Source organism: Pseudomonas shirazensis, from assembly GCF_050496565.1.
In the GTDB taxonomy this organism is placed as follows: domain Bacteria; phylum Pseudomonadota; class Gammaproteobacteria; order Pseudomonadales; family Pseudomonadaceae; genus Aquipseudomonas; species Aquipseudomonas shirazensis_A.
In genome coordinates, this window is record NZ_JBNWAE010000005.1 from 1 (window position 1) to 226621 (window position 226621).

Annotated in this window: 205 protein-coding genes, 1 pseudogene and 2 riboswitches (1 of these 208 cut by a window edge); of the genes and pseudogenes, 118 read left to right on the plus strand and 88 right to left on the minus strand. The window is 62.3% G+C overall.

Annotated elements, in window-relative coordinates:
- Window positions 1–245: 245 nt before the first annotated feature.
- A complete protein-coding gene (locus ACQZ2L_RS08990) occupies window positions 246–1178 on the minus strand; it encodes a LysR family transcriptional regulator (RefSeq protein ID WP_430325732.1) in 933 nt (310 codons plus the stop codon).
- Between the two features lie 139 nt (window positions 1179–1317).
- On the opposite strand from ACQZ2L_RS08990, the gene argC reads away from it, so the two are divergent.
- Both argC and ACQZ2L_RS09000 read left to right on the plus strand, forming a co-directional pair.
- Window positions 1318–2259, plus strand: a complete 942-nt coding sequence (gene argC, locus ACQZ2L_RS08995) for an N-acetyl-gamma-glutamyl-phosphate reductase (RefSeq protein ID WP_430325733.1) — start codon at window positions 1318–1320, stop codon at window positions 2257–2259.
- 78 nt (window positions 2260–2337) lie between these two features.
- The gene (locus ACQZ2L_RS09000; RefSeq protein WP_430325734.1) at window positions 2338–3024 is read left to right on the plus strand and encodes a GNAT family N-acetyltransferase; all 687 of its coding nucleotides are present in this window, start codon (window positions 2338–2340) and stop codon (window positions 3022–3024) included.
- Between the two features lie 9 nt (window positions 3025–3033).
- Here ACQZ2L_RS09000 and ACQZ2L_RS09005 read toward each other — a convergent pair whose 3' ends face one another.
- Window positions 3034–3576, minus strand: coding sequence for an RrF2 family transcriptional regulator (locus ACQZ2L_RS09005; protein WP_430325735.1), 543 nt, complete (start codon window positions 3574–3576; stop codon window positions 3034–3036).
- A 197-nt stretch (window positions 3577–3773) separates the two neighbouring features.
- Here ACQZ2L_RS09005 and ACQZ2L_RS09010 point away from each other — a divergent pair, with 197 nt between their 5' ends.
- Both ACQZ2L_RS09010 and ACQZ2L_RS09015 read left to right on the plus strand, forming a co-directional pair.
- Window positions 3774–4976 (plus strand): NAD(P)/FAD-dependent oxidoreductase, encoded by a 1203-nt coding sequence (locus ACQZ2L_RS09010; RefSeq protein ID WP_430325736.1) that lies wholly within the window; start codon window positions 3774–3776, stop codon window positions 4974–4976.
- A gap of 233 nt (window positions 4977–5209) precedes the next feature.
- The gene (locus tag ACQZ2L_RS09015) at window positions 5210–6835 is read left to right on the plus strand and encodes a methyl-accepting chemotaxis protein (protein WP_430325737.1); all 1626 of its coding nucleotides are present in this window, start codon (window positions 5210–5212) and stop codon (window positions 6833–6835) included.
- A gap of 41 nt (window positions 6836–6876) precedes the next feature.
- On the opposite strand, the gene ACQZ2L_RS09020 is transcribed toward ACQZ2L_RS09015, so the two are convergent.
- Window positions 6877–8280 carry a purine-cytosine permease family protein gene (locus tag ACQZ2L_RS09020; RefSeq protein WP_430325738.1) on the minus strand — a complete coding sequence of 468 codons (1404 nt, stop codon included), beginning with the start codon at window positions 8278–8280 and terminating at the stop codon, window positions 6877–6879.
- 317 nt (window positions 8281–8597) lie between these two features.
- On the opposite strand from ACQZ2L_RS09020, the gene ACQZ2L_RS09025 reads away from it, so the two are divergent.
- The 10 genes from ACQZ2L_RS09025 to ACQZ2L_RS09070 all read left to right on the plus strand — a co-directional run bounded on the left by ACQZ2L_RS09025 (window position 8598) and on the right by ACQZ2L_RS09070 (window position 17090).
- Window positions 8598–9083, plus strand: coding sequence for a flavin reductase family protein (locus tag ACQZ2L_RS09025; RefSeq protein WP_430325739.1), 486 nt, complete (start codon window positions 8598–8600; stop codon window positions 9081–9083).
- Window positions 9084–9179: 96 nt separating this feature from the next.
- Window positions 9180–10223, plus strand: a complete 1044-nt coding sequence (locus tag ACQZ2L_RS09030; RefSeq protein WP_314873677.1) for an LLM class flavin-dependent oxidoreductase — start codon at window positions 9180–9182, stop codon at window positions 10221–10223.
- Window positions 10224–10573: 350 nt separating this feature from the next.
- Window positions 10574–11164 carry an amino acid synthesis family protein gene (locus tag ACQZ2L_RS09035; RefSeq protein ID WP_101318873.1) on the plus strand — a complete coding sequence of 197 codons (591 nt, stop codon included), beginning with the start codon at window positions 10574–10576 and terminating at the stop codon, window positions 11162–11164.
- A gap of 64 nt (window positions 11165–11228) precedes the next feature.
- Window positions 11229–12062, plus strand: coding sequence for an alpha/beta fold hydrolase (locus tag ACQZ2L_RS09040; protein ID WP_430325740.1), 834 nt, complete (start codon window positions 11229–11231; stop codon window positions 12060–12062).
- Window positions 12059–13540, plus strand: coding sequence for an aldehyde dehydrogenase (locus tag ACQZ2L_RS09045; RefSeq protein WP_430325741.1), 1482 nt, complete (start codon window positions 12059–12061; stop codon window positions 13538–13540). Before ACQZ2L_RS09040 ends, ACQZ2L_RS09045 begins: the two co-directional genes overlap by 4 nt.
- A gap of 14 nt (window positions 13541–13554) precedes the next feature.
- Window positions 13555–14040 (plus strand): flavin reductase family protein, encoded by a 486-nt coding sequence (locus ACQZ2L_RS09050; protein ID WP_430325742.1) that lies wholly within the window; start codon window positions 13555–13557, stop codon window positions 14038–14040.
- A gap of 102 nt (window positions 14041–14142) precedes the next feature.
- The gene (locus ACQZ2L_RS09055) at window positions 14143–14532 is read left to right on the plus strand and encodes a carboxymuconolactone decarboxylase family protein (RefSeq protein ID WP_430325743.1); all 390 of its coding nucleotides are present in this window, start codon (window positions 14143–14145) and stop codon (window positions 14530–14532) included.
- 88 nt (window positions 14533–14620) lie between these two features.
- Window positions 14621–15373: a GntR family transcriptional regulator gene (locus ACQZ2L_RS09060; RefSeq protein ID WP_430325744.1), complete on the plus strand. Its 753-nt coding sequence runs from the start codon at window positions 14621–14623 to the stop codon at window positions 15371–15373.
- Between the two features lie 2 nt (window positions 15374–15375).
- Window positions 15376–15939, plus strand: coding sequence for an NUDIX hydrolase (locus ACQZ2L_RS09065; RefSeq protein WP_430325745.1), 564 nt, complete (start codon window positions 15376–15378; stop codon window positions 15937–15939).
- A gap of 95 nt (window positions 15940–16034) precedes the next feature.
- The gene (locus ACQZ2L_RS09070) at window positions 16035–17090 is read left to right on the plus strand and encodes a tetratricopeptide repeat protein (protein ID WP_430325746.1); all 1056 of its coding nucleotides are present in this window, start codon (window positions 16035–16037) and stop codon (window positions 17088–17090) included.
- Between the two features lie 35 nt (window positions 17091–17125).
- Here ACQZ2L_RS09070 and ACQZ2L_RS09075 read toward each other — a convergent pair whose 3' ends face one another.
- Window positions 17126–19201, minus strand: a complete 2076-nt coding sequence (locus ACQZ2L_RS09075; protein WP_430325747.1) for an ATP-binding protein — start codon at window positions 19199–19201, stop codon at window positions 17126–17128.
- A gap of 250 nt (window positions 19202–19451) precedes the next feature.
- Between ACQZ2L_RS09075 and ACQZ2L_RS09080 the strand changes: the two genes are divergently transcribed.
- Window positions 19452–20246, plus strand: a complete 795-nt coding sequence (locus ACQZ2L_RS09080) for a CSS-motif domain-containing protein (protein WP_430325748.1) — start codon at window positions 19452–19454, stop codon at window positions 20244–20246.
- 24 nt (window positions 20247–20270) lie between these two features.
- On the opposite strand, the gene hppD is transcribed toward ACQZ2L_RS09080, so the two are convergent.
- On the minus strand, window positions 20271–21347 hold the full coding sequence (gene hppD / locus ACQZ2L_RS09085) for a 4-hydroxyphenylpyruvate dioxygenase (RefSeq protein WP_430325749.1): 1077 nt from the start codon (window positions 21345–21347) through the stop codon (window positions 20271–20273).
- Between the two features lie 300 nt (window positions 21348–21647).
- On the opposite strand from hppD, the gene ACQZ2L_RS09090 reads away from it, so the two are divergent.
- Complete coding sequence (locus tag ACQZ2L_RS09090) at window positions 21648–23225, plus strand: EAL domain-containing protein (protein ID WP_430325750.1); 1578 nt, start codon at window positions 21648–21650, stop codon at window positions 23223–23225.
- 33 nt (window positions 23226–23258) lie between these two features.
- A complete protein-coding gene (gene rarD / locus ACQZ2L_RS09095) occupies window positions 23259–24146 on the plus strand; it encodes an EamA family transporter RarD (protein ID WP_430325751.1) in 888 nt (295 codons plus the stop codon).
- Here rarD and ACQZ2L_RS09100 read toward each other — a convergent pair.
- Window positions 24109–25680 carry a TerC family protein gene (locus tag ACQZ2L_RS09100; RefSeq protein WP_430325752.1) on the minus strand — a complete coding sequence of 524 codons (1572 nt, stop codon included), beginning with the start codon at window positions 25678–25680 and terminating at the stop codon, window positions 24109–24111. The genes rarD and ACQZ2L_RS09100 overlap by 38 nt on opposite strands.
- Before the next feature lie 270 nt (window positions 25681–25950).
- Between ACQZ2L_RS09100 and ACQZ2L_RS09105 the strand changes: the two genes are divergently transcribed.
- A complete protein-coding gene (locus tag ACQZ2L_RS09105) occupies window positions 25951–26535 on the plus strand; it encodes a LysE family translocator (RefSeq protein ID WP_430325753.1) in 585 nt (194 codons plus the stop codon).
- On the opposite strand, the gene ACQZ2L_RS09110 is transcribed toward ACQZ2L_RS09105, so the two are convergent.
- Together ACQZ2L_RS09110 and ACQZ2L_RS09115 are read right to left on the minus strand one after the other, a co-directional pair.
- On the minus strand, window positions 26497–27309 hold the full coding sequence (locus ACQZ2L_RS09110) for an AraC family transcriptional regulator (RefSeq protein ID WP_430325754.1): 813 nt from the start codon (window positions 27307–27309) through the stop codon (window positions 26497–26499). The two genes, ACQZ2L_RS09105 and ACQZ2L_RS09110, sit on opposite strands and share 39 nt — an antisense overlap.
- A gap of 11 nt (window positions 27310–27320) precedes the next feature.
- Window positions 27321–27860 (minus strand): helix-turn-helix domain-containing protein, encoded by a 540-nt coding sequence (locus ACQZ2L_RS09115; RefSeq protein WP_430325755.1) that lies wholly within the window; start codon window positions 27858–27860, stop codon window positions 27321–27323.
- 154 nt (window positions 27861–28014) lie between these two features.
- On the opposite strand from ACQZ2L_RS09115, the gene ACQZ2L_RS09120 reads away from it, so the two are divergent.
- The gene (locus ACQZ2L_RS09120) at window positions 28015–28797 is read left to right on the plus strand and encodes an aldolase (protein WP_430325756.1); all 783 of its coding nucleotides are present in this window, start codon (window positions 28015–28017) and stop codon (window positions 28795–28797) included.
- A 32-nt stretch (window positions 28798–28829) separates the two neighbouring features.
- On the plus strand, window positions 28830–29714 hold the full coding sequence (locus ACQZ2L_RS09125; protein WP_430325757.1) for a dihydrodipicolinate synthase family protein: 885 nt from the start codon (window positions 28830–28832) through the stop codon (window positions 29712–29714).
- Between the two features lie 110 nt (window positions 29715–29824).
- Here the strand turns inward: ACQZ2L_RS09125 and ACQZ2L_RS09130 are convergent, their stop codons facing one another.
- The 3 genes from ACQZ2L_RS09130 to ACQZ2L_RS09140 form a co-directional block, all read right to left on the minus strand.
- Entirely contained in the window at window positions 29825–31243 is a 1419-nt protein-coding gene (locus ACQZ2L_RS09130) for a short-chain fatty acid transporter (RefSeq protein WP_101318841.1), read from the minus strand.
- A gap of 141 nt (window positions 31244–31384) precedes the next feature.
- Complete coding sequence (locus tag ACQZ2L_RS09135) at window positions 31385–32041, minus strand: CoA transferase subunit B (RefSeq protein ID WP_314873723.1); 657 nt, start codon at window positions 32039–32041, stop codon at window positions 31385–31387.
- Between the two features lie 34 nt (window positions 32042–32075).
- A complete protein-coding gene (locus tag ACQZ2L_RS09140) occupies window positions 32076–32774 on the minus strand; it encodes a CoA transferase subunit A (protein ID WP_101318837.1) in 699 nt (232 codons plus the stop codon).
- A 119-nt stretch (window positions 32775–32893) separates the two neighbouring features.
- Between ACQZ2L_RS09140 and ACQZ2L_RS09145 the strand changes: the two genes are divergently transcribed.
- A complete protein-coding gene (locus tag ACQZ2L_RS09145) occupies window positions 32894–33799 on the plus strand; it encodes a LysR family transcriptional regulator (protein WP_430325758.1) in 906 nt (301 codons plus the stop codon).
- Entirely contained in the window at window positions 33787–34608 is an 822-nt protein-coding gene (locus tag ACQZ2L_RS09150; protein ID WP_430325759.1) for an aldo/keto reductase, read from the plus strand. Before ACQZ2L_RS09145 ends, ACQZ2L_RS09150 begins: the two co-directional genes overlap by 13 nt.
- A 7-nt stretch (window positions 34609–34615) precedes the next feature.
- On the opposite strand, the gene ACQZ2L_RS09155 is transcribed toward ACQZ2L_RS09150, so the two are convergent.
- From ACQZ2L_RS09155 to lexA, 4 genes are read right to left on the minus strand one after another with little or no spacing between them, the layout of a single operon-like run.
- Complete coding sequence (locus tag ACQZ2L_RS09155; protein WP_430325760.1) at window positions 34616–37696, minus strand: error-prone DNA polymerase; 3081 nt, start codon at window positions 37694–37696, stop codon at window positions 34616–34618.
- On the minus strand, window positions 37693–39111 hold the full coding sequence (locus ACQZ2L_RS09160; RefSeq protein ID WP_430325761.1) for a Y-family DNA polymerase: 1419 nt from the start codon (window positions 39109–39111) through the stop codon (window positions 37693–37695). Before ACQZ2L_RS09160 ends, ACQZ2L_RS09155 begins: the two co-directional genes overlap by 4 nt.
- Window positions 39112–39117: 6 nt before the next feature.
- Window positions 39118–39738, minus strand: a complete 621-nt coding sequence (imuA, locus tag ACQZ2L_RS09165) for a translesion DNA synthesis-associated protein ImuA (protein ID WP_430325762.1) — start codon at window positions 39736–39738, stop codon at window positions 39118–39120.
- Window positions 39738–40355 (minus strand): transcriptional repressor LexA, encoded by a 618-nt coding sequence (gene lexA / locus ACQZ2L_RS09170; protein ID WP_430325763.1) that lies wholly within the window; start codon window positions 40353–40355, stop codon window positions 39738–39740. The genes imuA and lexA overlap by 1 nt, the downstream gene beginning before the upstream one ends.
- Window positions 40356–40446: 91 nt before the next feature.
- Between lexA and ACQZ2L_RS09175 the strand changes: the two genes are divergently transcribed.
- Entirely contained in the window at window positions 40447–41106 is a 660-nt protein-coding gene (locus ACQZ2L_RS09175; RefSeq protein ID WP_430325764.1) for an HAD family hydrolase, read from the plus strand.
- 9 nt (window positions 41107–41115) lie between these two features.
- On the opposite strand, the gene ACQZ2L_RS09180 is transcribed toward ACQZ2L_RS09175, so the two are convergent.
- Together ACQZ2L_RS09180 and ACQZ2L_RS09185 are read right to left on the minus strand one after the other, a co-directional pair.
- Window positions 41116–41868, minus strand: coding sequence for an anti-sigma factor family protein (locus tag ACQZ2L_RS09180; RefSeq protein WP_430325765.1), 753 nt, complete (start codon window positions 41866–41868; stop codon window positions 41116–41118).
- A complete protein-coding gene (locus tag ACQZ2L_RS09185) occupies window positions 41865–42386 on the minus strand; it encodes a sigma-70 family RNA polymerase sigma factor (protein ID WP_430325766.1) in 522 nt (173 codons plus the stop codon). The genes ACQZ2L_RS09180 and ACQZ2L_RS09185 overlap by 4 nt, the downstream gene beginning before the upstream one ends.
- A gap of 348 nt (window positions 42387–42734) precedes the next feature.
- Here ACQZ2L_RS09185 and ACQZ2L_RS09190 point away from each other — a divergent pair, with 348 nt between their 5' ends.
- The 4 genes from ACQZ2L_RS09190 to ACQZ2L_RS09205 all read left to right on the plus strand — a co-directional run bounded on the left by ACQZ2L_RS09190 (window position 42735) and on the right by ACQZ2L_RS09205 (window position 45306).
- Window positions 42735–43787, plus strand: a complete 1053-nt coding sequence (locus ACQZ2L_RS09190) for a catalase family peroxidase (protein WP_430325969.1) — start codon at window positions 42735–42737, stop codon at window positions 43785–43787.
- Entirely contained in the window at window positions 43784–44317 is a 534-nt protein-coding gene (locus tag ACQZ2L_RS09195; protein ID WP_430325767.1) for a cytochrome b, read from the plus strand. Before ACQZ2L_RS09190 ends, ACQZ2L_RS09195 begins: the two co-directional genes overlap by 4 nt.
- 138 nt (window positions 44318–44455) lie before the next feature.
- Complete coding sequence (locus ACQZ2L_RS09200; RefSeq protein WP_101318818.1) at window positions 44456–45001, plus strand: cupin domain-containing protein; 546 nt, start codon at window positions 44456–44458, stop codon at window positions 44999–45001.
- An 8-nt stretch (window positions 45002–45009) separates the two neighbouring features.
- Window positions 45010–45306, plus strand: coding sequence for a DUF7693 family protein (locus ACQZ2L_RS09205; RefSeq protein ID WP_430325768.1), 297 nt, complete (start codon window positions 45010–45012; stop codon window positions 45304–45306).
- Here ACQZ2L_RS09205 and ACQZ2L_RS09210 read toward each other — a convergent pair.
- Window positions 45303–45893 carry a 2-hydroxychromene-2-carboxylate isomerase gene (locus tag ACQZ2L_RS09210; RefSeq protein WP_430325769.1) on the minus strand — a complete coding sequence of 197 codons (591 nt, stop codon included), beginning with the start codon at window positions 45891–45893 and terminating at the stop codon, window positions 45303–45305. The two genes, ACQZ2L_RS09205 and ACQZ2L_RS09210, sit on opposite strands and share 4 nt — an antisense overlap.
- A 24-nt stretch (window positions 45894–45917) precedes the next feature.
- Window positions 45918–46649, minus strand: coding sequence for an SDR family oxidoreductase (locus tag ACQZ2L_RS09215; RefSeq protein ID WP_430325770.1), 732 nt, complete (start codon window positions 46647–46649; stop codon window positions 45918–45920).
- An 89-nt stretch (window positions 46650–46738) separates the two neighbouring features.
- On the opposite strand from ACQZ2L_RS09215, the gene ACQZ2L_RS09220 reads away from it, so the two are divergent.
- On the plus strand, window positions 46739–47293 hold the full coding sequence (locus tag ACQZ2L_RS09220) for a TetR/AcrR family transcriptional regulator (protein ID WP_430325771.1): 555 nt from the start codon (window positions 46739–46741) through the stop codon (window positions 47291–47293).
- A gap of 32 nt (window positions 47294–47325) precedes the next feature.
- Window positions 47326–47886, plus strand: coding sequence for a DUF4157 domain-containing protein (locus ACQZ2L_RS09225; protein WP_430325970.1), 561 nt, complete (start codon window positions 47326–47328; stop codon window positions 47884–47886).
- 44 nt (window positions 47887–47930) lie between these two features.
- Here the strand turns inward: ACQZ2L_RS09225 and ACQZ2L_RS09230 are convergent, their stop codons facing one another.
- The 9 genes from ACQZ2L_RS09230 to ACQZ2L_RS09270 all read right to left on the minus strand — a co-directional run bounded on the left by ACQZ2L_RS09230 (window position 47931) and on the right by ACQZ2L_RS09270 (window position 59275).
- Window positions 47931–50348 (minus strand): TonB-dependent siderophore receptor, encoded by a 2418-nt coding sequence (locus ACQZ2L_RS09230; RefSeq protein ID WP_430325772.1) that lies wholly within the window; start codon window positions 50346–50348, stop codon window positions 47931–47933.
- Between the two features lie 81 nt (window positions 50349–50429).
- Entirely contained in the window at window positions 50430–51350 is a 921-nt protein-coding gene (locus ACQZ2L_RS09235; RefSeq protein ID WP_430325773.1) for a FecR domain-containing protein, read from the minus strand.
- Window positions 51351–51373: 23 nt separating this feature from the next.
- A complete protein-coding gene (locus tag ACQZ2L_RS09240) occupies window positions 51374–51910 on the minus strand; it encodes a sigma-70 family RNA polymerase sigma factor (RefSeq protein WP_430325774.1) in 537 nt (178 codons plus the stop codon).
- Window positions 51911–52008: 98 nt separating this feature from the next.
- A complete protein-coding gene (locus tag ACQZ2L_RS09245) occupies window positions 52009–52911 on the minus strand; it encodes an alpha/beta fold hydrolase (RefSeq protein WP_430325775.1) in 903 nt (300 codons plus the stop codon).
- Window positions 52912–52932: 21 nt separating this feature from the next.
- Window positions 52933–53553 (minus strand): LysE family translocator, encoded by a 621-nt coding sequence (locus ACQZ2L_RS09250; RefSeq protein ID WP_430325776.1) that lies wholly within the window; start codon window positions 53551–53553, stop codon window positions 52933–52935.
- 121 nt (window positions 53554–53674) lie between these two features.
- The gene (locus ACQZ2L_RS09255; RefSeq protein WP_430325777.1) at window positions 53675–54604 is read right to left on the minus strand and encodes an aliphatic sulfonate ABC transporter substrate-binding protein; all 930 of its coding nucleotides are present in this window, start codon (window positions 54602–54604) and stop codon (window positions 53675–53677) included.
- 3 nt (window positions 54605–54607) lie between these two features.
- Window positions 54608–55651, minus strand: a complete 1044-nt coding sequence (mgrA, locus tag ACQZ2L_RS09260) for an L-glyceraldehyde 3-phosphate reductase (RefSeq protein ID WP_430325778.1) — start codon at window positions 55649–55651, stop codon at window positions 54608–54610.
- The gene (locus ACQZ2L_RS09265) at window positions 55648–56991 is read right to left on the minus strand and encodes an LLM class flavin-dependent oxidoreductase (protein WP_430325779.1); all 1344 of its coding nucleotides are present in this window, start codon (window positions 56989–56991) and stop codon (window positions 55648–55650) included. Before ACQZ2L_RS09265 ends, mgrA begins: the two co-directional genes overlap by 4 nt.
- Window positions 56992–57043: 52 nt before the next feature.
- Window positions 57044–59275, minus strand: a complete 2232-nt coding sequence (locus tag ACQZ2L_RS09270) for a TonB-dependent receptor (protein WP_430325780.1) — start codon at window positions 59273–59275, stop codon at window positions 57044–57046.
- Between the two features lie 241 nt (window positions 59276–59516).
- Here ACQZ2L_RS09270 and ACQZ2L_RS09275 point away from each other — a divergent pair, with 241 nt between their 5' ends.
- Entirely contained in the window at window positions 59517–60563 is a 1047-nt protein-coding gene (locus ACQZ2L_RS09275; protein ID WP_430325781.1) for a LacI family DNA-binding transcriptional regulator, read from the plus strand.
- Window positions 60564–60639: 76 nt separating this feature from the next.
- Entirely contained in the window at window positions 60640–62424 is a 1785-nt protein-coding gene (locus ACQZ2L_RS09280; RefSeq protein WP_430325782.1) for a GAF domain-containing sensor histidine kinase, read from the plus strand.
- Here the strand turns inward: ACQZ2L_RS09280 and ACQZ2L_RS09285 are convergent.
- Complete coding sequence (locus ACQZ2L_RS09285) at window positions 62381–64591, minus strand: ATP-binding protein (protein ID WP_430325783.1); 2211 nt, start codon at window positions 64589–64591, stop codon at window positions 62381–62383. The genes ACQZ2L_RS09280 and ACQZ2L_RS09285 overlap by 44 nt on opposite strands.
- 410 nt (window positions 64592–65001) lie before the next feature.
- On the opposite strand from ACQZ2L_RS09285, the gene ACQZ2L_RS09290 reads away from it, so the two are divergent.
- Window positions 65002–66414 (plus strand): purine-cytosine permease family protein, encoded by a 1413-nt coding sequence (locus ACQZ2L_RS09290; protein WP_430325784.1) that lies wholly within the window; start codon window positions 65002–65004, stop codon window positions 66412–66414.
- 46 nt (window positions 66415–66460) lie between these two features.
- Here the strand turns inward: ACQZ2L_RS09290 and ACQZ2L_RS09295 are convergent, their stop codons facing one another.
- Entirely contained in the window at window positions 66461–67339 is an 879-nt protein-coding gene (locus ACQZ2L_RS09295; protein ID WP_430325785.1) for a LysR family transcriptional regulator, read from the minus strand.
- A 299-nt stretch (window positions 67340–67638) separates the two neighbouring features.
- Here ACQZ2L_RS09295 and ACQZ2L_RS09300 point away from each other — a divergent pair, with 299 nt between their 5' ends.
- The 3 genes from ACQZ2L_RS09300 to ACQZ2L_RS09310 are packed head-to-tail and all read left to right on the plus strand — an operon-like array spanning window position 67639 to window position 70686.
- The gene (locus tag ACQZ2L_RS09300; protein ID WP_430325786.1) at window positions 67639–68889 is read left to right on the plus strand and encodes an MFS transporter; all 1251 of its coding nucleotides are present in this window, start codon (window positions 67639–67641) and stop codon (window positions 68887–68889) included.
- A 7-nt stretch (window positions 68890–68896) separates the two neighbouring features.
- Complete coding sequence (locus ACQZ2L_RS09305; RefSeq protein WP_430325787.1) at window positions 68897–70150, plus strand: arsenic transporter; 1254 nt, start codon at window positions 68897–68899, stop codon at window positions 70148–70150.
- Between the two features lie 44 nt (window positions 70151–70194).
- The gene (locus tag ACQZ2L_RS09310; protein WP_430325788.1) at window positions 70195–70686 is read left to right on the plus strand and encodes a DUF1543 domain-containing protein; all 492 of its coding nucleotides are present in this window, start codon (window positions 70195–70197) and stop codon (window positions 70684–70686) included.
- Between the two features lie 9 nt (window positions 70687–70695).
- On the opposite strand, the gene ACQZ2L_RS09315 is transcribed toward ACQZ2L_RS09310, so the two are convergent.
- Window positions 70696–71547: a response regulator transcription factor gene (locus ACQZ2L_RS09315; RefSeq protein WP_430325789.1), complete on the minus strand. Its 852-nt coding sequence runs from the start codon at window positions 71545–71547 to the stop codon at window positions 70696–70698.
- A 33-nt stretch (window positions 71548–71580) separates the two neighbouring features.
- On the minus strand, window positions 71581–73071 hold the full coding sequence (locus tag ACQZ2L_RS09320; RefSeq protein ID WP_430325790.1) for an aldehyde dehydrogenase: 1491 nt from the start codon (window positions 73069–73071) through the stop codon (window positions 71581–71583).
- A gap of 241 nt (window positions 73072–73312) precedes the next feature.
- On the opposite strand from ACQZ2L_RS09320, the gene ACQZ2L_RS09325 reads away from it, so the two are divergent.
- Together ACQZ2L_RS09325 and ACQZ2L_RS09330 are read left to right on the plus strand one after the other, a co-directional pair.
- The gene (locus tag ACQZ2L_RS09325) at window positions 73313–74695 is read left to right on the plus strand and encodes an aspartate aminotransferase family protein (protein WP_430325791.1); all 1383 of its coding nucleotides are present in this window, start codon (window positions 73313–73315) and stop codon (window positions 74693–74695) included.
- A gap of 138 nt (window positions 74696–74833) precedes the next feature.
- Window positions 74834–76201, plus strand: coding sequence for an APC family permease (locus tag ACQZ2L_RS09330; protein WP_430325792.1), 1368 nt, complete (start codon window positions 74834–74836; stop codon window positions 76199–76201).
- A 65-nt stretch (window positions 76202–76266) separates the two neighbouring features.
- Here the strand turns inward: ACQZ2L_RS09330 and ACQZ2L_RS09335 are convergent, their stop codons facing one another.
- From ACQZ2L_RS09335 to ACQZ2L_RS09345, 3 genes are all read right to left on the minus strand, one after another.
- Window positions 76267–77160 (minus strand): dihydrodipicolinate synthase family protein, encoded by an 894-nt coding sequence (locus tag ACQZ2L_RS09335; RefSeq protein WP_430325793.1) that lies wholly within the window; start codon window positions 77158–77160, stop codon window positions 76267–76269.
- 45 nt (window positions 77161–77205) lie between these two features.
- Window positions 77206–78441, minus strand: coding sequence for an aromatic ring-hydroxylating oxygenase subunit alpha (locus tag ACQZ2L_RS09340; protein WP_430325794.1), 1236 nt, complete (start codon window positions 78439–78441; stop codon window positions 77206–77208).
- 147 nt (window positions 78442–78588) lie between these two features.
- Window positions 78589–79554 (minus strand): LysR family transcriptional regulator, encoded by a 966-nt coding sequence (locus ACQZ2L_RS09345; RefSeq protein WP_430325971.1) that lies wholly within the window; start codon window positions 79552–79554, stop codon window positions 78589–78591.
- Window positions 79555–79885: 331 nt separating this feature from the next.
- Between ACQZ2L_RS09345 and ACQZ2L_RS09350 the strand changes: the two genes are divergently transcribed.
- The 11 genes from ACQZ2L_RS09350 (at window position 79886) to ACQZ2L_RS09400 (ending at window position 91941) form a co-directional block, all read left to right on the plus strand.
- Window positions 79886–81040 carry a quaternary amine ABC transporter ATP-binding protein gene (locus ACQZ2L_RS09350; RefSeq protein WP_430325795.1) on the plus strand — a complete coding sequence of 385 codons (1155 nt, stop codon included), beginning with the start codon at window positions 79886–79888 and terminating at the stop codon, window positions 81038–81040.
- Window positions 81041–81069: 29 nt separating this feature from the next.
- On the plus strand, window positions 81070–82023 hold the full coding sequence (gene proW, locus ACQZ2L_RS09355) for a glycine betaine/L-proline ABC transporter permease ProW (RefSeq protein ID WP_430325796.1): 954 nt from the start codon (window positions 81070–81072) through the stop codon (window positions 82021–82023).
- Between the two features lie 71 nt (window positions 82024–82094).
- Window positions 82095–83123, plus strand: coding sequence for a glycine betaine/L-proline ABC transporter substrate-binding protein ProX (gene proX / locus ACQZ2L_RS09360; RefSeq protein WP_430325797.1), 1029 nt, complete (start codon window positions 82095–82097; stop codon window positions 83121–83123).
- A gap of 57 nt (window positions 83124–83180) precedes the next feature.
- The gene (dddP, locus tag ACQZ2L_RS09365; protein WP_430325798.1) at window positions 83181–84527 is read left to right on the plus strand and encodes a dimethylsulfonioproprionate lyase DddP; all 1347 of its coding nucleotides are present in this window, start codon (window positions 83181–83183) and stop codon (window positions 84525–84527) included.
- A 168-nt stretch (window positions 84528–84695) separates the two neighbouring features.
- Complete coding sequence (locus ACQZ2L_RS09370) at window positions 84696–85697, plus strand: GlxA family transcriptional regulator (RefSeq protein WP_430325799.1); 1002 nt, start codon at window positions 84696–84698, stop codon at window positions 85695–85697.
- A 46-nt stretch (window positions 85698–85743) separates the two neighbouring features.
- Window positions 85744–87060: an NAD(P)/FAD-dependent oxidoreductase gene (locus ACQZ2L_RS09375; protein ID WP_430325800.1), complete on the plus strand. Its 1317-nt coding sequence runs from the start codon at window positions 85744–85746 to the stop codon at window positions 87058–87060.
- Window positions 87061–87112: 52 nt separating this feature from the next.
- On the plus strand, window positions 87113–88441 hold the full coding sequence (locus ACQZ2L_RS09380; protein ID WP_430325801.1) for an MFS transporter: 1329 nt from the start codon (window positions 87113–87115) through the stop codon (window positions 88439–88441).
- A 71-nt stretch (window positions 88442–88512) separates the two neighbouring features.
- The gene (locus tag ACQZ2L_RS09385) at window positions 88513–89415 is read left to right on the plus strand and encodes a dihydrodipicolinate synthase family protein (protein WP_430325802.1); all 903 of its coding nucleotides are present in this window, start codon (window positions 88513–88515) and stop codon (window positions 89413–89415) included.
- A 1-nt stretch (window position 89416) separates the two neighbouring features.
- A complete protein-coding gene (locus ACQZ2L_RS09390; RefSeq protein WP_430325803.1) occupies window positions 89417–90907 on the plus strand; it encodes an aldehyde dehydrogenase in 1491 nt (496 codons plus the stop codon).
- Between the two features lie 220 nt (window positions 90908–91127).
- A complete protein-coding gene (locus ACQZ2L_RS09395; RefSeq protein ID WP_430325804.1) occupies window positions 91128–91292 on the plus strand; it encodes a hypothetical protein in 165 nt (54 codons plus the stop codon).
- 4 nt (window positions 91293–91296) lie between these two features.
- Window positions 91297–91941, plus strand: a complete 645-nt coding sequence (locus tag ACQZ2L_RS09400) for a helix-turn-helix domain-containing protein (protein ID WP_430325805.1) — start codon at window positions 91297–91299, stop codon at window positions 91939–91941.
- An 18-nt stretch (window positions 91942–91959) separates the two neighbouring features.
- Here the strand turns inward: ACQZ2L_RS09400 and ACQZ2L_RS09405 are convergent, their stop codons facing one another.
- From ACQZ2L_RS09405 to ACQZ2L_RS09415, 3 genes are all read right to left on the minus strand, one after another.
- Window positions 91960–92457 carry a hypothetical protein gene (locus ACQZ2L_RS09405; RefSeq protein WP_430325806.1) on the minus strand — a complete coding sequence of 166 codons (498 nt, stop codon included), beginning with the start codon at window positions 92455–92457 and terminating at the stop codon, window positions 91960–91962.
- 581 nt (window positions 92458–93038) lie between these two features.
- Window positions 93039–93890: a hypothetical protein gene (locus ACQZ2L_RS09410; protein ID WP_430325807.1), complete on the minus strand. Its 852-nt coding sequence runs from the start codon at window positions 93888–93890 to the stop codon at window positions 93039–93041.
- 323 nt (window positions 93891–94213) lie between these two features.
- Window positions 94214–95443: a benzoate/H(+) symporter BenE family transporter gene (locus tag ACQZ2L_RS09415; protein ID WP_430325808.1), complete on the minus strand. Its 1230-nt coding sequence runs from the start codon at window positions 95441–95443 to the stop codon at window positions 94214–94216.
- Between the two features lie 92 nt (window positions 95444–95535).
- Here ACQZ2L_RS09415 and ACQZ2L_RS09420 point away from each other — a divergent pair, with 92 nt between their 5' ends.
- Both ACQZ2L_RS09420 and ACQZ2L_RS09425 read left to right on the plus strand, forming a co-directional pair.
- Window positions 95536–97038: a PLP-dependent aminotransferase family protein gene (locus tag ACQZ2L_RS09420; RefSeq protein ID WP_430325809.1), complete on the plus strand. Its 1503-nt coding sequence runs from the start codon at window positions 95536–95538 to the stop codon at window positions 97036–97038.
- Between the two features lie 171 nt (window positions 97039–97209).
- Complete coding sequence (locus tag ACQZ2L_RS09425; protein ID WP_430325810.1) at window positions 97210–98430, plus strand: MFS transporter; 1221 nt, start codon at window positions 97210–97212, stop codon at window positions 98428–98430.
- Between the two features lie 34 nt (window positions 98431–98464).
- Here ACQZ2L_RS09425 and ACQZ2L_RS09430 read toward each other — a convergent pair whose 3' ends face one another.
- Window positions 98465–98587: a hypothetical protein gene (locus tag ACQZ2L_RS09430; protein WP_430325811.1), complete on the minus strand. Its 123-nt coding sequence runs from the start codon at window positions 98585–98587 to the stop codon at window positions 98465–98467.
- Between ACQZ2L_RS09430 and mrdA the strand changes: the two genes are divergently transcribed.
- The 3 genes from mrdA (at window position 98586) to ACQZ2L_RS09445 (ending at window position 103032) form a co-directional block, all read left to right on the plus strand.
- Window positions 98586–100472, plus strand: a complete 1887-nt coding sequence (mrdA, locus tag ACQZ2L_RS09435; protein ID WP_430325812.1) for a penicillin-binding protein 2 — start codon at window positions 98586–98588, stop codon at window positions 100470–100472. The genes ACQZ2L_RS09430 and mrdA overlap by 2 nt on opposite strands.
- A gap of 225 nt (window positions 100473–100697) precedes the next feature.
- Entirely contained in the window at window positions 100698–101915 is a 1218-nt protein-coding gene (locus ACQZ2L_RS09440) for an acyl-CoA dehydrogenase family protein (RefSeq protein ID WP_430325813.1), read from the plus strand.
- A gap of 10 nt (window positions 101916–101925) precedes the next feature.
- The gene (locus ACQZ2L_RS09445; RefSeq protein WP_430325814.1) at window positions 101926–103032 is read left to right on the plus strand and encodes a sigma-54 interaction domain-containing protein; all 1107 of its coding nucleotides are present in this window, start codon (window positions 101926–101928) and stop codon (window positions 103030–103032) included.
- A 33-nt stretch (window positions 103033–103065) separates the two neighbouring features.
- Here the strand turns inward: ACQZ2L_RS09445 and ACQZ2L_RS09450 are convergent, their stop codons facing one another.
- Genes ACQZ2L_RS09450 through ACQZ2L_RS09475 form a run of 6 tightly spaced genes read right to left on the minus strand, consistent with a single transcriptional unit; the run spans window position 103066 to window position 108492 of the window.
- Complete coding sequence (locus ACQZ2L_RS09450; protein WP_430325815.1) at window positions 103066–105018, minus strand: response regulator; 1953 nt, start codon at window positions 105016–105018, stop codon at window positions 103066–103068.
- Window positions 105008–105874, minus strand: coding sequence for a sensor histidine kinase (locus ACQZ2L_RS09455; protein WP_430325816.1), 867 nt, complete (start codon window positions 105872–105874; stop codon window positions 105008–105010). The genes ACQZ2L_RS09450 and ACQZ2L_RS09455 overlap by 11 nt, the downstream gene beginning before the upstream one ends.
- Complete coding sequence (locus ACQZ2L_RS09460; RefSeq protein ID WP_430325817.1) at window positions 105867–106883, minus strand: ATP-binding protein; 1017 nt, start codon at window positions 106881–106883, stop codon at window positions 105867–105869. Before ACQZ2L_RS09460 ends, ACQZ2L_RS09455 begins: the two co-directional genes overlap by 8 nt.
- Window positions 106874–107278, minus strand: coding sequence for an anti-sigma regulatory factor (locus tag ACQZ2L_RS09465; RefSeq protein WP_101319912.1), 405 nt, complete (start codon window positions 107276–107278; stop codon window positions 106874–106876). Before ACQZ2L_RS09465 ends, ACQZ2L_RS09460 begins: the two co-directional genes overlap by 10 nt.
- Window positions 107275–107637 (minus strand): STAS domain-containing protein, encoded by a 363-nt coding sequence (locus ACQZ2L_RS09470; protein ID WP_101319914.1) that lies wholly within the window; start codon window positions 107635–107637, stop codon window positions 107275–107277. Before ACQZ2L_RS09470 ends, ACQZ2L_RS09465 begins: the two co-directional genes overlap by 4 nt.
- Window positions 107638–107640: 3 nt before the next feature.
- On the minus strand, window positions 107641–108492 hold the full coding sequence (locus tag ACQZ2L_RS09475) for an STAS domain-containing protein (RefSeq protein WP_430325818.1): 852 nt from the start codon (window positions 108490–108492) through the stop codon (window positions 107641–107643).
- Between the two features lie 261 nt (window positions 108493–108753).
- On the opposite strand from ACQZ2L_RS09475, the gene yghU reads away from it, so the two are divergent.
- The gene (gene yghU, locus ACQZ2L_RS09480) at window positions 108754–109593 is read left to right on the plus strand and encodes a glutathione-dependent disulfide-bond oxidoreductase (protein WP_430325819.1); all 840 of its coding nucleotides are present in this window, start codon (window positions 108754–108756) and stop codon (window positions 109591–109593) included.
- A 123-nt stretch (window positions 109594–109716) separates the two neighbouring features.
- On the opposite strand, the gene ACQZ2L_RS09485 is transcribed toward yghU, so the two are convergent.
- Complete coding sequence (locus tag ACQZ2L_RS09485) at window positions 109717–110709, minus strand: bile acid:sodium symporter family protein (RefSeq protein ID WP_430325820.1); 993 nt, start codon at window positions 110707–110709, stop codon at window positions 109717–109719.
- A gap of 123 nt (window positions 110710–110832) precedes the next feature.
- Between ACQZ2L_RS09485 and ampC the strand changes: the two genes are divergently transcribed.
- Window positions 110833–111975, plus strand: a complete 1143-nt coding sequence (gene ampC / locus ACQZ2L_RS09490; RefSeq protein ID WP_430325821.1) for a class C beta-lactamase — start codon at window positions 110833–110835, stop codon at window positions 111973–111975.
- A 296-nt stretch (window positions 111976–112271) separates the two neighbouring features.
- Window positions 112272–112601 (plus strand): hypothetical protein, encoded by a 330-nt coding sequence (locus tag ACQZ2L_RS09495; RefSeq protein ID WP_430325972.1) that lies wholly within the window; start codon window positions 112272–112274, stop codon window positions 112599–112601.
- A gap of 47 nt (window positions 112602–112648) precedes the next feature.
- Here ACQZ2L_RS09495 and ACQZ2L_RS09500 read toward each other — a convergent pair whose 3' ends face one another.
- The 4 genes from ACQZ2L_RS09500 to ACQZ2L_RS09515 all read right to left on the minus strand — a co-directional run bounded on the left by ACQZ2L_RS09500 (window position 112649) and on the right by ACQZ2L_RS09515 (window position 114698).
- Window positions 112649–112942 carry a hypothetical protein gene (locus tag ACQZ2L_RS09500; protein ID WP_430325822.1) on the minus strand — a complete coding sequence of 98 codons (294 nt, stop codon included), beginning with the start codon at window positions 112940–112942 and terminating at the stop codon, window positions 112649–112651.
- Between the two features lie 170 nt (window positions 112943–113112).
- The gene (locus tag ACQZ2L_RS09505; protein ID WP_101319928.1) at window positions 113113–113301 is read right to left on the minus strand and encodes a hypothetical protein; all 189 of its coding nucleotides are present in this window, start codon (window positions 113299–113301) and stop codon (window positions 113113–113115) included.
- A gap of 138 nt (window positions 113302–113439) precedes the next feature.
- A complete protein-coding gene (locus ACQZ2L_RS09510; RefSeq protein ID WP_430325823.1) occupies window positions 113440–113760 on the minus strand; it encodes a YbjQ family protein in 321 nt (106 codons plus the stop codon).
- A gap of 53 nt (window positions 113761–113813) precedes the next feature.
- On the minus strand, window positions 113814–114698 hold the full coding sequence (locus tag ACQZ2L_RS09515) for an EamA family transporter (RefSeq protein ID WP_101319933.1): 885 nt from the start codon (window positions 114696–114698) through the stop codon (window positions 113814–113816).
- 193 nt (window positions 114699–114891) lie between these two features.
- Here ACQZ2L_RS09515 and ACQZ2L_RS09520 point away from each other — a divergent pair, with 193 nt between their 5' ends.
- Window positions 114892–116199 (plus strand): substrate-binding domain-containing protein, encoded by a 1308-nt coding sequence (locus ACQZ2L_RS09520; RefSeq protein WP_430325824.1) that lies wholly within the window; start codon window positions 114892–114894, stop codon window positions 116197–116199.
- Window positions 116200–116363: 164 nt separating this feature from the next.
- Complete coding sequence (locus ACQZ2L_RS09525; protein ID WP_430325825.1) at window positions 116364–117455, plus strand: TerC family protein; 1092 nt, start codon at window positions 116364–116366, stop codon at window positions 117453–117455.
- Window positions 117456–117494: 39 nt separating this feature from the next.
- Here the strand turns inward: ACQZ2L_RS09525 and ACQZ2L_RS09530 are convergent, their stop codons facing one another.
- A complete protein-coding gene (locus ACQZ2L_RS09530; protein ID WP_430325826.1) occupies window positions 117495–118724 on the minus strand; it encodes an acyl-CoA dehydrogenase in 1230 nt (409 codons plus the stop codon).
- A 139-nt stretch (window positions 118725–118863) separates the two neighbouring features.
- Between ACQZ2L_RS09530 and ACQZ2L_RS09535 the strand changes: the two genes are divergently transcribed.
- Together ACQZ2L_RS09535 and ACQZ2L_RS09540 are read left to right on the plus strand one after the other, a co-directional pair.
- Window positions 118864–119790 carry a LysR family transcriptional regulator gene (locus ACQZ2L_RS09535; RefSeq protein ID WP_430325827.1) on the plus strand — a complete coding sequence of 309 codons (927 nt, stop codon included), beginning with the start codon at window positions 118864–118866 and terminating at the stop codon, window positions 119788–119790.
- Between the two features lie 132 nt (window positions 119791–119922).
- Window positions 119923–121077 (plus strand): cysteine desulfurase family protein, encoded by a 1155-nt coding sequence (locus ACQZ2L_RS09540; protein WP_430325828.1) that lies wholly within the window; start codon window positions 119923–119925, stop codon window positions 121075–121077.
- A gap of 15 nt (window positions 121078–121092) precedes the next feature.
- On the opposite strand, the gene ACQZ2L_RS09545 is transcribed toward ACQZ2L_RS09540, so the two are convergent.
- A complete protein-coding gene (locus tag ACQZ2L_RS09545) occupies window positions 121093–122292 on the minus strand; it encodes an MFS transporter (RefSeq protein WP_430325829.1) in 1200 nt (399 codons plus the stop codon).
- A 113-nt stretch (window positions 122293–122405) separates the two neighbouring features.
- On the opposite strand from ACQZ2L_RS09545, the gene ACQZ2L_RS09550 reads away from it, so the two are divergent.
- The gene (locus ACQZ2L_RS09550; RefSeq protein ID WP_430325830.1) at window positions 122406–123341 is read left to right on the plus strand and encodes a LysR family transcriptional regulator; all 936 of its coding nucleotides are present in this window, start codon (window positions 122406–122408) and stop codon (window positions 123339–123341) included.
- On the opposite strand, the gene nfsB is transcribed toward ACQZ2L_RS09550, so the two are convergent.
- Window positions 123328–123978 (minus strand): oxygen-insensitive NAD(P)H nitroreductase, encoded by a 651-nt coding sequence (nfsB, locus tag ACQZ2L_RS09555; protein WP_430325831.1) that lies wholly within the window; start codon window positions 123976–123978, stop codon window positions 123328–123330. The two genes, ACQZ2L_RS09550 and nfsB, sit on opposite strands and share 14 nt — an antisense overlap.
- A 191-nt stretch (window positions 123979–124169) precedes the next feature.
- On the opposite strand from nfsB, the gene ACQZ2L_RS09560 reads away from it, so the two are divergent.
- Together ACQZ2L_RS09560 and ACQZ2L_RS09565 are read left to right on the plus strand one after the other, a co-directional pair.
- The gene (locus ACQZ2L_RS09560; RefSeq protein ID WP_430325832.1) at window positions 124170–125000 is read left to right on the plus strand and encodes an AraC family ligand binding domain-containing protein; all 831 of its coding nucleotides are present in this window, start codon (window positions 124170–124172) and stop codon (window positions 124998–125000) included.
- A 50-nt stretch (window positions 125001–125050) separates the two neighbouring features.
- Window positions 125051–125635 (plus strand): LysE family translocator, encoded by a 585-nt coding sequence (locus ACQZ2L_RS09565; RefSeq protein WP_150569074.1) that lies wholly within the window; start codon window positions 125051–125053, stop codon window positions 125633–125635.
- An 8-nt stretch (window positions 125636–125643) separates the two neighbouring features.
- Here ACQZ2L_RS09565 and ACQZ2L_RS09570 read toward each other — a convergent pair whose 3' ends face one another.
- Window positions 125644–126846, minus strand: coding sequence for a sugar transporter (locus ACQZ2L_RS09570; protein WP_430325833.1), 1203 nt, complete (start codon window positions 126844–126846; stop codon window positions 125644–125646).
- Window positions 126847–127046: 200 nt separating this feature from the next.
- On the opposite strand from ACQZ2L_RS09570, the gene ACQZ2L_RS09575 reads away from it, so the two are divergent.
- On the plus strand, window positions 127047–128363 hold the full coding sequence (locus ACQZ2L_RS09575) for a hypothetical protein (protein ID WP_430325834.1): 1317 nt from the start codon (window positions 127047–127049) through the stop codon (window positions 128361–128363).
- A 15-nt stretch (window positions 128364–128378) separates the two neighbouring features.
- On the opposite strand, the gene ACQZ2L_RS09580 is transcribed toward ACQZ2L_RS09575, so the two are convergent.
- Complete coding sequence (locus tag ACQZ2L_RS09580; protein ID WP_430325835.1) at window positions 128379–129431, minus strand: NAD(P)-dependent alcohol dehydrogenase; 1053 nt, start codon at window positions 129429–129431, stop codon at window positions 128379–128381.
- A 179-nt stretch (window positions 129432–129610) separates the two neighbouring features.
- On the opposite strand from ACQZ2L_RS09580, the gene ACQZ2L_RS09585 reads away from it, so the two are divergent.
- Entirely contained in the window at window positions 129611–130546 is a 936-nt protein-coding gene (locus tag ACQZ2L_RS09585) for an AraC family transcriptional regulator N-terminal domain-containing protein (protein ID WP_430325836.1), read from the plus strand.
- 30 nt (window positions 130547–130576) lie between these two features.
- On the opposite strand, the gene ACQZ2L_RS09590 is transcribed toward ACQZ2L_RS09585, so the two are convergent.
- Window positions 130577–131173, minus strand: coding sequence for a TetR/AcrR family transcriptional regulator (locus tag ACQZ2L_RS09590; RefSeq protein WP_430325837.1), 597 nt, complete (start codon window positions 131171–131173; stop codon window positions 130577–130579).
- Window positions 131174–131263: 90 nt separating this feature from the next.
- Between ACQZ2L_RS09590 and ACQZ2L_RS09595 the strand changes: the two genes are divergently transcribed.
- From ACQZ2L_RS09595 to ACQZ2L_RS09610, 4 genes are all read left to right on the plus strand, one after another.
- Window positions 131264–131863, plus strand: coding sequence for an NAD(P)H-dependent oxidoreductase (locus ACQZ2L_RS09595; protein ID WP_430325838.1), 600 nt, complete (start codon window positions 131264–131266; stop codon window positions 131861–131863).
- A gap of 109 nt (window positions 131864–131972) precedes the next feature.
- Entirely contained in the window at window positions 131973–132479 is a 507-nt protein-coding gene (locus ACQZ2L_RS09600; protein ID WP_430325839.1) for a sigma-70 family RNA polymerase sigma factor, read from the plus strand.
- Window positions 132476–133450 (plus strand): FecR domain-containing protein, encoded by a 975-nt coding sequence (locus ACQZ2L_RS09605; protein ID WP_430325840.1) that lies wholly within the window; start codon window positions 132476–132478, stop codon window positions 133448–133450. The genes ACQZ2L_RS09600 and ACQZ2L_RS09605 overlap by 4 nt, the downstream gene beginning before the upstream one ends.
- Before the next feature lie 95 nt (window positions 133451–133545).
- Window positions 133546–135981 carry a TonB-dependent siderophore receptor gene (locus tag ACQZ2L_RS09610; RefSeq protein WP_430325841.1) on the plus strand — a complete coding sequence of 812 codons (2436 nt, stop codon included), beginning with the start codon at window positions 133546–133548 and terminating at the stop codon, window positions 135979–135981.
- A 5-nt stretch (window positions 135982–135986) separates the two neighbouring features.
- On the opposite strand, the gene thpR is transcribed toward ACQZ2L_RS09610, so the two are convergent.
- Window positions 135987–136532, minus strand: a complete 546-nt coding sequence (thpR, locus tag ACQZ2L_RS09615; RefSeq protein ID WP_430325842.1) for an RNA 2',3'-cyclic phosphodiesterase — start codon at window positions 136530–136532, stop codon at window positions 135987–135989.
- Between the two features lie 216 nt (window positions 136533–136748).
- Between thpR and lpxO the strand changes: the two genes are divergently transcribed.
- From lpxO to ACQZ2L_RS09630, 3 genes are all read left to right on the plus strand, one after another.
- Window positions 136749–137648, plus strand: a complete 900-nt coding sequence (lpxO, locus tag ACQZ2L_RS09620; protein ID WP_314874223.1) for a lipid A hydroxylase LpxO — start codon at window positions 136749–136751, stop codon at window positions 137646–137648.
- Window positions 137649–137785: 137 nt separating this feature from the next.
- Window positions 137786–138130, plus strand: a complete 345-nt coding sequence (locus ACQZ2L_RS09625; RefSeq protein WP_181089237.1) for a carboxymuconolactone decarboxylase family protein — start codon at window positions 137786–137788, stop codon at window positions 138128–138130.
- Between the two features lie 77 nt (window positions 138131–138207).
- The gene (locus ACQZ2L_RS09630; protein ID WP_430325843.1) at window positions 138208–138777 is read left to right on the plus strand and encodes an N-acetyltransferase family protein; all 570 of its coding nucleotides are present in this window, start codon (window positions 138208–138210) and stop codon (window positions 138775–138777) included.
- Between the two features lie 171 nt (window positions 138778–138948).
- Here ACQZ2L_RS09630 and ACQZ2L_RS09635 read toward each other — a convergent pair whose 3' ends face one another.
- The gene (locus ACQZ2L_RS09635; RefSeq protein ID WP_103437610.1) at window positions 138949–139695 is read right to left on the minus strand and encodes a hypothetical protein; all 747 of its coding nucleotides are present in this window, start codon (window positions 139693–139695) and stop codon (window positions 138949–138951) included.
- A 163-nt stretch (window positions 139696–139858) separates the two neighbouring features.
- Window positions 139859–140062, plus strand: a riboswitch (cobalamin riboswitch).
- 112 nt (window positions 140063–140174) lie between these two features.
- Here ACQZ2L_RS09635 and ACQZ2L_RS09640 point away from each other — a divergent pair.
- From ACQZ2L_RS09640 to ACQZ2L_RS09670, 7 genes are all read left to right on the plus strand, one after another.
- On the plus strand, window positions 140175–142298 hold the full coding sequence (locus tag ACQZ2L_RS09640) for a TonB-dependent receptor (RefSeq protein WP_430325844.1): 2124 nt from the start codon (window positions 140175–140177) through the stop codon (window positions 142296–142298).
- 140 nt (window positions 142299–142438) lie between these two features.
- Window positions 142439–143605 (plus strand): DUF1624 domain-containing protein, encoded by a 1167-nt coding sequence (locus tag ACQZ2L_RS09645; RefSeq protein WP_430325845.1) that lies wholly within the window; start codon window positions 142439–142441, stop codon window positions 143603–143605.
- Between the two features lie 28 nt (window positions 143606–143633).
- Window positions 143634–143835: riboswitch (cobalamin riboswitch) on the plus strand.
- A 127-nt stretch (window positions 143836–143962) separates the two neighbouring features.
- Window positions 143963–144976, plus strand: coding sequence for an ABC transporter substrate-binding protein (locus ACQZ2L_RS09650; protein ID WP_430325846.1), 1014 nt, complete (start codon window positions 143963–143965; stop codon window positions 144974–144976).
- A complete protein-coding gene (locus ACQZ2L_RS09655) occupies window positions 144973–145989 on the plus strand; it encodes a FecCD family ABC transporter permease (protein WP_430325847.1) in 1017 nt (338 codons plus the stop codon). Before ACQZ2L_RS09650 ends, ACQZ2L_RS09655 begins: the two co-directional genes overlap by 4 nt.
- Window positions 145986–146774 carry an ABC transporter ATP-binding protein gene (locus ACQZ2L_RS09660; protein ID WP_430325848.1) on the plus strand — a complete coding sequence of 263 codons (789 nt, stop codon included), beginning with the start codon at window positions 145986–145988 and terminating at the stop codon, window positions 146772–146774. Before ACQZ2L_RS09655 ends, ACQZ2L_RS09660 begins: the two co-directional genes overlap by 4 nt.
- A 17-nt stretch (window positions 146775–146791) precedes the next feature.
- On the plus strand, window positions 146792–147232 hold the full coding sequence (locus ACQZ2L_RS09665; protein ID WP_430325849.1) for a pseudoazurin: 441 nt from the start codon (window positions 146792–146794) through the stop codon (window positions 147230–147232).
- Window positions 147229–148575 (plus strand): OprD family porin, encoded by a 1347-nt coding sequence (locus ACQZ2L_RS09670; RefSeq protein WP_430325850.1) that lies wholly within the window; start codon window positions 147229–147231, stop codon window positions 148573–148575. Before ACQZ2L_RS09665 ends, ACQZ2L_RS09670 begins: the two co-directional genes overlap by 4 nt.
- Before the next feature lie 143 nt (window positions 148576–148718).
- Here ACQZ2L_RS09670 and ACQZ2L_RS09675 read toward each other — a convergent pair whose 3' ends face one another.
- Window positions 148719–149021, minus strand: coding sequence for a hypothetical protein (locus ACQZ2L_RS09675; protein ID WP_430325851.1), 303 nt, complete (start codon window positions 149019–149021; stop codon window positions 148719–148721).
- A 147-nt stretch (window positions 149022–149168) separates the two neighbouring features.
- Window positions 149169–149666, minus strand: a complete 498-nt coding sequence (locus ACQZ2L_RS09680) for a GNAT family N-acetyltransferase (RefSeq protein ID WP_430325852.1) — start codon at window positions 149664–149666, stop codon at window positions 149169–149171.
- A gap of 280 nt (window positions 149667–149946) precedes the next feature.
- On the opposite strand from ACQZ2L_RS09680, the gene ACQZ2L_RS09685 reads away from it, so the two are divergent.
- The 6 genes from ACQZ2L_RS09685 (at window position 149947) to ACQZ2L_RS09710 (ending at window position 156460) form a co-directional block, all read left to right on the plus strand.
- Window positions 149947–150414: a hypothetical protein gene (locus ACQZ2L_RS09685; RefSeq protein WP_430325853.1), complete on the plus strand. Its 468-nt coding sequence runs from the start codon at window positions 149947–149949 to the stop codon at window positions 150412–150414.
- 77 nt (window positions 150415–150491) lie between these two features.
- Complete coding sequence (locus tag ACQZ2L_RS09690) at window positions 150492–152087, plus strand: sensor domain-containing diguanylate cyclase (protein WP_430325854.1); 1596 nt, start codon at window positions 150492–150494, stop codon at window positions 152085–152087.
- A gap of 62 nt (window positions 152088–152149) precedes the next feature.
- Entirely contained in the window at window positions 152150–153181 is a 1032-nt protein-coding gene (locus ACQZ2L_RS09695) for a UV damage endonuclease UvsE (protein WP_430325973.1), read from the plus strand.
- Between the two features lie 84 nt (window positions 153182–153265).
- Window positions 153266–153694, plus strand: coding sequence for a hypothetical protein (locus tag ACQZ2L_RS09700; protein WP_430325855.1), 429 nt, complete (start codon window positions 153266–153268; stop codon window positions 153692–153694).
- A gap of 141 nt (window positions 153695–153835) precedes the next feature.
- Window positions 153836–154243: a DUF2946 family protein gene (locus tag ACQZ2L_RS09705; protein WP_430325856.1), complete on the plus strand. Its 408-nt coding sequence runs from the start codon at window positions 153836–153838 to the stop codon at window positions 154241–154243.
- Between the two features lie 66 nt (window positions 154244–154309).
- Window positions 154310–156460 (plus strand): TonB-dependent receptor, encoded by a 2151-nt coding sequence (locus tag ACQZ2L_RS09710; RefSeq protein ID WP_430325857.1) that lies wholly within the window; start codon window positions 154310–154312, stop codon window positions 156458–156460.
- Window positions 156461–156467: 7 nt separating this feature from the next.
- On the opposite strand, the gene ACQZ2L_RS09715 is transcribed toward ACQZ2L_RS09710, so the two are convergent.
- The 5 genes from ACQZ2L_RS09715 to ACQZ2L_RS09735 all read right to left on the minus strand — a co-directional run bounded on the left by ACQZ2L_RS09715 (window position 156468) and on the right by ACQZ2L_RS09735 (window position 160126).
- Window positions 156468–157196, minus strand: coding sequence for a class I SAM-dependent methyltransferase (locus ACQZ2L_RS09715; protein ID WP_430325858.1), 729 nt, complete (start codon window positions 157194–157196; stop codon window positions 156468–156470).
- Between the two features lie 84 nt (window positions 157197–157280).
- Window positions 157281–158018, minus strand: a complete 738-nt coding sequence (locus ACQZ2L_RS09720; RefSeq protein ID WP_430325859.1) for an amino acid ABC transporter ATP-binding protein — start codon at window positions 158016–158018, stop codon at window positions 157281–157283.
- The gene (locus tag ACQZ2L_RS09725) at window positions 158005–158655 is read right to left on the minus strand and encodes an amino acid ABC transporter permease (protein WP_181089281.1); all 651 of its coding nucleotides are present in this window, start codon (window positions 158653–158655) and stop codon (window positions 158005–158007) included. Before ACQZ2L_RS09725 ends, ACQZ2L_RS09720 begins: the two co-directional genes overlap by 14 nt.
- A complete protein-coding gene (locus ACQZ2L_RS09730; protein WP_430325860.1) occupies window positions 158652–159317 on the minus strand; it encodes an amino acid ABC transporter permease in 666 nt (221 codons plus the stop codon). Before ACQZ2L_RS09730 ends, ACQZ2L_RS09725 begins: the two co-directional genes overlap by 4 nt.
- A gap of 23 nt (window positions 159318–159340) precedes the next feature.
- Entirely contained in the window at window positions 159341–160126 is a 786-nt protein-coding gene (locus ACQZ2L_RS09735) for a transporter substrate-binding domain-containing protein (protein ID WP_430325861.1), read from the minus strand.
- A 286-nt stretch (window positions 160127–160412) separates the two neighbouring features.
- Between ACQZ2L_RS09735 and ACQZ2L_RS09740 the strand changes: the two genes are divergently transcribed.
- Together ACQZ2L_RS09740 and ACQZ2L_RS09745 are read left to right on the plus strand one after the other, a co-directional pair.
- Window positions 160413–161105: a FadR/GntR family transcriptional regulator gene (locus ACQZ2L_RS09740; protein ID WP_101323040.1), complete on the plus strand. Its 693-nt coding sequence runs from the start codon at window positions 160413–160415 to the stop codon at window positions 161103–161105.
- A gap of 164 nt (window positions 161106–161269) precedes the next feature.
- Complete coding sequence (locus ACQZ2L_RS09745; protein WP_430325862.1) at window positions 161270–162595, plus strand: MFS transporter; 1326 nt, start codon at window positions 161270–161272, stop codon at window positions 162593–162595.
- Between the two features lie 37 nt (window positions 162596–162632).
- Here the strand turns inward: ACQZ2L_RS09745 and ACQZ2L_RS09750 are convergent, their stop codons facing one another.
- On the minus strand, window positions 162633–162884 hold the full coding sequence (locus tag ACQZ2L_RS09750; RefSeq protein WP_430325863.1) for a hypothetical protein: 252 nt from the start codon (window positions 162882–162884) through the stop codon (window positions 162633–162635).
- An 85-nt stretch (window positions 162885–162969) separates the two neighbouring features.
- Window positions 162970–163674: an SDR family oxidoreductase gene (locus tag ACQZ2L_RS09755; protein ID WP_430325864.1), complete on the minus strand. Its 705-nt coding sequence runs from the start codon at window positions 163672–163674 to the stop codon at window positions 162970–162972.
- Window positions 163675–163867: 193 nt separating this feature from the next.
- Here ACQZ2L_RS09755 and ACQZ2L_RS09760 point away from each other — a divergent pair, with 193 nt between their 5' ends.
- Window positions 163868–166516, plus strand: coding sequence for an excinuclease ABC subunit A (locus ACQZ2L_RS09760; protein ID WP_430325865.1), 2649 nt, complete (start codon window positions 163868–163870; stop codon window positions 166514–166516).
- Here the strand turns inward: ACQZ2L_RS09760 and ACQZ2L_RS09765 are convergent.
- Complete coding sequence (locus tag ACQZ2L_RS09765) at window positions 166502–167218, minus strand: DUF72 domain-containing protein (protein WP_430325866.1); 717 nt, start codon at window positions 167216–167218, stop codon at window positions 166502–166504. The genes ACQZ2L_RS09760 and ACQZ2L_RS09765 overlap by 15 nt on opposite strands.
- Before the next feature lie 161 nt (window positions 167219–167379).
- On the opposite strand from ACQZ2L_RS09765, the gene ACQZ2L_RS09770 reads away from it, so the two are divergent.
- From ACQZ2L_RS09770 to ACQZ2L_RS09785, 4 genes are read left to right on the plus strand one after another with little or no spacing between them, the layout of a single operon-like run.
- On the plus strand, window positions 167380–167976 hold the full coding sequence (locus ACQZ2L_RS09770; protein WP_430325867.1) for a paraquat-inducible protein A: 597 nt from the start codon (window positions 167380–167382) through the stop codon (window positions 167974–167976).
- Window positions 167973–168614, plus strand: coding sequence for a paraquat-inducible protein A (locus tag ACQZ2L_RS09775; protein WP_430325868.1), 642 nt, complete (start codon window positions 167973–167975; stop codon window positions 168612–168614). The genes ACQZ2L_RS09770 and ACQZ2L_RS09775 overlap by 4 nt, the downstream gene beginning before the upstream one ends.
- Window positions 168595–170250, plus strand: coding sequence for an intermembrane transport protein PqiB (locus ACQZ2L_RS09780; protein ID WP_430325869.1), 1656 nt, complete (start codon window positions 168595–168597; stop codon window positions 170248–170250). Before ACQZ2L_RS09775 ends, ACQZ2L_RS09780 begins: the two co-directional genes overlap by 20 nt.
- A 15-nt stretch (window positions 170251–170265) precedes the next feature.
- Window positions 170266–170802 (plus strand): PqiC family protein, encoded by a 537-nt coding sequence (locus ACQZ2L_RS09785; RefSeq protein ID WP_430325870.1) that lies wholly within the window; start codon window positions 170266–170268, stop codon window positions 170800–170802.
- Window positions 170803–171069: 267 nt separating this feature from the next.
- Here ACQZ2L_RS09785 and ACQZ2L_RS09790 read toward each other — a convergent pair whose 3' ends face one another.
- Window positions 171070–172176 (minus strand): Gfo/Idh/MocA family protein, encoded by a 1107-nt coding sequence (locus ACQZ2L_RS09790; protein WP_430325871.1) that lies wholly within the window; start codon window positions 172174–172176, stop codon window positions 171070–171072.
- Between the two features lie 200 nt (window positions 172177–172376).
- Between ACQZ2L_RS09790 and ACQZ2L_RS09795 the strand changes: the two genes are divergently transcribed.
- The 5 genes from ACQZ2L_RS09795 (at window position 172377) to ACQZ2L_RS09815 (ending at window position 176798) form a co-directional block, all read left to right on the plus strand.
- Window positions 172377–172919: a DUF3455 domain-containing protein gene (locus tag ACQZ2L_RS09795; RefSeq protein WP_181089267.1), complete on the plus strand. Its 543-nt coding sequence runs from the start codon at window positions 172377–172379 to the stop codon at window positions 172917–172919.
- Between the two features lie 110 nt (window positions 172920–173029).
- Window positions 173030–173575: a sigma-70 family RNA polymerase sigma factor gene (locus tag ACQZ2L_RS09800; protein WP_242548634.1), complete on the plus strand. Its 546-nt coding sequence runs from the start codon at window positions 173030–173032 to the stop codon at window positions 173573–173575.
- The gene (locus ACQZ2L_RS09805) at window positions 173572–174294 is read left to right on the plus strand and encodes an anti-sigma factor (protein ID WP_430325872.1); all 723 of its coding nucleotides are present in this window, start codon (window positions 173572–173574) and stop codon (window positions 174292–174294) included. The genes ACQZ2L_RS09800 and ACQZ2L_RS09805 overlap by 4 nt, the downstream gene beginning before the upstream one ends.
- A gap of 191 nt (window positions 174295–174485) precedes the next feature.
- Complete coding sequence (locus ACQZ2L_RS09810) at window positions 174486–175301, plus strand: protein phosphatase 2C domain-containing protein (protein WP_430325873.1); 816 nt, start codon at window positions 174486–174488, stop codon at window positions 175299–175301.
- A gap of 138 nt (window positions 175302–175439) precedes the next feature.
- On the plus strand, window positions 175440–176798 hold the full coding sequence (locus ACQZ2L_RS09815; protein ID WP_430325874.1) for a hypothetical protein: 1359 nt from the start codon (window positions 175440–175442) through the stop codon (window positions 176796–176798).
- A 57-nt stretch (window positions 176799–176855) separates the two neighbouring features.
- On the opposite strand, the gene ACQZ2L_RS09820 is transcribed toward ACQZ2L_RS09815, so the two are convergent.
- The 3 genes from ACQZ2L_RS09820 to ACQZ2L_RS09830 all read right to left on the minus strand — a co-directional run bounded on the left by ACQZ2L_RS09820 (window position 176856) and on the right by ACQZ2L_RS09830 (window position 181630).
- Entirely contained in the window at window positions 176856–178025 is a 1170-nt protein-coding gene (locus ACQZ2L_RS09820) for a GGDEF domain-containing protein (protein WP_430325875.1), read from the minus strand.
- A 77-nt stretch (window positions 178026–178102) separates the two neighbouring features.
- Window positions 178103–180655 (minus strand): bifunctional diguanylate cyclase/phosphodiesterase, encoded by a 2553-nt coding sequence (locus ACQZ2L_RS09825; RefSeq protein ID WP_430325876.1) that lies wholly within the window; start codon window positions 180653–180655, stop codon window positions 178103–178105.
- 90 nt (window positions 180656–180745) lie between these two features.
- On the minus strand, window positions 180746–181630 hold the full coding sequence (locus tag ACQZ2L_RS09830) for a LysR substrate-binding domain-containing protein (protein WP_430325877.1): 885 nt from the start codon (window positions 181628–181630) through the stop codon (window positions 180746–180748).
- Between the two features lie 102 nt (window positions 181631–181732).
- Here ACQZ2L_RS09830 and ACQZ2L_RS09835 point away from each other — a divergent pair, with 102 nt between their 5' ends.
- The gene (locus ACQZ2L_RS09835; RefSeq protein ID WP_430325878.1) at window positions 181733–182689 is read left to right on the plus strand and encodes a DMT family transporter; all 957 of its coding nucleotides are present in this window, start codon (window positions 181733–181735) and stop codon (window positions 182687–182689) included.
- Here ACQZ2L_RS09835 and ACQZ2L_RS09840 read toward each other — a convergent pair.
- The 4 genes from ACQZ2L_RS09840 to ACQZ2L_RS09855 form a co-directional block, all read right to left on the minus strand.
- Window positions 182665–183384: an HvfC family RiPP maturation protein gene (locus ACQZ2L_RS09840; RefSeq protein ID WP_430325879.1), complete on the minus strand. Its 720-nt coding sequence runs from the start codon at window positions 183382–183384 to the stop codon at window positions 182665–182667. The two genes, ACQZ2L_RS09835 and ACQZ2L_RS09840, sit on opposite strands and share 25 nt — an antisense overlap.
- Window positions 183381–184211 (minus strand): HvfB family MNIO-type RiPP peptide maturase, encoded by an 831-nt coding sequence (locus ACQZ2L_RS09845; RefSeq protein WP_430325880.1) that lies wholly within the window; start codon window positions 184209–184211, stop codon window positions 183381–183383. Before ACQZ2L_RS09845 ends, ACQZ2L_RS09840 begins: the two co-directional genes overlap by 4 nt.
- Window positions 184212–184280: 69 nt before the next feature.
- On the minus strand, window positions 184281–184571 hold the full coding sequence (locus ACQZ2L_RS09850) for an HvfA family oxazolone/thioamide-modified RiPP metallophore (protein WP_430325881.1): 291 nt from the start codon (window positions 184569–184571) through the stop codon (window positions 184281–184283).
- A 216-nt stretch (window positions 184572–184787) separates the two neighbouring features.
- Window positions 184788–185351, minus strand: coding sequence for a DUF4174 domain-containing protein (locus tag ACQZ2L_RS09855; RefSeq protein ID WP_430325882.1), 564 nt, complete (start codon window positions 185349–185351; stop codon window positions 184788–184790).
- Between the two features lie 441 nt (window positions 185352–185792).
- Between ACQZ2L_RS09855 and ACQZ2L_RS09860 the strand changes: the two genes are divergently transcribed.
- Both ACQZ2L_RS09860 and ACQZ2L_RS09865 read left to right on the plus strand, forming a co-directional pair.
- Entirely contained in the window at window positions 185793–187541 is a 1749-nt protein-coding gene (locus ACQZ2L_RS09860; RefSeq protein ID WP_430325883.1) for a BCCT family transporter, read from the plus strand.
- Window positions 187542–187865: 324 nt separating this feature from the next.
- Entirely contained in the window at window positions 187866–190382 is a 2517-nt protein-coding gene (locus ACQZ2L_RS09865; protein WP_430325884.1) for a TonB-dependent siderophore receptor, read from the plus strand.
- Window positions 190383–190445: 63 nt separating this feature from the next.
- On the opposite strand, the gene ACQZ2L_RS09870 is transcribed toward ACQZ2L_RS09865, so the two are convergent.
- Together ACQZ2L_RS09870 and ACQZ2L_RS09875 are read right to left on the minus strand one after the other, a co-directional pair.
- A complete protein-coding gene (locus tag ACQZ2L_RS09870; RefSeq protein WP_430325885.1) occupies window positions 190446–192806 on the minus strand; it encodes a DNA polymerase II in 2361 nt (786 codons plus the stop codon).
- A gap of 52 nt (window positions 192807–192858) precedes the next feature.
- Window positions 192859–193779: a LysR substrate-binding domain-containing protein gene (locus ACQZ2L_RS09875; RefSeq protein WP_101318503.1), complete on the minus strand. Its 921-nt coding sequence runs from the start codon at window positions 193777–193779 to the stop codon at window positions 192859–192861.
- 159 nt (window positions 193780–193938) lie between these two features.
- Between ACQZ2L_RS09875 and ACQZ2L_RS09880 the strand changes: the two genes are divergently transcribed.
- The 8 genes from ACQZ2L_RS09880 (at window position 193939) to ACQZ2L_RS09915 (ending at window position 199534) form a co-directional block, all read left to right on the plus strand.
- A complete protein-coding gene (locus ACQZ2L_RS09880) occupies window positions 193939–194715 on the plus strand; it encodes a YqcI/YcgG family protein (protein ID WP_430325886.1) in 777 nt (258 codons plus the stop codon).
- Window positions 194716–194718: 3 nt separating this feature from the next.
- Window positions 194719–195351: a LysE family translocator gene (locus tag ACQZ2L_RS09885; RefSeq protein WP_430325887.1), complete on the plus strand. Its 633-nt coding sequence runs from the start codon at window positions 194719–194721 to the stop codon at window positions 195349–195351.
- 35 nt (window positions 195352–195386) lie between these two features.
- Window positions 195387–196460, plus strand: a complete 1074-nt coding sequence (locus ACQZ2L_RS09890) for a hypothetical protein (protein ID WP_430325888.1) — start codon at window positions 195387–195389, stop codon at window positions 196458–196460.
- A 192-nt stretch (window positions 196461–196652) separates the two neighbouring features.
- A complete protein-coding gene (locus tag ACQZ2L_RS09895) occupies window positions 196653–197297 on the plus strand; it encodes a sel1 repeat family protein (protein ID WP_430325974.1) in 645 nt (214 codons plus the stop codon).
- A 106-nt stretch (window positions 197298–197403) separates the two neighbouring features.
- The gene (locus ACQZ2L_RS09900) at window positions 197404–198105 is read left to right on the plus strand and encodes an AzlC family ABC transporter permease (RefSeq protein WP_430325889.1); all 702 of its coding nucleotides are present in this window, start codon (window positions 197404–197406) and stop codon (window positions 198103–198105) included.
- Complete coding sequence (locus ACQZ2L_RS09905; RefSeq protein ID WP_430325890.1) at window positions 198102–198416, plus strand: AzlD domain-containing protein; 315 nt, start codon at window positions 198102–198104, stop codon at window positions 198414–198416. Before ACQZ2L_RS09900 ends, ACQZ2L_RS09905 begins: the two co-directional genes overlap by 4 nt.
- The gene (locus ACQZ2L_RS09910; protein WP_430325891.1) at window positions 198413–199246 is read left to right on the plus strand and encodes an AraC family ligand binding domain-containing protein; all 834 of its coding nucleotides are present in this window, start codon (window positions 198413–198415) and stop codon (window positions 199244–199246) included. The genes ACQZ2L_RS09905 and ACQZ2L_RS09910 overlap by 4 nt, the downstream gene beginning before the upstream one ends.
- 60 nt (window positions 199247–199306) lie before the next feature.
- Window positions 199307–199534 carry a hypothetical protein gene (locus ACQZ2L_RS09915; protein ID WP_101318491.1) on the plus strand — a complete coding sequence of 76 codons (228 nt, stop codon included), beginning with the start codon at window positions 199307–199309 and terminating at the stop codon, window positions 199532–199534.
- A 69-nt stretch (window positions 199535–199603) separates the two neighbouring features.
- On the opposite strand, the gene ACQZ2L_RS09920 is transcribed toward ACQZ2L_RS09915, so the two are convergent.
- The 5 genes from ACQZ2L_RS09920 to ACQZ2L_RS09940 all read right to left on the minus strand — a co-directional run bounded on the left by ACQZ2L_RS09920 (window position 199604) and on the right by ACQZ2L_RS09940 (window position 205233).
- Window positions 199604–200086, minus strand: coding sequence for a copper chaperone PCu(A)C (locus ACQZ2L_RS09920; protein ID WP_430325975.1), 483 nt, complete (start codon window positions 200084–200086; stop codon window positions 199604–199606).
- A 6-nt stretch (window positions 200087–200092) separates the two neighbouring features.
- Entirely contained in the window at window positions 200093–200698 is a 606-nt protein-coding gene (locus tag ACQZ2L_RS09925; protein WP_430325892.1) for an SCO family protein, read from the minus strand.
- Window positions 200699–201103: 405 nt separating this feature from the next.
- Window positions 201104–201688 carry a Fe-S biogenesis protein NfuA gene (gene nfuA, locus ACQZ2L_RS09930; protein ID WP_101318487.1) on the minus strand — a complete coding sequence of 195 codons (585 nt, stop codon included), beginning with the start codon at window positions 201686–201688 and terminating at the stop codon, window positions 201104–201106.
- A gap of 58 nt (window positions 201689–201746) precedes the next feature.
- Window positions 201747–202781 (minus strand): acyltransferase family protein, encoded by a 1035-nt coding sequence (locus tag ACQZ2L_RS09935; RefSeq protein WP_430325893.1) that lies wholly within the window; start codon window positions 202779–202781, stop codon window positions 201747–201749.
- A 142-nt stretch (window positions 202782–202923) separates the two neighbouring features.
- The gene (locus ACQZ2L_RS09940) at window positions 202924–205233 is read right to left on the minus strand and encodes a fatty acid cis/trans isomerase (RefSeq protein ID WP_430325894.1); all 2310 of its coding nucleotides are present in this window, start codon (window positions 205231–205233) and stop codon (window positions 202924–202926) included.
- A gap of 164 nt (window positions 205234–205397) precedes the next feature.
- On the opposite strand from ACQZ2L_RS09940, the gene metH reads away from it, so the two are divergent.
- Window positions 205398–209105, plus strand: a complete 3708-nt coding sequence (gene metH, locus ACQZ2L_RS09945) for a methionine synthase (protein ID WP_430325895.1) — start codon at window positions 205398–205400, stop codon at window positions 209103–209105.
- 88 nt (window positions 209106–209193) lie between these two features.
- A complete protein-coding gene (locus tag ACQZ2L_RS09950) occupies window positions 209194–209412 on the plus strand; it encodes a DUF2970 domain-containing protein (protein WP_430325896.1) in 219 nt (72 codons plus the stop codon).
- Between the two features lie 272 nt (window positions 209413–209684).
- On the opposite strand, the gene ACQZ2L_RS09955 is transcribed toward ACQZ2L_RS09950, so the two are convergent.
- Entirely contained in the window at window positions 209685–210761 is a 1077-nt protein-coding gene (locus ACQZ2L_RS09955) for an ABC transporter substrate-binding protein (protein WP_430325897.1), read from the minus strand.
- A 211-nt stretch (window positions 210762–210972) separates the two neighbouring features.
- Here ACQZ2L_RS09955 and ACQZ2L_RS09960 point away from each other — a divergent pair, with 211 nt between their 5' ends.
- The 4 genes from ACQZ2L_RS09960 to nhaA all read left to right on the plus strand — a co-directional run bounded on the left by ACQZ2L_RS09960 (window position 210973) and on the right by nhaA (window position 216402).
- Window positions 210973–212625: a nitrite/sulfite reductase gene (locus tag ACQZ2L_RS09960; RefSeq protein ID WP_430325898.1), complete on the plus strand. Its 1653-nt coding sequence runs from the start codon at window positions 210973–210975 to the stop codon at window positions 212623–212625.
- Window positions 212609–213103 carry a DUF934 domain-containing protein gene (locus tag ACQZ2L_RS09965; RefSeq protein ID WP_101318473.1) on the plus strand — a complete coding sequence of 165 codons (495 nt, stop codon included), beginning with the start codon at window positions 212609–212611 and terminating at the stop codon, window positions 213101–213103. Before ACQZ2L_RS09960 ends, ACQZ2L_RS09965 begins: the two co-directional genes overlap by 17 nt.
- Before the next feature lie 149 nt (window positions 213104–213252).
- Complete coding sequence (locus ACQZ2L_RS09970; RefSeq protein ID WP_430325899.1) at window positions 213253–214827, plus strand: hypothetical protein; 1575 nt, start codon at window positions 213253–213255, stop codon at window positions 214825–214827.
- 384 nt (window positions 214828–215211) lie between these two features.
- Window positions 215212–216402: a Na+/H+ antiporter NhaA gene (gene nhaA / locus ACQZ2L_RS09975; RefSeq protein ID WP_430325900.1), complete on the plus strand. Its 1191-nt coding sequence runs from the start codon at window positions 215212–215214 to the stop codon at window positions 216400–216402.
- Between the two features lie 61 nt (window positions 216403–216463).
- Here nhaA and ACQZ2L_RS09980 read toward each other — a convergent pair whose 3' ends face one another.
- The 4 genes and pseudogenes from ACQZ2L_RS09980 to vasI form a co-directional block, all read right to left on the minus strand.
- Window positions 216464–217333 carry an EamA family transporter gene (locus tag ACQZ2L_RS09980; RefSeq protein ID WP_430325901.1) on the minus strand — a complete coding sequence of 290 codons (870 nt, stop codon included), beginning with the start codon at window positions 217331–217333 and terminating at the stop codon, window positions 216464–216466.
- A 63-nt stretch (window positions 217334–217396) separates the two neighbouring features.
- Window positions 217397–221036, minus strand: a pseudogene (gene tssM / locus ACQZ2L_RS09985) (type VI secretion system membrane subunit TssM).
- Window positions 221037–221043: 7 nt separating this feature from the next.
- Complete coding sequence (tssA, locus tag ACQZ2L_RS09990) at window positions 221044–222498, minus strand: type VI secretion system protein TssA (RefSeq protein ID WP_430325902.1); 1455 nt, start codon at window positions 222496–222498, stop codon at window positions 221044–221046.
- Window positions 222486–223151: a type VI secretion system-associated protein VasI gene (vasI, locus tag ACQZ2L_RS09995; protein WP_430325903.1), complete on the minus strand. Its 666-nt coding sequence runs from the start codon at window positions 223149–223151 to the stop codon at window positions 222486–222488. Before vasI ends, tssA begins: the two co-directional genes overlap by 13 nt.
- Before the next feature lie 318 nt (window positions 223152–223469).
- Between vasI and tssB the strand changes: the two genes are divergently transcribed.
- The 4 genes in view from tssB to tssF are tightly spaced (at most 14 nt apart) and all read left to right on the plus strand, a layout consistent with a single transcriptional unit that may run on beyond the window.
- Complete coding sequence (tssB, locus tag ACQZ2L_RS10000) at window positions 223470–223976, plus strand: type VI secretion system contractile sheath small subunit (RefSeq protein ID WP_430325904.1); 507 nt, start codon at window positions 223470–223472, stop codon at window positions 223974–223976.
- 14 nt (window positions 223977–223990) lie between these two features.
- Complete coding sequence (gene tssC, locus ACQZ2L_RS10005; RefSeq protein WP_430325905.1) at window positions 223991–225481, plus strand: type VI secretion system contractile sheath large subunit; 1491 nt, start codon at window positions 223991–223993, stop codon at window positions 225479–225481.
- A complete protein-coding gene (tssE, locus tag ACQZ2L_RS10010; protein WP_430325906.1) occupies window positions 225478–225888 on the plus strand; it encodes a type VI secretion system baseplate subunit TssE in 411 nt (136 codons plus the stop codon). Before tssC ends, tssE begins: the two co-directional genes overlap by 4 nt.
- Before the next feature lie 2 nt (window positions 225889–225890).
- Window positions 225891–226621 carry the start of a type VI secretion system baseplate subunit TssF gene (gene tssF / locus ACQZ2L_RS10015; RefSeq protein WP_430325907.1) on the plus strand. The gene runs 1036 nt beyond the window's last position, so the window shows 731 of its 1767 coding nt (coding positions 1–731); it begins with the start codon at window positions 225891–225893; its stop codon lies beyond the right edge, outside the window.

Genomic DNA, 226621 nt, shown 5'->3' on the forward strand with positions numbered 1-226621 from the left:
AGTCGGTGTAGGAGCGGCCTTGTGTCGCGAAAGGGCTGCGCAGCGGCCCCAGCGATCTCAAACCAGCCCTTTCCGACCGGTCCGGCGCCCCGGCAAGGCCGCTACATTCGACCGCGTAGGTCGTTGGAACGCGGTCACCGTAGGAGCGGCCTTGTGTCGCGAAAGGGCCGCAAAGCGGCCCCGACAATCCAACGACAAGTGCAATTCTAGAATCTCTTGAAAAGGATTGCCCTCACGGCAAGTCCTCACAGAGCGGGATCGGCGTGGCTGCGTATTTTTTGTGTGGTTTGAGATTGGTGGTGCCGCACCCCCTCCAGCGCCGCCAGTACATAGCCAGTAGCAAGCTCCATCTCACCAACCCTGCAAGCAATCCCCAACTGCCGCCACAACCCCGGCCGCAGCGGCCGCCGACTAACTCGTGGATCCAGCGCCGCCACTTCGCCCTCCTGCGGCAACAGCGTCGCACCATACCCGGCGCCTACCAGGCTCTTGATCGCATCATTGAAATTCAGCTCGATGCGCGGCTCAGGAAACAACCCCGCCGCCCCAAACCACTGCGCAATCACTCGCGACAACTGAGTACTGCTGTCGTTGAGAATCAACGCCCGCTGCGCCAGCCAGGCCGGGGTGACCCGCGCTGGCGGGCGCCAGTCGCTGGGCACATAGGCCATGATCGGATCGCGCCGCCACGGCGTAATCTGCACGCCTTTGCCAGCCACCTGCGGCAGTGCCACCAAAGCAATATCCAACCGGCCCTCGCGCAGCCCCGCCAACGACGCCTGCGAGGTCAACACCTGCACCTGCACATCTATCCCCGGATGCTCAACCCGCAGCATCTCCAGCGCCTGCGGCAACAGATGGGCGATGGCGCCAGTCGACGCGCCCAGACGCACCCGCCCAGTCAAGCCCTGCACCTGCCGACGCACTTCCTCCAGGGCCAGCTCGGCGTCTGCCAGCAGCTTTCGCGACCGCGCCAGCAGTGTCTCGCCGATCGCCGTCGGGCGCACCTGACCGCGGGTCCGGCTGAGCAGCGGCGCGCCTACCCGCGCCTCCAGTTCGGCAATGTGCAGGCTGATGGTCGGCGGCGCCAGGTTGAGCTGGCGGGCAGCTTCAGCGAACGAGCCAAGGTCGGCGATGACCACCAGGGTACGCAAACGGTCGAGGCTGATTTCACGCATGGGCTGGATGCAAATAGACTGACACTTAAGCGCTCCCTGATTCAGGATTTCTGAACGTGACCATCATGAAATGCAAATTTCCATTCGTCCAGTCGTGAGCGAGCATAGGCCACTTCCCTTCTTGCACGGACATCGCCCCATGCGCACTCCTCTGGTCTTTATCGACGGCGACCAAGGCACCACCGGCCTGCAGATCCACGCCCGCCTGCACGGACGCAACGACTTGCGCCTGCTGACCCTCGCCGAAGCCGAGCGCAAGGATCCGCAGCGCCGCGCCGAAGCGATCAACAGCGCCGATATTGCTCTGCTTTGCCTGCCGGATGCTGCCGCGGTCGAAGCGGTAGCGGCGATCACCAACCCGGCGGTGCGGGTCATCGACGCCAGTTCCGCCCACCGCACCACCCCAGGCTGGGTCTATGGCCTGCCAGAGTTGAATGCGCAGCAGCCTGAGCGCATCGCCCAGGCCAAGCGTGTGAGCAACCCTGGCTGCTACCCAACCGGGGCCATTGCCCTGCTGCGGCCGCTGATCGAGGCCGGGCTGCTGCCAACCGACTATCCACTGACGGTCCATGCCATATCTGGCTACTCCGGCGGCGGCCGCGCTGCGGTGGAGCGGCATGAACAGCCACGCGCAGAACGCTTGCCTGCGCTGCAGCTGTACGGCCTGGACCTGGCCCACAAGCATGTCCCGGAAATACAGCAGCACGCCGGCCTCAGCGCGCGGCCGGTGTTTCTTCCAGGTTATGGCGATTACCGCCAGGGCATCGTCCTGAGCATCCCGCTGCAACTGCGGCTGTTGCCTGACGGGGTCAATGCTGAACACCTGCAAGCCTGCCTGCAGGCGCATTATCAAGGTGCCCGGCACGTCCAACTGATGCCACTGCACCAGCATGGGCCTGCTGCAGCACTGGACCCAGAGGCACTCAACGACAGCAATGATCTACGCCTGGCGCTGTTCGCCAACCCGGAGCACGGCCAGGTTGTGCTCACGGCGGTGTTCGACAACCTTGGCAAAGGTGCCTCAGGGGCGGCGGTACAGAACCTTGACCTGATACTGGCAGCGTTCGCCGAGCACAGCTGAACCGACAAAACCGAGTAGACTGTCACCCCGCGTTGCCGTTGACGCGGGGTGTTTTAGCCAGCCGGAGCTTTGCCTGCAATGTTCATTCTCAGCCGCCTCGACAGCGTGCCGCCCGAATCCTTCCAGAACCAGATCCGCCAGCTGGTGATCGACCACGTCGGCGAGCTCAGCAGCGTCGCCATCAGCAGTGACAACCCGCTCTACCCACTCTATCAATACGGCGTCGGCCTGGAGGTGCATCATTACCTGCAAGCCATGGACGGCACCCGTGGGCTGGCCGTACAGCTGTTGCTTGCGCTGGATGCCGATGCGCCTGATCAACTGCTGGGCTTCGCGCTCGCCCTGCCGGCTCAGGACAATCCGCAGGCCTGCTCGCTGGCGTTCATGGTGGTGCTGCCCAGCCACCGTCGCCAGGGCATCGCTCGCGCTCTGTTGGCTGACCTGCAGGCTCGCTTCAACTGTGTCGAACTGAATGCCTTTGCAGGGCTGGTGCCCTGGTTTGAAGAAATGGGCATGCAGGTAGTGGCGGCCCGCGGCCCGCAAGTGCTGATGAGCAGCACCGGCCAGGCCAGCGGCGCGCTGATCGGCACCCTGGATATCGCCCCGATCTATGAAACCCTGGAAGTGCGCCAGATTCATGCCTACCTGCTCAAGCAGCAAGGCGAAGACGCCATGATCGAAGCCGAACAGCGCCGCGATGAACACCTGGACGAACTGGCGCTACAGGCCCAGACCTGCGTCAGGCAGCGCCAAGCGGTGCATTGATCGCCCCGCTCAAACCTCGGTCAACGGGATATCGCCGGCGCTGCCCTTGCCCTCGCGGCGCTCGCTCATCCAGTCGTTGAGCTGTTCGCCAAACTGCGCCGGCGCCTTGCGCCCGAAGCGCTGCCCCAGATCAAGGATGCTCTGCTGGGCCAGGGTGTCTTCCATGCGTTTCTGCGCGCTGATCATCACCGCGTGAATTGCGCAGGTGCCTTCGGTCGCCCAGGCCGGTGGCGAACCCTCGAACAGCACACAGCGCTCGCGGATTTCGCGGCAATCGAAAATCTTTTTCGCCCCGTCAATTGCAGTGGCGACGTCCAACACGCTGATCTCGGCCGCCGGCCGCGCCAGGCGAAACCCGCCGCGCACGCCTTCGGTGGCCGCCACCAGGCCGGCGCGAGCCAGCTTGGTAAAGACCTTGGCCAGGTATTCCTGAGGCACCCCCTGCAGCTCAGCCAGATCACGCACGCTGGCTTCGCGGCTCTCACCCTGCTCATCAAGCAACAGCAGCAGGCAATGGATGCCGTATTCAACCCCGGCGCTGTAAAGCGACATATCAATCTCCGACTGGATTAGTCGCAAATAGTACGCCTGTGGCCGCCTGCAGGCAAAGACCGGCTGCTCCGACGCTGATCGCAATCAACAAAACGCTTGTGATTTATAACTACGACCAATAGAGTCGTAGTTATTCGAGCGACAGCAGGATTTTGCTCGATGGTGTCTCGCCCCTCTCAATTACCCGGAGCAACCCCATGAAAACCGACATCCTGATCATCGGCGCAGGCTTCGCTGGCGTATGGAGCGCACTTAGCGCTGCACGCTTGCTCGACCAGGCGCAACGCGGCGAGTTGAGCATCAGCGTCCTCGCCCCTCAGCCGCAGATGCGCATCCGCCCACGCCTTTACGAGGCCCAGGCCCATACCCTGCAGGCGCCTCTGACCGAGCTGTTCGATGCGGTTGGGGTTAAGTTCATCGAGGGTCACGCCCGGGCTATCAACCCGGAAGCACGCCAGGTCAGCTTTGAAGACAGCGCCGGTACCAGCCAACAGATCGGCTATCAACGCCTGATCCTCGCCGCCGGCAGCCAGGTGGCGCGGCCGAACATTGCCGGCCTGGCCGAGTACACCTTCGATGTCGACCAGTTGGAATCGGCCGTGCACCTTGAGCAACATCTGCACGGGCTGGCCGCGCTGCCGGCATCCCCTGCACGCAACACCGTGGTGGTGTGCGGCGGCGGTTTCACCGGCATCGAAACGGCCACGGAAATGCCCGAGCGTTTGCGTGCAATTCTCGGCGCCGACACCCGCTTGCGCGTAGTGGTGGTCGACCGCGGCGCACAGATCGGCGCAGCGCTGGGTGCCGGGATCACCCCCTCGATCGTTGCGGCGTGCAAGCAGGCGGGCGTCGAATGGCTGCCCGGCACCTCGGTGATGGCCGTCGACAGCGGCGGCGTCACGTTGGACAATGGCGACTACATCGCCAGCAAGACAGTGATCTGGACCGTCGGGGTGCAGGCCAGCCCCCTGACCGCACATGTACCCGGCGAGCGCGACGGCCAGGGCCGGCTGCGGGTAGACGAGCATCTCAAGGTCAACGGCCAGGCACACATCTATGCCACCGGCGATGTCGCCTGGGCGGCCGTCGATGAGCTTGGCAACCATGCCCTGATGACCTGCCAGCACGCCATCCCGATGGGCCGCCACGCTGGCAACAACGCCGCAGCAGATCTGCTGGCGCTGACGCCCGTGGTTTACCGTCAGCCCAAATATGTCACCTGCCTTGACCTCGGCGCGTGGGGCGCGACCTTCAGCGAAGGTTGGGAGCGCGAGCTGAAACTGCAGGGTGAGGAAGGCAAGGCAGTCAAACGGCAGATCAACACGCAATGGATCTACCCGCCAGCGGCAGACAGGGCCACCGCGCTGGCCGCCGCCGACCCCGCGATCGCTATCGTCTGAGTGCAATAAAGCTGACAGTTCCGTCAGAAAATGACGGAACTGTCGTAAGTTGTAGTTACATTGAATGACTGGTCAATAATAATGGCACTGTGGCATCATCAAAAAAAACAATCAGTACGATCGAGGAACAACCTCACCCTTTCGCAGCGCATCGAGAGCCCGGCGCCTATCAGGTGACGCGGCTTCGCCGAACCAGCTCTTGACGCCTGCCAGCCATCGTCAAGGAGCTTCCCATGCAATTACGGAATTTGAAGATCGGCACCCGCGCCGCCAGTGTGTTTACGCTGCTGGGCGTGCTGGTGCTGGTCATGGGTCTGTTGTCACTGTACGAAACCCGCCAGATGGACAAGTCTACGGATGAGATCCGCGAGACCTGGATCCCGGCCATGGTTGCCTTGAGCGACGTCGGTACCAACCTGGGCCGCGCCCGCGCCATTACCCTGCGCACCGCACTGGAAACACAGGCAAGTGCCCGCCAAACCAGCATGGCCCTGGTCGACAGCATCAACCAGCAACTGGCCAGCGGTATCAAGGCCTACGAAGCAACCATCGTCGCTGCTGATGATCGCGCCCTGTTCAATACCTTCAGCGCCGCCGAACGCCAGTATCTGGATCAACAGAAGCAGGTACTCGGCTTGATTGTGGCTGGCAAGGCTGACGAGGCCAATGGGTTGCTGACCGGCGCCATGGCGCAGTCCGCCGATGTGATGATGAAAGCCTTGGGCGCTCTGCTCGATTACAACAGCAATGGCGCCGAAGAGGCTTCCCAGCGCAGCAGCGACGTGGCCGACGAGGCGTTTTCGGTGATCGTCGTGTCGCTGTTGATCATCCTCGGTGCACTGATAGCTATCGCGATCCTGCTCACCCGCAGCATCGTCGTGCCCTTGGCTGATGCCGTTGCAGTGGCAGAACGCGTCGCCACCAACGATCTGACCCAGGACATTCGCGTACAAGGCAAGGACGAGCCGGCCCTGCTGCTCGCTGCCCTGGCGCGGATGCAGAGCAGCCTGCGCGATACCCTGCGCAAGATCTCTGCCTCGTCCGACCAGTTGGCCTCGGCCTCCGAAGAACTGCACAGTGTGACCGAAGACACCAGCCGCGGCCTGCATCAGCAAAGTGCCGAAATCGATCAGGCGGCCACTGCGGTCAACCAGATGACTGCCGCCGTCGAAGAAGTCGCCAACAACGCAGTGACCACTGCCGATGCCTCAAAAGGCGCCGACCAGAGCACCCGTGACGGTCGCGATCAGGTCAATCAGGCACTCAGCTCGATCCAGCATCTGGTCGACGACGTCAGCGGCACTTCAACCGAAATCGAACAACTGGCTACCAGTGCCAACGAGATCAGCCGCGTGCTGGACGTGATCGGCGCCATCGCCGGGCAGACCAACCTGCTGGCCCTCAATGCGGCAATCGAAGCCGCCCGTGCTGGCGAAGCTGGCCGCGGTTTTGCAGTGGTCGCCGACGAGGTGCGCGCCCTCGCCCACCGCACGCAGGAGTCCACCGCTGAAATCGAACAGATGATTGCCGGTATCCAGAACGGCACCGAACGCGCCGTGACAGCCATGCACAGCAGCCGCAGCCGCGCCAACGGCACGTTGGAAGTGGCACAGTCAGCCGGCGATGCGTTGGAGGTGATTGCTGAAGCGATTGCCTCGATCAACCAGCGCAACCTGGTCATCGCCAGCGCCTCCGAAGAACAGGCGCAGGTGGCGCGAGAGGTGGACCGCAATCTGGTCAACATCCGCGATCTGTCGATGCAGACCTCGGCGGGCGCCAACCAGACCAGCGCGGCGGCACAGGATCTGTCACGCCTGGCAGTAGACCTGAACGGGATGGTGGCGCAGTTCAAGCTTTGACAACGCAAGGGGGCTGCTGGGCAGCCCCCTTGCTGAGTCTATCAGGGATTGACGCGTAGCGGCTTGCCAGCCCGCTGGGTCTGGCCGCGTGTGGCCAGGCAGTAATACAGCGGGCAGGTCACCAACAAGCCAAACAGCCACGACAAATCGGCACCCTCTACCAGATTCGAGTAAGGCCCGACATACAGCGCGGTATTGGCAAACGGCAGCTGCACCAGGATGCCGGAGGCGTAGGCAATGATCGCGTGGTGATTGAAGCGCCCGTAGATGCCGCCATCGGCACTGAAGATCGAGGCGATGTCGTACACGCCTTTTTTGATCAGGTAGAAGTCGATGAGGTTGATCGACGCCCACGGCACCAGCACCAGCAGCAGTGCCAGGATCAACCCGATGAACTGGCCGATGAAGTCAGCCGACGCGTTCAGCGCAACCAGCCCGCAACCGAGCAGAATCACTGCAGCTAGGATCACCCGTACCTTGATGCTTGGGGTCCACTGAGCCGCGAAGGTCTGGATCGCGGTCACGATCGACAGCACCGCGCCGTACAGGTTGAGGGCGTTGTGGCTGATGATGTTGAGCAGGAACAGCACCATCAGGATCGGCCCCAGCCAGCCAGTGGCTTGTTCCACCGCCGCCATGGCATCAGTGCCTTCCGGCACGCACAGCACCGCAATCGCGCCGAAACTGAAGCACAGAATGGTCCCCAGCGTGGCACCGAAATAGGTCGCCCAGAACGGCTTGGCGATACCGATTTCGCGCGGCAGGTAGCGCGAGTAGTCAGAGGTATACGGCGAGAAGCTGATCTGCCAGATGGTGCCCAGCGACACAGTGGCGATGAAGCCGGACAGGTTGAAGCTGCCACGGCTGAAGAAGTCGGTGGGCAGGTCCTGGACGAACATCATGATGAACCCGGCCAGCAGCGCCGAACCCATGACCCAGGTACCGATGCGGTTGAGGCTGTGAATGAAGCGATAGCCAATCACGCCGATCGCCGTGGCGCTGAGGGCGCCGATCACGATGGCCGTCGGCATCGGTACGCTGGGGGCAATGCCATGGATCGATTTGCCGGCCAGCACGATGTTGGAAATGAAGAAGCCAACGTAGATAAGCGCGGTGAAGAACACGATCAGCAGCGCGCCATAGCGGCCGAACTGGCCACGGCTCTGGACCATTTGCGGAATGCCCAGTTGCGGCCCCTGCGCTGAGGCCAGGGCAATCACCACACCACCGAGCAAGTGCCCGAGGGCGATGGCAATCAACCCCCACAGCAGATTCAAATGAAACACCTGAACCACCATGGCGCCGGTAACGATGGGCAGTGGCGCAATGTTGGTGCTGAACCAGAGGGTGAACAGGTCGCGCGCCTTCCCGTGGCGCTCTGCAGGTGGAACGTAATCGACCGTGTGATTCTCGACAAACTGGTGCTGCGACGACGATTGGGACATAGGAATTCAGCTCGAAAGGGTCGTTTTTATCGTTGTAGGAAACCGCTCATGGCGGCCTCTCAGCTGCGGACCATATTATGGTATTCCAAACTTTTGACAACACTGCGCCGTCCTAAAAATCAGTAACTGATCCGGTTCAGCAACCTTCCTGGTCGACCTAATTTGTCGGCAAGACCACGTATTCAAAGGCTTGGCGCCTTTCATCGTGTTTTTTCCACATGTGTAATTAGCGCTTGCAAAACGGGTATTACGGTATACCATCAGACACATCAACGATAAAAAGCGGACCACCGCTCCCCTGCGAAGAGGATCACTTCATGATCGACGCAACCGTCTACAAGAACGTCCTGGGCTCCTTCCCGTCCGGCGTTACCGTCATAACCACTCTGGACGACGACGGCCAGATCGTCGGCCTCACTGCCAGTGCCTTTTCCTCCCTGTCGATGGACCCGCCGCTGGTGCTGTTCTGCCCTAATTACAGTTCCGACTCCTACCCCGTCCTGATTGCCAAAAAGCGCTTTGCCATTCACCTGCTGTCCGGCGAGCAGCAGGCCGAGGCCTACGCCTTCGCGAAAAAGGGCAAGGACAAGGCCGTCGGCATCGAGTGGACCTTGAGCGAGCTGGGTAATCCCTTGCTGGCCAACGCCACCGCCATCATCGAGTGCGAACTGTGGCGCGAATATGAAGGTGGCGACCACGCCATCATGGTCGGCAAGGTGCAGAACCTGATCGTGCCTGAGCAAGCGCCACAGCCGATGATCTACTGCCGCGGCAAGATGGCCAGCCTGCCTGCCTTCGCCTGAGCACTGCCTATTCTGTCTACGGATGCCAGGCGCATCCGTTGTGATCACTGACGCCTGCCCTGCCAGGCGCGACATTCAAGCGTTGAGGAATGCCCCATGAAATTTTCGTTGTTCGTGCACATGGAACGTTGGGATGAACAGGTCAGCCACCGCCAGTTGTTCGAAGACCTCACCGAACTGACCCTGATGGCCGAGGACGGCGGTTTCAGCACCGTGTGGATCGGCGAACACCACGCCATGGAATACACCATTTCGCCCAGCCCGATGCCGCTGCTGGCTTACCTTGCCGCACGCACCGAGAAGATTCGCCTGGGCGCCGGCACCATCATCGCGCCGTTCTGGAACCCGATTCGGGTAGCCGGCGAATGCGCCCTGCTCGATGTGATCAGCAACGGGCGGATGGAAGTTGGCCTGGCCCGTGGCGCCTACCAGTTCGAGTTCGACCGCATGGCCAATGGCATGCCCGCTACCGAAGGCGGCAAGGCCCTGCGTGAAATGGTCCCGGCGGTCCGCGAATTGTGGAAAGGCGATTATGCTTTCGAAGGTGAGGTGTACAAATTCCCCACTTCGACCAGCGTACCCAAGCCAGTCCAAAGCGGCATGCCGCCGATGTGGATTGCCGCACGTGACCCAGACTCGCACAACTTTGCCGTGAAGAACGGCTGCAACGTCATGGTCACCCCGTTGATGAAGGGTGACGAAGAAGTGCTCGATCTGAAAAACAAGTTCCAGGCCGCGCTCGACAACAACCCGGACGTGCCACGCCCGCAACTGATGGTGCTGCGCCACACCCACGTGCACAGCGCTGCCGAGCCAGATGGCTGGAAGATCGGCGCCAAGGCGATTGCGCGTTTCTACCGCACCTTCGATGCCTGGTTCGGCAACAAGACCGTTCCGGTCAACGGCTTCCTCGAGCCGAGCCCGGAGTCGAAGTTTGCCGAAGTGCCCGCCTTCGAGTTGGACAACATCCGCAAGAACACCATGATCGGCACGCCTGAAGAAATCATCGCGCGGATCAAGTACTACCAGGAACTGGGGGTCGACGAGTTCAGCTTCTGGTGTGACAACAGCTTGCCGCATGCCGAAAAGAAGAAGTCGCTTGAGCTGTTCATCAAGGAAGTGGTGCCGGCTTTCAACTGAATTCCCATTACCTGAATTCATTGCGGGAACAGCCCGCTCCTGCCTGCGCGGGGGCGGGCATTTTTTTGCCCGCATGGCTGGAAATCGGCGCTCCCAGCCCCTGCGCGGCGGTCCGGTGTTCCGGTAAACCCCACAGAAATAGCGCCAAGTCTGCATTCAGCGCTGTACCTGGGGGAGCGGGCTTGCCCGCGAAGGGGCGCAAAGCGGCCCCGCACTGCCGCGAACAGGCCAGCCCTGACAAAGCACCTTTCGTCCCCCTCAGGCGATAAATTTACAGCGGCCTCTTGCACTACAAATATTATGGTATACCATCAGACAACAAGACCAGATACCTTTGACAGGAGCCACCCATGAGTTTCGAAATCCGCAAGATCGTCACCTACTCCGAAGAGACCCGCATCGAAGGCGGCAAGGCCACCGACAAGCCGGTGACCATGGTCGGCCTGGCTGTGGTGATCAAGAACCCATGGGCGGGTCGCGGTTTCGTTGATGATCTGAAGCCGGAAATCCGTGCCAATTGCTCCGACCTCGGTGCCTTGATGGTCGAGCGCCTGATTGCTGCCATCGGCGGCGCGGACAAGATCGAGGCCTACGGCAAAGCAGCGGTGGTCGGTGCTGATGGCGAGATCGAACACGCCTCGGCGGTGATCCACACCCTGCGCTTTGGCAATCATTACCGCGAAGCGGTACAAGCCAAGAGCTATCTGAGCTTCACCAACAAGCGTGGCGGCCCAGGCACCTCGATCCAGATCCCGATGATGCAGAAGGACGACGAAGGCCTGCGCTCGCACTACATCACCCTGGAAATGCAGATCGAAGACGCACCACGTGCCGACGAGATCGTGGTGGTACTGGGCGCCGCTGACGGCGGCCGCCTGCACCCGCGCATCGGCAACCGTTACATCGACCTCGAAGAACTGGCAGCCGAAAAAGCTCAATAACAATTAGATCAACGGGCCGGGGCGTGCGCACAGCGCCACGCCTCACGCTCAAGGAGCGCCCTCGATGATTCAGCCTGTTGCTGAACGCACACCCGCCGGCACCAGCTATCTGGTGACTGGCCAAGGCCAGCCTGTGGTCCTGATCCACGGCGTTGGCCTGAACAAGGAAATGTGGGGCGGCCAGATCGTCGGCCTCGCCACTGATTACAAAGTCATCGCCTACGACATGCTCGGCCACGGCCAGAGCCAGTTGCCTGCCGCCGACACCCCACTTGAAGGCTACGCCGCGCAACTGGCCGAGCTGCTCGACCATCTGCAGATCGCCCAGGCCACGGTTATCGGCTTTTCGATGGGCGGCCTGGTGGCACGGGCCTTTGCCCTGAATTATCCGCAGCGGTTGTCGGCCCTGGTGGTGCTCAACAGCGTGTTCAACCGCTCGCCCGAGCAGAGCGCCGGGGTCATCGCCCGCGCGGCACAAGCGGCCGAGCTGGGCCCGGACGCCAACGTCGACGCCGCCCTGGAGCGCTGGTTCAGCCGCGAGTACAAGGCCGCCAACCCGGCTCAGGTCGCCGCGATCAAGCAGGTCCTGGCCAGCAATGACCCGCAGGGCTACCACACCACCTATTCGCTGTTCGCCACTCAGGACATGTACCGCGAAAGCGACCTGGGCAGCATTCAGGCACCAACCCTGATCGCCACCGGCGAACTCGACTCCGGCTCCACTCCGGCCATGACCCGCCAGCTCGCCGCACGCATTCCCGGCGCACACTGCGTGGTCCTCGCCGAACAACGGCATATGATGGCAGTAGAAGCGCCGCGTGAAGTCAACAAGATGCTGCTGGACTTCCTCAGTCAAGCGCGCACCCTCACCGAATCCGCCAAGGGGATAGTTGCATGACCCTCGTTCGTTTCCAGATGTGCATCGATGGCCAATGGTGCTATGCCCAGAACGGCAAGACTTTCGACAGCCTCGACCCGGCCACCGCGCAGGTCTGGGCGCAACTGCCCGACGCCGACGAAGCTGATGTCGAGCTGGCCGTGCAGTCGGCTCAGCGCGCCTTCGACAGCAAGGCCTGGCGTGGCCTCACCGCCACTGCGCGGGGCAAATTACTGCGCCGGCTTGGCGACCTGATTGCTGAGAACAAAGAGCACCTGGCCCAGCTGGAAAGCCGCGACAACGGCAAGCTGATCCGCGAAACCCGCGGCCAGGTCGGTTATCTGCCAGAGTTTTTCCACTACACCGCAGGCCTGGCCGACAAGCTCGAAGGCGGCACCCTGCCGCTGGACAAGCCTGACCTGTTTGCCTACACCGTGCATGAGCCGATGGGCGTTGTTGCCGGGATCATCCCCTGGAACAGCCCGCTGTACCTGACAGCGATCAAGCTGGCTCCGGCGCTGGCCGCAGGTAACACTATCGTCCTCAAGCCGTCCGAGCACGCCTCGGCGACCATTCTCGAGCTGGCCCGCCTGGCCCTTGAGGCCGGTTTCCCACCTGGCGTGGTCAACGTCGTCACCGGTTACGGCCCAAGCACTGGTGCTGCCCTCACCCGCCATCCGCTGATCCGCAAGATCGCCTTCACCGGCGGCGCTGCGACTGCCCGCCATGTGGTGCGCAGCAGCGCCGAGAACTTCGCAAAACTGTCGCTGGAGCTGGGCGGCAAGTCGCCCAACATCATCTTTGCCGACGCCGACCTGGACAGCGCCATCAATGGTGCAGTGGCAGGCATTTATGCTGCCTCCGGGCAGAGCTGCGTTGCAGGCTCGCGGCTGCTGGTGCAGGACGAAATCTACGACGAGTTCGTTGCACGGCTGGTCGAGCGGGCCAAACGCATCCGCATCGGCAATCCGCAGGACGAGCAGAGTGAAATGGGCCCGATGGCCACCGCCCAGCAACTGGCAGTAGTCGAAGGCCTGGTCGCTGCAGCCTGCGCCGAAGGGGCCAAGCTGCGCATGGGCGGCAAACGTGCCGAGGTCGAAGGCGATGGCTGGTTCTACGAGCCAACCCTGTTCGAGTGCGACAGCAATTCGCTGAAGATCATGCAGGAAGAAGTATTCGGCCCGGTCGCAGCAGTGATCCGTTTCAAGACCGAAGAAGAGGCTCTGGCGATCGCCAACGACTCGCAATTCGGCCTGGCAGCAGGTATCTGGACCCGCGACCTGGGCCGCGCTCACCGGCTCGCCCGTGACGTGCGCTCGGGGATCATCTGGGTCAATACCTACCGCGCAGTCTCGGCAATGGCGCCGATCGGCGGCTTCAAGAACAGCGGCTACGGCCGTGAAAGCGGCATCGATTCGGTGCTGGCCTATACCGAGCTGAAGACCGTGTGGATCAACCTGTCCACCGCGCCCATGCCCGACCCCTTCGTGATGCGCTAAGGAGCACTGCCAAGATGATCGAACCTGGCATCTACAAAGACGTGATGGGCTCGTTTCCCTCGGGCGTCACGGTCGTAACCACGCTGGACGCCGACGGCGGCATCGTCGGCATCACGGCCAGTGCCTTCAGTGCGCTGTCGATCGAGCCGGCGCTGGTGTTGTTCTGCCCCAACTACGCCTCGGACACCTATCCGATCCTGCGTGACAGCAAGCAGTTTGCCATTCACCTGCTCTCGGCCGGGCAGACCGCCGAAGCCTATGCCTTTGCCGGCAAGGGCAAAGACAAGGCCAAGGGCATCGAGTGGCAGCTGAGCGAGCTGGGCAACCCGCTGTTGACCAAGGCCACCGCGATCATCGAGTGCGAGCTGTGGCGCGAATACGATGGCGGCGATCACGCGATCATCGTCGGCGCGGTGAAAAACCTGGTGCTGCCGGCCGAGCCGGTGACGCCGATGGTCTACCATCGAGGCAAGCTCGGCGCCCTGCCGCCACTGGGCTGAGCTGACCTGCCAACGCGCTGCATGGCGCAGCGCTGACTATTTTTGGGGGTCGCGGCGAACTTCACCCTCGTTCGCGCCCCCGTTTTATTGCGGAGCACTGCCATGAGCAACGACAAGTATCAAAAAGGCCTGGAGATCCGCACGCAGGTGCTGGGCGAAGCGTATGTCAACCGCTCGCTGCAGAATGCCGATGACTTCACCAAGCCGCTGCAGGACCTGGTCACCGAGTACTGCTGGGGGCATGTCTGGGGCCGTGATGGTTTGTCGCTCAAAGAGCGCAGCATGATAAACTTGGCAATGATTTCCGCGCTCAATCGGCCCCATGAGCTTAAGCTGCACATCCGCGGCGCCTTGCGTAATGGCCTGAGCCGTGAACAGATTCGCGAGATCCTGCTCCAGGTCGGCATTTATTGCGGCGTGCCAGCGGCGGTAGACAGCTTTCGGCTGGCCCGCGAGGCATTTGCCGAAGCCGACGCGGAGTCAACCCGTTAACAGCGGGCTGTTCGAACCACTGCAAGGAGCGCCCCGGTTCGTGGTGCTTCGCGAGGTTGGCGCAACAGCCTCATAAAGAGCGCACCTGATGAAACGCCAGCCACTCGACGACAGCTTCAAGGTCAACCGCAACCCCGTCACCCTGCGCGAGATCGTGCTCGACAAGCTGCGCAACGCGATCATGAACTTTCACCTGTTACCGGGTGATCGCCTGGTCGAGCGCGACCTGTGCGACCGCCTCGGCGTCAGCCGCACTTCGGTCCGCGAAGCGCTACGCCACCTCGAATCCGAGGGCCTGGTCGAGTTCGCCGACGCCAAGGGCCCGCGGGTCGCGATCATCACCCTGGAAGATGCCCGTGACATCTACGAGCTGCGCTGCGTACTCGAGGGCCTGATCGTCCAGCTGTTCACCCTCAACGCCAAGGCCAAGGACATCCGCGCCCTCGAGCGTGCGCTCGACGTCAACCGCGAAGCCCTTGAAGAAGGCGAGTTGCAGCAGGTCATCGACTCGGTGCAAGGCTTCTATGACGTGCTTCTGGAAGGCTCCGGCAACCACGTCGCGGCCACCCAGTTGCGCCAGTTGCAGGCGCGCATCAGCTACCTGCGGGCGACCTCGGTGTCGCAACAGAACCGCCGTGGCGCCAGTAACAAGGAAATGGAAAAGATCGTTGCGGCGATCAAGAGTGGCGATCCGCTGGCCGCACACCAGGCCTCGGTCGACCACGTCCGCGCTGCTGCTGCAGTGGCGCTGGACTACCTGCGCCAGAAGCAGGATGACAACACCAAGGTGCGCGAGATCGTTGCGCCCCTGGCCCTGAAGGACCCTCGCATAGGCCGCTGACCATGCCCAACGCCCCGCGCTACTGCCCGCACTGCACCACCGAGCTTGCCCGGGGCGTTCCTTCCGGTGATACCCACGAACGCCTGTACTGCGGCGCTTGTGGCTACATCCATTACATCAACCCGAAAATCATCGCTGGCTGCATCATCGAGCGCGATGGCAAGTACCTGTTGTGCCAGCGCGCGATCCCCCCGCGCCCTGGCACCTGGACGCTGCCGGCAGGCTTCATGGAAGCCGGCGAAACCACTGAACAGGCGGCACTGCGTGAAGTCTGGGAAGAAACCGGGGTACAGGCCGAAATCGTCTCGCCGTACTCGATCTTCAGCGTGGCCAAGATCAGCGAGGTGTATATCGTCTTCCGCGCCATCGCCACCGCTGAAACCGGCGTATTCGGTGCCGAGACCCTCGCCTACAAGTTTTTCGAGCCTGACCAGATCCCCTGGGACGAGATCTACTATCCGGCCATCCGGCAGATTCTCGAGCGCTATATCCTTGAGCGTCAGGCCGGTGTGTATGGGATCTACATGGGCAATGACGACACCGGCAAGGTGCACTTCATTCGCTGAGCGCGGTAACGCGTAGCCAGGCTGAGCGCCCTCGCGCATTGCATTTAGGCAGCGCCTGGCCCAAGCTCAGAGGTTCCTGACCACCGGACCTGCCAATGCCCAGACACCGCCTGTACCTGATCGCCGTGCTCGCTTTGATCCTGGTATCGGCCACCCTCGGCTACTGCTCGCGTAACGTCGAAATCACTGCCCCGGCGGTCGCGCCGCACAGCTATGGCAAAGCGCTGCGCCAGGCCCACGACGGCCTGCCTGGCGCAGCGCGGGTGCTCTATCAGCAACTGCAGCGTGATGATCTGGCGCCGATCCGGCGCGCTGCGCTGTATGCCGAATTGCCCAACTACCCCTCACCCAAAGCGCTGGAGCTGGCCAGACTTGACCTGCAACACGATGAGCCAATGGTGCGTCGCGCCGCTATCGAGAGCATTCGCCGGCTGTTGCCCGCCGCGCAGCGCAGCCTGGTGCTTGGGCCGATGCTGGACGATGACGAGCAAAGCGTGCGTTTCGCGGCCGTAGATGCCCTGCTCGGCCTCGATCCGGACGCCATTGGCTTGTATTTCGGGCCCTTGCAGCAAGCACTTGAAGCCTACCAGCAAGCACTGATGGCGCAACCGGAAGACAGCGCCGCGCAAGTGCATTTGGCCCGGTTGTACCTGCATGAGGCTGATTACGCCCAGGCCGCCCTGGCCCTGCAGCGCAGTCTGCAGCTGAACCCGCAAAACCTGGACGCCCTCGCCGTCCAGGTGCGCCTGCTCGAACGCCAGGGCCTGCACGACGAGTCTCGCCAGGTATTGGCCAAAGCGCTCGTTTTGCAACCAGACTCGGCCTTTTTACAGCACGATCTGGGCCTGTGGCTCAATCGCCACCAGCAAACCGAATATGCCTTGCTGGCGTTTGCCCGGGCGGTTGAGTTGGAGCCGGAAAACACTGACTACCGCTACGTGCTGGCGGTTACCTTGCATCAGCTCGAGCAGGTTGAAGCCGCGCAGAAGCAACTGCAGACCATCCTCGACCGGCAGCCCGCCAATCGCAAGGCGCGGGTGTTGTTGATCCAGTACTGGAAAGAGACCGGGCAATTGCAGAATGTTCAGGTACTGCTGGCTGAGCTCGAGCGTCAGAATCCGGACGACCCGATTCTACAGCAAGGCTTGTAGCGTCCCCGCTCTGCGGGTTGTTGCCAGGTGGTAACTCATCCCGCTTCGACCAGCATGCTCTGCACTTGAGCAACCAGCCGTGCCAGCGAGAACGGCTTGAGCATCAGGCCCGTACCAGGCTGGTCGAGCAAAGCCTGTTCGATCGGGTGCTCGCTGTAGCCGGTAATGAACAGGATCTTCTGCTGGGGTTTCAGCAAACGCATTGCCTGCGCCACCTGGCGACCACTGGAGCCGCCGGGCAGGCCAATGTCGGTGACGACAAGGTCGAAGCTGCCATCGTGGCGGAATTTGCTCATGGCACCCGTGGCATCTGCCACATCAACCACCTCGAAGCCCTGCTCGAGCAGTGCTTCCTTCATTAACTTGCGCAAGCCGTTTTCATCATCGATCAGCAACAGGCGCCGACCGTTAGCAGGCTCCATCAGCACTGGTGGCAGTGGCGTTGCCAACGGCTCGACAACTTGCAGACAACGCGGAAACATCATGGTCACACGGGTCCCTTGCTCCAAGGTGGACTCGAGCCATACATGGCCCCCTGACTGGTGAACAAAGCCGTAGACCATCGGCAGTCCTAGCCCAGCACCGCGCCCTGCAGGCTTGCTGGTGAAAAATGGCTCGAACACACGCGGGATGTCTTCGCTGGCAATACCTTGACCATTGTCTTCCACCTGAATGGCCAGATAATCACCTGCCTCTAGCCCTCCCAGGGCTCGCTCATCATCCTCCAGCCGTTGGTTGAAACTGCGGATGGTTACTGTGCCGGCAAAGTTGCAGGCCTCGCGGGCATTGGTGCACAGGTTGACCAGCGCGTTTTCCAGCTGCCCCGGGTCTACCAGAATCGGCCAGGCATCGTTATCCAGATGCCATTCAAGCAGCATCTCCGGGCCCAATGCCTGCAACAGCAACTGCCCACACGCCATCATCGCAGGGGTACTGTTGAGTGGACGCGGCGACAGGTGCTGCCCACTGGAAAAGGCCAACAACTGATGCGTCAGGCTCATTGCACGCTCAACCGAACCGCGTGCCAGCTCTACATAGCTGGCGATTCGCTCGGGCTGCCCCTGATCGATACGCCGTTGCAGCAATTCCAGGCTGCCGCCGATGCCTGAGAGCAGATTGTTCATTTCATGGGCCACGCCCCCTGCCAGCTGACTCACCACAGTGACACGCTGGTTGTTGCGCAGTAGCGCTTCGGAACGACGCATGGCGTTTTCACGCTCTTGGTTGATGTCACTGCCCACTGCGGTAAGAAACCGGCCGTCGCGCCGAGCGCTCCAACGGATCCAGCAATAGTGACCGGCATTGTGGCGCACTCGGCTCTCGAGCTCGCGCACGCCTGGGCCGTGCAGCACGTCCAGCGCGACCTCGGCGACGTCACGCCGATCGGAAGGGTGTAACAGGTCGGTGATGGTCATGCCGACCATCTGCGCCAGGCTCCAGCCCAGCATACGCTCGAATGCAGGGTTGACAGCGTGCAGGCGCAAATCAAGGGTAACCATGATCATCGCCTCACTGGATAACGCCCAGATGCGCTCGCGATCGGCTTGATACTCGGCAATCCGCTGCTCGAATCGCTCGGTCAGGTCACGCCACTCACCCAGCGTTGCAACGCTGGCAGTAGCGTTGATCACGGTGTGCAGAAAGCCCGCGACGCGTGCCTGCTCGTCTCGGATCGGCGTATAACCCAGGGCGGACCATACATTGCCTGCCTCGGTGTCAGCTGCGACCAGGATGGGCGCATCACCCACAAAGCTTGCTTGCCCCTCGAGCGCCTTGAACACAGATGGCCCGACTTGCGCCCAGTGTTTGCGCCACATCTGCTCGAAGCTAGAACCCAAGCCTGGCGCGGCTGTGCCGGTCACGTCAGCGTAAGCTGCGTTATGGATGACCGTCATACTGTCGCCCCAGACCAGGGCAGCCGGGAACGGGGACGCGAGCATGATGTCCACGGCGTGCCGCAGCGAGGGTGGCCATTTCGCCAGGACACCCAAAGGCGTGTCGCCCCAATTGAACACGCGGATGGCCTCGGCAAACGGATCCGTCGGCTTCCAGCTGGGTTCGACATGGAGCACCTGCAACTCGGTATTGGATGACTTGCCCTTGGCGACCACTGTCTTGATTCCTTGACGTCGGCTGACTGACTAGCACGCATGATCTGCTGGAAGTTAATCCACTGCAATGGCGCAATGTTCGTGACAAGCAGGAGACATCTGGCACTACACCACTCCGGACTCTCACAGCGTAGCTGCTGTTTCCACCAGGCTGAATCGACATAAGCCTACATCGGCGGTGTCCCGCCCTACGTACTCTGGTCTGCCAGTTGTCCAGACGCGGACAGCACCAGAGGGAAGGATAGTGCCGATGTCAAAACTCATGCACACGGGGCGTAGTTTGCTGGAGCTGCTGCTGGTCTCGGCGGTCGGCCTGATACCGATGGTTTCCGGGCTGACGGTGATGTTCTATCAGCTTGAACGCAAGCTTGACGAAAACGCGCGCATATCGGCCCATGAGGCGCTGTTCGCCATCGATCGACGCCTGGATAGCCTGTTGCTCACGGCCAATACCGCCAGCCAGTACAGTGGCCAGGCCTGTGACAACGTCGTCGAGCAACTGCGCAAGATTACCGCCAGCGACCCGCGGATCCACTCACTGGAGTTGACCAAGGATGATCTGGCGTACTGCAGTACCTTGCCCACGATCATTCCGCATCACATCGACATCACCGCCGGGAGCACTGTCAGGCTGAATTTCGACTCGCCTACAACGCCCAATGGCGTCATGGTCGAATATCGGCTGGCGAACGATGGGCCAGGCATCATTGCCACCAGCTATGGTATTGAGCTGCGCAGAGAACTGCAGGGCTTTCAGGATGGCCTGGTGTTGGTACTGGAATTCGAGGATGCGTATCTCTGGAGCCAAGGCGACAGCCGCGATCCACAACGACCTTCGCAGAGCGAGTTTTTCCGCAGTGTGCCATCGACGCGACATGACTATCGTGTAAACGTCGGCTACCCCCAGGGTTACACGCTGGCAGAGGCACGCCTGCTGATGGTTCAGGTCCTGCCATCGCTGACGCTGGTAGGGTTGCTGACGGCCGCCATTACCTACTGGGGCATATTCCGCGCTCGCCGCAAGCGGGAGCGCACCACTGCCTGAAGCACAAGCAGGGTGCGCCAGCCGTCATTGCACGTCGAGAACGCCGCGACGCACCTGATCACGCTCGATCGATTCGAACAAGGCCTTGAAGTTGCCTTCACCGAAACCGTCATCACCCTTGCGCTGGATGAATTCGAAGAACACCGGCCCCAACAAGGTCTCCGAGAAGATCTGCAGGAGCAGGCGCTTGTCACCGGATTCGGACGCGCCGTCGAGCAAAATGCCGCGCGGTTGCAATTGGTCAACTGGCTCGCCGTGCCCTGGCAGACGCTCTTCAAGCATCTCGTAATAGGTCTGCGGTGGCGGGGTCATGAAGCGCATACCCAGGCCCTTGAGCGCGTCCCAGGTCTTGAGCAGGTCATCGGTAAGGAAGGCGACGTGCTGGATGCCCTCGCCGTTGAACTGCATCAGGAACTCTTCGATCTGGCCGGCGCCCTTTGACGACTCCTCATTCAATGGAATGCGGATCATGCCATCGGGCGCGGTCATGGCCTTGGAAGTCAGGCCGGTGTACTCACCCTTGATGTCGAAATAGCGAATTTCACGGAAGTTGAACAGCTTCTCGTAGAAGTTGGCCCAATACGACATGCGCCCGCGGTAGACGTTGTGGGTCAGGTGATCAATGATCTTCAGGCCCGCACCGACCGGATTGCGTTCAACACCCTCGATGAACTTGAAGTCGATGTCATAGATCGAGCTGCCTTCTTCATGGCGGTCGATCAGGTACAGCGGCGCGCCACCAATACCCTTGATCGCCGGCAGTCGCAGTTCCATGGGGCCTGTTTCGATCTCCACCGGCTGAGCGCCAAGCTCGAGTGCACGCGCGTAGGCTTCATGGGCGTTGCGCACCTTGAAGGCCATGCCACAGACCGACGGGCCATGCTCGGCTGCAAAGTACGACGCTATGCTTTTCGGCTCGTTATTGAGAATCAGGTTGATCTCGCCCTGGCGATACAGGTGAACATCCTTGGAGCGGTGCGAAGCGACCTTGGTGAAGCCCAGAATCTGAAACACCGGTTCCAGCACGCCCGGGGTCGGCGATGCCAGCTCAATGAATTCAAAGCCCATCAGGCCCATCGGGTTTTCGAAGATATCTGCCATGTTGGTGTCCTCATCTACTGCGTAATAACGATTAGTCAGTTGCGTTCGATGGCGGACGGCCGGGTGGCGAGCAGGGGATACCGCGCACGCTACGGGCGAGGAAAGTACCAATGATCAATTTGAACCCGTGACGTGGCATAGGGGCACATTCTCGGCGGTTTGGCCCTCTGCACGAGAGGACTTTATTGTTGTATTCGTAATCGGATTCTATAGGGCGTAAATCGGTTTGTCGCGCTTTAGTTCTCCGCCCTGCCCGACCAGCGGCTATCCTTGGCAGGTCATCGTCAAGCCCAGGTCAATATGCCCCTTACACGCAACCGTCACGCCCGCAGTCACTGGCGCACCCTACTCCCCTGGCTGGTCGGCCTGCTGCCCTTGCTGGGCGGCCTGGCTGTCATGGTCTGGCAGAGCCAACAGGACATGCGTCAGGCCAGCGAGGCTACCAGTCGCCAGGCAGTGACCCACGTCGAGCGCATACTCGACAGTGTAGCAACCGCCGCCCAGACACTGCTGCCGCTGGCAGGCCGCCCTTGCGAGGAGGTCGAGGTCGAGCTGCGCAGCGAAGTCACTCGCAATGCCTTCGTCCGCTCCGCCAATCTGGCGAGTGACAACACGCTCTACTGCACGTCGCTGTTTGGCGACTACCACGAGGCGGTCAACCCGGCAGACTACACCGAGGGCCACCTGTGGCTGATGGACGGCAATTCGGTCACTCCCGGCCATGCCTTGCTGGTCTACCGCACAGGCGACGCCCAGCGCGCGGCGATAACCACGGTCGACAGTGAGCATCTGCTGACTGCCTTGCGCCTGATTGGCAGTGATCAGCAGCTGTACCTGCAAGTCGGCAACAGCTGGATGGGGCAGGACGGTGAAGTCCGCATCGGCACCCCGCCGGCTGCGTCCAGCGCCGCGGTAGTAATAGCCTCGGCGCGTTACCCGTTCAGCGTGCACGGAGGCTTTGCGGCGGGCAAGCAGGCTGAGTTGATGCGCAAACACTACCCCGCGTTGATTGCGCTGTTGCTGCTGCTCGGAGTGGCCGCTGGGAGCGCCTGCCGCTGGCAGCTGCGCCGTGCATCCTCATCACGCGCCGAGCTGGATCGGGCGCTGCAGGCCAACGAATTCGTACCGTACTTTCAACCCGTGGTGCGCAAGGGTGATTACCAGTGGGCCGGTGCCGAAGTGCTGATGCGCTGGAACCATCCGCGTGAGGGCCTGGTGCGCCCTGACCTGTTCATTCCCTACGCCGAACACAGCGGGCAGATCGTTGCCATGACCCGCGCGTTGATGCTGAACACCGCTCAAGACCTGGCGCCCTATGCTGCCTTGATGGAAGACGGCTTTCATATCGGCATCAACATCACCGCCGACCACTGCCAGGATCTGAGCCTGCTGGAGGATTGCCGGATGTTCCTCCAGCACTTCCCACCGGGGCGGGTCGCCTTGACCCTGGAATTGACCGAGCGCAAGTTGCTCGAGGCCACACCGGTTGCGTTGGAGCTGTTTGCCAAACTGCATGAGATGGGCGTAATGATCGCCCTCGACGACTTTGGCACGGGCCAGTCGAGCCTCAATTACCTGCGTCAGTTCAAGGTCGATTACCTCAAGATCGATCAGAGCTTCGTCGCCATGATCGGTGGCGACGCGCTGTCGCAGCACATCCTCGAGAGCATTATCGAGCTGTCGGCCAAGCTGGGCCTGGGGATTGTCGCCGAAGGTGTCGAAACAGCCATCCAGCGCGATTACCTGCAAGATCATGCAGTGGACTTTCAGCAAGGGTACCTGTTCGCCAGGCCGATGCCGCTGGAGGCGTTTCTGCAGGCGTTGGCGGCTCGCCCGCGGTTGCCCCAGGAGGTTCGCCCTGAGATCATGCTCGGCTGATCAAACCGCTCATTCACTGTAATTGAGGCATTCGTGTCAAAAGGAATTGTTACATCGGTCACTGCGTCCTGCCTGTTCGCCGTGATGTACTTCTACAGCTCGCTGCTGGCGCCGCTCGACGGCGAAGAGATTTTCGGCTGGCGGACCCTGCTTACCCTGCCCTGCCTGACGTTGTTCATGCTGGTCAGCAAAGACTGGCAGCGGGTCGCTGAACTGTTCGCTCGGGTGCGCCGCAGCCCGGCACTGCTGTTAGGCATGCTCGGCACATCCTGGTTGATGGGTGTGCAACTGTGGCTGTTTCTCTGGGCACCGTTGCACGGGCGCAGCCTGGAAGTGTCGATGGGTTACTTCCTGTTGCCGTTGGCGATGGTCCTGACCGGGCGGCTGGTCTATGGTGAACGGCTGTCACGCCTGCAGAAAGTGGCCGTGGCCTGTGCAGCGCTTGGGGTGGGTCACGAGCTGTATCAGCATGGCAGCTTTGCCTGGGAAACCCTGGTGGTGATGATCGGCTATCCGATCTACTTCGTGCTGCGCCGACGCTGCCGCACCGATCACCTGGGCGGGCTGTGGTGCGACATGTTCCTGCTGTTGCCATGGGCGCTTTACTTCGTGTTCCAGGGCCCATTGTCGGCCGCCGACCTGCGTGCACATCCCGGGCTGTACGGCTTGATTCCGCTGCTCGGGGCAATCAGCGCCAGTGCGCTGATTGCCTATGTACTCGCCAGCCGGCTGTTACCCTTCGGCCTGTTCGGCCTGCTCAGCTACGTCGAGCCGGTGCTGCTGGTCGGTGTCGCCCTGCTGTTGGGCGAAACCATTGCGCGTGACCAGTGGCTGACCTACCTGCCGATCTGGGCGGCGGTGCTGGTGCTGGTGCTCGAGGGCTTCAAGCACCTGCTCCGTCAACGTCGCCGCTCGGTGTAAGGCGCACCTGGCGCACGCGCCGCTCCTCCACCGCAATCACGGTCATGGTCCAGCCATTCCAGGCCAGGCAATCACCGACCCGCGGCAAGCGATCCAGCAAGCTCATCACCAGGCCTGCGAGGGTCTGGTAGTCCTCGGTAGCGCGGGCACTGAAGCCGGTCCGCGCCTGCACCTGGCTCAGGTTCAGGGCTCCGCTGACAACAAAACCGTCAGCCTCCTCGACAATCGCCGGACCCTCGACCTCACTGGCGTCCGGCAGCTCACCGGCAATCGACTCAAGGATATCGGTCATGGTCAGCAAGCCGGTGAAGTCACCGAATTCGTTGACCACGAAGGCGATATGGGTCGACTGGCCACGCATCTGCTCCAGCGCATTGAGAATGCTGAAGCTCTCCAGCAGATTCAGGGGCGCGCGCACCATCGCCTCAAGGTCAGGTTGGTTGCCCTCGAGGTACTCCTTGAGCAACTCCTTCTTGTGCACGAAACCAAGCGGCTCCTCGATACGCCCGTTACGAATCAGCGGCAGACGCGAGTATGGCGAGTTGGCCAAGGCCAAGGTAATGCTCTCGGCAGGCAGAGCCAGGTCGAGAGCATCGACTTCGGTACGCACCGTCATCACCGTACGGATCGGCCGTTCGGCAAGGTTCAGCACACCGCTGATCATGACCCGCTCGCGGCGATCGAACAGCACCTGTTCCTCACCACCTTCAACCAGATCGGCAATCTCCTCGCCGACTTCGTCTGCTTCTACCCGGCGACCGCCCATCAGGCGCAGTACCGCATGGGCAGTACGCTCACGCAGCGGGCGATGCTCTTGCAGGCTGCGCTTGCGGCGGGCCCGGGCAAGCTGGTTGAACAGCTCGATCAGAATCGAGAAGCCAATCGCCGCGTACAGGTAGCCTTTCGGGATATGGAAGCCCAGGCCTTCTGCGGTCAGGCTGAAGCCGATCATCATCAAGAAGCCCAGGCACAGCATGATCACTGTCGGGTGGGCGTTGACGAAGCGGGTCAGCGGCTTGCTGGCAACGATCATGATACCGATCGAGAAGATCACCGCGATCATCATGATCGACAGATGTTCGACCATACCTACCGCAGTGATCACCGCGTCCAGCGAGAACACCGCGTCGAGCACCACGATCTGCGCAACGATCGGCCAGAACGCCGAATGGCGCACGCTGCCGCTGGACTGCGCAACATGCCCTTCCAGTCGTTCGTGCAGCTCCATGGTGGCCTTGAACAGCAGGAACACACCACCGAACAGCATGATCAGGTCACGGCCCGAGAACGTCTTGCCGAAGAGTTCGACCAGCGGCTCGGTCAGGGTGACCATCCACGAGATGCTCGCCAGCAGGCCCAGGCGCATGATCAGCGCCAGGCTCAAGCCGATTACCCGCGCGCGGTCGCGCTGATGCGGGGGCAGCTTGTCTGCCAGAATGGCAATGAACACCAGGTTATCGATACCCAGCACCAGCTCGAGGACGATAAGCGTCAACAGGCCTAGCCAGGCCGTAGGGTCGGCAAGCCATTCCATTAGCAGATACTCACAAGGGATGTGTTACGGGAGGGGGTGCAAGATGGCCGGGACGACCAGGAACTGGGGGGCTCCGAGAAGGTGTTCATAGATACCTGAATGGGAAATAGGGATGGAGATCCTACAATTACAGTCGTATTTTCTGACAGCGGGAAACTATTACAAAACCTGTAACAGGTGTTTCTGAGGCAAACCGCAGGGGACTTTGGTTCAATACTCAAGCTAACCAGGCGCGCACCATCAGCGCACTTCAACAGTGGAATCCTGCTCATGAGCCTGTCCTTGTCCATGGCCGCCTTTGCCCTGGCAGCCTCTATTTCACCCGGCCCCGTCAATATCGTAGCCCTGGCCAGCGGTGCCCGCCACGGCCTGCGGGCAAGCCTTGGCCATGTCGCAGGTGCGACGCTGGGTTTCTGTTTGCTACTGCTGCTGTGCGGTTTGGGTGTGCACCAGCTGTTGCTGCGCTGGCCAGCACTGGGCCAGTTACTGTTGTGGGGCGGTGTGTTGTTCCTGTTATACATGGCCTGGCAACTGGCCCGCGACAACGGCGAGCTGGCCACTGAACAACAACTGCCGGCACCCTCCGCCTGGCAAGGCGCGGCCATGCAGTGGCTGAGCCCCAAGGCGTGGCTGGCGGCGGTTGCAGGCGTGGGCGCGTACACCGGCGGGGATCACCACCTGCTGTGGTTGTTCAGCGCAATCTACGCGCCGATCTGCTTTGTCTCGATCGCCTGCTGGGCGTGGGCCGGCAGTGTGGTTAGCCAATACCTGACCCACCCACAGCGCATACGCCTGTTCAATCGCCTGCTGGCGGCATTACTCGTGGCCAGCGCTGTGGTGCTGCTGCGAGCCTGAGGCGCTACGGTAGTGCCCGGGGGTTGTCGCCAGGTGCCGCTTGAATGCGCGCTGCAGGTGCGCCTGATCAGCAAACCCGGCATCCACCGCCACCGCGGCGATGGGCCGGCCGAGACGCAGTTGGCTGCGCGCATACTGCACGCGCTGGTCTAACAGATAGCCATGTGGCGTCAGCCCAAAGCGTTGGCGGAAGGCACGAATCAGGTAGGCCCGCGACAACCCAGCAGCGGCGCAGATATCGGCGAGGGTCAGCGGGTCCTGCCGGTGCGTGCGGATGAACGCGGCGCCAGCTTCCAATTGCGCATGCTCATCACTCGGCGTCGCTGCCTCGGGTTGCAGATAGCCGGGCAAGTCCCGAAAAAAAGCTGCCAGCAAGGCTTCGCGCTCGGCCGTCGCTTCATCGAACACGTTCGCGAACAACTGCAGTACCCGGCTGTACAGCGCTGGGGAATGGCTCAGGGTTGCCTCTGGCAACTGCACGCCTTGCGCATCCATCCACGGCATATCGACAAACAGCATCAGGTACGACCACGGCTCGCCAGCAACTGGGTTGCAACTGTGCACCACGCCCGGTTTGATCAACACCGTGCTGCCCGCAGTCACCTCATGACTGACCGCTCCAGTCATGTAGCTGCTGCGCCCACCCGTAATCACTCCAAGCGAGAAGCTCTCATGGGAGTGCGCCGCGTAACACACCTGGCGGCCGTCGCCCACGCGTCGCGCTTCAACAAAAGGCAATGCCGGATCGCGCCAGAACCGTGAGACCTCGATCATCGCCTGGCCCCTTACTCGCCGCCCTGCACTACCACCAGCAACTGCGCCTGCTGCGGGCCGATCGAGCGCAGCCGATGGGGAGTCTGGGCATTGAAATGCAAGGCATCGCCCTGCCCCAGGAGCACCCGCTCGTTCATGAAATCGACCTCAACCTGGCCACTATGGACGAACAGAAACTCCTCGCCCTGGTGCTCTTTGAAGGTCGGATCGCTGAACTCGGTGGGTGGCTGGATCAGAAACGGCAGCAGGCTGCGCTGGCCGACCTGGGAGGTCAGCACGGCATAGCCCGGGCCCTCACCGCTGCCGACCAAGGCCTGCCGTTCGCCCTGGCGGACCAGGCTGTAGCGAGCCTGATCGGTGGCGTCTTCGGAGAACAGTTCCTCGACGTTGACGTTCAACGCCCGCGCCAATTTCAGCGCACTGGCAATTGATGGCGTGTTCAAGCCGCGCTCGACTTTGGACAGGTAGCTCTTAGTCATCCCGGCTTTGTCCGCCAGTACCTCAAGCGTGATACCGAGTTTTTTTCTCAGCAATTTCAATCGGATAGACATGAATTTCGGTATTCCCAAGAAACGCTGTTGCTTATGACACTTTGTGTCATATAGGATATCTCGTGTCATTTAGCGCATCATCAAGCTCGGACCACACCACACAGCCGAGCACAGAGCGCTGACCTTCATCATTCGCCACAGAGGATAGTCGCCCATGGCCACAACCCTGTCACACAGCAAAGAGCAACTGGTGCGCCAGGCGCTGACTCAGATGCAAAGTTCGCTCGCTGATAATACGTGGAGCGTGCGTGAAAAGCTGGCACTGACCTGCCGAATTCTGTTCGACCACGGCCATGACTCCGGCCTGGCTGGGCAAATCAGCGCCCGCGGGCCACAAACCGGTACCTTCTACACCCAGCAGTTGGGCTTGGGTTTCGACGAGATCAGTGCGAGCAACCTGCTGCTGGTCAATGAGGACCTGGAAGTGCTCGAAGGCCAGGGCATGCCCAACCCGGCCAACCGCTTTCACAGCTGGGTCTATCGCGCCCGTCCCGACGTCAACTGCATCATTCACACGCATCCGACCCATGTCGCCGCGCTGTCGATGCTTGAAGTGCCGCTGCAGGTCTCGCACATGGACCTGTGCCCGCTTTTTGAGGACTGCGCGTTTCTCGAGGGCTGGCCAGGTGTCCCGGTGGGCAACGAAGAAGGCGAACTGATCAGCAATGCGCTGGGCGACAAGCGCGCCATTCTGCTCTCGCACCATGGCCAGCTGTCGACCGGTGCCAGCGTCGAGCAAGCCTGCGTCTACGCCCAGTTGATCGAGCGTGCCGCCCGCCTGCAATTGCTGGCGATGGCTGCCGGCACCATCAAACCAATCACTCCCGCGTTGGGCCGCGAGGCACATGACTGGATCGACCGGCCCAAACGCCACACCGCTGCCTTCAACTATTACGCCCGCCAGTGCCTGCGTAAGCATGAAGACTGCCTGAACTGATCAACCCTGCCTTGTTTGCGGAGCCTTGCACCATGACTACACAATTCCACGGCATCATCGGCTACACCGTTACCCCGTTCAGCCATGCCGGCGAGCAGCTTGACCTGCCAGCACTCGGCCAGTGCATCGAGCGTCTGATCGACAGTGGCGTGCATGTGATCGCGCCGCTGGGCAGCACCGGTGAAGGCGCCTACCTGAGCGACAGTGAATGGCAACAGGTCGCCGAGTACAGCCTGGCCAGCATTGCCAAGCGCGTGCCGAGCATCGTCAGCGTCTCTGACCTGACCACTACCGGGGCGATCCGCCGTGCTCGTTTTGCCCAGGCACATGGCGCCGATGCGCTGATGGTGTTGCCGACCGCGTACTGGAAGCTCAGCGAGCGCGAGATTGTCCAGCACTACCGCTCCATCGCAGCCTCGGTAGACCTGCCGATCATGCTCTACAACAACCCGGCCACCAGCGGCACCGACATGCCGGTGGACCTGATCCTGCGCATCGTGCGCGAAATCGACAACGTCACCATGGTCAAGGAAAGTACTGGTGATATTCAGCGGATGCACAAGCTGCATGTACTCGGTGAGGGTCGGGTGCCGTTCTACAACGGCTGCAACCCACTGGCGCTGGAAGCCTTCGCGGCGGGTGCCAAGGGCTGGTGCACGGCGGCGTGCAACCTGATCCCCGAACTCAACCTTGAGCTGTACCACGCGGTACTGACGGGTGATCTGGAACAGGCCAAAACGCTGTTCTACCGGCAGCTGCCGCTGCTTGAATTCATCCTCAAAGGCGGCCTGCCGGCCACCGTCAAGGCCGGCCTGACCCTGACCGGGCTGGACGCGGGTGAACCACGCCGGCCGGTGTTCGCGCTGGATCAGCAGAACATCGAAAAACTGCAGCAACTGCTCGCGCACCTGCGCTGAGTCGCTTGCTCGAAGAAAACGCCTGCCTGCCCCAATGAAGGGTGAGGCAGGCGTTGTCGTTTTATCTGTCAGCCGTGAGCGGGCCTAGCTATTCAAGGGTTCAGATCCGCTCACGGCATCACCGGTGGCGTGTACTGCAAGGTCGAGCCGAGTGCCCACAGCAGCACCAGCACCAACGGCGCATGCACCAGCAGTTGCACGAACGAGAAGCCGATCAGGTCCCGCGCCTTGAGCCCAAGCACCCCAAGCAGCGGCAACATGTAGAACGGGTTGATCAGGTTGGGCAAGGCTTCGGCCGCGTTGTAGATCTGCACCGCCCAGCCAAGGTGATACTGCAGGTCGTTGGCCACCAGCATCACGTACGGCGCCTCGATGATCCACTTGCCGCCGCCCGAGGGGATGAAGAAGCCCAGCACGGCCGAGTACACACCCATCAGCAAGGCATAGGTGTCGTGCGTGGCGATCTGCACGAAGAAGGTCGAAATATGGTGAGCCAGGGTCTGCTCATCGATGCCCTTGACCTGGGTCAGCACTGCGGCAATCGAGCCATACAGCGGAAACTGGATCAGCACTCCGGTAGTGGTCGGCACTGCGCGGGTTACTGCATCGAGAAAACTGCGCGGCCGCCAGTGCAACAGAGCGCCGAGCATGATGAACAGGAAGTTGTAAGTGTTGAGCCCGGAAATCGCGGTGATCGCCGGTTTGCTGGCAAACTCCTGGTACAGCCAGCCAGCAGCCAATGCCACCAGCAACAGGGTCAGCACCGGGCTGTGTTCCAGCCACTCACCGGGACGGGTGCGCTGCGCCGGCGGCGGCGCGGTGAAGCTGGGGTCGATACCGCATTGCTCGGCAGTACGCGCGCTGCTGGCGCCGGGTGCGGTGGCATAGGCCACGATCAGCGAGACGATCACCAGCGCCGCCAGCAGGACGCCGGACTGCCAGAGGAAGATGGTCTCGGTGAAGGGGATCACGCCGGTGATCGACAGGATCGACGGCGGCAGGCTGGCCGGGTTGGCCTGCAACTGCGCCGCCGACGACGACAAGCCCAGCGCCCACACCGCGCCCAAGCCAAGGTAAGCCGCGGCGCCTGCAGCGCGATAGTCCATTTTCAGATCGGTGCGACGGGCCAATGCCCGTACCAGCAAGCCGCCAAACACCAGCGACAGGCCCCAGTTGAGCAACGACGCCACCATCGAGATCAGCGCCACCCAGCAGACTGCAGAACGGCCGTTTTTCGGAATGCGTGCCAGCCGATCGATCAGCCGTGCCGCCGGCGGTGAGCTGGCGACCACATAACCGCCGATGACCACAAAGGCCATCTGCATGGTGAACGGGATCAGGCTCCAGAAACCATCGCCAAAGGCTTTGGCAGTGTCGGTCGGCTTGGCGCCCATGGCCATTGCGGCCACGCACACCAGCACCACGGCCAAGGCGGCAAACACCCACGAGTCGGGGAACCAGCGCTCGGCCCAATTGGAGCAGCGCAGAGCGAACCGGGCGGAGCGGCTATCCTGAATTTCAGCGGCCACGGTAGTTTTCCTTTTATTGGTCTTGTCAGGGGATTTCAAGGCACACGCAAAAAACCTGCAGCAACGGGCCTGCTCGGCAAAGGGGTCAGCCTTCGCAGAGCAAGCCCACCACTACAGGGGGCTGGGGCAAACTAGCGGTGATCAGAAGGTCATTTCTTTCACATCATCGGCAACGATCAGCTTGCCGGCGGTCTTGGCGATCACTTCTTCGACCGTCACGCCCGGCGCGGTTTCACGCAGGATGAACGCACCGTTTTCGATTTCCAGATAAGCCAGGTCGGTCAGCACCTTGCGAATGCAGCCAGCGCCGGTCAACGGCAGGCTGCAGCGCGACAGCAGCTTGGACTCACCGTCCTTGGACGCATGGGTCATGGTGACGATGATGTTCTCAGCGCCAGCTACCAGGTCCATGGCGCCGCCCATGCCTTTGACCAGTTTGCCGGGGATCATCCACGAGGCAATGTTGCCTTCCACATCCACTTCGAAGGCGCCGAGCACGGTCAGGTCGACGTGGCCGCCGCGGATCATCGCGAACGATTGTGCCGAATCGAAGATCGAGGCGCCGCGGCGGGCGGTGACGGTTTGTTTGCCGGCGTTGATCATGTCGGCATCGATGGTGCTTTCAGTGGGAAACTCGCCCATGCCGAGCAGGCCGTTTTCCGATTGCAGCATCACGTCCATGTCAGCGGGCACATAGTTGGCCACCAAAGTAGGAATGCCGATGCCGAGGTTGACGTAGAAGCCGTCCTGCAGTTCACGGGCAACGCGTTGAGCCATCTGTTCGCGGGTCAGTGCCATGGTCTGGATCTCTTTGTTGTTCTATGGGCGGCGTTCAGGCCTTGACGGTGCGCTTTTCGATGCGCTTCTCGAAGGTGCCGACAATCACACGATCGACGAAGATCCCTGGGGTATGGATCTCACTCGGCAGCAACACGCCGGGCTCGACGATCTCCTCAACCTCGACCACGGTGATCTTGCCGGCGGTAGCGGCCAGCGGATTGAAGTTCTGCGCCGTGTTGCGATACACCACGTTGCCGTAGTGGTCGGCCTTCCAGCCTTTGACGATGGCGAAGTCGCCGGTGATGGCTTCTTCGAGGATGTACTTGCGGCCATTGAACTCACGCACTTCCTTGCCTTCGGCAACCGGGGTGCCATAGCCGGTGGCGGTGAAGAAGGCCGGGATGCCAGCGCCGCCAGCGCGCATTTTCTCGGCCAGGGTGCCTTGCGGGGTCAGCACGACTTCCAGTTCGCCGCTGAGCAACTGACGCTCGAACTCGGCGTTTTCGCCGACATAGGACGCGATCATCTTGGCGATCTGCCGCTCTTCGAGGAGGATGCCCAGGCCAAAACCATCGACGCCGCAGTTGTTCGAGACCACGGTCAGGCCCTTGACCCCGCTGCGCTTGATCTGGGCGATGAGGTTTTCCGGGATGCCGCACAGGCCGAAGCCGCCGGCCAGTACGGTCATGTTGTCGGTCAGGCCTGCCAGGGCCTCTTCGTAGGTTGCAACGCGCTTGTCCAGTCCGGCCATGCTGATTCGCCTTTATAGTTGTTTGTGCGTGCAGCCATCTTCACCGCTGCCGACTGATTTGTTAATTTTGTTTTAGTCATCGATTGATAATTTTTCTAAAAGAAAAGGCTCACCCCCGCATGAACGTCAAGCAGTTGCGTGCCTTTGTCACCGTAGCCAAGTACCTGAGCTTTGCCCAGGCCGGCGAGCACCTGCATGTGTCGCAGCCGGCCTTGAGCCTGACCATCAAGGCGCTGGAGGACAACCTCGGCGGCGCCCTGCTCGCCCGCACCACCCGCAGCGTCAGCCTGACCCCCGAAGGCGAGGTGCTGCTGCCGTTGGCGCGGCGGCTGCTGGCCGACTGGGACGACACCGAAGAGATGCTGCGCCAGCGCTTCACCCTGCAATTGGGCCGAGTCTCTGTGGCGGCAATGCCGGCCTTTGCTGGCAACCTGCTGCCGCAGGCGTTGAAGGTGTTTCGCCAGCGCTATCCGCGGGTCAACGTCACCGTGCATGACGTGATCAATGAACAGGTGCAGGAACTGGTGCGTCATCGCCGCGTCGAACTAGGCATTGGTTTCGAGCCGGACAACCTCGACGGCCTGCGCTTTGTGCCGCTGTACATGGACCGCTTCGTGGCGGTGGTGCCAGCCGACTCACCGCTGGCGTTGCAGCCTGAAGTAAGTTGGCAGGCATTGCTGGCCGAAGATTTCATCGCCTTGCAACGACCCTCTGCGGTGCGCCTGCTGCTCGAACAGAACGTCGCTGCCGGCCATGGCAAATTGACCGTGGCGTTCGAGAGTCATCAGTTGACCACCATCGGCCGCATGGTCGCCAATGGCCTGGGCGTCAGCGCTGTGCCGGCCCTGTGCATCAAGCAGATGCAGGAGCTTGGCGCCCGCTGCGTGGCCTTGGTGGAACCGAGCGTCGAACGGCGCATCGGCGTTATTTCGCTGAGTGAACACAAGCTTTCAACCGCAGCCGAGGCGCTGCTGGATGTCGTCATTGCCCACACCCCGCCACAGGAGTTGACATGCGCACAGTAGAACTTGCAGACCGCCGCGTTACCGCCATAGGCCAAGGCACCTGGTACATGGGCGAAGACCCTGCGCGCAAGGCCGCCGAGGTGGCGGCCTTGCAGCAAGGCATCGAGCTTGGCATGAACCTGATCGACACCGCCGAGATGTATGCCGAGGGTGGTGCCGAAGAAGTGGTCGGCGCCGCCTTGGCCGGTCGCCGTGACCAGGTGTTTCTGGTCAGCAAGGTCTACCCGCACAACGCCAGCCAGCGCGGCGTGCCGCAAGCCTGCGAGCGCAGCCTGCGCCGGCTGGGCACCGATTGCATTGACCTGTACCTGCTGCACTGGCGTGGCCAGTATCCGCTGGAAGAGACCGTAGAGGCCTTCGAGCGCTTGCGCGAACAAGGCAAGATTCGCCGCTGGGGGGTTTCCAACTTCGATCTGGACGACATGATCGAGCTGGATAACGCTGCCTGTGCCGCCAACCAGGTGCTGTACAACCCGGCCCAGCGCGGCATCGAGTTCGACCTGTTGCCCTGGAGCCAGGCGCAGCAGATGCCGATCATGGCTTACTGCCCGCTGGCCCAGGCAGGTCAGCTACTGCAGCATCCGCTGATGGCCGAAATCGCCGCGCGCCATAACGCTACCCCAGCGCAGGTCAGCCTGGCCTGGGTTACCCGCCATGCGGGGGTGATTGCCATCCCCAAGGCCGTCGACCCACGCCATGTGCAGCTTAATGCTGCGGCAGGCGAACTGAGCTTGAGCGCTGCCGACCTGCAAGCGATTGATCAGGCCTTTGCTCCGCCTACGCGCAAGCAGCACCTGGCGATGGTCTAGACCGGCCTCAATGAAAGTCGCGGCTGCGCACGTCCAGCCCTTGCAATAGCGGGCTGACGTCTTCCAGGCGACGGGCAATCAAGTGCCTGACGCCTTTCTCATGTTCCAGCCGGCCACTGACCTTGAGCAACTGGGCGCCAACCAGCGCCCTTCGCTGACGTTCGGCCAGGTCGCGCCAGACCACCACGTTGACCATGCCCGCCTCGTCTTCCAGGGTGACAAACGTCACCCCGCTGGCCGTGCCTGGACGCTGCCTGCCAACCACCAGACCGGTCACGGCAATTGCATCACCATGCTCGACGCTGTCCAGCTCCGCCGAACTGCGACACCCGAGCGCGCGCAGGCGCGGACGCAACAGACTCAACGGGTGCGGCCCAAGGGTGGTGCCAAGGGTGGCGTAATCGGCTACCAGGTCCTGCGCCACGGTTGGCCTTGGCAACGCAACGACCTGCTCGCCAGCGCTGCCGATATCGGCGAACAAGGGTAGTTGCGCCTGCACCGCAGCCACTTGCCAGCGGGCCTGATGACGATCGCTGGCCAACCCGCGCAACGCCCCGGCATCGGCCAGGCGCGCGCGGGCACGGCTGTCGAGTTCGGCGCGCAGGCACAGGTCTTCGACATCGCGCCACGGCCGTTGCTGCCTGGCGTGCTGCAGCCGTGAAGCGTCGGCTTCGGTGAAGCCGCGGATCTGGCGCAAGCCCAGGCGAATGGCCAAGGCGTCGCCGGCCAAGGGCTCGAGGGTGCAGTCCCACTCGCTGTAAAAGACGTCCACCGGGCGCACTTCGATGCCCTGACGCCTGGCATCCTGGAGCAACTGGTCAGGGCTGTAGAAGCCCATTGGCCAGCTGTTGACCAAGGCACAGGTGAAGATCGCCTGTTCGTGGCACTTGAGCCAGCTGCTGGCATAACACAACAAGGCAAAGCTGGCAGCGTGCGACTCGGGGAAGCCATAACTGCCAAAGCCCTTGATCTGCTCGAAGATGCGCTCGGCAAAGTCCAGCTCGTAGCCATTGCGCTGCATGCCTTCGAGCAAGCGCACGCGGTGCGGTTCAAGGCCGCCGTGGCGTTTCCAGGCGGCCATGCTGCGGCGCAACTGGTCGGCTTCGCCAGGGCTATAGTCGGCGGCAACCATCGCCAACTCCATGACCTGTTCCTGAAACAGCGGCACGCCCAGCGTGCGTTTGAACACGGCCTCGAGGGCTGGCGATGGATACGTCACCTCTTCCTGCTTCAGCCGCCGGCGCAGATACGGGTGGACCATATCGCCCTGAATCGGGCCCGGGCGGACGATCGCTACTTCGATCACCAGGTCATAAAACGTCTGCGGTTTGAGCCGCGGCAGCATGGCCATCTGCGCCCGCGATTCGATCTGGAACACGCCAATGGTCTCGGCACGGCTGATCATGGCGTAGGTAGCCGGGTCTTCGCTGGGGATGGTGGCCAGGGTCAAATGGCGCCCGCGGTGATGGGCAAGCAGATCGAAACAACGGCGAAGCGCGCTGAGCATACCCAGCGCCAGCACATCTACCTTGAGCAGGCCGACCATATCGAGGTCGTCCTTGTCCCACTGGATGACCGTGCGCTCGGCCATGGCCGCGTTTTCCACCGGCACCAGCTGGTCCAGCGGTTGCTCGGAAATGACAAAGCCCCCAGGGTGCTGCGACAGGTGCCGGGGAAAACCAATCAGATCGCCGGCCAACACCAGTATCCGCCGCAACGACGGGCTTTGCGCCTCGAAGCCCGCCTCAGCCAGGCGCTGCGCATCGGGGATGCGATCCGTCCAGCGGCCGCAACACTTTGCCAGGGCATCAACCTGATCGGCCGGCAGCCCGAGCACCCGCGCCACATCGCGCACTGCGCCAGCCGCGTGATAGGTACTGACCACAGCGGTCAGTGCTGCACGGTGGCGACCATAGCGGCGGAACACATATTGAATGACCTCTTCGCGGCGGTTGTGCTCGAAGTCCACATCGATATCGGGCGGCTCGTTGCGCTCGCGTGAGAGAAAACGCTCGAACAGCAGGTGGTGCTGCATCGGATCAAGCTCGGTGATACCTAGTACAAAGCAAACCACCGAGTTGGCTGCTGAGCCCCGCCCCTGACAGAGAATGCCTTGCTTGCGGGCGAAATCGACGATGTCGTGCACGGTGAGAAAGTAGCTCTCGTAGTGCAGCTCTTCGATCAGCGCCAGCTCCTTGTCGAGCACCTGCCGCACCTCGGCACTGGCGCCGTCCGGCCAACGCCGGGGTAAGCCCTGTTCGCACAGGCTGCGCAACCAACTTGCCGGGGTTTGCCCTGGCGGCACCACTTCGCGTGGATACTGGTATTTCAGCTCACTCAAGTCGAAGTGACAGCGCTCGGCGATCAACTGGCTTTGTTCGAGCAGGTCTGCCGGGTACAGCTCGTTGAGCTGAGCCAGGCTGCGCAGGTGGCGTTCGCCATTGGCGAACAGGTAACGCCCGGCGCTGGTAATCGTGCAGTTATGGCGCACGGCAGTCATGCAATCCTGCAGGGCACGCCGTCCACGGCTGTGCATGTGCACATCGCCGCAGGCCACGGCGCGAATGTCCAATTGGTTAGCCAGCGCACGCAAGCGAGCCAGGCGCGCGGCGTCGTCAGCGCCGCGGTGCAGATGCACAGCCAGATACAAGCGCTCGCCAAACAGGCGCCGCAGGCACTGACCGGCGCTCACGTCGTCAGCCTCATCGGGTATCCATAGCGCCAGCAAGCCCTCGCAGTTGGCCTCCAGGTCAGCGGCAAACAATTGATACTCGCCTTTGCTCGCCCGCCGCCGGGCGCGGGTGATCAGGCCACACAGGCTTTGGTAACCGCGCAGGTTCTCGACCAGCAGGACCAGTTTCGGCCCGTCCTGCAAACGTATTTCGCTGCCGACGATCAGCCGCAGCTGGTGCTCTTTGGCGGCTTGCCATGCGCGCACGATACCGGCCAGGGTGCACTCATCGGTGATCGCCAGCGCCGTATAGCCTTGCTCATGGGCACGCTTGAACAACTCGTCAGCGCTGGAGGCGCCTCGCTGGAAGCTGAAGTTCGACAGGCAATGCAGCTCGGCATAGCCGCCGGCGCTCATGCGAACCACCCCTGCAACCACAGTGGGCCAGGTTCGGCGAGGTCTTGATAGGCCCAGCCGCGCAGGCCTTCACGGGTTTCGATGCGGTAATAGTCACGGCGCACATCGCCGCCATCCCACCAGCCTGATTCGATCCGTTCAGCCCGCCCCAACAGCTGCACATCGGTCTCGCTCAAGCGCAAAGGCGCCGGCAATAACCAACCCGGGCGGCTATCTGCGGCCGCCTGCAGCGTGCCGGACGCACCTTGGCTGACGAGTTGCCAGGCGCACTCGGGGCGATGATCGGCTTCGGCACGCAGGCCCTGCACCGCTTCATCACCCAGCCGCGCGCGCAGCCGTTCGCGCAATTGCTCCCACGGCTGCGCCTGTTTCGCGCGTGGATCGAACAGCGCCTGATGCTGCGGCACAAAGGCTGGCAGGTCTGCCGCCAGCAAGCGCAGATTGCGCACCGGCGCGGTGATGCGCAGCGGCTCCAGGCGCCCGCGGGCCAGCTCGAACAGCAAGGTCGCATCACGTTCGGCGGCCAATAAACCGACCTTGAGCACGGTGTCCGGGCCGTCAACATGCTCCAGGTGCAGCTCGAAGCGCTGCACGCCACAGTCGCGACCGGCCAGAAACGCCGCCAGGTCGTTGATCATCCGCCGCAACGGGAACAACAGGGCCTGATGCGATTCAACGTCGAAGTTGAGCTCCAGACGCGTCTCGAAGCGGTCCGGCGGTAGGTAGAACTCGAGACCCAGACTGCGCAGCCCGAGCAGTTGATCCAGATGCAGCTGTACCCCGGCGGCAAAGCGTCGGGCCAGCGCATCACGCGGCAGGCCAAGCACCTCGCCGAGCTGACGCAGGCCCATCCGCGTAAAGGCCTCGCTGGCCTCGGTGGGCAGCCCGACCTTGTTGATCGGCAGCTTGGCAAGGGCCGCACGGGTGTCGTCGGCATCGCTCAGGGCAAGGCCGTCATGACAATTGGCAAGCATGCGTGCGGCCACCGGGTTGCTCGCCAGCACAATACGCTGGCGCAGCCCCAGAGCATCCAGCTCTTCGCGCAAACGCGCCTGGAACACCGGCCACGGCCCGAACAACTGCAGGCTGGAACCGACTTCGAGCAACACGGCCCGCGGATAATGCAGGCTGACCTGCGCGCTGTAGCGGTAGGCCCAGGCAGCCAGCAACTGCTGAACCTGCTCAACCTGGGCAGGGTCGGCTTCAACGCAGGTGAAGCCATCGGCTAATGCGCGGGCAGCTGTCAGCGTTTGCCCAGCACGCAAGCCGAGCCTGGCGGCAGCCGGGTTGACCGCTTGCAGCACCCGGCGCTGAATCGGCCCACCGATCAATACCAGCGGCGTATCCGGGTCATCGCGTTCGCGCAGGACGCTGTCCAGCGCCAGCTGCGGCAATAGAATGCAGGCCCACAACATGCTGCATCACCCCTGCCCGCGGCTTGCAATAGGCACAGCAGGCGGCATGCCGCCACGGCACTTGAGCACACGCCATTGTGCAGGCCGGGTATCGATGGCAATACGCAGCGCCGCCGGTGACGGATTGTGCGCCGCTTGCTGCGGGCGGCAGGCGAACGCCAGCGCCTGGCCGGTTTCGGCAGCCACCTGCAAGCGGCGCAAGGCGCGATCATCGGCCCGTTCAGGCCAGCACAGCACCGCCGCACAACTGCCCGAGCGCAAGCACTGCTCGGCAGCCCACAAGGCATCGGCAGGCTCGGCCTCGACCTGAATCAGCCAGCGCAGATCAACCCCGGCTGCCTGCCACGCCGGCGCAAAAGGGATAAACGGCGGTGCGATCAGTACCACACGCCCGGCTTCTGCGGTGAGCCGGGCCAGGCTCGGCCATAACAATTGCAACTCACCACAGCCCGGGCTTGCCAGCAGCAGTTCGCTCAGCGCTGCGGCCGGCCAACCGCCATCGGGCAGGCGCTCATCGAGTTGGGCATGACCGGTGGGCTGCAGACCGAGCGGGCGCGCCTGGGTTTGCCGGCCACGCCATATGCGGCGCTGGTCGAGCAGGCCGTCCAGATCGACCACGGCGCCCATCAGTCGCGCCTCAGCAGGCCACAGAAGACCCCTTCGATAAAGAAGTCGCGCTCAGGGCCCACCTCGATCGGCGCATACGCCGGGTTGCGCGGCAGCAAACGAAAGCCGCCGGGGATACGCTGCAAACGTTTGATGGTGACCTCGCCATCCAGCCGGGCGACCACGATCTGGCCGTCGTCGGCTTCGCCTTGCTGGCGGATGCCGACCAGATCACCGTCAAAGATGCCGTCGTCGATCATCGACTCGCCGCGCACCTTGAGCAGGTAGTCGGGCGTGCGCCGGAACAGGCTTGGGTCGAGCAGCAACTGCTCGTGGATATCCAGGTCAGGCCCGATCGGCGCACCGGCAGCGACTTGGCCGAGTACCGGCAGTTCGAGGATTTCAGGCCGGCGCAAAGGCTCGGCCAGGCGGATACCACGGGCCTGATTCGGCGTGACTTCGAGGTAGCCGCCCTGACACAGCGCACTGATGTGCTTGCGGGCGACGCTGCGCGAGGCAAAACCAAAGCGCTCGGCGATATCGGCGAGGCTCGGAGGCTGGCTGTGATCGGTGATGCGCTCGCGGATAAAAGCCAGAATCGCGCGGCGTTTGGGGGTCATATTGTCCATGGAGCACATTTGTACTCTTTTCTGCGAAAACTGAACAGCCCCCTTCGTCATGCGCATTGGTTATGATCCCCTGCACGATGTTCAAGCTTATGGATAACCGATGCTGACCGCCCTGCTGTTTGACCTCGATGGCACCCTGACCGATACCGACACCCTGCACTTGCAAGCCTTCCGCCAGCTGCTGCACGAGCAAGATGGCCGCGAGCTGTCCCAGGCACAGTTCGATGAACAGATCAGCGGCCAAGCCAACGGCGAGCTGTTCGCCAGGCTATTCCCAGATCAGAGCCCAGCGCAGCGCCAGGCGCTGGCCGAGCGCAAGGAAGCGTTGTTTCGCGAGCTCGCCCCCGAACTGCAACCGTTGCCTGGGTTACTGCGCTTGCTCGATTACGCCCAGGCCGAGGCCATCGACATGTGCGTGGTGACCAATGCGCCGCGCTTGAATGCCGAGCACATGCTTGGCGCGATGGGCCTGAGCGAACGCTTCGCGCATGTGCTGGTAGCCGACGAACTGGCGCGGGCCAAGCCCGACCCGCTGCCCTACCTGACCGGCCTGGAGCGGCTGCAGGCCAATGCTGAACAGGCGCTGGCGTTTGAAGATTCACTGCCCGGTGTGACAGCGGCCAGCGCTGCCGGGATCTTCACCGTGGCCGTCGCCACCACCCAGACCGTCGAGCGCTTGCAGCAGGCTGGCGCGCAACTGGTCATCGATGATTTCAACGACCCGCGTTTGTGGCACCTGATCGAACAGCTGCGCGGCTGACAGCAACCGCTACAGGCTGACCCCGAGCACCTCACGCAGCGACTCGCTGCGCTGATCGTCGGCGTCACTGACCAGGGCGAAGTTGTAGGCGCCATGCGACCAGTAGCGCGCTTCCAGCTGGCCATCGGTGCGCTGGCCCGTCGGCATCTTGGCAAAGTGCTTGCCGGGCAAGCGCATGAACAGGCTGACCCGCTCGCCCTGCTTGTCTTCGAACACCACCAGCGCCGCCGGCCCTTGCTCGTTGCTCAGCAGGCGCGCGCCGACCGGTTGAAAGCCCAGCCCGCCCAGGTCGGGCAATTGGCCGACCCGATTGAAATGGCTGCCCAGCCAGGCGCGTAGCTGGCCAGGGTCGCTGGCCTGAATATCCAATGCGCTGCTGCCGACAAACAACCGATGAGCCTGCAGCGCATCGGCCATGGGCAGTTCGGTGGAGGCCATGCTCATTTGCCGCGCCTGCCAGCCGCCCATGCCGCCGACACCCAGGCTCAACAGCAACGCCGCAGCCGTCGCCAGCCGGCGCACACGCCGTTGACGCAGGCGCCGTTGCAACTGGCCAAGCTCCAGCTGCGGGCCGGGGGCCAGTTCGCCAAAGCCGGCCAGGGCTGCGCGCAGGCGCCGGGCGTCGTTGCGCCAGGCCTCGATACGTGCAGCCTCCTGCGGGTTGGCATCCAGCCACGCGTGGACTTCAGCGCGGCGCGCAGGGTCAAGGCGCTCGTCGATATAGGCGTGCAACTCGTGCTCGGTGGGGATCAGGCGTGTCATTTCAGTCTCCGCAGGGCCGGGGACGCTGGGCTGCCCTCGGTCAGTTGGCGCAATGCTGCACGGGCCCGCGACAAGCGCGACATCACCGTGCCGATAGGAATAGCCAAGGCCTCGGCGGCCTCCTTGTAACTCAAGCCCTCGACGCTGACCAGCAACAGCAAAGCGCGCTGCTCGGCTGACAACTGGGCAAATGCCTGCAAGTCGGCCTGGGCGAAGATGATGTCTTCGGTGTTGTCGCCGATCGGCTCGCTGATTGCCTGGCCGCCGCTGAACCAGGCCAACCAGCGCCGGTGCAGCCGGTCACGGCGTTTGCTGTCGAGAAACAGCCGGTACAGGATGCTGAACAGCCACGCCCGCAGCGCCTCGGCCTCGCGCTGCTGGCCGCTGCGGCTCAAGGCGCGTTCGATGGTGGCCTGGACGAGGTCGTCGGCACTGCCCGGCTCGCGCGTCAGCCACACGGCAAAGCGGCGCAGGCGCTGCAGCAGTTCGCGCCATTGCGAATCGTCGAGATCGTGCATGGTGTGGTTCCGGCCCATGGGCAGTCAGTGTAAGGGCATGGCTTCGAGTGGCTTTGATAAATTGCGCTTGGCTGGAGGATGCTGGGGGCGCTACGCACCCCTTTCGCGACACAAGGCCGTTCCTACACTGACCGCGTCAGTCTTGGTGTACGCGGTCTCTGTAGGAGCGGCCTTGTGTCGCGAAAGGGGCGCAAAGCGCCCCCAGCATCCTCCAGCCAAGCACAGCATCCGAAGCCCCTCAAAGGCACAAGTGTAAGTGGCAGACGCAGCACTCCAAAATTTATTCCCCGACAACGGGAATAAGTTGCACCGCGCCCCGTCGTACTCGCATCTTCACTGACCCGGATGTTGCCTATGAACACCCCCGTGCAAGGCCCCGCCAAGCTTTGGCGGCTGACGGCCATTGCCGCCGGCCTGCTCGTCGCCGGCTGCGCGTTTGCCTACACCGCCGGCTGGATCGGCGGCCCCAAACTCAGCCCGCAACGCATCATCGACACCTTCGAAGCCCAGGCCGGACACCACCCCGGGTATCGCAAAAACCACGCCAAGGGCCTTTGCGTCACCGGCTACTTCGAAAGCAGCGGGCTGGCCGCGCCGTTGTCCAGCGCGCGGGTCTTCGAACAGGCGCGGGTGCCGGTAATCGGCCGCTTCGCCATTGGCGGCGCCAACCCGGCCACACCGGATACCGGCGTGCCCGTGCGGAGCATGGCGCTGCAGTTTGCCACCGACGACGGCCAGCTCTGGCGCACCGGCATGAACAACCCGCCGGTACTGGCGATCGGCACGCCGGAGGCGTTCTACCAACAGGTGCTGGCCATGACCCCGGACCCAGCCACCGGCAAACCGGACCCAGCGCGCATGCAGGCGTTTTTTGCCGAGCACCCGGAGAGCGCAGCGTTTCGCCAATGGGCGGCGTCATACAAGCCCAGCGACAGCTTTGCCAGCACCCAGTACCACAGCATCAACGCCTTCCGCCTGATCGACCGCCAGGGCAAAGAGCAGCCGGTGCGCTGGCAGGTCGAGCCGCAAACACCCTATAACGCCCTCCCGGCACAGGTCAGCGATAAGCTGTTCTTGCAACACGACCTCGCCCAACGGCTGAGCCAGGGCCCACTGCGCTGGACCTTGCGCCTGGTGCTGGCCGAGCCGGGCGACCCGCTGGAAGACCCGTCCAAACCATGGCCGGCACAACGGCGCAGCATCGATGCCGGCACATTGGTGATCAACGCCGTCGACGCCCCCGAACAAGGCGCCTGCCGTGACCTCAACTTCGACCCGCTGATTCTGCCGAGCGGCATACAGGCCACTGCCGATCCGATCCTGGCAGCGCGCTCGGCGGCCTACTCCGAGTCCTTCAATCGGCGTAGCCGCGAGTCCCTCAACACTGGAGTACGGCCATGAAACCTGCTGCCTTTCACCCCTTCGCGCGGTTGCTGCACTGGCTGATGGCGGTGCTGATCCTGGCCATGCTGTTCATCGGTGTGGGCATGGTCAGCGACCTTTCGACCCGCCATCCGCTGCTGGTGGAACTGCACAAGGCAACCGGCCTGCTGCTGTTGCTGCTGGTGTTGGTGCGCATCGCTGTGCGCCTGACAGTCCCCCATCCACCGCTGCCGGCAGACCTGCCGGCGCTGCAGCGGCTGGCCGCCAAGGCCTCGCACATCGCCCTGTATGGCCTGATGCTGAGCATGCCGCTGCTGGGCTGGGCAATGCTCTCGGCCGGTGGTTATCCGCGCCCCTTGCAGTTACCGGCCATTGCCCCGCATGACCTGCAGCTGTATGCGCTGCTGCGAGGCGCGCACAGCTGGGCTGGCTATCTGCTGTTTGCCACGGTGCTGGTGCATCTGGGCGCGGCATTGATGCACGCCTGGGTCCGCCGCGATGCAGTATTCAAAAGCATGTGGCCAGGCCCGCTGCGCGAAAGCAAATAAGCCGCAGCAGGCGCTGGCCGTGCCCCAAGCCACCACGGCCAGCGCCATCTAGATGCGCAGCGCGTTGCTGACAAGAGTGTGTTTTAATGCGTCGCTTATTATTTTTTACACCACTCTTCAGTACAGACAAGGCGGCTAATGGACACGGGGACACGACTCAAACTGGTGCGTGAACGCAACGGCCTCTCGCAACGAGAACTGGCTCGCCGCAGCGGCCTGACCAATTCGACCATCTCGCAGATCGAGCAAAACCGCGTCAGCCCCTCTGTCAGTTCCTTGAAAAAGCTGCTTGAAGGCATCCCCATGTCCCTGGCGGAGTTCTTCAGTTTCGATACCCCGGTGCGCGAAGAGCGCTTTGTCTTCCGCGGCGGCGACCAGCCTGACCTGGGCCGCAACGGCCTGCGCATGCTGCTGGTTGGCGCCAGCGTCGAAGGCCGGCAGATGCGTATGCTGCGTGAGTTGTATGCGCCTGGCGCCGATTCCGGCGAGCCGATCGTGCATGCAGAAGGCGAAGAATGTGGCCTGGTTACTCGCGGCACCATCGAGCTGTGGGTAGACGGCCAGGTCAGCGTGCTCAATGCCGGCGATGGTTACTACATCCCCACTACCCTAGCGCACAGCTTCAAGAACATCGGCCAGGATGAGGCCGAGATCATCAGCGCCAACACCCCGGCCAACTTCTGATCGACAGCATGCGCGCGCCCAGCAGCCGTGAGGTGTACCAATGCCTGCGCGATGTTGCGATGGGGGTGGAGCCGTTGCAGGTCTGTGCGCGCCCGCGCCCAGACCTGATCGAAGTCAGCAGCGCCGGCTGGCAGCTGAGCTTGATCATCGATCCCGAAGGCCTCGCCCACTGCGCCAGTTGCTGCAACCCGCAAGGCGTCAGCAGCAATGATGACAGCTGGCAGCGTTACGGCACCAACCCGGTCGATCTGCTGAGTATCTGGGAGCGCCGGCAGATCGAACGACTGCTGGGCCTGGGCAGCTAGCGCAAGGCCTGTTCGACAAAGTCCAACCGGTCCTGACCAAAAAACATCTGCCCCTCGACAAAACAGGTCGGCGCGCCAAATACGCCGCGCGTGACGGCCTCCTCGGTTGCCGCCTTCAATGCCTGTTTGACCTCGGCTTGCGCTGCCAGCTCGGCGAACTGCTGTGGGTCGAAACCGCCAGCAGCCAACGTCTGCTCCAACACCTGCACATCGCCCAGTGCACGTTGCTCTGCCCAAAGTGCGTTGAACAGCACTGCCAGCAAGGCTTCGAAGCGCTCCGGCGCGTGCAATTGCATCCCCGTCAGGCCACGCATCAACGCCAGGGTATTGAGCGGAAAGCCCGCTGGCAGGCCGAATGCCACGCCATAGCGCTGCGCGAACCGCTGAAGGTCGAGCATCATGTAGCGGCCCTTGGCCGGGACCATGACCGGCGAAGCGTTGCCGGTCGCCTGGAACACGCCACCCAAGAGCATCGGCCGATAGACCAGCTGCGCAGCATGGCGTGCGCATAACTCGGGCAGTTGCGTCCAGGCCAGATAACTGGCCGGGCTGCCGAGGTCGAAGAAAAACTCCACGGATTTACTCATCGCTCGATCCTTTCAAGGGCAGTTTTACCAGCGTTCGATCCAAGGCCGCAGGTCCAGCTCGAAGGTCCAGGCATCGCGGGGCTGGGCATGCAAAAACCAATAGCTGTCTGCGATGTGCGCAGGGTCGAGGATGCCGTCCTGGTCTTTTTGCGCATACCGTTCAGGGAAGTTGTCGCGAATGAACGCGGTGTCGATGGCCCCATCTACCACTACATGGGCAACATGGATATTACGCGGCCCCAACTCCCGCGCCATGCTCTGCGCCAGCGCTCGCAGGCCATGCTTGGCGGTGGCAAACGCGGCAAACCCCGCCGCGCCACGGGTGCCGGCGGTGGCGCCGGTAAAGATGATGCTGCCGCGCTCGCGAGTGACCATGCGCCTTGCCACCGCCTGGGCAGTGAGAAAACCTGCAAAGCAGGCCATCTCCCAAATCTTGTAGAACTTGCGCGGGGTTTCATCGAGGATGCTGCACGGCACATTGGCGCCGATATTGAACACAAAAGCTTCAATCGGGCCGATATCACGCTCGATGGTTTCGATCAGGCTGGCGACGTCCTCTTCGCTGCGCGCATCGGAGCCAAAACCATGCGCTCTGCCGCCCTGGTCATGGATCTCATCCAGCAACGGCTGCAGCTTGGCCGCATCGCGACGGGTCACACAGGCGATATAACCCTCGCGGGCAAAGCGCTTGGCAATAGCGCCGCCGGTCGCATCGCCGGCACCAATCACCAGCACCACCTTGTCGTGTTCAGCCATGGCCACCTCCATTGGTGAACGATCATTTAGTGAACGAACGCTATGTTATGATCCGCCCATCGTCAAGCCCGGGCGCGGAGGTTATCTGGATGCGCTACTCCACTGAACACAAGCTGCAGACCCGCGAAAAACTCATCGCCAGCAGTGGCACACTGGCCAAACGCGGCGGTTTTGCCAGCACCGGCGTGGCTGACTTGATGAAGGCCATCGGTCTCACCGGTGGCGCGTTCTATAACCACTTCCCGTGCAAGGATGACCTGTTCAGCGAGATCGTCCGCCGTGAGCTGAGCAACAGCCCCCTCGCCCGCCTGGCCGCGCGCGGCGCCGAGCGCCAGCGTCTGGCCCGCTGCCTGGAGCAGTACCTGAGCCTGGCCCATCTGCATAACGCCGAAGAAGGCTGCCCGCTGCCGCCGCTGGCGGTGGAAATCGCCCGCGCCGACCAAACCGTACGCCAGGAGGCAGAGCACTGGTTGATCGTGCTGCACGCGGCCTGGAGCGAGACCCTGGAAGACCCTGAGCTGGCCTGGGCATTGATCAGCCAATGTGTCGGCGCAGTGGTGGTCGGGCGCATGCTGGCCAGCGAAACCGTGCAAAGGGAACTGCTGCAGGCCAGCCGCAGCCTGGTCGCCAAGGCGCTCGCTTGAGGCCTGCCCTCCTGCTGTTGCTCAGCCTGGCCCTGGCCCAACCTGCAGCTGCCGCAGACACCTGCCCTACGGGCCAGTATCAAGTGTGCTTGATGGGCTGTTTCTGCACCCCATTCGACCCCGGCCAGGCTGGGCAGATCCTGCAGGATGTCGAACACATGGCCTCAAGCAGCCTGGTGTTCGCCCTGCAACAAGCCCAGGCCGACGCCACTGCACTTGGCACCGAGCCGATCCCGCTGCATATCCGCGTCCAGTTGGACGACTGGTACGACTTTGCCGTGCTCGATGCCGTGCGCTACCGGGTCGGTGACCAACAGCAGATCAGCGCCGCCAATGCCCTGCTGCAAAACCCCGATGTGAACGCGGTGACCTTGATCGACACGGTGATCTTTCGCCATGCCAGCGACGCCGAGAACAACGTCGCGCTGTGGGCCCATGAACTCAAGCATGTACAGCAGTATCAGGAACTGGGCGTTAGCGGGTTCGCCCGACGCTATACGCGCAACTACAACGAGCTGGAAGCCCCGGCCTACGCGATCGAGGCCGAGGTGGCGGCTGCATTGCGCAAAAAGCAGTCTGGTCAGGCGCGTTGATTGCCTCCCCCCCTACGCCTGAAAGGGCTCCCGGCCAGCGCCGATTACCAGTCGTAGCTCAGGCTGGCAATCACGTTGCGCCGGTTGCCGTAAAGCACCGAGTCTTCGTAAAAGCCTGGCTGGAAGTAGTGCTTGTCGAACAGGTTGCTGGCCGTCACCGACACGTTCGTACCGTCCAGTCCGATACCCGCCAGGTCGTAACGCAAGGTGGCATCGGTTAGCAGGTAATGGGGCGTCTTCACGGTGTGTTGCACGTTATATGACGAGCCCACATAGCGCTGTCCAAGCCCCATTCCTACACCTTTGAGCGCACCGTCTGCGATCGTGTAGTCGACCCACAGGCTGGCGGTATTGCGCGCAGTCGCCCGCGGCGCGTTGCCCTCGAACCTGTTGTCCTGAGTGATCTCGGCATCCAGGTAAGCGTACGACGCCAGCACGTTCAGCTCACGGCTGAGGCTGGCCTTGCCTTCCAGCTCGATTCCCCTTGAGCGCACCTCGCCACTCTGCACCGAAAAACCGGGATTGACCGGATCGGTGGTGGAGACATTCGTCTGCACCAGATCAAACGCCGAAACGGTGATGAAAGCGTCATAACCGGGCGGCTGGTACTTAACGCCAATCTCGTACTGGCGGCCTTCGGTCGGCTCGAAAAGCGTGCCGTCACGGTAGGCTTCCGGATTGGGCTGAAACGAAGTGCTGTAGCTGGCATAGGGTGTGATGCCATTGTCGAACAGGTAGGCAAGGCCCACGCGGCCGGTGAATTTGCGGTCACGCTGCACGGTATCGACCTGCTCTGTACCGAAGTACAAACCCTCCTCCCAAGCGGTGGACCAATCCTGACGGCCACCCAGGGTCAGCGCCCAGCGATCGAGCTTGATCTGATCCTGCAGGTACAGCCCGACCTGTTGCAAACGGGTGTCGGTAGAGCGCTGCAAAGGGTCGTACCAGATGGCCCCGCCACCGTAGACCGGGCGATACAGGTCGATCATCTCGACGTCAGGATCGGGGTCGCCGTTACGGCGCGTTTCGCGGGCCTCGTAGTGTGAATAATCCAGACCGGCCAGCAAGGTGTGCTGCAAAGGACCCGTGTCGACCAGCCCCTGCAGATGATTGTCGATGAGGAAGGTATCGCTGTTTTTGGGCCGCAGTTGCAAACCGATGTCCTGGGTACGGCCGTCGGCGTTGAGTACCACATCAGGACCACTGGACAGGTAACCAACATTGGAATGCATGTAGCGCAGGTTTTGCTGCAGCTTCCAGCCTTTATCGAACTGGTGCTCGTACTGCACGCCGATGGCCGTGTTTTCGCTGTGGTAATAGCTGCCCTTCCAGCCCAGGTCGGTGTCTGAATCAATGTGGCCATAGGGGCTTTTGCGCACGGTGCCAATCACCGGAAAACTCTGCTCCGAGCCACCCGTACGGCTCTTGCTGTAACTGCCAAGCAGCGTCAGCGTATTGGCATCGTCGGGTTTCCAGGTGAGGGACGGCGCTACATAAGTGCGGTCATCAGGGGCGTGCCTGACCTGGGTGTCGCTCTCGCGCTGCAGCAGCACCAGCCGGCCGAACAGGGTGCCGTCGTTATCGAGCTGATCGCCGACATCAAGACCCAGCTGGCGCCGGTCGAAGCTGCCGCTCTGCACTTCGACATGACGAATCGGCGTTTCCTGCGGGCGTTTGCTGGTCATGTTGACCACCCCACCCGGCGCCATCTGCCCGAACAGCACCGAAGCGGGCCCCTTGACCACATCGACTCGCTCCAGGCCAAAGGTTTCAAAGTTGGTGTCGTACTGGTTGAAGCCGGTGCGCAGCCCATCCTGATACAGACCGAACAGGTTGAAGGCACGAAAACCGCGCAGGAAGATATCCGGTGCGCCTTGGCCGCCTGCGTAGTCCAATGCGCGAATCCCGGGGGTATAAGCCACAGCGGCATTGAAATCCTGTACACCCCGCTGGTCCATTTCATCGCGGGTAATCACTGAAATGCTTTGCGGGATTTCATTGATTGGCGTGTCCGTCTTGGTGCCGACCGTGGTGCGTTTGGCCACATAACCCGGCACTGGTCCGTCGCCAATGCCGCTGCTGAAGCGGGTGTCGACGACCTGCGTGGCGTCAAGCTCCAGCGCTGTCTCCGTTTGGAGGATCGGCGCCAGTACGTACACACCGTTGCCGTGATCAACCGCCCGCAAACCGCTACCGGCCAGTACGCGCACGAAGCCCGCCTGCAGCGCAAACTCACCTTGCAGGCCGGCACTCTGGCGCCCCTCTACCAGCGCCGGTTCGATGGCGAGGTTGATGCCCGAGCGTGCGGCAAAGCTCGACAGCACCTGGCCCAGCGGCCCTGGCGAGACGGCGTAGTACAGGTTGCTGGCGGCGAACAACGAGGGGCTGGCGCTGAGACTCACAGCCAGAGCGGTGACCTGCACGGCGCAGGCAATGGGTGAGCAACGAAAGAACAAAGGCATGCAGACTCCGCATCGAAAAGATCTGTGTGCCTGAAGGACACTCGAGCGCTGACAAAGCGGACAGGTGCTGCGTATATTTTTTTAGACCGTGCGCGCCTGCAAGCTCACCCAATAGCGCGTGCGGTATACCACCTCCACTGGCAGCGCCCGGGACACTGCACTGAGGATCAGGTCGGTGTCGCGCAACAGGAACGCGCCGCTGATCAGCAATGGCCTCACCTGTGCATCGCACCGCACCCAGCCGGGTCGGTAGCGGTTCAGTTCTTCGACGAAAAGATTGAGGGGCATCCGCTCGACGCGCAGCACACCGCTGGCCCACTCGCCAGCGCCGCTAAGCAATGGCGCTGGGCTCGACACCTGACGGCGGTCGAAACGGGCGCTCTGCCCAGCGCTCAGGTGTAGGTCGCGGCCGCCCTGCACAGGCTGAATGACAACGGCGCCGGCGAACACGCTGACCTGGCTGTCGTTGCCCTCCTGACGCACGCTGAAGCGCGTGCCCAGTGCACGGATGATGCCTTGCTCGGTCTGCACCGATAACGGTCGGTTCAGGCTGTCCGGGTGCGTGGTAACGAGGATCTCCCCGCCACGCAAGCGCAGCAGCCGCTGGCTGGCGTCGAAAACGATGTCCACGCTAGTCTGGGTATTGAGGGCCAGGCGCGAACCGTCGATCAGGGTCAGCTCGCGTTGTTCGCCAATCGCGGTACGTTCATCGGCCAGCCAATCGGTCTGCCGCCAGGCCACCAGCGCAGCAGGACCGGCGGTCATCAGCACCATCAGCGCCTTGAGGCCAGCACGACGGCTGAGCCCATCGGCGCGTTCCAGGGTGGGCAACGCGACGCCCTCGGGAATGCCTTGCCACTGCGCACTGACCCGCTGCGCCAACTGCCAGGCGCGCGCGTGGTCCGGGTGCTGATCGCGCCAGCGCTCGAATCGAAGTTGTTGTGCAGGACTATGTTCGGCGCCGTTCAAGCGCATGTACCAGCGCGCGGCCTCGCGAACCATGTGTCGCTCCAGCGGCCGTTCGCTCACCGCTCATCGGCCATGGCGAGCAGCATGCAATGCTCCATCGCCTGGGTAAGATAACGCCGCACGCTGCGCACCGTTACCCCCAGTGCCATGGCAATTTCCGCATGGCTGTGGCCTTCAAGCTGCGACAGCAGAAACGCCCGGCGCACCACCGAAGGCAGGCCGTGCAGCAGCGAATCAATCAGTTGCAGGGCTTCCTGGATCAGATACTGCTCTTCGGCCGACGCAGCCCACTGCTCAGGCATCTGTTGCAGGGTATGCAACCAGGCTTGCTCCACCGAGCGGCGACGGTACAGATTGAGCATCAAACGGCGCGCAACGGTGGCCAGGTAAGCACGCGGCTGGCGCAGGTCGGATGCGCGGGGCGCAACTGCAGGGCGAAACAACCGCAGGAAGGTGTCCTGAGTAAGGTCGGCGGCATCGCTGCGGCAGCCCATTCGCTGCCACAGCCAGCGCTGGAGCCAGGCGTGGTGCTCGACATACAGGCCGTGGATGTCGCCATGGGCGGATAAGTCGCGGGAAGAAGCCGAGCCCATGGCGCTGGAGTCCTGTGAGCGATGCAATCGCATTTGAGAATTGATCGCACTATACCGGGACAGCCTTGACAGGGCAATTACCCTGCTATCACTCGGGGTTACTGCATCGCTACAGAGTCTGAAACCTTTTGATGATCAAGAAAACTCGCGATCCGCGGTGCTGCCGCCGCAGGATCTTCCTGCATGAAACAATGCCCACCCGCCACCGCCTGGCTGCTCACCTGCGGATTGAGCGCGGTCAGCCGCTGCACCGATGCCAACACAAACGGGTACGTCTGCTCACCATAAAGAATGCACGTAGGCGTGCTTATCTTCGCAAGATTCGACCACAACCGCTGCGGCGATGAACTGAAGATATCGACCTCGCGCGCAGGCCGGCACTTGAGCACCACCCCCTCGCTGCAATCACCGATCGCATGCTCGACATAGGCCCGCAGCGCGGAGTCGTGCCAGCCCTTGAAGATCCCCCTGCCCTGCAACGCAGCGAAGGCCGCCTCGCGATCAGGCCAGTGGCTGCGGCGGGTCGCTGCCTTGCGCGCCAGTCCATGACTACGGTGCAGGCCAAGCAGCCGGGCAGCGCCCATGGTGAGGAGCATGCGTGGGCTGAAGATCACCGGGTCGAGCAGCACGGCGCGCTCGAACAACTGCGGATGATCAGCCACGATCAGCCCAGTCAACACGCCACCAAAGCTGTGCCCCAGCGCATAACGCGGCACCTCGCCGTACTCGCCGCGGCCAGCCTCGAACGCTTCCACTGCCAGTTCTGCCGAGAGATTCCAGCCGCGAAATACCCCGCCGTGGTCACTGTCGCCGTGGCCCTGCACATCGCTCAACCACAGGTCGAAGTAATCACCCAGGCGCATCAGCAGGGGTTGGTAGGCCAGGCTGCAAAAGCCGTTGCCGTGCAAAAAGTGCAACAACGGCTTGCCACTGACCGGTGAGCGCCAGCCGCGCAGGGTGAAGCCTTCGGAGCAGTCGTGAGACCAGGGGATCAATTGCATTGCTTGGCTGTACTCGCCGGTTCAGGAAAACGCCGATTGTACAAACAGCAGCGGGTAAAGCGATATCACCAGCAGCACGGCCATCAGGACATTGAACAGCATCAGCCAGCGCGGATTCTGCAGCAGGTTGCGCAAGGCACTGCCAAACATTACCCAAACCGCTACGCTGGGCAGGTTGACCAGGGCGAATACCGCTGCAATCACGATCACATTGACCACATAGCCTTGCGCTGGCGTGTAGGTAGTGATGGCGCCGACAGCCATGACCCAGGCCTTCGGATTGACCCACTGAAACGCCGCAGCGCCGAGAAAAGTCATCGGTTTGGCGGTGCTTTTGCCGTTGGCGGAGATTGGCCCGGAAGTGGCGATCTTGTACGCGAGGTAAAGCAGGTAGGCAGCGCCGACATAGCGCAATACCGTGTACAGCACAGGCCAGGCCTTGAACACTTCACCCAGACCAAAACCCACACCGAGTACCATCAACATGAAGCCGATGCTGACCCCCAGCGCATGGGGAATGGTCCGCAGTGCGCCGAAGTTGACCCCGGAGGCCAGCAACATGGTGTTGTTGGGCCCCGGAGTGATGGAGGAGACGAAGGCGAACAGGACGAACGCCATCAGCAGGTCGAAGGAGGCAAACATGAGCAAGTGTCCCGAGCTGGGTAGATGTTGTGCACCCACAGTAGCCCAGCGCCCTCGCCCGCCCACCTATACAGTTAGCCTGAATAAAGCAGATACACATTTTGTACTGCTACGGGCTTGATCACGGTCGCCGCCACACTGCCGGCGCGATTTGCACCTGCCTGGGCAGCAAGCGGTTGTCGAAAAACAACTGTGCCGTGCGCTGCTGCGCGGCGATGATTTCGTCACTGACGGCAAGCACGGGCGACGCCGGACGATGGCTGAAACTGCGCCGCACGACTTCTTCGGGCATGCCCATGAAGCCCGCCAATGTGCGGATACTGCCGGCCTCGTCACTGCGGGTCAGCGCCTCGGCCTGGCTTATCTGCTCAAGCAACTGGTCGACGAACTCGGGGTTGGCTTCGACATAGCCCCGCGCGCCGAGCATGAACGGGCCGATCAGGCCCAGGCCCTGCCCGTCCGCCAGTACCCGGGCCTTGCCTTCGACGTCGATGGCCGAATAGAACGGGTCCCAGATCGCCCAGGCATCGACACTGCCACGTTCGAACGCCGCGCGGGCATCGGCCGGGGCCAGGTACACCGGTTGCACGTCGCGGATGCTCAAGCCGGCCTTGGCGAGGCTGCGCAACAGCAGGTTGTGCGCGCTGGAGCCCTTCTGCAGGGCGATGCGCTTGCCCTTGAGCTCGGCGACGCTGGCCAGTGTGCTGGCTTTGGGCACCAGGATCACTTCGGCGTGCGGTTTGGCCGGCTCGGCGCCGATGTAGAGCAGATCGGCACCGGCTGCCTGGGCGAAGATCGGTGGGATATCGCCGGTCGAGCCGATGTCCAGGCTGCCGATGTTGAGCGCTTCGAGCATCTGCGGCCCGGCCGGAAATTCGATCCATTGCACCTTGGTATTGGCAAAGCGCTGCTCGAGCAAACCGTGCTGCTTGGCCAGCACCAGGCTGATCGAGCCCTTCTGGTAGCCGATGCGCAGGCTGGCCGGATCTGCCGCTTGCACCGTGCTGGCGAGGGCCAACAGCAGTACCGCAGCCAAGCGAACAAGAGTCATGGCTTACTCCTTCCAGTCGGTCGAGGGTTTTTCCCAGAGGTTGATCCCGCCTTCCACGGCGAACTGATCGATCTCGGCCAGCTCCTCGGCGCTGAACGCGAGGTTGTCCAGAGCGGCGACGTTCTCGATGATCTGCTCGGGCCGGCTGGCGCCGATCAGCGCCGAACTCACGCGTGGGTCGCGCAAGGTCCAGGCCAAGGCCAATTGCGCCAGGCTCTGGCCGCGCCGGCGGGCGATTTCGTTGAGTGCCTGAGCGCGGGCGATATTGCCCTCGGACAAGTGCTCGGCGCGCAGCGAGCTGCCGCCGGCACGGTTGACCCGCGCATCTGCCGGCACGCCCTGCAAGTACTTGTCGGTCAGCAGCCCCTGGGCCAGGGCGGTGAATACGATGACTCCGGCACCGATCTCTGCAGTAGTGTCGAGCAGGTCCTGTTCGATCCAGCGGTTGAACAGATTGTACGAGGGCTGATGGATCAGCAGCGGCACGTTCTGCGCCTGCAGCAATGCTGCGATCTCGCGGGTTTTGCCCGCCGAATAGGACGAGATACCGATGTACAGCGCCTTGCCCTGGCGGACGATATCGGCCAGGGCAATCGCGGTTTCTTCCAGCGGCGTGTCGGCGTCGAAACGGTGCGAATAGAAGATATCGACGTAGTCCAGACCCAGTCGCGTCAGGCTCTGATCGAGGCTGGAGATCAGGTATTTGCGCGAGCTCCCGCCCTGCCCATAGGGCCCAGGCCACATGTCCCAGCCAGCCTTGCTGGAGATGATCAGCTCATCGCGATAAGCGTGCAGGTCTTCGCGCAGCAAGCGGCCAAAGTTGCTCTCGGCGCTGCCGTACGGCGGGCCGTAGTTGTTGGCCAGGTCGAAGTGATTGATGCCGGCATCGAACGCCGTGCGCAGCAGCGCGCGCTGGGTATCGATCGGCGTGGCATCGCCAAAGTTGTGCCACAGGCCCAGCGACAACGCTGGCAGGACCAGGCCACTGCGGCCGACGCGGCGGTACGGCATGCGCGCATAGCGCTCGGGGTGGGCGATGTAGCTCATGGTTGACCTCGATTGGCAAAGAAGGGATTGGCCGGCACCTGCAAGCCCAGGTGCTCACGCAGGGTGCGACCCTGATATTCACGGCGGAACAGCCCGCGGCGCTGCAGCTCGGGCACGACCCAGCGGGCGACGTCTTCCAGGCCCTGCGGCAGGTGCGGCACCAGCACGTTGAAACCGTCGGCGGCGGCGCCTTCGAACCAGGCCTGCAGCTCATCGACGATCTGCGTCGGCGTGCCGATCAGGCTGTAGTGGCCGCGGCCACCGGCGATGCGCTGGCCAAGCTCGGCCAGGGTCAGCTGTTCGCTGCCGGCCAGCTCGGTGAGTAATTGCTGGCGGCTGCGCTGGCCGTCTTCGGTCGGTGGCAAGTCGGGCAACGGGCCGTCCAGCGGGTAGCCGGACAAATCGAAGTTACCGAGCATGCGCCCGAGCAAGGCCACGCCTACCCGGGGGTCGACCAGCGCCTGAAACTGCTCGGCCTTGTCCTGCGCCTCGGCCTCGCTCTGCCCCACCACGATGAATACACCGGGCATGATCTTCAGCGCATCCGGCTCGCGCCCGTAGCGCGGCAAGCGGCCCTTGATGTCGGCATAAAATGCTTGCGCCCGGGCCAGTGAAGGCTGGGCGGTAAAGACCACTTCGGCAGTTTCGGCCGCCAGCTCGCGTCCGGCCTCGGACGAGCCGGCCTGCACCAGCACCGGCCTGCCCTGGGGCGTGCGAGCGACATTGAGCGGGCCTTTGACGCGGAAATGCTCGCCAACATGTTCAAGGGCACGTACCCCATCGGCGTGATGGAACACCCCGCTGGCCTTGTCGCGGACGAACGCATCATCCGCCCAGCTGTCCCACAGCCCTTGCACGACCTGCTGGAACTCGCGAGCACGGGCATAACGTTCGGCATGCGGGATATGCGCGCTGCGGCCAAAATTACCGGCTTCGGCGGCAGCATCCGAGGTCACCAGGTTCCAGCCGGCACGGCCAGCCGACAGGTGATCGAGCGAGGCAAACTTGCGCGCCACATGGTACGGCTCGTTGTAGCTGGTGGTGGCCGTGGCGATCAGGCCAATGCGCTCGGTGACAGCGCTGAGTGCCGACAGCAATGTCAGCGGCTCGAAGTACACCGAGCGAGCGCTGTGGCTGGCCAGGGCGTCGCTGGGCGCAGCCACGCTGTCGGCGACGAACAGTGCGTCGAAGCAGGCCGCCTCGGCAGCCTGAGCTACGCGCCGGTAGGTGGCGAAGTCCAGTGGGTCAGCCGGCACATCCGGATGGCGCCAGGCCGCGACATGGTGCCCGGTGGCCATGATGAAGGCGCCGAGGCTGAGTTGACGGAATTCAGTGCTCATGGGGTTACTCGCTGATCAATCCAGAAGGCCGGCCACAGGGCCGGCCGTTCACTTAGAAGTCCTTGCGCAACTGCACGCCGAAGTAGCGGCCGTCATCGCGCGGCACCGAGCGATAGATGTAGTCGCCGCCGCTGGAGAGCATCTGTGCGTAAGACTTGTCGCCGAGGTTCTTGCCCAGCAGTGCGACCCGCCAGCCCTCGTTGTAATCGGCCAAGGCAACACTGGCGTTCCAGATGCCGTAGGCGCCCTGTACGGTGTCGGGGTTCTGGTCGAGGCTGAACTGCACCGAGTCCTGCCAGCTGTAGTCACTGGCCAGCTCGATATCCAGGCCGTTGTCCAGCGGGATCACGTAGTCGGCGCGCAGGTAGGTCTTCCAGTCCGGGGTGAACGGCAGGCGCCCGCCGTCGATGTCGCAGCTGGCAGCAGCGCCCGCCGGGCAGTTGAAGTGGTCGACGCGGGCTTTGGTGTAGGCCGCTGCGGCCGAGAGTTTCAGCTGCGAGGTGACCTGGAAGCTGGCATCCAGCTCGACGCCCTGGGTCTTGACCTTGCCGGCGTTGACCAGGCGGGTGACCACCTGGTTGGCCACGGTGTCGAAGAAGTTGGCCTGGTAGTCGTCATAGTCGGTATGGAACAGCGCCAGGTTGGCCACCAGGCGGTTGTCCAGCGCAGTGCTCTTGAGGCCGATCTCGTATGCGTCGGAGGTTTCTGGCTTGAGTGCGCCGGTATCGCGCGGCTGCATGTTGAAGAACACGTTGTAGGCCGGGCCCTTGTAGCCACGTGAATAGGTCACGTAGCCGGTCAGGTTGTCGTTGAAGTCATATTGCAGCCCGGTACGGCCGCTCCAGCCGTCCTCATCGACCGAACCCTGGCTGGCAGTCGAGGGCTGGATACCGGTCACCGAGGTCGGCGACGTGGATTCCCGGCGGTGATCGTATTCGAGGTCATCGTGAGTCCAGCGCAGGCCGAAGATCGCCCGCAAATCATCGGTGAAGTTGAAGGTGTTCTCGCCAAACAGGGCAACGCTGTCATTGGTCGTCGAATAGTCGGCGCGGCCACTGTTGGCAATGCCGCCGTTGACCGACAGGCGCTGGTAGGTTTCCCGCGAGGTGCCGTGCATGTAGAACGCGCCCAGTACGTACTCGTTGAACTGGCCCTTGGGCGAGGTCAGGCGAAACTCCTGGCTGTACTGGTCGTAGTCGACGGTGCCTTTGTCATGGGAGGCGGTCAGCGGCAACAGCGCACGGCGGTCACCGTCCTGGTATTGGGTGTTATCCCAACCCCGCCAGGCGCTGATCGAGGTCAGGGTGTAATCACCCAATTGCCAGTCAAGCTGAGCCGACAAGCCCTGGTTCTCGTCCTCGACGTGGGTCTTGAAATCGCTGCTGATGTAGCGGTTGTGCGCACTCGGCCGGACTGCACCCAGCTGGTTGCTGAAGGCCCCGCTGGCCTGGGTGACGACGCCGCTGGGCAAGGTGTCCTCACCCTTCATGTAGTCGCCGATCAGGGTCAGGCGCAGGTCATCGCTGGGCTCGAATTCAAGCTTGCCGCGCAGGCCTTTGCGCTCATAGCCATTTACATCATGGCCGTTGGCGAGGTTCTCGACGTTGCCGTCATAGTCGCCCCACAGCGTGCTCAACGAACCTTTGAGCTGGTCGTTCAAGCGGCCACCGAGGCCAAAGCGCAGGCGGTTTTCCTCACCGCCGCCAAAGTGCGAATAGTCAACATAGCCCTGGGTCTGCTCGGGGATGGCTTTGCTGACCACGTTGAGCACACCGGCCGAGGCGTTTTTGCCGAACAGCGTGCCCTGCGGGCCACGCAAGACCTCAATACGTTCGAGATCGAGCAAGTCGAGGGTGGACTGCCCCGGCCGGCCAAACACCACCCCATCGACTACCGTGGCGACGGTCGGCTCGACGCCTGGTGAGGTCGAGATAGTGCCGACGCCGCGGATGAACAGCGAGGTGTCCTTGTTCGACGCACCCGCGCGGTAGTTGAGGGTCGGCACCTGCTGGACGATGCTGGCGACGCTGTTGAGGTTATCGCGTTCGAGCTGCTCGCCCTGCACAACCGAGACCGCAACCGGCACTTCCTGCAGGCTCGCCTCGCGGCGTGTAGCGGTCACGGTGACGGCGCTCAGCGCAGTGGCCTGCGCGCTCTGCTGGTCGTCAGCTGCGGCGTGAGCCGACTGGCCGATGGCCGCCAGCAATACGGCTGTAGCGAGAGGTGAACGTACGGGGAAACGACTGGCGCGCGCAACGGCGCCTCGGATGTGATGTATGTGCATGATGCTTACTGCCCTGAAAGACCAGACTGAATTGAAGTGCTGTCGATGTCTGGTCTCGCTCGTGCGAGTGGCAGTCGGTGGCCAACAGCCGCGCCGTGTTAGCGCTAACATGGATCGAGTATCCAAGCCCGTCGCTTAGCAGGTCAAATACTTAAAAATCATTTTGTTATTCCATAAAGCTATTTGTACAGCGTGCCTGGGTTAGCGCTAACATCGGCGCTCATTCATTTGAGATGCCCCTGTGAGCCAGCTCAAGGACACCCCTCGCAAACGCCGCGGCGCCGGCCGCGTCACCCTCGCCCAAGTGGCCCGCGAGGCCGGGGTCTCATCGATCAGCGTGTCGCGCTACTTCAACCAACCCGAGCAGGTTTCGCCGCCCTTGCGTGAGCGGATCAAAGCCGTGGTTGAAGCACTTGGCTATGTACCGAACCTGGTTGCGGGCGGGCTGGCTTCGGCCCGCGGGCGTATTGTCGGCATGGTCATCCCGAACATCTCCGGGCCGATCTTTGCCCAGACCATCCAGGCCTTCAGCGACACCCTGAGCAAGCACGGTTATCAGTTGCTGCTGGCATCGAGCTATTTCAGCGAAGAACAGGAAGAAAGCGCAGTGCGGGCGTTTCTCGGTTGGTCGCCGGCAGCGCTGGTGGTCACCAGCCAGTTTCACAGCCCGGTCACCGAGAAGATGCTCGCTGAGGCCGATGTACCAGTCGTGGAGATATGGGACTACTGCCCCGAGCGCGAGCCATTGCAGGTAGGTTTTCTGCACTTCGAGGTCGGCGTGCAGGCTTGCCGCTATCTGCTCGACAAGGGCCACCGGCGCATCGCCTTCGTGCAGAACAGCGCCGCCGGTGACTTCAGTGCGCTGCAACGGCGCGATGGTTACGCGCAGACCTTGCGCGATGCCGGGCTGGAGCCGTGGTTCTTCGTGCCGACGGCGGACAGCGCCCCGTTCGAGGCCGGCAAGCAAGCCATGCAGGCGTTGATCCGGCGTGAGCCACGTCCGGATGCGATCATCTTTGCCAATGACAACCTGGCCGCCGGCGCCGTCCTCGCCGGACAGCGCGCCGGCCTGAAGCTGCCCGAAGACATGGCTATCATGGGCTTTGGCGACTACGCCTTTGCCGATATGCTGCTACCGAGCCTGACCACCCTGCGCCCGCCCTCGCGGGAGATTGGCGAGATCGCCGCGCTACGCGTCCTGCAGCACCTGGGAGCAGTCGCCGTAGAGGGCGATGTGCCGCGGCTGAACCTGTTGCACTGCGAACTGATCGCGCGCGAAAGTGCCTGACATCGCGCATAAAGCGCTCGCAATCAGCCCGGCCAACGGGCACCCTTGTGCTCCCTGCAAACGGATCGACCTAGCAATGGCTAAATGGCTGGAAGGCGGCGGATTGATGGCCGAACGCATCCGCGCCCACGATTGGGCGGCAACCCCGCTCGGGCCATTGGAAAGCTGGCCCGATACGCTCAAGACCACCTTGTCGCTGTGCCTGAACTCCCGCTTCGCCCAAGCCGTGCTCTGGGGCGATCAGTTGCTCACGCTGCACAACGATGCCTTCAGTGAAATCCTCGGCGGCAAGCCGTTGGCCCTGGGTATTCCTTTCAGCGAAGTGTGGCAGGAGGCCTGGAGCGAGATCGGCGAACTGGCCGAACGGGCCTTGGCCGGTGAAGCGGTGTTCATCGAAAACTTCCCGCTGCTGATCGACCGCCAGCGCGGTACCGAGCGCGCCTACTTCACCTTCTGCTACAGCCCGATCCGCGACCACAACGGCGATCTGGTCGGTATGCTCGACACCGTCACCGAAACCACCGCAACCGTTGTCGCCAATCAGCGCCTGAATTTTCTCGACAGCCTCAGCCGCACCTTGGCCGATGCTACCGAGCCTGACCTGATCATGGGCACCACCACCCGGCTGATGGTCGAGCACCTCAACCTGTCCAGCTGTGCCTATGCGGTGATGGACGCGGACCAGGACGGCTTCACCATTTGTGGTGATGCCGTAGCGCCTGGTTCGCCACGGCTGATCGGTCATTACCAACTGGCCGATTTCGGCAGCCTCGCGGTCAGCCAGTTGCGCGCCGGCCTGCCGCTGGTGATCAACGATAACCTCAGCCAGTTGCAGCCACACGAGGCCGCGACCTTCCAGGCGATCGGCATCACCGCGACCATCTGCATGCCGCTGATCAAGAACGGTCGGCTGACCGCGCTGATGGCCATCCATGACCGCCAACCGCGGCACTGGACAACTTACGAGCAAGGCCTCATCAGTGAAGTCACCGAGCGTTGCTGGGCGCATATCCAGCGCGTCCAGGCCTTTGCCGAGGTGCGGGCCACCGCGGACGCAGTCGAAGCCCTCAATGCCACGCTGGAACAGCGCGTCGAACAACGTACCGAGCAATTGCTGCAGACCGAAGCGATCCTGCGCCAGTCGCAAAAGCTCGAAGCGATCGGCCAACTGACCGGGGGCGTGGCGCACGATTTCAATAATCTGCTGACCATCATTCGCTCGTCGCTGCACTTTCTGCAGCGCCCGGACCTGGAAGACAGCCGCCGCCAGCGCTATCTGCAAACGATGGTGGAGACCGTTGAGCGCGGCTCGAAACTGACTGGCCAATTGCTCGCCTTTGCCCGACGCCAGGCACTCAGCCCACAGATATTCGAAGTTGGCGAACGCCTGCAAGGCATGGCCGACATGCTCGATACTGCTACCGGCGCGCGGATCAACGTGGTACTGGAGCTACCCGAAGCGCCGTGCTTTGTCCACGCCGACCCCGGCCAGCTGGAAACGGCAGTGCTCAACCTGATGATCAACGGCCGCGATGCGTTGAATGCGGTGGGCACGCTGGTTTTGCGCTTGCGCGCCAACCAGAGCATGCCCGCGCAACAGGGTGATCATATGCAGGCTGGGGCATTTGCCGCGATCTCGGTGATCGACAATGGCACGGGCATTGCGCCCGAGCTGCTGGAGCGCATCTTCGACCCCTTCTTCACCACCAAGCCGGCCGGTGAAGGCACCGGCCTGGGCTTGTCGCAGGTATTTGGCTTTGCCAAACAGTCGGGCGGCGATGTGCAGGTGATCAGTCAACCCGGCCAGGGCACCACGTTTACCCTGTACTTGCCTCAGGAGGTTCCGTCAGTGGGCTGTTGAGCGCAAGCAACTGGGCCAGGCTTTCAGCCAATTCGGCCCGGCGAAACGGCTTGCGCAGAACAGCAAAGCCATTCAGCTCGCGCGGGGTCAGATTGGCGTAACCGGTAATGATCAGTACCGGCAACTGTGGGTGCTGCTGGCGTAGTTGTTGAGCGAACTCGGCACCGGTCTCATCGGCCATGATCTGGTCGGTCACCAATACATCCATCGCCAACCCCTCGGCCAGCAACTGCCGCGCCTGCGCAGGGCTGGCTGCCTCAGCCACCTGGTAACCCAGATCACGCAACTGCAAAGCCGTAGCGTTGCGCACGATGTCTTCGTCGTCCACCAGCAGTACCTGCAGTGGCCCCTGCGCCATGATGTCTTCGCCGACCTCGGCAAGCGGTTCACTGACCTGGCCGCGACTCACCGGCAACCACAACGTGGCCCGGGTGCCCAGACCCGGCTGCGAATCGATGGCAAAGCCACCGCCCGACTGGGCTGCCAGGCCCTGCACCATGGGCAGGCCAAGACCGGTGCCTTTGCCGACCTGCTTGGTCGAATAGAAAGGTTCAAAACAACGTTCCAGGACTTCCTGACTCATGCCGCAGCCGCTGTCGCGCACCTGCAGCCAGACCTGTCGGCCGTGTACGCTCTCGGGCCAGGTAGGGTCATCCTCGCCAACCCCTGCGGCCAGATATACCTGCCCGCCATTGCTCATGGCGTCGCGCGCGTTGATCACCAGGTTGAGCAAAGCAAGCTCCAGCTGATGCGGATCGACCAGTACATTGGGCAATTGCGGATCGATCTGCACCATAACTTCGATGGTCGGTCCCAGCGAGCGCGCCATCAACTCGTGCATCTCATCGACCAGCGTTGCCAGGCAAACGGCTTGCGGCTTGAGCGTCTGCCGCCGGGCGAAGCTAAGCAGGCGCCCGACCAGAATCCGCGCGCGGTCGGCTGCCTGCAGTGCGCCATCGATCAAGCGCACCGAACGCTGGGCATCTTCAGGGTGGCGCCGGATCAGTTCCAGCGAAGCAATGATCGGTGTGAGCATGTTGTTGAAGTCGTGGGCGATACCGCCCGTGAGCTGGCCAATCATCTCCATCTTGCCGGCTTCATGCAGTTGCCGGTTGGCTTCTTCGCGTTCGGCGAGCATGGCCGAGACGCGCTCTTCGAGGCATTCGTTGAGCGCCATCAGCTCGGCAAAGGTAGCCTCAAGGTGCGCGCTGCTGGCGCGCAGTGCCCGTTCGGAGCGTGCATGGGTGATCGCCTGCCAAACCCGCTTGGCGGTGTCTTCGAGCAGCAGGCACTGGTCTTTGTCGACGAAGTGCGGTTGCGCAAACTCGACGCCAAGCATGGCCTCCAACCTGTTGCCGCGCAGGACCGGCACATACACGCTGGCAGTCTCGGCAGCGTGTACGACAAAGCCGCGGCCCAGCTGTTCGGGCAGTTGCGCGCCGATATCCGCATAGCGCAGCTCACCCGTCCTGGAACTCGCACCATTGACCCAGTCGCGGGCAATCCGCACCTGCAGGCCATCGCCCTGCGCCTCGGCGAGAAATACCCGCGCCGCGCCCAGTTGCTGACCTACCCGCTCAATGGCATAGGCCTCGATCTGTTCCGGCTCGTCCAACTCCGGGAGGGCCTGGCCAAGTTCCAGCAAAAAGCTCTGGCGGCGCTCGAACTGCACCCGTTCGGTCGTCTCGGAGACGATGCACAGCACGCCGCCGACACTGCCGTCGATCTCGTGCACTGCCGAATAGGAAACGTCGAAATAAGCCGTCTCGCCGTGGCCGCTGCGTTCGATGTAGAACGGCCGGTCTTTCGCCGAAAAGGTCTGCCCGGTGTTGCGCACGCCGCTGAGCAGCGGCTCGAGGTCATCCCACAGCTCACTCCAGTTTTCCTGAGCCGGGCGGCCCAATGCATGCGGGTGCTTGGCGCCGATGGTGGGGGTGTAGGCATCGTTGTACAGCGCAACATATTCAGCCCCCCAGAACAGCACGATCTGCGCCTGGGCCGGCAAGATGGTTGCCATCAGCGTCTTCAGGCTGGACGACCATTGCTGCGGAGCGCCCAAAGGCGAGCCCGACCAATCCATGGTCTGGATCAGGCTGCTTACAACTCCGCCCCCTAGCAGGAACGGCGGATTTGTCTGGTCGGGGTGATTATCCTGATCTGATCTCATCTTGTGCTGACCGTCGATTGCCCAAGGCGCGTTGTCCTCCATCTGCTGAATAGGAAATCAAACCGGGGCAGACGTTCCGTCTCATTTTGTACCGGTTCGGACAAACGGCTGAAGACAGCGGTCCCCAGGCTGGTGCAGAGCATCCCGGCGTGCCCAATTGCATGGCACAGACATGCAAGGCATGGCGCTATGTTGGCGTGCCTGCGGGCATTAGCCAGGCCGGCATGAAGCTTGCTCGCCAGACCTTTCAGGCCGAGTTCAGCCTTAGGTTTTTTAACGTTCATGAGCACATATTTACTAATTTCTCGTTCGCCAGCCAGCCGCCATCATCCCTCCAACAAGAACACGTCGCCCATTGCCGGCACGTACCCGGGGATCTCCCGACGCCCCTCCTTGCCTTGGAGTCAGTCATGACCAGTGCAGCCAATTCGGCCCCTCTGATAGAAAAACATACAATCGGCTATGTGCCGCCGCAGGATCGCCACGGAAAGGTCAGGGATCTGTTCACCCTCTGGTTCGGCGGCAATATCGCACCGCTGCCGATCGTCACCGGCGCGCTCGGCGTGCAGCTGTTTCACCTGAACCTGGTGTGGGGCATCGTCGCCATTCTGGTTGGCCACCTGCTCGGCGGCGTGCTGATGGCGCTGCACTCGGCCCAGGGACCGCAGATGGGCATCCCGCAGATGATCCAGAGCCGCGCCCAGTTCGGCTCGCTCGGTGCGCTGCTGGTGGTGGTGATCGCCGGGGTCATGTACATCGGTTTCTTCGCGTCCAATATCGTTCTCGCCGGCAAGTCGCTGCACGGTGTCGCCGAGTCGATTCCGGTATCCGTCGGCATCGTGGTCGGTGCGCTGGGTTCGGGCATCATCGGCATCATCGGTTACCGCTTCATCCATGTGCTCAACCGTATCGGCACCTGGGTATTGGGCATCGGTATCGTGGTCGGCTTTGGCTATATCTTCAGCCATGTGCAAAGCGACGACTTCCTCACCCGCGGCGGCTTCAACCTCGCCGGCTGGCTGGCCACCGTCTCGCTCGCCGCGCTGTGGCAGATTGCCTTTGCGCCGTATGTGTCCGACTACTCGCGCTACCTGCCAGCCGACGTCAAAGTCTCCTCGACGTTCTGGACCACCTACCTCGGTTCGGCGCTCGGTTCGAGCTTGTCGTTCGTGTTCGGCGCGGTGGCCGTGCTGGCAATCCCGGCCGGGATGGACACCATGGACGCGGTGAAGATGGCCACCGGCGCCATCGGGCCGTTGATGCTTGTGCTGTTCCTGCTAAGCGTGATCAGCCACAACGCGCTCAACCTGTATGGCGCGGTGCTGTCGATCATCACCCTGGTCCAGACCTTCGCCTGGCGCTGGATCCCCACCGCCAAGAGCCGCGCGGTGCTGTCGCTGATCGTGCTCGCGGCCTGCTGCGTGGTGGCGGTGTTTGCGTCGGCAGACTTTATCGGCCACTTCGTCGACATGGTGCTGGTGCTGCTGGTGGTCCTGGTGCCATGGACCGCGATCAACCTGATCGACTTCTATGTGATCCACAAGGGCGACTATGACATCGAGTCGATCTTCAAGGTCGATGGCGGGATCTACGGCCGTTATAACCCGCAGGCGCTGCTGGCCTATGCCGTAGGCATCATCGTGCAGATCCCGTTCATGAACACCCCGCTGTATGTAGGCCCGGTGTCCGAGCATATCAACGGCGCCGACCTGTCGTGGCTGGTCGGCCTGCTGATCACCTCGCCGCTGTACTGGTGGCTGGCCAGCCGCGACAGCGCCTACCGTCGTCGCCAGACCAGCGCCAAACTGGCTGCAGCGGCCTGAGCCAAGGGCCTTTTACGGGCTGGCCTGGCGCCGGCCCGATTGTTGGCTACAGCCGCTCGCGCAGAAACTCGACAAAGGCCTGCACCGGCCGGACAACCTGGCGGTGCTGCGGATACACCGCCGACAGCTGTAGCGGCGGCGGTGTCCAGGCCTCGAGCAGCCTGACCAGACGCCCATCGGCCAGCGCCTGCTCGACAATGAAGGCCGGCAAGTAGGTCACCCCCATCCCGGCAATCGCCGCATCCCGCAATAGCTCGCCGTTGTTGGCCCGCATGCGCCCACTCACGGCGATCGCCTGCAGTGTCTTGCCCTGCCCCTTGAACTGCCACTGCACCTGGCGAGAATGACCATAAGGCAGGCAATCATGCTCGCGCAGCGCTTCGGGTTCGAGCGGTGTACCGCGCGCGGCTAGATAGGCCGGGCTGGCACAATACACCCGCTCGATACTTGCAATACGCCGCGCAACCAGGCTTGAGTCCTCTAGCGTGCCAATCCGCAGCGCCAGATCGTAGCCCTCGCCGATCAGGTCCACTGCGCGGTCGCTCAGGTCGATCTCGACGATCAACTGCGCATGCAGCTGCAAAAACTCGGTGAGCAAGCTACCCAGGTGGCTGATGGCAAACGACAGCGGTGCGCTCAGGCGCAGGGTGCCGCGCAGGGCCTGGGTCTGGCCGCTGATGTCCTGCTCGGCCTGCTGCATCTCGCCGAGCAGGCGCACGGCTGACTCATAGTACTGCTGGCCAAGTGGGGTGGCGTCCAGGCGCCGGGTCGAGCGGTTGAGCAAGCGCACGCCGAGGCGCTCTTCAAGCTGCATCAAGCGCCGGCTGACCGACTGCTTGGACATGCCCAGCAGGTCGGCAGCCGCAGTGAAGCTACCTGCCTGCATGACCTGGGTGAAAATGCGCATGTCTTCGTAGGGGTTCATCGGCCTGCTCTTGCTGTCGGTCGAGCGCTTTATAGCGGCTTTTTTCGGTCATGGCACCTGCTGGTTAAGAGGCTTGACGATTTTTGTTGGTGACCGTCCGCTCCAGCGCGCCCTGACGGCCAGCTCTTTCAAGGTCTGGCGGCGAGTCACATCGGATTCGTGTGCACTGTGAGCCTGGAACCTATTGCTCATTACACCAGTCATTCTGCTCAGGTGGATGTGATCTGCATCACGCCATGGAGCCAGCCCGCCTGGCATCGACAACGCTACCTCCCATGGCCCCCTGCGAGACTAAATCCTTGGACAACCTCCGGCAAACCGACTCTCATGATCGTGCGCTCGACTGGCTGAACTTCTTTCTGGCTGATGTTCGCGACGGTCTTGGCCCTTACCTGGCGATCTACCTGCTCGCCGTGCATCAATGGCAACCGGCGAGCATCGGCCTGGTCATGACCATCGCTGGGGTCACCGCGCTGCTGGCACAGACCCCGGCCGGGGCGTTGATCGACCGCACGCCTGCCAAACGTGCAGTGGTGGCGATTGCCGCGCTGCTGGTGACCGGTAGCTGCCTGTTGCTGCCGCTGATCTCATCGTTCGGGCTGGTGGCGTTGACCCAAACCATCAGCGCCATCGCAGGCTCGGTGTTCGCCCCGGCAATCGCCGCCATCACCCTCGGTATCACCGGCCCAAAAGCCTTTACCCGTCGCGTGGGCCGCAACGAGACCTTCAACCATGCCGGCAATGCGTTCTCGGCGTTGCTCGCTGGCGGCCTGGCCTATCTATATGGGCCGGTGGTGGTGTTCTACCTGATGGCCGCGTTGACGGTTGCCAGCATCATTGCCGTCAAACGCGTTCCGGCAGCAGCTATCGACCACCAGCTGGCCCGTGGCCTGTCCCACACGCCAACTGGCGACACCCAGCCAGCCGGACTGAGCTTGCTGCTGCACAACCGCACACTGCTGCTGTTCGCCGTGTGCTGCGCGCTGTTCCACCTGGCCAACGCAGCGATGCTGCCGCTGGTAAGCCAGAAGCTGGCCCAGGTGGACCTGCGCCTGGCCACACCGCTGACCTCGGCCTGTATCGTCGCGGCGCAACTGGTGATGGTGCCGATGGCATTGCTGGTCGGCGCCAAGGCCGAGCAGTGGGGACGCAAGCCGTTTCTGCTGGTGGGGTTCTTGATCCTGCCGTTGAGGGGCGCGTTGTATGTGCTTTCGGACAACCCGTTCTGGCTGGTCGGCGTGCAGTTGCTGGACGGGATTGGCGCGGGGATCTTCGGCGCGCTGTTCCCGATCGTGGTCAAGGACCTGACCGAGGGTACCGGGCGCTTCAATGTCAGCCTCGGTGCATTGACCGCGGTATTCAGCCTCGGCGCTGCATTGAGCCCGGGCATCGCTGGTTTGGTGGTACAGTCGGCCGGTTATGACGCAGCCTTCCTGACCCTGGCTGGCATCGCCGCTGCGGCGTTCGTGCTGGTCCTGGTCGCGCTGCCGGAAACCTCCCCCCGCTCGGCCGCAACGCCGACGGTCGTCCCTACTGTGGCAGGAAGCTGAATCCACCATGCCTGTTGTCGATACTGCTCTGATCATCTGGTTGGTGGCGGCCCTCGCCACCTGTGGCGTCATCCTGCGGCCCTGGCGCATCCCTGAATACGTCTGGGCCATGGGCGGCGCGCTGCTGCTCACCGTGCTCGGTTTGATTGCGCCAGAAAAAGCCTTGGCTGCGGTGGCCGAAGGCGGTGATGTGTACCTGTTTCTGATCGGCATGATGGTGCTGGCCGAACTGGCCCGTCAGGAAGGCTTGTTCGATTGGCTGGCGCGTTATGCCGTAAGCCACGCCCGCGGCTCCGGGCAGCGCTTGTTCGACCTGGTGTTTCTGGTCGGCACGCTGGTCACCGTATTCCTCTCCAACGATGCCACCGCCGTGGTGTTGACCCCGGCGGTGTATGCCGCGTGCAAGGCAGCCAAGGCCGAGCCGCTGCCCTATCTGTTCATCTGCGCTTTTATCGCCAACGCTGCGAGCTTCGTCCTGCCGATATCCAACCCGGCCAACCTGGTGGTCTTCGGCAGCCAGATGCCGCCGCTGCTGGAGTGGCTGAGGCAGTTCAGCCTGCCTTCGCTGGCGGCGATCGGGCTTACCTACATAGTGCTGCGCCTGACCCAGCGCAAACAGATCATGCAGCCACTGGCCCTGACCGTCGACTCACAGCCGCTGACTGCCGGCGCCAAGCTCTGCGCACTGGGCATTGTCCTGACCGGAGCACTGCTGCTGACTGCCTCGGCGCTGGACACAGCGCTGGGCCTGCCAACCTTCTGCGCTGGCCTGACCACCACCGCCTTGATTCACCTGAGCCAGCGCCGCAGCCCGATGCCGGTGCTGCGCCATGTCGCGTGGGGCGTACTGCCCTTGGTAGCCGGGCTGTTCGTGCTGGTCGAAGCCGTGGCCCAGACCGGCGTCATCGATCATCTGGCACATGCGCTGGCGGCACTCGCCAAACAATCACCAGCGCAAGCCAGCTGGGCTGCCGGGGTCGGTGTGGCGATTGCCAGTAACCTGATGAACAACCTGCCCAGCGGGCTGATCGCAGGCTCGATGGGGCACATTGTGCAGCTGCCTGGGCAAACCACGGCGGCGCTGCTGATCGGTGTCGACCTGGGCCCCAACCTGTCGATCACAGGTTCCCTGGCGACCCTGCTGTGGCTGGTAGCGATCCGCCGTGAGGGGGAGAATGTCAGCGCCTGGCGCTTCCTGCGGTTGGGCTTGCTGGTCATGCCGCCGGCATTGGCGGCTGCGCTTTGGGCCGTGACGTTTTGAGCAGGCGCTGGCGTAAGCCGCAGCGCCCGGCACGAGGATAATTCATGCTTTACGTTGTCATGCTCGGCGGGCGTCACCCGCGTGCCAGCATCGAAGTTCACGATGTGGTGTTCGCCCAGGGCGACTCGCTCGAGCAGCTCTACCCTGAGCTGCGCAATGCCTGGTTCGGCAGCCTGAAGGGCCTGCATGTCGACTCCTGGCTGGAAGTACACGGCATCGACAATTACCGCGTCGAGTTCAGCCAGGCAGCGCCGCAACCCGGTGCGCTGCGGCTGTTCTTCCTGAACCTGGGCGGGTATGAGCGACAGGTGTTTGGCGAAGCGCACCGCTACCTGCTGGTGGCTGCCCGGGACAAGGCCGAGGCCAAGCAGCTGGGTAGACAGCGCATGGCCGCTGGCTGGTTGAAGCCGCACACTGACGCGGTGCTCGACGTTGATGATTGCCTGCCGATCGATCTGCTGGCTGGGCGTTATGTGCATCTGGTCGAGGGCGAGCATCAGGGCATTCGCCAGCGCAGCGACTACATCCTTATCTAAACCAGCCGCTCAGGGCCGGCGGCGCAGATAGCTTTCCAGCGGGTCTTTGCTCAACCCTTCCTGCGCCTGCGCGACCGAGGCGATAAACAGCGAGAACAGCTCGGACTGCTTACCGATGTCGAGCTTGGCGTACAGGTGTTTGCGGTGGGTCTTGACCGTGTCCTCGCTGATGCCCAGTCGCTCTGCCAATGAGCGGATCGAGTGCCCACGTAGCATGTACTGCGCAACCAGGCATTCACGCTCGGTCAGCAACGACGAGCCAAACTTCACCAGCGCCGCATTGATCTGCCGCCCCAGCGCACTCTCGAAACGCCCGCCAAGCATGTGCGCATCCAGGTCACCCCAATGCCGACGCACCACCGCCAGCACCCACGGCGCGATGCGTTTGAGTTCGGCAACCTGCTGCCTGCTCAGCCGCGAGGTACTGGCCAGGGCGACGGCGATGGTCAGCTTCGGCCCGAGCGGCACCAGGTAATTGATCTCTTCTTCCAGCCGCGCATGCTGATAGAACGACAGGTAATACTCACTGCGCTTGAAGTGGTCCGGCGCGACATCGCTGAGGCGATAGCAGCCGGGCACAATGCCCTCCAGACTGGCGCGGTAGAACGGGCACAGCAGATAGAAGCCTTCCAGGTACTTGCGCACGTTGCCTTCAGGCATCCACGGCCCTTCATCGTCACGCTCGAACAGCGTCGACGGCAGGCCTTCATGGGGAAACAGAAACACCGTGATGGCATTGGCCGGCGCCAGCAGGTTCAGCGCCGAATACAGCGACTCGACAAAGGCCGAGGTGCCGATGCAATCGGTCACCTGTGCCATGTGCTGAAACCACTGTTCGGATCCGAGCCGGTCGGTACTCATCACAGGCGTCTCGCTTGAGCCTTGGGCCAGCGCTTAACGCAGCTGGAACCAGGTGGTTTTCAGGTGGGTGTATTTGTCGAACGAGTGCAGCGACAGGTCACGACCAAAGCCGGACTGCCTGCCGCCCCCGAACGGCACGCTGACATCCAGCGCGTCCATGGTGTTGACCGACACCGTACCAGCCTTCAGCGCCTTGGCAACCCGGTGCGCGCGGTGCAGGTTATCGCTCCACACTGACGCAGCCAGGCCGTAGACGCTGTCATTGGCCAGCGCAATCGCCTGTGCCTCATCGTCAAAGGCGGTAACGGCCAGCACCGGGCCGAAGATTTCTTCACGGGCCAGCTTGCTGTCAGGCCTTACGCCCGTAAATACCGTGGGCTGAATGAAGTTGGACGAGCCATTGAACGTCAATTGCTGACCGCCGCAACGCAGCTGCGCGCCCTCCTCCTGCGCTTGCCCGATAGCCCGCAGGATCCGCGCGGTTTGCTCGCTGTCGACAATGGCCCCGGCGGCACTCGCCGGGTTGAGCGGATCGCCCGGCAGCCACGCCTGCGCCTTGGCAATCACCCGCTCGACGAACTCGTCATGAATGGCCCGCTGCACGTACAACCGTGAATTGGCCGAACACACTTCACCCTGATTGAAGAAGATCCCGAATGCCGCTTTTTCAGCTGCCAGATCGAGATTCTGGCAGTCGGCGAACACCAGATTAGGACTCTTGCCGCCGCACTCCAGCCAGACCTGCTTGAGGTTGGACTGAGCCGAGTAGTGCATGAAGTACTTGCCCACCTGAGTCGAGCCGGTGAATACCAGGCAATCGACATCCGGGTGCAGCCCCAAGGCTTTGCCGGCTTGCTCGCCGAGGCCCGGGACGACGTTGAGCACCCCTTCTGGAATGCCCGCTTCCAAGGCCAACTGGCCAAGGCGCAAGGCGGAAAACGGGGATTGCTCGGCAGGCTTGAGCACCACGCTGTTACCGGCGGCCAGTGCCGGCGCCAGCTTCCACGCAGCCATGTCCAGGGGGAAGTTCCACGGCACCACCGCAGCGATCACGCCCAGTGGCTCGCGGGTGATGGTGGCCAGCGTGTTGGCAGCCGTCGGCGCGACCTGATCGTAGAGTTTGTCCAGCGCCTCGCCATACCAGGCAAACACCCCGGCTGCGCCCGGCACATCGATGTTGTAGGCGTCCATCACCGGCTTGCCCATGTTCAGCGAGTCGAGCAAGGCCAGCTCCTCACGGTGCACCAGCAGCAGCTCGGCCAGTTTCAGCAGGATCTTCTTGCGCTCACCTGGCGCCATACGTGCCCACGGCCCCTGGTCGAAGGCCTGCCGCGCAGAACGCACTGCCAGGTCCACTTCGTCCTCAGCGCATGCCGCCACCTGAGCGAGGAGCTGCTGGGTCGCCGGGTTGACGGCGGCGAAGGTCGCCCCTGTGGCGGGCTTCACCGGCTTCCCGCCGATCAACGCGGTATCGATGAAGGTTTGCCGTTGGGCCCGCTGTTGCCAGTAGTTGAGGTCGAACACGCTGCACTCCTCTTGCGACCGTTTGCCGGTCCGTTGTTATTGACTGGAGGCAATCGTGCGCCACTCGCAGCGGCAGGCAAATTCGCAAAAATGTGGTCCGGACCCATGAAAAAGCTCTGCAGCAGAGCCGGCTCACAGCTCACCCCAAAGGGTGATTTCGGTGGATTTCGAGGTGTGGGAGCATTTCCGGGACTTCAGTTGCACCCGCCCTGCGCGACTCCCAAAAAAGAGAACAAACGTCATGAACGCACCCTTCACCCCGCAACGAAACACCCAGGACTATCAAAAGGCCGACGCGGCCCACCACATCCACGCGTTTCTCGATCAAAAGGCCCTCAATGCCGAAGGGCCGCGGGTGATGGTTCGCGGCGAGCGTCTGAATCTGTGGGACAACGACGGCAACCGTTATCTGGACGGCATGTCCGGGCTGTGGTGCACCCAACTGGGCTACGGTCGCAAGGACCTGACCGCCGCCGCCGCCGCGCAGATGGATCAGCTGGCGTACTACAACATGTTCTTCCACACCACCCACCCGGCGGTGATCGAGCTGTCCGAACTGCTCTTCAGCCTGCTACCGGGCCATTACAGCCACGCGATCTACACCAACTCCGGCTCCGAAGCCAACGAGGTACTGATCCGCACCGTGCGCCGTTACTGGCAGGTGCTGGGCAAGCCGCAGAAGAAAGTCATGATCGGCCGCTGGAACGGTTACCACGGCTCGACCCTGGCCGCCACCGCACTGGGCGGGATGAAGTTCATGCATGAGATGGGCGGGATGATCCCCGACATCGCCCACATCGACGAGCCGTACTGGTACGCCAACGGCGGCGAGCTGACCCCGGCCGAATTCGGCCGACGCTGCGCGCTGCAGCTGGAAGAAAAGATCCTCGAACTGGGCGCGGACAACGTCGCCGGGTTCATTGCCGAGCCGTTCCAGGGCGCCGGCGGCATGATTTTCCCGCCTGAAAGCTACTGGCCCGAGATCCAGCGCATCTGCCGCCAGTACGACGTGCTGCTGTGTGCCGATGAAGTAATCGGCGGCTTTGGTCGCACGGGCGAATGGTTCGCCCATCAGCACTTCGGCTTCGAGCCTGACACCCTGTCCATCGCCAAAGGCCTGACCAGCGGCTACATCCCCATGGGCGGGCTGGTGTTGAGCAAACGCATCGCCGAGGCGCTGGTCGAGCGCGGCGGTGTATTTGCCCACGGCCTGACCTACTCCGGCCACCCCGTTGCGGCGGCAGTGGCGGTGGCCAACCTCAAGGCCTTGCGTGACGAAGGCATCGTGCGCCAGGTCAAGGACGACACCGGTCCTTATCTGCAGCAACTCCTGCGTGAGTCGTTTACCGATCACCCGCTGATTGGCGAGATTCAGGGCACCGGCCTGCTGGCGGCGTTGCAGTTCGCCGAGGACAAACCAACCCGCAAACGCTTCGCCGACGAAAACGACCTCGCCTGGCAGTGCCGCACCTATGGCTTTGAGGAAGGCGTGATCATCCGCTCGACCCTGGGCCGCATGATCATGGCCCCGGCGCTGATCGCCAGCCGCAGCGAGCTTGATGAGCTGGTCGAAAAAACCCGCCTGGCCGTCGACCGCACCGCGCGCAGCATCGGCAGACTCTGACCCAAGCGCAACGCCCAGCCCGATCCGGCTGGGCGCTTTGCGTGCAGCGCTGCGCCCCTTCTCGACACGGCTTCATCAACGGTAGCGAGCACGCCTCGCCTACTGCAGCGTCCTGTATTCGCCTTCCAGGAGTTCGCCATGACTACAACAACAAGCTCAGCCGACACTCACCCCGCACACGCCCCGACCTCACGCCGCTTTCGCCAATCCATGGGCCTGCCCGCGCTGGTGCTGTTCGGCCTGGCCTACATGGTCCCGCTGGCCGTGTTCACCACCTATGGGCTGGTTACCCAGATGACCAAAGGGCACTTGCCCACAGCCTACCTGCTGACCCTCGGCGCGATGCTGCTGACGGCCTACAGCTACGGTCGCATGGTCCATGCCCACCCCTATTCAGGCTCGGTCTACAGCTACACACGCAAGGCCTTCGGCAGCTATTTCGGTTTCATGGCCGGCTGGACCCTGCTGCTCGATTACATCTTCCTGCCGCTGCTCAGCTACCTGCTGATCGGCATCTATATGTCCGAGTACTTCCCGGCGGTACCGGCCTGGGTCTGGGTGCTCGGCTCGATCGCCCTGGTGACCTTTCTCAACCTGATCGGCATCGAGTCGATCACTCGGGTCAACTGGATTCTGGTGGTGGTGCAGCTGGTGTTCATCGTGGTCTTCGTGGCGCTGTCGATCAGCAGCCTGAGTGGCCAGGGCGAGCCGGTTTCATTGTTCAAGCCGTTCTACCACGACGGTTTCAGCGTGCCGCTGGTGATGACCGGCGCTGCCGTGCTGTGCCTGTCATTCCTCGGCTTCGACGCGGTTTCGACCATGGCTGAGGAAACCAGCAACCCGCAGTACCGCATCCCGCTGGCGATCATGGTGGTGTCGCTGGTGGGTGGCCTGCTGTTCTTGCTGGTGTCGTATTTTGCCCAGCAGGTGTTCCCCGACTGGGCCAGCTTCGCCGACCCCGACTCGGCCTCGGTGGATGTCATGCGCCGGGTCGGCGGCGAGCTGCTGGTCAGCGCCTTCACCGCCACCTATGTCGCCGGCTGCTTTGCCTCGGCGATGGTGTCCCAGGCCAGCGTGTCGCGGGTGCTGTTCGCCATGGGCCGCGACGGCGCGCTGCCGCGGGTATTCGGCCAGTTGCGCACGAAGAAGCGCGTGCCGGCCAGCGCCATCATGCTGGTCAGTGTGATGTCCTTGCTGGCGCTGGTGCTCACCCTGGATACGGTAGCCAACATGATCAGCTTTGGCGCACTGTTCGCCTTCTCGGCGGTGAACCTGGCAGTGGTCAAGCACTACCTGGTCGACCAGCAACTGCGCGGTACGCGCAATTACCTGCTGTATGGAGCCATCCCGGCACTGGGTTTTCTCAGTACCTTGTGGCTGTGGAGCAGCCTGTCGAGCATGTCGTTCACGATCGGCTTGAGCTGGATGGGCTTGGGCTTGCTCTGTCTGCTCGGGCTTACTCGGGCGTTCCGTATGAAACTGCCAGAGCTGCAGATGGCTGAGTAACAGCAGGACTGCCAACGGTGCCCAGTCACGGACAGCGTTGGCAATTTCTCTGCGACCTGGAAAGATCAGCCGTTGCCGCGTTCGTGTGCCAGCAACGGAGCCACTGCACTTTCCAGAGCGGCAAGCTTGTCGGCAGCCAGCCGCGCCAGTGGCCGACGTGGATCACCAGCGCCGTAGCCGGTCAGCGCCGATGCCGCATACACCGACTGCACATAGTCACCCTGCCAGATCAGCGACATCAACGGCTCAAGGTCCCGCCACAACTCACGAGCCAGGTCCCATTGACCCGCCAGCGCTGCGTCGACAAACCGCACACAGGAACGCGGGGCGATATTGGCCCCACCCCAGATGAGCCCAGCGCAACCTGCATACAGCGCATAGGGCACCAGCGGATCAGCGCCGTTCATGGTCGGCAAGCCGGTACGAATCAGCGAGGCCTGCGCTGCCAGATCGCCGCTGCTGTCCTTGACCGAGACAAAATTGGCGATCTCGTTGAGCTTGGCGAACAGCGCCGGGGTGACTTCCACCCCGACCGCCTGCGGCACGTTGTAGCCAATGATCGGCAAGCCGGCAGTGGCCACGCTGCGATAGAACGCGACAATGCTGTCGTCATCGGTCGGCCCCTCGAAAAACGGCGGCAGCACCATGACCCCGTCAGCGCCACATTCGGCTGCATGCCGGGTGCGTTCCAGCACCTCGTCAAGCAACAGTGCGGAGGTCTGTACGATGATTCGCGCGCGGCCAGCAATCGCCTTGGCGCCGAAAGCGACCAGTTGCCTGGACTCCTCCTTGCTCAGGTACACGTGCATGCCGGTGCCGGAGCTGAGTACAAAACCCTTCACCCCAGCACCGAGGTAACGCTCGATGAGCTGGGCAAAATGCGGGTAGTCGATCTTGCCATCACCATCAAAGGGCGTGGTGATCGCAAGGTTGATCCCGGCAAACTGAAATTCAGACATCGATCCCTCCATGGGCGGATAGACCACGTTTAACAACAGACCGGTTCAGCCCACGGACTTCAGAACAATCGGCCCTTGCAGGCCTCTGAGCATGGTGTCGCAGTACCAGTCATCGAACTGGCAGACGCCATTTTCAGCGTTCTCTGAAAACGGTCCGGGCTCGTAGGTCGGCGACGACACGCCAGCCTGAGTACCTTCAACCAGACGCCGGTCCTGGTCATTGGTCGCCAGCCAGACCTTGGTCAGGCGCTCGATGTCGTAGTCCACCCCTTCAACCGCCGTGGCCGGCACCAGCCATTTGGTCGTGACCAGGGTTTCGGTCGCGCTCAACGGCAGGATGCGGAAGCTCAAGGCGTGGTCGCCGAGAAAGTGGTTCCAGGTAGACGGGTAGTTGAAGTAGAGCAAGGCGCCGATATCGGCCTCACCGCTCTCATCGAGCCGGCCAGCGACTGCGGGCTGGCCATCAATGGTGTAGCTGACAGCGCCTGCCGACAACGGGATGCGGGTCATGCGATAACGGCCGTGCGGGTCCATCAACAGGCGGCTGGGCATGCCGGCCTTTTCGCAACGGTCCCAGTGAGCGGTGAGTTCAGGGTCTTCAGCTGTCGCCACGCCCGCTACCGAAAGGTTTTCCACGAAGGAGTTCATCAGCTCCGGATGGGTGCCGTCACAGTGGAAGCATTCGCGGTTGTTCTCGAATACCAGCTTCCAGTTGCCCTTCTCGATCAGGTTGGACTCGAACGCCACTTTGCAGTTTTCCAACTTGTGCGGCGCGATAAAGGGGCTTACTGCGTTGCGGAAACTGCTGAAGTCAGGGGCTTTTTCGGCGACACAAACGTAGATGTAACTGTGCACAACTTCACAGTGAACCGGCTTGAGGTTGTATTGGCTCTTGTCGAAATCAGCGCCCATGTTGCCGGCAAACAGCAAACTGCCGTCCAGCTCGAACGTCCACTTGTGATACGGGCATACCAGCTTTGCCACCTTGCCCTGGGCGTGTTCACAAACCTTGGCGCCGCGGTGGCGACAGGCATTGTGAAAGGCCCGGACCTGGCCATCCTTGCCCTTGACCACCGCCACTGGGTAGTCGCCGATCTGCAAAGTGAAATACTGGCCTGGCTTGTCCAGCTCGATGGTGTGCCCGGCGAAGATCCAGTCCTTGTGCCAGATATGTTCCAGGTCCTGGCGGTAGACCTCGTTGTCGATATACAGCTCACGCGGTAATGCATGCCGCGCTTTACGCTTCTGGATCAGGCCAACCACAGATTGTTGACTGTTCATTATTATCTCCATCCACCAGCCCCTGACGGCACTGCTCGTGTGCCGTATGAATGAGGCAAGGCTACTGGAGGGTTACAACAGCCGACAAACTACATTTTCAGCGAGCAAAGGATAAAGGCACGTTATCAATCAGCTGCGTGATGCGCGTTATACGCACCACCGCGAAAACTTCGACAGCACCCAATCGCGCACTCGCCGCGAGGCTTCCTCACAGTCGGTGTTTTCTCTGCAGGCCAGGTAATGCAGGCTGTTGCGCAGGGTCACCTGCTGTTGCAGCGGCCGTACCAGCAGGCCCTTTTCCACCAGCCCGCTGACCAGCTGGTTCCAGCCCAACGCAATACCTTGATGGGTCAGCGCCATGTTGATGATCAGGTTGTAGTCGTTGGCATGAAACACCGGCGGGCTGGCCGCAGGACGTTCGTCGATGTCGATGTTCTGGAACGCCAGCCAGACGCTCCAGTCAACGTGCTCGGCAACGCCTGCACGGCCATACGGGCTGAGGTCGAGCAAGGCACAATCGCGCAAGCCTTCGAGGCTGGCGATTTCGGGATGTGCTGCAAGATAGGCAGGCGAGCAGATTGGATAGATAATGTCATGGCACAGCGGATAGATCTTGTAACCCTCGCCAACATTACTGATCTTGGAGATCACAATATCCGGATCAACCCCAGGCTCGCGATTGACGAAGTTCTGTGTGGTAATCAGGTTGAGTTCGATGTCGGGATTGTTGGCGCGAAACTCGGGCAAGTGATCGGAAAACCACAATGCGGAGAACGCCGGCGAGCAACAGATAGTCAGCACATGTTTCTGCGTCGGCGCTGAACGAATACGGTCAGCGGCCTGGGCAATATTGACGAACGACAACTGCGCCGCTTCAAAAAAGATTGAACCCGCCGGGGTGAGTTGCACCGTGCGCCCTACCCGCTCGAACAACTGCGCGCCAAGAAACTCCTCCAGTTCGCGAATTTGCCGGCTGATGGCCGCCTGCGATACACACAGCGCCTCCGCTGCGCGGGTGAAGCTCGCGTACTTGGCTGCCGCGACAAACGCCTTGACCGCCCGCAGCGACGGCATCCTTAGGAGCAATGTGTCTGGGTCAGCGTGTCTGTTCAACATGGTAGCCAGCCTTGTGTAGGTTTTATAACGCCCCGCAGCCTACCTCAGCACCCCGGTGGCATCCACACAGGTGTCGCAAACGAGGCTGGAGGGTCGTCCTGACCGCGATCAATAACCTTAGGTTATCTATAACGCCCTGTAAATGTCGTTGGATTTGCCGAAGGCTTGCTAATAGATTGGATGAAAGCCCAGTTCCTGGGGCTAACAATAAAAAATAGGAAATTGTCATGCATCGATATCCCTCTGGGTACTGCCCTTCCGTATTACCAAGCTGGCGACTCGCCGCGAGTCCGCCCACTTGTTATTTCGCACGCACAGGAGGGGCGCAATGACCCGCGCAGATGAAATAATTTCCGTTAACAACATCTATAAGGTATTTGGCAATCAACCCGATGTCGCCATGAATATGCTGACATCGGGTGCAACTAAAAACGAAGTATTTAAAAAGACCGGTCAGGTCATTGGTGTTCTCGACGCAAGTTTCGCCGTCAAGCGTGGCGAGATTTTCGTGATCATGGGCTTGTCGGGTTCAGGCAAGTCGACCATGGTGCGCCTGTTCAACCGTCTGATCGAGCCCACCGCCGGGCAGATCTACCTCAATGGCCGTGAAATTACCGGGTTGTCCGATAAAGCCCTGCTGGATGTTCGCCGCAAGGAAATGGGCATGGTGTTCCAGTCCTTTGCCCTGATGCCGCACATGAGCGTGCTGGAAAACACCGCGTTTGGCCTGGAGATTTCCGGCGTCAGCGAACAGGAACGCAACAGCCGCGCTCGCGAAGCACTCAGCCAGGTCGGCCTTGCGGGCCAGGAACACAGCTACCCGCACCAGCTTTCCGGTGGCATGCAGCAACGCGTCGGCCTGGCCCGCGCGCTGGCCAACGACCCGGCCATTCTGCTGATGGACGAAGCCTTCTCGGCGCTGGACCCGTTGATCCGCCACGAAATGCAGGGCGAACTGATCCGCCTCCAGGCCGAGCAAAAACGCACCATCATCTTCATCTCGCACGACATCGAAGAAGCCATCCGCATCGGCCATCGCATCGCGATCATGGAAGGTGGTCGGGTTGTTCAGATCGGCACCCCGCAGGAACTGATCAATCAACCGGCCAACGACTACGTGCGCACCTTCTTCAAAGGCTTCGACAGCTCACGCGTGCTCAAGGCCGGCGACGTTGCCTCGTTTGATCCGGCAGCGGTATGCCGGGTCAACGGCAAGGCGCCGCAGTTCCAGCTCGGCGTGCCGTTCGGCTATCTGCTCAATGAGCGTGGCGCCCTGCTCGGCGTAGTCGATACCGCCGCTGCAGGTACACCTGCACCGTGCAACCAGCATCAACTGCAACCGGTATACACCGACACGCCGCTGCATGAAGTGCTCGATATCGCCGCCAGCCTGCCCTACCCGGTGCCAGTGCTGGACCGCGCGGGTGCCTTCCAGGGCACCGTTTCGAAAAACCAGCTGCTGCAGACCCTGAGCCGCCACTGAGCGACTGCGCCCCAACGAGGTAAGCCATCATGTCCGAGTTCAGTCTGTTGGACCCGTTCCAGCACGCCACTATTCCCCTGGGCGACTGGGTAGAAAGCACCTTGAATTTCCTGGTGCACAATTTCCGCGATGTGTTCCGCGCGATCCGCTGGCCGATCGATCAGGTGCTCAACGGCATCGAGTTCACCCTGCAGAGCATCCCGCCAAGCATTGGCATCATCCTCTCGTCCCTGCTCGGCTGGCAACTGGCCGGCAAACGCATGGCCCTGCTCAGCTTCGTCACCCTGACCCTGCTGGGCCTGATCGGGGTGTGGTCGGAGTCGATGACCACCTTGGCGCTGGTGCTGACCTCGGTGTTCTTCTGCGCGGTGATTGGCGTGCCATTGGGCATCGTCTGTGCCCGCAGCAACCGCCTCGAGCAGGTCATACGTCCGCTACTCGATGCCATGCAGACGCTGCCCGCGTTCGTCTACCTGGTGCCTGTGGTAATGCTGTTCGGCATCGGTAACGTGCCCGGCGTTCTGGTCACCATCGTCTTCGCCCTGCCGCCGCTGGTGCGCCTGACCAACCTGGGTATCCGCCAGGTGCCCGAGGACAAGATCGAGGCCGCCCGCGCCTTTGGCTGCACTCCGCGGCAGATGCTTACCCGGGTACAACTGCCGCTGGCAACCCCGACCATCATGGCCGGCCTCAACCAGACCCTGATGCTGTCACTGTCGATGGTGGTGATCGCCTCGATGATTTCCGTAGGCGGCCTCGGCCAGATGGTCCTGCGCGGCATCGGCCGGCTGGACATGGGCCTGGCCACCGTGGGCGGCGCCGGCCTGGTGCTGCTGGCGATCTTCCTTGACCGCCTGACCCAGGCCATGGGCGCCAGAACCAGCGCTGATCCAAGCCTGCGCTGGTACCAGACCGGGCCCGTTAGCGTGGTGCTGCGCCTCTGCGGCAGCGCCAAACCTGCTGAGCGGCGCAAGACCGCCTGACCTGACCCATTCGACCTGCCGCACTTGATGCATGCTCTTGAATCAAAAACACCAGAAGAAGGTACGCGACGATGTCCATGCCCATGTTCCCCCGCAGTCTGCTCCAGTGCGCCAGCGCACTGACCCTGGCCGCCGCTGCACTGTGCGCTCACGCCTCGGCCGACAAGCCCGGTGACGGCGTCAAGATCACCCCCATTTTCCCGGCGATCGCCGAAGAGCGTTTTCGCGGCGAAGTCGCCATGGAAGGCCTGCGCGAGCTCGGCTACAAGGTTCAGGAGCCCAAGGAAACCGAATACGGCGTGATGATGATGGCACTGGCCAGTGGCGATGCCGACTTCACCGTGCACCTGTGGGACAAGCTGCACGACAAGTTCTACCAGCAGGCTGGCGGTGACGACGTCATGGTCAAGGCCGGCGACATCATGCCGGGCGTACTTCAGGGCTATCTGATCGACAAGAAAACCGCTGAAGCGCACAACATCAAGTACATCACCGACCTCAAAAAACCGGAGATCGCCAAGCTGTTCGACACCGACGGTGACGGCAAGGCCGATCTTACCGGCTGCAATCCGGGCTGGGGCTGCGAACTGGTCATCGACCATCACATCAAAGCCTACGGCCTGGACAAGACCGTCAAGGTCAACCAAGGCTCGTACTTCGCGCTGATGGCCGACACCATCACCCGCTACAAGGAAGGCAAGCCGATTCTGTACTTCACCTGGGTTCCGCAGTGGATCGCCACGGTGCTGGTCGAGGACAAGGACGTTGTCTGGCTCGAAGTACCAAAAACCGACCTGCCGGACGGCAACAACACGGTCGACACCATGTACAAGGGCAAGAACCTCGGCTTTGCCGTGGACAAGGTCGTCGCAGTGGTGAACAAAGAATTCGCCGAAGAAAATCCGGCGGCACTTAAGTTCCTCTCGGTGGTACAGATCAGCACGGCTGACGAGAGTGCGCAGAACCTGCGCATGCAGCAAGGCGAGAAAAAGCCGGCTGACATCACCCGCCACGCCAAAGAGTGGGTTGCCGCCCACCGCCAGCAATTCGATGCTTGGCTGCAGGCAGCGCGCGCTGCCGCTACCCAGAAGAGCAACTGACCTCACCCGTGAACGGCGCGGCAGGTTCGCCTGCCCCGCCAAGGATGACCTTGGCGCATGACTACCTCACCCTACTCGATTGCCAGCGACGCCCGCCGTATTGATCCGGCAAGCCGGGCCACCACGGCGCTGAAAGCCGACGGCTCGCTCGCTGACAATGACCGCGTCGAAACCGGCCCGACAGCATTGGCCTTCGCCGAATGGGCTCAACTCGGCCTTCAGCCGCCGCACCTGGCACGCATGCGCGAATATCGCTTGCGGCGGATTCAGGAGCAGCTGGTAGCCCGCGACCTGGGCGGCATCCTGCTGTTCGACCCACTGAATATTCGCTACGCCACAGACAGCAGCAACATGCAGCTGTGGACCACCCACAATCCGGCCCGGGCCTGTTTTGTCGCCGCCAGTGGCCATGTCGTGCTGTGGGATTTTCACGGCTGCGATCACTTGTCGGCACACCTGCCGCTGGTCAGTGAACTGCGCAGCGGTGCCTCGTTTTTCTACTTCGAAACGGGCGACCGCACCGACGAGCATGCGCGGCGCTTTGCCGATCAACTTGAGCAACTGTTGCGCCAGCACGCCGGCAGCAACCGCCGGCTCGCCGTCGACCGCATCGAAGTAGCCGGCCTGCGTGCACTGGATGCACTGGGCATAGAGGTGTGCAGCGGGCAGCAAGTAACCGAGATGGCCCGGCTGATCAAAGGCCCCGATGAAATCAGTGCCATGCGCTGTGCAGTGGCATCGTGCGAAGCGGCGGTGGGCGAAATGCACACAGCGATGCGCGCAGGCGTCAGCGAAAACGACGTCTGGGCCGCCTTGCACGCCGGCAACATTCGTCGCGGCGGCGAATGGATCGAGACACGCATCCTCAGCTCCGGCCCGCGCACCAACCCCTGGTTCCAGGAATGTGGCCCGCGGGTACTGAGCGATGGCGACCTGCTGTCGTTCGATACCGATCTGATCGGCGTATATGGCATGTGCGTTGACATGTCGCGCAGCTGGATATGCGGTGGTCTGCAGCCAAGTGCCGAGCAGAAGCGCTTGTACCGGATTGCCCATGAGCACATCAGCCATAACATGGCTTTGGTCAAACCTGGCGTGCGTTTCAGCGAGTTGAGCGCAAATGCCCACCGCCTGCCCGAAGCCTGCCGCGCCCAGCGCTATGGCGTGCTGTTTCATGGGGTTGGCTTATGTGATGAGTACCCGTGTATCCGCTACCCGGAGGATGTCGCTGCGTATGGCTATGAAGGCGAACTGCAAGCCGGCATGACCTTGTGTGTCGAAGCCTATATTGGCGAGGTCGGCGGGCGCGACGGTATAAAACTGGAAAATCAACTGCTGGTCACCGAGACCGGACATGAACTGCTGACCCACTATCGGTTCGATGAGAGTTTCCTCAGCGACTGACTATTTACCCAACACATTTATAACGCCGCGTTATCCATAGTTGTCCGGAAATGTCGTTGGACGCTGCACACGATGAATAATAACTTTGTCATCAGCCGTAGCGCCTGAGCCCATCACCTGCGCGCTACTGGCCACTTAGTCTCAGCGGTAGTCATCATGAAAAGTATAATGAAGAGTTTCAGCAGTACCTTCGCCGAGCGCAATCTGCAGTCGCTGTCCGCGCGCGACGAATGCACGCAAACGGCCACTGTCGGCTTCCTGCTTCTGGATAACTTTTCCCTGCCGTGCTTCACCCAGTCGCTCGACGTGCTGACCACCGCCAATCTGCTCAAACCAGGTTCGGTCAGGGTGCATACGTTCAGCCATGACAACAGCGCGGTCATGAGCGACCTGGCTATCCCGATCCAGCCGAGCACACCGCTGACCGACGTGCGCATCGCCGACCTCGACTTGATGATCATCTGCGGCGGTCTGCGCACGCCCCGCGTGGCCCCACAGTGGTTGACCGCCTTGCTGCACAGCCTTTCGCGGTTGCCAGTGGCCTTGGGCGGACTGTGGAATGGTGCGTGGTTCCTGGGCAAGGCTGGTCTGCTGGATGGATACCGCTGCGCCATCCACCCTGAGCAACGCACAGCCTTGGCCGAGCGCTCACCGAAAACCAATGTGTGCTTCGACAGCCAGGTCTGTGACCGTGATCGCCTGACCGCTGCAAGCCCTGCCGGAGCATTTCAGATGACCATCCAGTGGTTGCGCCAGTGCACCAGTACAACCTTGGCCGACGCTGTTCTCGACATGCTTGATTATGACCAGTCACGCTTTCGCAGCGCGCTCAACAAGCGCCAGCCGCGCCTGAGTGCGCCGCTGCGGGAAATCATCAGTTTGATGGAAGCCAACCTCGAAGAGCCGCTGGAGCCGGAGCAACTTGTTCACTATGTGAAGTTGTCGCAACGGCAAATGCAGCGCTTGTTTCGTGAACAATTGGCAACCAGCCCCCAACGCTATTACCTGCAACTAAGAATCACCGAAGCACGGCGCCTTATTCAAAACTCCGGCGGCGCCCTGGTTGATATTGCGATGGCCTGCGGCTTTGTCTCATCCAGCCACTTCAGCAAGTGTTACAGCGCCCTGTTTGGCTACCCGCCGTCCAAAGAAGCGCGCTTTGAACTTTAACAGAAGGCGCCGCCTTCTTTCGGTTGAATCAAACAGGATGTCCACCATGAAAGTAGCGTCATTACCGGGCGATGATCAAACCTGTGGCTGGTATCACCTGAGCAAAGGCCGCACAGTGCGCCCTGCCCATACCGGTCACAGCCGCGCCCGCTGGGTAATCGTCGGCGCAGGCTTCACCGGGCTGGCAACCGCCCGCCAGCTGGCGGCGCACTTCCCCGACGAACAGATCGTGCTGGTGGATGCCCAGGAGGTCGGCTTCGGCACTTCGGGGCGCAACGCAGGCTTTGTCATCGACTTGCCCCATGACATCGGCGCGCCGGACTACATCGGCGATATAGCCACTGCCAAGACCACCATGCAGCTCAACCTCAGTGGTAAAAACTACCTGACCGAGCTGGTCGAACGCTTCAATATCGACTGCCAGCTGAGCCACTGCGGCAAGTACCAGGCTGCCGTCGAAGATCGCGGCATCGCCGTGCTCGAGGCCTATCGCTCTGGGCTGGACAAGCTCGAGCAGCCGTATCAGATGATCGACGCCGAGGCCCTGCCCGAGCACATCGGCACGCGCTTCTACCGCAAGGCGCTGTTCACCCCGGGCACCTCGCTGATCCAACCCTCGGCGCTGGTCAAGGGCCTCGCCGACTGCCTGCCGAGCAACGTTACCCTGTATGAGAACACGGCAATCAGCGAAGTCGAGTACGGCGCCCGCAGCGTGCTCAAACACGCCAATGGCTCGATCACTGCCGACAAGCTGATCCTCACAAATAACGCCTTCGGCATGAGTTTTGGCTTTCTCAAGGGGCGCATGCTGCCGGTATTCACCTACGCCAGCCTGACCCGGCCGATGACCGCCGAAGAGCAGGCACGGCTGGGCGGCAAGGCCTACTGGGGGGTAATCCCGGCCGACCCGTTCGGCACCACCGTACGGCGCACGCCTGACCAACGCCTGCTGATCCGCAACAGCTTCAGCTTCAATCCGGACGGCCGCAGCGACCCCAAATACCTGGCGCGCTTCGCTGCCCGCCATCGCGCCTCGTTCGAGCGGCGCTTCCCGATGCTTACGCAATTGCCGTTCGAATTCACCTGGGGCGGCGCCCTCGCCCTCTCACGCAACCACGCGGGTTACTTCGGCGAGCTGGCGAGCAACGTCTACGGCGCACTTTGCTGCAACGGCCTGGGCGTGACTCGCGGCACGGCCACCGGCAAGTTGCTGGCGGACTGGCTGGCGGGTGAGCGCTCCGAGCTGATCGACTTTGTCCTGCACTCGCCTGGGCCCAGCGCCAACCCGCCGGCTGCACTGGTGTCGATGGGGGTCAACCTGAACCTGTTGTGGGGCCAGTACCGCGCAGGGCAGGAAGGCTGAGTGCGATCATTAGCCTGCCCGCCAAACCGAACACGCATGATCAGGAACAACAATGACAAGCCTTGTTCTCTCAGTTGAAGAAGTCCCACTCAATCGGTTTCACAAGCTGCTGACCTGGCGCTCTGGTGGCGGCTCGTTCGTCGATGGCTATGTGCTCAGTATCATCGGCGTAGCCCTGGCGCACATCTCCAGCGCACTGGCCATGACCACGTTGTGGGAAGGCTTGATCGCAGCCTCGGCATTGATCGGGATTTTCTTCGGCGGCTTCCTCGGTGGCTGGCTCACTGATCGCCTCGGCAGGCGGCGGCTGTTCTTCGTCGGCCCGATACTGTTCGTGCTGGCCTCGGCGGCGCAGTTCTGGGCAGACAGCGCGCTGAGCATTTTTCTGCTGCGCCTGGTGATCGGCATCGCCGTAGGCATCGAATATCCGGTGGCGACTTCGTTACTGGTCGAGTTCATGCCGAAAAAATACCGTGGCCCGCGCCTGGCCATGCTTACCATCCTCTGGTTCGCAGGCGCTGCCACTGCTTACATGGTCGGCGAGGTTATCCTGCGCCTGGGCGGCGACCAGGCCTGGCGTTGGGTGCTGGCAAGCTCCTCGCTGATTGGCCTGGCCCTGCTGTTGGTGCGCCTGGGCACTCCGGAATCACCGCGCTGGCTGCTGAGCAAGGGCCGCACAGCCGAAGCCGAAGCGGTGATCAAAAAAGTCTACGGCAGCGAGTTCGGGCTGAACAATCTGCCTGAGCAGGAAACCCGTTTCAAGATCACCATCTGGAACCTGCTGTATGCCGGCTACGGCGCGCGGATGCTGTTCGTCATCGTGTTCTGGACCTGCTGCATCATCCCGCTATTCGCGGTGTATGCGTTCGCCCCCAAAGTGCTGGCTGCGCTGAACGTCCAAGGCGACAGTGCCTCGATCGGCTCGATCCTGATCACCCTGTTCTTCGTCGCTGGCTGCGTGATTGCAACGCGCATCATCAACCGCATCGGCCGGCGCAGCATGTTGCTCTACAGCTTTCTGTTCTCTGGCCTGGCGCTGCTCTGCCTGGGCCTGTTCCACGCCAGTGCCGGCCTCTGGATCCTGTTGTTCTTTGCCATCTACGCCTTGTTCATCGGCGGCGCCCAAGTGCTCACGCTGGTGTACCCGAATGAGCTGTTCCCCACTGAAATCCGCGCATTTGCAGTGGGTGTCGGCACCTCGTTCTCGCGCATCGGTGCGGCCATCGGCACCTACCTGGTGCCTATCTCGCTGGACACCCTGGGCATCGCCCAGACCATGTACATCGCGGTGCTGATCACCCTGATCGGGTTGCTGCTGTCGTGGCTGCTGGCGCCGGAAACACGTTCGCTCAACCTGCAGCAAGCCGCCGCGCTTGGCTGATACCGCACGCTGCGCTGGCCGTATCGGCCCGCGTCGTCAACCGCTAGTGAAACTACCTGGGAGCACCATCAATGAAGTTCGAAGGCATCTATACCCCGGCCATCACCCCTCTGGACGCAGACGGCAACATCGACAAGGCCGCCTTCGCCGAGGTCCTCGAATACCTGGTCGAGGCCAAGGTCCACGGCATCATCATCGGCGGCTCCACGGGCGAGTATTACGCCCACACCGCTCAGGAGCGCTTCGACCTGGCTGCGCAAGCCAAGGATGTTTTGCACGGGCGCCTGCCCTTGATCGTCGGCACCGGCGCCATCCGCACCGAAGACTCGGTGGCCTACGCTGAAGCGGCCAAGGCGATCAAGGCCGACGCCCTGCTGGTCGGCTCGCCACCGTATGCCCTGCCGACTCAGCAGGAAGTCGCCGAGCACGTCCTCGCAGTCGACCGTGCCGCGGGCTTGCCGATCATGCTCTACAACTATCCGGCGCGCATGGGTGTGCACATGGGCCCGGAGCTGTTCGACGCGCTGGCGGGTTGCCGCAACATCGTCGCCATCAAGGAAAGCTCCGGCGACATGGCGCAACTGCATCGCCTGGCCACCAAGCTGCCACATATCGCTCTGTCCTGCGGCTGGGACGATCAGGCCCTGGAATTCTTCGCCTGGGGCGCGCGCAGCTGGGTCTGTGCCGGGTCCAACTTCATCCCGCGTGAGCATGTGGCGTTGTACCAGGCCTGCGTGATCGAAAACGATTTCGTCAAAGGTCGGCAGATCATGGCGGCGATGATGCCGTTGATGGACTTCCTTGAAGGCGGCAAATTCGTGCAGTCGATCAAGTACGGCAGCGAGCTTAATGGCCTGCACACAGGCGGTGTCCGAGCTCCGCTCAAAGGTCTGCAAGACAGCGAAAAAGCCGAGCTGAAAGACGTCGTTGCCACCCTCAAGCGCGCTGTTGCGCAAATCACTGGAGGTGTCTGAGATGAGTGAGTTGCTGAGCAAAGAAGAGTACGCCGCGATCGCAGCGGATATGCAGTATCGCACCCAGGCGTTCATCGACGGGCGCTTCTGCGCGGCCCAGAGCGGCAACACCTTCATCACCACCAACCCTGCGACCGGCGCCACCCTGGCTGAAATCGCCTCTTGCGATACCCGCGACGTAGATATCGCCGTTGCCGCAGCCAAGGCTGCATTCGCCGATGGCCGCTGGCACAAGCAAGCACCATCTGCACGCAAACAGGTGCTGCTGCGCTTTGCGCAACTGCTGGAAGACAATGCCCATGAGCTGGCTGTTCTCGAAAGCCTGGACAGCGGCAAGCCGGTCAGCGAGTGCCAGACGGTCGATGTGCCGGAGACCATTAACACCTTGCGTTGGCACGCCGAGCTGATCGACAAGGTCTACGACAGCACCGCACCGACCGGGCATGGCGCGGTGACCCTGGTGGTACGCGAAGCCATTGGCGTGGTCGGCCTGGTATTGCCGTGGAACTTCCCGTTGCTGATGCTGGCCTGGAAAATTGGCCCCTCGCTGGCCGCGGGGTGCTCGATCGTGGTCAAGCCGGCCAAGGAAACCACCCTCACCGCTCTGCGCGTCGCCGAGCTGGCGCATCAGGCCGGCGTACCGGCTGGGGTATTCAACGTGATCCCAGGTGGCGGCCGCGAGGCTGGCGAGCCGATTGGTCGGCACATGGACGTGGCCATGGTCAGTTTCACCGGTTCCACAGATACCGGCCGGCTATTCCTGAAATACGCCTCCGAGTCCAACCTCAAGCGCGTGGTGCTGGAGCTGGGCGGGAAAAATCCGGCGGTGGTGATGAATGACTGCGAAGACCTCGAGCAGGTCGCCGAGTATGTCACTGCCGGTGCGTTCTGGAACATGGGTGAGAACTGTTCGGCCACCTCGCGCTTGATCGTCCACGAAGACGTCAAGGACGAGTTGCTGAGTTTGATTGGCAAGCAGTTGCACAACTGGCAATTGGGCGACCCGCTCGATCCGCAGAACCGCCTTGGCGCAATGGTCAGCAAAGTGCATTTCGACAAGGTGCGCAGCTACCTTGATTACGCTGCCGAGCACAACCTGCAGGTGGTTCAGGGCGGCGAAACGCAAGACGGAGTGTTTGTGCAGCCGACCATCGTTGATGGCGTTGGCCGGGACAGCCCGCTATTCATTGAAGAGATCTTTGGCCCAGTGCTAAGCGTCACCAGCTTTGCCAGCCTGGACGAAGCCATTGAGCTTGCCAATGATACCGTCTACGGGCTGGCGGCCTCTGCCTACACCGGCAGCCTGCGTAATGCGCTGCGCTTGTCGCGGGAAATCCACGCGGGCGTGGTGACCGTCAACTGCTTCGGCGAAGGCGATGCCTCGACGCCGTTCGGCGGCTACAAGCAATCCGGGTTTGGCGGCCGTGACAAGTCGATCTGGGCGCATGACCAGTACACCGAGCTAAAAACCATCTGGATCGATGCATCCTGAGCCGCTGAGATTGCTCACAGCCAGACGCTGCTGCGTTGCAGCGCCTGGCTGTGAAGCGTCAGCGAACAGCCACTGGATTTCCTTGCCGAGCAGAAGCGGTAAGCCGTAAATAGCTACTAATTCCACAATGATCTAGATAAATAATATCTAGGTATTTTTGGTTCTATTAAAGACCCCGTAGTCTCGGCATCAGGCCTCTTTTGCCGACAAGGATCTTTCCATGAGCCCAGCTTCGAACATCATCGACTTCAACCTGTATCGCAAACGCAAGCAAGCACAACAGATCGGTCGCTTGATGTGGGCGCTGTACGCGCAGCAGTCAGGTCTGGCCGCGCAGCCTCATGGCAACACGCATATCGCTTCGAACGCCCCGCGTCTGGCTTGAGCGTATGAACCTACCCAAGGGGTTCCTGGTGACGTCCAATGACCAGGTTGTGCAGCTGCCGCCTGAAACCGACAACACCGATGACGATGTCATCGGCGCCCGCGTCGCACTCAACCTGCAGCGCCTGCGCAGCAAACGGCTGTTGTCGCTGGACGCCTTGGCCCGGGTCAGTGGTGTCAGCCGGGCGATGCTCGCGCAAATAGAGTCTGGCCGCAGCGTGCCGTCGATCAAGGTGCTGTGCAAGATAGCCAGAGCGTTGAAGGTTTCGGTGGCGGCGTTTCTCGAACACCGCGAATGCGAGGGGGTCAGCGTCATGCCGGCGCGTGACAGCAAGCGCCTGGTCAGTGCCAGCGGCGCGTTCGTCAGCCGTGCGCTGTATCCGTACGACACTGCGCGCCAGGTCGAATTCTACGAACTGCGGGTCAGTGCACTGGGCGAGGAATGCTCACATGGCCACGGGCCGGGTGTGCAAGAGAATCTGGTGGTCGCGCAGGGCGCGCTGGAGATCAGCGTCAACGAAGAGCGCTTTCTGCTCAGCACAGGCGACTCGATAACGTTCTATGCAGACCAGCCCCACCGCTACCGCAACCCGGTAGACAGCGAGGCCGTGGCCTATCTGGTGGTCACCCACCCGGAGCGCCGCGACTGAGGCGCAGCCCTGCCTTGATCAGCAGGTGCAGCACATCATCGGCATGCCATTGCAGCTCATCATCATCGGCATGCTGCAGTCGTTCATCATCTTGTTCATGAGCATGCAGCAGTTGTTCAGCATGTCCATGCTCATGCCGGCCATCGGCATCATCTTGCAGGTCATGCTGTCGCCCATCATGGTGCATTCCATCATGCACTTGATCATCGGCATGCTGGCCATCGGCATCATCGGCATGCCCATCGGCATGGTCATTTCCATGGCCATCTTCGACATGCACATCATCGACAGGTTGGCGCACTGCATCATCATCGGCATGCCGCAGTTCATCATCATCTGCAGCATGTCGGCGCTGGTCTTGAACATTGCCATGTCCATGCCTGCAGCGGGCTTGATGCTGCACAGCATGCCGTCATCGACCATCTTGCAGGTCATGGTGGCCATCATCATCGGCATGCCCATCATTGGCATCATCGGCATGTTGGCGCTCATCGGCATCTGCATTGCGTTCATCATGGTGAAATCCTCTTCAAAGCGACGATAGGGGTTGAGCTGATGGCGCCGATTCTAGAGCCGTTGAAGCGCCAGGCAAGCCGCCGATACAACAGCCATGCAAGCCGTTTCAGCGGTTAAAATCGCGCCCGCTGCGGCGGCGTTGCGCGCCATGACAGCAGTATCCGCAGCATTGCAGCCAGCATCATCCAGATCGCCAGAATACCGACGTAATGGATATCGCCAAATGGACCATGCTCATAACTCAAATGCATATTCGGTCTAAGAGGCTGGTAACTATGCGCCCACGGCGGGCGCGCATCGGTTCACAGGAAGGGTATTCATGCAGCGCCCCAGCGCAGTTCTACCGGGGCGGGATGCACAGCTGCAGCAAGCCGCCGAGAGAAACGCTGATCCTTGGCATCGGCCCGGGCTAAATGCAGGTCATCTGCTGCGATTGGCCCAGGTCACCAGCCTGCTCGCCAGCAAAGGTGTGTAGCACCGCCCGCACCTGGCTTGGAGAGGGCAGTTGGGCGAAGAGCTATTCAGCACAGGTCAGGATGGGCTGATCTGTGCTGATTTGATCGGAGGATCCAACGCTGAACTCACTGCGACCAGCACACCGAGTTCACTTGTATGCGGGTTGATCCGGGTATAGGCGGGGAAACGTGGAGATGCGAGGTCAGGAATACTCTGAGGCCCGTTACATCCTCAGGCCTGCTATAAGGGTGCGCACCAACAGGGAACGTGACGCAGACACTCCCAGCCGCATTGTCCACTGAGCTATAAAAATGTTCAGGTCCACCTGCGCTATTAAGATATTCACCCCTCAAGTGGATAACTTTGACATCGCTGTACAGCACTTCAAATGAAACAGTGACTGTTACCGGCCGTATTAAAGGATACGCGTAATTGGTAACATACATATCCAGATAAAGGGGTGGGTTCGTTGAATCTAGATGCGATATTGCATGGGCGGATCCGTTCTCTACGATGACTGCGTCAACCGAAGCAGGCGTATTGGGGTTGCTTGGAAACACTATCAACCCTGAATCGAAATGGTGAGGCACCCAATCATCAAACTGAAAACCAATGGGGAGACTGGTAAAATCTTCACAGATGGCGCGAATCGTCAAATACCTTATTTCGGATTCTGGATTGGCGTCATACTCTCCCTTCGCCTTGAATGCGTAGCGTTTGTCAGTAAGACCTGTAAGCGTGCTGATCCATAAGCCATCCGCTCCTACCGTCTCGGTCTTCAATACAGTGCTACCGTCGAGCACTTGTATTGTTTTATTTGCTAGCGCTTGCCCGCGCAGGGTCAGAGTATTCGCAGTTACTTCTCCATCAGGGGGCAATTCGCTCCCTTTTTCATCCACCACTGAATCAATAGTGGGTGCTTGATCTGGCTGATTTGCCGACGTCGGTGACCCTTTTGACAGTTGGCTGTTCGACATGATGAAAACCTCAAGCTGTGTGAAGAGTCTTGAACTCTGGCGCAGTCTCTAGGCGGACGAAACTGGCAAAAATACTAGGCTCTGGCTGAGAAAAGGTGTCGCGGACACGGCATGACTAAAGCCAACGAGACCGCCGCGCCTTCCGCTCGAACAACTGCACGCCAAGAAATTCTTCAAGTTCGCGAATCTGTCAGCTAATGGCCGCCTGCAATGCGCACAATGCCTCGGCCTCCCATTAGCGTGTCTGCTGAGCATGGTAGCCAGCCTTTTGAACCTGCCCACAGCCAAGCGCCGCGACGAAGCGGTGCTTGGCTGGCAAGGTCTTAGCGAGTAGCAGCTCGATTACTGACCCGGGCGGATGCATCGGCTTTATTGAAGCCGTTGAGCAGCGCATGCGCAGCAACGCCGATCAACAACCCCCAGAACGCACCGCCAATACCCAGCAAGGTAATGTTGGCGGCAGCGGCCAGAAAGGTGATCAACGCCGCTTCGCGGGTTTTCGCATCGGCGGTCGCGCTGGACAGGCTGGCGCCGATGGTACCCAGCAAAGCCAGCCCGGCCAGGGTGGTGATAAAGCTTGCCGGCAAGGCCATGAACAGCGCCGCCAGGGTCGCCCCGAACACCCCCACCAGCACATACAGCAAGCCAGCGGCGATGCCGGCGATCCAGCGCTTGGACGGTTGTTCGTGGGCTTCCTTGCCGGTGCAGATGGCCGCGGTGATCGCTGCCAGGTTGAACGCATGCGAGCCAAACGGCGCCATCAACAGCGACCCCAGCCCGGTCACCGTCACGATGGGATTGGCGCTGGTGTCGTAGCCATCATTGCGCAGCACCAGCATGCCCGGCATGTACTGCCCGGTCAGGGTGATCAGAAACAGCGGCAGGGCCACGCTCAGCAGCGCATTGAGCGAGAACTGCGGCGCAGTGAACACCGGTTCGGTCAGTTGCCAGTGCAGCCCGGACAGGTCAAGTCGGCCCTGTACCAGCAAAAAGCTCAACCCCAGCAGCAGAATGCCGGCCACTGCATAGCGTGCAGTAAAGCGCTTGAGCAGCAGGTAGCAGGCGATCAGCAGCCCGGCCAACAGCGGGTCGATGCTGACGCTGCTGAACGCACCAATGCCAAACTGCAGCAGAATTCCGGCCAGCAGCCCTGCCGCGACCCCTGGTGGAATCAGCGCAATGACCTTGTCGAACCAGCCGGACCAGCCCAGCAGCACGAACGCCGCCGCACAAACCATGTAGGCCCCTACCGCTTCGGCATACGGCGTAGTTGCCAGCGCGACGACCAAAAACGCTGCTGCCGGGGTCGACCAGGCGGTGATGATCGGTGCGCGATAGCGCCAGCTCAGGTACATCCCGGTAACGCCCACGCCAATCGACACCGACCAGACCCACGAGGCCGTCAGCTCCGGGCTCAGGCCGGCCACCTTGGCCGCCTGGAACACCAGGATAAAAGTGCCGCCGTAGTTGACGATGACCGATACCAGACCGGCAATGATCGGGTGCAGCAGATCGCTCGGGCGCAGCGACCAGCGAGAGGCATTGAGTGACATGGTGAACAAGCTCCAGGCAGTGGCGAGGCGCAGAGTCTACGGATAGACTGGCCTGCCGCTTCAGGCCAATTCATGCAGTCAGGGCAGACCACATGGCAAAAACGTTCGAACTTGAAACCCTGCAGATGCGCCTGGCCGACAGCGAATTTGCCACGCTCGATCTGCACCAGCGAATCCAGCGCGCACTGCGTGCACTGATTCTCGAAGGCTCGCTGAGTGCCGGCCTGAAGCTGCCCGCCACACGCGTGCTGGCGCGCTCGCTGGGCGTGGCCCGCGACACCGTCGAAAACGCCTATGTGCAGTTGCAGCGCGATGGCTACATCAACCGCCGCGGCGGTGCCGGCAGCTACGTCGCGCAAACCTTGGGCAGCGAGTTGCACGGCGCCGCTCGCCGGCGCATGCAGCAACGCGACGCACGCCGTGCTCAGGCGGCCACGCAAGCGGCCGGGCTGAGCCAGCGCGGCCAGCAGATCCTCGCCAGCGGCGGCATCCATGACCAGCAGGCGATCAAGGCCTTCGCTACAGGCCTGCCGGAAACCCGCAGCTTCCCCATCGAGGTCTGGGAGCGCCTGCAACGCCAGGTCATGAAGGACTACCGCGGCAACGTCTTGCTGCATGGCGACCCGCAGGGTGCCGAGCCGCTGCGCAAGGCCATCGCCACCTACCTGAACCTTGAGCGCGGCGCCAACTGCAAGCCCGAGCAGATTCTGGTGCTGAGCAGCACCCGCCAGGCGTTGTTCCTGTGCGCACAGTTGCTGGTAGACGCGGGCAAACCCATCCTGCTGGAAAACCCCGGCTATTTTGGCGCGAAAAAAGCTTTCGAAGCGGCCGAGGCGAAGGTCGTGCCGATCGACGTCGACGAACAAGGCGTGCGCATCGACCTGCTGCGAGCCGATCGCAGCGGCGCCAATTGCCTGTACGTGACCCCGTCGCATCAATACCCCACCGGTGCCACCCTGCCACTGGCACGCCGGCTGGAGCTGCTCGGCTGGGCGGCCGAGCACGGCAAGTGGATCATCGAGGACGACTACGACAGCGAGTTTCACTACGACGGCCTGCCCACCGCCTGCATGCAGGGGCTGGACCGCTACCAGCGCACGATCTACCTGGGCACGTTCAGCAAGACGCTGTTCCCCGGCCTGCGCATGGGCTACATGATCCTGCCCGAACAACTGGTGCAGCCGTTTGCCTATGCCCGCAGCATCATCGACGGGCATACCCCACAGATTCCGCAACTGACCCTGGCGCGCTTCATGGAAGACGGCCATTACAACGCCCACGTGCGCGCCATGCGCAAACTCTACAGTCGGCGCCGACTGTACATGCTCGATGCCATCGCCAGGCACCTGCAGGGCATTGCCACCGCCCTGCACCCGCAAGGCGGCCTGCAGATTCCTTGCCTGCTCGAAGCAGGCTGGAGCGAGCAGGACACCATCCGCGTGGCGGCCAGCGCCGGCGTGCAGTTGCCTGGCCTGAGCCGGCTCTACGCGGGCGAGCACAAGCAGCAAGGCTGGCTGCTGGGTTACTCATCCCTGACCGAGCATGAAATCGAGGCGGCCATGTCGCGTTTGGCCAAGGCGTTGAGAAGCCAATAAGCCTGTCGCCAAGCCCTGAGTGGTCTGGTTATCTAGCCCAAATCGGACTGCCAGATGCGACCACAAGCTGATTAACATGCGCGCCCAACGGCGCTGCTCAGCGCAGCATAGATCTGAGCAGCAGAGGCGCTTGCTGGCGTGCAATGGCACGCCAATTTCAAAAGGTCATCCATGCCAATTCGTATCGGACTTCTGCCCCAAGTGGCGACAGCGCACTGGGTCAGCCACCTGCATATCATGGCGCTGGCGGCGCTGTTCCCGGTGTTGCCGCAGCTGTTTGGCGTAGGCTACGTCGAGCTTGGCCTGGCCTTGAGCATCTTCAATATCCTCTCCGCCGTGGCCCAGGCACCGATGGGTTTTGCAGTGGACCACTATGGCGCGCGCCGGGTGTTGCTCGCAGGCATGAGCCTTGGCAGTTGCAGCCTGCTGCTGATCGCGCTGCTGCCTACCTACACCTGGCTGCTGATCGGCATGGCCCTGGCCGGGCTGGCCAATGCGGTGTATCACCCCGCCAACTACGCCCTGCTCGCGCAAGGCATCGCCCCGGCGCACATGGGCAAGGCATTTTCGGTACACACCTTTGCCGGCTTCCTCGGCGGTGCGGTGGCACCCTTGCTGCTGTTGGGTGTGGCCAGTGCCAGCAATCCAAGGATGGCCTTCGCCGTGGCGGCGTTGGCCGGGTTTGTTGCGCTGGCGCTACTGCTAGTGCCTGGTTCGGGCATCACTCAGGTCAGACCAGCGACTACCGTTCAGGCTGACAGCGGCAGCGAAGCCGTGCGGCAGCGTTCACTGTGGTCACCCATGATTGCCAGCCTCACCGTGCTGTTCGTGCTGCTCAACCTGAGCACCAGCGCCATCGAGAAGTTCTCTGTGGCCAGCCTTATGCAGGGCCAGGGCATCAGCCTCAGCTGGGCCAACGCCGGGCTTACTGCGTTTTTGTTTGCCAGTGCCTTTGGCGTGCTGGCCGGCGGTGCCCTGGCTGACCGCACCAAGCGCCATGGGCTGGTGGCGGCCATGGCCTTTGGACTGGCTGCAGCGTTGACGGTACTGGTGGCGTGGTCGGGTCTGAGTGACCTCGCCCTGGTCGTTGTCCTCGGGGTTATCGGTTTTCTCACCGGCTTGATCGCCCCCTCTCGAGACATGCTGGTACGCGCCGCTGCGCCCAAGGGTGCCGAAGGCAAGACGTTCGGTATCGTCTCGACTGGCTTCAATGTCGGCGGCGCACTGGGCCCGCTCGGGTTCGGCTGGCTGCTTGATCACGGCCAGGCCAACGGCATCTTCTGGGCTTCGGCCGTGTTCATGGGGCTGACGGTGCTGATGACCCTGCTGCAAGAGGCCGCGATCAGACGCGCACGCCATGCAGTAGCAGCGCAGCAAGCCGCGCCCCGATGAGTCACATGAATGAATATTCATGCAAGGCTGCGGCTCAGTGCTGCCGGGGCTGACGGGCGATCCGGGCAGGCTCGCCGGGGGCGGCTTGCTTGAGCAGCGCCGGGTGCTTGCGTAGCATCGCCGGCCCGGTGACCTCTCCACCCCGAAGAACGCGCATGCCCCAACCCATCCCCCTCAAGGATCACGAACAGGAAAAGCAGCTGGTCAACCGCCGCCTGTTGGTCTGCGCCGTGCTGACCTGCAGCCTCGTTGCGGTGCTGATCGCTCGCCTGTACGTGCTGCAGGTGCTGCAGTACGACCAGCAGAGCGCCGTTTCCGAAAACAACCGCGTGCACGTGCTGCCGATCGCGCCCGAGCGGGGCCTGATCTACGACCGCAACGGCGTTGTGCTGGCCGACAACAAGCCCAGCTTCAACCTGACCATGACCCGCGAGCGCGCTGGCGATTCAGCCAAGGTGCTCGACAGCCTGACGCAGATCCTGGGCCTTGCCGACGACGACCGTCAGCAGTTCAACAAGGACCTGCGCCGCGGGCGTAAACCGTTCGAACCGGTGACCTTGATGGTGGGCCTGAGCGAAGAACAGATCGCCCTGATCGCAGTCAATCAGTTCCGCCTGCCGGGGCTGGATGTAGAGCCGCAGTTCATCCGTGAGTACCCGCTCAACGAGCACTTTGCGCACTCGGTGGGCTACGTCGGCCGGATCAACGAGAAGGAAGCCAAGACCCTCGACAGCACCGAGTACCGCGGTACCCAGTCGATCGGCAAGACTGGCGTCGAGCGCTTCTACGAGGATCAGTTGCACGGCCATGTCGGCTACGAAGAGGTCGAGACCAACGCTCAGGGCCGGGTCATGCGCGTACTCCGCCATCAGGACCCGATCCCGGGCAAGGACATCATCCTCAGCCTTGACGTGCAGCTGCAACAGGCCGCCGAAAAAGCCCTGGGTGATCGCCGTGGTTCGGTGGTGGCGCTCGACCCCGCAACGGGTGACGTGCTGGCGATGGTCAGCAACCCAAGCTTTGATCCCAACCTGTTCGTCAAAGGCATCAGCTTCAAGCAATACGCTGCGCTGCGTGATTCGATCGACCGGCCGCTGTTCAACCGAGTGCTGCGCGGTTTGTATGCGCCAGGCTCGACGATCAAGCCGGAGGTGGCCATCGCCGGCCTCGACAGCGGCGTGATGACGCCCGCCAACCGGGTGTTCGACCCTGGCTACTACGAGCTACCCAACTACGACCACAAGTACCGCAACTGGAACCGCAGCGGCGATGGCTGGGTAGACATGTACAGCGCGATCATGCGCTCCAACGACACCTACTTCTACGACCTTGCGCACAAGCTTGGCATCGATCGCCTGCATGACTACATGGCCGAATTCGGCCTCGGCCAGAAGGTCTCGCTGGACATGTTCGAGGAAGCCGCCGGGCTGATGCCTTCGCAGCAATGGAAGCGCGCCACTCGCCGTCAGGCATGGTTCCCCGGTGAAACGCTGATCCTGGGGATTGGCCAGGGCTACATGCAGGTCACCCCGTTGCAGCTGGCCCAGGCCACCAGCCTGCTCGCCAGCAAAGGCGTGTGGCACCGCCCGCATCTGGCCAGAAGCATCGGCGGCGAGCCGCCGCAGGACCCGCACCCGATGCCGGATATCGTGCTGCATGACAAGCGCGCCTGGGACCAGGTCAGCCAGGGCATGCAGATGGTCATGCACGACCCGCGCGGCATCGCCCGCGCCTCGGCGGCCGGCGCGCAGTACCGGATTGCCGGCAAGAGCGGCACTGCGCAGGTGGTGGCGATACGTCAGGGCGAGCGCTACGACCGCAACAAGACCCTGGAGCGGCACCGCGACAACGCCCTGTTCGTCGGTTTCGCCCCCGCCGAGCATCCGTCGATTGTCGTGGCAGTGATGATCGAAAACGGCGAAGCCGGCGGCCGCGTCGCCGGGCCCGTGGTGCGCGAGGTGATGGATGCCTGGCTGCTGGACAGCCAAGGCCATCTGAAGCCCGAATATGCCGGTGGCGAGCACGCTTCACCTCATTCCTGACGCGCTGCGCAGACGGCCACGAACACACCAAGCAAATTAAGGAATAAGAGTATTCTTTCTTATTCCTTTTTAAATAAACCCAGTTCTTCTATAACTGTCTGCACTGTACAGCCGCCAACAGCTGGCCAACTGTCTGCAGCGCAGCACCCTATCAACAGCAAGCCCCAACAGCCTCGACGATTGCTCAAGCAAAGTCCCCCGCTCAATTGACCTGGAGACTCGCCCATGAGCAACCCGCTCGACAACGCTGCCCTGGCCGGCGGTATTGCCCGCCCCGCCCGCCCCTCGGCCCTTGGCATTGCCCGCGAGCTGGCTGAGCAGTTTGCCCAAACCGCAGTCGAGCGCGACGAACGCGGCGGCACGCCCAAGCGTGAGCGTGACGCTCTGCGCAGCAGTGGCCTGCTCGCGCTGACCATCCCCACCGCCTATGGCGGCCAGGGCGCCAACTGGCGCGAAACGCTCGAAGTGGTGCGCGAATTCGCCCGGGTCGATAGCTCGATTGCCCATGTGTTCGGTTTTCATCACTTGATGCTGGCCACCGTGCGCCTGTTCTCGCGGCCCGAGCAATGGCAACCGTGGTTCGAGCAGACAGCGCGCAAACACTGGTTCTGGGGCAACGCCCTCAACCCTCTGGACACCCGCACCGTGGTCAAGCACTTCGACGGCTGGTGCGAGTTCTCTGGGCAAAAGAGCTTCTGTTCCGGCGCCAGCGATTCAGAGATGCTGATCGCCTCGGCCGTGGACGAACGTGCCGGCGGCAAGCTATTGATCGCGGCCATCCCCAGCGCCCGCACCGGCATCAGCCTGCACAACGACTGGAACAATATCGGCCAACGCCAGACCGACAGCGGCAGCGCTACCTTCGAACGGGTGCGGGTCGAGCAGGACGAACTACTGCTCGACCCAGGCCCGCTGAGCACGCCGTTAGCCGCCTTGCGCCCGCTGATCGCCCAACTGCACTTCGCCAACCTGTTCCTCGGCATCGCCGAAGGCGCCTTTGCCGAAGCCCGCCAGTACAGCCTCAAGGAAAGCCGCCCGTGGTTCCGCTCCAACGCGGCACAGGTCAGCGAAGACCCCTATGTGCTGCGCCACTACGGTGAGTTCTGGGTCGGGCTGGAAAGCGTGCGTTTGCTGATCGAGCGCGCCGCCGACCAGCTCGATGCTGCCTGGCAGCAGGAGCATGCGTTGAGTGCAGAGCAACGCGGCGACCTCGCCCTGGCCATCGGCACCGCCAAGGTCGCGGCAACCCGCCACGGCCTGGATATCTGCAACCGCCTGTTCGAAGTCACCGGCGCCCGCGCCACCCATGCCTCGCTGCGCTTCGACCGGCATTGGCGCAACCTGCGCACGCAAACCCTGCACGACCCCGTGGATTACCGTATCCACGAGCTCGGCGAGTGGGCCCTCAACGGCAAGCGCCCTGTCCCGTCCTTCTATTCCTAAAGGCACGCCCATGCAATTGCTCACCCTCCCCCCGTCACCGTCACTGGCCACCTCGATCCGGGCGACTGCGCAAGTCTTCGAAGACCCCCGTTCGCAGGCGCTGCTGGCCCACTTGCAACAGGTAGCGCCAAGTGAAGCCAGCGTGCTGATCATCGGCGAGACCGGCACGGGCAAGGAGCTGGTGGCACGCCATATCCACGATCTCAGCGGGCGTCGCAACGGGCCGTTCATCGCGGTCAACTGCGGGGCGTTCTCCGAGTCGCTGGTCGAGGCCGAGTTGTTTGGTCACGAAAAAGGCGCCTTTACCGGCGCGCTGGCCGCCAAGGCCGGCTGGTTCGAGGAAGCCAACGGCGGCACGCTGTTTCTCGATGAAATCGGCGACTTGCCACTGCCGATTCAGGTCAAGCTGCTGCGCGTGTTGCAGGAACGCGAGGTGGTCAGGCTAGGCTCGCGCAAGAGCATCCCGATCAATGTGCGGGTGCTGGCAGCCACCAACGTGCAGCTGGAAAAAGCCATCAATGCCGGGCATTTTCGCGAAGACCTGTACTACCGTCTGAGCGTAGTGACGCTGTCGCTGCACCCGCTACGTGATCGCCCCGGCGATATCATGCCGCTGGTGCGCCACTTCATCCGCCGCTACAGCGAACGCTTGGGGTATGGCCCGGTCGCGCTCAGCCCACGCGCGCAGGCCAAGCTGGTCGAATACAGCTGGCCGGGCAATATTCGCGAGCTGGAAAACGTCATCCATCACAGTCTGCTGACCTGTGGCAACGGTGAAATCCAGGCGCAGGATCTGCGCATGTCCAACCTGCGCCTGGAGCGCCAGGAGGATGCCGTCGGCGCCAGCCATGGCGGCTCGGCGCAAGAGCTGCTGGAGCAAGCGTTCAGCCGGCTGTTTGAGGAGCAGTCCGGTGAGCTGTTCGAGAAAGTCGAGAACGCCCTGCTGCGTTCAGCCTATCACTTCTGCCACTACAACCAGGTGCATACCGCGCAGTTGCTGGGGCTGTCGCGCAATGTCACACGCACTCGTTTGATCGCGATTGGCGAACTGGTGGTGAACAAGCGCCGCAATCAGGAGGAAAGCGTGCATAGCCGGGTAGTGGGTTTGTCCATCTGACCTGCAGCCCGACTCGCCAGGCTGCAGCCAGGATCAGTCTGGGCTGACCCGCCCGAGGGAACGACGGACCTTGTCCAGCAGCTCGCCAATCTGGAACGGCTTGATCAGCATATCCATGCCCGAGCCGAGAAACGCCTGCCGATCCAGCGCGGTTTCGGCGTAGCCGGTCATGAACAGCACCGGCAAGCCAGGGCGGTACACACGCGCCATGTCAGCCAGCTCGCGACCGCTGATGCCTGGCAGGCCGACATCGGTGAGCAGCAGTTCGATACTGCTGTCGTTGCGCAGATGGTCAAGTGCCTGCTCGATGGTTTCCGCCAGCGTGTAGCGGTAGCCAGCATCGGCCATCACCTCAGCCACCGACAAGCGCACCGAAGCCATGTCTTCGACGATCAGCACATGCTCACCAGCGCCTCTTTGATCGACGTGGGCCACTAGCGCCTCGCTGACCGCTTCGCGATTGCTGGCGGGCAGCAGCAATGTCACTTCGGTGCCCTGCCCTTGCACGCTCCGCAAGGCGACGTGGCCACCGGACTGGCGAGCGAAGCCATAGATGGTCGACAGGCCAAGACCGGTGCCCTGCCCCAGCGGTTTGGTGGTGAAGAACGGATCGAAGACCTTCTCCAGCACGTCCGGGGCGATGCCACTGCCGTCATCGCGCACTGTCACGGCGATGTATGCGCCATCCTGAAGATTGGGGTCGGCGCGGGCCACGACCGCCGAGGTAGTGACCCAGATATGCCCGCCTTTGACCAACGCATCGCGAGCGTTGATCACCAGGTTGAGCACGGCGCTTTCCAGCTGCACCGGGTCGACCAGCGCAGTCGCGGGGCACTCGCTCAGTTGCAGCTGCAGATCGATGCGCTCGCCGATGGTGCGGGTCAGCAGCTCCTGCAGCGAACGCACGCGCTCGTTGACATCGACCGGATGCGTATCCAGCGGCTGCTGTCGCGCAAAGGCCAGCAGACGATGCGTCAGCGAGGCCGCGCTCATCGCCGAGCTCAGCGCCGCGTCGGCATAATTGGGGACTTTCTCGAGACGGTTTTCGCCGACACGTTTGCGGATCAACTCCAGGCTGGTGATGATCCCGGTGAGCAGGTTATTGAAGTCGTGGGCAATACCGCCAGTGAGGCTGCCCAGGGCGTCCATCTTCTGCAATTGCAGCAGCTGCGCCTCGGTGCGGGCGCGCTGGGCCATCTCGCGGGCAAGCTGGATGTTGGCATCGTCGAGCTTGGCCAGGTGTGAGCGCTCGCGGTGGCGATGCTCGGTAACGTCTTCGACAAATACCAGGCACAGGCCTGGCGTACGGTACGGCGACAACTGCCAGTCGGTTTCGCGCAACTTCCCTTTCACGGTCATGCCCAAGGTGCCGCGCCAGCGCTGGCCCTCTGCCAGGTGCTGGCGCAAGGCAGCGAGGGCCAGTTCCTGGCCCGGGGTGAAGCATTCCAGCAGCACTTCAGGCTGCTGGTTATCCTGGATCAGCTGGGCGAATGCCTGGTTGCATTCATGCACCTTGAACTGCGCATCCAGCACCGCAATCGGCGCCGACACGTTGCTGAATATCTCGCGAAAACGCGCCTCGCTGTCACGCAGGGCGCGTTCGGTGTCACGCACCCGCAGCAAGGTGCGCAAGGTCGCCTGCAGCACGTCCGGGTCGACCGGGTGCACCAGGTAGGCATCGGCTCCGGCCTCAAGACCGGTGATAATGTCGCCGGTCAGGATCGACGCGGCCGAGACATGAATCACTGGCAGCAATGCCGTCTCGGGATCGGCGCGCAACAGGCGTACGACATCGAAACCGCTCATGTCCGGCAGGTTCACATCCAGAATCAGCGCGTCGATCTGTTCGTTGCGGATCATCTCCAGGCCGTCGCCGCCCGTACCGGCCTCGAGCACCTGATAGCCGTGCAGGGCCAACCGCCGACGCAGCGCGTAGCGAGTGGTGGCGTTGTCGTCGACGATCAGCAGGCGAATCTCAGAGCTCATCGGCGCTCTCCTGGGCGATGGCAAGCGGGATGATTACAAAGAACGTCGAGCCAACACCGGGTTCACTTTCAACACCCACTTCTCCGCCCAACAGCGCAGCGAAGCGTTTGCACAAAGACAGGCCCAGACCAGTGCCGCGCAAGCGCTTCTGCAGAGGCGAGTCAACCTGAGAGAAATCTTCAAACAATGCGCCGAGCAGTTCCGGGGCGATACCTATACCCGAATCACTGACGGCAAAGCGAATGCGGTCAGTACCGTGCAGGCGCGCCGACACACGGATCTCGCCGCGCAGGGTGAACTTCAGGGCATTGGCAATGAAGTTACGCAGAATCTGCGCCAGCTTCTTGTCATCGGTATACAGCTGCGGCAAGCCTTGCGGCTCTTCGAAGATCAGATCGACCGCGCCCATGTCGACGATCGGACGGAACATCCCGCGCAAGGCGGCGAACAGGTCGAGCATATCGAACCAGGCTGGCGAAATATTGATCCGCCCGGCCTCGATCTTGGCCAGGTCAAGCAAGTCATCGACCATGTCGCTGAGCTCACGCGTCGCCGAGCTGATAAAGCCGACCTGCAACTGCTGCTCTTTGCTCAGCGGCCCGTCGATTTCGTCGGCGAGCAAACTGGTGATGCTCAGGATCGAGCCCAGTGGCGTACGGAATTCGTGGCTCATGTAGGCCAGAAAACGGCTCTTGAGATCAGACGCCTGGCGCAATTGCTCGGCCTGCACGTCCAGCTCGGCATACAGCGCGAGCACGCCCTGATTGGTCTCTTCAAGCTCGTCGCGCAAGGCCTCGTTGTCGGCCTGCAGGCGGCTGATGAGTGCGGCCTGCTCGACGGAAGTCAGTTCAGCCATAAGCAGCCTCCAGGTCGATGACCAATACGGTGACGTCATCGCGACCGCGGCAGAAATCCCGGTGCAAAATGCTGGCGATGATCGCCGGGTGGCGCGTGGCCAGGCCCGGATAGGCCTGCAGGTTCCAACGCGATTGCAGCCCGTCGCTGTACATGATCAACAGATTTCCCTGTACCTGAGCGTAGTTGAACACCTGACCCTTGCGGTATTGGCCACCGACGATGCCGGGATACGAGGTCAGCCCGCGCGGGCGTTCGCCGCCCACCAATGTCGCACCGATGTTGCCGATGCCGATAAAGACCAGGCTGTCCGCCGCAGCGTCATACTGGGCAATCGCCGCAGCGCCGCCGCGGGTACCGCCCATGGCGTGGTGCATCTCAGCGAGCAATTGCTCGGGTTCCCTGAACGGGGTGCGGGCAAATTCGGTAGCGCCCGCCAGCGCAGCAAACGCAGCTTCGCTGCCATGGCCGAGACCATCGACCACCAGGGCGCTGAGGCGCTGCCGGTCGCGAGCGACATACCAGGTGTCGCCACAGGCAGGGTCGTTGTGCAGTGAATGCTGACTGACGCCGATGCGTACATCGGCGCCCTTGGCATCGCGTCGATGCAGGCGAGCCAGCACGGCCGCGCCGCGCTCGTCCGCATACACATCGAACACCTGCGCCTGACGGCTGACCGCGCCCAGGCCGATGCCTTGGGTACCGGCTGTGGAATACCTGTCCGTCAAGCAGGCATGCACATCAAAGCCCGGGCCTCGGTCGATGGCCAAGAGTTCGAGTGCATATGCCGCTCCATGCGGCAAAACACGCAGGTGCAGTTCGCCGCGTTCGGCATGCTTGAGCACATTGCTGGCAAGCTCGGTGGCCACCAGCGCCGCACGGCCGGCGTCGGCCTGATCAAAGCCATGGTCTTCGGCAAGCTTTTGCACGGTGCGCCGGGCGTGGCCCACCTGGCTGCTGTCATCGAGCGTCACCACCTGGGTCAGGCTGGCCGCAAAGGTCATGTCCATCGAGTTATGGTCACCCGAGTGCCTTGCCCTGGGGCGGTATCCAACTCGAACTCGTCGACCAATCGGCGCGCCCCGGTCAGGCCCAGGCCCATGCCGTTGCCAGAAGTCCAGCCATCGGTCAGGGCCAGCTTGGTATCGGGGATACCCGGGCCTTCGTCACGGAACACCAGACGCAGGCCCACCCGGCCAAGGCCGTCGATGATCTCCCAGTCCATGTCGCCGCCACCGCCATACACCACGGTGTTACGCGCCAGCTCGCTGACGGCGGTGACCATCTTGGTCAGGTCGACCAGGCGCATGCCGCATTCGCTGGCCAGCTTGCGCGCCAGTTGACGCGCCAGCACCACATCCTGCTCGATGCGTACCGGTTGACTGCCGCTGTCGCGCACGTTCATGACTGGCCTACCCGCTGGCGCAGCAGGTGCATGCCGCGATCAACGTTCAGTGCCGTGCTGACACCGGGCAAAGTCAGCCCTAGCTCAACCAGCGTGATGGCAACCGCAGGTTGCATGCCCACCAGCACCGTCTCGGCATCCAGGATGCGCGACAGGCCGGAAATGGTGGCGATCATGCGGCCGATGAACGAATCGACCATGTCCAGCGCCGAGATATCGATCAGCACGCCGCGGGCGTTGGTCTGGTCGATGCGGCTGGTCAGGTCATCCTGCAGGCGCAGCGCCAGCTCGTCATGCATGTCTACCTGGATGGTCACCAGCAGAAACTGGCCCATCTGCAGGATTGGAATACGCTCCATCGTTTACGCCCGCTCGCCGAGGTCAGTGCCCAGGCGCTTGAGCGCGAGCTTGAGAGCGTCGGCCAGGTTCGACTTGGTGGTCAGGCTGCCCAGGTCCAGGCCCAGGTGCACGATGGTCTGGGCGATTTGTGGGCGCACGCCGCTGATGATGCAATCAGCGCCCATCAGGCGGATTGCGGTGACGGTCTTGAGCAGATGCTGGGCAACCAGAGTGTCCACAGTCGGCACGCCGGTGATGTCGATGATGGCGATTTCCGAACCGGTCTCGACGATGCGCTGCAGCAGCGACTCCATGACGGTCTGGCTGCGGTGCGAGTCGAGGGTGCCGATCAGGGGCAGCGCGAGCACGCCTTCCCACAGCTTGACCACTGGAGTGGACAGCTCAAGCAGTTCTTCCTGCTGGCGCTTGATCACTCCTTCACGGGTCTTTTGATAGGTGCGGATGGTGTGCAGGCCAAACGCATCGAACAGCTCGGAGATTTGCCACAGCTGTTCGGCGAGCTCGGCTGGCTGATCGCGGTACTGGGTTTGCAGTAGCGCGAACAGTGGGCCTTTCAGTGAAAAGATGAACGAAGCAGTCTGATGCGACTCTTGACCGAGCTGGGCACGGCTGGCGGAGAGTTTGTCGAGAAAGCGGCGGGTTTCTTCCCAGCCCGCAGCGGCAGCGTTGTCACTGCCCTCATGGCGCAAGCCATCTACGATCAGTTGCAGAAACTCGCGGGTTTGCTGACGCAGATCGTGTTCTTTGACATTGCGCGAAGCGCCGCTGGCCTCAAGCGCTGCCTGCCAATCATTGAGCAACTGTGGCTGATTGCCAACGATCGCTTCCAGGGTGCTGCCTTGCAGTGCTGCCATGTGCTGTTAACTCCGAAAACTTGCTGAGATGCCACCGATCATTCACGTCGCATTGAATGACATCCGCGGATATGAATAGTTGAGAAAACCTGCAATAAATCGCTCGCATGCCCGCTGCGCTGCAGCTAACTCTAGGTCATGTTTGCCATCCATGGGCCAGCACGCCATGCCAACAAGGCATTTGCCCTGAACAATACCGCCGTGGCATAGATCTATGGGTGAGCTTTTTAACAGAAACCGCGCGTTCGAGGAGATTTCTTTGTGAGCGACTCACAGTACGTACCGCCCAAGGTCTGGCGCAATGAGCCCGCCAATGCCGGCAAGTTCTCCAGTACCAACCGTCCGGTGGCAGGCGCCACCCACGAGCAGGCCCTGCCACAGGGCAAACAGCCGCTGCAGTTGTACTCGCTGGCGACACCCAATGGCGTCAAGGTGACCATTCTGCTTGAAGAGCTATTGGCACTCGGCCACAGCGGCGCTGAGTACGACGCCTGGTTGATCCGCATTGGCGAGGGCGAGCAGTTTTCCAGCGGTTTTGTGGCGGTCAACCCCAACTCGAAGATCCCTGCATTGCTTGACTGCAGCCAACAGCCACCGGTGCGGGTGTTCGAATCGGGCTCGATCCTGCTGTATCTGGCAGAGAAGTTCGGTGCGCTGCTGCCGAGCGCTCCGGCCGCACGAACCGAGACACTCAACTGGCTGTTCTGGCAGATGGGCGCAGCGCCCTACCTGGGCGGCGGTTTTGGCCACTTCTACGTGTATGCGCCGGAAAAGATCGAGTACGCCATCAACCGTTTCACCATGGAAGCCAAGCGCCAACTGGATGTTCTCGAGCGGCGTCTGGCCGAAAGCCCTTATCTGGGCGGTGACGAGTACAGCATCGCCGACATCGCCGTATGGCCCTGGTACGGCCAACTCGTGCGCGGCAACCTGTATGACGCGGCGCAGTTCCTCGCCGTCGAGGAGTACCCCAACGTGCAACGCTGGGCCGAAGAGATTGCCCAGCGCCCGGCGGTACAACGCGGTACGCGGGTCAACCGCACCTGGGGCGATGAGGCGACGCAGGTTGCAGAGCGTCACTCTGCACAAGACCTGGATTAACCAGTAACCTGCCCTTTCAATGGGTTCGCAATTGATGTTCGCCTCGAGAATGCTGGGCCGCTGCGCGCCCCAGCAATCTCGAACAGTGACGATGATATCTGTTCAATCTGAAAGGGCTGACTATCAGGACGAAGCAGCTTCGCCCTCGACCTCATCCTTGCGGCTGGCGTAACGCTGGGCCAGCACCGCACAGACCATCAACTGAATCTGATGGAACAGCATCAACGGCAGGATCATCGCGCCGATCCCGCTACCGATGAACAGCACCTGCGCCATGGGCACGCCGGTTGCCAGGCTTTTCTTCGAGCCGGCAAACAGAATGGTGATGCGATCTTCGACACTGAAGCCGAGCGCTCGGCCGAGCACCCGCACGCCCAACAGCACGACCGCCAGCAGTATTGCGCACACGGCGAACAGGCCGGCCAGATGTTGCGGCGACACCGTATGCCAGAGCCCGGTGACAACCGCTTCACTGAAGGCTGTGTAGACCACCAGCAGAATCGAGCCCTGATCGACGATCTTCAGCCAGCGCGCGTTGCGCTTGACCCAGTCGCCGATCCAGCGCCGGGCGATCTGCCCGGCCACGAATGGCACCAGCAATTGCAGGGTGATTTTCAGCACCGCGTCCAGGCCCGAGCCGGTATTGCCATCGGCACCGAGCAGCAGCATCACCAGCAGCGGGGTGAGGAAGATCCCCAGCAGGCTCGAAGCCGCTGCGCTGCAGATCGCTGCCGGGACGTTGCCGCGCGCCAGCGAGGTAAAGGCGATTGCCGATTGCACCGTGGCCGGCAAGGCACACAGATAGAGCACGCCCAGGTACAGCTCGTTGCCTACCAACGGCACGAACAGCGGCTTGAACGCCAGCCCCAGCAGCGGAAACAGGACGAAGGTGCAGGAGAACACCAGCAGGTGCAGACGCCAGTGGCCGGCGCCCTTGATGATTGCCTCGCGCGACAGCTTGGCGCCATGCAGAAAGAACAGCAGGCCGATGGCCAGATTGGTCAGCCAGCCGAACACTACTGCACCCTGGCCCGAGCAAGGCAGCAGCGTAGCGATCAGCACCACGCCGAGCAGGGCCAGCGTGAAGTTGTCGAACAGCATGCGCAAGTACTTCATTACTCATTCCTTGTTGTCATCGTGCAGCGCACGACGATAAGGTCTGCGGCTTATCTGCGCTAACGCTGGAACGCCCGCCAGTGTCGCGCAACGGACACCGCACACGTCGCAGACAGGATTCCCATGCTCTCTTCACGCCCACTTCTTATTATGCTGCTTGGCCTTACCTGCTCGCTTAGCAGCACCCACGGCCTTGCCGATGACCTGCAAAACCGGGTCGACGCAGTGATCAAACCGTTGATGGCAAAACACGCGATCCCGGGCATGGCGGTCGCCGTGTTCGCCGATGGCAGTGAGCATGTGTTCACCTATGGCGAAGCGAACAAGGCCGAGCACCAGCCGGTAAGCCGCGACACCCTCTTTGAAATCGGCTCGTTGAGCAAGACCTATACCGCGACGCTGGTGGCGCTGGCCAGTGCCGAAGGTAAAGTCGATCTGACCGCGCCAGCCAGCCGCTATCAACCCGCGCTGGGCAACACGACATTGGGCCAGGCCACTCTGGTGGAGCTGGGCACATACAGCGCCGACTGCCTGCCATTACAGTTCCCGGACAATGTCGAGAACGACGCCCAGGCGCTGGTGTTTCTGCAACAGTGGCAGCGCAAAACTGGGCCAGGCACGCAACGCTGCTATTCCAACCCTAGCCTCGGCTTGTTTGGCGACCTGGCAGCGCGCGCGCAAAAGCTGCCCTTCGCGCAGCTGATGGAAGAGTCGCTGCTACCAAAGCTTGGTTTGAAACACACCTACCTGCAGGTGCCGGCCAGCGCCCAAGGCCACTATGCGCAGGGCTATGACGCGCAGCAGCAGCCGGTTCGGGTTTCTCCCGGAGCTTTCGCTGATGAGGCCTACGGCATCAAAACCACGATCGACGACGCGCTCCGCTACGTCCGCGCCCAAGTGCAGCCCGACCAACTGACCGCCCCACTCAAGCAAGCCATCACCCTCACCCACCAAGGTTACTTTCAGGTGGGCAGCATGACTCAGGGCCTGGGCTGGGAGCGCTACCCTGCCCCGGTGACACTGCCGACGCTGCTCGAAGGTAACGGCGCCGGGATGGTGCGTCAGCCGCATGCCGTGACCCGCCTGACCCCAGCCAGCCCTGCCGATGCTGGCGCCTGGTACAACAAGACCGGCTCGACCAATGGCTTCGGTGCCTACATCGCCTTCATCCCTGCCAAAGGGCTTGGGATTGCCCTGCTCGCCAACCGCAACTACCCCAATGAAGCCCGGGTAGAAGCGGCCTACCAGATCCTGTCCGGGCAGTGACTGATGGATTGTCGGACATTATGTAGTGAGAAAAAATATTCACTACAAAACTGTTGACGACGTTGATCGGCGTTGGGCATGATTAAGCCGTCTCCCCGATCGGGAGCGGTGGCAAGGGTATTCCAGACGGCTTGCGCGGTAACGCAAGGCGTTCGTGGAGAGGGAACTGTCCAAAAGGCAGCATGTGAAAAGCCCCTGTTGCAAAGCTGCGGTAGCAGCCTTGGTAGCGCGCTACATGTGTAGAGCGCCAAGTGTGAAATCACTAAACGACGGGTAATAGGGGCTTTATGATGAACATGAATTTGAACGACAAACCGACTGTTGACCAATTGGCCGAGCTGTTCGCTGCACGCAAGGACAGCCTTGATGATCACCTGCTGTGGATCAGCCAGACTGGCGAGGTACGCCTTGATCGTCTGCCGCCGAACAGCCTTGAAGACGAATTTGTAGCGGACCTGCCCAGCACCTGCGCCAGCTTCAGGGTCTACCGCCGCGGCCAGGGCTTTGTTGGCAAAAAGGCTGCAGCCGACACCGAGTTCGTTGGCCGCGTGCTGAAAACGCTGCAACAGGAATGGCCTGCCGCCCGTGAGCGGCAGGCAGCCAAGGTGATCGAGCCACTAAACTGAGCGGCCTCACTGCGGTATCGAGCCCGGCCTGCAAAGGCCGGGCTTTTTCATGCCCGCAGTCGCTGGGGCTGCGGCGCAGCGTCCAGACTCATGGCTCGCGCCCGATTGACACCCCACACCATCGCCCGCGTAGTCGTCTCGCCGGGCCGTGTCGGGTAGTACTCTTCGAGCAATGCTGTGCCGTTGTCGTTGTACATGCCGATGAACATTTGCGTAGCGCCCAGCCGTGACAGGCGGACCTGCACGTCAATGGTAATACCATCGCTGAGTTGTTCTTCATGGCTGCGGCTGGGCAGCTGTGACTGGGCCCAATGCCGGTAGGCTTCTTCCCTGATGCGCATTGCAGTCAATCCTCCTTTTCTGAAAATGCAGCGCAAGCAGACCACAGCATTGTTACATTCGCGAGAGCAACTCACTGTTAGCTTGCGCAAAATCAACAAACGTCGTCATAAGCGTGCCGTTGGGCGTAAATCCGTTGCCCTAGACGGCACTGGGACCGCTGCAGGTGCCTTTACTTACGTGCCGGAATTCGCGGCGTGAACCGCCCTTTCTTGCAGCGCTGCAACGCCACCGGCTGCATCTGCTCGGAGTCGTCGAGGGTCATGTGGGCAAAACCAAGGCGGAACGCCGCTTGCCCGCAGCGCACCTGGTTGTTGATCGGAAACACGTCATTAAGGTCTTCGACAAAGGCTTCGCTCATCGCCCAACTCCCTGCACAGTTAACCGCGCCGGCAAGCCCCTCGCTTGCCCGATAAAGCCCGGCTGTTGAACTGAGACTAGCCGGTCATTCTCGGACTGCTCGGGCGAAAACCCCATAACTGACCAGTGGCACTTGGCCTTATTTGAGCCTGACTGCAGTACCCGTGGCGAACACCACCACCATGCCGCCCTGCACCGAGGGCATGCTGATTTCGAAGTCCACGCCGACCACTGCATCGGCATTCATCTGCCGCGCGCGGGCGATCAGTTCAGCGGTAGCCTGCTCGCGGGCTTGCTTCAATGCACTTTCAAGGGTCTGCGAACGCCCCCCGAAGAAATCCCGAAAGCGCGCAAAGAAGTCGCGGACGAAGTTGATCCCCTGCACCGATTCGGCGCTGACCAAGCCCAGGTATTCACCAATCGGACGGCCATCGAGCTGGCTGGTGGTAGAGATGATCATGCACATACTCCTGCTGCTGCCCGGCCTGCATGGCCGGGGCAAAAGAAGCGATCTTAGCAAAGCGCCGCGCGCAGGCGCTGGCTCAGCCGGCTGCCGAACACATTGATCAGCAAGCCGACCATCACCAGCAGCGCGCCCCAGCCCTGAATAGCGCTGAGCCGCTCGCCCAGCAACCACGCCGATGAGCTCAGGCCGATTACCGGCACCAGCAATGAAAACGGCGCAACCTTGCCGGCCGGATGGCGCGACAGCAGTGTGCTCCACAAGGTGTAGCCGAGCATGGTCGCGGCATAGGCAAGAAACAGCAGCGCGCCCACTGAACTCCAGCTGATATGGGTCAACGCCTGACTGATCCGCTCTGGGCCTTCAAGCATCCACGACAGGGCCAGAAACGGCAGCGGCGGGATCAGCCCGCCCCACACCACCAGCGCCACCAGATTCACCGAGCCAAAGCGCCGCGTGATGATGTTGCCCATGCCCCACATCGCACCGCCGCAGAGCGTCAGCAACAGCGCAATCAGCGGCACATGGCTGCTGTGCTCACTGCCGATCAACACCAGCCCGCCTGCCGCTACCAGCAAGCCAAGGACACTGGCCGGGCGCAAGCGCTCGCCGAGAAACAGCGCGGCAAAGCCGAGGGTGAAAAACGCCTGCGATTGCAGGATCAGCGACGCCAGCCCAGGCGGCATGCCGCTGTGCATGGCCTGGAACAAGAAGGCGAACTGGCCCAGGGAGATCGTCGCGCCGTACGCGATCAGCCAGCGCCACGGTAAGTTCGGTCGCTTCACCAGCAGTACGGCCGGAAACGCCACCAGCAAAAAACGCAGGGCGCCCAGCAGCATCGGCGGCAGGCCGTCGAGGCCTACCTTGATCACCACGAAGTTGACTCCCCAGATGATGATCACCACCAGAGCGATCAACAGGTCCTTGAGCGGCATCATCAGGTCCTTATGCAAACTGTTATAGACATATTTCGTAACAGCATAAGGGTTTTTCGCCACTCGCGACCCGCACAGTTGCCGGCCAGGGTTGCACTACAGTCTGGCGCAGCACGGCTGAGCCATCATCGTCATCTGCCAGTCATGCAACTGTCGTAATCTGCGGCGCATCACTGTGCCCAAGGTCTCCGGCATGCCGCGTCTGCTCTCATTTCTGCTGTTGTCGCTGCCACTGCTCTGCCTGGCTGAGCCGGTACAGTTGCGCATTCAGGGCTCCAACACGATCGGCGCTGCGCTTGGGCCTGCGCTGGTTCAGGGGATGCTGCGCAGCCAGGGTGCGACAGCGATCGAGCAGTCCACGGGGGCTGCTGCCAACGAGATCACCATTACGGCGCAGGGTCGCGATGGCGACTCCCTTAGCGTACTGGTCGCAGCTCACGGCAGCAGTACCGGTTTCGCTGCACTGGGCAGGGGCGCGGCAGATCTGGTTGCGTCCTCGCGTCCGATCAGTGACGTCGAGGTAGATCAGTTGCAGGCGTTCGGCGACTTGCGCAGCGGCCGTTCCGAGCAGGTCATCGGCCTGGACGGCGTCGCCGTGATCGTCCATCCCGACAATCCACTGACCAGCCTCACCACAGCGCAGCTGGCCCAGGTGTTTGCCGGTCAGGTAACCCGTTGGGAGCAACTGGGCGTAGCGGGCGGTGCTATCCGACTGTATGCGCGCGATGACCGCTCCGGCACCTTCGAGACCTTCAAGGCGTTGGTCCTCGACCCTGCACGTAGCGCACTGAGTGGCGAGGCCCGGCGCTTCGAGTCCAGCGACGCGCTGGTCGCGCAGGTCCAGAACGACCGCCAGGCGATTGGTTTCAGCAGTCTCGCTGCAGTGCATGGCGCCAAAGTCCTGGCCATTGCTGCCGGCGACGCGCCGGCCCTGCCGCCCAGCCGCGCACTGGTTGCCAGTGAAGATTATCCGCTGTCGCGGCGCTTGTACTTCTATCTGCCGGCCAATCCGCCGCCGCTGGCCCAGGCGCTGGCCGATTTTGCCCAAAGCCCGGCCGGCCAGGTCATCGTTGCCGAACAAGGTTTCGTCAATCAGCAAGTCAAAGCTTTGCCGATCCCTACCCAGGCAGACATGCCAGCGCGCTACCGCAGCCTTGCTCTTGAGGGGCGCCGGCTGACGGTGAACTTTCGCTTCCAGGAAGGCAGTGCGAGCCTGGACAGCAAAGCGCTGCGCGACGTACACCGGGTCGCAGACTTCCTGCAAAAGGCCGGACACGAGCAAACCAGGACACTTCTGGTCGGCTTCGGCGACCCCAAGGAAACACCGGGCAGGGCCGCCCTGCTCTCGCGCCTGAGGGCCATGGCAGTGCGCCGCGAACTGGCCCATGAAGGGGTGCAGAACATCGACGTGCTGGGTATGGGCGCCGAGCTGCCGGTAGCGGGCAACGAGCAGGAGCAAGGCCGCCAGCGCAATCGCCGGGTCGAGGTATGGGTGTATTGAGGAATGCAGAAGGCCGCGCAAAGAAATGTAACAGGCTGCCATTCGGCAGCTCCGCCATCTGGGTCTAGGCTCTAACCCATGTGATACCGGGCCCCTCTGACGGCTGCCACGCCGCCATGTCGGATCACTGTTGCCATGCAACGTCGACAATCAAGGAGGGGCTCATGACAGCTCTACAGACCTATCTCACTACCCCCGTACTCGGTACCAGCGCCTGGTTGTGGCTGGTGTTCGTTATCATCGTGGTTGGCCTGCTGGTGCTTGACCTTGGCGTCCTGCACCGTAAAGAACGCGAAATCGAAATGCGTGAAAGTCTGCTGCTGTATTCAGGCTATTTCAGCGTGGGCGTGCTGTTCGGCGCGTGGGTCTGGTTCGAGCTGGGCGCGCAGTCAGCGCTGGAGTTCTACACCGGCTTCCTGGTCGAACAGTCGCTGTCGATGGACAACGTGTTCGTCATGGCGATGATTTTCAGCTACTTCGCCATCCCCCGCCGCTACCAGCACCGCGTGTTGTTCTGGGGCATCCTCGGGGTGGTGGTGCTGCGCGCGATCATGATCGGCGTTGGCGCTGCACTGGTGCAGAACTTTGCCTGGGTGCTGTACCTGTTCGGCGCGTTCCTGCTGTTTACCGGGGTGAAGATGGCCTTTTCCAAGGAGGACAGCCAGCCGGACCTGGCCAATAACCCGGTGCTGAAGTTCGTACGCCGGCATATGCGCGTCACCGACGAGGTGCACGGGGCAAAATTCTTTGTCCGGCTGACGCCGCCCGGTGAAAGCAAAGCGCTGCGTTACGCCACGCCGCTGTTTCTCGCGCTGGTGTTGATCGAACTGGCCGACCTGGTGTTTGCCGTCGACAGCGTGCCGGCGATCTTCGCCATCACTCAAGACCCGTTCATTGTCTACACCTCGAACATCTTCGCCATCCTTGGCCTGCGCTCGCTGTACTTCGCGTTGTCCGCCCTGATGCACCGCTTCGTCTATCTGAAGTACGCGCTGGCACTGGTGTTGATCTTCATCGGCTGCAAGATTTTCTATCACGGCCTGATCGGCAAGGTGCCGGCACTGCTCTCGCTGGGGGTGACCTTTGCGCTTTTGCTGGGTGGGGTCGTGCTGTCGTTGCTCAAGACCCGCAATGACGCGACAGGGGCTAGCCCGGCTCACCATGGACCAGGCCCGGTCGGCCGTGATCAGCCCACGCCTGACCCAGTTCAGGATGGCGTGACCACTGCAGATCCGGACTCGCTCAGGAACCGCTAGCCAGGTGCAGTGTCTGCGCGCCGCCCAAGCGCGCCACCATCAGCGGCCCATACGCAGTAGATCCGCCGGCACATACTTGCCGATTTCATACTTGCCGATGGCGGCCCGGTGCACCTCGTCCGGCCCGTCCGCCAGGCGCAGGGTGCGCTGCATGGCGTACATATAGGCCAGCGGGAAATCACCGCTGACCCCTGCCCCACCATGGATCTGGATGGCCCGGTCGATCACTTTCAGCGCGACATTGGGCGCGACTACCTTGATCTGCGCGATCTCGCTGCGGGCGACCTTGTTGCCAACGGTGTCCATCATGTAGGCCGCCTTCAGCGTCAGCAGCCGGGCCATGTCGATTTCCATGCGCGAGTCGGCGATCTTGTCGATATTGCCGCCAAGCCGCGCCAACGGGCGGCCAAAAGCCGTGCGCTCGACCGAGCGCCGGCACATCAATTCCAGCGCGCGCTCGGCCATGCCCACCGAACGCATGCAGTGGTGAATGCGCCCCGGCCCCAGCCGCCCCTGAGCAATCTCGAAGCCACGCCCTTCGCCCAGCAGGACGTTTTCGTACGGCACGCGCACGTTGTCGAACAGCACCTCGGCGTGACCATGGGGGGCGTCGTCGTAGCCGAACACCGGCAGTGGCCGGACAATCTTCAGCCCAGGCGTGTCGATGGGCACCAGAATCATCGAGTGCTGTTCATGACGCTGGCCGTCCGGGTTGGACAGGCCCATGAAGATCATCACCTTGCAGCGCGGGTCGCAGGCGCCGGAGGTCCACCACTTGCGCCCGTTGATCAGCCACTGATCACCATCGCGCACGGCCGTGGCGGCCATGTTGGTGGCGTCGGACGAGGCCACGTCCGGTTCGGTCATGGCGAACGCCGAGCGAATCTCGCCGCGCAGCAGCGGCTCAAGCCACTGGCGCTTCTGCGCCTCGCTGGCGTAGCGCACCAGCACTTCCATATTGCCGGTATCGGGCGCCGAGCAGTTGAACGGCTCCGGCCCCAGCAGCGAGCGACCCATGATTTCCGCCAAAGGTGCGTATTCAAGGTTGCTCAGGCCGGCGCCGTATTCCGAGTCGGGCAAAAACAGGTTCCACAGGCCTTCGGCGCGAGCCTTGGCCTTGAGCTCTTCCATCACCGCCGTCGGCTGCCAGCGGTCACCCTCGGCAACCTGGCGCTCGAACACTGCTTCGGCAGGATAAACATACTGGTCCATGAACGCAGTGACGCGCTCTCGCAGGGCCTGAACCTTGGGCGAATAGGCGAAATCCATCGGGCTTACCTTCACAGGATGAAGAACATGGGCCTGAGCCTAGAACAAGCGCGCCAATCCACCTAGCCTATTTTCAGCGTGTATAAACATTCATAACCGATATATGATCCAGCGATAACATCACGTCGAGCGGCGCCCAATGAATCTCAGCAAGGTTGACCTCAATCTGTTCATCGTCTTCGATGCGATCTACACCGAAGCCAACCTGACCCGCGCGGGGCAGATCGTCGGGATTACCCAGCCGGCGGTGTCCAACGCATTGTCGCGGCTGCGCGAGACCTTCAACGACCCGCTGTTCGTGCGGACCGCCCAAGGCATGGTGCCGACGCCGATGGCGCAGAACATCATCGGCCCGGTACGCAACGCGTTGGCGCTGCTGCGGGTGTCGGTACAGGAAAGCCGCATCTTCAATCCGCAGCAGGCCAATAAAACCTTTCGCATCAGCATGACCGACTTGACCGAGGCCGTGGTGCTGCCGCCGCTGTTCCAGCGTCTGCGCCGGCTGGCACCGGCGGTGATGATCGAAAGCTTCCTGTGCAAACGCCGCGAAACCACCAAGGAACTGGCCGCTGGCCGCCTGGATTTCGCCGTCGATGCGCCGCTCAATACCGACCCGCAGGTGCGCCACGTCAAACTGATGCAGGACCGCTTCGTCTGCGCAATGCGCCCGGGCCACCCACTGGCCGAAGCCAAGCTGACGCTGGAGCAGTACCTGGCCATGAGCCACATCCACATCTCCAGCCGGCGTAACGGCCTGGGTTATGTCGACCTGGCGCTGGGCAAGATGGGCCTGCAACGCAAGGTTGCGCTGCGCTCACAACACTACCTGATGGCCTCGCAGGTGTTGCAGCAGACTGACATGGTGATGACCGTGCCAGAGCGGTTCGCCCGCCGCCATCAACTGCGCCACTTGCCACTGCCGGTAGAAGTGCCGCCGTTGGAAACCCACCTGTACTGGCATGAAAGCACCGACCAGGACCCGGCCAACCGCTGGATGCGCGAACAGATCATCGAGCTGTGTGAGCGGGTTGTGGTGCAAGAGGAAAAAATGTTTGATCCTGTTTAAGGGCTATCAGGAGAATTTTCTTCTAGATAACCGTGATCAGCAGGAAAACAACGGAAAAAGTTTTTTGCTGTAGCCCGATAGCATGTCGTTAACGTTCGCCATCCTCATGCGACATGCCCGGATCAGCCCATCATGCCCAGCGCCCCTCTGTACTTTGACTACGCCGCCACAACCCCCGTCGATGAGCGGGTTATCGAAACCATGCTCGCCTGCCTCGGCCATCAAGCTAACTTCGGCAACCCTGCGTCCAGCGGCCACGCCTATGGCCAAGCGGCGCGTGCCGTGGTCGAGCAAGCCCGCCGGCAGGTAGCCGAACGGATCGGCGCTCAGGCAGAGGATCTGGTCTGGACCTCCGGCGCCACCGAGTCCAACAACCTGGCCCTCAAAGGCATCGCCGACGGCGCCGGCAAGCCAGGGCATCTGCTTACCAGCGCGCTGGAACACAAGGCAGTGCTCGATACCGTGGCCGAACTTGAGCGTCAAGGCTGGGCAGTGACCCGGCTGATGCCTGATCAGGCCGGGTTGATTCAGCCTGAGGCGGTTCGCCAGGCGCTGCGCGACGACACCCGGCTGGTGTCGCTGATGGCGGTCAACAACGAACTGGGCACCGTCACCGACTTTGCCGCGATTGGCGAGATTGTTCGTGCCCATGGCGCAATACTCCACGTAGACGCTGCCCAGGCAGTCGGCAAGGTCGCGCTCGACCTGCGCGAGCAGGCCGTCGATCTGATGTCCTTCTCAGCGCACAAGGTGTACGGCCCCAAGGGCATCGGTGCGCTGTATGCCGGCCCGCGAGCGCGGCCACTGATGCGTGCTCAGATGCATGGCGGCGGCCATGAAGGCGGCCTGCGCTCGGGCACCCTCGCGACCCACCAGATCGCCGGCATGGGCAGCGCTTTCGCCTTGGCAGGCGAACCTGCCGAGGCCGAGCAACAGCGCATCCATCAACTCAGCGAACGCCTGCTCAACGGCCTGCTGGCGCTGCCGGGTGTCGCCCTCAACGGCTGCCCGCAGCAGCGCATCGCCAACACCCTCAACCTGCACATCGCCACCCCGGGCTTCAACAGCGCAGCGCTGGCGAGCGAGTTGGCGTTGTCGACCACTTCGGCCTGTAACTCTTCCAGCAACGCCGCTTCACATGTGCTGCTGGCGCTGGGCCTCACCGATCAACAAGCTCGCAGCAGCGTGCGCATCAGCCTGGGCCGTTACACCACAGAGGCTGACGTGGATGCTGCAATCAAGGTATTCACCCGCGTGCTGGCGACCGCTGCGCCGACTTTCTGGTAGCCCCACGCGATGTGTTCAGGCGCGCGGCCTCGCGCCTGCCATCAGCAGCAACGTGGCCAATACGGCCAAGCCAGCCACCGCGCTGGCGACGTAGCCCAGCGCTGCGGTGCCGTACCATTGAATCACCAGCCCACCCAGCGCAGCGCCGACCGCGATGCCACCGTTTGCAGCAGACACGTTCAAAGTCCCGGCCAGGGCCTGAGCCTTGGCGCCGGCCTGCATGACGCGTACCTGACACACCGGGAACAACGCCGTGTAGGCAACGCCCCACAGCGCCAGGGCGATCAGCAGCAGCGCTGGATTGCCGACCACGGGAGCAACCGCGCCCATGCCAATCGCCAGAATGGCAAGCAACAGTACCGTCGCCCCGAGCGGACTACGGTCAACGATACGCCCGGCCAGGCTATTGCCAAGCATGCCGACCACACCAAAGCCCATCAGCCACCAACCGACCTGAGCCGCTGGCACTCCCGCCACCTGCTCGAGGATTTCTGCCAGGTAGGTGTATGCGGTGAACATCGCGGTAAACACCAGCACCGACAACAGCACATGGGCAATAAAGCGCCGATCACGCAGGATTACCGTCTGCCGTTCGCCCTGCGCCCGCTGCGGCGCGGGCGGCAACTTCGGCAACCAGGCCCACATCAGCAGCGCGACCAGCAGGCACAACCCGGCCAGCAGCCAGAAGCTGCCACGCCAACCCACCAGTCCGGCGGCGACGGTGCCCAGCGGAATGCCGAAAACAAACGCCGCCGTGATGCCCAGGTACACCTTGGCCACCGCCCAACCCTCACGGCCGGGGCCTGCCAGCTGCCCTGCACTCTCGCTGGCGGTGCCCCAATACACCGGCAGCGCCAAGGCACCGAGCACCCGCGCCAGCGCCAGCACCCAGACGTTTGGCGCCACTGCGGCGAGTGCGTTGGAGGCGGCAAACACGAGCACGATGGCAATGAACAGGGTCTTGCGCGGATAGCCTGACAACCAGGCGGTGAGAAACGGCCCGAACAGCATCACGGTCACTGCAAACAGGGTAACCAACTGGCCCGCCGCGGCGATCGACAGGCCTAGGTCGCGGGCCAGTCCCGGCAGCAAGCCAAGGATGATGAATTCGGTGGTCAGCAGGGCAAAGCCGCCTACCGCAAACAACAGAATGGACAGCCCGGTGCGCTGCCCGGTGTCGGCGACTGCGGGTGCAGTCAGGGAAGGATTTTGCATCGTCTATCGCTCGTAAACTTTCAGCCGCGAAGCTTAATATGGAATCAAACGCCTATTGCGGGTAGATTTTCCGCAATTTGCTGAACCATTTTCACTAATCAAGGCCCTTCTCCATGCCTGTCGCCGAGCACCTCAAGGACATCGACTTTTTCGTCAATGTCGCTAACGCAGGCAGCTTCATTGCCGCCGCCGAGCGCATGAACCTGACCAGCTCAGCCGTCAGCAAGGGTGTAGCCCGGCTGGAGAAACGCTTGCAGGTCAGGCTGTTCGAACGCACCACTCGGCGCCTGCTGCTTAGCGACAGCGGCGCAGCCTATTACCGCACCTGCAGCCGAGTGCTGGCCGAGATCGCCGAAGCCGAGCTGGCCCTGCATGATGAACTGAACGAGCCATGCGGGCCGCTGCGGGTCGATCTGCCGGCAAGCTTTGGCCGCCTGCATGCGCTACCCGCCGTGCTCGACTTCGCCCGGCGCCACCCGCGCCTGCAGCCGCACATCACCTTGTCCGATCGCTTTGTCGACATCATCGAGGACGCCATCGACGTCATCGTCCGCATTGGCGGGCCGCAGGTGTGGCCGGCTGGGGTTGAGCATCGCTATCTGGGCAGCCAACGCACGGTGTTCTGCGCCGCTCCCAGCTACCTCGCCGAGCACGGTACGCCGCGTGACGAGCGCGAATTGCAGGCACTTGGTTGCGTGCTGTACGCCTGCGCCGATGGCAGCACGCCGCCCCTGCATTTCGCCAGTGGCCGGCAAGGCGCGACGCAACTGAAAAACATCAGCGGCCGCCTGGCCATCGGTGACGCCGAAGGCCAGGCGCTGGCGATCATGGCCGGCCACGGTATCGCCCAATTACCGACCTGGCTGGTTCAGCGCCAGCTGGATGAGGGCAGCCTGGTCGAAGTGCTGCCAGAGTTCGCCAGCGAGGGCCTGCCGATTCACCTGGCCTGGCGCCGCAATCGGCGCCATTTGCCCAAGGTCAGTGCACTGGTCGAAGCGCTCAGCGCACAGCTGATACCGGTGCTGGATCCGCAACTCAAAGGAAGGTGAATACACTCGACGCGGGCAAGCGCGACTTGCCCAGCCCAGCGTTGAAGTCGTCGGCACTGCGGTAACCCAGGCTGAGTAGCACCACACTGGTGAAGCCGCGCTCGCGCAGGCCAAGCTCGGCGTCCAATACTTTGCTGTCGAAACCTTCGATTGGCGTGGCATCCAGCTCCAGCGCGGCGGCGCCCAGCAGCGCAGTGCCAAGAGCAAGGTAGGTTTGTTTTTCCATCCAGTGCTGCAGGTCTTTTTGATCGAAGCGATGCAAGTCGACATAGCTGCGCCGGGTCAGGTCCTGGCCGGCCTTGGCCTGCTCGGTGTGGAAACGACCGTCACGGGCTTCCTGCTCCAGCAGTGCCTGCAGATGCGCTTCAGGCATTTCGGTGCGCGCGGCGAATACCAGCACATGCGAGGCATCGCGGATCTTTGCCGTGTTGTAGGCAAACGCTTCGGTGCTCTTGGCGATCCGCGCCTTGCCTTCAGCGCTGTCGGCAACGATGAAGTGCCAAGGCTGGGTGTTGACCGAGGACGGGCTGTGGCGCAGTTGCTCGAGCAAGGTATCGATGGTCGCTTGCGGGATCCTGCGGCTGGCGTCGTAGGCTTTGGTGGTGTATCGGCGCTTGGCCAGGGTAACGGTATCCATCGAAAAGCTCCTGAGGTGTGCAGAGTCGACGCGCATCTTAGCGCTGTTGCAGCCAATAGAAACCGCTGAAAATACAGCAACACTTTCGTGCCAATGACGAAAATGCAGCGCAACCTGCTGCACATCCGTTCTAAACCTGAGCAGCCCTTGTGGGTTAAGGTAGTGGGCTCATTCACCAGCAGCTGCCGCCCATGACCAACTGGATTGATCTGAGCCAGGACGCCGATACCGGCATCGAGTCGGTGCGCGCGCATTTCACCGGCCACGCCTACGACCCGCACTGGCATGACAGCTATCTGGTCGGCGCCACCGAGCAAGGCGTGCAGCAGTTCAACTGCCGCCGCGCCCGCCATGTGAGTACGCCCGGCCAGGTATTTCTGCTCGAACCTGGCGAGATCCACGATGGCCTGGCGCCGACTGCCGACGGCTTCACCTACTTCACCTTGTACCTGGAGCCAGACTGGCTGCAGGCCGAGCTGCCGAGCTTGTTCGAACAAGCGCCGGCCAATAGCCTGCCCAGCTTTGCCGACACCCAGTGCAACGACTTGCGCCTCAGTGGCGCAATCATGCGCGCCTTCGACGCCGTGCATAGCCAGGACCTGCGCATCGTGCGCCAGACCGCCATGGACGACATGCTCGCCTGCCTGACCCAGCACCTGCACTGGCGCAAGCGGCTCAACCCAGACCCGCGCCTGCCGCTGACTGCGCAGCGCGCGCGGGACTACCTGCACGCGCATATCGATCAGGACATCGGCCTGGTCGAGCTGGCGCAGGCCTGCGGGGTCGATCGTTTTCGCCTCAGCCGCGCGTTCAAGGCGGCCTTCGGCCTGGCCCCGCACGCCTACCTGATTCAGCTGCGCCTGGCTCGGGCGCGGCGCCTGCTAGCCTTGGGCGAGAGCCCCGCTGCAGTGGCCACGGCGCTTGGCTTTGCCGATCAGAGCCACCTCGGCCGCTGGTTCCGCCGGGCGTATCGCCTGACCCCAGCAGCCTACCAACGGCGCTGCTCAAAGCTTCCAGACTGAGCCGGCGGCGGCAGCGACCATGGCGCTCCATCCCTCTGGAGTTACCGTTGATGCTGCAGTCCCTGTTGCCCTTTACCTTGTTTGCGCTGGTCACCAGCATCAGCCCCGGGCCGACCAACGTGCTGATCCTCGCCCATAGCGCCCGCGCCGGGCTGCGTGCCAGCGTGGCGCCGATTGTGGCCGCCTCCACGGCTGCGGCGGCGATCGTCTGGGCGGTTGGCCTGGGCCTGGGCGAGGTGCTGCTGCGCTATCCGCTGGCGCAGCAAGTGATGAGCTGGCTCGGCGTGATCTGGCTGACGTGGCTGGGCTGGCAGTTGCTGCGCAGTGCCGGCGAGCCGATCCAGAGTGCCGAACAACAGCCTTTCGGCGCGCTCAGTGCTGCCTCGCTGCAACTGATCAACCCAAAGGTCTGGTTACTTGCTGTGGCGGTGATCGGCGTGTATGCAGCGCCGGGCCAGCCGGTCTGGCAACTGGCGCTGGTCTTGCTGCTGGTGGCCCTGCCGAGCATGACCAGCTGGGCCCTGCTCGGTGCTGGTAGCGCCCGCTGGTTGCAGTCGCCGCAGCGCCTGCGCCGGTTCAATCAGCTGCTGGCGTGCTTGCTGATTGCCTCGGCATGGTCGGCGCTGCTGCTGTAGCGGCCGGCTCAGCCGAGCGCAGGCGTCTCCCGCAAACGCTTGAGGCTGACCACTGCCAGGATCAGGCCGAGCACGGCCACCGAGCCGCCGGCCAGGCCGATGTAAGCCACGCCCAGCTGGCCGCTGACGATGCTGCCGAGCAACGCGCCGCCGCCGATCCCGATGTTGTAGATGCCAGAGAACAACGCCATGGCCACATCGGTGGCATCCGAGGCCAGCTTGAGGGTCTTGGACTGTAACGCCAGGCTGAAGCTGAGGATTGCCACCCCCCAGAACATGCTCAGCCCGGCGAATACAGTGAAGTTGCCCGAGAGCGGCCAGAGCAACAGCAGGCAAGCGGCCAGGCACCCTATCGAACCGAGCAGGAACAGCTGCGGGAAACGCTCGCTGTAGCGGCTGAACAGCACCGACCCGATCACCCCGGCGCCGCCGAACAGCAGCAACAGCAAAGTGGTGCGATCGCCACCGATCTGCGCGACATGCAACGCAAACGGTTCGATATAGCTGTAGGCGGTGAACTGTGCGGTGATCAGCAACGTCACCAGCAGGTAGGTAATCACCAGGGCCGGCCGCTTGAACAACACCGGCAAGCTGCGCAGCGAGCCGGAGTTCTGGCTCGGCAGCAACGGTAGCGACTTCATCAGGCACAGCATGGTCACCAGCGCCACGCCGGCGATGCTCAGGAACGTCACCCGCCAGCCCAGCGCCTCGCCCACCACGCGGCCAAGCGGAATGCCCAGGACCATCGCCAGAGTGGTACCGGTGGCGAGCAGGCCCAATGCCTTGGCCTGCTTGCCCGCTGGCGCCACCCGCACGGCCAGCGAAGCGGTAATTGCCCAGAACACCGCATGCGACAGGGCAATGCCGATTCGGCTGAGCACCAGCATGGTGAAACTTTGCGACAGCCACGACAGCAAGTGGCTGACGATAAACACCAGAAACACCCACAGCAGCAAGCGCCGCCGCTCGATATTGCGCGTCAGCAGCATCATCGGCAGCGACGCCAGCGCCACTATCCAGGCGTAGATGGTCAACATCAGGCCGACCTGGGCAGTGCTCATGTCGAAACTGCGGCCGATGTCACTGAGCAGCGCCACCGGAACGAACTCGGTGGTATTGAAGATGAACGCAGCCAGGGCCAACGCAATGACGCTGAGCCAGCTGCCGCCGCCCACCGGTGCGGGCATGGATGTAGGGATCGGACCATTCATGGATGGGGATTACAGCTCCTGAAAAAAGACGACAAGCACGCAACCCAGCCCGCTGCGTAAGCATGCGGCAGGTGCGGATAGATATGAATCGAGGATGGCGGCCATGGTACGCGCCAAGCCAAGGCCTCACAACCGCAGCGCAGGCGGAGTAACATGTGCGCTCTAGAGACAGACCGCGGAACAAGGAGTCCGATCCGTTCATGGACAAGCAGCACGCCCAGCAACAGTGGCAGCAGGCCGTGATCGCCTACGCCAAGGCCATCAACCACTACGTCGCGCAAGGCCGCACGCAGGGCTGGGACAACCTCGAGGAGCCGGCCGCGCCTGCCACCGAGCACCTGCTGCCGGCCTGGCAGGCGGCGCTGCAGGCGATCAATCAGCCCTACGTCGATGAACAGCAACGCCGCGCCTTTCGCAGCGACTGGCCGCCCGCCCACCTGCCGCTGGTACCGCTGCTGGAACAACACGGCCAAGGTATCGCCAGCGTACTCATGCTCGATGACGGCAGCCTGCTGGCACGGATCGGCATGCCTCACGAACGCGGCCAGGTGGTGCGCATCGATGGGTGCACGGTGACCCCGGTGATCGGCGTCGAGCATTTTGGTCGCTGCCCGCAGCGGCGTTATTTCGCCCTGGCCAACGCCGAGGGTATCCGCGTCACTGACGGCTGGGGTGGCCCGCAGGTCGCGCGTATGGCCTGGCCCCATGGCCTCGAAGGTTTGCCCAGCGGCTACCCATTCGAACCGTTCGACTTGCCGCCCACACCGAGCGCGCTGATCCCCTTCCCGGATGGGCAGCGGGTATTGCTGGTCAGCAGCGATGGGATATTTGTGCTCACCGGCGAACGGGCGATTCGCCTGTTGCCGCAGCAGCAGACTATTCTCGATGATCTGGCAGAAGGGATCGACCCTGACGATATCGCCCTGGGCCTGTCGATGGAGCACGGCGCAGTCTCGCCCGATGGCCGCCTGCTCGCCATCGGCGAACAAGGCGTGCGCCATCTGGTGCTGGATGATCAACTGCAGGTGGTCGCCGAAGTCGGACCCGTCGGTGAATATCCGCACTTCGCCTTGTTCAATCAGCGTGGCGACCACTTGATCCTGAATGCCTGCCATTTTTACAACGGCAACACCCTGGGTGTGCGCACGGCGGACCTGCCGGGGCTCGATACCGACTACTACAGTGAGGACCCGCGCACGCCGCTGGTCGAGGATGGCGCGCGGATCTACGCTGGCGTAGCCCGCGCCGGCGAGTACATCGTGGGTGATGCGCACGGCTATCTGCGCGCATTTGGCGAAGACGGTCAGGAGCACTGGCAGCACTACCTGGGCTCGACCTTGTGCGCCATGGACATCAGCGCAGATGGCAAAACCCTGGTCGCTGCCAGCTATGCCGGTTTCATCTCGCTGATCGCGCTCGACAGCGGCCGTCCTGACTGGCAGATCGGCACTGGCGAGCACGGCGAGCTACGCCGCTGGCTGTTCTGGAAGGGCCTGGACAAGCCACTGGCCTGGTGACCCTTCACCTGCCAGTCAGGCTTTCAGCGTGGCCATGTCGATGACGAAGCGGTACTTCACATCGCCAGCGATGACCCGCTCGAACGCTTCGTTGATGCTGCGGATATCGAGCATCTCGATGTCACAGGTGATGCCATGCTCGGCGCTGAAGTCGAGCATTTCCTGGGTTTCGGCGATGCCACCGATCAACGAACCGGCCAGTACGCGGCGCTTGAGCACCAGGTTGGCGGCATGCAGTGGCGGCTCGACCGGCTCGATCAGGCCGACCAGGATGTGCACACCATCAAAGGTCAGGGTGTCGAGGTAGGGGTTGAGGTCGTGCTGCACTGGGATAGTGTCGAGCAGGAAGTCGAAACGCCCGGCGGCGGCGCGCATCTGCTCGTCATCGCTGGACACGATGACGTGGTCGGCGCCCTGGCGGCGAGCTTCTTCAGCCTTGGCTGCGGAGCGGGTGAACAAGGTCACTTCAGCGCCCAGCGCCTTGGCGAATTTGATGCCCATGTGGCCCAGGCCACCCATGCCGAGAATGCCGACCTTGTGGCCAGGGCCGACACCGTGGTGCTTGAGCGGCGAGTAGGTGGTGATGCCGGCGCACAGCAGCGGCGCGGCGCTGGCCAGGTCCAGGCCTTGTGGCATGCGCAGGACAAAATGCTCGCTGACGACGATGCTGTTGGAGTAGCCGCCCATGGTGTTGCTGCCATCGACCCGGTCCGGGGTCGCGTAAGTCATGGTCGGGCCGGCCAGGCAGTACTGCTCGAGGTCCTTGGCGCAGGCCTGGCACTCGCGGCACGAGTCGACCATGCAGCCAACCCCGACCAGGTCGCCAACTTTGTGCTTGCTGACGTTGGCACCGACCGCCGTCACCCGACCGACGATTTCGTGGCCCGGCATCAGCGGGTACACGGCGATGCCCCACTCGTTGCGCGCCTGGTGAATGTCGGAGTGGCAGACGCCGCAATAAAGGATCTCGATGGCGACGTCATCGGCACGCGGGCTGCGACGCTCGAAGCTCATCGGCAGCAGCGGGCTGGTCGGGGTTTGGGCGGCATAACCGATTGCGGTGTACATGGCAAAGACCTCTCAAGTGAAACGATTCAATGCCAGCCATTCTCCTGCCAGATGCCGAGCGAGACCACCGTGAATTCTCCGGCATGCTTGCCTGATTCTCCGAAACCGCCACATCCGATATGGCCCCAGGCTTTCAATCTGCGAGAATGCCAGTGTCTGATTCTCTGCCCAGGCCCTTTATGCAGCTTACCCGCCACGTCGACGCCAACGCCCCGCTCTGCGACCTGATTCGCCGCCTGGCCACCCGCCCAGGGTTTGTCCCCACCCATCTGCCACAGGTGCAGGTGCTCAGCTGGGATCACTACGTCGCCAGCAGCCCGCAGATCTATGAACCCAGCCTGATGATCCTCGCTCAGGGCAGTAAATTGGCGCGGCTGGGGCCGCGTACCCTGGAGTACGGCGCCGGCCATTACCTGGTGCAGGCGCTGTCGGTACCGTTCATGTGCGAGACCTTTGCGACTGCCGAGGCGCCGCTGCTGGGCGTGGCCGTGGATATCGACCGCAGTGTCCTCAGCGAACTGGTGCAGAGCATGCAGTTGGCGCCGGATGCCGGTGTGCAGGCGCAGACGCCGCAGTCGATGACTTCGGCGGCACTCGATGCGGCCATGCGCGATAGCGTCGAGCGCCTGCTGCAGTGCCTGCAGGACCCGCTGGATGCCCAGGTGCTGGGCCCGGCGCGGGTGCGCGAAGTGCTCTACACTGCCCTGCGCGGGCCGCAGGCCGGCGTGCTGCGGGCCTTGGTCGAGCAACAAGGGCACTTTGCCCGAGTAGCCGCCGCGCTTGCTTATCTGCGCGAGCATTACGCCGAGCCGCTCAGTGTCGAAGCGCTGGCCAGCTGCGCCAACATGAGCGTTTCGACCTTCCATGAGCACTTCAAACGCTGCACCGACATGGCGCCGATGCAGTACCTCAAGCGCCTGCGCCTGCTCAAGGCGCAGCAGATGCTGATCGGCGAAGGCCTGGGCGTGGCCCAGGCCGCGCACCGGGTCGGTTATCAGAGCACTTCGCAGTTCAGCCGCGAGTACAAGCGTCAGTTCGCCCAGAGCCCGGGGGATGAGCAGCCTTATCAACGCTTTGCTCCGGGCAGCCTGAACGATTTGTCCGCTTCGGCCTGAACTCAACCGCCAGTCACTGCACTGCCGCCGTTACTGGCGCAGGACCATGTCGACAATCGTCGCCTGCAACTCCTGCCGGGCCTGCTCAGGCTCAAGCAGGCCGGTTGCAGCAGCCTGGGACAAGGCATCCGCAGCGCCTACCAGTACGCGCAAGCCTGCCGCAGCTATATCGCCACCCGGCGCGAACGGCGCCAGGGCGAGCCGGCATTTTTCCAGAAACGGCGCTTCGCATTGGTTTTTCAGCGCCTCCATCTCGGGCGAACCGGTCAAGGCTGCGCTGACGCCGGGGATCTCCCGCCCCTGGCTGATCACGCAATCGATATAGGCCGCGGCAATCACGCGTGCGCGGTCCGCCAGTGTCTGTTCACAGCTCGCCAGCAGTTCATCGAGCATCGCCGACTGACGCGCGTCGTATTCCTGATAGAGCGCAACCAACAAACCGTTTCGCGAGACGAAATGGTCATAGACCACCGGCTTGGTCACTCCGGACTGCTGTGCCAGTCGACCGAGGCTGAGCGCATCGGTGCCCTCCAGCTTGACTATTTCCCGAGCCACTTCCAGCAATTGGCTCCGGCGCTGCTCCCGCGACAGGCGCTTGCGCGACTGCGGAATCTGCTCACTTGACATCACAACCTACCAAAAGTAACTTACCAACGGTAACTTACCAACAGTATATAGCGACGCCTGGCGTCTGGCAGCCCCTTCTGGAGAAACTTCATGCACGCACTGATCGTCATCGGTCACCATGATCCTGAGTCCCTCACCCATGCGCTCGCCGCGCAGATCGCCGAGGGCCTTGCCGACGCTGGTCACAGCAGCAGCCTTGCGGACCTGGCCACGGAACAATTCGACCCGCGCTTTGGCCTTGCTGACCACGCCGTGCATCGGCGCTTGGCGCCAGCCCCGGCCGATGTGCTGCGCGAACAGGCGCGGATCGAACGCGCCGATGCCCTGGTGCTGGTCTACCCCGTTTACTGGTGGTCGATGCCAGCTTTGCTCAAAGGCTGGGTCGAGCGGGTGTTCAGCAACGGTTGGGCCTTCGATTATTTGCCCGACGGGCGCCTGATCAAAAAGCTCAACGGCCTGCCGGTACAGCTGGTTGGCCTGGCCGGAGCCGACGCGGGCACGTTCGTTCGCCATGGTTACGGCCATGCCATGGCGACTCAGATCGAGCATGGCATCTTCGATTATTGCGGTGCTCGGGTGCTGGGCTCGGCGCTTCTGGATGACAGCGAGAGCGGCCAGAGCCTTGCCCATCTGGCGAGCGCCCGCCTGATCGGTCAGAAGCTGTTCGACAAGGTTGCGATAAGCGCCTGACTTACCTCCCCTGACATGGCAGTGAGACGCCAGCACACTGCCATTGCGGGAGTTCTACCGATCCAGCTACCATTGAGAACGATTCACACTCACGATCGGATATCAATCGTTGGACAGCACCTCGACGCGCAAGCTGGGCTTCTTTTTCAGCGATCATCACCGCTGGCTGCTCCAACACGTCCACAAGCGCCTGCGTAACCGCGCCGATGCTGAAGACACGGCTGCCGAAGCGTTTTGCCAGATGCTCGGAGCACGGGTCGATCCAGACAGCATCCTGCAGCCGCGGGCTTACCTGTCGACGATTGCCCGCCGGCTGATTTTCGATCGTCACCGCCGCCGTCAACTTGAGCAGGCTTATCTGGAACGTCTGGGCCATCTGCCTGAGCAGGTGGCGCCGTCGGTTGAAGAGCAGCTGCTGCTGATCGAGGCACTGGTGACTATCGACCAGGTGCTCGATGGCCTCCCCGCCATCGTCAAAAGCACATTCCTTTACAGCCAGCTCGACGGCTTGAGCTATGTCGACATCGCGGCCAAATTGCAGCTGTCGGAACGCACCGTCAGCCGCTATATGAAGCAGGCGCTGCGCCAGTGCTACCTGTGCGAGCTGCAGCCATGAGCGCGCGCAGCCTGGACAGCGTCACCGAGCAGGCCATCGACTGGATGGTCGACCTCAATGCCGGCAGCCCTGACCCGGCGCTGCTGCGTCGGCTGGACCAGTGGCTGGCGCAAGACCCGCGCCATCAGCACGCCTGGGATCAGTTACAGCAACGCCTGGGCCGGCCTTGCGCGGCGCTGCGGGCGCTGGATCAGCGCGTGCCCGGGCAAGCCGGTGAGGCCCGCCAACTGCTGCTGCAACCAACGCGCACGCGCCGTGAGGTGCTGCGCAGCCTGGCCGGGCTTGGGTTACTGGGTGGCGGCTTGTGGGCCGGCTGGCGCAGCGACACAGCGCAGGACTGGATGGCTGATCTGCACACCGTTGGCGGCCAGCGCCGTACCTTCACACTCGAAGACGGCAGCCGCCTCAGCTTGAATAGCGCCAGCGCGGTTGACCTGCGCTTTGATCGCGAGCAACGGCTGGTGGTGCTGCGCCACGGCGAACTGTTGATCGACGTTGCCAAAGACCCACTGCGGCCGCTGCGGGTGCGCACCGCGCAAGGTCAGATCCAGGCGCTCGGCACGCGTTTTCTGGTCGGCCAGGAACCTTTCACTACCCGGGTCACCGTGCTGCAGCACAGCGTGCGCGCCAGCGTGGCGAATGGACAGGAGCAAGTCCTGCAGCAAGGTCAGGCCGCGCTGCTTGGCGCTGACGGCATTCAGCGCCTCAGTGGTGAGCAGCTGCAACGCGCCGCCTGGGTCCATGGCAAGCTGGAAGTGCTTGATGAGCCTTTGCACGCCGTGGTCGAGGCGCTGCGCCCTTACCAGCGTGGTTACATTCGCCTGGCCCCGGCAGTGCGTGGCCTGCGCGTACAGGGCGTGTTCCCGCTGGACCAGCCGCAACAGGCTTTGGCCGCCCTCGCCGAAGCACTGCCGATCAAGGTCGAGCAGTACGGACCGTGGCTGACGCTGATCAGTCCAGTGCAGGCCTAGTGAGAATATTTTTAAAAATCATTCGCAACCGTGTCCGGTTTTCATTTCTCGTCGCACCTATCTCCTGACAGCCACTTTCCAAACGGGAGAACACCGTGCACAACACCTGGCCCCGCGCCCTGCCCCTGGTCCTCGCTCTGAGCAGCTTGAGTGCCCTGGCTCAGGCGCAGACCTTGAACTTCAACCTGCCGGCCGCGAGCCTGGCCGCCACCCTCAACCGCATCGCCAGCCAGAGCGGCAGCATTATCGCACTGGAGCCAGAGCTGGTACGTGGCAAGCAGGCGCCGGCAGTGGTCGGCCAGATGAGCGCCGAGCAAGCCATGCAGACCGCCCTGAGCGGCAGCGGCCTGCAGCTGCGCGTCACTGCCAACGGCCATTTCAGCGTGGCCCCGGCCAGTGTCGGCGGCGACGCGCTGGAGCTGGGCGCGACCAGCATCAATGACAACTACCTCGACGCCACCAGCGAAGGCAGCGGCTCCTATGCCGCGCGCGCAGTCACCTTGGGCAAAGGTACTCATACCCTGCGCGAGATCCCGCAGTCGGTCACGGTGATCACCCGCAAGCAGTTGGACGACCAGGGCATCACCGACCTCAAGGACGCGCTCAATCACACCACCGGCATCGTCGGCGCGCAGGGTATCGGCCCGGGCATGGTGGTGACTTCGCGCGGGTTCCAGATCGATGACTGGCAGTACGACGGGGTACCGATCCAGCGCAACAACTACTCGCTGGGCAACTGGGCGACCCAGGATCTGGTGTTCTTCGACCGCGTTGAAGTGCTGCGCGGCTCCTCCGGCTTGCTGCAAGGCACCGGCAGCCCGGGTGGCGCAATCAACCTGGTGCGCAAGCGCGGCCAGGCGGCGCCGACCGTGGCCCTCACCGGCAAGGCCGGCTCCTGGGATCACTACGGCCTGCAACTGGATGCCGGCGGGCCGCTGACTGGCAACGGCAAGGTACGCGGACGGATGGTGCTGGATGAAGACCAGAGCGACAGCTTCATCGACTATCAATGGAGCAAGACCCACTCGCTGTATGGCGCGCTGGACATCGACCTGAACGACGCCACCACCGTAGGCGCGGGTATCAGCTACAGCCGTGAACAGTCACGGCCAATGCTGCGCGGTATCCCGCGTTACGCCAGCGGCAAGCCGGTGGATCTGCCGCGCTCGACCTTCACCGGGGCACGCTGGAACCGTGCCGAAACCGACGTGACTACCTATTACCTGGACCTGGAGCACCGCTTCAACGACGACTGGACATTCAAGACCGCGGCCGTGCGCATGGATGAGACCAACACCTCTACGCACCAGCGCGTGCAAACGTCCGGCGAAGGCCTGGAACCCAACGGCGATGGCGTCAGCTACGCCGACTGGATCACCGACTTCCACTCCAGCAAGCTGGGGCTGGACATGAACGTGGTCGGGCATTTCGATACCGGCTCTGTAGCGCACGAAATCACCGTCGGCGGCAACTATGCCAAGCTGACCTCGGATGACGCCTACTGGCGCAAATTCAACGCCGGCAGCGGCAACATCTTCGACATCGATCATGACCGCCCGGAACCGAGCCGGGACAGCCTGCTGGCCGGGCCTATCGGCCGTTACAACGAAGCCAGCTACGACGTTCGGCAAAAGGGCCTGTACGGCGTCTGGCGGGTCAAGCCGGTGCAGGACCTGACGCTGATTGCCGGTACCCGCGTCAGCTGGTTCGACTACAGCTGGGACAGCACCGACTTCAACAACCCGACCGATCCCGGCACGCGCTACCCCACCAGCCGCATGACCGAGTCCGGCGAGGTCACCCCGTATGCCGGCTTCATCTATGACCTGACCGCGCAGTGGTCGTGGTACGCCAGCTATACCGACGTGTTCGTGCCGCAGACCGAGCGTGCCCTGGGCAATGCACCACTCAAGCCGATCGTTGGCAGCAACTACGAGACTGGTCTCAAGGGCGAGCTGTTCGATGGCCGGGTCAACACCTCGCTGGCGATCTTCCGCTACGACCAGGAAAACCGCGCCGTGACCGACATCGCCTCGGGCCAGGAATGTGATGGCTGGTACTGCTCGATGGCTTCGGGCAAGGTCCGCAGCCAAGGCGTCGAAGCCGAGATCAGCGGTGAAGTGCTCAGCGGCCTGCAGCTGTTTGCCGGCTACACCTACAACACCACCAAGTTTCTCGAAGACCCGGAAAACGAAGGCCGCACATTCAGCCAGTGGACGCCCAAGCACATGTTGCGCACCTGGGCTGACTACCAATTGCCGGTCGACGGCCAGCGCTGGAGCACCGGCCTGGGCTTTACCACCCAGAGCCACACCCTGGGTTATGAGCGCAGCTACGAAGTGCCTGGCTACACAGTGTGGAGTGCACGGCTGGCCTATCAGCTGAGCTCGGAGGTGAACCTGGCGGTCAAAGCCAACAACCTGTTCGACAAAAAGTACTGGGTCTCTGGTTTCAACCAGCTCAACGGCAGCAACAACTACGGCGAACCGCGCAACTTTATGTTCACGGTCAAATACACGCCGCAGTTCTGAGGGGTTCAATCATCCAGGGGCCACTGTGCCAATGGCCAATAGCGGCCCTTGCGTGACTCGTACAGCGTGAAATGCCGCGCACTGAGGTAGAAATCAGCCGGCACGCTGGCTTCTGGCACCTGCCCCCGAAAGTCGCGGGCCAGGGTCAGGTGCGCGCGGTATTCGCGGCTGCTGCGGGCGATGCCCAGGCCCAGCGCAGCCTGCTCCAGGGCGTACACCAACTGGCGCAGGGCGGGCGGCGCATCACTTGCCTGCAACACCAGCGCTTCGGCCCGTGGCCACACCTGCAGTTGATCGAGCAGCACGCGCAACGGCGCGGCCGGGCGTTTGATCTGTTCGACCGCAGCGCACAGCGCAGGCAACTGCGCGCTGTCGACATCCCCGAGAAACAACAGGGTCAGATGGAAGTTGTCGGCGGGCACTGGCTTGCCGCTGCGCAACTCAAGTTCACGGCGCCACTGGGCGATACTGCGGCGCTGGCTGTCACTGACTGGCAGGGCAAAAAAAAGTCGCTTGAACGGGGTGCCGCTGGGGCGCGTTTCCTTGGCCATGTTCGCTCCGGATTAATGAACGGATCAGTCGAGTGTACCGGCCTGGCGAATCAGGTATGAACCGAAAATCCTGGCGGAATCGTTTGCGCGACGCGTAGACAATGCAACCAAAGTACCGTCGATCAAATGTAACAATAAGTACAAAGTCGTACGCGGTTTGTTTATGCTGGCGCGCTCTAGCCATGGCTCATGGCCATTCTCTACAAGTGTTTGTCGATGAAAATTGCCCTCGTACTGATCTTCGTCCTCTCGATTGCCTATGTGCATCTTCGTGGCCGTGTGCGTCACAAGCTGACGCGCCAGCTGGGTGACCACTCGAGTTTCCTTGCGCCGATCAACAGCTTCCTCTATCTGTTTTCCAGGCTGCCGGCCAAACCCTACCTGCCGGTCGATGCCTTCCCAGAGCTGCAACCACTCAAGGACAACTGGCAGGAAATCCGCGCTGAAGCCCAGCAGCTGCTGCACGTTGGCGAAATCAAAAAGTCCGACAACCATGACGACGTCGGCTTCAATTCGTTCTTCAAGACCGGCTGGAAGCGCTTTTACCTGAAGTGGTATGGCGAGACCCACCCGTCGGCGATGACCCTGTGCCCGCGCACCACCGAGCTGCTGCAAGGCATCGGCACGGTCAAGGCGGCCATGTTCGCCACCCTGCCCCCAGGCGCCAAGCTGGTTCGCCACCGTGACCCGTATGCCGGCTCCTATCGTTATCACCTGGGCCTGGACACGCCGAACGACGATGGCTGTTATATCGATGTCGACGGCGAAAAGTACTCGTGGCGCGATGGCGAGGCGGTGATTTTCGATGAAACCTACATCCACTACGCCGCCAACACCACCGAGCACAACCGCATCATCCTCTTTTGCGATGTCGAGCGGCCGCTCAAGTACCGCTGGGCCACTGCCTTCAACCGCTGGTTCAGCCGCAAGGTAATGGCCGCGGCCGCAGCACCTAACAACGCCAATGACAAGACGGGCGCGATCAACCGCCTGTTCACCCGGATCTACAAGATCCGCGAGCGTGGCAAGGCGCTGAAGAAACGCAATCGCATGCGCTATTACCTGGAGAAGTGGCTGGTGGTAGCGGCTCTGGTGCTGGTGTTCATCTACATCTAAGCCAGCCTGGCAGGGCGCCGTGATACCGACGGCGTCGCTACCTAAGTGCAACAGCCTTTCGACTATTTTCCCGCTCGCCAACGCGCCCCGCTCGACTAGCCTGAAAGCTCCTGCCGCAACCCTACAAGGTGAAGACAATGAGCATGATGGACTGGGACGCCTACCGTAAGCAGCTGATGGCTGGCATCGGCGACCTCAAGCAACTCTCGCCAGACACCGTCGCGGGCTACATGACCGCCAGCGGCGCCGGGGCCAAGACCAACCACCTGGATGCCAAGACCCGCGAATTGATCTCGCTGGCGGTTGCCGTCACCACCCGCTGCGACGGCTGCATCGCCGTGCACTCCAAGGAAGCCCTCAAGCAGGGCGCGACCCGCGAGCAGATCGCCGAGGCACTCGGTGTCGCCGTGGCGATGAACGCTGGGGCTGCGCTGGTCTACTCGACCCGGGCGCTGGATGCACTGGGCAAGGCCGACGAATAAGCCTGTCGGCGTCGCCGCACTTGCGCGGCGACGCCCGCACCACCAGACTTGCCGGCTCAGCCCGTGCAGGTACCGCCATGATCCACATCCGCCCCATGACCGCCGCCGACTTCGACGGCTTCTGGCCCACTATGCAAAGCATCGTCCAGGCCCGCGAAACCTACGCCTTCGACCCGCAGATCAGCTTCGAGCAGGCGCGCCAGCTGTGGCTGGAGGCACCACTGCATACGCTGGTGGCGGAGCAGGACGGTGAGCTGCTTGGTTCGTATTACCTCAAGGCCAACGCCGCCGGGCCCGGCGCTCACGTGGGTAACTGCGGCTACATGGTCTGCCCGGCTGCACGCGGGCGTGGCGTGGCCAGCTTGATGTGCGAGCACTCGCAGAAGCTTGCCCGCCAGGAAGGGTTTCTGGCGTTGCAGTTCAATTCGGTGGTGGCAAGTAACGAGGTGGCCGTGGCGCTGTGGCGCAAGCTTGGCTTCGATGAAGTCGGCTGCCTGCCCAAGGCCTACCGGCATGCCCGGCTGGGGCTGGTGGATTGCCTGGTGATGTACAAATGGCTGGCGGATGAGCCGGTAGTGGAGAAACCTGCGCTGCTGATCGGGCGCAAGAACATCGAAGCGCGGGTGTCGCGGCGGCGCGGGAAGTAGCCGCAGATCGGCAGCTGGGGCCGCATTGCGGCCCTTCGCGGCGGTCCGGCGTTCCGGTAAACCCGCTCCCACAGGATACGGCGGCGCTGCGACCCCTGTGGGAGCGGGTTTACCGGAACGCCGGACCGCCGCGAAGGGCTGCGCAGCAGACCCCGTACCCAAACCGCTAAATCAGAACGCCAAACCAACCTTCACACCAAACTCATCACGCTTGAGCTTGGTATTGTCAGCCACATCCGAGTCTTCATCGAGTTTGTACTCGGTGCGGGTGTAGTAGACGCTGCCGTAGACCGGCATGCCGCCCTGCTGGTTCATCAGCAGGCTGACTTCGGCATAAGGGTTGGTACGGTCTTTCATGTCCACGGTGTCGCTGCCGAAATCATCGACCTTGAGCTTGGCGCGGCCGTCAATGGAACGGCGAGCACCGACTTCAACGCGCAGGGTTGAGGCATCGAACTGGTGGTTGTAGCCGATGGCAGCCTTGGCGAACGGCGACTTGTAGGTCAGCTCATTATCCAGATCGTCGAGCTCAGGCTCGAAGCGCGACCAGTCATAGCCGGCGCCCACGGTGAAGTCGAGGAAGTTGCGCGCGTCCATCGCGGCGCGCCAGCCCAGGTCCAGGTCGACCTTAGCTTCCTTGAGCTTGTTGTCGCTCTTCTTGCCATATTTGGCATCAGCGCCAATCTGGTAGATAAAGCCAGATTCTGCGGTCATCTTGTTGCCATAGTTGGCGAACAGGCCACCTTGACCGAGGTGATCAGTCTCCGATTCAGAGCCGCCTTCGAACTTGAATTTGTCGTAGCTGCCGAGCAGGCCGAAGGTGAACAGCGGATCGGTGCTTGGCGCAGCGCTGGCAGCAAGCGGGGCAGCGATCAGGGCCAACAGGCAGGAATGACGCAACAGGTTACGGGTGGACATTGGTAAAGGTCTCCATGACGTGGGTGTTTCTGTGACAGACGAGCGCTTCGATACACAACGAATGTGAAAAGTTCGAAAAAGAATCAGTAAAAACTCGCAAACCTCTACTGCGTCACAGATTTTTCTGAGTGCCAAGGTTTGACTAGTCCCACTTTCGATGCTCAGATGCGCGCCAGTTTCAGGTGTCCTGCGCCGCCGTGCGTAGGGTGAAACGGGAAGCCGGTGCGTCATCTGCATGACTAGTCCGGCGCTGCCCCCGCAACGGTAAGCGAGTGAAACCTTCGACACACCACTGTGCACACGCATGGGAAGGTGAAGGTTTTTAGCCCTCGCAAGCCCGGAGACCGGCCTGCAACGTTTAGTTGGCAAACCCGCGGTGGGCGGGCGCAGGCCGGTTTGCGCGTGCGCTCAGCGTTCGTGCCCGCTCGTCTTTGCGTTGTTTCCACCGGGATCCTTACTTCCTGCACCAGTGGAACGACATGTCCCGTACCAATACCTTTACGCTTCTGGCGGCCTGCATTGCCGTCGCTTCGCCAGCCATTGCGGCAGAGCCCGCGAGCAAGGTCGTCGCCCTGCCCTCTACCGCGATCAGCGAACGCCGCGACGCAAGCGCCGACCTCACCAGCAGCAGCGAGACCGGCTCGCGCCTCGGCCTCACCGCCCTGAAAACACCAGCCAGTGTCAGCAGCCTTAGCACCGAACAGATCCAGCAGCGCAGTAACCTCACGGTGCAGGATGCGGTCACCCGCACGCCGGGCATTACCTCCATCGGCACCCCAGGCGATGGCGGCACCGGCCTCAGCGCACGCGGCTTCAACGGCCATGGTTCGGTGATGACCCTGTTCGACGGCGCGCGCCTGTACACCGGTGCCGGCACCCAGACTTTCCCGGTCGACCCGTGGATGGTCGAGCGTATCGAAGTGCTGCGCGGGCCCGCTTCAGTGTTGTTTGGCGAAGGCGCCACCGGCGCGGTGGTCAACGTCATCCCGAAAAAACCCGTGCAAGGCGATATCCACAACCAGCTGCGCCTGGGCTACGGCTCATGGGACCGCCAGCAATTGGGCCTGGACAGCGGCGGCAGCCTGAGCGAGCGCCTCAGCTACCGTGCCACCCTCAACCAGCAGCAAGGCAATGGCTACATCGACCGCGGCGACTCACGCAACCTGGCCCTGAGCCTGGCACTGCGCTTCGATGCCAGCGAAGACTTGAGCTTCACCCTCGCCCACGAACGCGGCGACGCCGAGCCGATGAACTACTTCGGCACGCCGCTGATTGCCGGGCACTACCGTGACAGCCTGCGCGACAAGAACTACAACGTGCGTGACGCCGAATTGCGCTACCACGATGAGTGGACCCGCCTGAGCAGTGAATGGACTATCAGCGACAGCGTCAGCGCGAGTAACCAGCTGTACTACATCAAGAGCCGCCGCCACTGGCGCAACGCCGAGAACTACAACTGGGACGCAGACGTCGGCCAGCTGCTGCGCAATGGCTTCCTCGAGATCAAGCACAACCAGGAGCAGATCGGCGATCGCCAGAGCTTCACCTTCCAGCACAGCCTGTTTGGCCTGGCCAGCACCACCGTGGTGGGCGCCGAATACAACAAGATCCGTTTCCGCCTGACCAACAACTGGCCCTACAACGATATCGGCAATGACTACATCGACCCATGGCAGCCTGCGCCCGGCCAGTTCGCCAGCGCCACGCCGCTGCAGCCGCGCTCGTTCAGCACCACCCACAGCGCAGCGCTGTTCGCCGAAAACCGCACCCAGCTGACCGAGCAGCTGTCGCTGGTCACCGGTATCCGCCGTGATCAGAACCACATCGAGCGTGACAACCTGGTCGACGGCAGCCGCACCGACCGCAGTCTCAGCGGCGGCAACTGGCGCGCCGGGCTGGTCTATGCGCTGAACCCGGACCTGTCGCTGTACGGCCAGTACTCGACCAGTGAAGACGGTGTCGAGAACCTGGTCAGCCTCAGCCCTGCGCAGATGAATTTTGACCTGACCGAAGCACGCCAGACCGAACTGGGCGTCAAGCAGCGCTTTCTTGATGGCCGTGGCGAGTGGACCTTGGCCGCTTATCACATCGTCAAGAAAAAGCTGCTGGTCGACGACCCTGTCAGCCATCAAACGCAACAGGCCGGCCAGCAGACCTCCGATGGCCTGGAAGCGACCCTCGAGCTGGCCTTGGCCAACCAATGGCAGCTGTCAGCCAACGCCGCCCTGCTCCGGGCCAGGTACGACGACTTCAATGAAAGCGTGGCAGGCGTTGCCACCGACCGCAGCGGCAAACGCCCGGCCAATGTGCCGCGACGCAGTGCCAACCTGTGGTTGAGCAAAGGCTTTGGCCAGGACGTCGATGCCGGTGTGGGCCTGCGCTATGTCGACACGCGTTACGCCGACACCGGCAACAGCCAGAGCATCCCCAGCTACACCGTGGTCGATGCCAACCTGGGCTGGCAGGTGCTGCCTGAGGTGCGCCTGGGCCTGCAGTTGAACAATCTGTTCAACCGCAATTACGTGACAGCCGCCTACAGCGGCGAGCAGTGGCTGCTGGGTGCGCCACGCTCGTATTTCGCCACGCTGGACTACAGCTTCTAAACGCGATTTACCCTGGCTGGCCGCGCTGCAACGGGCTGGCCAGGGCCTTCATGGGCACTAAGCTCGCCGACAAAATACTTTTAACAGGAAAACCAATCGTTATAAGATAACGTTACACGAAACCTCACCAGCGAATTTTCATGACAAGCGCCCTAACCTCCCCCACCCTCGTCAGCCAACGCCTGCAGAGCATCGATGCCCTGCGCGGGCTGGTCATTCTGTTCATGCTGCTCGATCACGTACGCGAGACCTTCTTCATGCATCACCAGGTGGTTGATCCGATGACCATCGACAGCACCGAACCTTCGCTGTTTTTCAGCCGCACCCTGGCGCATCTGTGTGCCCCTGTGTTCGTTCTGCTGACCGGCCTCTCAGCCTGGCTGTATGGCGAGAAGTACCAGGGCCGCGGCGCCACTTCGGCGTTCCTGTTCAAGCGCGGGCTGTTTCTGGTGGTACTGGAATTCACCCTGGTCAACTTCGCCTGGACCTTCCAGTTGCCCCCGACCGTGATCTACATGCAGGTGATCTGGGCGATCGGCGTGAGCATGATCACGCTGTCACTGTTGGTCTGGCTGCCACGCCCGGCGCTGATCGCGCTCGGCGTCCTGATCATCGCCGGGCATAACCTGCTCGACGGCGTGCACTTTGCGCCCGGCTCGATCATGCATGTGCCGTGGGCGATCCTGCATGATCGCGGCTGGCTGGAGGTGTCCGACAGCCTGCGTGTGCGCACTTCCTACCCAGTGCTGCCGTGGATCGGCGTGATTGCCCTTGGCTACGCCCTCGGCCCATGGTTCGCCCGCAACAGCGTCGCCAGCGTGCGGCAACGGCGCTTGCTGCTGGCGGGTGGCGCAGCCCTGCTCGGCTTCGTTGGCCTGCGTCTGCTCAATGGCTACGGCGAAGCGCCGTGGAGCAGCTACCCAAGCCTGGTGCAGACGGTGATGAGCTTTTGCAACATCACCAAGTACCCACCTTCGCTGCTGTTCCTGGCGCTGACGCTGGGTGCCGGGCTGCTGTTGCTGCGCGGTTTCGAACGCGCAGGCCAAGCCCGCTGGATCAGTGTGCTGGCGGTGTTCGGTGCGGCGCCGATGTTCTTCTACCTGCTGCACCTGTACGTGCTCAAGCTGCTGTACCTGGCCTGTGTCGCGCTGTTCGGGCTCAATCAGGGTGGTTACTTCGGCTTCGACAGCATCGGCTTCATCTGGCTGACTGCCGGCGTGCTGGCCGCAGCGTTGTACCTGCCGGTGCGCCAGTTTGCCCAACTCAAGGCACGCCGCCGCGACCTCAGCTGGCTCAAGTATCTCTGAAAAGCGTTTTCCCCGGGCGGCGTGATGGTCTACCATGCCGCCCGCCGGTTTCCATCACGGAACTAACAGGGAATCCCAGGCCTGCCCTTCAATGCAGGCGAAACGGAACTGCCCCCGCAACTGTAAGTGCCGAGCCTGCTCCATCGATGCCACTGGGTTGCTGACCCGGGAAGGCTGGAGCCAGGCCATGACGCACCAGTCAGGAGACCTGCCGGCAAACATTTACCAACCGGCGGGGTGTCCGGGCTGGCCATCTCCACCCTTCCCAGGGTGCTGCCCGTTGCCGTGCGCGATGGGCAAGGCGATGCCTGTCCGTGGGTTCATTCCCCGCATTGTTCGATAGGAGATCGCCCACCCATGCTGCCCCGTTTCGTGACCCTGCTGGCAGGCCTGAGCCTGACCGGCCTGGCCCAGGCCGCCGCCACCCACTATCCGCTGACCATCGACAACTGCGGCGCGGTGCAGACCTTTGCCCAGGCGCCGCAGCGTGCAGTGACCATCGGCCAGGCCGGTACCGAAATGCTCTATGCACTGGGCCTGGGCGACAAGCTGGTCGGCACCTCGCTGTGGTTCAACAATGTGCTGCCCGAGTTCAAGACGCAGAACGACAAGGTCGAGCGCCTCGCCGACAACGACCCAAGCTTTGAAGCGGTGGTCGGCAAGCGCCCGCAACTGGTAGCTGCGCAGTTCGAATGGATGATCGGCGCACAGGGTGTGGTCGGCACCCGTGAGCAGTTCAACGAGCTGAACGTGCCGACCTACGTGCTGCCGTCCGATTGCGAAGGCAAGGACAACCTGGTCGGTGCCGACGGCACCCGGCTGCAGCCGTTCCAGATTGCCAGCATCTACAAAAGCGTCAGCCAACTGGCCGAAATCTTCGACGTGCAGGCGCGTGGCGAAGCGCTCAACAACGAGCTCAAGCAGAGCCTGGACAATGCCCGCAAACAACTGGCCGGCCACGACCTGTCGCAGACTTCCGCCCTGTTCTGGTTCTCCAGTGCCGACCTCGACATCGACCCCTATGTCGCCGGCCGCCAGGGGGTGGCCGATTTCATGCTGCAGACCCTGGGCGTGCGCAACGTGGTCGAGTCCAGCGAAGAGTGGCCAACGGTTGGCTGGGAAACCCTGGCCAAGGCCAATCCAACCTGGCTGATCATCGCCCGCATGGACCGTCGCCGCTTCCCTGCCGATGACTATCAGAAAAAGCTCGAATTTCTCCGTAGTGACCCGGTCACCAAACACATGGACGCCGTTCGCGAGGGCCGTATCATCGTCCTCGATGCCGACGCGATGCAGGCCGGTATTCGCCTGTTCCGTGGCCTGGAGACGCTGTCCAACGCGTTTGCTTCGGGGAAATCCGAGCAACCATGATGCGTCTGCTGCCCTACTGCGCCGTTGCCCTGCTCGCCTTGCTCGGGGCGATGCTCGCTGGGATCGCCATTGGTGAGACGCCAGTGGCGCCCAGCGTGGTCTTGCAGGTGCTGGCCAACCACCTGTGGAACGCCGGTTACCCAGTCGACCCGATCGACGCGGGCATCGTCTGGAACTACCGCCTGACCCGCACCCTGGTGGCTGCCGCGTGCGGTGCTGGGCTGGCGACCTGCGGGGTGATTCTGCAGGCGCTGCTGCGCAATCCGCTGGCCGAACCATATCTGCTCGGTTTGTCGGCGGGCGCTTCGACCGGTGCGGTCGCGGTCGCCCTGCTCGGCCTCGGTGGCGCTGCGCTGTCGATGTCGGGCGGCGCATTCATTGGTGCGTTGGCCGCGTTCGGCCTGGTCCTGTTGCTGTCGCGGGCCAGCGGTGCTGGCGGCGGCAATGCCCAGGTGATTCTGGCCGGGATCGCCGGCTCGCAGTTGTTCAGCGCGCTTACGGCATTTTTGATCACCAAGTCGGCGACTGCCGAACAAGCGCGCGGCATTCTGTTCTGGCTGCTGGGTAACCTCAGCGGCGTGCGCTGGCCGTCGGTTTGGCTGGCGGTACCGGTGGCGCTGCTGGGTTTGGCGGTATGCCTGTGGCATCGGCGCACCCTCGACGCCTTTACCTTCGGCGCCGACTCGGCGGCTTCGCTGGGCATCCCGGTGCGCCGCAGCCAACTCCTGCTGATCAGTTGCGCGGCGCTGGTAACGGCGGTGATGGTGTCGATAGTCGGCGCCATCGGCTTTGTCGGCCTGGTCATTCCGCATGCATTGCGCCTGTTGCTTGGCCCCGGTCACAGCCGCCTGCTGCCGGCCAGCGCCCTGGGCGGTGCGCTGTTCCTGATCAGCGCCGATATCCTCTCGCGGACCTTGATCCCCGGACAGGTGATTCCGGTCGGCGTGGTCACTGCGCTGATTGGTGCGCCGCTGTTCGCCTTGATTCTGGTAAGCCGCCGGGGGCGCACATGAACAGCCTGAACACCGTGAAGCTGGCGCCGCTGAGCTGCCAAGGCCTTGGCCTGCGTCTGGGCGGCAACAACGTGCTCGAAGCGGTCGAGCTTGAAGTGATTGCCGGGGAAACCCTCGGCGTGGTTGGCCCCAATGGCTCCGGCAAGTCGACCCTGCTCAAGCTCCTCGCCGGCCTGCTCAAACCCAGCAGTGGTGAAGTGCAGTTGCTCGGCCAGCCACTGGCGCACATGCCCCGGCGGCAGATCGCCCAGGCCTTGGCACTGGTCGAGCAGCAAGCCGACACCTGCGATGCCATCAGCGTGTATGACGCCGTGGCCCTGGGCCGCACGCCGTGGCTGTCGGCGCTGGCGCCGTACTCACCCGAGGATCGGCGCATCGTCGAGCAGGCCCTGACCGACCTCGACGCCCTGCACTTGCGTCAACGCCTCTGGCACAGCCTGTCCGGCGGTGAGCGGCAGCGCGTGCACATCGCCCGCGCCCTGGCCCAGCGACCGGGCGTATTGCTGCTCGATGAGCCGACCAACCATCTCGATATCCAGCACCAACTGAGCCTGCTGCAACAGGTCCAGGCGCTGCCGGTGACGACCTTGGTGGCTTTACATGATTTGAACCAGGCGTTGACCTGCGACCGCCTCGCGGTACTCGATCAAGGCCGCTTGGTAGCGCTCGGCACGCCGCATGACGTGCTGACCCCAGAGCGCCTGTTGCGCACCTTCGGCGTGCACGCGCACTACCTCACCGATCCATACGACGGCGCGCGCATCCTGCGCTTTCGCGCCCCCTGAACACGGATGTTCTCACGATGTTTTCACGCCCTCTCGCCTTGCTGCTGTGCACTGCTCTGCTCGCCCCGCTGGCTCACGCCGAGGTCCATGAAGTAAAGATGCTCAACCGCGGCAGCGACGGCGCCATGGTCTATGAGCCGGACCACCTGCGCATCGCTCCCGGTGACAGTGTGCGCTTTGTGCCGACGCAGAGCGGGCACAATGCCGCGACCCTGGCCGAGCTGCTGCCAGCCGGCGCCGAAGCCTTCAAGAGCAAGCTCAATCAGCCCCACGAGCAGCAGTTCAGCGTGCCAGGGTTGTACGGGATTCAGTGCATCCCGCACCTGGCGATGGGCATGGTCATGTTGATCCAGGTTGGCGAGCCGGCGGTCAATATGCCGGCCCTGCCGAAGACCTTGCCAGCCCGGGCCAAGGCCCGTCTGCAAGCACAGATGGAGAAACTGGGAGCAGGTCAGTGAGCCATTTCAAGCGCGCTGTTGCTCTGCTCCCGCTGATCACTGTCTCCCCTCTGGCAGCCGCCGAATCTGCCCAGGCAAAGGCCAACGGGCTGATTGAAGACAGCAGCTGGAGCCTGCTCAACCGCAGCGTGTTCGACCAGCGCGATTATCGTCACGGCGCCAGCAACAGCGGCGCGCGTAACGCCTACAAACCGCGTAGCGAGCGCAGCGGCAAAGCCGAAGAATGGGGTTATGGCCTGATGGGTACGCTGCAGTCAGGTTTCACCCAGGGCCTTATCGGGGTTGGCGTCGACGCCCATGCTTACCTCGGCGTGCAACTCGACAGCGGCGGCGGCCGCGCAGGCAAGGCGCGTCTGCTCAGCGTGGACAATCAAGGCCACCCGAAAGGCAATTACAGCCGCGCTGGCGCTGCCCTCAAGCTACGGATGGCAGACACGGTACTGACCTATGGTGAGCAGCGGGTAAAAACGCCGGTATTCAACGCATCCGACAGCCGTCTGCTGCCCGAGACCGCAACCGGCTGGTTGTTGACCAGCAACGACATCGACACTTTGAAACTGGTTGCCGGGCACTTCACCGAGAGTGCCGACCGTAACGCCAACAGCCACAACCAAGGCTTGGTGGTGAACTACTCGAACGCGCTCAAGGGCGACAGCTTTGACCTCGCCGGCATGGTCTGGAACCCAAGCGACGCCGTCAGCGCCAGCCTGTACACCTCGCGCTATGAAGACACCTGGAACCAGCACTACCTGGGCAGCACCCTCAGCCATGCGCTGAGCGATCAACGCAGCGTCAGCCTCGATCTCAACCTGTACCGCACCCGCGACACCGGCAAAGCGCTGTCCGGGCAAATCGACAACACCACCTGGAGCCTGGTCTCGCGTTACAACCACGGCCCACACGGTTTCAGCCTCGGCTGGCAGCAAGTGCACGGCGAAACCCCGTTCGACTACGTCAGCCGCGGCGCCATTTTCATCAGCAACGCGGTGCAGCTGTCCGACTTCAACGCCCCTAATGAGAAGTCCTGGCAGGCGCGCTACGACCTGAATATGGGCGCCTACGGCGTGCCTGGGTTGAACCTGACGGCGTTGTATGTACGCGGTTTCGACATTGACGGCAGTCGTGTCGATCCACGCGGCGGTTATGCCTATCTCGGTTACGGTCGCGGCGGCAAGCATTGGGAACGCGACCTGGAAGCGCGCTATGTGGTGCAGAGCGGCAAGGCCAAAGGCGCGGTGTTCTCGCTGCGGCATGACGTGCATCGCGGGAACACGGCGCAGGCTGAGCTGGATGCGGATCAGATTCGGGTAGCGGTCGAGTATCCGCTTACGGGTGGGTTTTGAGGCAGGCAGAGCGAAGCTGATCGGAGCGAGAAACGCTCACCGCGTCTTCGCTTATCTACCTCAGTCGGTTCGCCAAACGGTCCCTGCGCATTCAGATTACCGAACTACCTGCTCAGGGCCCGGCAACCTGTTGATGGCGACGCTTAGTTCAACCCCCACAGCGCCTTCTCATCAGGTGTCATGCCCGCCAGCACCTGGTCAAAGGTATCGTTGAATTCCGAACTGACGTTGCCGAACGCCTTGTAGTTGGTGAGCAAATAGCGCTTGACGGTTTTCGGCCATTTGCCGGCCTTGTGGGCATCAATGATGATGCCCTTGGCGTCTTGATAGTAGGTATCGACCTTGACTTCGGTAAGTCGATGCTCGAACTGACCAAAGCTCCAATCATCAGTACGCGCTTCGAACTCGTTCAGCAGCCGTACCTTGTACTGCGCCATAGTTGCCATGCTGGGTGCCTCCTCGCGTCACGATTGAAATCTGCGAGGAGAAAAATACCCAAGCGAGCGACCCATGGGAACGAACCATGTGTGTGATAAATGGCCCAGCAAGTAGGACACTTCCTACTACTCGCCAACGCCGGCTACAACCGCACGCTACACCAGCAGCAACTGCATATGCGTGGTTTGCCAAACAGGGTCCTGTTCAATATCGGTGACGACAAACCCTTGCCGCTCCCAGAAGCGAATCGCTCCTGGCAGAAACGGATGCGTATGCAGGTACAGACACTCGACGCCTGCCGCCCTGGCCTGCGCGCGGAGCTCTGCAAACAGCGCTGCAGCAAGGCCACAACAGCGGTATTCAGGCAGAACGAACAGCCGCACCACTTCCACCACAGTTAAGTCGTGATAAAGCAGCTGGCTGAAGCGGTGATCGTAAGGCAGGTAGCCGATGGCAGCGACCAACCGGCCGTTGTCGCGCGCGGTCAAGAAACAGCCGCCACCTTGCAGGTAGGTATCGCTGAACCGGGCAAGGTCAGCCGGCAACGGCGCATCAGCCAGCAGCGGAAACAGCTCCCGCCGCGAGTCGTTGACGAACGCGACCACCTCGTCAATGGCATCGGCGGCTACCGAAGTGATGATCCAGTCTGTCATTGCGCTCAGGCCTTGAAGCGAGGTGAAAGCCAACTTCTACCCGATCGCCAGCCCGTGCGCAATTGCACGGATACGCTCAAGCTGACTGGCGAAACGGCAAGCGCTGCGGATCACAGTCCGCAACGTCGTGGCGAAACTGCTCTTCGCTGTAGTCACGCGGCCAGAACGATGTGTTTACTTTCCGGGCATCTATGTGGGCCGTTTCCCACGCAGCGCAACTGCCACGCAGGCCCAGGAAAAACGGTAAACTTGCCACCCCACTGTGCCCAAGGGCTGCTCGATGAATCGCTTGCTCAACCTGCTGCTGCCCGTGCTCTTGCTCGGTGCCCTCGCCGCCTGCGACCAGCAGCCCAGCCGCGAACAACAGATCCTCGCCAAGCTGCCCTTGCAAGCCGCCTACGAGCACAACATCGGCAGGATGGCCTCGCTGCTGGCCATGACTTATCCGCAGGTCCCCGAAGAGCAGATCAAGCAGGTACTGCGCAAGCACCTCACCGTCGAGGACCAGCGCAACGACCTGTTCAAGCTGTACAGCACAGCCAACTTCAGCGATGCCGAGTTCGAAACCATTGTCGAGGCAACGCAAGACCCCGAGAAAGCCAAGGCATTGGGCGGCACCGAGCAGGGCAAACGCCTCAGCGAGAAGCTCACCGGTCTGATGCGCGCCAGCGCCCAGGACAAAGCGGTGCAGGCCCTCGCCGCGCAACGGATGCAGCAGGTCGAGGACGATCTGCAGGCGCTGCCTTGAACGGCCCGGTTTAGCTGTAGCTGCAATCACGCGGAACGCGTAAGGTATTTCGCAGTAACCCGTCAGTGAGGTCAGGATTGCCACACGCCAAGAAAGGACTGCGCCTGGATCTGCGCACACTCATCCTCGTACTGTCGGCGCTGACTGCAGTGACCATGCTGCTGACCAGCTATTTCGCCAGTTACCGGGTACAACGCCAACTGCTGATCGACCACTCACTGGAAGCCAACCGGGTCTACGCGGCAAAACTTGCAGCAATCACCGATACGTTTCTTGGTAACGCGCTGCAGCAACTGGACTTCAGTGCCGGGGTGCAGGCGCACAACCTGAACGATGCGCCCTCGCTGCTGGCCGAGACCGAGCGGGTGCTGCAGCAGAGCATCGCCTTTAACTCGACCTTCCTGGTCGATGCGCAGGGCATTCTGCGAGCGGTGTCGCCCGCGCCACTGCGCCACCTGATCGGTACCCACGTGCAGACGCAAGGCTCGCAAGAGGCCCTACGCGAACGCAGGGCGCTGGTGTCGATGCCATTTTTGTCGGCCGCCAACAATTTAGTGGTGGGGCTGTCACAGCCGATCTTCGATGGGCAAGGCCAGTACCTTGGCTATGTCGGCGGCACCGTCTACCTGCGTGAACGCAACTTCCTCAACAGCATGCTCGGCGAGCACTACTACAAGGATGGCTCGTACCTGTATGTGGTCGACCGTAACCGGCGCTTGCTCTATCACCCGGACCCGGAGCGGGTCGGGACGGTAGTCGAGGGCAACTCTCTGATCGATCAACTGGCCAGCCTGACCGAGGGCACTCGGCAGATCCGCAACAGTGCCGGCGTAGAGATGCTCGCCGGTTTTGCCACGGTGCCCAGCACCGGCTGGGGTGTAATTGCGCAGCAGCCACTGAGCCAGACGGTAGCGCCGATGCGCCAGCTGATCCTGAATGTGGTGCTGCTGTCGGCTCCGTTAGCGCTGCTTGGTTTTCTCGCCCTGTGGTGGTTTGCCCTCGCCATCACCCGGCCGCTGTGGCAACTGGCGGCGGGCGCGCTGGCGCTGGACCGCCCTGGCACGGCCGAACATCTGCACAAGGTGCGTGCCTGGTACTTCGAAGCGGCCGAGCTGAAACGCGCGTTGCTGTTTGGCCTCAATCTGCTGCAGGAACGCATTGGTCGGCTTAACCGCGACGCCCAAACCGACCCACTGACCGGGCTCGGCAACCGCCGCAGCCTTGAGTACAACCTCTCACTGCTCAAGGCTGAGGAGCGTAACTTCGCCGCAGTCGTGCTCGACATCGATCACTTCAAACGGATCAACGACACTTACGGTCATGCAGTGGGTGATCAGGCCTTGCGCCAGTTGGCCGAGCTGATGCGCAGCTGTTGCCGTGAAGTCGACGTACTCTGCCGCACCGGTGGCGAGGAGTTCATCATGATCCTGCCTGGCGCCAGCCTGGAGATCGCCACCGTAGTTGCCCAGCGCTTGCGCATCTGCGTACAGGACACACCGCTCGCTGCGGTCGGTGCGATCACCGTGTCGCTGGGCGTGGCGCATTGGCAGGCCAGTGCTGGCAGCCTGCCGGCCGAGGTGCTCAGCGAGGCCGACGCTGCTCTGTATGTGGCCAAGCAGAACGGGCGCAACCAAGTCCAGGTCGCCCGTAATAGCGAGGCAACGCACAGCTGAGCTGAGCGTTTGCCACGGCGCTGGTGTCCAAGCTGCAGCCCCCTGTCGACCCGGAGATGACCATGCCCCGCCTGGGCTTTGCCTGTATGTACCGCCACCCGCATCGCAGCCTCTCGATCAAAGAACTGGAGGCCATCGAAAAGGCCTTCAACCCGCGCACCACGACCTTGCGCTGGCTCAACAGCGCCAGCGTCGAGGCCGCCGCGGCAAAGCTGCTGGAGCTGGTCGAGCACAACCTCGATGCCCAGTTGCGCCTGCTGGCGTATGTTGCCGAACTGCCGCCAACCCTGCGCATGGTGCGCTTGAGCAGCGACCTGCTGCCGCTTTATAGCCACCCGCAAGTGGCTGAGTTCTATCGCAACCCGACCGTTCAGGCTGACCTGCAGACACGCCTCGGCGCGATTGGCGCGTTTGCTCGCAGCGCGGATATTCGCCTGTCGTTTCATCCCGGCCAGTACTGCGTGCTCGGCTCGGACCGCCCCGACGTGGTCGAGAACAGCCTGGCCGAGTTCGAGTACCACGCCGACATGATCCGCATGATGGGCTACGGCCAGCGCTTTCAGGACTTCAAGTGCAACGTGCACATTGCCGGGCGTTTGGGCGCCGCTGGGGTGCGCGCCGTGTGGCCGCGGCTGTCGCAGGAGGCACGCAATGTCATCACCTTCGAAAACGATGAAAAGACCTACGGCGTCGACGATTGCCTGGGCCTGGCCGATCTCGCGCCGGTGGTGCTGGATATCCATCACTGCTGGATTCACGAGAACGACTACATCGCCCATGACGACCCACGGCTGGCGCCGATCATCGCCAGCTGGCGCGGCGTGCGCCCGGTGATGCACTACTCGCAGCCACCCGAGCGCCTGCAGGAATTGGGCTTTGCCGCACAGTACAAGCTGGAGATTCCAGCCTTGCTGGAGCAGGTCAACAAGCGTGACCTGTACCAGCACAGCGAGCACATGTGGAACGACTGGACCAACCGCTACGCGCTGGGTTTCATGGACGACTTCGACATCATGTTCGAGGCCAAGCACAAGAACCTCGCCACTCTCGAGTTTTATCAGCGTTACGTTGATGGCGCTGCCGCCGTCAGTTGATCGGGCACCGTCCGTCAGTCCCGGGGCACCCTCGTCGACGAGGCAAGGCCCAACGCATGTACTCACATGAACGGGAGATACACCATGAAGCGGATGCATGCACTTTGTCTCGCAGTCTGCCTGGGCGCCACCGCGCCACTGGCCATGGCCGCGACCAGCATGAATGGCAATGACGCACCCAGCACACAGACCGGCGGCGCTACCGGCGTTGGCCCGGGCACCATGAACAGCGACGGCACGGGCACCGGCACCATGCAGCGTGACGGCACTGGCACTGGCACCATGAACGGCAGCGGAACCGGCACCGGTGGCAGCGGCATGGGTACCGGCGGCAGCACCACTGACAGCGATGACAATCAGGGCGGCACCGGCGGCAGTGGCACCGGCAGCGGCGGCAGCGGCAGCGGCGGCATGGGCGGCTCCGGCAGTGGCACTGGCTCAGGCAGTTCAGGTAGCGGCGGCTCGGGTGGTGCAGGCGGTAGCGGCGCAGGCGGCGGCGGTGGCGGCGGTTAATTCGCTGGCTATGGCACGTTAAACGCCGGCAGGCTCGAATAATGATTCGGTCCTGCCGGCTTCGTCTGGATGGCAGGTGCGACAATCCACCACAGCCAGTCAGCACTCAGGCGATGCTGAGCTGATGGTAGATTCAGCGCCATGAAAATCCCCCGCCAGAGCCGCGCGCTGACTGCCTGGGCGCTGTATGCCAGCGTCCTCTTCAGCCTATTGATCTGCGGTTTGCACCACGGCCAGATGAGCGGCCTGCAACTGTCGGGACTCAACGGCGGCTTCTGCTCGCTGTCCAGCGAGCACGGGCCCGCCATCGATCTTGACGACTCCAGCGGTGATCAGCACATGGCGCAGCTGGACTGCCCGATGTGCTCCTCGTTCGTTCAAGCCGCGGCACCGAGCAGCGCCGGCTGGTGGTTCGAGCGCCTGCGCGGCAGCGCGCCGTCGCCGATGGTCGAGCGCAGCTGGGCCCAGCCACCGCCACGCTATGTGCGCCCTGCCCTCAACCCACGCGCCTCCCCGGCGATCCACGCAGCGCCAGCAACCTTCGTCTGAGCCGCCCGGGCCACTTGCCCGCAGGTGTGTGCTCAGCCATGACTTTTGCGTGGAAACCACAACAACATGATCCGCCAGACTTCCCTGGTGCTCCTGGCGAGCACCTGCAGTATCGCCTGGGCCGACCACTCGGCCATCGAACTCACCGCCACCAGCATCGACGCCAGCCGCGCAGCGCCCTCGGGCCTGCAACTGGACGAGCCGATCCGCACCGGCTCCAAGCTCGGCCTGACCGCGCGGCAAACGCCCGCGTCGGTGAGTGTTTCAGACCGCAGCGTGATCGAGCAACGCGGGGCCAAGGACACCCAGGACGTAATCAACGCCATGACCGGCGTCAACGCCTCGGCCAACCCCGGCTACGGCGGCTTTGTCAGCTACCGCGGCTTCACCCAGAACCAGGTCACCCAGCTCTTCAACGGCATCAACCTCGGCTACAGCAGCGCCACCCGCCCGGTGGATGCCTGGGTCATCGACCGCGTCGAACTCATCGGCGGGCCGTCGTCGTTCCTGCATGGCGCCGGTGCAGTCGGCGGCTCGATCAACTACATCAGCAAGCTGGCCAGCCGCGATCAGCAGACCATCGATGGCCGCCTGCGCTATGGCAGCTTCGACGATTCGCAAATCGCCTTCGGTATCAATCAGGCGCTGGCCAGCAACCCGGCCGAGGCCCACCACTTCGTGCGCCTGGATTACAGCCGCGGCCACAGCAACGGCTACATCGACCGCAATGAGCGCGACACCGATAGCCTGGCGTTGTCCTTGCTCAGTGACCTGAGCCCCGACCTCACCCACACGCTGGCCATCGAGTACCAGCAAGACAAGGAAGTCAGCCCCTACTGGGGCGCGCCGATCCTGCCGGGGCGCAGCACCATGAAGATCGACAACAGCCGCCGTTTCGAGAACTACAACGTAGCCGACGGCCGCTATGAACAGCGCGTGCGCTGGTTGCGCTCAATGCTCGACTACCAGATCAGTGACGCCACCAGCGTGCACAACACGCTGTACCACTACGACGCCCAACGCGACTACCGCAACCTTGAGCGGTACAGCTACAACACCGCCGGCAATGTGCAGCGCGGCAGCCCGTACCTGCAACGCCATGAGCAAACAGTATTGGGCGACCGTATCGAACTGCGCCACGCCAACAGCCTGTTTGGCCTGCCGAGCCAATGGGCGCTGGGCCTGGACTATTCGCGCATGCGCCAGGACCTCTACCCCTCTGCTGGCAGCTGGAGCGACGTGGTTGACCCGGACCATTTCGACCCAGGCAGTTTCGATGATATCCCGGGGGTCAATGCTGGCCTCACCCGCCAGCGCCGCCACCAGATCGACAACCGCGCAGTGTTCGCTGAAAACCGCCTGCAGTTGACCGAGCGCCTGGCTTTGCTCACCGGCCTGCGCTACGACTACCTGCAAATGCAGGTGGACAACTACGGCACCGTTTCGCCCACCAGCCCGGCCTACTTCGAACGCCGTTGGGAACCGCTCAGCGGCCGGGTCGGCCTGACCTATGAACTGACGCCGAGCGCCAGCGTGTACCTGCAGTACAGCACCGCTGCCGACCTGCCGGCCGGGTCGTTGGCCGCCGCCACCTACTCAAACGTCGGCCTGTTCGATCTGTCCAAGGGCGAGCAGTGGGAAGCTGGCAGCAAGTTCGACTTTCTCGAGGGCCGCGGCGCGGCAACCATTGCCCTGTATCAGATCGTGCGCAAGGACTTTGCCGTGCGCGATTCGAGCAACCCCAACCTGACGGTGCAAGCCGGTCAGCAGACTTCACGCGGGATCGAACTGGCTGGGCGCTTTCAGGTCACGCCAACGCTGCTGGCAGAAGCCAACTATGCCTATGTCGATGCCCAGTACGATGAGTTCAACGAGGCCGCCAATGGCGTCTCGGTATCGCGCAAAGGCAACGCGCCGGTCAACGTGCCGGCCAACGTCGGCAACCTGTGGCTGACCTACAGCTTGGATACGGCTTGGTCGGTGGGCGTTGACGGGCGTTATGTCGGCTCGGTCTACGCCGACAACGCCAATACCTTGAAGGCACCGGCCTATACCCTGTTCGGTGCATTCGCGCGCTATCAGGTCGACCGGAACACCGCACTGACAGCACGGGTGCGCAACCTCACCGATGAGGTCTACGCCAAGCAGGCATACGGCCTGCAGTACTACATGGGCGCGCCGCGCACGCTCGAACTGGCCATGGACGTGCGTTTCTGATGGAGCCTTAACGTCGCGCCGAGACCAGCAACATCATCGGCCGCTCAAGCTCTTCAGCCAGCGCCGGCCAGGCCTCGATCTGCTCAGGGCTTGGTGCAAACTCCTCGATCCGGGCAATCTGGAAACCCGCCTCGATCAAGCTGTTGAGCGTGCTGGCCAAGGTCCGGTGATACTTCAACACGCCTTCGGCAAACCAGTCACTGCGCCGCTCGCCTTCAACCGCGTAGCGGCTCACCGGCCAACTCAGGCTGCCGTTCTCGGCGTGCTGCCAGTGCGCGCCGGCAGCGGCCATGTAGATCGGATGTTCACAGCTGAACACCAACTGGCCGCCCGGCAGCAGTGCCTGGTACAGCGTTGCGATCAGGCGTGGCAGGTCTTCGATGTAGTGGAAGGTCAGCGCACTGTAGGCCAGGTCGAACGCTGCTGCTGGCAGCGTGAGGCTCTCGAGATCAGCGATACGGTACTCGATCGCCGCATCATCGGTATCGTGCCGGGCACGCGCGAGCATGTTCTGCGACAGGTCCAGGCCTAGCACCGAGGCCGCGCCTTGCTCGCGCATCCAGCGCGACGCCCAACCAAAGCCGCAACCCAGATCGACCACACGTTTGCCGGCGAGTGCAGGCAGCATGGCGCGCAAGGTGGGCCACTCGGGAGCGCCAGCGAGCCCCTGAGTCTGACGCGGCAACTGGCTGTAACCGGCGAAAAACGCAGGGGTGTCGTAGATGTTCTGGGCCATGACAGGGTCCGTGAGTGGCACAAGCACGCACTCTAACCTGAGATCGCAGAACACGGCCACCATCTGGTCAGTGGGTCGAGCCGCTCAGGACGCTTGCGCCACCGCACCAATGAAGTTGGCCAGTTCGGCGGTCTGCGGTGCGGCGAACACCTCACGCGGGTTGCCCACTTCATGCACCTTGCCCTGGTGCATGAATACCAGCTTGTCGCCCACTTCCCGGGCAAAGCGCATCTCGTGAGTGACCATGATCAGGGTCATGCCCTCCTTGGCTAGCTGGCGCACCACGCCCAGCACCTCGGTGACCAGTTCCGGGTCCAGCGCTGAAGTTATCTCGTCACACAGCAGCACTTTCGGCGACATCGCCAGTGCCCGAGCAATCGCCACTCGCTGTTGCTGACCACCGGAGAGTTGATCCGGGTAGGCGTCGAATTTCTCGCCCAGGCCAACCCGCGCCAGCATCTGCTCAGCCAGTTGCCGCGCTTCGCCCTTGCTGGTCTTCTTCACCACCTGCGGTGCCAGCATCACGTTCTCGCCGACGCTCAAATGCGGGAACAGGTTGAACTGCTGAAACACCATGCCCACTTTCTGGCGCAGGCTGCGCAGGTCGGCGCGGGCAGCGTCGAGGTACTCGCCGTCGACTTCGATGACGCCGTCACTGATCGACTCGAGGCCGTTGAGGGTGCGCAACAAGGTGCTTTTGCCCGATCCGCTGCGGCCGATGATCGCGACCACTTCGCCCTCTTCGATGCTCAGGTCAACGCCTTTGAGCACGTGGTTGTCGCCGTAATACTTGTGCAGCGCAGATACTCTAAGCAGGGGCATGCAGCCTCCTTTCCAGATAACGGGCGCTCAACGAGAGCGGGTAGCAGAGGATGAAGTAGCCCACGGCGACCAGGCCGTAGGTCAGGAACGGCTCGAAGGTGGCGTTGGCGAGCATGCCGCCGGTCTTGGTCAGTTCGGTGAAGCCGATGATCGACGTGACCGCCGTACCCTTGACCACCTGCACCGAGAAGCCCACCGTCGGCGCGATGGCGATGCGCATCGCCTGGGGCAGGATCACATAGCGCAGTTGCTCGAGCCGGCTCAGCGCCAGGCTGCCGGATGCTTCCCACTGGCCACGGCCGATGGACTCGACGCAGCCGCGCCATATCTCGGCAAGGAACGCGCTGGTAAACAGCGTCAGGGCGATGGCTGCTGCCATCCACGCGGAAACGTCGATGCCGAACAGCGCGATGCCGAAAAACACCATGAACAGCTGCATCAGCAATGGCGTGCCCTGGAACAACTCGATATAGCCCCGGGCCAGGCCGCGCAGATAAGGGTTCTCGGAAATCCGCGCGAGCAGCAACAGCAAGCCGGCAATGCCCCCGCAAACAAACGCCACCAGCGACAGCAACAAGGTCCATTGCAAACCGGTTAGCAGGTTGCGGACGATATCCCACAAGGTGAAGTCCATCAGCGTCTCCCCATCAGCCAGCGCTGGCCAAGCCAGGCCAGCACCTGCCGCACGCCGATGGCCATGACCAGGTACAGCACGGTGGTCAGCAAGTAAGTCTCGAACGCACGGAAATTACGCGATTGAATGAAGTTGGCCGCGAACGACAACTCCTCGGTGGCGATCTGCGAACACACCGCCGAGCCGAGCATGACGATCACGATCTGGCTGCTCAGCGCCGGCCAGACCTTGGCCAGCGCCGGTCGCAGAATCACATGCCGAAACGCCTCGAAGCGGCTCATGGCCAGCGCTGCAGCCGCTTCCAGCTGGCCCTTGGGGATGGCCATGATGCCGGCGCGGATGATCTCGGTGGAATACGCGCCGAGGTTGATCACCATCGCCAGCACTGCCGCTTCCCATTCACTCAGGCGCACGCCAAGCGCCGGCAAGCCAAAGAAGATGAAAAACAGCTGGACCAGAAACGGCGTGTTGCGGATCAGCTCCACATACACCCCGAACACCGCAGAAAACGGCTGCAGGCGCCAGGCCCGGACCACCGCGCCGAGCACGCCGATGGCCAGCCCCAGCACGGTACCGACCAGCGTCAGTTGCAGGGTGAACAGCGCCCCTTTGAGGAGCAGGTCAGCCTGGGCCAGCACCGGGGCGAAATCAAATTGATAGGCCATCGAACAGCAACTCCAGGCGCGGCTTAAAGGTCAGCCGGAAGCGGCTGCTTCAGCCATTTTTCCGCATTGCGATTGAGGCTGCCGTCAGCCTTGGCTGCATCCAGCGTGGCGTTGACCTTGTCCAGCAGTGCCGGCTCCTGTTTGGCCAGGCCGACATACACCGGCGAGTCCTTGAGCTTGACCTTGAGTACCGGCACCTTGGCCGGGTTCTTCTCGGCGATCACGGCCATGACCACACTGCCACTGGCGATCAGCTCGACCTGCCCGGCCAGGTAGGCGGCAATGGTAGAGTTGTTGTCTTCAAAGCGCTTGATGGTTGCGCCCTTTGGCGCCACTGCCGACAGCTCCATGTCTTCGATCGAGCCGCGGGTGACGCTGATGGTCTTGCCGGCGATGGCATCGATGTTGTCGATCTTGGTCTCGGCGGGGCCGAACACCGCCAGGTAGAACGGTGCGTAGGGTTTGGAGAAGTCGATCACCGCCGCCCGCTCCGGGTTCTTGCCCAGGCTGGAGATCACCAGATCAACCTTGCCGGTGGTGAGGAACGGGATACGGTTGGTGCTGTTGACCGGCGTCAGTGCCAGCTTGACCCCAAGCTTGTCGGCCAGCAGCTGCGCGGTGTCGATGTCCAGGCCGCGCGGTTTGAGATCAGGGCCGACCGAACCGAACGGTGGGAAGTCTTGCGGCACAGCGACTTTCAATACGCCGCGGGCAGTGATATCGGCCAGCGCATCGGCCTGGGCCTGAACTGCGCCAAGGGCACCGCCGCAGAACACGGTAGCCAGAAACAGGGTACGGAACTTGGTCATGCACGAGCCTCGCAGGGTCAGAGTGGGCAACTGAACAGGCAGTTACCAGGACAAGTGCACGGGCCATGCCAGAAAGCTCGCCAGACCTCGTAAAAGCTGGCCAGCCCGTCTGCGCCACGGTCTTACTGGTCTGAACAGTTGCCTGGTGAATCAGGCCGGAGCAGCGAGCTGCGCCCCGCATTTGTGCAAGGCCGGTTGAGCCTGCGCCAGCACGGAGCAAGGCTTGCCAGCGCCGCGCATTGCCCGTAAAAGGGTCGAACCCTGCCCTCTGACCGGTCTGAACTGCATGCTCGATACCCTCCCCCGCGCCGTCCCGGAAATCGCCTTGCAGGCAATCCGCAAACTGATCGATGACGGTGGTTATCTGCCCGGTGACGCCCTGCCTTCGCAGCGCGATCTGGCCGAGCAACTGGGGGTCAGCCGGGCTTCGTTGCGTGAGGCCCTGTCAACCCTCAGCGCGTTGGGCCTGGTCAGCGTGCAGCCCGGCAAGGGCGTGTTCGTGCTGGCTCCAGTGCCGGCTACACCGGTGGGTTTCAGCTGGCCGTACGCCGAGCAGGTGTCTGCCGCCGACACCTTCCAACTGCGCTATGCACTTGAGGGCTTCGCCGCCGGGCAGGCGGCGCTGAACCTGACGGCCGACGACCTCGACCGGCTTGCCGCCAATGTCGAGGCCATGCGCCAGGAGCTGCGTGCGGGTAACTTCGAGGCAGCAGCGCGGCTGGACTTTGCCTTCCATCAGGCGCTGCTGCAGGCCGCCGGCAACCGCGCCATGCTGCATGTGATCACCGCCAGCCAGGACATCTTCCTGGAAAGCCAGAAGCTGCCGTTCATTCGCCCGGAGCGGGCCATGGAAACCTGGCAGGAGCACAGCAAGATCCTCCGTGCCCTGGCCCGACGCTCGCAACTGGGCGCGCAGCGGGCCATGCAGGAGCATATCCGCAACGCCGCTTCGCGCACCGGCGTGGTGTTCCCGGTCTAGGCCGGCGCAACCGCTTGCCTGCTGGTTGAAACAGATAGCTCAGTGTCGCCCCCAAATATGCGCGCGGCGCAACCTGCCGATCTACTGGTAGCCATAACAACGATGCTGCGGCCCGACTGCGGCACTTTCAATCAGGCTGCCATGGCAAATCGGAGCGTATCCGCATGTCCACTTCCCATGAGGTATCACCGGCCACCTTGCGCCGGGTCATCGCGGCCTCGGCCGTTGGCAATTTCGTCGAGTGGTTCGACTTTGCCGTCTACGGCTTCCTCGCGACGCTGATCGCCAGCCAGTTCTTCGCCAGCTCCGACCCCGGCGCCGGTCTGCTCAAGACCTTTGCCGTGTTCGCCGTGGCCTTTGCCTTGCGGCCATTGGGCGGCATCGTGTTTGGTGCTTTGGGAGATCGGCTCGGGCGCAAACGCGTGTTGTCGATGACCATTCTGCTGATGGCGGGCTCGACCACCCTGATCGGCTTGCTGCCCACCTACGCCAGCATCGGCATCGCAGCGCCGCTGTTGCTGACCCTGGCGCGCTGCCTGCAAGGCTTTTCCGCGGGTGGCGAGTACGCCGGTGCGTGCGCTTATCTGATGGAACACGCGCCGCAAAACAGACGCGCGTTCTATGGCAGCTTCGTGCCGGTGTCGACCTTCTCGGCGTTTGCCTGCGCAGCAGTGATCGCCTACGCCCTCGAGGCAAACCTGAGCAGTGAGGCGATGAACAGCTGGGGCTGGCGTGTGCCGTTTCTGATCGCGGCGCCCTTGGGCCTGGTCGGTCTCTACCTGCGCTGGCGCATGGAGGAAACCCCAGCATTCCGCGCGGCCATCGCCGAAGGCAAGGTGCACAGCCATTCGCCGCTCAAGCAGACCCTGCGCAATCACGGCCGGGCGATCCGCAACCTAGGCGCGTTCATTTCGCTGACGGCGCTGTCGTTCTATATGTTCACCACCTACTTTGCCACGTACCTGCAACTGGTCGGCAACCTGACCCGCGCGCAGTCGTTGCTGGTGACCACTGTGGCACTGCTGTTCGCCGCCGCCGGCTGCCCACTGGCCGGGTTGCTGTCGGACCGCATCGGTCGGCGCAGGACCATCGGTTTCACCTGCCTGTGGGTGATGATTGCGGTGTTCCCGGCCTACTGGCTGGCGAGTTCGGGGTCGATGTCCGGCGCGTTGCTCGGCGTGATCCTACTGGCGGTCGGGGCGCTGATGAGTGGCGTAGTCACTGCCGCACTGCTCTCGGAAAGCTTCCCCACCCGCACTCGATACACCGCCTCGGCGATCACCTATAACGTTGCCTACACGCTGTTCGGCGGCACCGCGCCGCTGGTAGCGACCTGGCTGATTGGCCAGACCGGCAGCAGCCTGGCCCCTGCGTTTTATCTGGTGGTGATCGCCTTGCTGGCCTTGATCGGCGGCCTGGCGCTGCCGGAGACATCGCGGGTTTCACTGCATGACGAGGTGCCGACAGGGCAGCCTAGCCCCGCCGTTTAAGCTATGCCTGCGGGGCCCTTGCGGCCCCGTTGCACAGTCAGTTGCGGTAGTCGCCACCGTGCACGGCCCAGAGATAGGCCTTGTCTGCTTCCAGTCTCAGGTCACGCCACTCTTGCCAGGTCACCAGACCTAGGCGGTCCATTTCGTCAGCCTGATACAGCAGCCGCTCGTGATAGGTGTCGGGGCAGTCCATGCGCTGCTGGCGGTCTTCCAGCAGCTGATACCACCCCGACAGTGCCGAGATCCGCTGTTCATCCTGTGGCTGCAAGGAGGCATCGAAGACATTCATTGGCAGTTACCCGGCGCTGGTTTCCCGGTTGAGTCAGCGCAGCGCCGAGGGGTTCCTGCGCAGTTGCCCATGGCCTGCTCAGCGGTTACAGGCTGCGGGTAATGCCGCCGTCGACGCGGATGTTCTGCCCGGTAATGTAGGCGGCGCCTTCACTGGCCAGAAATGCCACGGTGGCGGCGATTTCTTCGCTGGTGCCATAGCGCTTGAGCGGTACGCTGTCGCGGCGTTGCTCGGTGCTGGGCAAGCTGTCGATCCAGCCGGGCAGGACGTTGTTGATGCGCACGTTATCGCCGGCAAATTCGTCGGCAAAAATCTTGGTGAAGGCGGCCAGCCCTGCGCGGAATACCGCTGAAGTCGGGAAAAGAGAGCTGGGTTCAAAAGCCCAGGCGGTAGAAATATTGATGATCACGCCACCTTGCTGGCGCTGCATGATCGGCGTAACCAGGCGACTGGGTCGGACCACATTGAGCAGGTAGGTCTCCATGCCAAGCTGCCAGTCCTGATCGGTCAGCTCCAGAATTGGCGCCCGTGGGCCGTGGCCTGCGCTGTTGACCAGCACGTCGACGCGGCCCCATTTGGCCATGACCGCATCGACCAATGCTTGCAGATCGGCAGGGGACTGATTGCTGCCGGTCAGGCCGATACCCCCTAGCTCGGCGGCAAGGGCCTCGCCTTTGCCGGAAGAGGACAGGATCGCGACGCGAAAGCCGTCGGCGGCCAGTCTTCGGGCGGCGGCGGCGCCCATGCCGGTGCCGCCGGCGGTGATGATGGCTACTTTGTCTGCTGACATGATTGCTCCTGGTGAGAGAGTGATGACGCATTCAGGCTACACCCGGCAACCGCCTCGTCAGCAGTCATGAATATTCACGCCAGCCAGTAGAAAAACTACTGACTCAAGCCGGGTTTGAAACGGATCCGCACGGCCATTGGCTGATGCGGTCTACCCATTAGGTGTAATTCCCAGCAGATCAGGACCGTCCCCCATGCCCCCAAGCAGCACATCCCCAGAGCACGCCTTTACCGGCTTCGTCAGCGTGCGCGGCGCCCGTGAGCACAACTTGCAGAACGTCGACGTCGACATCCCTCGCGACGCGCTGGTGGTGTTTACCGGGGTGTCCGGCTCAGGCAAATCCTCGCTGGCGTTTTCCACTGTGTATGCAGAAGCGCAGCGGCGTTATTTCGAATCGGTAGCGCCTTACGCACGGCGCTTGATCGATCAGGTCGGCGTACCCGATGTCGACGCCATTGAAGGCTTGCCGCCGGCGGTGGCGCTGCAGCAGCAACGCGGCAGCCCCAGTGCGCGCTCCTCGGTCGGCAGCGTGACCACCTTGTCGAGTTCGATCCGCATGCTCTACTCGCGCGCCGGCAGCTACCCCGACGGGCAGCCAATGCTGTACGCCGAGGACTTCTCGCCGAATACGCCGCAGGGCGCTTGCCCGGAGTGCCATGGCCTGGGCCGCGTCTATGAAGTCACCGAGGCGAGCATGGTGCCCGATCCTTCTCTGACTATCCGCGAGCGTGCGGTGGCGGCCTGGCCGTTGGCCTGGGGCGGGCAGAATCAGCGCGATATCCTCGTCACCCTCGGCTACGACATCGACAGGCCATGGCGCGATCTACCGCAAGAACAGCGTGACTGGATCCTGTTCACCGAGGAAACCCCGACTGTGCCGGTGTACGCCGGGCTGACTCCCGAGCAGACCCGCACAGCGCTCAAGCGCAAGCTGGAGCCGAGTTATCAAGGTACGTTCAGCGGCGCCAAACGCTATGTGCTGCACACCTTCATGCACTCGCAAAGCGCGCAGATGCGCAAGCGTGTCAGCCAGTACATGCGCCCCAGCGCATGCCCGCTGTGCGCCGGCAAACGCCTCAAGCGCGAAGCCCTCACCGTCACCTTCGCCGGCCTAGACATTGCCGAGCTGTCGCAACTGCCGTTGCAGGACCTGGCGGTGGTATTGCGCACAGTGGCCAACCCTGAGTACCTGGCCAATGCAGAGCAAAGCGGCGCTACCCTCTCCCACCAGCAAACCCGCGAGGCTCGTCAGCAACGGGCGGCCAAGGGAGAGCCGGCGCACAGCGGCGGCCCGGATGTGCGCCACACGCCCAATCTGTCGTTGGAGAAACGCCTGGCCGCGCAGCGCATCGCCGCTGAACTGCTGGAACGGATCAACACCCTGATCGACCTCGGCCTTGGTTATCTGGCGCTGGAACGCAGCACACCTACGCTGTCGTCCGGTGAACTGCAGCGGCTGCGCCTGGCCACTCAGCTCAACTCGCAACTGTTCGGCGTGATCTACGTGCTCGACGAACCCTCCGCCGGCTTGCACCCGGCTGATAGCGAGGCGCTGTACGCGGCCTTGCAACGGCTGAAAAGCAGCGGTAATTCAGTGTTTGTGGTCGAGCACGACCTGGACACCATGCGCCGCGCCGACTGGCTGATCGATGTGGGCCCAGCCGCCGGCGAGCACGGTGGGCAGATTCTCTACAGCGGCCCGCCAGCGGGCCTGGCCGAGATCGAGCAGTCGTGCACCCGCGCTTATCTGTTCGCCGAGGCCACGTCGGACAACCAGGAACCCAGAGCCGCGCAGGGTTGGCTGGCGCTTGAGGGGGTTACCCGCAACAACCTGCAAGACCTCAGCGCGCAATTCCCGCTGGGCTGCTTCACGGCGGTTACCGGGATTTCCGGCTCGGGCAAGTCCAGCCTGGTCAGCCAGGCGCTGCTGGAACTGGTCAGCGCTCACCTCGGCCAGCCGGAGCAGGCAGCGGAGCCTGACGAACAGAGCCTGGAAGACGAGCCTGAGCAGGCCAGCAGTGGCCGCATCGTCGCCGGCCTCGAGGCGATCAAGCGGCTGGTCAAGGTCGACCAGAAGCCGATCGGGCGTACCCCGCGCTCTAACCTGGCCACCTACACCGGGCTGTTCGATCACGTCCGCAAGCTGTTTGCCGCGACCGAACAGGCCAAGGCGCAAGGCTTCGACGCCGGACGTTTCTCGTTCAACGTTGCCAAGGGCCGTTGTGAAACCTGCGAAGGCGAAGGTTTTGTCAGCGTCGAGTTGCTGTTCATGCCCAGCGTCTACGCGCCCTGCCCGACCTGCCACGGCGCCCGCTACAACCCGGCAACGCTGGCCGTGACCTGGCAGGGCATGAGCATTGCGGATGTGCTCGGCATGACCGTCGAACAAGCGCTGCAGGTGTTTGCCGAACAGCCGCCCGTGCGGCGCAGCTTGCAGGTGCTGGCCGATATCGGTCTGGGTTATCTGCGCCTCGGCCAACCGGCCACCGAGCTGTCTGGCGGTGAAGCACAGCGGATCAAGCTGGCCACCGAGCTGCAACGCAGCGCCCGCGGCGCCACCCTGTATGTGCTGGATGAGCCCACCAACGGCCTGCACCCGCAGGACGTTGACCGGCTGCTGCTGCAGCTGAACCGGCTGGTCGACGGCGGGCACACGGTGGTGGTGGTCGAGCATGACATGCGCGTGGTGGCGCAGAGCGACTGGGTCATCGACATCGGCCCCGGCGCCGGCACTGCGGGTGGTCAGGTGGTTGCCAGCGGCGTGCCCGCTGAGGTTGCCCGCTGCAAGCACAGCCGGACGGCGCCGTTTCTGCAAAGCGTGCTGCGCTCAACGGCCCAGTAGCGTTTGCAGTTCAAGGGCATCGCCCAGGGCTGCATCGCCTGCCGTGTTGTCAAAAATGCACCAGGTGGCCGCGCCTGCCTCGTCGCGGGCCAGCAACCGCGGCGCCAGCGCCTGCAGCCAGGTGCTGGGGTAATCGCTGAAATAGGTACGCGGTGAGCCATGCAGGCGCCAGTATGCTAGGCCTGGCCAGCCACGCGGCTGCGCGTCCAGGGCAAAGCGCGCCGGGTCTGCGGCGACCAGTGCCACATGCAACTGCTCCATCAGTGGCGCAGCTTCGCCCCAGCTGGGATGGCGCGCCTCTAATGCCACCGGCCCTGGATAAACCTTGCGCACATCAGCCATGAAACGCTCCACCAGCAGCGGCTCGAACGCCAACGACGGCGGCAGTTGCACCAGCACGCAACCCAGCGCTGCCCCGAGCGCCGTGCACTGCGCAAAGAACTCAGCCAAAGCTTGCGCGCAATCGACCAGACGCCGCTCATGGCTGATGGCCCGCGGCAGCTTGACCGAAAAGCGAAACCCCGGCGGCACCGCGCCAGCCCAGCGCGCATAGGTAGCTGGGCGATGCGGTCGATAGAATGAACTGTTGATCTCTACCGCCGTGAGCTGGCGGGCGTAGCGCTGCAGATGGCTGCCCTCGCCTGCCAGCTGTGCAGCGTAAGTACGTGAGATGCTCCAGCCGGCACAACCCAGATAAATCATCAGCCCCTTCCCCCGTGTCGGTCCGTCAACCAGTGGAGTTGCTGGGTTGGGTCGAGGTTCAGCCGGGGTCACCCTGTGGCAGTTGATCTGTTCCAGGAAAAAGTTGCCGAATAAGCCAGCACTTCTATATTCACTTAACCCTGCCTCAAGCGATGGCGACCATGGCCAGCACCGCCCAGCTGATCATTTGCGAGCACTGCGACTGCGTTTACCAGCAGGTTGTGCTCGGCAAACATCAAAAGTCCTTGTGTGTGCGCTGCGCCGGCGTGCTGGAGCGCTACAACGGCCTGACGGTCGAGCAACGCCTGGCGCTGACCATTACCGCAGCCATGCTGTGGCTGTTCGCCAACTTCTATCCGATCATGAGCATCAGCCTGCAAGGCTTGAAAAACAGCGCCACCCTGTGGGACTCGGTGCTGGCGCTAAGCCAGGGCCCGATCACCTTCATCGCCATGGTCGCAGCTATCGCCATCATCATCGCCCCGGCGTTTCAGTTGATACTGCTGATCTGGGTGCTGGCCTTTGCCCTCAGCCAGCGCCGCGCCCCGGCGTTCAAACTGTGCATGCGCTGGCTGGAAACCCTGCGCCCGTGGAGCATGCTCGAAGTCTGCCTGCTCGGCGCCATGGTCGCGGTGTTCAAGTTGGCCGGAATGCTGGCGGTGCTGCCCGGTATCGGCCTGTTCGCCCTCGCTGCCCTGAGCCTGCTGCTGATCCGCATCGCTGGTCGCGATATCCGCGAACTGTGGGCGCTGCCATGAACCGCCCGCCAACAGCCGACGAGCTCAACCTGTGCCTGTGCCACAGCTGCGGCCTGGCCTGCGACATGCGCGACGAGCCACACAGTTGCCCGCGCTGCGACGCCCCCCTGCACCGGCGCAAGGTCAACTCGCTGGCCCGCACCTGGGCGTTCATGCTGGCCGCGCTGGTGTTCTACATCCCGGCCAACCTGCTGCCGGTGATGAACACGACCATGCTCGGCGACGGTGCCGACAGCACCATCATGAGCGGCGTGCTGGAGTTCTGGGCGCACGGCGCGTGGGACATCGCGCTGATCATCTTCATCGCGAGCATCGCGGTGCCAGGGGTCAAGTTCGTCGCGCTGTCGCTGCTGCTGATCACCGTACAGCGGCGCAGCCAGTGGGCGTGCCGCGAGCGTTCGCAGTTGTACCGGTTTGTCGAGTTGATCGGCTACTGGTCGATGCTCGACGTGCTGGTAGTGGCGCTGGTTGCAGCGCTGGTCAAGTTCCAGGCGCTGGGCGATATCGAGCCGCGCGTGGGGATACTGTTCTTTGGCCTGGTGGTGGTGTTCACCATGCTCGCGGCGATGAGCTTCGACCCGCGTCTGATCTGGCAAGCAGCCCCCGAGGAGGCCATGGATGAAGTCACCCGCCACTGAAACACCGGCAAAGCCGGGCCCGCCACCGATCAAGACGCGCCGCTTCAGCGTGTCACTGGTGTGGCTGGTCCCCTTGGTGGCGGTACTGGTCGGCCTGTCACTGGTGATTCACAGCAAACTGCAGGAAGGCCCGACCATCACCCTCAACTTCAAGACCGGCAGTGGCCTGGTGGCGAACAAGACCGAAGTCAAATACCGCAGCGTGGTCATCGGCCACGTCTCGGCGGTGGCTCTGAGCGATGATCAACGCAGCGTCAACGCCACGGTCCAGCTGGACAAGCAAGCCGAGGGCTTCACCCGCGAAGACTCGCAGTTCTGGGTGGTGCGCCCGCGCATTGGCGCCGGCGGCGTGTCCGGTATCGATACGCTGCTCTCGGGCGACTATATCGGCGCAGACATCGGCCAGGCGGCAGGCCGCGCCAAGCACTTCAAGGGCCTGGAAAACCCGCCGCCGATCACCTATGGCGAACCTGGCAAGCGCTTCACCCTGCACACCGACGACCTCGGCTCGCTGGATATCGGCTCGCCGGTGTACTACCGCAAGATCCCTGTCGGCCAGGTAGTCGCCTACGCGCTGGACGCCGACGGCAAAGGGGTCAATATCGAAGTGTTCATCCACGCCCCCAACGACGCCTATGTCACCGACAACACGCGCTTCTGGAACGCCAGCGGCATCGACGTCAACGTCGGCGCCAACGGTGTGGCGATCAAGACCGAGTCGCTGTCGACCCTGCTGGTTGGCGGCATCGCCTTCCGCGCACCGGAATACAGCCCCAACGATACCGCCGCCGCCGAAGACCGCACCTATGAGCTGTTCGACGATCAGCAAACCGCGCTGGCCCCGCCAAGCGGCAAAGCGCAGTACCTGACACTGCGTTTCGACCAGGCCATGCGCGGCCTCAAAGTGGGCGCGCCGGTGGAGTTTCTCGGTATCGAGATCGGCCGGGTGGTCTCGGTCAATCTGGACTTTGATGAAGTGCAACGCAGCTTCCCGATCAACGTCGGTATCGTGGTGTATGCGCAGCGGCTGGGGCAGGCGCACAAAAAGATGCTCAAGGCGCTCAAGCATGATCCGGATGACATCACCGCGACCGCCCAGGTATTCAGCTCGTTCGTCGCCAACGGCCTGCGTGCGCAGGCGCGCAATGGCAACCTGCTTACCGGACAGCTGTATATCGCCCTGGACTTCTTCCCCAAGGCGCCCAAGGTCACCTTCGATCTGAACGCCAGGCCGATTGCGATCCCGACTCTGCCCGGCAGCCTGGAGATCCTCCAGGAACAGCTGCAGGCGATGCTGGAGAAGATCAACAAGCTGCCGGTTGAACGCATCGCCGGCAACCTCGACGGCAACCTGGTCGAGCTGCGCAAAGGCCTGATGCAGTTCAACAGCCGCACCCTGCCGGGGGTGCAGAGCACCCTGGCGGATGTCAGCAAGACCTTGCAGTCGGCCAGCGCCACGCTCGCCGAAGACTCGCCGCAGCGTGAGAAGCTCAGCGAGACCCTCGACGAACTGGGGCGCATGTCGCGCTCGTTGCGCGATCTGTCCGATTACCTGGGGCGTAACCCGGAGGCGTTGATCCGGGGTCGACCAAGCAACGCGCCACCGATCGACCTGCAAGGCCCGCCGCGCAACTGACCCGGAGCGATAGCCATGACTTCACCCTGCAAGCTCATGCTGCTCATCACGCTGGCGCTGCTGGCGGCGTGTCGCAGCGAGCCGATCCAGTTCCACACCCTGATGCCGACCCAGGTCAGCCGCTCCCCGGCCGGCAGCGAGATCGCCATCGAAAGCGTCAGCGTACCTGCGCAGGTCGACCGCGCCCAGATCGTGATTCGCCAAGGCGCCAGCGGCCTGGCCATTCTGGAAACGCAATGGTGGGGCGCCAGCCTGGCCGACGAAATGCGCAGCGCCCTCGCCGAGCAACTGAGCAGCGGCGTGCCGGGCCAGAAGAGCTCGGTACGGATCATCGTCCAGCGCTTTGATTCGGTGCCCAGTCAATACGCCTTGCTGGATGCCAAATGGCGCCTGCGCGCTAACGCTGGCAGCAGCCTTGAATGTCGCAGCATCATTCAGACCCAGGCAGGCGGCGCTATCGATGCGCTGGTCACGGCTCATCAGCACAATCTGCAGCAGCTTGCTGCGCGGATCAACCAGGCCGCGCGCAACCCAAAAGGCGGTTGCCCGTGAGGTAAAGCCTCTAGAATTGCATCTATCGTTAGATCGTAGGGGCCGCTGCGCAGCCCTTTCGCGACACGAGGCCGCTCCTACAGGACGGCGTACACCATGATTTTGCTCTATACCCAAAAAATTCTGCACGGCACCATCCATGTAGGAGCGGCCTCGTGTCGCGAAAGGGTCGCGCAGCGGCCCCGGCGATCTCAAACCGGAGCCCCAAATCCTGACCCCATGGCCCAGATGGTCGCAGCGCGAGCAGCTGGTGGCTTTCGAACGGGCTTACTCGGTAGGCGATTCCGTATTCACATACGGCGGCACTTCGGCGAGGGCAAACGCACGGCGCTGATCACGCTGCGGCAAACGCCTGGCCGGCAGCGGCTCGAGCGTCTGCGCCTCGCCGGTGACCAACGCGCGTTCGATGGCCATGACCACGCGCACATCACGCCAGCCCTCCTCGGCATCCGGCTCCGGCGCCTGGTCGTTGAGGATGCAGTCGGAAAAGTACGCGGTCTCGCCGGCAAATTGATCCACCACCGGATGCACATGCACGCGGGTGGTGTCATCGAGGGTGGCGCGGTAGCTGATCGCGACATCTTCGCCGTAGCCATAACACGGCGATGCTTCGATTTCGCCCTCAGTGCCGAGCAGCTGGAAGCGCTCGGAATCGGGCAGGCAGTAGCTGACGGTGAACTGCGCCAGGCGCTCTTCAGGAAAACGCAGCGACACGCTGACGGTGTCCCAGGTGTCAATCTGGCTGCCAGGCGAATGGCTGCCTATCGCACTTACCTCAATCGGCTCGGCATTGAACAGCTGGCGCACCATGTTCAGCGGATACGGGCCCATGTCCGCCACCGGGCCGGCGGCAAAGCCGCTGTGGGCGCGATGATTACTCGGTTTGACGGTCTGGGTGAAGATCGATGTGAACAGACGCGGCTGGCCGAACTCGCCGCTATGCACCCGCTCGATCATCTCCAAGGTACCCGGCTCGCAGTGCAAGCGGTAGGCGATCATCAATTTGGTCCCCGTGCGTTGCGCTGCATCGCGCATGGCCACGCAGTCGTCATCGCTGGCCGCCATGGGTTTTTCCAACAGCACGTGGACGCCGGCTTCCAACGCCGGGATGACGAATTCGCGATGGCGGAAGTTGGGCGTGGCAACGTACACCGCATCGATTTCACCGGAGGCAAGCAGTGCTGCGTAGTCGGTGTAGGCCCAGGCCTTGAGCTGGTAGCGGCTGGCCAATTGGCGGGCTTTTTCGGGGTCGCCGGTCACCAATGCGGCGAGGGTCGAATTGTCGGTCTGGCCAACCCCAGGCATGAATGCGCCCTGCGAGATCGAACCACCGCCAACTACTGCGTAGCGGATTTTGCCATCTGAACTGGGCATTGCTGTCTCCTTGCGGGAAATTTTCACTGACTAGGAAGTGGGCAAGCAAGTCGGGGGGCGAGTTCGATTTTTTTACCTTGCAGATGATTGAGCACACTGGGAAAAATTATTTTCATCAGGCTGCATCCAAACCCGTTGCTGGGGGGTAGTACTTTCAGCAGCCCATCGCTGCCACTCGGTTACTCACCAGGAGATACACCATGAATGGCAAACGTACTCTCAGCCTGATCAGCGCTTCCCTGGCCATCGGCGGCCTGTCTCTGTTCATGCAGACCGCCCAGGCGCAAATGGGCCTGCCGGATGCAGTCAAGGTACCGGACGGCAACAAAGTGATGATGGAAACCGTCGGCGTAGGTGAGATCACCTACGAGTGCCGCGACAAGGTAGATGCCGCCGGCCAGACCGAGTGGTTCTTCGTTGGCCCCAAAGCCGTGCTCAATGACCGCAAGGGAAAAGCAGTCGGCGACTACTTTGGCCCACCTGCAACCTGGCAGGCCAAGGATGGTTCGAAAGTCACCGGCACCCAGGTCGCCGTATCCCCAGCCAGCAAAGGCGACATCCCCTACCAACTGGTCAAGGCCAATCCCGCCGACGGCAAAGGCGCGATGCAGGGCGTGAGCTACATCCAGCGCACCGCGACCAAAGGCGGCGTGGCCCCGGCCAGCGCGTGCACCGCCGCCAACAAGGGCGAGAAACAGGTTGTCAAATATCAAGCCGACTACATCTTCTGGTCTGCCAAATGATCGAGGTGCGCGGCAAGTGCTGACGGCGAAAGTCGTCTAAGCTCTGCGACAAACCCCGGCCAGCCGGCTGGGGTCCGCAACCTTTGCCAATGGCTGAACAGAATTTGTCCTTGCCTGAACCCGCGTTTGACTATCAACGTTGCCTGCTGGCCTGCGCTGCAGGTGATCGTAGAGCCCTGCGCGAACTGTATCAGCAGGAAAGCGCGCGTTTGCTCGGCGTCGCCCTGCGCATCGCACGCGAACCGGCGGTGGCTGAAGACATCGTCCACGACGCCTTCGTGCGCATCTGGACGCATGCCGCAAGCTTTGATCCAGACAGAGGTTCGGCACGTGGCTGGATCTACAGCGTCACCCGGCATCTGGCATTGAACTTCGTACGGGATGGCGCCCGCCAGGTGCCTCTGGATGAGCAACACGACGAGGCGCTGCAAGCCTCTGCCCAGTGGCAGCCAGTGGACTTTACCGCGCAGGCGCACTCGGCGCGGATTTACCACTGCCTGGAGCAGCTGGAGCCGGCGCGGCGCGACTGCATCCTGCACGCCTATGTCGACGGCTGCACCCATGCAGAAATCGCCCAGCGCATGAGCACGCCGCTGGGCACAGTCAAGGCCTGGATCAAGCGCAGTCTGGCAGCATTGCGGGAGTGCATGGGATGAACAACGACCAGAGCAACGCTGATGAGCTGGAGCAACTGGCCGGTGAATACGTGCTGGGCACGCTCGATGCCGAGCAACGTGCGGCCGTGCACACACGCCTGGCCGACGACGGTGCCCTGCGCGCCGCTGTCGATGCCTGGGAGCAGCGCCTGCTGGAGTTGACGACCCTGGCGCCGACGCAACAACCCTCGATGCAGCTTTGGCAGCGCATTGGCCGCAGCCTGGACAACCTCACCCCACGTGCAGCAGCCCCCGAACCCAGCGTGAGCACTTCCTGGTGGAACCTGCTGCCGCTGTGGCGTGGCCTGGCGGGCGCTGGCCTGGCGGCGAGCCTGGTGATGGCCTTGGCCATGTTTACCCAAACTGTCACGCCGCCGCAGACCTCCTATCTGGTGGTACTGGTGGCCCCGCAGGACCGCGCCCCTGGCTGGGTAATCCAGGCCAGCAGTCCGCGTGAGGTCGAGCTGATTCCGCTTGGCCAGGTCACTGTGCCGGCTGACAAGACCCTGCAGTTCTGGACCAAGGGCGACAACTGGCAAGGGCCGGTATCGCTGGGGCTGGTGCAGCCTGGCGAAAAGATTTCGGTGCCGCTGGACAAGCTGCCGCCGCTTGAAGCCAATCAGTTGTTCGAGCTGACACTGGAGAATCCAGGCGGATCGCCAACCGGCAAACCGACCGGACCGATTCAGTTCATTGGCCGCGCGGTGAAAGTCATCTGAACAATCCGCCTTGCGCCAGTGCAGCGAGGCGTGCCGTTTATTTTGCCAAAAAGTGACCCGCCCTCACCCGCTGCCCTGCTCGAATCCGACCAGCGTCATCAGGTATGCTGAGCACGCCCGCGAGCTGACCGAACCCACAGGCCAACACCCGGTCCAACTTTCCCTGCCCTCTGCCAAGAAGACCGATCGAAATGCACCTCGACCTGATCCAGAGCCTCAGCCTGGCCGGCAAGCCAGACGTCGCCAACGACGACCGCATTGGCAGCGCAGACCAGCACGCGTGGGTGATCGACGGCGCCACCGACCTCGGCCCACCAGGCCTGCTCGGCCAACGTGGCGGCGCAGCATGGTTGGCGGCGACCGCGCAGCGGGCGTTTGCCGGTGCCGCAGGCAGCCTGCAACAGGTGTGTGAAACGGTGTTCGAGCACGTCGCCAGTGACTACCACACCCAGCGTCAACGACCACCGGTTGCCGACTGGGAACTACCCCGCGCCTCGTTTGCGGCAGTAGCGCTGGAGGGCGACCAGCTAACCTGCGGCTTTCTCGGCGACTGCGCCGTACTGCACCGCAGTGCACAAGGCATTGCTTTTCTCACTCCCGAGCCAGACCGCCAGGCCGAGAGCGCCGAAGCGGCAGCCCTGGGCCCGGGCACCGGCGCCCATGGCGTGCGCACACCGGCCATCATCGCTGACCGCAGGCTGGCGCGCGAGCGGCCCAAGGCAGTGCTGAGCGTGGATGCCCAAGCAGCGCGCGCTGCCATCCACTACACCCGCACGCCCGTGGCAGCGGGCGACGATCTGATCCTCATGAGCGATGGCTTCAGCGCATTGCTGGACAGCTACGCAGCCTTCGCCCCTGCTGAGTTCCTAAGCCATCTGCAGCAACACGGTCTGGCCGAACTGGCGCTGCAGCTGCGTCGCATCGAACAGGACGATGCGGCCTGCCTGCGCTACCCGCGGTTCAAAGCCAGTGACGATGCCTCCGCCATTTGGCTGCGGGTACGCTGAAGCCCTGACGGCGACGCTTGGGAAACGCCCTACAAACGCTTGGGAAGGATCCACCCTCTGGGCTCTTCCCAGGCCAAATCGATGCGCCGCATGATCTTCCTTCACGCCAAGGCGATGTTTCCGAGGGAGGAATCAGGTTTGTCGGACTATCAAAACAAGCTGCGCCATTTGAGCGCTGAGCAGGTCGAGAAGCTTTACCAGGAATACCTGGGCGGCGCCAAGAACGCCGCGCTGATTCAGCGCTACAAGCTCGACCTGGCGCCCAATTGCCTGATCAAGAGCTTTCCGCCTGTCGCGTCACCAGACGTGACCTGCCCCTACTGCGCCACGCCGATGTACGAGCGGCGCAGGGGCAAGACAGCGACCAGCTGGGACCTTGATCCGGCCTTCTGCAAAGGCTGCGATCATCGCCACTATCCGCCTGGCAGAACCCGCCTGCTGCGCTACTGCACCTGTGCACCATGCAAGGCGTTACGCATGGCCCACGAGAGGCAACAAACCCTGGAGCGGCGTCAGCGGATTCAAACCCAGTGGTCGCTCGACGATGTCACCGGCGTGCAACTGACCTCGCTGGACTTCACCGCTAAAGTCCAGCTGCTGGCCTTGCTGATGACCCGTGCCGACCCGGCCAACCAGCGTATTGCACCACTGGCCGAGTTGCGCGGCGACGCCCGCCTGACGCCCACGCAGGACATGGACAATGCAGTGTTGCAGGCACTGCGCGAGCGCAAGGTGCTGGTGATCGATCCACGTTCAAGTCTGGACGCCTTCAGCAACGGTTCGGCATTGGTCCCCCGGCTGGACAAGGTGTGCTGGATCGTCAATGTCTACCTGACCGGCCCGCAACGGGCGACCCTCGCGCAACTGCAACAAGCCCTGCTGGACGACTTGTCGCAGGGGCCGCTGGCAGCCTGGCATGGCGAGATCGTCGAGGCGTTGCATCGCTTGGCCGTGGAAGAAGTGTATGCCTACATTCTCAGCCGCGCGGCAGATCACGGACTGCCATTCGATGCGTGGAAAAAATCCCGTGAGGTAGCTGCGCAACTGCTGTTGCAACTGCCCATACGCAGTATCTGGTCGTTGACCAACACGGCCATTCGCGGAGCGCTGGCGTTTGCCGCGCAGTGCCAGGTCAACAAGCACATCGCCTCCAATACCATCCCGGGGCGGATGCTCTCGCTCGGCCAGCGTGCGGTCGACGAGCGTTGGCCGTTTCGCTGGCCCGGCTTTGAGGTGAAGGCGCCGCGTTCCAGCTTCAGCCACGTGCTGCATGGCGTGGTGCTCAAACTGGCTGACCATGGCCTGGAACAGACCCTGTTTGCCTACATCAGCCAATTGCCCGCACCTGGCAACGCGACCGGTCAGCCAGCAGGCGCCACCAGGCTGCACTGCGTTAGCTGCGGTTCCGCAGCCGTGCATGCGCAGGCCAATGCGACTGAAACCGTAGTCAACTGCAAGGACTGCATGGCCCGAACCGTAATCATCAATGCGCAGTGACAGCGTTTCGCCAAAGCCGCCCACCCCCATTGAAAGTCAATTAGTTGACGGACATGCTCAGTCGGCTGCCGGCATGCTCAAGGTCAAGTCAACCAGTCGAATGCTGTTGCGCCCTGCCCGCTTGGTCTCGTACAGCGCCTTGTCACCCTGCTCGATCAACGCCGTCAGACCAGTGGGCGGCTGATCGAACAAGCTCGCGCCGATGCTCAGCGTCACCGCCGCAGGTGTTGCATAGGAGCCTGAGGTCAGTAGCTGGAACTGCTCGCGCAGGCTGTCACCCAACTGGTTGACCCGCTCGCGGCTGGTGTTGTTGAGCAGAATGATGAACTCGTCACCGCCCAGGCGGGCAGCCAGCGCATGGGCAGGCAGCAACCCGCGAATCATCTCGCTCAGCGCTACCAGCAGGCGATCGCCGGCAGCGTGGCCGAACAGGTCGTTGACCATCTTGAAATTGTCGATATCGATGATCAACAGCGCCCCCGGTCGCGCCGCGCTGACCTGGCCGAGCAGGCGCGGCGCCCGCACCTCCAGTGCGCGCCGGTTGTACATTGCGGTCAGTGGGTCGCGCGCGGCCAGGCGGGCGATCTGCTGCTCACGGCGATAGCGCTCGGTGCCGGTCATCGACAATGCGATCAGCATGATCGCCATCGCCCCTTCAACCAGCGAAATCTGGATGATCTCGCCGCGAAACGCCGCCAGGTCAATCAACGTACCTGGCATCAATGGCGGGATCATCTTGGCCAGATAGAACAGCCCGTGCAGCAGCAACACGAAGCGTAATTGCACCGCACCAACACTCAGCGATACGCCGTGCGGGCGCAGCAGCAAGCTGGCCTTGAGCGTTGTGACCGCTACCAACAGCGAATTGGCCAGCAGCATCAGTTTTGACCACTCAGGCCCTTCGGGCAGCAGCAACAGTGCCGTCCAGATGACAAAAATCGAATACCAGCCCCGCGACAGGCGAGTTTCGGTGAAGCGCGCCACCCCCAACAGGAACAAAAAGTGCGCTGTAACCAGCAGCCCATTGGCGAACCAGATGCCGATCAACAGCATTCCCTGCAAACGCATCAACGACAGCACGCAGCCGACCGTAATAGTGGCGAAGCCTGCGCTCCAGTACAGCAATGAAGATTCACGCACGGTGCGCCACTCGATCGCCAGATACAGCGCCGCAGCGGCGGCAAGGGCTATCGAAATAGTCAACATCGTTGGGGGGTCGAGCGCCATGGACTGACGGGCCTGTATGCAGAAGGAGATGAAAAGGCACGGTGGAACCTGTTCTGCGCGACCCTGCGCGGTTATGCCTAGCGCACGATTTCCGTCGTGGCGATTTGCTCATGCATCATCCGCACCAAGACGCCGTTGTCCAGTGGCTTGCTCAATAAAAATCCTTGCACTTCATGGCATTGGTCGTCGCTCAGCAGCGCCAACTGCTCGGCAGTCTCGACACCCTCGGCGGTGACCGTCATGCCCATGGCGTTGCCCATGTTGATGATGGCCTGGATCACGCTGCGGTCGCGTTCACTTTTGCCCAGCGACTGGACGAAACGTTTGTCGATCTTGATGCTGTCGAACGGATAGGTGCGCAGGTAGCCCAGCGACGAGTAACCCGTGCCGAAGTCGTCCATGTTCAGGCGGATACCCAGCTCTTTCAGCGCGGTCATGGTCTGTAGCGCGCCTTCGATGTCGTTGAGCATGACGTTCTCGGTGATCTCCAGTTCCAGTCGATGGGCCGGCAGACCGGTCAGGCGCAGCGCCTCGGCCACATCCTGAACGACGTCGCTGCGGCTGAACTGGGCCGGCGACATGTTTACCGAGACCATGATCGGCAGCGGCCAATCCCGCGCCTTGGCGCACGCCTGGCGGATGACCCAGCTGCCCAGCAGTACGATCAGGTCCGACTCTTCGGCCAGAGGGATGAAGCTGTCCGGTTTGAGCAGGCCCTGACGCGGGTGCTGCCAACGCACCAATGCTTCAGCCGAGGCGATGGTAACGCCGTCGACCTTGTAACGTGGCTGGAACTGCAGCATCAGTTCACCGCGCGGGATGCCCTCGCGCAGGTCGTGCTCGAGCTCACGTTTGTCGGTCAATGCTGCATTCATCTGCATGGTGAAGTAGCGCCAGGTGTGCTTGCCGGCATGCTTGGCGCTGTACAGGGCGACGTCGGCGTAGCGGATCAGATCGCCCGGCGTACCGGGATACTCGGCCGATAGCACCACGCCCAGGCTGACCCCGACCTGGGCCACTTGGCCATCAATGTCGATGGGCCGGCCGATAGCCTCGACTACCCGGGCACAGAAGCGGTCCATGTCCTCGCGCTGACCGGGCTTGGCCAGCACGATGATGAACTCGTCACCGCCCAGGCGAGCAACCAGATCGCTGTCGCGGGTGACTTGCCCCAGCCGCGCCGCCACTTCGACCAATACCGCATCACCGGCCGGATGGCCAAGGCTGTCGTTGACCGGTTTGAAATTGTCCAGATCAAGCATCAGCACGGCCACCGACTGACGTTGAGTGCTCTGCTCGGCACGTTCCAGATAACGGAACAGTTTGTTGCGATTGGGCAAACCGGTCAGCGGGTCATGCAATGACAAATGATGGATCTGCGCATGCGCAGCCACTTCATCAGTGATATCGCTGCAGGTGCCACGAAAGCCCTTGCACTGTTTGTGCTCGAGGATCGCCCGTGCGGCTATGCGGCAGATCCGCTGCTGGCCCAGGTGATCATGGTAGTGGCAACGCAAGGTAGCTGAACCACCGCTGGTGGCCAGACCGTGCAGCCAGTGTTCGAGATGGGCGGTATCGCAGTCGAGCAAGGCGCTGATCGGCCGCCGCAACCACGCCTGCAATGGATGCCCGGTGAGTTCGGTGAAGCGGGCTGAAAGGTAGGTCAGGTGCAGCTGCAGGTCGGTTTCCCAGATCCAGTCCGAGGCAGCCTCGGCCACGGCCCTGAAGCGTTCTTCGCTGGTTTCAAGAGCGGCGTTGGTCTGTTCCAACTGTTGATGGCTACGGTCGATGCCGCTGCTGGTACGGATGGCGTAGCGGGCGAATAGCGCCACCAGTAAAGCGATGCACAACACCGCCAGCAGCAGCGCCGGGACCACGCTACGAATCAGCTCGCGGCCCGGCTGAGGAATATGCCAGCTCAGACTCATGCCGGTCCCCTCCAGCGGCAGCACACCGTAACCGGCGCCGCCCGCCTGGCGACTGCTGAGGGCAAAGCCGGTCAAGCCTACGGTTTGTCCCAGTGGCTCAAGCACTGCAGCATCGAGCATGCGCACGAACACCAGCACCGCGCTCGGCGCCATGAGGTGATGGGGCATGCTGGGTGCACGGATTACGGCAGCGGCGAACACGGCTGGCAAGTCGCGGAAGAGTATATAGCCCGAGGTTGCCTGCGGCGCCTGGCGAGCCTGGGTGAGGATCTTGTAGGCACTGCTGCTGAACTGATCAAAGCGCTGCTCGCTGAGCTCACCGTCGACCACCGCATAGTGAGTGCCGTCATCATCGAGCACGAACACCCCAGCGTAGCCGTCCTCGCTGTACAAGGTGGCGCCAACGTTGTCTTCGGCGAAGGCCCAATGGGCGTCCACCGGCCCGGCCAGATGATCGTAGGCCGCTTGCCAATTGGCATGGCTGAGCAGGAAGGTGCGCTCACTTTTCTGCAGTTGGTGCAGGGCAGATTCTGCGTGGAAACGGCTTTGTTGCTGCTCGCGCTGGTCAAGGTTGGCAGCGATCCGATACAGCGACACCAGGCCAACCAAAAGGGCAAACAGCAACAGCCCGGCGAAGACCAGGATCAGCTGCCGGACCAGATGACTGCGGGTGGAGGGGGCATTGGCAGAGAGAGCGTCCATTCAATCACCGATTCGCCAGAGGTTCCTCGATTGACTGACGCGCAGCACGGATGATCGGCGCAACTGACCACCGGGGCTCTGGGTGGGTCCTCACTGCCCGGTGAGAAAACTCACCAACAGCCGTCCATGCGAGCTGAGGCCTTCCCAGCTGCGAAAGCACACCCTGAGCTCCAGCGTGGCCCAACGTTCCTGCAATGGCAGCCAGCGCACGGCCAGCTCCTGCTCGGCGCGCACCGCAGCGGTCTGCGGAACGATGGCAATGCCGGCGTGTTGCGCGACCAACTGCGCTATCGCCTCGAAGCTGGGTGCCCTGACCCGCACCTTCAATGGCATGGCCAGGTTCATCGCAAGCTCCTCGACAAAGCGTTGCATGGCGCGTTCGGCCGGCAGGCAGACAAAGGCAAAATCCAGCGCGTCGACCAGCCGCAACGGCCCGCGCTCAGCCAACGCATGCCCGGCAGGCATCAGCAGTACCAGCCGTTCGGTGCGAAACGGCAGTGACACCACACCGTCGTTGACCAGGTTGCCGTCATACACGCCGATTTCACACTCGCCGGCCAGCACCACGCGCAGTACATCAATGCTTTTGTGCTCGACCAACTGCAGATCAACCTGCGGGTAGTCCGCCAGAAACGGCCCCAGCACAGCAGGCAGCAAGGTGCTGTTGGTCACCGTCGATGCCGCCAGATGCAGGGTGATTCGGCGTTGCCCGGCCAGTTCCTGCAGCGTCGCCTGCAGCTTGCTGGCCTCGCCTAGCACACCACGGGCAGCTTCCAGCACCAGCCGTCCGGAAGGGGTCAATTGCATGCCATCGGCGCGGCGGTTGAACAAGGTCAAACCGCTGCGCTGCTCGAACAGACGCAGGCGGTTGCTGGCAGCGGAAACGGCTACCGGAAAGGTCGCTGCGGCTTTACTCAGGCTTCCGCTGCTGGCGATCGCCGCGATCAGGCGCAGATCAGCAAGGTCGAAGTGCATCAGGTCTTCTCCAAAAACGAAAGCCTTGTTCGATAAATAGCGATTCTACACCGCGTCGCGTTATGCGCAGAATAAACCTTACCAATTGTTTCCGGATTCGCCATGTCTCGCTTACACGCCATGCTCAAACGCCAGATCGACAACGGCAGCCTGTTTGCAGTGCTCGCGGCACTGGGCTTCAGCTTCAAGGCGATCTTCGTCAAACTCGCCTACGCCGCGGCCCCGGTGGATGCAATCACCCTCTTGGCAATGCGCATGGCGCTGGCCTTGCCGCTGTTTGTCTGGTTGTTGTGGCTCAGCCAACGCCAGGGTGGCGAACGGTTGACGGCGGCCGATGGGTTGCGGGTGGCAGTGCTGGGGCTGCTTGGGTACTACCTGGCCAGCTGGTTCGACTTTTATGGGCTGCAGTACATCAGCGCGGGGCTTGAGCGGCTGATCCTGTTCACCTATCCCACCTTGGTATTGCTTATTCAGGCCGTCGCCCTGCGTGAACGGCCCACCTTGCGCACGATGGCGGCGATGGGGCTGTGCTATCTCGGCCTGGGCATTGCCTTCGTGCACGATGTCAGCAGTGCCAGCGCAGGCCAGCAGATCATTGTCGGTTCGTTGTGGGTGTTTGCCAGTGCGGTGGCGTACGCGATGTATTACTGCGGCACCGGCATGCTGCTCAAGCGCATGGGCTCGATGCGCCTGGCCGGGTTGTGCGGTACAGCTTCCAGCCTGATGGTGCTGGCCCACTACCTGCTGGTGGCGGATGTAAGCCAGCTGGCGCAGTTGCCGGCTGCGGTGTGGGCCAATGCAGGGCTGATGGCAGTGTTCTCCACAGTACTGCCGATTTACTGGCTGGCGCTGGCAATTCAGCGCTTGGGGCCGACACAGACAGCCGCCGTCGGCAACCTCGGCCCGGTGCTGACAGTGCTGGCGTCGTGGGTGATTCTCAGTGAGCAGATTTCGCTGTATCAGGTGGCGGGCATGGCGCTGGTGCTGTTGGGTGTTACCCGGTTGAAGCCGCCGGTGAAAAAGCCCGCCGAGGTTCAGGCCAAGGCACCCGCGCAGTAATCTACGGCGATGATGAGCTGCTGCGAATGCAGGTCTTTGAGCAGCGCCAGGCCCTGCGCCTGAACCTGCTCATCGCCCAGCGCCTGCAAGCGCTGCCGGCCGCTGCCGCTGAGCCCGGCCAATAGCTGATAAGCCATGGGGGTCAGCCGAGCGAAACGCACTTGCAGGTGCTGATCGCGATACACCAGCAACAAGGTCGGCGCCGCAGGTGGCGCTGAAGGCTGATAGCCGGGGCCGATCTGATCGACCGGCCAGCGGTAGGCCAAGACCCGCGCCAGGCAAGACAGTCTGGGTTCGCCCTCAAGCAGATCGGCCGTATCCGGTTCGGTGAAGGCCGCATCATCAGCCCGAAACAGCTGGGCTTCGATCCATTCGTAATGGGCCAGCTCCAGTTGCCACGGCGCGTCCAGATCAGCGTTGTGCAAATAGTCGATGAACGCTCCACCGACCTCGGTAAACAGCGGTGTCTGACTACGGTAAGTGGCGTAAAAATCGCGCACTCTGGCGTGCCAGGGCAATTCACCGAGGGTGGCTCGCATTACCGGGAAACCGGCCGCCAGCAGCCCTTCGATGCTGTTGTAGAACAGCTCACGATAAATCCGCAGGCGGCGAGCTTCGATGTCAGCAGGGGGTGGGTTATGCAGCGGGTCGCGCACGTAGCTGGCCATCTGCAGTTGCTGTTCATGCAGGTTCATGCCGCATGCCTCACGCTAGCCTGCTGCGCCAGTGCGATGCGCGCCGTTTCGGCGAGTAGCTCGGCCAATGGCGGGTAGTTGAAATCACGCTCAAGCACTGTCGGCTGCACACCAAAGCGCTCACAGGCCGCTGCGTACAGATCCCAGACGTGTTCTTGCACCGGAGCACCGTGGGTGTCTACCTTGAGGTCGGGGGCTTCGTCGTAGTGACCGGCGATGTGCATGGCAGTCACCCGTTCACGGGGCAAACCCTGAACAAATTCGAGGGGGTCATAGCGGTGATTGCAGGCATTGACGTAGACGTTGTTGATGTCCAGCAGCAGATCGCAGTCGGCCTCGCCGAGCACCGCGCGGATAAACGCCAATTCGCTCATGGCCTGGTACGGCGCGGCGTAATAGCTGATGTTTTCCACCGCGATTCGCCGGCCCAGTTGGTCCTGAACCTGACGAATGCGCGCGGCGACATGGCGCACGGCTTCATCGGTGAAGGGTATCGGTAACAGGTCATAGAGGTGGCCGTCATCGCTGCAATAGCTAAGGTGCTCGCTGTAGAGCTGGACCTGAAAGCGATCGAGAAACTGCCGGGTACTGGTGAGCAGCTTGTGATCCAGGGGCGCGATGCCGCCAAGCGATAACGATAACCCATGGCAGCTGATGGCAAAGCGTTCAGCCAGCTGGGCCAGGCTACGGCCATGGCTACTACCGACACCGATCCAGTTTTCCGGCGCGCATTCGAGAAAGTCCACCGCCCCCTGTGGCATCGTCAGCAACTCGGGTAGCAGGCCACGGCGAAGACCTAGGCCAGTACGCAGATGTGGGTTGTTCATGCTTGGCACTCCGGGCAAGTGCCGCGGGCCTGATCCATGCGAAGGATCGAGGCCTACGGACGTCGACGGTCAGGACTTGGCTTTGCCTGCCTGTTTCTCGCTGGCACCGCATTTGCCCTCACCGCACTTGCCTTCAGCCTTTTCGGCTTCGCCCTCACCGCCACATTTACCCTCGGCCTTGCCAGCTTTCTCGCTGCCACCGCACTTACCTTCGCCGCATTTGCCCTCAGCGTCAGTCTTGGCGGCTGCCAGTTGATAACCCTGGCTCATCGGCTCTACAGCAAAGGCGCTATTACCCAGCAACAGGCTGCCAACAACTGCAGCGCCAAGCAGGCCAAGGGTATTTTTCGACTGTTTCATGGTGGTGCTCCACTTACGGTTGGTAGTGGGGCTATTGAGCCGCAGTGGTGTGTCGGTGATGTATCGAGAGGACTGGGGATTTGTATGGGAGTGGATCACGTAGGGGTGTGGATACACAGTGATACACGCGGACCGAGGGTCGCTGCGCAACCCTTGAAGACTGGGCCGGCGTCCGGGCGATACAGCCTGGTACCGCGTGTATACCGTTCTTTCTGATCAATCCTCCAGCGGCTTGGGCGGTGCTGCAGGCTTGGCCTGCTTGACCGGTTTGGCGCTCTTGACCTCTTTACCCATGGGTTGCGCAGCGGCTGCCGCAACCGGCGCTGCCACCGCAGCAGCTTTCTCACTGGCAGGCAGCTCATCGACCGCCTTGAAGATCACTTGCGGGTCGAGCTTCTCGCCGCTGTCGTCATTCTTCAAGGTATGAGACACGCCGTCCTTGCCGACCAGAATGACCCTTGTGCCTTTATTCGCTCCCAGTTTAAGTTCGCGAATCAAGGCCATGGTGGTCTGCTGTTCGAGGTCTTTACCCTCACGTGTACCTGCCAGGCCAGCAATGCTGTAGAGCACCAGTTGACGCTCATCGAACGCCTGTTTGGTCGCCGCTTCCTTTAGCGCCTCGTTGAGACCGCGCAAGGTCGGGTCAGCCGAGCTCGGTGCTATTACCACCAACGGCCTGGCCTTGCCCAATTCTTTGGCCAGCGGTGCATCGCTGTCGGCGGCAAGTAAAGGGCCAGCTACCGCTAGCAGAGTGGCGAGGGTCAATGACCGGACAAGCATGCACATCTCCTTATTCTCTCGATGAACCAAAGACTACAGATCGGGGAGAAAGATCCTGCCGCCGAGCCTAAACCAAGTCATCCAACACTCGCTTGGCTCAAGCGTAACTGCCGATTTCCGATACTTTTTCAGATCAGGACGACAGCATCTGTGCAAAACGCCTACGTCATGTTTGAGCATAGCCGATTGCAATTCGTCTGCGACAGATTCGCCCCAGCGTACTGACGACGGTACTTGAGGCGCGCGCCTGGCACAGTTGCATCCAGCGCAGTCGTCGCAGGTCGTCAAAAGGGTTGCGCGTAGACGTTCTCAGAACAGGCGGCATGAACAGGAAAGGGATAATCGACTGGCCTCCAGTGCGCACTGACGTCGGACTGTTTGCAGCGTTACCGAGAAAACAAGAACAAAGACCTGCAAAATATCAAGGTGGGTAGTTAATTTATGGCAATGGAAAACAGCGCTGAAACCCTCGCGCTCGGCGTAACCGACCCTTCCAAGACAGAAGAAGCCAGGCAAGATCGACACCTGGAAGGCAAGATCGACTGGATCGTGTTCGGCATCACCAGTATCACCGCAATCGCATTCATTCTCTGGGGATTCATCAGCCAGCTCTCGCTTGCCGCCAGCGCGTCAGCGGCTCAATCCTGGGTCATCATCAACTTCGGTTGGTTCTTCGTACTGACCTCGACGCTGTTTGTGGTTTTCGTCCTCTGGCTGGCGACAAGCCGCTATGGGAGGATCCCGCTCGGGCGTGACGGCGAGGTGCCGGAATTCCGTACAGTCTCCTGGGTGGCCATGATGTTCAGTGCCGGTATGGGCATCGGCCTGATGTTTTTCGGCGTCGCTGAACCGCTGTCTCACTACATGACGCCTCCGCCCGGGTCGGCAGCACCGCAGTCCAACGAAGCGATGCAGGTGGCGATGGCCACCACCCTGTTTCACTGGACACTGCATCCGTGGGCAATGTACGCCATCGTAGGTCTGGCGATTGCTTATGGTACGTTTCGGCGCGGTCGCTCTCAGCTGGTTTCGAATGCATTTCGTCCGTTGATCGGCAAGCATGCCAACGGGCCGCTGGGGCGCGTGATCGACATGATGGCTATTTTCGCCACGTTGTTTGGCTCTGCCGCTTCACTGGGGCTTGGGGCGCTGCAGATCGCCGGCGGCCTGGAGTACAACGGCTGGATTGAGCACCCTGGCAAGGTCTTCTACCTGGCCATCGTGACCGTGCTGACCGTCGCCTTCGTTGCCTCTGCGGTGTCCGGCATTGGCAAAGGGATCAAGTGGCTGTCCAACGTCAACATGATCCTGGCCCTTGCCTTGGCCGTGTTCGTCTTCCTGGTGGGTCCGACCTTGTTGATGTTGAACCTGCTGCCGACCTCCATCGGTGTCTACATCAAGCTGCTGCCGGAGATGATGGCGCGGACCAGCGCCAGTGGCGGGCCGCAGATGGACAGCTGGCTGGCCAGCTGGACCGTGTTCTACTGGGCATGGTGGATCTCCTGGACACCTTTCGTCGGCATGTTCATCGCCCGCATAAGTCGCGGCCGGACCATCCGCCAGTTCGTCAGCGGCGTGCTGCTGGTGCCAAGCCTGGTCAGCCTGATCTGGTTCACCTTGTTCGGCGGCGCCAGTATCGATGCGGTGCGCGAGGGCAGCCTGCTGCTGGTGGACGGCGTGGTCAACAGCAACACCGCGCTTTACCAGCTCCTCGACGGCTACCCGCTGGCTGGCCTGACTTCGGTGCTGGTCATGGTGCTGGTGGCGATTTTCTTCGTGTCCGGGGCGGACGCTGCATCGCTGGTAATGGGTACGCTTTCGGAACGCGGGACGACAGAGCCGTCACGCACCACTGTTATTTTCTGGGGCGGCCTGACGGGTACCGTCGCAGCGATCATGCTGGCGATTGGCGACCCTGCCAATCCCGGTGCGGCCCTTACGGGTCTGCAGAACCTGACCATCGTCGTGGCCCTGCCCTTTGTGATCGTGATGGTACTGCTGTGCGTGGCGCTGTACCGCGACCTGCGCAAGGATCCGATGATGCTGCGTCACGTGCGTGCCAGCGAACTGATCGAGAAGGCAGTGCTGTACGGTGCGGTGAAGCATGGCGAGGAGTTTTACATCGTCGTCCAGGAAACCAAATCTGCACCTAAACACACCCGTGAAAAGCAGCCCGTATCGGAGTCATGACGGGTATCTGAATCGGCTTGTGTCTGAGCTGCTGCCTGAGCTGCCCCCAAATAGTTGACGTTCTCGTCCAAGATTTGCGGACCAGCTCAGCAAACCCGCCCTCCTCGCTAAGTCCCCCATCCACTTTGTCCTCTGTCGCTCTGTCTCCCAGAACGACTTCTATTTCGACATAGCTGACCACCAGGTGCGAGCGCCTCAGGTCAAGGTCAGCAGCGAGTTTGAACTCATCTGAAAAATATTTTTCCGGTTTGGCAATGGCCATGCGTTTCATTGAGACGCAATCGCAACTGTATTAACACTTACGCCATATAAGGGCCTAACACCATGCCAGCCCCCCACCGCCTCTCCCCACTTGGCACAGCCCTGCTGCTGCGCCACGCCCTGCGCCCGACACTGAGTTCATGCGCCCTGGGCGTCGCCCTGGCAGTGCCCTACGCCGCTCAGGTGCATGCCCAGGACATGAGCTTCGACATCCCCTCGCAAGCGCTGGCCAGCGCCCTGATCAGCCTCAGCAAGCAGACCGACATGCAGATTCTGTTCAGCCAGGACATCGTGCAAGGCCGCCGTAGCGCAGCCGTTGCCGGTCGCCTGTCACCCGAGCAGGCACTTGCGCGGCTGCTGCAGGGCACCGGGGTCAGCTACAGCGTGCAGGGCAACGTCATTACCTTGGACGCTCCACAGGCGACGGAGAGCGGTGCGATGCAGTTGGGTGCAACGAACATTTCCGGGGCGGCGTTGGGGATCACCACCGAAGGAACGGGCGCCTATACCACTGGGGAGACAGCAGCGGCGACGCGGCTGCCGTTGAGCCTGCGCAAGACACCGCAGTCGGTCAGCGTGGTGACCCGCCAGCAGATGGATGATCAGAACCTGCAAAGTGTCTCCGATGTACTCTCGCAGACCCCGGGGATTACTGTCGACCAAGAGAGTTCAGAGGCTTACAGCTTCTACTCGCGCGGCTTCAAGCTGGAAAACTTCCAATTCGACGGCGTGCCCAGCCTTTCCTCGGAAGGCGGCTCTCTGCGTGACAACTACAGCATTGGCGACAGCCTGATCTACGACAGAGTGGAAGTGCTAAAGGGCGCGACCGGCCTGGTCAACGGCACCGGATATCCGTCGGGCGTGGTCAATCTGGTGCGCAAGCGCCCGACCACTACCTTTCAGGGTAAGCTCGGCCTAGGTGCTGGTTCCTGGGACAAGTACACCGCCGACATCGACGTGTCCGGCCCTCTCACCGACAGCGGCAACATCCGCGGGCGCACCGTGGTGGGTACACAGAAGCAGCACAGCTATGTGAACTACCTGACCGGCGAGCAAAACACCTTCTATGGTGTATTGGAGGCGGACCTTAGCGACAGCACGATGCTGTCGGTCGGCTATGACATTCAGAAAAACAATGATGACGGCAGTACAGTCAACGCGATGCCTGGGTTCTATCAGAACGGACGCACCGCCAGTTTCGATCGCGATTTCAACGCCGCCGACCGTTGGTCCTGGCGTAACCAGGAAACTCAGCGGGCCTTTGTCGAACTGTCGCATACCTTCGATAACGACTGGATTGTCAAAGGTGTGGCCAGCGGACGTCAGTACCGCTCGCGTGAGCTGATGTCCGGCGTCAGCGCTGAAGGCATCCGCGATGACGGCAGAATCTCCCACGGCTTTATCGGCGGCAACATCGACCCTGACGGTACGGTGAACACGGCATTCGGCACAGCTTCGAAGTTCAACACGACCAGCAAGGAAAAAGGCCTCGACCTTTATGCCCGAGGCCCGTTCACCCTCGGTGGACGCGTCCACGAGGCGGTTGTCGGCTACAACTACTCTGAAACCAAGTCTCAATCCGTTCGCCACGATGGCAAGACCAATCCGGTCGTCGAGGATGTCTTCCAATGGAATGGTTACGGGGACTACCCGACTGATTTCGAGTGGTGGTCAACCTTCGATATCAAGGCTCGCCAGAGCGTTGCCTTTGCTGCATCGATCTTCAAGCCGACTGACGATCTGTCATTGATCGTCGGCGCCCGCGTGGTCAATTACACGTGGGAAATCGATACGATCAACGCAGCCAATCGCAAACTACCGGCAGACGCTACCGTGTCTGGTGAGGTCGTGCCTTATGCCGGCGTCACTTACGATCTGGACCAAAACCATACCGTCTACTTCAGCTACACCGACGTCTTCAAGCCTCAGGCATACAACCGTTATGCCACGGGCAAACCGCTTGATCCGATGACGGGCAAGAGTTACGAAATCGGTATCAAGGGCGCGTATCTCGAGGATCGGGTCAACGCCAGCCTGGCAGTGTTCCAGCTGACTCAAGACAACTTCGCCGTTGAAGTTGGTTACGATGCGCAAAATTTCCGCTCCATCTACGATGCCAAGGAAGGTGTAAAAACACGCGGCGTCGAACTGGAGGTCTCGGGCGAGGTCCTCAGGGGCTTGAATGTGATGGGTGGTTACACCTTCGCGGAGTCGCATGATGAAGACGACGAGCGCGTTGCAACCAACCAGCCGCAGCATCTGCTGAAACTCGCGACCAACTACAGGATGCCGGGCGATTGGAGCAAGGTCACGGTAGGCGGCAATCTCAAATGGCAGAGCGGCACGTTCTATCAACCGGGCGAGTGGTACACCACCGATGATCCGAACGCCAAGTTCAAGCAGAAGGCCTTTACGCTGGTAGGCCTCAATGCAGGTTATGACTTCACTCGCGATCTCAGGGGCACGGTCAACGTCAACAACCTGTTCGACAAACACTACTACAGTGGCCTGGGCAACTACGACTCGGTGTACTGGGGTGCGCCGCGTAACGTGATGTTCAACGTCAAGTACAGCTTCTGAGCTAGCTGAGTCGGTGCATCAAAAGCCCCTGCCGAGACTTGCCGCATCAGTGCCCGCACGGGCTCAAAACAGCATCAGTTGGCGGCCGGTCAGGGCATTGAAGTCATCCCCAACGAACGGCAGGATCGCGTCCGCCACCGGTTGCAGTTGGCGGCTCAGGTAGTGCTCGTAGTCGATCGGCGACTGCAGGTTTTCCAGCGGTTCGGGGCCTGCCGTGGTGATCACATAGCTGATCCAGCCGCCACGCTGATACTGCTTGGGCCGGCCCAGCCGGGCATTGAAGTCGTCGGCCAGGCGCGCCGCGCGCACGTGCGGCGGCACGTTGCGCTGGTAATCGGCCAGCGGCCGGCGCAGGCGCTTGCGGTAGATCAGCAGCTCGTCCTGCGCGCCGGCCAACGTGCGTTGCACGTAATCGCGCAGATAGTCACGGTACGGCTGGTTGCGGAAGATCCGCTCATACAGCCCTTGCTGAAATTGCCGGGCCAGCGGCGACCAGTCGGTGCGCACCGACTCCAGGCCCTTGTAGATCATCTGTAGCTCGCCATCGGTGCCTTGCACCAGGCCGGCGTAACGTTTCTTGCTGCCCTCCTCGGCGCCGCGGATGGTCGGCATCAAAAAACGCTGGTAATGGGTTTCGTACTGCAGCTCCAGCGCGCAGTCGAGGTTCATGCTCTGGCGCAGGTGTTCGCGCCACCAGTGGTTGACCTTGGCTACCAGCGCCTTACCGATGCGCGCCGCCGCCTGCTCGTCGTGGGCGTGCTTGAGCCAGACGAAGGTCGAGTCGGTGTCGCCATAGATAACGTCATAACCCTCGGCCTCGATCAGGGCGCGGGTCTGGCGCATGATTTGGTGGCCACGCAGGGTGATCGACGACGCCAAGCGTGTGTCGAAGAAGCGGCAACCGTTGGAGCCGAGTACGCCGTAGAAGGCGTTCATGATGATCTTCAGCGCTTGCGACAAGGCCGCGTTACCGTCGCGCTTGGCCGCTTCACGGCCCTGCCAGACCCGCTCGACAATGGCCGGCAGGCAATGCCGGGTGCGGGAGAAACGCGCGCCGCGAAAGCCCTCGACCGAGTGCTCGTCATCGGGCTGGCTGAGCCCTTCGACCAAACCAACCGGATCGATCAGGAAGGTGCGGATGATCGACGGATACAGGCTCTTGTAGTCGAGCACCAACACCGAGTCATACAGGCCAGGGCGCGAGTCCATGACAAAGCCACCAGGGCTGGCGGTATCCGGCTGGCTGCCCATGTTCGGCGCAACAAAACCCATCCGGTGCATGTGCGGGATATACAAATGGCAGAACGCAGCTACCGAGCCACCGCTGCGGTCCACCGGCAGGCCAGTGACGCTGGCGCGCTCCAGGAGGAATTCGAGCAGGCGGGTATGGGCAAAAATCCGCGTGACCAGTTCGCAGTCCTTGAGGTTATAGCGGGCCAGGGCTGGTTTGTCCTCGGCGAACATGCGGTTGATTTCGTCCATGCGCTGATACGGCGTATCGATCGCCTTGCCTTCGCCGAGCAGGGTCTGGGCGACGTTTTCCAGGCTGAATGACGGGAAGCTCCAGGTCGCTGAACGCAGCGCCTCGATGCCATCGATCAACAAGCGACCCGGCGCTTCGACGAACACATGATTGCGCTCGGGGTGCGCGCGCAGGGTCATTGGTGCGCCGTTGCGACCAAGCAGCAACGGCACCTGCAAGCGCGCGGCGTGTTCATGCAGCAAGCGCAGGTCGAACTGCAGGACGTTCCAGCCGATGATCGCATCGGGGTCGTGGCTGGCCATCCATTGATTGAGGCAGTGCAACAGTTGCGCGCGGTCGGCGCAGTAGTGCAGATCGAAGTCGACGATGCTGTGGTCGCCATTGGCCGGCCCGAGCATGTACACCTGGCGCTGGCCGCAGCCTTCGATGGCAATGCTGTACAGCTCGCCACGCTCGGTGGTCTCGATGTCCAGCGAGGCCAGGCGCAATGGCGGACGGTATTCGGGATGCGGCTTGAGCTGGCCGTTGCAGAGCACGCCGTGGGCATCTGGCTGGCCACTGAACAGCACCGGCGCGGTGATGAAGCGCTCCATCAGGTAGCGTTCCGGCGGACGGATATCCGCCTCGTATACATCGATACCTGCGCTGCGCAGGCGGTGCTCAAGTTGGATCAGCTGGCGATGCTGCCGGCAGTACAGACCCAGCACCGGGCGTTGCTCGAAGTCGCGCAGGCGCAGTGGTTTGAGCTCAGCGCCCTGCTCGCCCTTGAGCACTGCGCGGGCGTGGGCGGCAAACCGCTCGGGGATGAACGCCACCGATTCCTGCGGCGCCAGACGCAGCTGGCGCGGGCCCTGATCGGTCGCCAGCCAGAACTCCACGCAGGTGCCTTCGGGCGTATCGTGCCAATGTCGGGTGAGGACAAAGCCCTGCTGCAACTCCACTGCGATGACCTCTGTGATACGGCGTACTGAGTGGGGATTCTACCCTGTTGCGTCAGCCGTAGAGGTAGTTGATCTCCTTGGACACCAGCGGCGGCACCTGGGCCAGCAGAAAATCGCGCAGCCGCAGCATCTGCCGAGCCTTGGGGCTGGCCTTGAGCCAGGTCATGTAATAGCCGTCGCCGGTAGCCACGGCGTGCTTGAACGGCATCACCAGGCGCCCCGCGGCGACGTCGGCGCTGGCCAGCACCAGATCCACCACCGAGATGCCCAGGCCTTGCTGGGCGGCGGAAATACCTTGATCAAGCGTGTCGAACACCTGCCCCTGGTCGATGCTGATGTGCAAGGCGTCCATCCGCGCCAGCCAGCGCCGCCAGTCACGGCGGTCGGTCGAGGGGTGCAGGAAATCGCACTGACTGAGTATGGCCAGATCCGGGTTGGGGTCTTGCAGGTAGTCGGGGTGGCAGACCGGAATCAGCCACTCGTCGAACAGCTTGAAGCCCTCGACGTCGGCTGGGAAACGACCGTTGGCCAGAAGAATCGCGCAGTCATACGGTTCTGAATAAAAATCGACGCTATCGATGTCCATCCACACGCTCGACAGCTGCACGCTGCAGCTGTTTTCCACCTTCTTGAAGCCATCCAGCGCGCGCAATAGCCAGCGTACGGTGAGCGTCGACGGTGCTTTCAGGCGCAAGCCATAGCGATCCTGGCGCAGCAAGGCGCAGGCGTTTTCGATGATCTTGAAGCCAACCTTGAGCTCCTGCGCCAGCAGCCGGCCATGCTCGGTCAAGCGCAGTTTGGGCCCGCGACGCTCGAACAGGCTGCAGCCAAACATCGACTCAAGGGTCTTGATGTGATGACTGACGGCGCCCTGAGTCAGGGCCAACTCTTCGGCTGCACGGGTGAATGAGCCGTAGCGCGAAGCCACTTCGAAAGCGCGCAGGGCATGCAGTGCTTGAATCCGTTCTGACATCTGTGGCCGTCCGCAGCATGAGTGAGACTAATAGTAGGTCATAAATCCAGGCGTTTTACAACGCTGGGCGCATCTCAGAAAATGCCTGTAAACCATAAATACATAGAGCTAATCAGCCTTAGCTAGGCAGAAATGATCATTAGAACGTCTGGGGAAACCATGTTTACGGGATATGGAAACTGCTATCGCCTGGATGCGCTAGAGCTGGCCGCCGAACATGTCCAGAATACGAGTCACTGGACCTTCAAAACCATAGAACACTTTCGCGCAATTCTCGCCAATCCTGAATTTCCTTGTTTGTTCGGCCGCAAGGCGGTCGGTGCCAAGACGTGTCACATCGTCTTTGCCCGTGCCGAGCACATGGCTGATGACATGGCCAGGGGCTTGACCGACTACGTGCGCACCATCGAACCAATACCACGCAAGCAACGCATCGGTACGCCGCTGCTGGTGTTCATCGAGACCGCACCTGGCGGCAGCCTCGACGAACAGCAGGCGCTCGCCTGGAAAGTGCTGCAAGGCGTGCATGCCCGCGACCCGCAGCCCTGGCCTCAGGACGTACCGGGCGACCCGCACGACAACCAGTGGTCGTTCTGCTTTGCCGGCATGCCGCTGTTCATCAACATGAACTTTCCGGCGCACCGGTTGATGAAGAGCCGCAACCTGGGCGACAGCATGGTCTTCGTGATCAACCCCCGCGAGAGCTTCGAAGAAGTCGCCAGCGCCCAGACCGAGAGCGGCCAACGCATCCGCGCACGGATCCGCGAGCGGGTCAGCCACTACAACGACGGCGTCGTGCCTGACTCGCTGGGTTACTTCGGCGAAGAAGACAACTTTGAATGGAAGCAATACCAGTTGCAGGAGCAGGGATCACTGAACCCGTCGCGCTGCCCTTTCCATGCCCACAAGGCACCAGACACACTGATCGAGAACTGAATCGTGAATACCGCCCTGACTGCCACCTATGCCCTGACCGTGCTGCTGCTGATCGCCACTCCCGGCCCAGTCGTCGCCCTGATCGTCAACACTGCTGCTGCGTCCGGCTCACGCAAGGCGCTGTTCACGGCCATCGGTACCAACTGGGCGTCACTGGTACTGATCGGCGCTGCGGCCTGGATCATCATGACCAGCGCCGCCATCGACAAGACCTGGCTCAACGGCATGAGCCTGCTCGGTTGCCTGTTCATCGGCTACATCGCCGTGGCCACCTTGCGCGAAGCACTGCAGCCGCCGACGGTTGCCGAGGCAGCAGTGGCAGAAACGCCTCAGCCGGCCCGCGGCGGCTTGCTGCAGGGGTTCATGGTGGGCATTTCCAACCCCAAGGACATCATCTTCTTCATCTCGTTCTTCCCGCAGTTCATCCAGATCACCGAGTCGTTCGGCAAGAGCATGGTGGTGCTGTCGCTGCTGTGGATTGCCATCGATTTCGCCGTGCTCAGCCTGTACATCTTCGCCATCGGCAGGATCGCCTCGCAGCGCAGCAGCCGCATGATCAGCCTTGCCTCCGGCGTGGCGCTGCTGCTGATTGCAGCGGTCGGCCTGCTTTACAACCTCAGGGAACTGACGGCCTGAGCCGCATACGCCTGCTGACTGAGTGAGGAGGTTTGATGAGCCTGATCAATAGCGCCACGGACGGCCAACTGCTTCCCCTGCAACTGGACTACCAGCGCTTTATGCAGCTGGGCAGCCGGCGTTTGCCGCAAACCCTGTATATGCACGAACGGGGTTATCGCTCGGACACCATCAATACCGATGCATTGGGCTTGCGCTACAGCCACTGGGCGGGCAAGCGCTACTCACCGGCTGAACGTGGCAGTACCGCGCGAGTCAACCTGCTGGTGGGCGGCTCGACCGCTTTCGGCATAGGCGCGAGCGGTGATGAAGCTACGGTTGCCTCGCACCTGTCGGCGCTCACCGGTGAGGTCTGGCTGAGCCTGGCTGGCTGCGGACTGAGTGCTACGCAAGAGCTGCTGCTGTTCCTTACACACCAGCATCGGCTGGGCAAGATCGGCCATGTGGTGATCCTCAGCGGGCTCAACACGTTGGCCCAGGAGGCCCTCAGCGAGTTGCTGGCCACGGGTTCCGACCCGCGTCAGGCATACCTGAACAGCTTCAATGAGACCCTGCAGGCACCGCCCTGCAAAGGCGTCGAGTCGCTCTGGCAACGCTGGCGCCAGGCGCTGGTGCCACGCCGCGAGCAGCCTGCCTTGAGCTGGTCACTGCCGCCGGCAGACAAACGCCTGATGCGCGCGGCCGACTGTATTGGGCGCACCTTGCGCCAGTGGGAGCGCTTGCTGGCTGACAGCCATGCCACCCTCACGTTCATCTTGCAGCCACTGCTGCCCTGGTGCCGCGAAACGGTGCCCGCGGCTGAGCAGGCCAGGCTCGATGCCTTGCAGCGGCAGCCGGTGCCCTTCGATCAGTTGCTGGCGGGCGTTTTCGATGCCGAACGGCACTCGGCATTCTTTCGCCGGATCAAGAACGAAGCCGATTCTGTCGCCTGTTATGACATGAACTGCATGCTCGACAGCTCACCGGTATTCGGCCAATCACTGTTTGTGGATCGCTTGCATTTCAATGACTTGGGGAACAATACCTTGGCCAAGGTGATCACCGCCAAGCTGGGCCTTGCGCAGGATAAACAACGCCTGCGCAAGGTGACGCCGATCAAGCTCGTCTGATAAACGCGGCCATGGTCTATCGGCATGGGCCTTGGGGTGGCTAGAATAGCCGGTCATCGCTGTGATTTACCGAGGCATATGCGCATCTGCAAAGAACATCGAAGCTCCAACGCTGCCAACAGCGGCACGCCACGTTCAATCGTCACGCGTGCTGTCCTGTTCTCGCCCCTGCTCATCGCCCTGGCTGCGCCCATGGCCTACGCGCTTGAGAGCCAGATCGACCCGCACGCTGATCTGCTCTACCGGCAGGCCTTGCCGCTGCTCGAACAAGCCGACAGCGTCAGCGACAGCCCCTCGCCGCTACGCTCGGTTGCCAATAGCGACCCTGAGCTGAGTCGCCAGGGCCAGGCACTGGCGCAGACTCTGCCGACCGCTGTGGCGCTGCTGAAAAAGTCGGTGGCGCTGGGGCACCCGGTGGCGCAATACCGGCTGGCCTTGTATTACATGACCTACCTGCCGGCCGCGCAGATTCCCGACGCTGCCTGCCCTTTGCTTGAAGCCAGCCTGCAGCAGGGCTTTGCCCCGCCCGCGCCGGCCATCTCGACCTGGTGCCCACCGTACAACGCCAGCCCGGCCTATCGGGACGCGATGGAAGCCATCCCCAACATGGCTACGCTGTACGCCCAGTATTATCCGCAGCCCGCCGTGCGCCTGGCCTGCAACCGCAGCCAGCCACAGGGATTGCAGATGCAGTGGGGCCGGCAGCGCGATTATCAGGCTGAGGTCTACCGCCTGCTGGGTGATCTGGACCCGCAGCACCGGCAGACCTTGCTGCAGAAAGCGGTGGAGATCAACGGCTGCGCCGCCGCGCAGCAACGCCTGACCAGCAACCGCTGACCCTTACCCACTGAAGCTCGGGCTGGCCATAGACGAGCAAGATCGTTCAAGCCAGCCCTGAGCTGCTCTGCCATGCTGCGCTGCCTTGTTGTTTGCAGCCGTCATCATGCCCAGCAGTCAGCCACTCACTCGCCACGCCTTCCTCCACGGTGCCTTTGCCAGCCTGCCACTGTCACTGGCAGTCGCGCCCTGGGGCCTGTTGGCAGGCTCCATGGCCATCGAGGCCAACCTTAGCCCATGGCAAGGCCAGGGCTTGTCAGTGATCGTATTCGCCGGTGCCGCGCAACTGGTGGCGATCGGCATGCTCAAGGGTGGCGCCAGCCTGCTGTCGATCCTGCTCACGACCTTGCTGCTGACCTCCCAGCACTTGCTCTACGGGCTGTCGATGCGCCCACTGCTGTCCGGGCAACCATTACGCTGGCGGCTCGGCCTTGGTTTTCTGCTCACCGATGAATTCTTCGCGCTGACCAGCCACTACGACCAACAGCAGTTCAACCGCTGGTATGCCTTGGGCGTTGGCCTGACGTTCTATGTGGCGTGGAATCTGTTCACCCTCGCGGGCATTGTGCTCGGCCAGAACATCCCGCACCTGGACCAACTGGGCCTGGATTTCTCCATTGTCGCCACTTTCGTTGCCCTGATAGCGCCCACCGTACGCAGCGTGCCGGCATTGGTGTGCGTACTGGTATCGCTGGTCAGCTCGGTACTGTTCACCTACTGGCACTGGGAAACCGCGCTGATTGCAGCAGGGTTGCTGGGCATGGGTGCAGGCTTTGTCTGTCAAAAACTGGCTGGAGCACGGGCATGATCTGGTTGTTGATCGTGGGCATGGGCCTGCTGGTATTTCTCAACCGCTACGCATTTCTCGAACCGCGTTTACCGCTACGCCTGAGCTCCAACGCGCGGCAGTTTCTCGGTTTTGCCGTGCCCGGTATGCTCACGGCAATCTGCGGGCCGATCATCTTCCTGCCCGAGCACCAGCTTGACCTGAGCCTGACCAACCCGTACCTGCTTGGCTCGGTGGTGGCCGTAGTGCTGGTGCTGTTGACCCGCAGTGTGTTGCTGAGCATGCTGGTGAGCATGTTGATCTTCTTTTTGCTGCGCAGCTGGCTGGCATGAGCACGCCCCTGCGCGAACAAACCCACCTGTGGCAGGCACCGGCACTTGGCGACGTCGAGATGCTGCACGCGCGCTATGTGCAGCAACGGTTTGCCCCACATGTGCATGAAGGCTATGTGTTCACCGTGATCGAGTCGGGCGCGCAGCGCTTCTGGCACCGTGGCAGCGAGCACCTGGCGCCGGTGGGCAGCATGGTCCTGATCAACCCGGACGAACTGCACACCGGCGCTACCGCGCACGAGAGTGGCTGGCGCTATCGTGGCTTTTATCCCGAGCACGCACGGGTTACGGGCGTGCTCGACGAGCTGGAACTGAGCGGCCAGGGCATGCCGTACTTTCAGCAGAGCGTGATCAATGATGCAGGCCTGGCGGCGGCGTTCAGCCAGCTGCACCAGCTCTCGGAAGCCGGGGCCAGCGCCTTGCAACAACAAACTGCCTGGCGCCAGGCTGTGCTGGCCCTGGCCCAGCGCCACGGTCAATGCAGCGCGCCACGCGATCCAGGTCGTGAGCCGCTGGCTGTCGCCCGCGCCCGTGAGCTGCTGGAAAGCCAGCTCGCCGACCCGCCTTCGCTGGAAGCGTTGGCGGCGGCGGTGAACCTGTCTGCGTTTCACTTTGCCCGGGTATTCTGCCGCGCTACCGGGCTGCCACCGCATAGCTGGCTGAAACAACGGCGCCTGGCCCGGGCGCGAGAGCTGCTCAAGGGCGGCATGGCCGCTGCCGATGCCGCGTTCGCCTTGGGCTTTGCCGATCAAAGCCACCTCAACCGCCAGTTCAAGCAAGCCTACGGCGTCACCCCTGGGGCTTACCGCAGCGCCTGTGTGAGCCGCTGAGGCGCCCGGCAAATTCTGCCAGCACTGCTACACTTCAAGCGCTGAAAGGAGGAACCTGCCATGTCTGCAAAAGAGCTCAACACCCTGCTGACGTTGATGAATCAGCGCCAAACCCACTTGACCAGCGCGTGCAAGGAAATTGCCGCATGGATCGACCGGCAGGGTGATGTGCCCGCAGCCGGCAAGATCCGCGACAGCTTGCGGGCACTGGAAGCTGAAGAAGCACAAGTGCGCAAAACGCTGACCTCGCTGAAGACCGACCGCCCATTGCCACGCTTCCGCGGTTGATTCTCGGCAATAAAAAGCCGCTCCCCAGGGAGCGGCTTTGCATTGACGCGTGTAAGACGCCGATATCGATCAGTGCTGATGCGCGTGGTCGTGGCCACCGGTGCTGCCATCGGCTGTCAGACCACGCACAGGCGCCTGGACCTGCAAGGTCTGCTTGACGCCCTTGGCGTCTTCGACGGTCAGCGTCAGCGGCACCTGGGTGCCTTCCTTGACCTGCTCGTGCAAGCCCATCAGCATCACGTGGTAGCCGTTCGGGTCGAGGCTCACGGCTTTGCCGGCGGGCAGCTCGATCGACTTGACCTGGCGCATGCCCATGACGTCACCGTTCATGGTCATTTCATGCACTTGCACATCCTTGGCGACTGGCGAAGCGACTCCGACCAACTTGCTGTCGGTGGTGGCTGTCAGCACCATGAAGGCGCCGGTAGCGTGCTGCTGCGGCACAGTGGCCCGCACCCAGGCATCGCTGACGCTGGTCTCGGCCAGGGCTGGCAGCGCCATGCCCATCAGAGCCAGAGCGGCCAGGCCGCGCTTGATCGGTTGCAGCGAAATTGCCATTTAGCAGATCTCCATCAGGGTAAGCAGGTCTTCTGTGCATTCCTTGGCATTCAGGGAATGCCCCAGGCTCAGGCGTAGCGTGCTGCGCGAATCGTAGACGTAGCTGGTGGAGGAATGGGAGATGGTGTACGTGTCACCCGTAGGGACCTTTTCGTAGAACACCTTGAACTCCCGCGCGACCGCAGCGATCTCTTCCGGCGTACCGGTCAGAGCCGTGAACGAGGGGTCGAATGCCTTGACATAGGCGTCGAGCACTTCGGGCGTATCACGTTCTGGGTCAAGGGTGATGAATACCACCTGCAAGAAACCAGCATCGCGGCCCATCAGCTTCTTGATCTGGGCGGCACGCGCCAGCGCAGTCGGGCACACGGCCGGGCACTGGGTGAAGCCGAAGAAGATCATCGGCATGGTGCCGTAGAAGCTCGACAAGGTCCGCACGTTGCCCTGGCTATCAGTCAGGCGAAACGAACGGCCGAGGATTTCGTTGCTCATGTTCTTGCCGTACTTGAAATCAAGGCCGCGCGCCGGGTTGCAACCGGCCAGCAGGCCAAGCCCGAGTACGCCCATGCCGGCGACAACGGCACGCCGGGTCAACAGATCAGTCATGGAACCATCCTTTACAGGGAAGGTGCCAGCCCCTGGGCAGGGCCGGTCAAAAAGCCGCGGCATTCTGGCATGACCTCTGTTGGCTATCTACCCAACAAAGCCGGTGATCGGCCTGCAGCCCTTGTAATACGCGGCTGCGACCTGTTGTCGCGGGGGTTGAATCGGTAACAGATTGTTGCTAGGACCAGCTAACACAGCGCATCTATTCTGAATTCGATGTTGGCATGCAATTGCTGGGGCTGCTTTGCAGCCCTTTCGCGACACGAGGCCGCTCCTACAGTTGACCGTATTCGGCGCCAGTCCGCGGTGTCTGTAGGAGCGGCCTTGTGTCGCGAAAGGGGCGCAAAGCGCCCCCAATGCACTTGAACTACCCGCTGTATACGAAAACAGACGCCACTCTGGCTATCAGTAGTAAGCGTTTTCTTTCTGAGTATGGTCAGTCACGTCGCGCACGCCCTTGAGCTCAGGAATACGCTCGAGCAAGGTGCGCTCGATGCCATCCTTGAGGGTCACGTCGGCCTGGCCGCAGCCCTGGCAACCACCACCGAACTGCAGGACCGCAATGCCGTCGTCGACCACGTCGATCAGGCTCACCGCACCACCGTGGCTGGCCAGCCCTGGGTTGATCTCGGTTTGCAGGTAGTAGTTGATACGCTCGTTGATCGGGCTGTCTTCGTTGACCATCGGCACTTTGGCGTTTGGCGCCTTGATGGTCAGCTGGCCGCCCATGCGATCGGTGGCGTAGTCGACCAGCGCGTCATCCAGAAACGGTTCGCTGACGGCGTCGATGTAGGCCGTGAAGCTTTTCAGGCCGAGAGCAGTGTCCTCTGGCTTCTCTTCGCCCGGCTTGCAGTAGGCAATGCACGTCTCTGCGTACTGGGTGCCTGGCTGGGTAATGAATACGCGGATGCCGATACCCGGGGTGTTCTGCTTGGAGAGCAGATCGGCCAGGTAATCATGGGCGGCGTCGGTAATGGTTATAGCGCTCATGGAAGTTCCTCACAGACTTGCTGGCAAGTGTACGCCAACCCAGGCCCCGAACAAAGTCCTAGCATTTGACTCGGGATAGCGCCAACGCCGGCTGCTGCGCCGAACGCGCCTCGATCCAGGCCTTCATCCGTTGATACAGGCCACGTTCCAGCCATTGGTAGCTCAGCCACGACATTAGTCCAATGGACGGCACGCAGATGGCGAATACCAGATAAGGGTTGAGCGCAAAGTGCTCGCTGACAAACCAGCCGGCATGCAGCACCAGCACATGGATCAGGTACACCGAGTAGGAGCAGTCACCGAGCATCTTCAGCACCTGGTTGCCACGGAAGTACGGCTCAAGCGAGATGAACGCCAGCACCACCAGCGCGCTCGGCAGACCCCAGTGCAGCAGGCGCATCGACGCGTCCAGCCGGTACAGCGCAAACCCGGCCAGCGCCAGCAGTGCCAACGGCAGCCACAGGCCCTCGCGGATCAGGCCGCGGCGGTAGAGCACGCCCAGGCCGATACCCAGCAGGAATTCATAGATGATGCCGTTATTGTAGAAGTGGCTGACCACCCCCAACCGCCCCAGCACTTCGCTGACCAGCAACAGCGCGGCGGTTACCAGCACCAGGTGCAGACGCTGACGCACCATAAAGGCGAGGCCGAACAGCAGATAGAAGAACATCTCGAAATTTAGTGTCCAGCCCACATTGAGCGTTGGATACATGCCGTAGCCGCCAGGGTTTTCTGCGGGGATGAACAGCAACGACAGCAGCAAATGCTGCCAGTCGAACACCTGATGCGGCATCCAGCGACTGGCCCCAAACAACAGCAAGGCCATCAGTGCGGTGTAGAACCAGTAAGCGGGGATGATGCGCAACGCGCGGTTGAGCAGAAACTGACTGGGGACGATGTCCTTGTCGCGGGTCGACAGGTAGATCACCAGCCCGCTGATCACAAAGAAGATATCAACTCCCACCGCGCCGCGCTCGGCGAGCAAGGCGCCAACGGGGCCGCTGGCGTGGAAATCGAAAAAGATCTGCATGAAATGGTGGCAAACCACCACCCAGGCGGCGAACGCCCGAAGTGCCTGAAGCGAGTACAGCATGCAATGCCCTGTGGTCCTGGTGCATTCAAGCCTGGGGTTCGGCGCAGACGCGCCACCGAGGGCGGCGAGCCGAACCACAGACCACTTGCAATTGGGACCACGACATCGATGAAAAGATCAGCCCTTCTGCCGGGCGGTCAACTCACAGGTTTTCATAGCGGTTCATGTCCAGTACGCCCGCTTCCAGCGGGTCGGTTTCCTGGATAAAGGTATTCAGATCATGGAAGTACTGCCAGAACTGCGGGTGACTGCGGCGCACGCCCCACCGCATGACAATGCGCTCGAACTTGGCCGGATCATCGCGTGCAGCTTCCATGTCTTCGACCCACTCCGGGACATCGCTGGCCGGGATATTGAAGATGAAGTTGGGGTAGCTGCTGAGCACCCCAGGCACCAGGGTCAAGGTGTCCAGGCCAGGTTGATAGCGCGATTCCTCACCCAGCAGAAACGCCACGTTGCTGTGCGCACGGTTGCGCAGCAGGCTGTACACCTGACGCTGTCCGCCCTGCCCTTCGATACGTAGCATGCTCGCTTCGGGCAGCTGATTGATTACCCTCAGGCCAGCAGCAGGACGTGACAGGAGCCGGCTGAGGCTCTGCTCGACATCGCGAAACTCTGCGCTCATCTGCGGTCGCGAGCAGTACGCGCCCTGACAGCGGTTGATCGGGTCAGGCGTGACATTCAGACTCTTGGTGCGCTGCAGCAGTTGCAGGCCGAAGTCACGCTTGGGGTCGCGTTCGTCAAGCTTGAAGCCGCTGGCTGTATCCGTGTCGATGTCTTCGTAATCGAGCCACATCTTGACCTTGCCAGTGGTTTGGTACCAATCACTGAGAATCGCCCCACGCTGATCAGCGGGCATCAACCGCAGGAAATTGACCTCGGCGCCGTTACGGATCAGGTCGAAGTACAGCCGGGTCTGCAACTGGTGCGAGACGTTGCCGTAGACGTCGAAGTTGACCGCCAACTGGTAATAGGTGCGCTCCAGCAGCGGATAGTCGAACAGCCAGGTGGTCAACGGCACGTCGCCGATCAAGCCCTTTGTCACCGAAGCGCTGTCGAAGTGACGGAAGATACTCAGCAGCGCGTTGTCGTTACCGGCCCATAAGGTCGACCAGCTCGGCGCAGGCGCTTCGGCATAGGCTTCACGGCGCAGCTTTTCGTATTCGTTACGTTTGTCACGGTAGGAATGCCAGAGGCTGATCACGCTGCCAACGTCGTCGATCTGACCGGGCATGGCCAGCAGCGGTGTTGCCTCACCGCGATAACGTGCATCGGTGATGTACAGATCATGCGCAGGTTCCTGGAACAATGCCCAGAAGTTGTCGCGAATCACGTCAGTAGCGATCTGCCCACGGCACACCGGCCCGCGAATGAACGTGCGCACGAAGTACTCGGCGTTATCCAGCATGAACTGATAGCGCGCCACGGCCGGGATCGCTTCAAAGGTCTCGAACGGGTTGGCCCGGTGCCGTGGGCCATAGCCTGGCAATGATGTGGCATGCCAGTCGCCGCTGTAGAACAGCTGCTTGACCCGCTTGAGCTTCTGCGGCCCGAGCGGGTAGCTGATGTGGGTCTTGTGAACGATCACGCCCTGCACCGGGATCAGCCGGTAATAGAAGTCGGTACCGGGCGGGTCGTTGGGCCGGCGGCTGGCGATGATATCGGCCGGCTGACCGCTTGGCGTACGCGAACGCACCCACTGGAAGAAGTGCCCAGGCTGGCCACCGACAAAATCGATATGGGCAAGAAACAGATGCTCGTAAAGCCAGCGACCGATCAACGCCTCGGATGAACCCGGGCGGTTGAGCAGCGCTTCCCACTCTGCGATCTGGCTGGCTTCCGCTGCGCTCGGCTGCAGCGGCTGCGCATCGACCGGCGCGCCGGCTGCGAGCCAGCGCTGCAGGGTCTGATATTCCTGATCGGTCAGGCCGGTGACCGCCAGAGGCATGCCTTCGCCAGGATGAACACCGGCGTAGGCATCGAATTCATGGGGCAACGGGCACATGTTGTTGCGATTGAGGCCCAGCACAATGCTCTCGGGCAGCTTGGCGTTGGGCGTCAGCGGCGTCTTGTGGCCCAACTCGAGCATGCGCGCCATCAGCGCCGCCTGGCTACCCTGGCCGTCAAGCACCGAATAGAAGCCCTGCTTGCGCCAGGCCTGTTCACTGTGGGCGTCGTAGAACAAGCGCGTGGTCGGCACCGCCTGGCTGCGGTCGCCTTGGTACACCGGCACCTTGGAGGCGCCGCGCTGCGCACCGTCGGCACTGCCCAGGTTGAGCTGGCAGGCAGCATCGTTGCAGGCGTGGCAGGCCACACACTTGTTGGTAAAGATCGGCTGAATGTCCCGGGTGTAGGAGATTGCCGGGCTCGATTGAGGCGCTTGCCCCAGCGCCATGCCGCTGAGCAATAGGCCCAGCGCGCCAGCTAAGGCAAGTAAACAGCGGTGCACCATGTGCCGAATGTCCTGGTTTCGAATGAAGCTATCACGATGTATCTAACGGGCCGACGGGATGCGTGAACATGAGAGAAATTCATGCAAAAGCCCCGCGCACCTAAAAACCGCGCAGCTTTGCTATCATTCCGCACCTTCTGTTATTCGCCCGACCAGGTAGTCCTATGTCCGACCGTAGCGCTCGTCTCCAAGCACTCCAGCACGCACTCAACGAGCGCATACTGATCCTCGACGGGGGCATGGGCACTATGATCCAAAGCTATCGTCTCGAGGAACACGACTATCGTGGCACGCGCTTTGCCGATTGGCCAAGCGACATCAAGGGCAATAACGATCTTTTGCTGCTGACCCAGCCCGATATCATCGCAGCGATCGAGAAAGCCTACCTCGACGCCGGCGCCGATATCCTCGAAACCAACACTTTCAACGCCACGCAGATTTCCCAGGCCGATTACGGCATGGAAGCGCTGGCCTACGAGATGAACCTGGAAGGTGCGCGTATTGCCCGCCAGGTGGCCGACGCGAAAACCCTGGAAACGCCAGACAAACCGCGCTTCGTCGCCGGCGTGCTCGGCCCGACCAGCCGCACCTGCTCGATCTCGCCCGACGTCAACGACCCGGGCTATCGCAACGTCACCTTCGACGAGCTGGTAGAAAACTACATCGAGTCGACCCGCGGGCTGATTGCCGGCGGCGCCGACCTGATCCTGATCGAAACCATCTTCGACACCCTCAACGCCAAGGCGGCCATCTTCGCCGTGCAGCAGGTGTTCGAAGACGACGGCATCGAGCTGCCGATCATGATCTCCGGGACCATCACCGATGCCTCCGGGCGAACCTTGTCCGGACAGACCACCGAAGCCTTCTGGAACTCGGTGCGTCATGCCAAGCCCATTTCGGTCGGCCTCAATTGCGCCCTCGGCGCAAAAGACCTGCGCCCGTACCTGGAAGAGCTGTCGACCAAAGCCGACACCCACGTTTCCGCGCACCCCAACGCCGGCTTGCCGAATGCCTTTGGCGAATACGACGAAACCCCGGCAGAAATGGCCGAAGTGGTCGAAGAATTTGCCGCCAGTGGTTTCCTCAACATCATCGGCGGTTGCTGCGGCACCACCCCAGGGCACATTCAGGCGATTGCCGAGGCCGTGGCCAAGTATCCGCCGCGGGTCATCCCCGAGATCGCCAAGGCGTGCCGCCTGTCGGGCCTGGAACCGTTCACCATCGACCGCCAGTCGTTGTTCGTCAACGTTGGCGAGCGCACCAACATTACCGGTTCGGCCAAGTTCGCCCGGCTGATCCGCGAAGAGAACTACACCGAGGCGCTGGAAGTCGCCCTGCAGCAGGTTGAAGCCGGCGCGCAGGTGATCGACATCAACATGGACGAAGGGATGCTCGATTCCCAGGCCGCCATGGTTCGCTTCCTCAACCTGATTGCCGGTGAACCGGACATCTCGCGCGTGCCGATCATGATCGACTCGTCCAAGTGGGAAGTGATCGAGGCCGGCCTCAAGTGCATCCAGGGCAAGGGCATCGTCAACTCGATCTCGATGAAAGAAGGTGTAGATGCCTTCAAGCATCATGCCCGCCTGTGCAAGCGCTATGGCGCAGCGGTAGTGGTGATGGCCTTCGACGAACTGGGCCAGGCCGACACGGCGGCGCGCAAGCGCGAAATCTGCCAGCGCAGCTATGACATTCTGGTCAACGAAGTGGGCTTCCCGGCTGAAGACATCATCTTCGACCCGAACATCTTCGCCGTTGCCACCGGCATCGAAGAGCACAACAACTATGCCGTCGACTTCATCGAGGCCTGTGCTTTTATTCGCGATCACCTGCCCCACGCCCTGACCAGCGGCGGCGTGTCCAACGTGTCGTTCTCGTTCCGGGGCAACAACCCGGTGCGTGAGGCGATCCACTCGGTGTTCCTCTACCACGCGATCCAGAATGGCCTGACCATGGGTATCGTCAACGCAGGCCAGCTGGAGATCTACGACGAGATCCCGCCTGCGCTGCGAGAGAAGGTCGAGGACGTGGTGCTGAACCGCACCCCCGAAGGCACCGACGCGCTGCTGGCGATTGCCGACGACTACAAGGGCGGCGGCGCCACCAAGGAAGTCGAAAACGAAGAGTGGCGCTCGTTGCCGGTCGGCAAGCGCCTCGAACACGCGCTGGTCAAAGGCATTACGGCGTTCATCGTCGAGGACACCGAAGAGTGCCGGCAGCTGGCGACGCGCCCGATCGAGGTCATCGAAGGGCCGCTGATGAGCGGCATGAACGTGGTCGGCGACCTGTTCGGTGCAGGCAAGATGTTCCTGCCGCAGGTGGTCAAGTCGGCCCGGGTCATGAAGCAGGCGGTGGCGCACCTGATCCCGTTCATCGAAGCGGAAAAAGGCGACAAGCCCGAAGCCAAAGGCAAGATCCTCATGGCCACGGTCAAGGGCGACGTGCACGACATCGGCAAGAACATCGTCGGCGTGGTGCTCGGTTGCAACGGCTATGACATCGTCGACATGGGCGTGATGGTCCCGGCCGAGAAGATCCTGCAGACCGCCCGCGAGCAAAAGTGCGACATCATTGGCCTGTCCGGGCTGATCACGCCGTCGCTGGACGAAATGGTCCACGTCGCCCGCGAGATGCAGCGCCAGGACTTCCACCTGCCGCTGATGATCGGTGGCGCGACCACCTCCAAGGCGCACACCGCTGTGAAGATCGAGCCCAAGTACTCGAACGATGCGGTGATCTACGTGACCGACGCCTCGCGTGCGGTCGGCGTGGCCACCCAGTTGCTGTCCAAGGAGCTCAAGCCGGAGTTCGTCGAGCGTACTCGCCTGGACTACATCGAAGTCCGTGAGCGCACCGCCAACCGCAGTGCCCGCACCGAACGCCTCAGCTACGCCCAGGCGATTGCTGCCAAGCCCAAATACGACTGGGCTACTTATACCCCGGCAGTGCCCTCCTTCACCGGCGTCAAGGTGCTGGAAGACATCGACCTGCGCACCCTGGCCGAGTACATCGACTGGACGCCGTTCTTCATCTCCTGGGACCTGGCCGGCAAGTTCCCGCGCATCCTCACCGACGAAGTGGTCGGCGAGGCGGCTACCGCGCTGTATCAGGATGCCCGCGAGATGCTCGACAAACTGATCAACGAAAAGCTGATCAGCGCGCGTGCGGTGTTCGGCTTCTGGCCGGCCAACCAGGTCGCCGACGACGACATCGAAGTGTACGCCGCCGATGGCCAGCCGTTGGCCAAGCTGCACCACCTGCGCCAGCAGACGATCAAGCCCGATGGCAAGCCGAACCTGTCGCTGGCCGACTTCGTCGCGCCGAAAGACAGCGGTGTCACCGACTATGTCGGCGGCTTCATCACCACCGCCGGCATCGGCGCCGAGGAAGTGGCCAAGGCTTATCAGGACAAGGGCGACGACTACAGCTCGATCATGGTCAAGGCACTGGCCGACCGCCTCGCCGAGGCCTGCGCCGAGTGGCTGCACGAGCAGGTGCGCAAGGACTACTGGGGTTATGCCCGTGACGAGCACCTGGACAACGAGGCGCTGATCAAGGAGCAGTACAGCGGTATCCGCCCTGCCCCGGGCTACCCCGCGTGCCCGGACCATACCGAGAAGGAAACCTTGTTCCGCCTGCTCGATGGCACCGCCATTGGCGAGACCGGCCAGAGTGGCGTGTTCCTCACCGAGCATTTCGCGATGTTCCCGGCGGCTGCGGTCAGCGGTTGGTACTTTGCCCACCCCAAGGCGCAGTACTTTGCGGTGGGCAAGATCGACAAGGACCAAGTCGAGCGCTACAGCGAGCGTAAGGGCCAGGCGCTGAACGTCACCGAACGCTGGTTGGCGCCTAACCTGGGTTACGACAACTAAAAAGCCTGCCAGGGGCTGCTGCGCGGTCCCTGCCTGCTGAAGGTCTACACTGTGCATTGATCGCCTGCGCTACCCACAGGAGGCCAGCATGGACGAACCCAGCCAAGGCAAACCGCCGACCTTCTGGCAGATGCTGCACAGCGTGCTTGCCGCTGCCCTCGGCGTGCAGAGCGGCAAGAACCGCGCCCGCGACTTCACTCACGGCAAGGCGAGTCATTTCATCGCTTTGGGCGTGCTGTTCATGCTGGTATTCGTACTGGTCCTGATTGGCCTGGTACAGCTGGCCATGCACCTGACTGCCCGCTGAAACGCAAGCCGCCCGTGGCGGTGCCTGCCACGGGCGGTTCAGGTTGCAATCACGGTCGACAGCGGTAATGCGTTACTGATGGCTGACCCAGTACACCGCAGTGACCACGACCAGCACGATCAAACACAGGATCGCCCAGGCATCGACACTGCTGTCGCTTTTGCGCAGCTTGGTGGAATTACCCATTGCATTGCCTCTTGTAGTGGTTATGGGAATGCACATACACCACCAGCAGTTAAGTCGAGCAATGCCCCTGATTCAAGCAGGGTCTTTCAATAGTCGACCGGTGACGTCAGAAACGGGTAACGATAATCGGCTGGTCGCCCTTCGGCGCTGAAGCGGTGAAAGTCGATGCCATGGGTGTCGTCCTCCAGCAGGGCCAGCCAGCGCCGCGCCTTGGCCTGATCGACTGACTGCAGCACCGGCAGGCTGTATTCGCCGTTACCGTCGCGGTTGATCGCGATGCCTTGGGCGTGGTCATACAGCATGACCATGGCCCAGCCACCGACGGTGAAGTGGCCGCCCATCAACACGCTGAGCCGCCCGTCGATGCGCGCACGCAGCGCTTCAGGCGAGCTGTTGACCGCGCCGAAAATCGTATCCACGCCAGGTTTGCGCCCCGCTGCCTCGAACGCCTGCATCGCCCCAAAGGCCATTTCGTCATTGGCCGACCACACCAACTGCGCCTGCGGGTAGCGCTCAAGCAGCAGCTGCGCTTGCTCGAACGCGCGCTGGCGGTTCCAGCCGCCGTACACCACCTGGCGCAAGCGCACCTGCGGGTGGTCGGCCAGCGCCCGGCGCATGCCCTGCTCGCGGCGTTGCGAGGCCGGGGTGGTCTTGACGCCGGCAAACGCCAGCAGGTCGATCGGCTCGTCCGATGGCGGCAACTTCGCGACCATCTCGCGCAGCATCTGATAACCGGCCTGCTCATCGTTACTGGTCAGCGTGCCCAGCACTGGCGGGTATTTGTCCGGTTGCGCCTGGACGCTCTCGAGCTGGTTATCGGTCAGGCCGTTATTGACCAGAAACAGCTGCACGCCGCTGTCGCGGGACAGGCGAATGATCTCTGGAGCGACATACAGCTCGTTGACCAACACCAGATAGTCGGGGCGCTGCGGCCCGCTCAAGATAGCCCGCGCCTGGCTCAACACCAGGTCGGCGCGGCGCTCGCTGTACTCCACTCGCAGTTGCATGCCCAGGTCGTCAGCCGCGGCCTGCATGAAACGCGTGTAGCCGACCCAGAAGCTCTCGTTGGCATGACCCGGATTGAGAAACACCACGGACGCCGCCTGCGCACCGGCCGATAACGGCAGAAACAGGCACAGGCTCTGGCATAGCGCTTTGAACATGGGTGCATCTCTGTGGAGCAAAGCGCGGATTATACCCAGCGCAGAGCCCTGTAATAAATGCCAGTCAGTCTCACTTAGTCCGTTTAGTTCTTTTCATATGCAAAAACATCACTTTAGCGCATAAATGCAACCTGATATCGTTCCCCGGCTCCGAACCGGAGTGCGCGGCCGTGCGCGCGATTAGCTGCATGCAGCCTGAGACAGGACTTTTATGTACGTATACGACGAGTACGATCAGCGGATCATCGAGGACCGCGTCAAGCAGTTCCGTGATCAGACCCGCCGCTATCTGGCCGGTGAACTGAGCGAAGAAGAATTCCGCCCTCTGCGCCTGCAGAACGGCCTGTATGTCCAACGTTTCGCCCCGATGTTGCGGGTGGCCGTGCCTTACGGCCAACTCAACTCGACGCAAGTGCGTGTGCTGGCGAAGATCGCCCGCGACTACGACAAGGGCTATGCGCATATCAGTACCCGGCAGAACGTCCAGTACAACTGGCCGGCGCTGGAAGACATCCCGGACATCCTTGCCGAGCTGGCCACCGTGCAGATGCACGCGATCCAGACCAGCGGCAACTGCCTGCGCAACACCACCACCGACCAGTTTGCCGGCGTCGCCGCCGATGAACTGATCGATCCGCGCCCATGGTGCGAGATCATCCGTCAGTGGACCACCTTCCACCCCGAATTCGCCTACCTGCCGCGCAAGTTCAAGATTGCCGTGAACGGCTCGAAGGACGACCGCGCAGCCATCGAAGTGCACGATATCGGCCTGGAGCCGGTGCGCAACGAAGCCGGCGAGCTGGGCTTCCGCGTACTGGTCGGCGGCGGCCTGGGGCGTACCCCGGTGGTCGGCTCGTTCATCAACGAGTTCCTGCCGTGGCAGGATCTGATCAGCTACCTCGACGCGATTCTGCGCGTGTACAACCGTTACGGTCGCCGTGACAACAAGTACAAGGCGCGGATCAAGATCCTGGTCAAGGCCCTGACCCCGCGAGTGTTCGCGGAAAAGGTCGAAGCCGAAATGGCCCACCTGCGCGGTGGCAACACGACCCTGACCGAAGCCGAGATCGAGCGCGTTTCACGCCACTTCGTCGACCCGGCCTATCAGGCACTGGACAACGTCGACTACGCCGAGCTCGACCAGGAATTCCCAGGCTTCGCCCGCTGGCGTTCGCGCAACACCCGTGCGCACAAGCGCCCAGGCTATGTTGCCGTGACCCTGTCGCTGAAGCCGACCGGGGTTGCTCCGGGCGACCTGACCGACAAGCAGCTGGACGCCGTCGCCGACCTGGCCGAGCGCTACAGCTTCGGCTTCCTGCGCACCTCGCACGAGCAGAACATCATCCTTGCCGATGTCGAGCAGCGTCAGCTGCACACGCTCTGGCAAGAGCTGCGCGAAAGCGGCTTTGCCACGCCGAACATCGGCCTGCTGACCGACATCATCTGCTGCCCGGGTGGTGACTACTGCTCGCTGGCGAACGCCAAGTCGATTCCGATTGCCGAGTCGATCCAGCGCCGCTTCGACGACCTCGACTACCTGTTCGACATCGGTGAGCTGGACCTGAACATCTCTGGTTGCATGAATGCCTGTGGTCACCACCACGTCGGCCACATCGGCATCCTCGGTGTCGACAAGAAGGGTGAGGAGTTCTACCAGGTCTCGCTGGGTGGCAACGCCGCCCGTGACGCGAGCCTGGGCAAGATCCTCGGCCCATCCTTCGCTCAGGACCAGATGGCCGATGTGATCGAGAAGCTGATCGACGTCTACGTTGAACAACGTACCGAAGAAGAGCGCTTCATCGACACCTACCAACGTATTGGCATCGACCCCTTCAAGGAGCGCGTCTATGCAGCGAATCATTAAGAACAACCAGCTGGTCGACGAAACCTGGCACTTGCTGCCCAAGGATGCCTCGTTCGACGAGCTGACCAACTGCGACGACTACATCGTGCCACTGCAACTCTGGCGTGATCACGCCCATGCGCTCAAGGCCCGCGATGGTGGCCTTGGCGTGTGGCTGGACAGCGACGAAGAAGCCGAAGAAATCGGTGACGACGTCGCCCACTTCCAGGTGATTGCCCTGAACTTCCCGGCCTTCACCGACGGGCGCAACTACTCCAATGCGCGCCTGCTGCGTGATCGCTATCAGTTCAAGGGCGAGCTGCGCGCGATCGGCGATGTCCTGCGTGACCAGCTGTTCTACCTGGCGCGCTGCGGCTTCGACGCGTTTGCCATTCGCGCCGACAAAGACCCTGTCGATGCTCTGGAAGGCCTGAAAGATTTTTCGGTGACCTACCAGGCCGCGACCGACGAACCGCTGCCGCTGTTCCGTCGCCGCTGATCGTCCGTGCTTGAGCAATCAGCCCGCCTTTTGGCGGGCTGTTTTGTTTCCGGCTTGCGCAGCGCAGCCAATACCTCCATGAACGCTAAGGTTTTGCCTGACCGCGCCGATACCCTGGGTTAGACCCAAGATCTGCACGGAAGCCGACCATGAATGCGATAACCGCTGCGCAGCGCCTTACCCCGATCTACACCGCCCCTGCACCTGTTCAAGTGCAGGCGGTTGACCAGGCTAGCCCGCCCCTGACTTCACCCAGCACCTCGGTCAGCCTCGGCCAGGCGGTGGACACCACGCCCAACTCGACCTACAACGCCAACGGTACTCTGACCGGCCCGCAGGTACGCTACGCCTGGGAGCAGGAAAGCACCGACAAGCTGAGCACGGCGCTGATGAACAGTATCCAGTCATCGGCTACGGGTGCCCGCTTCCAGAACATCGGTGCGGCGCTGCTGGAGCAACTGGCGGGCAATGGTGGCAAGTCCATTTCGCAGTCCATCCTGACCATCGCCAACGGCGAACAGCCCAACGCGGCCGCGCTGCAACTGCAGTTGGCCAACCTGCGTTCGCACCCCACCAATGGCGTGACCTTCAGCCTGACAACGGCCTCCGGGGCGACGGTCAACCTGTCCCTGGCGAGCAACGCCCAAGGCCTGGCAGTGAGCGCCGAAGTGCTCGGCGGTGAACTCAGCGACGATGAACTTCAGGGCCTCGCGGCCATGGCCGGCGACTTTCAGTCGGCGCTGGACGGCCTGACCCAGGTCCCGCCACGCTTGCAGCTCGGCAACCTGGTCAAGCTTGACTCGACGCTGTTCAGCGGCTTGCAGCTGAACGCCAAGCTGGACGTCAACGGCGAACCGCAGACCTTCGACCTGAGCGTCAACGAGCAGTCGCGCAACCTCACGCTGGACGGCCCATCCGGGCGCGTGCAGATGAACCTCGACACCCCGGACGCTGCCAAGCTGGGCAGCAGCAGCCAGCGCCAGGCGGCCATCAGCAATTACCTGAGCCAGTTCGACGCTGCGCAAAAGCGCGGTAAAGGCGATGAGAACCTGATGAACCTGTTCAAGGAGGCGTTCACCCAACTCAACGCCGTCGATGAGGGCAAGCAGGCGGTGACTGGGCGTAGCTCCTTGCAGAGCGCCAGCGACCGCGCCCTGCTCAGCGGCCTGGCCGACTTCAACGCCTCGATCAGCCAACCCCCGAAGCAGAGCAACCCGATGCGCCTGGCCGAGTCCGATCGCTTCGACTATCGCGCCTCGCAATCGACCACCATCAAAGGTGGCGGGCAATTGACCCGCTCGGTGCAGCAGGATCAGCAGAGCGAACTGAAAGCGGCCTACCACGTGGGCACCAACCCGCTGACAGACATGAAGCTGGGGATGGACCGCGAGTCGCAGAACTACCGCTATCACGAGATCAATGACCAGGCCAACAGCAGCACGCGCCTGGCCTTCGACAAAGGCCGCCTGGTTGAAGCAAGTGCCTCGCAGTCCGCCAGTCAGAGCGAGCGGGTACGGACTTATGTGAATGGCGACCTGACCAACGATGTGACCACACCAAGCTCGAGCAGCCGCAGCCAGAGTCTGCTGACAGTACTGGACGACAGCTTCCGTCAGGAGCGCATCGCCCGTGAGCAGAGCGGCGTCTCGATTCTGGACAATGCACTGCAGTCGCTGCGCAGCCGTTGGCAGCTGCAAGGGTCGACAGCGGCCATCGGCGGCTGAAGCCTGACCGCGCTGGAGCAAAAGTCCGCAATGGGCTGATGCTCCAGCGCTCCACTGCAACATTTCGATGCAGACCCCTCGCCCACCTTGACTGCCAACTCTGTATAATTCGCCGCCTGGCGTGTGCTGCGTGCGCCCGGGAGCTATCCCGAATACGGAGAACATTCATTTGTTTTCCGAGAGTCCATCCATGTTGCACGCAGCCTTGCTATTCCTTTGGCGTATGCCGTTCCCGCGTTTTTTGCCGGGTACGTGCACGCTGCATCCCCTTCCCTTCTTCTCGCCTATTGTTGCAGTGGCCCATTCGCTGCCAGCGCTTTGCCGTGGCCGTCGTTCGGCCAATGCCTGCAGCATCCAGGGCGAATCCATGAAAGAGGACCTCGCATGACCGTTTCTCTGAACAGCGCCGAGCGGCGCACATTGCTGCAGCGCCTGCTCGCCAGCGAAGCCGCGGGCGGCGTGGTGCTGATGCTCGCCGCCGCGCTGGCCATCATCATCGCCAACAGCCCATGGGCCGCAGCCTATCAACACCTGCTGCACCTGCCACTCGGCCCGACCTTCACAGAAAAGCTCGGGCCGATGACCGTGCACCTGTGGATCAACGACGGCCTGATGGCGATCTTCTTCCTGATGGTCGGCCTGGAGATCAAGCGCGAAATGGTCGACGGCCGCCTGGCCACCTGGGAACAACGCCGCCTGCCCGCGCTGCCAGCGCTGATGGGCATGGCAGTACCGGCGCTGATCTACCTCAAGGTGTCCGCCGTCGAACCCGGCCTGGCCAGTGGCTGGGCAATCCCCGCCGCCACCGACATCGCCTTTGCGGTCGGCGCCCTGGCGCTGCTCGGCAAGCACGCACCGCTGTCGCTGAAAGTGATGCTGGTATCGGTGGCGATCATCGACGACATGGGCGCAGTGGCGATCATTGCACTGTTCTACACCTCATCGATCAACCTCATGGCCCTCGCCGGCGCCGGTGCCATCGTCGCCCTGCTGCTGGGTCTGAACCGCCTGCGCGTGGTCAGCCTGTGGCCGTACATGATCGGCGTTGCGGCGCTGTGGTACTTCACCCTGCTTTCCGGCGTGCACGCGACCATCGCCGGTGTGGTGGGCGCTTTGTTGATCCCCTACACCGCTGGCGATGCCAAGAGCCCGCTGCTGACGCTGGAGCATGGGATTGCGCCGTGGGTGGGCTTCCTGATCGTGCCCGCGTTCGGCTTTGCCAATGCCGGCGTGGCGTTTACTCACTTGAGCTGGAGTGACGTGTTTGCGCCCCTGCCGCTGGCGATCGCCCTTGGGCTTTTGCTGGGCAAGCAGCTTGGTGTGTTTGCCGGGGTGTTGCTGGCGGTGAAGACTGGCCTGGCTTCCAAGCCGCAGGGGGCCAGCTGGTTGCAGATTTACGGGGTGGCGATGCTCTGCGGGATTGGCTTTACCATGAGCCTGTTTATCGGCGAGTTGGCGTTTCCGGGGCAGGCTGAGCTGATTGATAAAGCCAAGATCGGGATTTTGCTGGGGTCGCTGCTTTCGGCGGTGATTGCTTGTTTGATATTGCGGTTTGCGCCTAAGACCTCGGAGTGAAGGGGAACGGCGCCGGGTCAGCGGCGCCGTTCAGCCGCGGCGGTCATGGCCAGGAACCCTCTTAGCCATATAGGTGGATAAGGGCAGCGCCGATCAGCACAAGGGCGATACCTGAGACCTGCAGAGCTGTGAGGCGCTCGCTGTGAAAAATGTAACCGAGCAATGACGCGATACCACCGGACAGCGTACTGATTACCGTAACGATCGAAACTGAGCCGCTCATTGCCCCCCAGGAGAAGGCGGCAAAGCCGCTCAAATTGCACAGGCTCGCGGCGCAGAGGGTTCCATAGGCCTTGAGCTGAATAGCGCTCTGCCGTGACAACATCGGGATCACCTCTCGCCATAGCACGGCCACGCCAATGACATAGATGAGCCACAGCATATTTATTGGGCCGAGTGCGGGAAGTGCATAGGTGCCTTGCAACCATAAGCTCGCGCCGTAACAGAGGGCAGCCGCAAGCGCATAGGTGATGGATGCCCTTCCCTGTCGCACTGAAGTGTGGTTACGGACGGATGGCCTGCGGCTTACCAAGAGCACCCCGCAGACACAGATAAAGACACCCGTGAATTGCCAGTTGGTCAACGTCTCACCCGCTACCCATGCGATCAGAGTAGTGACAACTCCATAGCTTGTGACCAGCGGCGCGACCAGGGCGGTTTTGCCTATTGCGAACGCATTTGCCAACGCGAGAGCGCCTGCCACTGCACAAACGGCTGCGAGCAGGCCAAGCATGATGGCTAACAGTGGCGCATCGATCAGACGCATCAGGTGTCGACTCGACATCAGCAATATCAGGCTAATCAAGATCAAGCCAATGAGCTGGCCGAAAAAAACAGATCGCCGGACACCGAACAGCCGCGCATTGATACCCACCAGAAAATCGGTCACGCCCCAGAAAACCGCAGCCAACAGGCCCATTGATACATCCATATCAGTGCTCTCTTTCTTATTGTTATTGACCCCGACTGCATCACTCGCCGGGTTGTCCCAGCTCTACAACGCGCTACTCCTGCCTTCCTCCAGCACACTCGCCTGGAGTAGATTCGAAGGCTGTTGTAATAACCCGCGGGGCAGCTTGAAGCCCTTGAACGGCTGCTGGGTAATCGGGTTGAAGGCTTTCTCGGAATTCAGTCGGTAGCGCATCACGCCCTCCCCTGTTGTGAAGCTCAAGTCGACACTCGTTGCAGTGCGACCGTTGAGCGCGCCTCGGCTGAGCAGGCGGAACATCGACCATGGGCCGCGGTACTCCAGGCGGCTGCTGTTGCCATTGAGCCTGAGCAAAGTCAGGTTGCTGCGCACCTGCTGACCAAGCGTGTTGGGCCAGACCACGCCTGTGATCTGGCTCGGGCCATGGGTGTAGGAAATCAGCTGGCCGTCGAGGTCCAGCAGGCTGGTGCGTTGGTTGGCGCTGAGGCCAAGTGGCTCGATGCTGAATTGCACACTGAGGTTGCCGCGCTGATCAAAGAAGGTGTCGCGGATGCGATCTGCCGCTTGTAACTGCGCGATCACATCAGGACGGATCAGCGACTTGCCGTGTTGGTCGGCCTGCAAAGCCTCGATGTTGTCTTTCAGGAAGACTGTCAGGTAATGATCCTGAAACTGCTGCAAGCGGCCCTTCGGTCCAAAGAACGCCTCAAAGTCATCCAGCGAGGCATCGGCCGCGGCCGCTGCAAACGGATAGCGACCGGCCAACCGCTGCTGGAAAAAGCTGTAAACGTCGGCGTCCCATCGCCGCTCCAGTTCACGCAGCGCTTCGATGTTCAGCACGCGAGTGGTCTGGTCTGCAACCTTTTTGACCTGCTGATTGAGCGGCTCTGGCAAGCCACTGGCAACGCGTTGCAAAGTGCCAATCGGATCGTGCCCGGTCATCGAGAAGCGCTGCAGTACCGCATTCAGTGCGGCCCGGCCACGATCGGGGCTGTCGTGGACCAGTCTGGCGTAGTCGTGCACGGCGGTGATCGCGGTCAGGGTTTCATCGTAGTAGCTAGGCTTTTCGCCTTTGACTTCCAGCATGGCATTGAGGCCGGCAAACGCCCGGCGGATGCTCACGGTCTGCGGCGACTCAGGCATGCTCGCTGCAGGCTGGATAACATCGGGCTGCTCCAACCCGGTACCCACCACCGGCAACGAACTCAGCGAGGTATTTTCCGACACCGTTTCCAGCAACCGCTGCATAGGCGCAGCAGGGCCGGTCAGTTGCTCCAATACCGTCACAGCATGCTTCAGGTCCTGGAAATCAGTGATAGCAACAGCGTTCAGGGCCTGCCGCCAGCTATTGACGTAATCGGCGCTGTAGAGACTACGAACACGCTCGGTCAAGGCTTTACGGTCGGTATCCGAGTAGTCGAGTTGATCGCGCTCTCCTAGTACCCACTGGTCAATCATGGCTATGTCGGTGATCTTCTCGCTGTGAGGCTCAAAATAGCTTTTGTAGCCTTCAGCCGTGAGCAGCTTGGCCAGCAGCAGACTCTGATAGTCAGATTTGCCTGCAGTGCTTGGCTGGTAAACCACATTGAACGCAGGCCCGACCTGATTGCGCAGGTCAAGGTTGCCATGCAGCCGCTCCTGCGCCTGCTGCTTGAGCGTGTTGTACACACGTTGCGGGAGCGGCAGTTCGCGCAGGGTTCGCTGAATCTCGCTGACGCGCAGACGATACTGCGGCAGATCGGTATCGGCGTACGCCATGGCGTAATGCAGATGGCGCATCAGATTACGCTGCACCTGCCCCTGCCCAGGGAAGGCAGCCTGCCACTGCTGGGCCATCCATTCCTCTACCCACTGCGGGCGGCGATTGCTACGGTCCTCGATCATGCGATAAACCCGCAGCGCAGCCATCTGCTGCTCGCTACCGGCAGGCGCAGCGTCCATAGCCTCGATGACGCCAGCCGCCAGTGAAGGCAGGAAGCGCCTGGACAGCAGACTCAGGTACGCTTCGTCTACCCTCGGCCCGATTGCGCGCCCCTGATAAAGGCCCATATCTGCCACGCCAGGCCATGCTGTGCGATAGTCACCGAACACGGCTACTGCATCGCGGATCTGGTCAAGCGGCCCGAGCAGGTTACGCCCGGTGGGGTCGATATGTTGATCGACCTCGTGAAGGCTGTATTCCTGACTCTTTGCCAGGACAGCAGCGGCTTTCAGCTGGTTGACATCGAAGTAGCGTTGCCAACTCGCGGCCGCAACAGCCAGCGCTAAAATGCCCACTCCCGAGCCGAGCCACCGCAACTGGCGTTTGTTACGCGCAACCTTGGCATTGTCGCCAGCGAGGCCAGCCTCCTTGTAGATGACCCGCTCGAACAGTTGCTGGATGAAATAAACCGCTGGCTGACCATGCGGCTTGCTTTCAAGCACCACCTGTTTGACTACGTAAGGCTGGGCCGCCTCGCGAACGAACGCATTGGTGATTTGCCCCCGCTGCAGTACAGATGACCAGTACACACCCCGAACCAAGGCCGGCGTGGTGAAGCGATCACTGGCCAGTACTTCCTTGAGAAAACTCAAACTGACGGGTCGCAGACCGATGAGCTGGGCATGCAGTGACATGAGGCGCTCACGCTGGAACGGGCATGCCAGTAGCCGCATCTGCTCAAGTACTTGTTCATAGAGCAGAGCGGTCAGTTTGTCATAGTGGTTGCCGAACTCATCCAACCAGGCGTCGAAGTCATTGACGGGGTCCAGCCTGAAGGTGAAGCCCAGTATCTGCTCGCGCACCTTTACAGGCATGCGGGCGAAAAACTGGTCGAACCCGTCGAGCAAGTCGAGTTTGCTCATCACCACATACACCGGCAGGCGCGAACCTAGCTGACTACTAACGTCGTACAGCCGGGTGCGCAGGGTGTGGGCTAGATCGATGCGATGCTCTGGCAAAGCATGCAGCAGGGCTGGTAGGTCCACGACCAGCAGAAGACCATTGAGGGCCCTGCGGCTTCGATTGCGGACCAGCCAGCCGAGCAGATGATTCCACAGCTTCGCCTGGCTGCCGGCGGGTAGTGCAGCACTAGGTTCGGACGATGTATCGCCCGATTCGGTCTTGGCCATTGTCTGGGTGATCAAAGCCCCGGGCGGATCGATGATCACCGCGTCATCACTTATCCACCAACCGATTGGATAAGCGGGGGCATCAATCGGATACCCACGTGAATGGGCTTGGTCGATCCGGGTGAGTGTGAAGCGCTGATTGGAACGCTCGATGAAGCTGCTCTTGCCGGCCTCCGTCACACCCACGACCATGTACCACGGCAGCCGATACAACGCCCGACCGCCGCCGGCATTGCTGAGGTAGTGTTGAAGGTTGCGCTGCAGCGCGCGATCCTGTGCCTGCACCAGCGGCAAGCAAGGGTCTGCTTCAGCAGCCAGCGCCTGCTCGCGCTCAGCTTGCAGCCGAGCAAACCCAGCCCCGCAATACCAGAGCCCACGCCAGCAGTGGGATCAGTACAAGCACCAGGCTTGCCAGACTGCGTTGCGTCAAACTCGCCAGCGGCTGCTGGCCACGCCAGTTCCAGTGCGGGCCGAGCCACCAGATGGCGATCAGCACGAGTACGGCACCAAGCCCCAGCAGGACCGGCAAGGCCAAGCCGACCCGTCTTGCCAACGGCATGCCCCAACGTTTGAAAACAGTCCAGAGTTGTTTCATGAGGCTTCTAGTCCTTGATCTGATTGAGCAGCGCCGAGGTTGCTGCTACCTGCTGCAGCCGGTTGAACACCTCTGGCTCCCAGGCAGCGGCGCTGGTTTGCTGCATGGTTCGCACCACGCTTGCGCAGAGGTCCTGAGCCAACCAGGAGACGCCTTTAGTGGCGAGCAGGTCGGCGGCGATAGCGGTGGTATGGCAACGCTCACGTGGCGAGCGATAGTCTGTTTGCAACGCTTGCAGCTTCAGCAGCACCGGCTCCACACCTGCTGCTTCCAGCTGGCTGACCAGCTCGGCGCGAAGGCTGCCGAATTCTTGCGAAGCCGTTGTCTGCTCTGTCGAGCCATGGCCACCTTTGAGCCACGCCAGGCACTGCTCATCGATAAAAGCCGTACCATCGCTGAAGCGCAGCGACTGCAACGCGGGCAGGCGCAGTACGAAACGCGCAGTGGCGCTGCGAATAGCTTCTGCAACCTCACCCATTGCCAGCCGACCGGCGATGGTGGCCGCAAGGAAACTGCCGCGAATCCAGTAGGGCGAAGCCGCTACGCTTTTCTCCACCCGCAGTAGCAGCGCGGGATCAATTGCAGTTCCGGCGACCGCTTCTTCGTAGCTGATGGCGATGTCAGCCGGAACTACCATCAGCTCGGTGCGCTGGTCCTGCCTTGCAACAGGCGCAAGCTGAATATGAGCCCATAGGCCAAAGCGCCGTAACTGAAAGCCGGTGGGGTCATAGATATCCTGCTGATTGATGAATTCGGCCATGCTCAACACAGCACGGCGGGTCTCGCGCTCGTTACCCAGGGAGATGCCCGGCTTGGCCGGCAAGAAGGCTTCGGCCAATGGCGTTGCCTCCCTTCGTGATGGCACTGGGCTGACCTGCGTCTTCTCCCCGGTACCGCTGGCAGATTCAAGCTGCTTGAGCAGCAAGCGCTGCAAATCATCGACCGCAGCCGCGTCAAGCTGCGCTGCCTTGACCTGTTGTTGCAAGCTGCAGAGCGCTCGCTGCGCCGCCGCAGCATTGGCCGGGGTGTAGGTAAACCGATCCAGCTGCGGAATCGCATCGGTTAGTCGTTTGATGATCAATGCGACCGACTTGCGTTTGCCAAGGAAACCTTTAGGCCCGGGCTTGGGGTGCGCGGTTTCCCAGTAGCGCTCCAGCATCCCCGCAAGCAGGTCCAGGGTGAACCCCCAGCGCTCCCAACAGGCGCTGCGTAGCCAAACGACGCTCAGATGACCAAGGATGCGCAGGTGTTTGCATTGTTGGCTCAAGTACTGGCGCGACGCTTCCTCGATGTAGCACCAGTCAATCGAAGACTCCTGCATGCCGCCCAGTTTGACCATTTCCTGGTCAATTGCCTGATACGTCTCGTCCTCCACGTCGAACATGCCTGCCGGAGCTGCGGGGTCGATCGGCGCAAGCAGCCGCGCAATTTCTTCCGCCGAGACTGGCGCTACCAACGACATGCTCTGCGCGCCTCCTCGATCAATGGATCCAAGCCCTGGGCATCGAAGCTCAGGCCATTGAGGTCCGCATGCTCGCTAACAACGTGGATGCGCTCAGCCCCGATGATCTGCTTGATCTGCTCGATAGCCGGTAAGCCACGGCCGGCATCCAGCACCTGGCCGTTTTCCATCACTTGCCAGGGTGTAGGGAGGGTCGATCCGCGCTCGCCTTGCAGCTGGACCCTGACCCATCGGGCGTCAATAGGCCGCGAGCTGATCAACTGCAATCTTGAGATGTTTTGCACGCAGCTGATTGCCAAGTAAGGCCGCGGTTCGCCTTCGGCGATTGCCGGAGCCGAAATCACCAGCCGCTTGTGCACGGGCTCGCCTTGATCATGGACGCGAAGGCGGAAGGTCAGGTCATCACCCGCCCGCTCGGCTTCGTTGGTCATGACGCTCTGCACGCTGGGGGAATCCTGCTCTGGTACCGACCAGTTCTGCCTGGCAACCCGCGCCGGGGTTCCGGCAGCTTGGTCAAAGCAGGCCAGACGCTCCAGGTTGGACGTAATACTCGGGCAATCACGTACAGGGTCGGCCAATACTTCGCCTGCACTTATCAGCAGTAAAAAAACAATGCCAGACGCACTCCGAATTAACACCGAATTGAACTCCATTCAATAGGAAGCACACCCAATAGAGCGTAGGAATTGTCTTAAATAACCAGCACAATGCCAGAATCTATACGTGATGATCGCTGAGGGAATGAACACTAATCCAGCGACAACAAAACATACAGGCAAATATTTCCTTACACTTTTTTGCTCGACCAAAAAGCCATGTTGCGCGCAAGGTTTTAATAAGCCGGCAGTCACTCCCCGGACAACTAAACAGGAATACTTTATTTACGTAGGATGCTTCCTACATAAATTAAAGAAAGTTAACTCTCTAAATGAGAAATTTCCTACAAACATAACAGGAAGTTACGCATTTCTATGGCGAAAAATAACGGCTCCGTCGCTCCCAAAGAGCGTATCAACATCAAATATGTGCCCGCTACCGGCGGCGAGCAGGCCGAAATAGAGCTGCCGCATAAAATGCTGGTTCTGGGCGACTTCGGCCTTGACGACAGCCGCAGCGTTGAAGACCGCCAGGTCATGGGCATCGACAAGCACACCTTCAATCATGTGCTCAGAGATGCAGATGTCAGCCTGAGTATGGCCGTGCCGTCGATGCTCAATGCCGCCACCGATGCCGAGTTGGCGGTGCACCTTCAGTTCAATTCGATAAACGACTTCGGGCCTGACCAGGTCGCCCGCCAGGTGCCGGAGCTGAACAAGCTGCTGGAGCTACGTGAAGCGCTAGTTGCACTTAAAGGCCCGCTGGGCAATGTCCCGGCGTTCCGCAAACAACTGCAGCAACTGCTGACCGACGAGCAGGCGCGAAAGCAACTTGCACAAGAGCTGAACCTGGTGCTCGATGCGCCCAAACAAGACCAATAAGACGGAGCCCGCCGATGCCAAACAAAACCGACACAGCTGTTGCAGTCGAACTCAACACTGAAACCCTGGGCACCGCCACATTACTCGATCAGATCATGGCCGAAACAATGCTGGTGCCAACCCAGGAAGGCTACCAAGTCGCCAAACAGGGGGTTGCGGCCTTTATTGCAGAAATCCTCAAAAGCAATGAGCCAGATCAACTAATCAACAAGCACCGGGTTGATCAAATGATCGCCGAAGTTGATCGAGTGCTGAGCAAGCAGATGGATGCGATCCTGCATCAGCCTGAGTTTCAGCAACTGGAATCAGCCTGGCGTGGCCTGAAGCTTCTGGTCGACCGTACCGACTTTCGCGAGAACATCAAGCTTGAGGTGCTGCACGTCAGCAAGGACGACTTGCTCGATGACTTCGAGAATGCCGCCGACATCACCTGCAGCGGTATCTACAAACATGTCTACACCGCCGGTTACGGCCAATTCGGCGGCGAGCCGGTGGCAGCCATGCTAGGCAACTACAGCTTCGGTCCCTCCTCACCGGACATAAAGCTGCTGAGCTATATGGCCTCGGTCGGGGCAATGTCTCACGCGCCGTTCCTGACGGCACCCGCCCCCGAGTTTTTCAACCTGAGCAGCTTTGAAGACCTGCCCAATCTGAAAGAGGTGAAAGACATTTTCGCCGGCCCACGCCATGCCAAATGGCGTGCGTTCCGCGACAGTGAAGACGCCCGCCATACCGCGCTGGTTGGGCCGCGTTTCATGCTCAGATCCGCTTACCACCACCTGGAGCAACCGACCGACAGCTTCAACTATGACGAGAACATCGACGGCCGCCACGAAAACTACCTGTGGGGCAACTCGGCATTCCTTTTAGCCAGCTGCATCAACGACAGCTTTGCCCGCTACCGCTGGTGCCCGAACATCATCGGCCCGCAGTCGGGTGGCGCGGTCGAGGACCTGCCGGTGCACCTGTATGAGTCGCTTGGCCAGTTGCAGGCGAAGATACCCACGGAAGTGCTGATCTCCGATCGCAAGGAATTCGAGCTGGCGGAAGAAGGCTTCATCGCCCTGACCATGCGCAAGGACAGCGACAACGCCGCGTTCTTTTCAGCCAATTCGGTGCAAAAACCAAAGACCTTCGCCAAAACCCCTGAAGGCCTGCAGGCGCAGACCAACTACAAGCTCGGCACGCAACTGCCGTACCTGTTCATCGTCAACCGCCTGGCGCACTACATCAAGGTCCTGCAACGCGAGCAGATCGGCAGCTGGAAGGAACGCAGCGACCTCGAGAGCCAGCTCAACAAGTGGATCAAGCAGTACGTGGCCGATCAGGAAAACCCCTCGGCTGATGTTCGCAGCCGCCGGCCGCTGCGCGCCGCAGCGATTACGGTCTCCGACGTTGCCGGTGATCCGGGCTGGTATCAAGTCTCGGTGGCCGTGCGCCCGCACTTCAAATACATGGGCGCAAACTTCGAGATCTCGCTGGTTGGCCGGCTCGACACGCAGTGACCGGGTTGTTTGACCGGCTGGGAGTGAAAGCCACAGCCAACGTCCAGTCATCTCGGCGTGAAGCGCGTGGGCGCAAGTTCGAGGTGATCAAGCATCACCTCGAAACCCTGCTCAATTGCCGTGAGGGCTGCTCACAAAGCAGCCCTGAACTCGGCCTGCGCGACTTCAACGGCCACGACTTGAGCCGCGGTGACTTACTGCAACAGGTCAGCGCCGACATCCGCCACACCATTGAGCGTTTCGAACCACGGATCGCAGTGCATGCGCTGCAGGCCGTGCCCGATGCACATGCCCCGCTGGAGCTGCACTTTCATCTGGATTGTCAGGTGCAGGTCAACGACCACGCGGAACAACTGCAGATCGAGTTGCTGGTGAGCGGGCACAGCCGTTACACCCGAGTGAAGTGACCATGTCGTTAAAAGACCGTTTCAGAGAAGAGCTGCGCTACCTGCGCGAACTCGGCACCGATTTCGCCCGAGACAACCCGCAGCTCAGCCGATTTCTCGGCAAAAACAGCAGTGACCCGGATGTCGAGCGACTGCTGGAAGGCTTCGCCTTTCTGACCGCCAAGCTGCGGCTCAAGCTCGAAGACGACATGCCGGAACTGACCCACCCGATGCTGCAGCTATTGTGGCCTAACTACCTGCGACCATTGCCCAGCGCCACCATTGTGCAATTTACCCCGCAGCCGCAATCGCTGACCCAGTCACAAAGGGTAGCCAAGGGTGCGAGACTTTTTTCCAGAGAGGTGGATGGGGTCGCCTGCGAATTTCGCACCTGCACCGAGGTACAACTACACCCCTTCGTCATCGACGACGTTGACGCGACCCAGACCCTGGACAACTCCAGCGTGCGTATCGACCTGCAGACACTGGTTGATCGCCCGCTGAACACGCTGGACTGCGAACGTTTGGACTTTCATCTGAGCGGCGAGGATCGCTGCGCGCAGACCCTGTACCTGTGGTTGGCGCAGTACCTCAAACACGTCAGTGTAAGTATCGAGGGCGAAGTACGTCGTCTACCGGCAAGCAACATCGCATTCCCGGGTTTCAGCCCTGATGAAGCGCTGCTGCCCTATCCGCAAAATGTGTTCGACGGCTATCGCATCCTGCAGGAGTACTTTGTCTTCCCGCAGCGCTT

Excerpts from the sequence above, each read along its gene's own strand:
- ACQZ2L_RS08990 (WP_430325732.1), bottom strand. The coding sequence starts at position 1,178 with ATGCGTGAAATCAGCCTCGACCGTTTGCGTACCCTGGTGGTCATCGCC.
- argC (WP_430325733.1), top strand. The coding sequence starts at position 1,318 with ATGCGCACTCCTCTGGTCTTTATCGACGGCGACCAAGGCACCACCGGC.
- ACQZ2L_RS09000 (WP_430325734.1), top strand. The coding sequence starts at position 2,338 with ATGTTCATTCTCAGCCGCCTCGACAGCGTGCCGCCCGAATCCTTCCAG.
- ACQZ2L_RS09005 (WP_430325735.1), bottom strand. The coding sequence starts at position 3,576 with ATGTCGCTTTACAGCGCCGGGGTTGAATACGGCATCCATTGCCTGCTG.
- ACQZ2L_RS09010 (WP_430325736.1), top strand. The coding sequence starts at position 3,774 with ATGAAAACCGACATCCTGATCATCGGCGCAGGCTTCGCTGGCGTATGG.
- ACQZ2L_RS09015 (WP_430325737.1), top strand. The coding sequence starts at position 5,210 with ATGCAATTACGGAATTTGAAGATCGGCACCCGCGCCGCCAGTGTGTTT.
- ACQZ2L_RS09020 (WP_430325738.1), bottom strand. The coding sequence starts at position 8,280 with ATGTCCCAATCGTCGTCGCAGCACCAGTTTGTCGAGAATCACACGGTC.
- ACQZ2L_RS09025 (WP_430325739.1), top strand. The coding sequence starts at position 8,598 with ATGATCGACGCAACCGTCTACAAGAACGTCCTGGGCTCCTTCCCGTCC.
- ACQZ2L_RS09030 (WP_314873677.1), top strand. The coding sequence starts at position 9,180 with ATGAAATTTTCGTTGTTCGTGCACATGGAACGTTGGGATGAACAGGTC.
- ACQZ2L_RS09035 (WP_101318873.1), top strand. The coding sequence starts at position 10,574 with ATGAGTTTCGAAATCCGCAAGATCGTCACCTACTCCGAAGAGACCCGC.
- ACQZ2L_RS09040 (WP_430325740.1), top strand. The coding sequence starts at position 11,229 with ATGATTCAGCCTGTTGCTGAACGCACACCCGCCGGCACCAGCTATCTG.
- ACQZ2L_RS09045 (WP_430325741.1), top strand. The coding sequence starts at position 12,059 with ATGACCCTCGTTCGTTTCCAGATGTGCATCGATGGCCAATGGTGCTAT.
- ACQZ2L_RS09050 (WP_430325742.1), top strand. The coding sequence starts at position 13,555 with ATGATCGAACCTGGCATCTACAAAGACGTGATGGGCTCGTTTCCCTCG.
- ACQZ2L_RS09055 (WP_430325743.1), top strand. The coding sequence starts at position 14,143 with ATGAGCAACGACAAGTATCAAAAAGGCCTGGAGATCCGCACGCAGGTG.
- ACQZ2L_RS09060 (WP_430325744.1), top strand. The coding sequence starts at position 14,621 with ATGAAACGCCAGCCACTCGACGACAGCTTCAAGGTCAACCGCAACCCC.
- ACQZ2L_RS09065 (WP_430325745.1), top strand. The coding sequence starts at position 15,376 with ATGCCCAACGCCCCGCGCTACTGCCCGCACTGCACCACCGAGCTTGCC.
- ACQZ2L_RS09070 (WP_430325746.1), top strand. The coding sequence starts at position 16,035 with ATGCCCAGACACCGCCTGTACCTGATCGCCGTGCTCGCTTTGATCCTG.
- ACQZ2L_RS09080 (WP_430325748.1), top strand. The coding sequence starts at position 19,452 with ATGTCAAAACTCATGCACACGGGGCGTAGTTTGCTGGAGCTGCTGCTG.
- hppD (WP_430325749.1), bottom strand. The coding sequence starts at position 21,347 with ATGGCAGATATCTTCGAAAACCCGATGGGCCTGATGGGCTTTGAATTC.
- ACQZ2L_RS09090 (WP_430325750.1), top strand. The coding sequence starts at position 21,648 with ATGCCCCTTACACGCAACCGTCACGCCCGCAGTCACTGGCGCACCCTA.
- ACQZ2L_RS09100 (WP_430325752.1), bottom strand. The coding sequence starts at position 25,680 with ATGGAATGGCTTGCCGACCCTACGGCCTGGCTAGGCCTGTTGACGCTT.
- ACQZ2L_RS09105 (WP_430325753.1), top strand. The coding sequence starts at position 25,951 with ATGAGCCTGTCCTTGTCCATGGCCGCCTTTGCCCTGGCAGCCTCTATT.
- ACQZ2L_RS09110 (WP_430325754.1), bottom strand. The coding sequence starts at position 27,309 with ATGATCGAGGTCTCACGGTTCTGGCGCGATCCGGCATTGCCTTTTGTT.
- ACQZ2L_RS09115 (WP_430325755.1), bottom strand. The coding sequence starts at position 27,860 with ATGTCTATCCGATTGAAATTGCTGAGAAAAAAACTCGGTATCACGCTT.
- ACQZ2L_RS09120 (WP_430325756.1), top strand. The coding sequence starts at position 28,015 with ATGGCCACAACCCTGTCACACAGCAAAGAGCAACTGGTGCGCCAGGCG.
- ACQZ2L_RS09125 (WP_430325757.1), top strand. The coding sequence starts at position 28,830 with ATGACTACACAATTCCACGGCATCATCGGCTACACCGTTACCCCGTTC.
- ACQZ2L_RS09135 (WP_314873723.1), bottom strand. The coding sequence starts at position 32,041 with ATGGCACTGACCCGCGAACAGATGGCTCAACGCGTTGCCCGTGAACTG.
- ACQZ2L_RS09140 (WP_101318837.1), bottom strand. The coding sequence starts at position 32,774 with ATGGCCGGACTGGACAAGCGCGTTGCAACCTACGAAGAGGCCCTGGCA.
- ACQZ2L_RS09145 (WP_430325758.1), top strand. The coding sequence starts at position 32,894 with ATGAACGTCAAGCAGTTGCGTGCCTTTGTCACCGTAGCCAAGTACCTG.
- ACQZ2L_RS09150 (WP_430325759.1), top strand. The coding sequence starts at position 33,787 with ATGCGCACAGTAGAACTTGCAGACCGCCGCGTTACCGCCATAGGCCAA.
- ACQZ2L_RS09155 (WP_430325760.1), bottom strand. The coding sequence starts at position 37,696 with ATGAGCGCCGGCGGCTATGCCGAGCTGCATTGCCTGTCGAACTTCAGC.
- ACQZ2L_RS09160 (WP_430325761.1), bottom strand. The coding sequence starts at position 39,111 with ATGTTGTGGGCCTGCATTCTATTGCCGCAGCTGGCGCTGGACAGCGTC.
- imuA (WP_430325762.1), bottom strand. The coding sequence starts at position 39,738 with ATGGGCGCCGTGGTCGATCTGGACGGCCTGCTCGACCAGCGCCGCATA.
- lexA (WP_430325763.1), bottom strand. The coding sequence starts at position 40,355 with ATGTGCTCCATGGACAATATGACCCCCAAACGCCGCGCGATTCTGGCT.
- ACQZ2L_RS09175 (WP_430325764.1), top strand. The coding sequence starts at position 40,447 with ATGCTGACCGCCCTGCTGTTTGACCTCGATGGCACCCTGACCGATACC.
- ACQZ2L_RS09180 (WP_430325765.1), bottom strand. The coding sequence starts at position 41,868 with ATGACACGCCTGATCCCCACCGAGCACGAGTTGCACGCCTATATCGAC.
- ACQZ2L_RS09185 (WP_430325766.1), bottom strand. The coding sequence starts at position 42,386 with ATGCACGATCTCGACGATTCGCAATGGCGCGAACTGCTGCAGCGCCTG.
- ACQZ2L_RS09195 (WP_430325767.1), top strand. The coding sequence starts at position 43,784 with ATGAAACCTGCTGCCTTTCACCCCTTCGCGCGGTTGCTGCACTGGCTG.
- ACQZ2L_RS09200 (WP_101318818.1), top strand. The coding sequence starts at position 44,456 with ATGGACACGGGGACACGACTCAAACTGGTGCGTGAACGCAACGGCCTC.
- ACQZ2L_RS09205 (WP_430325768.1), top strand. The coding sequence starts at position 45,010 with ATGCGCGCGCCCAGCAGCCGTGAGGTGTACCAATGCCTGCGCGATGTT.
- ACQZ2L_RS09210 (WP_430325769.1), bottom strand. The coding sequence starts at position 45,893 with ATGAGTAAATCCGTGGAGTTTTTCTTCGACCTCGGCAGCCCGGCCAGT.
- ACQZ2L_RS09215 (WP_430325770.1), bottom strand. The coding sequence starts at position 46,649 with ATGGCTGAACACGACAAGGTGGTGCTGGTGATTGGTGCCGGCGATGCG.
- ACQZ2L_RS09220 (WP_430325771.1), top strand. The coding sequence starts at position 46,739 with ATGCGCTACTCCACTGAACACAAGCTGCAGACCCGCGAAAAACTCATC.
- ACQZ2L_RS09230 (WP_430325772.1), bottom strand. The coding sequence starts at position 50,348 with ATGCCTTTGTTCTTTCGTTGCTCACCCATTGCCTGCGCCGTGCAGGTC.
- ACQZ2L_RS09235 (WP_430325773.1), bottom strand. The coding sequence starts at position 51,350 with ATGGTTCGCGAGGCCGCGCGCTGGTACATGCGCTTGAACGGCGCCGAA.
- ACQZ2L_RS09240 (WP_430325774.1), bottom strand. The coding sequence starts at position 51,910 with ATGGGCTCGGCTTCTTCCCGCGACTTATCCGCCCATGGCGACATCCAC.
- ACQZ2L_RS09245 (WP_430325775.1), bottom strand. The coding sequence starts at position 52,911 with ATGCAATTGATCCCCTGGTCTCACGACTGCTCCGAAGGCTTCACCCTG.
- ACQZ2L_RS09250 (WP_430325776.1), bottom strand. The coding sequence starts at position 53,553 with ATGTTTGCCTCCTTCGACCTGCTGATGGCGTTCGTCCTGTTCGCCTTC.
- ACQZ2L_RS09255 (WP_430325777.1), bottom strand. The coding sequence starts at position 54,604 with ATGACTCTTGTTCGCTTGGCTGCGGTACTGCTGTTGGCCCTCGCCAGC.
- mgrA (WP_430325778.1), bottom strand. The coding sequence starts at position 55,651 with ATGAGCTACATCGCCCACCCCGAGCGCTATGCGCGCATGCCGTACCGC.
- ACQZ2L_RS09265 (WP_430325779.1), bottom strand. The coding sequence starts at position 56,991 with ATGAGCACTGAATTCCGTCAACTCAGCCTCGGCGCCTTCATCATGGCC.
- ACQZ2L_RS09270 (WP_430325780.1), bottom strand. The coding sequence starts at position 59,275 with ATGCACATACATCACATCCGAGGCGCCGTTGCGCGCGCCAGTCGTTTC.
- ACQZ2L_RS09280 (WP_430325782.1), top strand. The coding sequence starts at position 60,640 with ATGGCTAAATGGCTGGAAGGCGGCGGATTGATGGCCGAACGCATCCGC.
- ACQZ2L_RS09285 (WP_430325783.1), bottom strand. The coding sequence starts at position 64,591 with ATGAGATCAGATCAGGATAATCACCCCGACCAGACAAATCCGCCGTTC.
- ACQZ2L_RS09290 (WP_430325784.1), top strand. The coding sequence starts at position 65,002 with ATGACCAGTGCAGCCAATTCGGCCCCTCTGATAGAAAAACATACAATC.
- ACQZ2L_RS09295 (WP_430325785.1), bottom strand. The coding sequence starts at position 67,339 with ATGAACCCCTACGAAGACATGCGCATTTTCACCCAGGTCATGCAGGCA.
- ACQZ2L_RS09305 (WP_430325787.1), top strand. The coding sequence starts at position 68,897 with ATGCCTGTTGTCGATACTGCTCTGATCATCTGGTTGGTGGCGGCCCTC.
- ACQZ2L_RS09310 (WP_430325788.1), top strand. The coding sequence starts at position 70,195 with ATGCTTTACGTTGTCATGCTCGGCGGGCGTCACCCGCGTGCCAGCATC.
- ACQZ2L_RS09315 (WP_430325789.1), bottom strand. The coding sequence starts at position 71,547 with ATGAGTACCGACCGGCTCGGATCCGAACAGTGGTTTCAGCACATGGCA.
- ACQZ2L_RS09325 (WP_430325791.1), top strand. The coding sequence starts at position 73,313 with ATGAACGCACCCTTCACCCCGCAACGAAACACCCAGGACTATCAAAAG.
- ACQZ2L_RS09330 (WP_430325792.1), top strand. The coding sequence starts at position 74,834 with ATGACTACAACAACAAGCTCAGCCGACACTCACCCCGCACACGCCCCG.
- ACQZ2L_RS09335 (WP_430325793.1), bottom strand. The coding sequence starts at position 77,160 with ATGTCTGAATTTCAGTTTGCCGGGATCAACCTTGCGATCACCACGCCC.
- ACQZ2L_RS09340 (WP_430325794.1), bottom strand. The coding sequence starts at position 78,441 with ATGAACAGTCAACAATCTGTGGTTGGCCTGATCCAGAAGCGTAAAGCG.
- ACQZ2L_RS09350 (WP_430325795.1), top strand. The coding sequence starts at position 79,886 with ATGACCCGCGCAGATGAAATAATTTCCGTTAACAACATCTATAAGGTA.
- proW (WP_430325796.1), top strand. The coding sequence starts at position 81,070 with ATGTCCGAGTTCAGTCTGTTGGACCCGTTCCAGCACGCCACTATTCCC.
- proX (WP_430325797.1), top strand. The coding sequence starts at position 82,095 with ATGTCCATGCCCATGTTCCCCCGCAGTCTGCTCCAGTGCGCCAGCGCA.
- dddP (WP_430325798.1), top strand. The coding sequence starts at position 83,181 with ATGACTACCTCACCCTACTCGATTGCCAGCGACGCCCGCCGTATTGAT.
- ACQZ2L_RS09370 (WP_430325799.1), top strand. The coding sequence starts at position 84,696 with ATGAAGAGTTTCAGCAGTACCTTCGCCGAGCGCAATCTGCAGTCGCTG.
- ACQZ2L_RS09375 (WP_430325800.1), top strand. The coding sequence starts at position 85,744 with ATGAAAGTAGCGTCATTACCGGGCGATGATCAAACCTGTGGCTGGTAT.
- ACQZ2L_RS09380 (WP_430325801.1), top strand. The coding sequence starts at position 87,113 with ATGACAAGCCTTGTTCTCTCAGTTGAAGAAGTCCCACTCAATCGGTTT.
- ACQZ2L_RS09385 (WP_430325802.1), top strand. The coding sequence starts at position 88,513 with ATGAAGTTCGAAGGCATCTATACCCCGGCCATCACCCCTCTGGACGCA.
- ACQZ2L_RS09390 (WP_430325803.1), top strand. The coding sequence starts at position 89,417 with ATGAGTGAGTTGCTGAGCAAAGAAGAGTACGCCGCGATCGCAGCGGAT.
- ACQZ2L_RS09395 (WP_430325804.1), top strand. The coding sequence starts at position 91,128 with ATGAGCCCAGCTTCGAACATCATCGACTTCAACCTGTATCGCAAACGC.
- ACQZ2L_RS09400 (WP_430325805.1), top strand. The coding sequence starts at position 91,297 with ATGAACCTACCCAAGGGGTTCCTGGTGACGTCCAATGACCAGGTTGTG.
- ACQZ2L_RS09405 (WP_430325806.1), bottom strand. The coding sequence starts at position 92,457 with ATGATGAACGCAATGCAGATGCCGATGAGCGCCAACATGCCGATGATG.
- ACQZ2L_RS09410 (WP_430325807.1), bottom strand. The coding sequence starts at position 93,890 with ATGTCGAACAGCCAACTGTCAAAAGGGTCACCGACGTCGGCAAATCAG.
- ACQZ2L_RS09415 (WP_430325808.1), bottom strand. The coding sequence starts at position 95,443 with ATGTCACTCAATGCCTCTCGCTGGTCGCTGCGCCCGAGCGATCTGCTG.
- ACQZ2L_RS09420 (WP_430325809.1), top strand. The coding sequence starts at position 95,536 with ATGGCAAAAACGTTCGAACTTGAAACCCTGCAGATGCGCCTGGCCGAC.
- ACQZ2L_RS09425 (WP_430325810.1), top strand. The coding sequence starts at position 97,210 with ATGCCAATTCGTATCGGACTTCTGCCCCAAGTGGCGACAGCGCACTGG.
- mrdA (WP_430325812.1), top strand. The coding sequence starts at position 98,586 with ATGCCCCAACCCATCCCCCTCAAGGATCACGAACAGGAAAAGCAGCTG.
- ACQZ2L_RS09430 (WP_430325811.1), bottom strand. The coding sequence starts at position 98,587 with ATGCGCGTTCTTCGGGGTGGAGAGGTCACCGGGCCGGCGATGCTACGC.
- ACQZ2L_RS09440 (WP_430325813.1), top strand. The coding sequence starts at position 100,698 with ATGAGCAACCCGCTCGACAACGCTGCCCTGGCCGGCGGTATTGCCCGC.
- ACQZ2L_RS09445 (WP_430325814.1), top strand. The coding sequence starts at position 101,926 with ATGCAATTGCTCACCCTCCCCCCGTCACCGTCACTGGCCACCTCGATC.
- ACQZ2L_RS09450 (WP_430325815.1), bottom strand. The coding sequence starts at position 105,018 with ATGAGCTCTGAGATTCGCCTGCTGATCGTCGACGACAACGCCACCACT.
- ACQZ2L_RS09455 (WP_430325816.1), bottom strand. The coding sequence starts at position 105,874 with ATGGCTGAACTGACTTCCGTCGAGCAGGCCGCACTCATCAGCCGCCTG.
- ACQZ2L_RS09460 (WP_430325817.1), bottom strand. The coding sequence starts at position 106,883 with ATGGACATGACCTTTGCGGCCAGCCTGACCCAGGTGGTGACGCTCGAT.
- ACQZ2L_RS09465 (WP_101319912.1), bottom strand. The coding sequence starts at position 107,278 with ATGAACGTGCGCGACAGCGGCAGTCAACCGGTACGCATCGAGCAGGAT.
- ACQZ2L_RS09470 (WP_101319914.1), bottom strand. The coding sequence starts at position 107,637 with ATGGAGCGTATTCCAATCCTGCAGATGGGCCAGTTTCTGCTGGTGACC.
- ACQZ2L_RS09475 (WP_430325818.1), bottom strand. The coding sequence starts at position 108,492 with ATGGCAGCACTGCAAGGCAGCACCCTGGAAGCGATCGTTGGCAATCAG.
- ACQZ2L_RS09485 (WP_430325820.1), bottom strand. The coding sequence starts at position 110,709 with ATGAAGTACTTGCGCATGCTGTTCGACAACTTCACGCTGGCCCTGCTC.
- ampC (WP_430325821.1), top strand. The coding sequence starts at position 110,833 with ATGCTCTCTTCACGCCCACTTCTTATTATGCTGCTTGGCCTTACCTGC.
- ACQZ2L_RS09495 (WP_430325972.1), top strand. The coding sequence starts at position 112,272 with ATGAATTTGAACGACAAACCGACTGTTGACCAATTGGCCGAGCTGTTC.
- ACQZ2L_RS09500 (WP_430325822.1), bottom strand. The coding sequence starts at position 112,942 with ATGCGCATCAGGGAAGAAGCCTACCGGCATTGGGCCCAGTCACAGCTG.
- ACQZ2L_RS09505 (WP_101319928.1), bottom strand. The coding sequence starts at position 113,301 with ATGAGCGAAGCCTTTGTCGAAGACCTTAATGACGTGTTTCCGATCAAC.
- ACQZ2L_RS09510 (WP_430325823.1), bottom strand. The coding sequence starts at position 113,760 with ATGATCATCTCTACCACCAGCCAGCTCGATGGCCGTCCGATTGGTGAA.
- ACQZ2L_RS09515 (WP_101319933.1), bottom strand. The coding sequence starts at position 114,698 with ATGCCGCTCAAGGACCTGTTGATCGCTCTGGTGGTGATCATCATCTGG.
- ACQZ2L_RS09520 (WP_430325824.1), top strand. The coding sequence starts at position 114,892 with ATGCCGCGTCTGCTCTCATTTCTGCTGTTGTCGCTGCCACTGCTCTGC.
- ACQZ2L_RS09525 (WP_430325825.1), top strand. The coding sequence starts at position 116,364 with ATGACAGCTCTACAGACCTATCTCACTACCCCCGTACTCGGTACCAGC.
- ACQZ2L_RS09530 (WP_430325826.1), bottom strand. The coding sequence starts at position 118,724 with ATGGATTTCGCCTATTCGCCCAAGGTTCAGGCCCTGCGAGAGCGCGTC.
- ACQZ2L_RS09535 (WP_430325827.1), top strand. The coding sequence starts at position 118,864 with ATGAATCTCAGCAAGGTTGACCTCAATCTGTTCATCGTCTTCGATGCG.
- ACQZ2L_RS09540 (WP_430325828.1), top strand. The coding sequence starts at position 119,923 with ATGCCCAGCGCCCCTCTGTACTTTGACTACGCCGCCACAACCCCCGTC.
- ACQZ2L_RS09545 (WP_430325829.1), bottom strand. The coding sequence starts at position 122,292 with ATGCAAAATCCTTCCCTGACTGCACCCGCAGTCGCCGACACCGGGCAG.
- ACQZ2L_RS09550 (WP_430325830.1), top strand. The coding sequence starts at position 122,406 with ATGCCTGTCGCCGAGCACCTCAAGGACATCGACTTTTTCGTCAATGTC.
- nfsB (WP_430325831.1), bottom strand. The coding sequence starts at position 123,978 with ATGGATACCGTTACCCTGGCCAAGCGCCGATACACCACCAAAGCCTAC.
- ACQZ2L_RS09560 (WP_430325832.1), top strand. The coding sequence starts at position 124,170 with ATGACCAACTGGATTGATCTGAGCCAGGACGCCGATACCGGCATCGAG.
- ACQZ2L_RS09565 (WP_150569074.1), top strand. The coding sequence starts at position 125,051 with ATGCTGCAGTCCCTGTTGCCCTTTACCTTGTTTGCGCTGGTCACCAGC.
- ACQZ2L_RS09570 (WP_430325833.1), bottom strand. The coding sequence starts at position 126,846 with ATGAATGGTCCGATCCCTACATCCATGCCCGCACCGGTGGGCGGCGGC.
- ACQZ2L_RS09575 (WP_430325834.1), top strand. The coding sequence starts at position 127,047 with ATGGACAAGCAGCACGCCCAGCAACAGTGGCAGCAGGCCGTGATCGCC.
- ACQZ2L_RS09580 (WP_430325835.1), bottom strand. The coding sequence starts at position 129,431 with ATGTACACCGCAATCGGTTATGCCGCCCAAACCCCGACCAGCCCGCTG.
- ACQZ2L_RS09585 (WP_430325836.1), top strand. The coding sequence starts at position 129,611 with ATGCAGCTTACCCGCCACGTCGACGCCAACGCCCCGCTCTGCGACCTG.
- ACQZ2L_RS09590 (WP_430325837.1), bottom strand. The coding sequence starts at position 131,173 with ATGTCAAGTGAGCAGATTCCGCAGTCGCGCAAGCGCCTGTCGCGGGAG.
- ACQZ2L_RS09595 (WP_430325838.1), top strand. The coding sequence starts at position 131,264 with ATGCACGCACTGATCGTCATCGGTCACCATGATCCTGAGTCCCTCACC.
- ACQZ2L_RS09605 (WP_430325840.1), top strand. The coding sequence starts at position 132,476 with ATGAGCGCGCGCAGCCTGGACAGCGTCACCGAGCAGGCCATCGACTGG.
- thpR (WP_430325842.1), bottom strand. The coding sequence starts at position 136,532 with ATGGCCAAGGAAACGCGCCCCAGCGGCACCCCGTTCAAGCGACTTTTT.
- lpxO (WP_314874223.1), top strand. The coding sequence starts at position 136,749 with ATGAAAATTGCCCTCGTACTGATCTTCGTCCTCTCGATTGCCTATGTG.
- ACQZ2L_RS09625 (WP_181089237.1), top strand. The coding sequence starts at position 137,786 with ATGAGCATGATGGACTGGGACGCCTACCGTAAGCAGCTGATGGCTGGC.
- ACQZ2L_RS09630 (WP_430325843.1), top strand. The coding sequence starts at position 138,208 with ATGATCCACATCCGCCCCATGACCGCCGCCGACTTCGACGGCTTCTGG.
- ACQZ2L_RS09635 (WP_103437610.1), bottom strand. The coding sequence starts at position 139,695 with ATGTCCACCCGTAACCTGTTGCGTCATTCCTGCCTGTTGGCCCTGATC.
- ACQZ2L_RS09640 (WP_430325844.1), top strand. The coding sequence starts at position 140,175 with ATGTCCCGTACCAATACCTTTACGCTTCTGGCGGCCTGCATTGCCGTC.
- ACQZ2L_RS09645 (WP_430325845.1), top strand. The coding sequence starts at position 142,439 with ATGACAAGCGCCCTAACCTCCCCCACCCTCGTCAGCCAACGCCTGCAG.
- ACQZ2L_RS09650 (WP_430325846.1), top strand. The coding sequence starts at position 143,963 with ATGCTGCCCCGTTTCGTGACCCTGCTGGCAGGCCTGAGCCTGACCGGC.
- ACQZ2L_RS09655 (WP_430325847.1), top strand. The coding sequence starts at position 144,973 with ATGATGCGTCTGCTGCCCTACTGCGCCGTTGCCCTGCTCGCCTTGCTC.
- ACQZ2L_RS09660 (WP_430325848.1), top strand. The coding sequence starts at position 145,986 with ATGAACAGCCTGAACACCGTGAAGCTGGCGCCGCTGAGCTGCCAAGGC.
- ACQZ2L_RS09665 (WP_430325849.1), top strand. The coding sequence starts at position 146,792 with ATGTTTTCACGCCCTCTCGCCTTGCTGCTGTGCACTGCTCTGCTCGCC.
- ACQZ2L_RS09675 (WP_430325851.1), bottom strand. The coding sequence starts at position 149,021 with ATGGCAACTATGGCGCAGTACAAGGTACGGCTGCTGAACGAGTTCGAA.
- ACQZ2L_RS09680 (WP_430325852.1), bottom strand. The coding sequence starts at position 149,666 with ATGACAGACTGGATCATCACTTCGGTAGCCGCCGATGCCATTGACGAG.
- ACQZ2L_RS09685 (WP_430325853.1), top strand. The coding sequence starts at position 149,947 with ATGAATCGCTTGCTCAACCTGCTGCTGCCCGTGCTCTTGCTCGGTGCC.
- ACQZ2L_RS09695 (WP_430325973.1), top strand. The coding sequence starts at position 152,150 with ATGCCCCGCCTGGGCTTTGCCTGTATGTACCGCCACCCGCATCGCAGC.
- ACQZ2L_RS09700 (WP_430325855.1), top strand. The coding sequence starts at position 153,266 with ATGAAGCGGATGCATGCACTTTGTCTCGCAGTCTGCCTGGGCGCCACC.
- ACQZ2L_RS09705 (WP_430325856.1), top strand. The coding sequence starts at position 153,836 with ATGAAAATCCCCCGCCAGAGCCGCGCGCTGACTGCCTGGGCGCTGTAT.
- ACQZ2L_RS09710 (WP_430325857.1), top strand. The coding sequence starts at position 154,310 with ATGATCCGCCAGACTTCCCTGGTGCTCCTGGCGAGCACCTGCAGTATC.
- ACQZ2L_RS09715 (WP_430325858.1), bottom strand. The coding sequence starts at position 157,196 with ATGGCCCAGAACATCTACGACACCCCTGCGTTTTTCGCCGGTTACAGC.
- ACQZ2L_RS09720 (WP_430325859.1), bottom strand. The coding sequence starts at position 158,018 with ATGCCCCTGCTTAGAGTATCTGCGCTGCACAAGTATTACGGCGACAAC.
- ACQZ2L_RS09730 (WP_430325860.1), bottom strand. The coding sequence starts at position 159,317 with ATGGCCTATCAATTTGATTTCGCCCCGGTGCTGGCCCAGGCTGACCTG.
- ACQZ2L_RS09735 (WP_430325861.1), bottom strand. The coding sequence starts at position 160,126 with ATGACCAAGTTCCGTACCCTGTTTCTGGCTACCGTGTTCTGCGGCGGT.
- ACQZ2L_RS09740 (WP_101323040.1), top strand. The coding sequence starts at position 160,413 with ATGCTCGATACCCTCCCCCGCGCCGTCCCGGAAATCGCCTTGCAGGCA.
- ACQZ2L_RS09745 (WP_430325862.1), top strand. The coding sequence starts at position 161,270 with ATGTCCACTTCCCATGAGGTATCACCGGCCACCTTGCGCCGGGTCATC.
- ACQZ2L_RS09750 (WP_430325863.1), bottom strand. The coding sequence starts at position 162,884 with ATGAATGTCTTCGATGCCTCCTTGCAGCCACAGGATGAACAGCGGATC.
- ACQZ2L_RS09755 (WP_430325864.1), bottom strand. The coding sequence starts at position 163,674 with ATGTCAGCAGACAAAGTAGCCATCATCACCGCCGGCGGCACCGGCATG.
- ACQZ2L_RS09760 (WP_430325865.1), top strand. The coding sequence starts at position 163,868 with ATGCCCCCAAGCAGCACATCCCCAGAGCACGCCTTTACCGGCTTCGTC.
- ACQZ2L_RS09765 (WP_430325866.1), bottom strand. The coding sequence starts at position 167,218 with ATGATTTATCTGGGTTGTGCCGGCTGGAGCATCTCACGTACTTACGCT.
- ACQZ2L_RS09770 (WP_430325867.1), top strand. The coding sequence starts at position 167,380 with ATGGCCAGCACCGCCCAGCTGATCATTTGCGAGCACTGCGACTGCGTT.
- ACQZ2L_RS09775 (WP_430325868.1), top strand. The coding sequence starts at position 167,973 with ATGAACCGCCCGCCAACAGCCGACGAGCTCAACCTGTGCCTGTGCCAC.
- ACQZ2L_RS09780 (WP_430325869.1), top strand. The coding sequence starts at position 168,595 with ATGAAGTCACCCGCCACTGAAACACCGGCAAAGCCGGGCCCGCCACCG.
- ACQZ2L_RS09785 (WP_430325870.1), top strand. The coding sequence starts at position 170,266 with ATGACTTCACCCTGCAAGCTCATGCTGCTCATCACGCTGGCGCTGCTG.
- ACQZ2L_RS09790 (WP_430325871.1), bottom strand. The coding sequence starts at position 172,176 with ATGCCCAGTTCAGATGGCAAAATCCGCTACGCAGTAGTTGGCGGTGGT.
- ACQZ2L_RS09795 (WP_181089267.1), top strand. The coding sequence starts at position 172,377 with ATGAATGGCAAACGTACTCTCAGCCTGATCAGCGCTTCCCTGGCCATC.
- ACQZ2L_RS09805 (WP_430325872.1), top strand. The coding sequence starts at position 173,572 with ATGAACAACGACCAGAGCAACGCTGATGAGCTGGAGCAACTGGCCGGT.
- ACQZ2L_RS09810 (WP_430325873.1), top strand. The coding sequence starts at position 174,486 with ATGCACCTCGACCTGATCCAGAGCCTCAGCCTGGCCGGCAAGCCAGAC.
- ACQZ2L_RS09820 (WP_430325875.1), bottom strand. The coding sequence starts at position 178,025 with ATGGCGCTCGACCCCCCAACGATGTTGACTATTTCGATAGCCCTTGCC.
- ACQZ2L_RS09825 (WP_430325876.1), bottom strand. The coding sequence starts at position 180,655 with ATGGACGCTCTCTCTGCCAATGCCCCCTCCACCCGCAGTCATCTGGTC.
- ACQZ2L_RS09830 (WP_430325877.1), bottom strand. The coding sequence starts at position 181,630 with ATGCACTTCGACCTTGCTGATCTGCGCCTGATCGCGGCGATCGCCAGC.
- ACQZ2L_RS09835 (WP_430325878.1), top strand. The coding sequence starts at position 181,733 with ATGTCTCGCTTACACGCCATGCTCAAACGCCAGATCGACAACGGCAGC.
- ACQZ2L_RS09840 (WP_430325879.1), bottom strand. The coding sequence starts at position 183,384 with ATGAACCTGCATGAACAGCAACTGCAGATGGCCAGCTACGTGCGCGAC.
- ACQZ2L_RS09845 (WP_430325880.1), bottom strand. The coding sequence starts at position 184,211 with ATGAACAACCCACATCTGCGTACTGGCCTAGGTCTTCGCCGTGGCCTG.
- ACQZ2L_RS09850 (WP_430325881.1), bottom strand. The coding sequence starts at position 184,571 with ATGAAACAGTCGAAAAATACCCTTGGCCTGCTTGGCGCTGCAGTTGTT.
- ACQZ2L_RS09855 (WP_430325882.1), bottom strand. The coding sequence starts at position 185,351 with ATGCTTGTCCGGTCATTGACCCTCGCCACTCTGCTAGCGGTAGCTGGC.
- ACQZ2L_RS09860 (WP_430325883.1), top strand. The coding sequence starts at position 185,793 with ATGGCAATGGAAAACAGCGCTGAAACCCTCGCGCTCGGCGTAACCGAC.
- ACQZ2L_RS09865 (WP_430325884.1), top strand. The coding sequence starts at position 187,866 with ATGCCAGCCCCCCACCGCCTCTCCCCACTTGGCACAGCCCTGCTGCTG.
- ACQZ2L_RS09875 (WP_101318503.1), bottom strand. The coding sequence starts at position 193,779 with ATGTCAGAACGGATTCAAGCACTGCATGCCCTGCGCGCTTTCGAAGTG.
- ACQZ2L_RS09880 (WP_430325886.1), top strand. The coding sequence starts at position 193,939 with ATGTTTACGGGATATGGAAACTGCTATCGCCTGGATGCGCTAGAGCTG.
- ACQZ2L_RS09890 (WP_430325888.1), top strand. The coding sequence starts at position 195,387 with ATGAGCCTGATCAATAGCGCCACGGACGGCCAACTGCTTCCCCTGCAA.
- ACQZ2L_RS09895 (WP_430325974.1), top strand. The coding sequence starts at position 196,653 with ATGGCCTACGCGCTTGAGAGCCAGATCGACCCGCACGCTGATCTGCTC.
- ACQZ2L_RS09900 (WP_430325889.1), top strand. The coding sequence starts at position 197,404 with ATGCCCAGCAGTCAGCCACTCACTCGCCACGCCTTCCTCCACGGTGCC.
- ACQZ2L_RS09905 (WP_430325890.1), top strand. The coding sequence starts at position 198,102 with ATGATCTGGTTGTTGATCGTGGGCATGGGCCTGCTGGTATTTCTCAAC.
- ACQZ2L_RS09910 (WP_430325891.1), top strand. The coding sequence starts at position 198,413 with ATGAGCACGCCCCTGCGCGAACAAACCCACCTGTGGCAGGCACCGGCA.
- ACQZ2L_RS09915 (WP_101318491.1), top strand. The coding sequence starts at position 199,307 with ATGTCTGCAAAAGAGCTCAACACCCTGCTGACGTTGATGAATCAGCGC.
- ACQZ2L_RS09925 (WP_430325892.1), bottom strand. The coding sequence starts at position 200,698 with ATGACTGATCTGTTGACCCGGCGTGCCGTTGTCGCCGGCATGGGCGTA.
- nfuA (WP_101318487.1), bottom strand. The coding sequence starts at position 201,688 with ATGAGCGCTATAACCATTACCGACGCCGCCCATGATTACCTGGCCGAT.
- ACQZ2L_RS09935 (WP_430325893.1), bottom strand. The coding sequence starts at position 202,781 with ATGCTGTACTCGCTTCAGGCACTTCGGGCGTTCGCCGCCTGGGTGGTG.
- ACQZ2L_RS09940 (WP_430325894.1), bottom strand. The coding sequence starts at position 205,233 with ATGGTGCACCGCTGTTTACTTGCCTTAGCTGGCGCGCTGGGCCTATTG.
- metH (WP_430325895.1), top strand. The coding sequence starts at position 205,398 with ATGTCCGACCGTAGCGCTCGTCTCCAAGCACTCCAGCACGCACTCAAC.
- ACQZ2L_RS09950 (WP_430325896.1), top strand. The coding sequence starts at position 209,194 with ATGGACGAACCCAGCCAAGGCAAACCGCCGACCTTCTGGCAGATGCTG.
- ACQZ2L_RS09955 (WP_430325897.1), bottom strand. The coding sequence starts at position 210,761 with ATGTTCAAAGCGCTATGCCAGAGCCTGTGCCTGTTTCTGCCGTTATCG.
- ACQZ2L_RS09960 (WP_430325898.1), top strand. The coding sequence starts at position 210,973 with ATGTACGTATACGACGAGTACGATCAGCGGATCATCGAGGACCGCGTC.
- ACQZ2L_RS09965 (WP_101318473.1), top strand. The coding sequence starts at position 212,609 with ATGCAGCGAATCATTAAGAACAACCAGCTGGTCGACGAAACCTGGCAC.
- ACQZ2L_RS09970 (WP_430325899.1), top strand. The coding sequence starts at position 213,253 with ATGAATGCGATAACCGCTGCGCAGCGCCTTACCCCGATCTACACCGCC.
- nhaA (WP_430325900.1), top strand. The coding sequence starts at position 215,212 with ATGACCGTTTCTCTGAACAGCGCCGAGCGGCGCACATTGCTGCAGCGC.
- ACQZ2L_RS09980 (WP_430325901.1), bottom strand. The coding sequence starts at position 217,333 with ATGGATGTATCAATGGGCCTGTTGGCTGCGGTTTTCTGGGGCGTGACC.
- tssA (WP_430325902.1), bottom strand. The coding sequence starts at position 222,498 with ATGTCGTTGGTAGCGCCAGTCTCGGCGGAAGAAATTGCGCGGCTGCTT.
- vasI (WP_430325903.1), bottom strand. The coding sequence starts at position 223,151 with ATGGAGTTCAATTCGGTGTTAATTCGGAGTGCGTCTGGCATTGTTTTT.
- tssB (WP_430325904.1), top strand. The coding sequence starts at position 223,470 with ATGGCGAAAAATAACGGCTCCGTCGCTCCCAAAGAGCGTATCAACATC.
- tssC (WP_430325905.1), top strand. The coding sequence starts at position 223,991 with ATGCCAAACAAAACCGACACAGCTGTTGCAGTCGAACTCAACACTGAA.